Below are 230,686 nucleotides of genomic sequence, written 5' to 3' on the forward strand. Positions count from 1 at the left end.
GGTGTTTTAATTGGAGCAGCAATACAGGCGCTTTATGTGGGACTGGTAACGCCGGGAATGTCGGTGCCGGGAGATGTGAATTTTGCATCCTATATAGGTATACCGCTGGCGCTGGTATCAAATGCATCTCCGGAATATGCAGTGGGAATCTCTGTACCGCTGAGTCTTCTTGGGGTAGCGGCTGTATATAGTGTTGCGACCTTTAATGCAGTCTTTGTCCATTTGCAGGATCGCTGGATCGAGGAAGGTAAGCTGAAGCAGGCAACAAGAATTCCGATTTATTCCAATATTTCACAATTTGTCGTCCGCTTTATTCCAATTTTCCTTGCCTGCTATTTCGGGGCAGATTATGTTCCAAAAATGATTGCATTGATCCCGGATCAGCTGGGTGTTATATTCCAGGTGCTTGGTGGTATTCTGCCGGCGGTTGGCTTTGCATTGTTGATTAAATTCACTTTAAAAAAGAATATCGAATTACTGTATGTTCTTGTTGGGTTCATTATGATGGCAGTATTGAAAATGCCGATAGTGGCAATCACGGTGCTGGCAGCATTTATTGCATATCTTGACTATCTGCGCTGCGTGAAACAGTCTTAGGGAAGGTGAAAAGTATGACAATTTTATCAAAGAAAGATGTACGAAAATGTTATGTGAACTGGATAACATTTGCATTGGGCTGTCAGAATATGGAACGAATGATGGCTCCGGCATTTGTCCGCATGTTTGGTCTTGTATCCGAGAAGCTATATGATTCCAAGGAAGAACAGCAGAAGCTGTTGGACAGACATACTCAGTTTTTCAATACGGAGGAAGCTTTCGGCTCTATTATTCCAGGCGTGATTTTGGGAATGGAGGAAAAGCGTGCTGTAGGTGAGGAAATACCGGATGAATTGATACAAAGTACGAAAACAGCATTGATGGGACCCTTTGCCGGTATGGGAGATTCCTTAATAGGTGGAACCCTGCGCCCTATTTTATGTTCGATTGCCATGGGATTATCCGCATCCACAGGCAGTATTGCCGGACCGCTGTTCTACTGTGTTGCCTGGCTTGGCATTATCATTCCCGGAACCTGGCTATTATTTTCAAGAGGCTATAAGCTTGGTATCAATGCTGCTGATGTGCTGTTTGTCGGCGGACGTAAGGATATCATCACAAGAGCGGCAAATATAGTAGGTCTGATTGTAGTAGGTGCTATATCGGCCCAGTATGTCAGTGCGGTATCCGGCTGGTCCTATCGCAGTGGAGATATGCTATTCAGTCTGCAGGGGATTCTCGACAGTATTATGCCCGGACTGCTTCCATTGGGACTGACACTATTGGCTTGGATTCTGCTGGATAAAAAGAACATGAAGATTACGACGGTTTTCATCATTTTCATTCTGATTGCAATTGTTGGTGGTTTAAGTGAGCTGCTGATTGTTGCCTGAGTAGATATTCTGTAACATACATGAACAACCCTGCACAAAAGCTCCTTAATGGAATGAATGCAGGGTTGTTTGTATCTGTTCTTCCAAAGAATGGAAATTGTGCAAATGTTATGTTAGAATGTCTGTACATTAACAGGAGATGAACGTATGGAGAATAAAATACCAATCTATCGACAAATTGAGCAGTATATTATGAATAACATTGAAGATGGAATTTATGCAGAGGTAATGATGATACCGAGTGAGGAGGACTTCTGTGAGAAATTTCATACAAGTCGTATGACGGTAAGAAAGGCATTTGACATATTGCAAACAAAAGGTATTTTGCATAAGAAAAAAGGAAAGGGAACTTTTGTAAGTACGTTCAGCATTGAGAAAAACATGCAGACCATACATGGCTGGAAAGAAACCATGCAGATGGCAGGCTATCGTACACGGTCAGATCTATTGAAAATTGCAATGGAAAAGGCAGATGAGAAAATCGCAAAAAAACTGCATATGAAGGAAGGGGACTTTGTGTATATCATCATTCGACTACGTTATGCTAATGATACGCCGATTTTGATTGAGAAGGCACATCTCAATGCGTTTATGTTTCCAAATCTGCTGCAGATTACCTTTGAGGAGCAATCGCTGTATGATATTTTGAAGAGGAATTATCAATTGCATATACATCACGTTTGTCAAAAGGTTCTCACACAGAAACTAAATGGAGCTTATGCACAGCAGCTTTTTCAGGAGGATGAGGCAACAGCACTCGTTATGGAAAATATATCCTATGACGATAGAGAGATTCCTTTGGAGTATACGATCAGTTATATAAATGGAGAGCTGTATTCATTGAATTATTACGTAACTTAATGTTACTATAATAGGCAGCAGACTGTTGGTTAAATAAACAGGACGAGCTGTGGGGATGTGAAATGATGAAGGATTATGAGGTTTTAAAAAAATATTTCGGTTATGAAAGCTTTCGGGAAGGTCAGCAGGAGCTGATAACAAATATTCTGGAGCGCCATGATGTGTTGGGAATCATGCCAACCGGGGCAGGTAAATCTATCTGCTATCAGGTTCCGGCCGTGATGCTGGAGGGAATCACACTGGTTATCTCTCCTTTGATTTCTCTGATGAAGGATCAGGTGGGAACCTTAAACGAAGCTGGTATTCGTGCAGCGTATTTAAACAGCTCCCTATCCTATGCCCAGTATCGCAAGGCACTTTCTCTCGCTCGCGGATATACCTATAAGATCATATATGTAGCTCCGGAAAGACTGATGAGCGATGAATTTTTAAGCTTTGCAAAAGAGATGAAAATCTCCATGGTATGTGTGGATGAGGCGCACTGTGTCAGCCAGTGGGGGCAGGATTTTCGACCGCATTATTTACATATTCGGGAATTCTTAAAGGAAATGCCGCAGCGACCGATTGTTTCTGCATTTACTGCGACGGCAACCACACAGGTAAAGGAAGATATTCTTCAGCTGCTGGATATGAAGGACCCTTATACCATAACGACAGGCTTTGATCGTAAGAATTTGTACTTTGCTGTGGAAAAGCCGAAGGATAAATACCAGGCACTTCTGCATTATGTAAAACAGCATACGGAGGATGCGGGCATTGTCTACTGTCTGTCAAGAAAAACAGTGGAGGAGGTCTGTGATCGACTATGCGCCGATGGCTTTGCGGCAACACGCTATCATGCCGGTCTGAGCGATGCAGAGCGTATGAATAATCAGGATGATTTCATCTATGACAGAAAAACCATCATGGTCGCAACCAATGCGTTTGGAATGGGGATTGATAAATCCAATGTGCGGTTTGTCGTTCATTTCAATATGCCTAAAAATATGGAAAGCTATTATCAGGAGGCGGGAAGAGCCGGGCGTGACGGGGAACAGGCAGATTGTATCTTGCTGTACAGCGGCAAGGATGTCCGTTTGAATCAGTTTTTGATTGAACAGGGAAGCGGTCATGAGGATATGGAAGAGGCTGTTCGCATGGAGCTGCAGCAAAAGGAAAAGGAACGGTTGAAATCCATGACCTTCTATTGTACGATTCCCAGCTGTCTTCGTCATTACATGTTAAAATACTTCGGTGAGGAAAGTGATGGCTTCTGCGGCAGCTGCTCAAACTGTCTGACACAATATGAGGAATGTGATATCCGTATGGAAGCATCCCGTCTTGTGGAATGTATCCGTCACAGCGGAGAACGCTTCGGGAAAACGATGATTGTAGATATTGTTAAGGGCAGTGCGAACGCCAAAATCAAAAGCTATCATCTGGATAGAAATCCGGCTTATGGTTCGTTGAAGGACAGTTCACGCAATCATCTTTATGAAATCCTTCAGCATCTGCAATTTCAGGGTATCCTGAAACAGAGTGAGGACGGCTATTCGGTACTGTCGATTCATCAGGAGGAGCTGCTTCCTACAGATGGTCCGCTGATAATGAAAATTGTCAAGGAGAAGCAGGTGCAGACCCCTGTGGTACAGACAGATAGTGGCGATAACCGGCTGTTTGAATTGCTGAGAATCTGCCGTTCCCAGCTGGCACGAAAAGCCCATGTTCCTCCGTACATGGTTTTCTCCGATAAGACACTGCATGATATGTGTGCGAAAGCACCGCATTCAAGAGAAGAAATGCTGGGAGTCAGCGGTGTCGGTGAAGTGAAATATGATAAGTACGGAGAAGCCTTTTTAAAGGTCATCGCATCCTTTGACTCATAAAGACTTAAACACCTTGCGTTCATGAAAAAAAACACAGGTGTTTTTTCAAATGATAAATCTTATCAGGGAAATACCTTTTTCCTCATAAAGATGAATGGCAATTCAACCCGCTGTACTTGTAAAGCGGCATGATTATGATATCATGGTTATAGCATTACAATGAGGTATCGTTAGAAGGAGGATACAGCGATGAGTATCATATGTATTGGTCAGTGTGCCTATGATTTAACATTTCCCATACAGGAGCCATTGATAGAAAATCAGAAATATCGGATTATGGAGCCATTCTCCTGTATTGGCGCACCGGCGGCAAATGCGGCATATTTATGTGCCCTATGGAATGCAGAAACCGTATTGATTTCCAGATGTGGCAAAGATTTCTACGGTGCGGAAATCCGAAGAGTTTTAAAGGAAGCAGGGGTTGATACAGCATACCTTATGGAGGATGAAAGCTTTTCAACACCGGTAAGTGCTATTATCGCCAATTCCTTTAACGGGTATCGTACCATATTCAACTGTCCCGGTATACAGCGAAAGCTGGAGTTCCATTACCCAGAGCAGGCAGAAATTCTCTTACTGGACGGTCATGAGCTGCAGGCGTCATTGGAGGCACTCAGCCGTTATCCGGATATTGACAGTATAATGGATGCCGGAACCTTTCACGAGGAAACAAGCGTACTTGCCCAAAAGGTGACCTATCTCGTCTGTTCTCAGGATTATGCAAGACAGTTCAGCAATATCGAGGTGTCCATACAGGATGAAAACAGCTGGAGACAGACCTTTGATGCCCTGCATGCACTGAATGCGGGACATATCGTTGTAACTCTGGGAGATCAGGGATTATTGTATGAGGATACGCAGGGGATACACCATATAGAGGCCTTCAACGTATCGGCAGTGGATACGACCGGAGCGGGCGATATCTTCCATGGCGCGTTTACATACTGTATTCATAAGAGCTATCCGCTGCAGGATGCATTGATAATTGCTTCCGCAACCAGTGCGATTTCTGTGCAGACTCTGGGAGGACAGACATCCATACCCACAAAGGCGGCTGTGAACAGGTTTTTGAATGAGCAGTGCTGTCATCTTATTTTAAAATAGCCATATACTTTATGCACGGATTGTTTTCAAGTGACCTGCTGTTTTAACTTTTTTAATGAATGCGGCTGGAATATGATAAACTATAATTATTATCCTATCTGCAGGAATGCGTGTGACTGCGCATATGAATTGAGCTTTCACAAAGCTGTATCGGAGGTGTGAAAATGAAAGAAATCTATCTGGCAGGCGGCTGCTTCTGGGGAATGCAGGCATATTTTGAACAGCTGCAAGGTATCGTGGCAACAGAGGTCGGCTATGCGAACGGACATGTGGAAAACCCAACCTACGAAATGGTTTGCAGCGGTACTACCGGGTATGCAGAAGCCCTGCATATTCAATATGATGCATCCGTGATTACATTGCGCTTCCTGTTATCCTTATACTATGATGTCATTGATCCGACCAGCTATCATCGTCAGGGAAATGATATCGGGGAACAATATCGAACAGGTATTTACTATGTGGATGAAGCAGATCAGCCGGTTATCGAGGCTTCCCTGCAGGAGCTGGCAAAATGTTATGAGGAACCGATTGTTGTAGAAATGAAGCCATTGACGAGCTTCTGTTCCGCGGAGGAGTATCATCAGGAATATCTCAAAAAAAATCCAGGCGGATATTGCCATATATCCAGGGAAAAAATACAGACAGTAAAAGATAGGAAACTGGGATAAAAACCCATTTCTATCATGTGCCTGCATTTCGTTTTTTCAGACTTGATTTAGAGAAATACATTCCATATGAATGTTTAAAGGGATAGTATAAAAAAACTACGTTACCATTCAAAACGTAGTTTTTCAATATTGCAAGGCTATGTTCTACGTACTCTTTCTGCGCCCTTGAGCGCTGCATACAGCAATGCTACATCCACAGGAAACATCACCACATTTTTAATCAGCCGCACCATGGTAAAGAGCGGACTCTGGTACATCATGTTCAGCCATAGAGATGTCAGAATCAGATTGATAAATACAGTGATGCAGGCTCTGGCAATGATCACTCTGGGAAGGGTGATTTTTTTCTTATAAAAGAAGCAGCCATATATCATTCCGGTTAAAAATTCGTTGACAGCAAACCCCGGGAAGTAGGGACCATCAGGTCGAATGATATATTTCAGCGTATCTGCAATGACACCGGCAAAGCCCGTACAGATCGGCCCGTAATACATGCCGCATACAGCAGCCGGAATACTGGAAAATCCAATACGAAGCGTTGGTGTTATGGGGATGAACAGTGTGCCGACAACGACATTCAATGCGGTCAGCATGGCGGTTCCGGTAAGTGCGGGAACCTTGCGCAGCTGTTCTGCGCTAGTTTTCATCAAACCGGGAAGCCCGGCGATTTCTTTCGCAAAGTTCATAAAAAAATACCTCCTTTCCGATATTGCATATAGAAAAGAGATATGAAAAGTTTTCTCATGCAACAGCGGGATGCGACCAGGAAACCGCAAGATAAACTTTTCGCCCGTCTGACAACTCCCCGTTCAGATGGTACTTAACGCTTCCTGACCTACTCTGCTTATGGGTAGATTATAGAGCAGCAGGAAAGAAAATACAAGTGTTTTTTTCAGAACTGTATGGATGAAGCACTGACGGTATCTGAACGGCAAACGGAACATTGAATTTGTTTATGGAGAATGAACGACATTGTGAAAAAAGCTTTTTTAAACAAACGAAGAGGTGTAATTTCATGTGCAGATAAATTCAGGAGGCTTTCATAGATATCGGAAAAAAAGCACTGTATATATGTAAATAATGCCGGAATACCTGTTATCCTGCATTTTCACTTGTGAAATCATTGATTTGTGAAAATTTCCTTTTTTTATGCAAAGTGTCGGTGTATAATAAAATATGGCAAGGAAAGTGAGGATTTTTTATGATCAATACATTAATTGAAAAAATCAAGGGGAAGGGAACACGTATCGTATTTACGGAAGGCTCCGACCCGCGTATTCTGGAAGCAGCAATCCGTCTGCATAAGGAAAATATCGTAGTACCTGTTCTGCTGGGAAACCGTGCCGAAATAGCCGGTTCTGCAGCAGCAAACGGATGGGATATCGAAGGCATTGAAACACTGGATCCAATCGAATACAAGAACATGGATATGATGGTTACAAAGGTGATCGAGCTGCGTAAGGGTAAGCTGGATGAAGCACAGGCAAGAGAAGCATGTCTGCACAGAAACTTCTTTGGTACCATGTATGTAAAGCTTGGTTGTGCGGATGGTCTGCTAGGTGGTGCTACATACTCAACAGCAGATACCGTACGTCCTGCATTACAGCTGATTAAGACAAGACCTGGAAACTCTATCGTTTCCAGCTGCTTTATTCTGATGAAGGATGGCGAAGAAAATCTGGTTATGGGAGACTGCTCCATCAATATCGACCCAAGTGCAGATGATCTGGTTGAAATCACTCTGCAGACTGCTCATACCGTACGTCAGTTCGGCATTGAGCCAAGAGTCGGATTGCTGTCCTACTCCACACTGGGCTCCGCAAAGGGTGCCAGCGTTGCGAAGGTAAATGAAGCGGCTACCCGCTTAAAGCGTATGCCTCTGGATTTCGCAGTCGAAGGTGAAGTACAGTTTGACTGTGCGGTTGCTCCGGAGGTTGCTAAGTTGAAAGCACCGGACTCCAAGGTTGCAGGAAATATCAATACATTCATTTTCCCGAATATTGATGCAGGAAACATCGGCTATAAAATTGCATCCCGTCTGGGCGGATATGAAGCAATCGGACCGATTCTGCAGGGTCTGAATGCACCAATCAACGATTTGTCCCGCGGATGTAATGCGGAAGAGGTCTTTAAAATGGCCATAGTAACTGCTGCACAGAAATACATGGATATCTAAGCAGTTACATCATAAACTCATAAGGTATGATCGCATACAGGCGTTGATGATGATCAACAAAAGGATAAACGGAGATTCCATGTTCTGTTGAAAAAGCAGCAGAGCAGGGAATCTCTTTTTTGCGTTCCGAACAGGAAAAGAAGCGTTTATTTTGATATAGATAGCTTTGGTGAGGAATATCGGCGGTAGCTATGATTACCTTTATATATACATAGGCGGGAAAAGAGGATATAATGAAGGAAAGAGGATTGGAGGCGGTATGCTATGCTTGCTATATGGAATCGAAAAGAAGTTATGCTGACAAATGATATGGAACGGCTTGTGAAAGCGCGTTATGCTTTACAAGGTGCAGGAATCGTCTACACATTGAAAACAAAAAATTTTTCGGCAGTTCATCATGGAGGTCCGGCTATTGCCCAAAATTCAAGACATCAGGATGTCATGTATTATCTCTACGTGCATAAAAAGGATGAGGATAGGGCGCTGCACGTTATTCAGGAAGCACTGCGCAGCTCCTGATCATCCGCCCTTTAACGGGCTTCAAAAGAGTATGCTGGTTCTTGCAGTCATGTCAGTGCGAAGCTGCAGAGTCAGATACTGCTTTAACGGATAAAGTAAAACTGCGTTTCATAATGGATGCATGAAATATTGATGATTACATGAGCATCCATCTCTTCATACGAAAACAGGCGGTACTGCAGCCGTCTTTTTTGCATACGTTAGTAAGGGTGAAATTTTGAAAAAAGAACAAATGCATATCGGACTGGCATTGTCCGGCGGTGGTATGCGCGCAGCGATTTATCATCTTGGCGTACTGAGATATCTTGCCCAACAGGGGCTTATGGGCAGGGTTTCCCATATTTCAACAGTATCCGGTGCCAGTATCTGTATGGGGCTGATCTACGCCTGCAATGCCAATCAATGGCCGAGCGATACACAGTTTCTGGAACGGGTATTGCCTGCTGTTAAGAAGTGTATCACACAGAAGGATATTCAGTGGCATGCGTTGCTTCGTCTGTTTTTGCAGCCCTATTACTGGGATAAAAAGGTCAATCTTCTGGCGAAGGTGATGGAACAGCGCTGGGCAGTGAAGGGCTGTCTGCAGGATATTGCAAGCTGTCCGGCATGGACCATCAACACAACAGCTTATGAATCTGGTAAGGACTTTCGCTTTTCCAGTGCAAGAATGGGGGAACGGGATTCCAGCTATGTCATGCATCCGTCTTTTGCATTGTCGCATGCTGTTGCGGCAAGTGCCGGATTTCCGGTACTCATCGGCCCCTACAAGCTGAAAACAGACAAGTATATCTGGACGGATGCTACCGGAACGATCACAGTCCGGCCGAGGGATCGTGTACTGCATCTGTGGGACGGCGGTGTCTATGATAATATGGGGCTTGACCCGCTTTTCACCACTGAGCAGGATGGCGGTCTGCACAGGAATATCAACTATCTGATTGTCTCCAATGCATCCGGCAATATCGAGCATAAAACAAGAAAGTATTCCTTTTCCATTGAAAATCTCAAACGCCTGCTGGATATCAATATGGATCAGGTGGAATCCTTACGTTCTCAGGAGGTTATTGACTTCTTCCGCAGATATCACAATGGTGTCTATCTGAAAATCGGTACAACAGTAAAGGAGATCATGCAGCATTGTGCGTTGCCAGAGGAACAAAGGGATGCATGGATCCGCAGCAGTATGAAGGAGGCTGAGGTACAGCGGGTTGCCGATTATAAGACAACACTGGAGAAGGTATCAGCATCTGATTATGATGCTATTTTACAGCACGGCTACGAAATTGCCAAAGCATCACTGTCATGTTTTGGGAATATCGCCTAAGTGTGTGCATTTTCACTAACACAAATGCCCGGTTGCGCATATAGTGAAGTGAGTAAGGAAAGAAAAGCTCTTGAAAGGGGAATAGCTATGTATCGAAACAGATATGACGATAACTGCGAATATGACGACTACGATTCCTACCGTGGATTTGATGAGCCAAAAGCCGGGCAGGACTGTGGCTGCAGATGCGACCGGGATTTTGACGATAACCGCTCTGCAGAGGATGAGCAGGGCTTTGCACAGGAATATTACAACTGCAATAGTGATGGCGGTTCAGCTTGTGACTGCGGCTGTGACTGCAACCGACCGCCGCGTCCGCCACGCCCGTATCCGGGTATCGGACCTACCGGTCCCATGGGTCCAAGAGGTCCAAGGGGTCCGCAGGGACCAAGAGGTCTGCAGGGTCCTCAGGGAAGAGAAGGCCTGCAGGGCTTACGTGGTCCTCAGGGAAATACCGGCCCACAGGGAGTAGCAGGCGTTCAGGGTCCTACCGGATCAACGGGTCCTCAGGGAATGCCGGGTGAGCGTGGCGCAACCGGCGCCAGAGGGGCAACCGGAGCCCAGGGGCCACAGGGACCGCAGGGGGCAACCGGACCAGCCGGAGAATCTGCGCCCCTTGTACAATTTGCTTCCGTCAGTCTTCAGTCCTTTACAGATAAGCAGTTCTGTGCACAGGATGCCTTTGTATTTGATGTAGGCACCATTCAAAGCGGATTTACAATTTCTGAGGACTATCAAAGTGTCATTGTAGGACATGCCGGAACCTATGTGGTGCAGTTCGGCTGTCTGCTCGCTTCACAGCCATGTGAGGGGGATGCTGTTGCTCTGGAGCTGAACAGTTCCATGATTATTGAAGAATCCAGATTACCGATGCTGTGTGAAGGAAGCTTTGTGCAGGGCAGTTGTATTGTCGAGTTAGGTGAAGGAGATAGTCTGCGCATGGTCAGTGATACTTCCCAGGGAGTCAACGTATGCAGCTTTAACAATACAGTCAATGCCTATCTGATTGTTTATCAGATTAACTGATAAGCAGCTTCGGATAGGGAAAGGGGTCGATGTATGGCGGGAATCAGTGTTTGCATGATTGTCAAAAACGAAGAGGAGGTTCTGGCACGCTGTCTTGCCTGTGTAACCTCCTTTGCGGATGAAATTATTGTTGTGGATACCGGAAGTACAGATAAGACAAAGGAAATTGCGGCCGGCTTCACGGATAAACTATATGATTTTGCATGGTGCGATGATTTTTCCAAGGCGCGTAACTATTCCTTTTCCAAGGCAACACAGGACTTTATCATGTGGCTGGATGCGGATGATGTGATATTGCAGGAGGATCAGGAACAGCTCGTGGAGCTGAAGCAGCGACTGCAGCCGGAGGTTTCCATCGTAATGATGAAATATCATACAGCGTTTGACGATAAGGGAAATCCTACCTTTTCCTATTATCGGGAGCGCTTGATGAACCGGCGTATGCAGCATCGCTGGTCCGGTGTCATTCATGAGGTGATACCATTAACAGGAATGGTACAGTATGAGGACATTGCGATTACACATCAGAAGCTGCATATCAATGATCCGGACCGTAACCTTCGCATTTTTGAAAAGCTACTGGCACAGGGGAAGCAGCTGGACGCAAGAGAACAGTTCTATTACGCAAGGGAGCTGTACTATCACGCACGTTACCATGATGCTTTGCAGGTGTTTGAAGCCTTTTTGGACGGAAAGCAGGGATGGGTGGAAAACAACATTGATGCGTGTGAAATGATGGGCTACTGTCACAGTGCGCTGCAGCAAAAGGATGAGGAGCTGCAGGCCTATCTGCAGAGCTTTCGATATGATGCACCAAGGGCGGAGCTTTGCTGTGATATCGGAAAATACTTCTTTGATGAAAAGCGCTGGAAGGAAGCGGTGTTCTGGTATGAAACAGCATTGCATCGTACACGTGATGATAAAAGCGGTGCCTTTGTTCGTGTTGACTGCTATGGTTATCTTCCGGCAATTCAGCTCTGTGTCTGTTACTGGCAGCTGCATGACCGACAGGCGTCCATGCATTACAACGATATCGCAGGCAGATACAAGCCGGACAGCATCGCAGTACAACAAAATCGAAAATTTTTCGGGAATGCATCCTAGTGAATTCAGGATGTATTCTTTTTTTGATAACAGGTGTGTTGGCTGTATGGGGCAGTCATCTACCCGTAAGGATGGAAAAAAGTCGGGATATATCATATATATAAGGAAGCATAACGGAAAAAAGGAAGAATGGAAAATATTTGACAGGGAAGAAAAGCTGGTGTATGATTCATAGCGTGCTATATATTAGCTGATAAAGTGCGAGGTGAAAGCATGGCAGATATGCATATCGGATATCTCATAAAACAGGTGTTTCTAATGAATCAGGCCAGATTGAATACCATATTTGCGGAATTTGATTTGACGGCTTCCCAGACCTTCACGCTGATTTACCTGTTTAAGGCTCATGAACGCGGAGAGCAGGTACATCAAAAGGACATCGAGGATGCAATGGATATATCCAATCCATCTGTAACCGGTATTCTGAATCGTCTGGAGCATAAGGGACTGATCCATCGTGTCGCAAGCACAAAGGATGCGAGGGTGAAAAATATCGTGGTCAGTGAACAGGCGCTGGAGCTGGACAAGATTCTCAGAGAGAAATTCAAGGAGAATGAAGAGGAGCTGGTGACGGCACTGAATGATGAGGAAATCGCATGTATGCAGAGCTGCCTGCTGAAAATGCTTGGGCAGAAGAGCTGATGCTTTTCTTTTCGCAAAATACATAGCATGCTATCGAAAAGGAGATGACAATATGATTAAACGGATTTTACAGGAAGTAAAAGAATACAGGAAAGCCTCCTTTCTCGCTCCGATCTTCATGGTGGGAGAAGTTGTACTGGAAATTTCACTGCCGTTTCTGATGTCCTTTATCATTGATAAGGGTGTGAGTCAGGGCGATATGACGGAAGTGACAAAATATGGCCTCATTATGATTGTGGCAGCCTTCGGCTCCTTGTTCTGCGGGGCGATGTCGGGGAAATATGCAGCTTATGCATCGGCAGGCTTTGCCAAGAATCTGCGCAGAGCAATGTTCTACAATATTCAGGATTTCTCGTTTCATAATATCGATAAATTTTCTACAGCCGGTCTGGTGACTCGCCTGATGACGGATGTGACGAATATACAGAATGCCTATCAGATGGTGCTGCGGATGTGTGTGCGTGCTCCATTGACACTGGTTTGTGCTATGGCAATGACATTTGTGATCAATGCCGAGCTGTCCATGGTATTTCTGTATGCGATCGCCTTTTTGGGAATCGTTCTGATTTTTATTATGAAATTTGCCCATCCGATTTTTCTGCAGGTATTCAACAGGTATGATGATTTAAATGCAAGTGTACAGGAAAATATTACGAATATGCGTGTCGTAAAGGCATATGTAAAGGAAGATTATGAGATTTCAAAATTTAACAAGGCATCCTATAATATTTACCGCATGTTCAAAAAGGCGGAGAATATTCTGATTTTTAATTCTCCGGCAATGCAGCTGTCCATGTATGCCTGTATCCTGGCGATTTCCTGGCTGGGGGCAAGAATGATTGTCGGTGGTTCTATGACAACCGGTGAGCTGATGAGTATGATGACCTATACGACGAATATCCTGATGTCACTGATGATGCTGTCCATGATCTTTGTCATGCTGTCCATGAGCTTTGCCTCCGTTCAGCGAATTGATGAGGTACTGGATGAAAAGAGTGATATCGTTTCACCGGAAAAGGCTGTTACCGAGGTGAAGGACGGTTCCATTGATTTTCACCATGTCAGCTTTGCATACAGTGCGGATCAGGAGGCAGATTCACTGGAGGATATTGCTTTGCATATCCGCTCAGGAGAAACGATTGGAATACTTGGAGGTACGGGAAGCGGGAAGTCCTCTCTTGTGCAGCTGATTCCCCGACTGTATGATGTGACAAAGGGAAGTCTGTATGTTGGCGGTGTGGATGTAAAGGAATATGATTTGGATGTACTGCGGAATCAGGTATCCATGGTATTACAGAATAACGTGCTGTTCAGCGGTACGATCAAGGATAATCTGCGCTGGGGAAATCCCAATGCGAGTGATGAGGAAATGCTGCAGGCATGCAGGCTTGCCCAGGCGGATGAATTTATCCAGCGGTTTCCGGATGGCTATGATACGCATATAGAACAGGGTGGAAGCAATGTATCCGGCGGTCAGAAGCAGCGTCTTTGTATTGCCAGAGCCTTACTGAAAAACCCGAAGATTCTGATTCTGGATGATTCCACAAGCGCGGTGGATACGCGGACGGATTATCTGATACGAAAGGCGTTTCGCGAGGATATTCCGGATATCACGAAGCTGATCATATCCCAGCGTATCTCCTCTATTGAGGATGCGGACAGAATTGTGGTGCTGGATGATGGAAAAATCAACGGTATTGGAACTCATGCGGAGCTGTTAAAAACAAATGAAATCTATCAGGAGGTTTATCGTACGCAGGTGAAAGGAGGCGATGAGAATGCAGATTAAGAAAAACAAGGTAAAAGCGGACAGGGATTCTCTACAGGTGCTGACGCGGCTGTGCGCTTATGTTATTCGCAATTACAGGGTTTCCTGTTTCTTTGTGTTGATTTTCATTATCATCAGTTCTCTGGCAACAGTGGCAAGCTCCCTGTTTCTGAAAAGTCTGATTGATGATTATATCGCACCGATTCTGGCATCCAACGGACCGGCGGATTTCGGACCTCTGTTTCAGGCGCTGTGTGCCATGGCTGCCATTTATGTATGCGGTATTGCTTCCACGTATCTGTATGCCAGAATTTTGATCAATGTGGCACAGGGGACGATGAAACGGATTCGTGATGATTTATTTGCACATATGGAAAAGCTGCCCATCCGCTATTTCGATACGCATCATCATGGCGATATCATGTCGGTATATACGAATGATACGGATACACTGCGGCAGGTAATTTCACAAAGTATTCCACAGCTGCTGTCGAGCGCGATTACTGTCGTGAGTGTCTTTCTTTCCATGTGTGTGCTGAGTCTTTATCTGACGGTCATTGTCGTGGTTATGGTAATCGTCATGAAGACGGCAATGTCTAAAATCGCAGGGCAGAGTGCTGTTTATTTCAAGCGGCAGCAGAGTGATCTCGGTGTTGTGAACGGCTATATTGAAGAGATGATGAGCGGGCAGAAGGTCATTAAGGTGTTCACGCATGAACAGGAAACAAAGGATGGCTTTGATCAGGTGAATGAGCAGCTGTTTGACAGTGCTTATCAGGCGAATAAGTTTGCAAATATCCTGATGCCGGTTATGGGAAATCTGGGGAATATATCCTATGTATTGACGGCATTGCTCGGTGGTCTGATCGCTATCAACGGTATCGGTGGTCTGACATTAGGTGCTCTGGCATCCTTCCTGCAGTTGAATCGATCCTTTACGATGCCGATTACGCAGATATCCCAGCAGTTAAATTCCGTTATTATGGCATCCGCAGGTGCTTCGCGCATCTTTGCATTGATGGATGAAGGCCTGGAGGCGGATGATGGCCTGGTGACGCTTGCACATGTGCAGGAGGTTGACGGTGAGCTGATTGAGAGTGAGGTGCCGACAGGAAAATGGGCATGGCGGCATCCGCGAGGAGATGGTGCTGTGCAGTATGTTCCTCTGGTTGGAAATATCATTTTTGATGATGTGGATTTTGGCTATCATGAGAATAAGCAGATTCTGTATAACATCAAGCTGTATGCTGAGCGTGGTCAGAAGGTGGCATTTGTCGGTGCTACAGGTGCAGGAAAAACCACAATTACCAATTTGATCAACCGATTCTATGATATACAAAAGGGGACGATCACGTATGATGGCATTGATATCAAGCTGATCAAGAAGGATGATCTGAGAAGGTCTTTGGGCATTGTTTTGCAGGATACGCATCTGTTTACCGGAACAATACGGGATAATATTCGATATGGTAAGGCGGATGCTACGGATGCGGAAGTGATTGCGGCGGCAAAGCTTGCAAATGCACATGGCTTTATACGACATCTGGAGCATGGCTATGATACGGTGATCAGCGGAGATGGGGCTTCTCTTTCTCAGGGGCAGCGGCAGCTGTTGTCAATTGCCAGAGCGGCACTTGCGAATTCACCGGTTCTTATTCTGGATGAGGCGACAAGCTCGATTGATTCCCGTACCGAGAAAATTGTGCAGGATGGTATGGATAAGCTGATGGAGGGAAGAACGGTGTTTGTCATTGCGCATCGACTTTCCACAATCAGAAATTCCGATGTGATTATGGTGATGGATCAGGGGAAGATCATTGAGCGTGGAAATCATGAGAAGCTGATGAAGGAGAGGGGAACATATTATCAGTTATATACCGGGGGACTGGAGCTGGATTAGGTAGTGTTTTGAAATGAAAAAGGACTGTCTGTTTGAAGAAGAATAATATTTCTTTGACAGGCAGTCTTTATCATATTGGATTCGTATTTTTTGTATATGTATAGATGTAAGACATCTTAAAGCTTTGATACAGCGTCCTCAAATTCCTTCAGGATATTGTGATGCGCTAAGAATTCAAATACTTCTTCATTGGTTAAATCCTTTTCGTATTCATCAATTACATTGCATACGGTGTCGCTTAATGGATATGGCTCACCGCTTTGGGTGCGGATGAAGTGCAGGTGCCAAGTGTTTTCCATCACTGTCAATGTGATGGAGGCGGTATCCTCGCCCATGTCACCCCAGATGGGCTTGGTGAAGATATCAGTGAAAAATGAGTAGTTTGAAATGATAAATTTATTTTTATAATCGTTAATAGTTTGTATCGTCATATCGTCCCTTCCTTTATTTCTTTATCATTTTAGCATTATTTAAGCTTAAGTACAAATATTACAGATGTATAAGAAGATTGTAATCCTATACTTGATTTGATATGATACATACAGGTGATGTAGTATGAAAAAAATAGAAGTCGTAGCCGCAATCATAAAGAAGGATGATTTTTATCTGATAGCTCAGCGATTGAAAGGTGAATTTGCTGGACTCTGGGAGTTTCCTGGAGGTAAGCACCTCGGCAAGTATGAATAATGCATCAAGAGAGAAGCTTTTATTACAATTAGGCGCTTCAATCTTACTGATATAGCTTATACTTAAACCTGACAGTTCACTCAACTGCTCTTGTGTTAAATGCTTAGCAGTACGCAATACTTTTATTTTTGATGCAATCCGATTATATTCCTCAAAATAATTTTCTTTCATTTTATTATGTTAACAGTACATTCATGTTATCTTCTTACTTCCATTATAGAAGTAATCAAATAGCCTATCCTTTCACTTATAGTGAAATTCCATCGAGATAATAGCTTTCTATGCAGTTTACTTTATGATATATTCTATGAGGATGTAGTAGGATGCTTGAAAAGAGCTGTCACTAGAATTTTACTTCTTAGTAACAGCTCTTTTCACTATTCACTTCTCAAACCACCCGCAACCCGTATCTTCAGTCTGCTTGTATTGCCCGGATAATACGCCAATGCTTCATCCTCCATATCGATAATTTGTACTGTCTCACGAATCGCTCCAGCCGTAACAGCCAAATCAGCCGCCTTCGCCTTTTCAATTGCTTCCTCACAAGGCACCTCATCATCTGAAACCTGCTGCTCTCATGTACCACTTACCTTTGAAATGGCAGCACCAATTGCATTTGCTACTCCAAAATGCTCTGGCTTCGCCTTCTGCCTGCAACAAGACAACGGCTTTGGCACAATCACGGAGCCACCGCCTATAGCACCAGATCTACATCTTGGGTACTGATTTTCATGCGGTCAATGCTATTCTCCAGCATGACCGCCATTGCTCTTTTCGTAAACGCCATAATGATATTCTTTGTCAGGGCTGCATATCCAATATCCGTCATACCTAAGTAAACCGCGGTATCATAGTATCATCATATCCATGAAATTTTGATATGAAAGCTTATCCTAATAGCTATGTCATCCCATTTATATCTGAAACCAGCTTGCTTTAGTATAAGAAATTATCAGGATAACCCAATTTCACAATAAAGCCAGTATACAGTCGAGTAATTGTATTCCTATTGATTTAAAAAAATTACAAAAGTTTGAATGTAAGCGTTATAATTAAAGCATAGGGAAGGAGGGAAGAGGTTTGTAATTTACTCATAGTCTAGGAGGGTGAAAAAATGAGAAAATTATTAGCATTCGCAACATTCGCATTACTTCTTGTATTACCAACGTCTACTTCCATTCAGGCACATCCGGGAAGAACCGACAGTAATGGCTGTCATACATGCCGGACAAATTGTGAGAAATGGGGATTGGCTTATGGCGAATATCACTGTCACAATGGTGGAGGTACGAGTTCCTCAGGTGGAACATCCGCACCATCAACGAGTGGATCCTCAACACCATCTCCAAGTACACCGCAACCTGTTCAGGAGGCAAAACCAAAGGTTAAAGTTCCGGCACAGCCGAAAATTGATTATGCAAAAGAAGGGGCTGCGGATGGATATTCGTTCAAAATGAAGAATCCGGACAAAACACTGGAAGATGTAACCTATACCTACTCTCAAAAAGCCTACAAAACAGCCTTTAATAAATCCTTTGAAAAAGCAGAAACCGAGCTTATGAACAATTCATCCTCACTGGCAGAAACAAACGGAAAGAAAGATGCTTTGGAAAAGGAAGCGTATCAGTTGAAGAAACTCCCATCCAAAATTATAAAAAATGAATATATAGAATATTATAAAACAGCCTATGATGATGCGGAACAGAAAGTGAAAACAGTTCTGCAGGATACGGCAGAGTACAATGCCTATGAATATGTATACAATGACAAAAAGATATCCGATGTAGAGGATTATAACTTGAAGAAATTTAAAGCAATCTATAAGGAAGCATATGATACATCCGTCAAGAGCTATGAAAAAGAAAAAAAGCAATTGCTTCAGCTTGCAAAAGACAATGGAAAAAAGGACGGAGAAGAAGGTGAGGATCAGAATCTTGATTTTCTGGATGCTGTGAAGGATACTGCTTTTTATCCAGCCGCGAAAGAAGCTTATGAGGAGGCATATGAAGAAAATAAAAAGGAAGGCAGTCTGTTGATAGGAATGGCTGCGACAGCTGTTCTTATTCTGGGTTTGTATCTGTTTATTAAAAAACTGCGGAATCGAAAAAAGGCATAGAGGCAAGACTTTGAACGAGACTATAGATGAAGAGTCCCTACACAGCTATGCTTTATGTTAAAATAATGATATAAGGAGGAAAGGCGTATGACAAGCTTACTGTGAAGTGTAAGCTGTGGTTATACCAGGGACATACTATGAATTATTTACATAAGAAAGACGCAAAAAAACTGATAAAGCTACGTGAGGAATATTTGAAGTTTGTTTATAAAAACCATGTATACAGTGTATTGCTCATGCAGGAACCGAATAAGCATCAAAAAATGAACCAGGCATTAGCCTATATCGGCTCCCATCCACAATGTCTAAAGGAGTTTTTCGACAGCAGAAAGTGGAATGAAAGTGACAGCAGTATACTGAGAGGCTGGAAGGAAGAGCACTATGGAGAATATCGTATTATAGATGTTACACCGGACTATATAGAACTGTATGATGAAGATAAGGATAACCTGTATCGGATGAAAGCGATTGGTATGTATCTTCTTGATGATGTACGGAATGTATTACCTGAGCATCGCTGGAAAGGGTCATTTTTTCAATATCGAAATGAGTTTATTTTGGATTCTGTTGCGGAAATCCTTATAAAGCAGAATGCTACGCTGGAAGAAGCGGAAGATTTCTATGAATCTATTGTACGGCATAGAAATGTAAAAGGTGCCTATATCAATGATCAGGATGTAACATATGATCCTTTACCGGAACGTATAGAGCATGACAATTTTTCGGAGCTTATGCATGACTTTATCGCTCCAATTGGCAATGCGAATAATTTAAGCTTTCAAGAATTTGTCGCAGTAATCAAATTAGCATCCTTAGGATGGAACATGGCCCAAATAGGTGAGGAAGCCTTACAAACAGAATTGGCACAGCTACGACAGGATGCCCTGGATATCGTTGAATTCTTCCGGCATAGAAAAAACAAATATTTCAAGGAAAACAAAACCTTAATTCAGTCAGCAGAGGCACATGATGGAAATGAGGGCTTTGAATTGCGGCTTGTCGTGGGAAATATGGAGGATTTGACTGTTGAACAGACAGCAGATTGAAAAGAAAACTGCCGCTGTTATTGAAAGGCAGCAGTATCAGAGAGGCTATGCAACAGTTGAGGACTCCCTCATACTAACGGGATGGCTGGAAGAGGAATATTTGACACATTGGAAGAAGGGACAGGTGCCTTATCTCGAAAAGGTATGCGGTACGAATTTATCCAAGCTCAGTTATTTTATGAAGCAGTATTTTGCATATGCAGCCAGAAAAGGCTATAAACTCAGTCTAACATAGTCTTATCAATCCAAGACCAAAAAACTACTCAGATTTAGTAAATCGGGTAACGCCTCAATAGAACGCCGCTATAGCACCAGAATTATTGCATCTTATAAAAAGAAACCTCCACTCGATAAAATAAATGATAAGGAAGCCTTAAAAAAATAAACGATCAATGGGAGAGAACGATCGGTATCCTATGAAAATTAAAAAAGACTTGTCGCAAATGGGAATGTACACGTTTGTGACAAGTTTTTTAGTTCGCTATTTTTTTTTATGATTTGAACAGCCAGCTGATATAAATTCATTATCAGGCACTATCATGCAATGCGTGAGCTACTTATTTAGGTCTTTCTTGCTTTAGGGTGTTCATAATAGAGAAAATTCAGCTTCTATTGATAATTCAATAGGGTTGAATTATCTCTGTTAAATTTACCTGCAATTGAGTAAGAAGCCTTACTTATGGTTCTTTATTACATTGCTATTTGTCATCTAATAGTTTTGATATATCGTTATCTATCTATGCTTTATCTTTTTCATAAACAGAGAGTGCTTTCCTTAAATTATTTCTTACACGCTCTCGCAACTCGCTGGGCTCCAGTATTTCGCAATATAAAGCATATTGCATGGCATAGTACATAATACCGGTTTCCGTAGAATAAATACGTGCGATGAAATAATCGGAACCCTTTGTTTCCTGCAATATGATTTCCTGTCCAAACTGATCAATGACATCATTCAGTATCATTTTATGACAGCGAAGGAAAACCGCTACGGGCTCCCCTGAATACATATACATTTTGGTTTTGGAATATGCGTAAGGATCAAAGGAATTACGAAGTGCATCTGCGGATGTATCCAATTTTCTGATATCCTGCATACGGTCAATGCGATAATGCGTAAAATCATCATGCTTATCTGTTTTACAAATCAGATACAGATTTCCGTTTTCCTCAACAATATAATACGGATGCAGAAAATACGGTTTCTCTCTTTTTCGTATCAGCTCCTTCTTCAGATTGTAGGTCAGATAGTACATCTGGATCATTTTATTCTCCTGTATTGCTTCCAAGAGGATATCCACATTCAGAAACAGCTGCCGGTTTTTCGTTTTTCGTGAATTCTGAATATATACGGCGTTTTTAAAATCTTTACGATGATATCTGCTCTGCGTCTTCAGCAGCTTGTCAATGAGCTGAAAGCTGGAGCTGTCGCATATGAAATGTGAGGAATGAATCAGATTACACAAAACGTGTACCTCACTCTTTTCCAAATCCCGGTCAATCAGATAATAGCCCCGATTGGTTGTCTGGATGTCGATTCCAAAATTACGCAGCTGTTTGATATATGCAGAAAGCGTTCCGCGATTGATTTTAATATCATATACCTGCTCCAGTAATGGAATACAAGCATTACTGGATAAAGGATGTGCCTCATCCGAATACTCTTTCAATATATATAGTATCGCTATGGCACTCATTCTACTATCTTCCATATAACCATCCCTCCCATGTAGCTATAACAGAAAGGTATAAATATGCACCTTTTGGATGTTATGCTCTGTTTTCCCGTATATCATCTTTTCTATATTGTAACATGAAATGTTTATCGTCACTGTTTAAAATTTTATACAATCCTTATCTTATAATGTAATTGTAAAGAAAGAAGGAGATTTTTATGACCTACATAACAATTGTTGGATTACGCTATTACTTTGGCAATGAAGTGTTTCGCGTGGGACAGAGGTTATTGATTGAAAAGGATATTGATAACGAAGAGGACGATGAAGCCATTCGCGTAATATCAGATGCCGGTGTGACGTTTGGCTATGTCGCGAACAGTGTGAGAACCGTCGCAAGAGGCTGTAAAAGTGCAGGACGCATTTATGATTGGTTTGAAAAGCAAACGGAAATTAGAATCATGTTTATTCTAAGCGATGTGGTAATTGCAAGTGTGGAATTGCCTGCTGTCATGTCCATTATGAATAAAGATACAGAAGACCTGTCATTTTAAGGAGAGAACAATATGCAGTTCAATCAAGGGAATCATAATCACAACGAGAATACAGAATATCATTATTATGGTGACTATGTACAGCGGGAAGAAACGCATGTTCATATGCATGGGGAGGCAATGGACAAAGCAGGGCCGGGAATATATGATATTTCAGCACTACACGGCATACGAAAGCTTCTGTTTGTAATCGTATTTGCTGCAGCTAATTGTATCAGATTATGCAGCTTTGGTTTCTTTGCCATCCTGCATCTGGCAGCTGTGATAATACAGAAATTTGTGGCCTTGTATCTTGTTCTCATGGGGATTATGCTGATCAGCGGACTGATGGGGGATGCAATACCGTGGACTTCTGTCATTGTGCTCACAATCACACTGGGTATTCTCTATCTGCTTTGTAATGATACAGAAGCCTGGTATGGATACTTTGTACAACTTATCAACAGAATGCTGGATGCTCTGTATCGGCGACTTGTATAATTTGTAAAAGAATAGGAAATATATGGTAGAATGATAAAGAAAGGCGGTGAGGGATATGGAACTATATGATAAGCTTTTAAAACCGATAACTGAGGTGAATTATCTCAGAGCCGAGAATGTGGATCGTTACCGCATTATCATTCGCTATTTTTATCAGGAGCATGAAAAAATACATTACTGGATGTTTAAAGAGGATATTTATGACATGATATCCGCATTACCAGGATATGAAGACTATACCATGGAGAACTGTCAGAATGATTTGCAGGCACTGTGCGACTGGGGGAACCTCGTTGCTACACAGGATACCTCCGTTCCCAATACCTTACAGGAATTTAAAAATAAGAAATTTCGCTATCAGCTAAGTGAATATACCGTTGTAATTGAACGAATGACAATAGAGCTGGAGCATCTTGCTGTGGAAGGGGCATCCTTGGAACCGACGCTGCTGGAGCGGATTCGTAAACAGATTCTGCAGCTGCTTGCTGTAAGGGATAAATCCCATATGGAGGTCGCTGACTGGTGGCGAAGTCTGAACGATGATTTCATTCGCTTAAATCAGAATTATCAGGATTACATAAAGACATTAAACAGTGCCAAAGCAGAACAAATGATGAAGTCCAGAGAATTTCTGGTATTTAAAGATAAGCTGATCACCTATCTTCAGACATTTGTAAAAAGCCTGCAGGAGCACAGTATGATCATCGAGGATTATTTGAGCGGTGTAAAGGACGAAGATATGGCGCTGATTTTCGATAAGGTCGCAGAATATGAACTATCGATTCCTCGCATCAATTCCCATATCACAAAGACTGCCGTACTGGAAAATTGTCAGGGACGGTGGAAGAGTCTTTTCAACTGGTTTGTCGGAGAAAATGATAACAATGAGGTAAACCGCCTCTTTGAAATCACCAATGAAATCATACGGAAAATCACACGGTATGCACTGCAGATCGGTGAGCTGCACAATCAGGGGGCAAACCGTAAGGAGGAATACCGGCGTATAGCGGAAATATTCGCAAAATGCAATACTATGGATGAAGCACATCGCTTAAGTGCACTGGTGTTTGGGGCAGATACCTGTATGCATTTGAAAAACATCGCACCAAGGGATACGGACAGCATTCACAGTGGGGTGTATCAGGAAGCCTCAGCCTTCCTTGCACTGGAGCCGCGCACAAAGGTGGCAAGGAAAAAGCATGAGCGAAAGCCTGCGACGGATTATGCACTGGATCGGCGAATACAGCGTCTGGAGTATGAGGCACAGCGCGAGGCTGAACAGAAGAAGATAAAGGAATTGAGTAAAAACGGAGAAATCATCTTTTCTCAGCTTTCCTTACTTGACAAGGCCACCAGAAAAGCCCTGCTTGGCTGGGTATCCAAGGCACTTGCCGCAAGTGACCGGCGTGCCAAAACAGATCAGGGGCAGCATTATCATATAGAAAAGGAACGGGAAGGCGACTGTATACTGCATTGTGAGGATGGAAATCTGGTAATGCCTTGCTTCAAAATCCTGTTTGATGAGGAACAGTTATGAGAATAATAGAAGAATTGATGAATCGCCGCTGGATTCTGAAAAGTCAGGATCCACAGCTGTATTATGAAATAAAGGATAATGCCAAGGAATTGAAAAAGAAGCTGCAGGAGAAATTTGGTTATGCACTCATTATCAATCCATATCTTGTAAAGCTGGAAAAGATTCCAGGCAAAGCAGAAGGCTGGATGGGGATTACCGAATTTGAAACGCTTATGGAATATCAGATGTTCTGTTATCTGCTTATGCTTCTGGAAGACAAGGAAGCAGGGGAACGCTTTATCCTGAGCAATATCTGTGAATTTATTCAGGTGCAGTTTCCCAAAGGTGAGCTGGAATGGACAAGTCTGCGAGCAAGAAGACAGCTTGTGCGTGTATTGCAATATGCTCTTAAAATGGGGATGATCATTTCCCGGGAAGGTGATGAGGATTACTTTCTAAAGGATGAGACCAGCGATATATTATATGAAAACACCGGAGTATCACGCTATTTCATACGTAACATTCCCAAAGATATTATGGATTTTCATGAGCCGGAGGACTTTTTACAGAGCGAGTGGTTTGATATGGAAGAGGATCGCGGTATTGTCCGCCGGCAGCGTATTTATCGTAGACTCATGCTCTCTTGCGGTGTCTATCATACAGCTGGAGAGGATAAGGATGATGATTTCGGCTATATTCGTAATTACCGCAGAAATATAGAAAATGATTTTCAGAGTCTGTTTCCCTGTCAGCTGCATGTGCATTCCTCCAGCGCCTTTCTGGTTCTGGAAGAAGACTGCTCTATGGGTAAAGTCTTTCCAAAGACGCATGCCTATTATGATCTGCTGCTGATTGTCCATGACGATCTGCGTAAACGGGTAAAGACTTCCCGTCTTTCTCTGGATCAGCACGAGGGAATCACATTACGGCTGGAAGAATATCTTGCCATCGTTCAGCGTCTGATCAAGAAAAACAATGCGTTACTGCCAAAGAAATATCAGATTGAAAATCGCAGGGTGGAAGACAGTGCAATGGATGTATGCAATCTTGCACAGACCTTGGGCTTTGCACAGGTGCAGCAGGAGAATGTTTATATCTATCCGGTTGCCGGAAAAATAACAGGAACATATGCGGAGGTAACAGAATGAGCGAACTAATTAGCAAATGGCACATGCACCGGCTGGGGCTGGTTGATTTCTGGTATTATGTAAACGAGGAATTTTCCTTTAAAGACGGGCACATGCTGCTCAGAGGAAGCAACGGTTCCGGTAAATCTGTCACAATGCAAAGCTTTATACCACTGCTGCTGGATGGAAATAAAAGCAGTGAGCGTCTGGATCCTTTTGGTACACGCTCACGTAAAATAGAAAACTATCTGTTGGAGGAAGGCGGCGAACGAACAGATCGCATCGGCTATCTTTATCTGGAATTTAAACGCTCGGACAGTGAGGTTTACAAAACCATAGGGATGGGTATGCACGCGAAACAGGGACGTCCGCTTGTATCGTGGTATTTTGTAATTGAGGATAATCTGAGAATCAACAGAGAAGTGCAGCTACTGGATCATAACCTGGCAATTACAAAGCAGGTGTTGAAAAACCGTATCGGTGACACGCAGGTCATGGATTCGCAAAAAGAATACATGGACAGAGTGAATCAGGCACTGTTTGGTTTTGAAACCAGCGAGGAATATAAGGAAGCTATCACATTGTTGCTGCAGCTGCGCTCGCCTAAGCTGAGCAATTCCTTAAAACCAACCATGATCAATGAAATCCTGAGTGAATCCTTACAGCCGTTGAGCGAAGATGATCTTCGCCCAATGAGTGAAGCGATATCCAATATGGATAATATCAAGGATCAGCTGGATGCCTTAAAGCAAAGCTATGCTTCTGCAAAGGCGGTTTATCAGGTGTTCGAGCAGTACAGTCATGCCGTATTGTTTGAAAAATACCATATCTATCAGACTGTCAGGCAGACAGCCGCAAATCTTCATGAAGCTTATCAAAAATATGAGGAGGAATTACAGCGGCATCAACAGGAAACAAAGCAGAAGCAGGAAAACCGTACACAGCTAGCACAGGAACAGGCGCTGTTAACAGAAGAAAAGCTTTCTCTGGCAACAGACGACCTTCAGCGGCTGGTGGAGGATTGCACAAGACTGGCTGCTGAGAAAGAAGATACTATACAAAAGCTCCAGCATAAGGAAACCCAGGAAGAGGAAAAAAGTGATCGTCTTCAGGAACTTAGAGTACAGCATAAGACACAGAGTGACCGATGTGAGCAAGCCTTGTCTGAAATGAAGGAAGCCTTTGACCAATTAGATGTACTGCAGGAGGAGCTGCTGCTGGAGGATCATCTCCTATTAAAAGAGGAGATGTTTCAGCATCCGGACACTCCATATGATTTTACATATATCGGAAAGCGGCTGGATGCAAAGCTTCGCTTACTTGAGGAAGGACTGCAGCTGTTTAACTCCTATGATGTTGCAAAGTCACACCACAAGCAGCTGGTGGAAGAATTAGAGCAGCAGAAGCAGACGAATGAGCAGCAGGAACATCTGGTGGCGCAGCTTGATGAACAATGTGACCGCATCGTGGAGGAATATAAAGAAAGAATCAGTCAGTGGTCCGCAAACAATCAGCATCTAAAGCTGACGGATGAGGAATTCCACAAGATGATGCATCTTCTTATGCAGTATGAGGAACAGCCGGACTTTTATAAGCTGACGGATATCATTCAACAAAGCTATCAGACACTATATAAGGAAATCATTCACCTGCAAATTGAGCAAAAGGAAATGGCGGAAACCTGTAGGATGAATTTGGAACAGAAGAGCGCAGAGCTGCACATGTGGCAGACACAAAAGGATCCATCTCCTGCAATTGCTGGGGAACAGGAGCAGGCACGCCAGCTTCTGAAACAGCATCAGATTGAAAGCCGCAGCTTTTACACCCTTCTGGAATTTGATGAGCAGATGGATGAGGAACTGCGCGCATTGTGTGAAGAGGCATTGCTGCGTCTGGGAGTACTGGATGCACAGGTGGTGCATGCGAGCTCCCGATCATTGATTGAAACCCTTGCATCAGGAAGCGGGGATATGTATTTCTTTACACAGCGAAACGTAAGGGATTTACAACCGTATTATCTGAAGGGGACAACTCCTGAGCAGCTTGCGGGTGAAATCAATACCGTTCTGACATCCCTTCATATCACGTATGACGGTAAACTGCAGCTGCATGATGCCATGTTTCAAACCGGGATTGTAGAGGGAAAGCTTTATCAATCTGTATCGGCAAGATACATCGGAGAAAATGCAAGACAGAAATACAGAGAACAAATGATTCTGCAGTTACAGAAAGCATGTGACATGCTGAAAAAGGAATATGATCAGGAAATGCAGAAACTCACGGATCTGGACAAACGATTGGAGCAGCTGGAACAGGAAGCATCCGCTTTTGTAAAAGAAGATGATCTGCATCTTGCCCTACAGCAGTTAAATGAGGGGCGAAGAATATTGCAGCACGATATTGCCTGCTATCATCAGATGGAGGAACGTCTGCGAAGACATTTGGAAGCGATGCAGGGAATTGAAAAACAGCTGCGGGAAACTGCAGGTAAATTATCGATTACGTTACGCCGCAATGTGTTTGAACAACAGAAGGATGGTTATAACAGCTACAGAAAACTGTTACAGCTGGTACAAACAAAACAGCCGATATTCATACAATCTCTCGACTTTGTGAAAAGCTGTGAAACGCAAATAGAAGATGCCTTTCGGGATGTTTCAGAATTCAAAGCAGAAATCGATACGTTAAGAGAACTGATAAAGAAACAAAACCTTCTTCTGCAGCAAAAGGAAAAACAGCTGAAGGATTTGGGGTATGAGGATAAACAGAAACGGTTACAGCAGATCGAAGAACGATTGCATAAGCTGCCGGATCTTATGCAGGAACTGGATACACGTTTGGGACAGCTGCAAAGTCTTGTAGCCGCAACGTCACAGGATCTGGAACGCACAAAGCAGGATATCGAACATCAGGATGCACTGGTTTCAACGTATTTTGATGTTGTGAAAAACGAAGCTGCACTCGGATATACGAATATTCCTTTATGTGAAGATGGACAGCTGATCAAGGAAATACGGAATCTGGAAAAACAGACAGAAGTCCTAAAGAAACCGGAAGCATTGAAAATGGATCTTCAGACAGCTTATTACAATCATAGAAGTAATCTGCAGGAATACAATCTGACCTTCACAACGGATGATACATGGGAAGAACTCACAGATATCAGTGCCAGACTGGATATCAATGCGCGATATCAGGGAACCTCTCTTTCCTTTCCAGAACTGCTTGACTGTCTGCAACGTGATGTTGATTTACAGAACAATCTGCTTGTAGACTCTGACCGTCACCTGTTTGAGGATATCCTGGTAAATATCATCAGCAAAAAGGTACGTATCCGTATACAAAACAGCCGTGCGTGGGTGGATACCATGAATCGCTATATGAACGCAATGAATACCAGCAGCGGACTGCATCTGAATCTGCAGTGGAAGAGTAAAAAAGCGGAAAGTGAAGAAGAAATGGATACCAGACAGCTGGTGGAAATCCTGCAAAAGGATGTCAAAGTCGTAAAGGAAAGTGATTTAAAACGTCTGTCTTCCCACTTCCGGTCAAAAATTGCTGCCGCAAGAAATCTGCAAAATATTGAAAACAACACCTTAAGCTTTCATCAGCTGATGCGTCAGGTTATGGATTATCGAAAATGGTTTGAATTCAAAATCATGGCACAAAAAACCGGAGAAGCTAAAAAAGAGCTTACGAACAATACCTTCTATGCTTTTAGCGGAGGTGAGAAAGCAATGGCGATGTACGTGCCTCTATTCTCAGCCGTAGCCGCAAAATTTGAAAGTGCCAGAGAGGATGCGCCGTTGCTGATTGCCCTGGATGAGGCATTTGCAGGAGTGGATGAAAAGAACATTTACAATATGTTCGATTTGATCAGCAAATTTAAATTTGACTATATTATGAATTCTCAGGTTCTATGGGGAGACTACGCTTCCGTAAAAGGTCTTGCCATTTATGAACTGTTTCGACCGGAAAACGCCCGTTTTGTAACTGTGATTCCATATGAATGGGATGGGCATATAAAACGCATGAAGGGAGATTTATCATGATAGAAGATGCATTTGCACAATATCTTTTACAGGATACCGGCTTTCGACGTGTGACAGATCTATGGATTCGTCAATATCAGAAGCTGCAGCATTTTGGAGGAACAATATGTATCAAGGATCCTGAAGATGATGAGCGTGAGGCAATCGGGGGCTTACTCGGTAAGGATTACTGGGGAGTCCGTGACATTTCCATACCTTATTCTGTCTGGGAAAAGGCAATCGAGGACAGCCGGTTTGCCGGAAGTGATTTTCTTCGTGTACTTGAAATTTATAAGGGGGAAAGCATACTGACGAACAAGGAACAGAAGGAAATAAAAGCTCAAAAGGAACAGCAGGATATGCAATCTCTATCCAAACGCTATGCATGCACAAAAGCTGGAGAGTGGCTAAACTGGATGCAGGAAACAAATCATAAAAGCTATGGAAATATCCGTCAGCTGCTAAACAATAATAAGTGGCAGACAGTATGTTTCATATTGGACGCAATCAATCAGCTGCCTGTCTGGAAGCAGGAAATAGAAACTATGGCAGTATTCGCCTCCGCAGTGACCCAGGATCCGCATTTCTTTGATAAAGGCATTGAGAATACGCTACTGTTTCAGGGGATCTGTTACTTCCTTAATGTCGAGGAACAGGATATCAGTCTGGCAGAGAAGAACAAGCTGTATTATGAAGCCGGTTTATTAAAAGATGATTTATCAAACAGCTGTATGATTGCGCATCTGAATGCAGAAGGCAGAGATGGAAAAGTACATGAGGCATGGAAAGGATTCTTTGACCGCTATGAGGCATGGACAGTGTCGTTGTACAATCTGCAGCAAATCCATAACATATCTGACGCTATTAAGGCAGTTTATATTGTGGAGAATCCGTCGGTATTCCGTTCTTTGTTTTTGGAGGGAAAAAGGCTGGGCAAGGAACAGATCGGCTTTGTATGCACAAATGGTCAGCTAAATCTGTGCGGCTATGTATTGCTGGATCTCATACAGAAAAGTAACATTCCCATGTATTATGCAGGGGACTTTGATCCTGAGGGAATTCTGATTGCGGATAGGCTAAAGCAGCGTTATAAAGATGATCTGCATTTATGGAAAAGTACAGTGGAGGATTATCATAGGATTATGTCAACCTCATCCATCCGTGAAAAGCGTCTCTTGTCATTGCAAAACTGCAGGAGTGAAGAATTACAGGCACTTTGCAGAGAACTTGAAAAGCACGCATGCAGTGGTTATCAGGAGGCATTGCTATCCTTATATATTGAGGAAATAAAAAATTCTTAAAATAAATGTTCTATCTTGTTTTAAAGTATATTCAAAAAGGAGAATTCAAATAAAAAATGATTTCATTGTGTTGAGTTCTCCTTTTATGAATTACTACCATCGTGTATAAACGAAAGCAGTGAGCCTTTTTCTTATATCCCTCTATGTTTGATAATGAATAGAATGTGAAAATTGAGAATATCGTTTGAGAAATATATGGATTGCTGTATCTTTTATTTATTCAGGTTAAATAAGATATGTGTTGGAAAACATATGAACGTTGACTGTTTATTTATATGCCTTCCTTATATATGGAGGCAGCGAGCTTTTAGAGGTAAATACATTGGAAAATAAAAATATTAAAAAAATGAAATTTATTGTTGACATAGGGTATGATTCGTTGTATTATATACGAGCGCTGATGAGGAACAGCGGCGCACGAAATAGAAATTTCGGTCTTTGAAAACTGAACAGGAAACGTCAATTATTTGAGAAAACAATATTCTCGGTATAACGATAACAAAAATGAAATTCAAACGCAAGTCATGCGTTAGAGCTAAATCAAATGGAGAGTTTGATCCTGGCTCAGGATGAACGCTGGCGGCATGCCTAATACATGCAAGTCGAACGAAGTTTCGAGGAAGCTTGCTTCCAAAGAGACTTAGTGGCGAACGGGTGAGTAACACGTAGGTAACCTGCCCATGTGTCCGGGATAACTGCTGGAAACGGTAGCTAAAACCGGATAGGTATACAGAGCGCATGCTCAGTATATTAAAGCGCCCATCAAGGCGTGAACATGGATGGACCTGCGGCGCATTAGCTAGTTGGTGAGGTAACGGCCCACCAAGGCGATGATGCGTAGCCGGCCTGAGAGGGTAAACGGCCACATTGGGACTGAGACACGGCCCAAACTCCTACGGGAGGCAGCAGTAGGGAATTTTCGTCAATGGGGGAAACCCTGAACGAGCAATGCCGCGTGAGTGAAGAAGGTCTTCGGATCGTAAAGCTCTGTTGTAAGTGAAGAACGGCTCATAGAGGAAATGCTATGGGAGTGACGGTAGCTTACCAGAAAGCCACGGCTAACTACGTGCCAGCAGCCGCGGTAATACGTAGGTGGCAAGCGTTATCCGGAATCATTGGGCGTAAAGGGTGCGTAGGTGGCGTACTAAGTCTGTAGTAAAAGGCAATGGCTCAACCATTGTAAGCTATGGAAACTGGTATGCTGGAGTGCAGAAGAGGGCGATGGAATTCCATGTGTAGCGGTAAAATGCGTAGATATATGGAGGAACACCAGTGGCGAAGGCGGTCGCCTGGTCTGTAACTGACACTGAGGCACGAAAGCGTGGGGAGCAAATAGGATTAGATACCCTAGTAGTCCACGCCGTAAACGATGAGAACTAAGTGTTGGAGGAATTCAGTGCTGCAGTTAACGCAATAAGTTCTCCGCCTGGGGAGTATGCACGCAAGTGTGAAACTCAAAGGAATTGACGGGGGCCCGCACAAGCGGTGGAGTATGTGGTTTAATTCGAAGCAACGCGAAGAACCTTACCAGGCCTTGACATGGAAACAAATACCCTAGAGATAGGGGGATAATTATGGATCACACAGGTGGTGCATGGTTGTCGTCAGCTCGTGTCGTGAGATGTTGGGTTAAGTCCCGCAACGAGCGCAACCCTTGTCGCATGTTACCAGCATCAAGTTGGGGACTCATGCGAGACTGCCGGTGACAAACCGGAGGAAGGTGGGGATGACGTCAAATCATCATGCCCCTTATGGCCTGGGCTACACACGTACTACAATGGCGACCACAAAGAGCAGCGACACAGTGATGTGAAGCGAATCTCATAAAGGTCGTCTCAGTTCGGATTGAAGTCTGCAACTCGACTTCATGAAGTCGGAATCGCTAGTAATCGCAGATCAGCATGCTGCGGTGAATACGTTCTCGGGCCTTGTACACACCGCCCGTCAAACCATGGGAGTCAGTAATACCCGAAGCCGGTGGCATAACCGTAAGGAGTGAGCCGTCGAAGGTAGGACCGATGACTGGGGTTAAGTCGTAACAAGGTATCCCTACGGGAACGTGGGGATGGATCACCTCCTTTCTAAGGAGAAAGTACAAAAGAAGTAAAGAGTTATCGAACATTTCCTGTTCAGTTTTGGAAGACTGATCTTCCAAACGAAAAAGAAGTCGATCTTTGAAAACTGAATAACAGAAGACATATGAAGGTCTATAACGAAAGTTGTAAACAACATAGATATTCACGAGTAGAAAGTTAAACAAAACAGAAAACTCAAGCAAAAACCTAAGCAAAGAAATGAACGCTTAAAACTTAATCGTGATTAAGTGAATAAGGGCGTACGGTGGATGCCTAGGCACTTGGAACTGAAGAAGGACGCAACAAACGGCGAAACGCGACGGGGAGTGGTACGTACACAAAGATCCGTCGATATCCGAATGGGGAAACCCGGCAGCAGTAATGAGCTGTCACCCATGAGTGAATACATAGCTCATGAGGGAGGTACCCGGAGAACTGAAACATCTAAGTATCCGGAGGAAAAGAAAATAAGAATGATTCCGTAAGTAGCGGCGAGCGAACGCGGAGGAGCCCAAACCAGATCTTGATCTGGGGTTGTAGGACCACGAAATGGCAAGAGCATGGCTAAGAGAACGGCATTGAAAGGCCGACCGGAGAGGGTGCAAGTCCCGTAACTGAAAGCAATGTGAAGCCTAGTGGTATCCTGAGTACGGCGAGACACGAGAAATCTTGTCGGAAGCAGGCGGGACCATCCGTCAAGGCTAAATATACCCAAGTGACCGATAGTGAACCAGTACCGTGAGGGAAAGGTGAAAAGAACCGCGGGAGCGGAGTGAAATAGAACCTGAAACCGTATGCTTACAAGAAGTCAGAGCCCGTTAAAGGGTGATGGCGTGCCTTTTGTAGAATGAACCGGCGAGTTACGTTATCGTGCGAGGTTAAGTAGAAGATACGGAGCCGAAGCGAAAGCGAGTCTTAATAGGGCGACAGTACGATGATGTAGACCCGAAACCGTGTGATCTAGCCATGACCAGGTTGAAGTTCAGGTGAAACTGAATGGAGGACCGAACCGACCCCCGTTGAAAAGTTGGCGGATGAGTTGTGGCTAGGGGAGAAATTCCAATCGAACACGGATATAGCTGGTTCTCCCCGAAATAGCTTTAGGGCTAGCGTCGAGGCAGAGTCGCATGGAGGTAGAGCACTGAATGTACGATGGCCCCATCCCGGGGTACTGAGTATAATCAAACTCCGAATGCCATGAAGACGTACTCGGCAGTCAGACTGTGGGTGATAAGGTCCATGGTCAAAAGGGAAACAGCCCAGACCGCCAGTTAAGGTCCCAAAATGTATGCTAAGTGGAAAAGGATGTGGGGATGCACAGACAACTAGGAGGTTGGCTCAGAAGCAGCCATCCTTCAAAGAGTGCGTAACAGCTCACTAGTCGAGTGACCCTGCGCCGAAAATGTACCGGGGCTAAGCATACTACCGAAGCTGCGGATTCAACTTCAGAGTTGAGTGGTAGGGGAGCGTTGCATGCACGTAGAAGCCGTACCGTAAGGAGCGGTGGAGAGCATGGAAGAGAGAATGCCGGTGTGAGTAGCGAGATGTAGGTGAGAATCCTACACACCGATAGCCCAAGGATTCCAGGGGAAGGTTCGTCCGCCCTGGGTAAGTCGGGACCTAACGCGAGGCCGAAAGGCGTAGTGGATGGAAAACAGGCAGATATTCCTGTACCCGCGATGGAAATGAAGGAATGACGGAGAAGGCTAGTGTGAGCCACTTAATGGATTGTGGTCGAAGCATATAGCAGGCTGACAGTGAAATGCGTCAGCGGGATGTAAGATGTGACAGGTAAGGGAACGCCTCCGGGCAAGTACTGAAGCACATGATGCCAGCTTCCAAGAAAAGTTTCTAGTATTGATTCCATAGCGGCCCGTACCAAAACCGACACAGGTGGGCAAGGAGAGAATCCTGAGGTGAGCGAGAGAACTGTTGCCAAGGAACTCGGCAAAATGACTCCGTAAGTTAGCGATAAGGAGTGCTCTTGTAAAAGAGAGCCGCAGTGAAGAGGCCCAAGCGACTGTTTAACTAAAACACAGCTCTCTGCAAAGTCGCAAGACGAAGTATAGGGGGTGACGCCTGCCCGGTGCTGGAAGGTTAAGAGGATTTGTCATCCGCAAGGAGAAGCAATGAATTGAAGCCCCAGTGAACGGCGGCCGTAACTATAACGGTCCTAAGGTAGCGAAATTCCTTGTCAGGTAAGTTCTGACCCGCACGAAAGGCGTAACGATTTGGGCGCTGTCTCGGCAGCAGACTCGGTGAAATCTTAGTACCTGTGAAAATGCAGGTTACCCGCAACTAGACGGAAAGACCCCATGGAGCTTTACTGTAGCCTGATATTGAATTTTGATCAAAGATGTACAGGATAGGTGGGAGGCGAAGAGACGTGTACGCCAGTATACGAGGAGCCGCTGTTGGGATACCACTCTTGTTTGATTGAAGTTCTAACCTGCACCCATGAACTGGGTGAGGGACCGTGTCAGGTGGGCAGTTTGACTGGGGCGGTCGCCTCCTAAAGAGTAACGGAGGCGCCCAAAGGTACGCTCAGATTGGATGGAAATCAATCGACGAGTGCAAATGCAGAAGCGTGCTTGACTGTGAGACAAACAAGTCGAACAGGGACGAAAGTCGGGATTAGTGATCCGGCGGTGCCGAATGGAAGGGCCGTCGCTCAACGGATAAAAGCTACCCTGGGGATAACAGGCTGATCTCGCCCAAGAGTTCACATCGACGGCGAGGTTTGGCACCTCGATGTCGGCTCATCGCATCCTGGAGCTGAATTCGGTTCCAAGGGTTGGGCTGTCCGCCCATTAAAGCGGTACGCGAGCTGGGTTCAGAACGTCGTGAGACAGTTCGGTCCCTATCTGTTGTGGGCGTTGGAGATCTGAGGAGAGCTGTCCTTAGTACGAGAGGACCGGGATGGACCTACCGCTGGTGCACCAGTTGTTCCGCCAGGAGCATAGCTGGGTAGCTAAGTAGGGAAGGGATAAGCGCTGAAAGCATCTAAGCGCGAAGCCTACTCCAAGATGAGATCTCCCATTCGTATAACGAAGTAAGACCCCTTGAAGACGACGAGGTGGATAGGTCAGAGATGGAAGTGTAGCGATACATGGAGTTGACTGATACTAATAGGTCGAGGACTTAATCACACGTACCAGGTGGTACAAAAAGAAACTGTCAACTGTTATTCAGTTTTGAGGGATAGACCTCAAAGTGATCTGGTGGCGATAGCGATGTGGACACACCTGTTCTCATCCCGAACACAGAAGTTAAGCATATCAGCGGCGACAATAGCTGGACTGGCTCCAGTAAAGATAGCACGCTGCCAGGTAATCTGACTCATCATCTGATGGGTCTTTTTTTTACTTATAAGCAAAGCTATCAAGGTGGTACAAAGCCTTTACGATTCTGATGATTCCTTTTCCTTATTACAATTCTATCGAAAGAGTAATAGAGGCGCCTAAATAGGAGGAGCATGCCTTTACTATACGGTCGTTTTTACTGACAAAACCCGCGTAGAATGTAGCACAGCTGTCCTGAGTCATACTTGATTTATGCTTCGGGCTTATTAGAAGACTCAAGTAAATATATGATATAGCGTAGTAAACGATTTAAAATAAGCACATTGCTAAAAGAAGAGGCAGATCCACTTGACTCCTTTCCTTCATTGCTCTACATATTTCTATGCAACTTGCTACCATAGCAACAAACGTTTTAAGCAGTTTCCTATACAAAGCTGCATATGAGAGGTATGATTGCACTGTGAAAAGCTGTAGAATTCCTGTAGGATTCATATTTATGGATACTTTATTTACAGCTGCAGTATACAATGGACTCTTTCAGGAAATGTAACTATAAGATGAAGATAGCAGAGCTTGAAAGGATGCCTGTGAGTATTCTTTATATCTGTGTCATAGAATGCTAGGGATGAACTGTACCAGCTAGTCGCTCTTGTATTTTCGCATCGCCCTTTGGATATGAAAGTGAGAGGTTACGCTAACCCTCTATACCCTATATGTTAATGCCATTCGCATATCAACATCCGAATAAATCTGAAAAAGCATATTCTGTATCTTATAGACGATTCTACGCCTAATAAAATCTGAATCATTTGATATTGCTTGATTTACGTAACATGCAGGACATGATGATGAAGAGAGTTAGATCATTCTTAGGTTATAATGAAATTTATAGAGTGCTTCCTATTTGTGATGGAGTATGTGAGTATAGAAAAGCTCTGCTTATTGTGGCAGAGCTTTTTGCTAAGACTTTAATATATTTTTATAGCCGGCGTACGTGACCAGAAAATACGAGCCGTAGATGACCAGGATGATGGCAGCAGTGAAGAAGGAGGACATCATAATATCTCCACGGCCAAACATTGTTACTAGAGTGTTCACCATTTTGATTCCTACAACACTATGCACTATGGCAAGTGCCAGCGGCATCATAAAGTAAATGGCGATTTGCAGTAGTATAGAGCGATTGATCATTCGCTGTTCTGTACCGATCTTGCTCAAAATCAGATAGCGTTTTTTATTATCATTGGCCTGAGATAACTGCTGCAAGGCAAGAATTACTGCACTCGCAATCATAAAGACAGTTCCCAGATAAATTCCAATGTACGTAAAGGTTACAGCCATTCCCTTATTCATATCATAAACATCCTGCTTGGAAGAGCGCATAAATGCAGGGAATACATCTTCACCAGATGATTCTTCATATAATTTAGATCGTTGCTGATCAAAGTATTTATCAAACTTTTCACAGCTGGTTTTGCTTGAAAGATCAATATTCCAGTATATCTCATTGATTTCCGCATTCTTTGGTATGAGAGCATCTGGTACAACCACGGCAAGCATATAGCCATTCATACTGCTGTTTGTTCCTAAGGAGATTGTTTCATAGGAATCATTGACAACACGAGCCTTTTTATGGAAGACGGTTACTTCGGGCTTTGCATCCAGAATATCATTTACCGCCGGAGATAACGTTTCAACAGAAGTATAGAGATATAACTCGTTATTCTTTAGCTTAACAGGTTCGTAGCCAAGGCGCTTTCTAACAGTGTTATATGAAGACAGCGGTACTGCAATTACGGATTCCTTACCATTATCCTCTAGCAACAGACGGCTTGTCTTGTCCGATATATGGTCCATGAGGTTTTTATCATTAACCTTTAATTCTGATGTGTAGGTAGTCAGGATGCTTTGTGATTTAATATAGGAAGGATCAATCTGTAAGCGTGGTATTGCATCCTGAAGAAGAAGGTCTCCATCGTTCTTTTTTGTACCATTCTGATAGTAACCATATTCCGCAACGATTGTATAATCATACGGAGTATTATTTTTAATAGATTTATTCATTGTGTTATTCAAGCTTAACCCGGTGGATAATGCACCAATACTTAATAGCAGCATAATACACACAATGCTCATTGAGATGAAGTTGGTATTGATGTTGGAATTAATCTGCCGCAGAATGAAGCAATTCAGATTTTTAAAATAAATACCCTTGCTTGATTTTACAACGGTAAGCAGGAAGCCAGCCAGAGATAGAAAGAATAGTACAGTACCGATGCTTCCAACGAGTATAATGATTCCAAGGGAATTAAATGCCATGATGCCATTATCAAGTGCCTGATGGTAAGCCCAGCCCAGACATGCAATGGATATTAGAAATAGCAGCAATGACATCCAGACCTTCTTGATTTTCAATTCATCATTTCTTCGGTCTGCATTCAGCAGGTCAATCAGCTTATAGCGGTTCAAGACCATAGTGTTGAATATCATCGTGATAAAGAAGATCATAGAGAAGGAGAATACGGTCATGATCGTTGCTGAAGGGGAGAAGACGAAGTGATAATCTAGTGGTACAGCAAACAAATTTGCCGTCACGGCAGTCAGCACCTGTGAGACGATCAATCCAAGAACCATTCCGGATAGGAGAGAGATGATACCGATGGTCAGAGTCTCATATACCAGAACTCTGGAAATTTTCCCTCTTGGCATTCCCAGCATTGTATAAAGTCCAAGCTCTTTTTTTCGTCTCCGAATCAGAAAGTTATTTGCATATAAAATTAAAAATGCAAGAACTACTGCTACAAAGATTGAAACCAGGCGCATGAGCAGCGTCAGCTGGTCTACAATCATAAGCTGCGACTCATTCAGCTTCATGACAGCCTGTTGAGACTGAAAGGAGTTAAACGTATAAAATAGGCATACGGAGAAGGTCAATGTCAGGAAGTAAACAAGGAAGTCCTTGAAGCTCTTCTTGACATTGCGCAAGGCCAGCTTAAAGTACATTGCTCGTGTCACCTCCCAGCAGGGTCACAACCTCCATGATCTGGTTGAAGAAATCCTTACGGGAGCTTTCACCACGGATAATCTCATTAAATATTTTACCATCCTTTATAAACAGGATACGGTGTGCATAGGATGCAGTGAAGGCATCATGTGTAACCATCATAATCGTTGCATTGTATTCAATATTCAAACGTTCCATGGAGTCCAGCAGCATGCGGCTTGACTTGGAATCCAGTGCGCCGGTTGGCTCATCCGCCAGAATCAGACTCGGATTTGTAATCAATGCTCTCGCTGATGCCACACGCTGTTTCTGACCGCCGGACATCTGATACGGATACTTCTGCAGTACATCTGTTATGTCCAGTTTTTTTGCGACACTTTCAATACGTTTTCCAATCTGTGACGGCTTTATCTTCTGAATCGTAAGAGCTAGTGCAATATTTTCATAGGCAGTCAAAGTATCCAGCAGGTTGAAATCCTGAAATATGAAGCCCAGCTCTTTCCGACGGAAGCTGCTCAAATCATTTTTCTTCAGCTTTGTAATATCCTTGCCATTGATATAAATGTGACCGCTGGTGACATTGTCAATGGTGGAAATGCAATTCAGCAGGGTTGTCTTACCGGAACCGCTGGGTCCCATAACACCGATGAATTCACCTTCATCTACAGAAAAGCTGATATTGTCAACAGCCTTTGTGATATTGCTTCGGTTTCCGTAATACTTTTCAATATTTTCTACAGTTAATATGGTTTTCATAAAATTCCTCCTCTGTTTGTTTTATCTTTCATACGTTCACTGATATTGGACAGCTTCAGCAGCAGGACGCTTACCAGAAACAGAATCAGCATACAGCTGTATATTCCTTCACTGAGAAAGGTTGGAAAGAGTAGATTGATGACAAGCAGAATCCCCATCATCACAATTCCGATTTCAAATGCATAGGCCCATATCCGTTTCATGGGATCACCTCCTGTATACCTGTATTGTACAGGAGCTGTGGTATATGCGCCATGGATAACGATTACATTATACTTACAAACTTGTAAGCTTCTTCGTAAGAAAAGCAGGGAGGATTCCCTGCTCAACAGCATCAACAACAATAAGAGCAATGCATACAGTCTTTTTATTTCAGAAGCATAAGCTTGGAAATCGGGAAATCAAGGATAATTGTCGTTCCCTGTCCCTGTACACTTTCCGCACGAATTCCCAGATACAGCTTATTACAAAGTGTTTTGCATAAATACAGGCCCATGCCAGTCGCTTTTTCATTCAATCTGCCATTGGTTCCCGTGAATCCCTTTTCAAAGATTCTGCCCAGCTCGCTGGAGGATATACCGCTTCCGTTGTCCTGAATATGAAGAGAAATCATATTATCAGTGGATGTGGTCCATATATGAATGGTTCCAACTTCCTTCGGCGTATATTTCAGGGCATTGGAAATAATCTGGTCGAGGATGAATTCCAGCCATTTGCTGTCACTGTAAACGGACAACTCCAGATCATCCAGCTGAATTTTTATTTTCTGATAAATAAAGCTCTTGGAATGCTTGCGAATGACCTTTGATACACATTCCTGCAGGGAAAGCTCCTTGATAATATAATCCTTTTCAGGATTCGTACTGCGCGCATAAAAGAGTGCCTGTTCCACAAAGCCCTCAACCTTTTCAATTTCCTCCTGCAGACTCAGTGTCACTTCACTGGGATTGTTGGAGATAATCAGCTTGCTGGCAGCAAGCGGTGTTTTGATTTCATGAACCCACATTTCAATATAATCCTTGTACTCATTCTGTGATATCCGATAGCGGTTCACATTATCTGCCATGGATTTATCCACAATGCGCAGGGTTTCATATAGAATTTTGCCGTCCATAAACAGCGGCTCATCAATGATTTCTGTCAACAGGTATTTCTGATCCAGGCCGTCCAATGTCTGTTCCAGGCGGTGATAATAGGTGGAACGCCGCAGATATTCAATGATCAGACAGGCAAGCACCATCCCCCATTGCAGCAGGGAGATGATGAGAATGACCTGTCCGTTAACCTGAATGGCATATAGAAACAGAATCGTGATAATACTTGTCAGAAAGGAAATCATAATCAGATACAGCTTTTCCCGAATAAATTCATTAGTCCTCATATATGATGTATCCCATACCGCGCTTTGTCTGAATCAGATCATCCAGCCGCAGATACTCCAGCTTTTTCCGCAGCCGGTTGATATTGACGGTCAGGGTATTGTCATCGACAAACAGATCACAGTCCCACATATGCTGCATCAGCTCGTTGCGGGAAACGATCTTGTTTTTATTTTGAAACAGACAATGCATGATCCGTAATTCGTTCTTGGTCAGATCAATGCTGTTTCCCTTCCAGGTTAATGTACTTTTCGATATATCCAGTGCAATATCATGAATGGTCAGTATATTGCTGCTGGCATGCTCATAGGTGCGCTGCAGCACCCGGGCGATGCGGGCAAGCAGAATCTGCAGATTGTAGGGCTTGGTCACAAAGTCATCAGCCCCCAGGTTCATACTGATCAGCTCATCCATATCGGAATCTCTGCTTGTCACAATAATAATAGGCATATCACTGCTTTTGCGCACCTCCCGACAGATAAAATGACCATCCACAACTGGAAGATTCAAATCCAGTAAAAGCAGATCCGGCTGCTCCTTATGAATGATATCCAGGGTATGCTCAAAATCATCCGGCCCCAGAGCTTCATAGCCGTTTTTACCAAGAAAATCACAAAGCTCGTTTCTAATTTTTTCGTTATCTTCAATAATCATAATACGATACATGATTGTTCACCTCTTCTGTATTCTTCTTATAGCTTACCATAAGCGAAAGAAAAAAGAAATCCGCTTGCTGCGAATTTCCTGTCAGGATACATGCTCCAGAACCTGCAGATTCACTTCCAGAATTTCATAGGACTGGGTTGAGAGATGATTGAGCAGCAGCTCCACTCTGGCCATTTCCTTGGTGCGGAACAGTGCCGGCAGCATATCATCCATCTGAATGCGCAGGGAGCTTCCTGCACCTGCCTGTGCATTGATACCGTGAAACCATCGGTTTGTTTTTTTACTGCGAATTGCGTACATGACGATGACCTCCTGTAGCTAGAGGATTGCCATTTTCTGTATGTTTATACACGGTGAGAGAAGGAATTGATTATTTTTCGAATAGCATCAATAGCAGAGGAACTGCATTCCTGTCCGGTGATATATTCACAAAGATACCGCCATTGCTGTATGGTAAATGCATCATTGTCAATTTCGTTAAGAAAAGCAAGACATTCTTTCAGATAGATTGGATTTCGTATATCGGATATATAATTCAAATTACAATGTAGCTGTATATATTCCAGCATTTCATCTGTTTTCAATCCAATTCCTCCCTCTGTGTTAAAATCTATACTATATGAGATGGATGCTTTTGCCCCGAAAACATCCATTTTTTTTATTTTATCAGGTAAAAATTAACCAAATGTGCAAGAAATGTATATATACATAAAAGTATGATATTATATACAAACCTACTCCACTAGTATGACATAATTTCCAAATTTTTACAATGATTTTTTAGAACCGTATCTTCGAATGCAGGACTTTACCTATGATCTTAAGTTGTCCTTCTTCGATTTCCTCCTGTGTGAAAACCCTTGGTTCTACTACCGGGTTTGTTGCCATTAAAATAACAGTATGCTCCTTTTTTAATATTTTCTTGATAGTTACTTCGCTGTGATTCAACAAAACAACTGCTATGTCTCCGTTTTCCACATCACTGCAGCTTTTTACATACACCAGGTCACCGTCATAAATACGGGAGCCAGTCATGGAATCTCCCTGTACACGAAGATAATAATCTCCCTGTGCGGCTTCTCTTGCGCTCACCTCTTCATATCCCAGCAGATTCTCATTCGCAAACAGATCGTAGCCGGCCTTCACATAGCCAAGAATCGGTTTAACATGTCCCTGCAGACATGCCGGTACATCAATTCCAAACAGCTCGGAAAGTCTGTCTAACCGGGCTTGTGGAACATTGCTGGATTCTCCGGACTCCCAGCGCTTCACAGTTGATTTTGATACACCGACAAAATCCCCGACACTTTCCAGACTGAGGCTGTCCCGATGCCGATAGTAGGTTAATAGCTCACTTAATTTCATGAAGATGTCCTCCCGTATATAGTATAACATAAAAATCCAAAATTTATATGAAAACGGTATTTATCAGCTGCCAATTTCTGGTAACGTTCCATTATTTGTTGAAAAACGGAACAAAATGCATATAATAGTTTTGTGAGGTGAGTCCTATGCAGAAAAAAGACCGTATTATTGTACACAGTGACATCAATCACTGCTATGCGCAGATTGAGGAAATGAAATATCCCGGGCTGCGGGATGTCCCGATGGCAGTCGGCGGAAACGAAGAAGAACGCCATGGAATTATCTTGGCAAAGAATGATAAGGCCAAGGCGTTTCACATTAAAACCGGGGAATCTCTGCGGGAAGCACTGGCAAAGTGTCCGCAGCTGCGTATTCTGAAGCCGGATTATGAGGAGTATATGTATTATACAGAAAGGGTTAAGGATATTTATCGCGAATATACGGATAAGGTGGAGTCCTTCGGATTGGATGAGGCCTGGATAGATTTGAGTGAATCAACCGCATTGTTTGGCAGCGGGATGAGCATTGCGAGAAAAATTCAGAACCGTGTTGAGCATGAGCTGGGAATGACGGTATCCATGGGCGTCAGCTATAATAAGATTTTTGCGAAGATCGGATCTGATATGGACAAACACAAAGGCCTGGTGGAGATTACAAGAGAAAATTATCGTGAGAGAATCTGGCCCCTGCCGGTACAGGATTTGTTTTACGTGGGAAGAGCGACGAAGCATAAGCTGGCACACTATTCCATTGAAACAATCGGACAGCTGGCACAGCTTCCTCAGGGATGGATGAAGGATCGCTTTGGAAAGGTGGGAGAGCTGATCTGGTGGTTTGCGAACGGAGAGGATGTATCCGAGGTTGCTCTATCCTCGCATCAGGAACAGGTGAAATCAGTGGGAAATGCTATTACTGCACCTAAGGATATCAAGAGCTTTGAGGATGCGAAAATCGTGTATTATGTACTTGCGGAATCCGTTGCCTCCCGTCTTCGGGAGCAGGGACTTCGAGGCAATGTGATTTCGGTTACGCTGCGAAGCACAGAGCTCACGTGGTTCAGCAGGCAGAGAAAGCTGGCGCAGGCAACCAATATCGCTGCTGAAATCATGCCGGTGGTACTGTCTTTACTGGAAGAAAACTATGATTTTTCCACACCGCTTCGCACGATAGGGGTAACGCTTGGCGGAATTGAAAAGGATAGCGGGATGACACAGCTGAATCTGTTTGTCAGTGAGGAGGAGCGGCACCGGCAGCGGATGCTGGAGGAAACAATGGATGCCATACGGGATCGCTTCGGGTTTTCCAAAATACAGCGCTGCTCTCTGCTGAAGGACAGACATCTGACGGATTTCAATCCCAAAGAGGATCATGTCGTGCATCCGGTCGGTTTCTTTTGAGGTAGCCTATGCAGAAGCTGCATGAGCCAAGACAGCGCTTATATAAGAAATATGTGGATGTGCTGACTGTTATGGGAAAGAATGAAGTATTAAAGCCGGTTGCAGTGCTTTGGGACAACGGAATAAAGTATGAAATTGACAGGGTGCTGCAAATTCGCAATAAAGCCTCCTCAGTAGGTGGCTGCGGTCTTTGCTATGAATGCGTGATTCAGGGACAGAAGCGGGATTTGTATTTTGAACGCACACGCTGGTTTTTGGAGAGTACAAAGCCATAGACCGTATGGAGAAAAAGAAGTGTGTGCATACTAACAGCGGAGGGATAACCATGATTTCCAATATAGCAAAAATAACCGTGTATGTAAAAAACAGTGCAGAAGCAAAAAAGTTTTGGACAGAGAATATGGGCTTTGTCATCCGTGAGGAACAGCTGATGGGACCCGGCATGACATGGCTGGAAACAGCACCGGATTATCATGCACAGACAACGATTGTCCTGTTTGAACGCTCCCGTATGGAAAAAGCCAATCCGCAGGTATCTACAGCACATCCGTCTGTTATGTTTACCTGTGCGGACATTGAAGAGGAGCATCGCCGTTTACTAAGCAACGGTGTCATTGTGGATGACATTCAGAAGTACCCCTACGGAAGGATGTTCAGCTTTTATGACCAGGATCACCAGGTGTATCTGCTAAGAGAAGCATAAGGGACAGGCGAGAGCCTGCCCTTTTTAAACAACACAGATCATGCGCTATACAAAACAGCTTCCTTACAACTCATGCACGCGTTCATAAGCAAAGCTAATCAGCACCGTGGATTCTGATTGCGGCTCAGCAGGAATATAACGACTGCCACCAGCAGAATACTGCCGATTCCCAAAATCGGAAACAGTACGATGCCGCCGATAATTGAAACACTGATGATGCTGACAGAAAGAATTACCGAGGATGTTCGCGGACTGGAACGGACACGTTTTGCCATGCTTTGACACCTCCTTCCTCTTTACTATATGATTTCCTTTGTTTTCCTGTCTGTATTCGTCGAACGTTTTGTAGAGCTTCTGCTTCGGAACGTGAAATATTGTGAAATAAACTGGTTATACTAACAAAAGCAGCGTATGAAGTTCATATGCTATAGAATGACGAGGATGGTGAAGATATGAAGTATCGTTTAAATACACAGGTTTCCGCAATTCTGGATACAGCAAGAGAGGAAGCCAGAGAGATGGGCAACAATTATGTCGGAAGCGAGCATCTATTGCTTGCGATATTAAAGGATACCGCAACACCGCTGTCACGGCTGTTATGTGCACAGGGTGTATATTATTTTCAGCTCAAGGAGGATTTAATGGTTCTTTTTGGACTGAAGGATCAGGATGTGGAGGAGCTGCAGATTACACAGGTCGTGGATGATATCCTGGAGCGCGGAATGTCACTGTCTTCCAGAAAACAAAATACAATGATGGATGTGGATTCCCTGACACTGGCACTGCTGCAGACAAACAGCTGTGTGGCAACGGAGATACTGCATCGCTATGATGTGGATGAAGAGGTGGTGTTGCTGCAGATGGAGCATGGCAGTATGAGCGAGCTGGATAAAATCAGTGAGCTTCGCAATCTGAATATGTGCGGAGCGAATCAGGATATCGTGGGAAGGGATGCGGAGCTGAATTTTATGATTTCCGTACTGTCGCGCAAGGATAAGGCAAATCCGCTGCTGATTGGTGAGCCCGGTGTCGGAAAGACCGCTCTGGTGGAAAAGCTGGCCGGTATGATTCAGCAGAATCTGGTTCCTTCGCTGAAGGATGCCTGTATTTATGAGCTGCATTTGAATTCACTTGTGGCAGGCACCAAGTACCGCGGTGATTTTGAGGAAAAGCTGCAGAATATCATCCGTCTGCTGGAGAAGTATCCCAATGTTATTTTATTTATTGATGAAATCCATCTGATGATCGGTGCCGGAAAATCCGAGGGTTCAATTGATGTTTCCAGTGTGCTGAAGCCGTATCTGGCAAGAGGTGTTATCAAATGTATCGGGGCAACCACCATCGAGGAATATGAAATGTATATTGAAAAGGATCGTGCGCTGGAGCGCCGCTTTCAGATCATTACCATACGGGAGCCGGATGTTGAGGACACCATTAAGATGCTAAAGGCAAAGAAGAAGGAATACGAGGATTTTCATAATGTAAAGATTCAGGAGAAGGTTCTGGAACAAATCGTGAAATACTGTGCATATTACATGCCGCAGAGGAAGTTTCCGGATAAGGCGATCGATGTGCTGGATCTGGCCTGTGTCGGTGCTAAACGGCAGAGTGAGCGCAGTGTCAGTGAGGACATGGTACGGGATGTCATAGAAAAGCTGACGGATATTCCGCTGGCTTCCCGTAACCGTCTGCAGGAGCTGAAAAAGCATCTGGAAACGACCATGGTTGCGCAAAAGGAGGTTATCCGCAAGCTGATGGGGCAGTTGGAGTGGATCGAACAGGGAATCATCAGTGAACGGCCCCTTGGTGTATGGCTCTTTCTGGGGAATCAGGGCGTTGGAAAAAAGACGCTGATTCATCAGTTTAACCGCCTGTATTTCAATCAGGAGGATATGGTGGAGCTGGATATGGCGGCATTGGAGCACAATCTGGATCATAACCTGTCCAAGCTGCGCAGAAATCCCTATACCATAGTGAATGTAACCAACCTGCATATGGCAAATGAAGCAATGCTGCAGTTTTTAAAGCAGGGCATTGAACGCGGTTATCTGGAGCGTGACATACAGAAAATTGATCTGCGCCACAGTATAATGATTATGAGCGGGGATTTTCCTTGTTCCAGTGTGAGTGCGCTGAAGTTTCAGGAAACCAGTGATCCGCTGCTGCAGGTGAAGCGCAGTCTTGGCGCTTCCTTTACGGCACTGTTTGATGAGGTATTTGTATTCCATGATCTGGAACAGAAAGATAAGGTTACTGTCATGAAAAATATACTGAAAAAATGGGAAAAGACGATGGAGGAAACTGCGATTCTGGAGGCAATCGAATCCAGCAGTACGCTGGATGAGGCCGCAAAAAAGCTAAAGAAAAAAATCGTAAAGGCCTGATGCCGTGCAAGGTTTCAAAACGGAAAAGCCTCTGTAGTCCTATAGAGGCACCCTTTGATACAGCAGCTTTTCCTATATAGCTTCTGCTTCTTTTCGGAAGCTGGAAGAGGAACAGAGGATTTTTATGTCTTTCATAGATGCCGTGCGGTTTTTTGAAAGCTGCAGGGCATAATAGAAATTGTTATGCTCTTTTTCATTTTTCGTTCAATTAAAACACAAGCATCATGACTAAAAAGGCGACAGACATCTGCTGTTATTAAGGCAGCTGTACAGTCGTCTTTTGCTGTATCTCATCTTATATTGTCTCCCTATTCATGATCATATCCAGTATTTCATATCACTTTTTTCACAGGTTCACCTGCTTCGGTTACGGCATTTGCCTGTCGATTTACGAATTATCAGCTCCGGCTCATATTCCAGCCGCAGGATATATTTATGTCCCCTGCTGCGGGTGTCCTTGTTATTTTTCTTATAGATCATGTCAACGGCTTCCTTCCCTTTGAGGATGGAGGCATGTTCAACGCTTGTTAGAGAAATATTCGGCATAGAGGAAAGATGGATGTTATCAAAGCCTGCGACAGAGTAATCCTGCGGTATCCGATATCCCTGCTGCGTGAGAGCGGCCATGACACCAAAGGCAGTCATATCATTGTTTCCTACAAAGGCAGTTGACGGTGTATGCTCCTTTAATGCTTCCAGAGCCAGATCAAAGCCGGCCATATACTCGGAGGATTCCGATGGATATTGCCTGTAGGTGGCAATGGAAGGCGTTTTTACAAGAATATTATCCTGGCTTTGTCCATGCTCCTCAAATGCTGCTTTTAATCCTTCCAGACGATGTAGCCTGGATATTTCCTTTGCTTTGATGGGGGTGGAGACAAAGGTGATGTGCGTATGCCCGAGTCCCACCAGATATTCTCCCATAAGATATCCGGTTTTTCTGCCATCCAGCTCAACGGAATCAAAGGTACAGCCTTCCGGCTTGTCACCGATGGATACAACGGGGATCTGCTTTGCCAGTGCATTGGCTTTGGTAATTCGCGTTGGAGGATACAGACAGATGGCTCCCGCCAGCTGCAGTCCTGCGAGCATATCAAAATAAAACTCTTCCTGTGCAGCATCCCGCATGGTCGTTACCGTGAAAACCGAATAGCCATACTCACCTGCCTGCTCCGTAATGGAATGCACCAGTGTGGCGTAATAGCCGTTTGATAACAGCGGAGTCAGAACAACGATGGTTTTATCCATCTTACTGGAGGCGTTCAGCTGTTTTTTTACCGGCTTTTGATATCCCAGCTTTTTTGCGGCAGAAAGCACCAGCTCTCTGGTTTCATCAGAAAAGGATACATTCTGTTTGTTGCTGAGTATCATGGAAACACTGGATTGCGAAACACCTGTATATTCTGCAATATCGCGTGTTGTTACCTTATTTCTTTTTCCCATGGGACATCTCCTTTAAAAATTATGATTTATTTTGATTAACAGCAGATTAGTAATCAGATTATCAAATGATTACTAATATTATATATTTGATTAACAGGAAAAGCAAGCAGTCATGCACAGGAATTCGACCAGGGGGACCAGTTACAGAGGGAGAAGAAAGAGGAGGGTGTTAATCAAAGCGCTGTGATTGATAAAAAAGCTGTAGAAAGCCTTTGTTTAAAGGGATACAGGGGTTTGACAGTCTGTGTTTTATGGAGTAAATTTAAGGTGGTTAAGGAAGTCTGAAAAGGCTTACAGGAGGTTGGTGGAATGTATGATGTAGCAATTATCGGAGCAGGAATTGCCGGCTGTTCTCTTGCATATGAGCTTGGGAAATATCAGATCAAGGCGGTACTGATCGAAAAGGAGAATGATGTATCGGTAGGGACGACAAAGGCGAACAGCGCCATCATTCACGGCGGCTATGATCCGCTGCCGGGTTCGAAGATGGCGAAATACAATGTCGCAGGAAATGCATATATCAAGGAGCTGTGCGGAAAGCTTGATATTCCATACAAACAGATTGGTGCACTGATTATGGCATTTTCCGAAGCGGATGAAAGAACGCTTGAAGAGCTGAAAAACCGTGGCATCCAGAACGGTGTAAAGGACATGGAAATCTGGGATAAGGAGCGTTTGCATAGGGAAGAACCTCATGTATCTCAGGAGGCGAGAGCTGCACTGTATTCACCAAATGTCGGAATCGTCAGTCCATGGGAGCTGGCACTGGCACTGGCAGAGGTTGCGGTAGAAAACGGTGTTGAGGTAAAGCTGAACACGGAAGTAAAAAATATAGAGAAAACGGATACAGGGTATTCCGTTGAAACCAATCAGGGTGTTATTGATGCGGTTTGCGTATGCAATGCGGCAGGTGTGTTTGCGGATGAGGTTAATGAAATGGTGAATGACGCCACCTTTAAGATAGAGCCGAATAAGGGAGAATACTATCTGCTGGACAAGAGTCAGGGAAATCTTGTCAGCCATGTCATCTTCCAGTGTCCAAATGAAAACGGAAAGGGTGTTCTGGTTGCCCCGACAGTGCATGGTAATCTGATTGTCGGACCGGATTCACAGCCAACCTCCAGGGAGGATGTATCCACAACCGCGGAGGGCTTAAGCTATGTGCGTAATACCGCATTGAAGTCCATTCCGGATATCAATTTTCGTGAATCCATTCGTAACTTTGCAGGTGTTCGTGCAAGAACGAAGGAGGACGATTTCTTTGTATATGAAGATCCCGAAAACCGTCTGTTCTACAATATCGCAGGGATGGCATCTCCGGGTTTATCATCTGCCCCTGTCATTGCGCTGGACGTTATTGAAATGATGAGGGAATCCGGTCTGCCTCTGACAAAAAAGGAAGCATGCATGGATACGAGAAGTGTTGTGCGGTTCCGTGAAATGAATCATGAGGAGCGCACGGCGCTGATCAAGGAGCATCCTGAGTATGGGAAAATCATCTGCCGCTGTGAAACAGTGACAGAGGGAGAAATCATTGATGCCGTGCATCGTCCGATTCCGGCTGTATCCATTGATGCTGTAAAACGCCGCTGCAATGCGGGGATGGGACGCTGTCAGGGTGGCTTCTGCGGCCCTCGTGTTCAGGAAATTATCGCAAGAGAGCTGAAAAAGAATTTGAAGGATGTACCGCTGGATCGGGAAGGTATGATTCTGATTACAGGGGAAACAAAAGCAGCTGGAGGTGAACAGGAATGAAATATGATGTTATCGTTGTCGGCGGAGGGCCGGCAGGTCTGGCATCTGCGCTGGAAGCCTGGAAGCAGGGGGCAAAGCATATTCTGATACTGGAGCGTGATCAGGAGCTGGGCGGTATATTGAATCAGTGTATTCACAACGGGTTTGGTCTGCACCACTTCAAAGAAGAGCTGACCGGGCCGGAATATGCAGGAAAATTTATCGAAATGCTGAAGGATACCAATGTCGAGGTGCTGCTGGATACCATGGTGCTGGATATTGATGAGGAAAACCGCTGCATTCATGCTATGAATAAAAAGCAGGGCTATATGCAGCTGGAGGGAAAGGCAATCGTGCTGAATATGGGATGCCGCGAGCGTACCAGGGGAGCCATTGCGATTCCCGGAGATCGCCCAGCCGGTGTCTTTACTGCGGGAGCAGCACAGCGTTATGTAAATATTGAAGGGTATATGGTTGGTAAACGGGTATTGATTCTCGGTTCCGGTGATATCGGTTTGATCATGGCGCGCCGTATGAGTCTGGAGGGTGCAAAGGTGGTCGGCTGTGTGGAGCTGTGTCCGTATTCCAACGGTTTGAACAGAAATATAGTGCAGTGTCTGAACGATTATGATATCCCGCTGTATCTCTCTCATACCATTACAGATATTCAGGGAGATAAACGCGTGGAGCGTGTCATTGTTCAGGAGGTTGATGAAAAGCGGCAGCCGATTCCCGGAACAGAAATCACCTTCGATGTGGATACTGTCCTGTTATCAGTCGGTCTGATTCCGGAAAATGAGCTATCCAGAGCTGCCGGACTGCAGATGGATCCGAGAACAAACGGTCCTGTGGTCTATGAGAATATGGAAACCAGTGCAAAGGGTATTTTCGCAAGCGGAAATGTTGTGCATGTGCATGATCTTGTGGACTTTGTGACAGCGGAGAGTGAGCGTGCCGGAAGAAGTGCCGCAATCTATGCGATGCAGGGAAATCCGAAAGCCGGAAGATGTATTGAAGTGAAGAACGGGAACGCGGTGAATTACACAGTGCCGCAGAAAATCCGTATGAATAACGTGGATAAGTTTGTGGAAGTGATGTTCCGGGTGAATAATGTATATAAGGATATGGAAATCTGTGTCATGAGCGGGGATCAGAAGCTGGCAGGATTCAAACGCGAGCATATGGCTCCGGGTGAAATGGAAAAAATTGTTATACCGAAAATGCTGCTGGAGAAGGCAGGCGATGAAGTGATCATCCGTGTGGAAAAGGCAGGTGCATAGGATATGAAAAATTTAATATGTATCGTATGTCCGAAGGGCTGTCATCTGAGTGTTGATGATGAAAACGGATATACTGTTACCGGCAACAGCTGTCCAAGAGGGGCGGAGTATGGGAAAACAGAGCTGATTGATCCCAGACGCATTATCACATCAACAGTGCGTATTACTGCAAAAACGGCAAGACGAGTTCCGGTGAAAACCGAGCAGAGCATCCCGAAGGGCAGGATTATGGATGTCATGAAGGCACTGGAAAGCATCGATGTCAAGGCACCGGTATCTGCGGGAGATGTTGTCTTAAAGGATGTCGCAGGTCTCGGTGTAAATATTGTTGCGACAAAATCGGTGGAGCAATAAATAAAGCAAAGTATAGGATACAAAACAGACACATAGCTGTTTCAGCGGATGTGGAAAGACGGTCGGCGGTTACCCGTATTGGAATAGCTTGAACCGTTATAAATGAGAAGATCAGAGTCTATTGCAGCGAACAATAGAAGCAGATCTTCTTTTTTTCATATTTATAGATTAGAAACAGGCGGGATTTACAAGGAGCCGCATGACTTTGGTCCCCTTACATGAAAGGAAGTGCAGGTTTTCTATACCCGATATTCTTTGTATAATGAAACCCAGTGGAAGCGTATAATTCAAACATAAAATAATGCCAGTGCCCCAAGGATATGGAAGCGCAATACGATGCATAATGTGGGGTAGGCATCATAATTTATATCTTGTATTTACTTTCCCTCCTATGATGGAAACACTGAACAAAGGATAGTATAAAATCTATTCGCTGCCTTCTGCAGCATATACAGAGACCCTTGTTTTCTGGTATAATGAAGCTGCAAAGAAAAAGAAAGCGTGGTGGTTATGAATGAGTCCCAAGCCCGAGGGTATACAGATACTAGATACAGGGGATGATCACTTGCCGCCATCGTGCAGATGATAATTCTCCCATTTTAGAAAAGGAGAATAGAATGAAACGAACGATAACAGAAGAAAACCTGCTGGATCTGCTGCTGCATGGAACAGCACAGGATCTGCAGGATACGATTGATACCATACACCCGGCGGATATTCTCGATCTGCTGCACAAGCATAAGGAGCATGCACAAAGTGTATTAAACCGTCTGCCGGATGATATTCTTGCGGATATCGTCGAGGAAGAGGACGATGAAGACAAGTATGAGCTGTTAAAGCGCTTCTCTGACAGCAAGCAGCGTCATATACTGGATGAAATGAGCAGTGATGAAATCACCGATTTGATGGGAGAGCTGGAGGAAGACGAGCAGGCTGACATTCTGAAGAAGATGGATTCTGAGGATCAGGAGGATGTCCGTAAGCTGATGAGCTTTGATGCTGAAAGTGCCGGTGGTATCATGACAACCGAATTTATTCGTATATACGCAAAGAATACTGTAAAGGATACCCTGCAGTTTTTACAGAAGAATACCGATGAAGAAACGACCTATTATTTATATGTCGTCGATAGGGAGGATGTGTTAAAAGGAGTTGTGTCACTGCGCGATATCGTAACATCATCGTTTGATACACCAATCATGGATATCGTGAATCCCAATGTAAAGACGGTGTTGTACAGTGATGACCAGGAGGAGGTTGCCCATCGCTTTGAAAAATACGGCTTTATTCTGATGCCGGTTGTAGATGAGCAGCAGCATATGCTGGGAGTCATTGAGTTTGACGATATCATTGATGTTATTCAGGAAGAGAATACCGAGGATATCCATCATCTGGGTGGTGTCAATAAGGAGGAACGGGTGGACTCCAGTGTAAGGGAATCCTTTTCCAGCCGCATTCCATGGCTGATTGTAAATCTTTTTACTGCAGTTCTTGCGGCAGCCGTTGTCAATATGTTTGAGGCGACGATTGCACAGGCGGTTGCACTTGCGACGGTCATGCCGATTGTAACTGGAATGGGTGGCAATGCGGGAACACAGACATTAACCATTGTTGTACGCGGTCTTTCCCTCGGTGAGCTGACAAAGGAAAATGCCGTCGTGATTCTGCTGAAGGAGATTGGTGTCGGTATATTAAGCGGTATCGTCATAGGTATTGTCGTGGCATTCGGGGCAATGCTGATGGAAAGCAATCCGATCTTCGGACTTGTCACCGGGGCAGCTATGTTTCTGAATATGATTCTGGCAAATCTGGCAGGATACTTTATACCGGTCATACTGGAAAAGCTGCATGTGGATCCTGCTCTTGCCAGTGGTGTGTTTGTTACTACAGTTACGGATGTCATGGGATTTTTCATGTTTCTGGGACTGGCCACATTAGTGCTTCCGTATATAATATAGCGAATGATGCACAATATGAGTAGATAATTGGAAAGGAGTTTTAGAATGAAGGCGTTGATTACAGGTGCCAGCAGCGGAATCGGGCGTGATATGGCAAGGGTTCTGGCTGCTATGGATATTGATTTGATTCTGGTCGCAAGGAGAGGGGATCGGCTTCGTGAATTAAAGAGGGAGCTTGCCGTTTCCGTTGATATCGTCATACTGGATGTTTCTGTGAAGGAAAACTGTCTTGCACTGTATCAGCGTTTCCGTAATGATTCTGTCGATATACTGATCAATAATGCAGGCTTCGGTGATTTTGGTGAATTTACACTGACGGATTTGGATAAGGAGCTGAATATGATCTCTACCAATATTCAGGCAGTGCATATTCTTAGTAAACTGTTTCTGCGGGATTTTGTTAAAAAGGACCGTGGTTATATCCTGAATGTCGCATCCAGCGCGGCATTTCTGCCGGGACCTTTGATGGCTACCTATTATGCGACAAAAGCATATGTTGAGCGTCTGACACTGGCTATGCATAAGGAGCTTCAGAAAAGAAACAGCCATGCTTCTGTCAGTGTTCTCTGTCCGGGACCTGTACAGACTGAGTTTGACCGTGTCGCAAATGTCAGGTTTATGATGAAGGGAAAGACAAGCATGGATGTCGCCAGCTATGCAATCCGCGGCATGTTTAAGGAGAAGGCAGTCATGATACCGGGAATTCTGATGAAGGGAAGCTATCTGCTGTGCAAATGTCTTCCGCTGTCTGTGCAGATGGAGGCATCCTATCATATACAGCATCGGAAAAACAGGTAGACGAATGCTTGCATTTCCAAGTAAATCTTATAATTTAGAAAAACAGGAATCATTGAGGACTCCTGTTTTTAGTAAGGGTTATCGCTTTTTAATGGATGTTGTTTTATTATCCTTGTTTGTATCCAGCGAAGATGTACAATGCGGACAGCGAACTGCCTCAGCAGAAATCTCGCTTTTGCAATACGGACACACCTTTGTAGCTGCTGCAGCATCTTCCATATCCTGCGGCTTCTTGACCTTTCTTGAGAGTGAATTCATCATCTTCACCATCATGAAGATAATAAACGCCATGATGATGAAGTTGATCACCTCGGTGAGAAAGGTTCCGTAATTCAGTGTCGCAGCCTTGGCAGCTACTGCATCCTGCAATGTATTATAATGATTCCCGTCCAGTGCAATAAACCAGTTGGTAAAATCGATACCACCGGTACATAATGTAATAACCGGCATAATAACATCATTGACCAGAGATGCTATGATTTTTTGAAATGCACCGCCGATAATAACACCGACCGCCAGATCAAGCACATTTCCCCGCATAATAAATTCTTTAAACTCATTGATAATATGTTTCATATACACTCCTGCACAGTTTCCATAGCAACTGTCTTTTTCTATTTTCTATGCTTTTAAATGGATGTTGTTTTCCTGCATATATGCTTCGATTTCGTCCGGATCCTTGATAATGGAGGAAGAAAGATTTATACAGCCATCCTCAGTAACCAGTACATTGTCCTCGATGCGGATGCCGATTCCTTCATCCTCCAGATATAAGCCTGGTTCAATCGTAAACACATTGCCGGGACGCAGCTTATAGCCGCTCAAAGACACATCATGTGTTTCCAGCCCCAGCATATGAGATACTCCGTGCCAGTAATAATCCTCCACCCGTTTACCGCGTTTCAACAAGCCAAGCGGCTTCAGTCTTTCTTCATAAAAGTGAATCAGCTCCTGATTCAGCTCCTTCAGTGTAATGCCCGGATGTACGAGTGACATAATGGTCTGATTGGCTTCAAGAACAATATTGTAGATTTCTTTCTGTCGCTTTGTAAAGGAACCGCTTGCCGGAAAGGTTCTTGTGATATCGGCATTCATATAATGACAGCTTGCACCCAGATCACACAGCAGCAGGCTGTTCTTTTTTATTTTCTGATTGTTTTCATCATAATGCAGCACGGTGGCATTTCTTCCACTGGCGATAATGGATGGAAAGGAATGTGAGCAGCCGTTTGTTTTTAATACAAAATCAAACCATGCCTCCACCTGGTTTTCCATCATACCGCTGCATACATGATCCATCATGGCTAGAATTCCCTGCCGTGTTACTTCAATCGCCTGCTTCAAATCATCAATTTCTGCATCTTCCTTAATTAAACGCAGACTGCTTATTCTGGAGGCTGCATTATGCAGGGTTACATAGGGATACTGCCGCAGCAGCTCTCTTGTGAAACGATGCGCTTCACTGTCCGCCTGATAGGCTTCCTGCCGTGTGAAATCCGCATAGATATCAACACAGGATTCATGGTCGAAGAACCGTGATATCTGTAGACCGAGCATATCCATTGCTTCCTCAAGCCAGAAGATTTCTTCAATCTCACTGATATCGGCGGCTTCCTCCGGCAAAAGCTTTCCACCGACCCATTTTGCCTGTTCCTCATCATAATGCTCCAGAAACAGCTGTTCCTTTATTTTGCCCTGTGTGCGGATAATTGCCAGAATCATGTTCTCCTTATCCAGACCGCTCAGGTAATAGAAGCTTCTGTCCACACTGAACGGATACTTTTCATCGCCTACCTTATATGGGGCTTTGCCGCTGAAGAACAATGCAATGGAGTTTTCCGGTAACAGAGTAGCCAGTGCATGCCGTCGTTGCTTATACATGTTATCAATCCTCTTTTCTACTATGTATTGTACCACGAAAATACAGTTCCAGTAAAACGTATGGTTACATGCTGTCTATGACAGCAGAAAGCTTATACATTTGTACAGAGGAGCTGAGTGCTATCCTTTACAGCGAATAAAAAGATGTGAAAAAAAAGCTTATTTATCAGCGTTTTATAGGTTTAATGAAAAAAAATAATGAATTTATGTACACAAATGAACAGTAAAAAGTCATGCTAAGGAGTCTCAGTTTTGTGAAAACCCAGTATTTATCATTGTTTTTTAACATTGTGAAATTTCTGTCATTATATCAATATTTCAATACAGAACAATTGCTTAAGATAAATTGTTACAATACTGAACTTATACATATGTTCAGTATTTATGCATTGACCTCAATAAAGCGCTGTGGTAATCTTAAGACAGATAAAGGAACCGCTTACAGAAAGGAGGCGCAGGAATGAAAAAAATAGTCGATGATAACAGGCTGATATATAAATGCTGTTATCTCTATTACATGGACGGACTCGGACAAAAGGAGATTTGTGATCAGTTGGGGATTTCACGGGCAACAGTATCCAGACTGCTCAAGGCGGGGAAGGAAAACGGTGTGGTAAGAATCGAATTGGATAATCCCGACAGCATTCTATATGGAGAACTGGAACGGAAAATTGAACAGCAGCTGGGCTTGAAGGAAGTCCTCATTGTGGATGAAATGGAGCTGGAAAGTAAAGCGGATCACATGCAGCGGGTATATGAGGAAGCACTTGCCTATCTGGCACGCATCTTCCACAACAAGGATTACATCGGGGTGTCGATGGGAAAAACGCTGTATCATCTGGCAAATGGAAAAATCAATGTGGAGGAGGTTGATTGTACCTTTGTTCCCGTTGTCGGTGGTGTCGGTACACAGCTGCAATCGGATGAGGGATATCATTCCAACGAAATAGCAAATGCGTTCGCAAAGAAGTTTCATGGCAGTGCCGTTCAGTTCTTCGCTCCGGCAATGTTCAATGACACACAGATCATGGAAGGATTCTTGAAGGAACGTCCTGTGCAGGAGGTGACGGCTCTTTTTAAAAAACTGAAAACCGTTATCATGGGTATCGGCTCCTGCAGCTTGAAAGATTCCACTCTGGTCAAATGCGGGTATATCAGTAAAGCTGACTATGAGCAATTTAAACAGCACGGGGCTGTCGGAGATGTTCTACTGAAATTTCTGGATAAAAACGGAAACAGTGAACCCTTCCATGAATTCAATGACCGGGTCATGGGGTTATCCGATGAGGGACTTATGAATATTGAAAACCGTATCGGAATTGCGGTTGGAGAAGAAAAAAGTAAAGCGATTCTCGGCGTGATCCGCGCGAAGAAAATCAATATTCTAATTACCGATATCAGCTGTGTAAAAGAGCTACTTTCCCTTATGGAAGAGGAGGAATCGTCATGTCAAACGATCTGATGCTGATCTTTCTGATTGCCATATCCCTGTTTGTTATGCAGGCAGTGGGCGGTGTATTTCAGATCAAAAACTACAAAGCTGCCATACGGCGGGTTCATAAAAAAGGAAATGTGGGAATCGGACAGAAAAAAGGACGGTTCTTCAACGGCAACATCGTGATGATCGCCTGTGATAATAATCATATCATCACAGCATGTGAGGTCATGGATGGCAAAACCTTTCTGGCAAAGTTTCACCCGGTGAATACCTTGCTTGGAAAAACGATCAACGGGGTATCAATCGATAAGTTTCTGGAACAGTTTCGCTCCATGGATCCGAAAAAACAGAAACAGTATCGAGGATATATACAGGCATTGGAAGCGCTGGAGCTACGCTTTCAAAATGCAGCAGGCGCACAGGAGATGGACACGGCCGAACATCTGTCATGTGCCGTCATGGATTGATACAAGGAGGAAGTGACGTATGGACTTTATATCTGATTTTGCACAAGGATTCATGGCGCTGTTTCAGGCAGGAGGAGAAACCTTCGTAGGTTGGGTTACCGGAATTATTCCCATGGTAATCTGTCTGATGACAGCCATAAACTCCATCATTAAGCTGATAGGAGAAAAACGAGTTGAAAATTTCACAAAAAAACTGACGAGATTCACAATTGCGCGTTACACACTGGTACCGGTGCTGGCAGTACTATTTCTGGGAAATCCGATGTGTTATACCTTCGGACGTTTCGTGGAAGAAAAGTACAAGCCTGCTTATTATGATTCCTGTGTAAGCTTTCTACATCCTGTAACCGGCTTGTTCCCGCATGCGAACCCGGGTGAACTGTTTGTATATATGGGAATCGCAGCAGGTATTACCAAACTGAATCTGCCATTAGGGGATTTGGCAGTTCGCTACTTTATCGTCGGTGTGATTGTCATTCTGATCAGAGGGGTACTGACAGAAAAAATCTATTTCAGACTTACTTCTAAATTTACAAAAGAGAAAGAGAATGCGGAGGAATAGGCTATGTACAGAAAGGTAAAAATCACAAAAGGAAGCAGCGGCTGGGGCGGACCACTGGTGCTGGAACCAAATGAAACCTGTAATAAGGTCTTATGTGTGACCGGTGGCGGTATTCATCCTGTGGCAGCTAAGATTGCGGAAATGACAGGAGCCGAAACAGTCGACGGCTTTAAGACAACCGTTCCGGATGAACAGGTACTGGTTGCTGTAGTGGATTGCGGGGGAACAGCACGCTGTGGCGTATATCCGAAAAAACGGATCAACACTGTCAACCTTGTACCGGTTGGGGCAGTGGGACCTTTGGCACAGTATATTACAGAGGATATTTATGTCTCGGACGTAAAGGAAGATACTATTGCATTTACGGATGAAGAAGTAAAGGTTGAAAAAGCAGTGGAAGAAACGAAAGAACCGGGAGCACCGAAAACGAAGGCACAGGCGAGAAAAGAGCTGGCTGAAGCAAATCAGGGGAAAAAGCCGGGGATCATTACCCGCATCGGTATCGGTGTGGGACAGGTGGTAAACAAATTCTTTGCCGCCGGACGTGAATCCATCGAAATGGTTATCAAAAACGTATTGCCGTTTATGGCATTTACATCCACGATACTTGGTATCATTCAGGTAAGCGGCCTGGGGAATATCATCGCAAATACGATTTCTCCATTATGCTCCACCATGCCGGGAATGATTGTGATCTCCCTGATCTGCGGTCTGCCATTCCTGTCACCGATTTTAGGACCGGGAGCGGTTATCGCTCAGGTGGTCGGAACCCTGCTTGGTGCGGAAATCGGTTTGGGAAATATACCTGCGCAGTATGCATTGCCGGCATTATTTGCTATCAATGCACAGGTTGGCGGCGATTTTGTACCGGTAGGCTTGTCCCTTGGTGAAGCGGAACCGGAAACGATTGAATTCGGTGTGCCGGCAGTCTTATATTCCCGTGTTATCACCGGACCTCTGGCTGTTATTATCGCATTCGTATTCAGCATTGGCATGTATTAAAAGGAGGCGTTATGAAATATAAGGCAACGATTACCGGACTAGGGGAATGTGCACTGGATTTTCTGGATGAATGCTGTAATTTCATTATCATCTTTAATGAGGATGCACCGCCGGAGCTGGCAGATATCTCAGTTTTGCATACGAAAAGTGAAGTTAAGGAGGATCCAAAAAAAGGGGATACCGTTCGGATCTGCGGTGTGGAATATACAATCGCCGATGTTGGCTGGGAGGCTTTAAATACCTTAAAGGAGCTTGGCCACTGTACGCTGTCCTTCAAGGGTCTGGATACAGTGGAACGCCCGGGTATTATTGAACTGATTGGAGAGCCGATCAAGGCAGAACAGCTGCTTGTCGGTGGAACAATAGAGATTGAATGATGAAATTGTAAAGGATTCGATGGATTGAATAAAGCAGAAGAACAGGAATTACGCAATCAATTTTTAAGGATAGAAGTAAGAAAATAACAGGATCTAATAGATAGATGAGAAAAAAGGAGGAAAACTGTTATGTTAAACATGAACAAAAAACTGGAACAAAGAGAAAAGGAAGGGAAAATTATCAAATGCGGTATCGTTGGTGCCGGTCAGATGGGCCGCGGTATGGTTACACAGATGGTGCTGATGAAGGGAATCACACCGGCTGTCGTATCTGATATCGACTTGGAGCTTGCTGTTCACGCATTCAAATATGCAGGGGTAAAGGATGCGGATATCGTTCGTACCAATGAGGTTGCGGAAGCTGATAAGGCAATGGATGAAGGGAAATATGTCGCAACTACAAATTCCAATCTGATTTCCCAGTGCCGCCCGGTAGAGGTCGCAATTGATGCGACAGGAGTTCCTGATGTAGGGGCAAAGGTCGCAACTGATGCAATTAACAATAAAAAGCATGTCGTCATGCTGAACGTGGAAACGGATGTAGTCATCGGACCTCTGCTTGATAAAATGGCAAAGGACAACGGCGTTATTTATACCGGAAGTGCAGGAGATGAACCTGGTGCTGTAATGGAGCTGTATGATTTTGCGACGGCAATGGGTCTGGAAGTTAAGGTTATGGGAAAAGGAAAGAATAACCGTATTGATAAAAACTGTAATCCGGATACGGTTCTGGAAGAGGCTACAAGAAGAAAGATGTCACCAAAGATGCTGTGCGCCTTTAAGGATGGTACAAAAACAATGGTGGAAATGACAGCGATGTCAAATGCGACCGGTCTGGTTCCGGATGTAATTGGCGGGCATGGTATTGCCAGTGATGTAAAGAGCCTGAATGAAACCTATAAACTGAAAGAGGATGGCGGTATTCTGAAGCAGCATGGTGTTGTGGAATATGTGAACGGAATTGCACCTGGTGTTTTTGTAACAGTTGCGACGGATAATGAAGAAATCGCATACCAGATGCAATATCATTCCATGGGACCTGGACCATTATGGACACTGTATCGTCCATACCACCTGTGCAATCTGGAAACTCCGTTAACAGCTGCCAAGGTTGTTATTGACGGGGAGCCTACCATCGTTCCGAAAAACGGTCTGGTTTCCGAATGTATTACTGTTGCGAAAATTGATCTGAAGGCGGGACAGACAATTGATGGTATCGGCGGGTATACCACCTATGGTTCCATCTGCAAGCATGAAGAGGCAAAGGAAAAAGGCTATGTGCCCTATGGTCTGGTCAATCATAAGGCAGTCATGAAGCGTGATGTAAAGAAGGGTGAACTGATCACATATGACGATATCGAGCTTGACACAACAACACTGATCTATAAGCTGCGTCAGGAACAGGATAAAATTTTCGGATAATTGTAGTATCTCACTGCTGATTTCTGCCTGACATACAAAGCTCTTATTTTGCAGGCGATTTATAACAACACATCCTCATGTACGGAATGTTTGTGAGTATCAATATAAGATTGTAGCTAAGCGGTAGTTCTGCTGTTTCTACAATCTTTTTTTGTTTACTGGTAGGCTTCCTGCATACCAAGGGGATAGAAACCGGTAGTTATTTTCAAGAAGGAAAAGGCTCTCAGACAGTTGTGGAAGCAAGTAAGATCAGGTCCTATCCTACCGGTCATGGACATCTGTTTTTTCTTGGAAGTCTGCTAGGGACAGCCCTTATTATCGCACTTGTTCAGATAAGAACATTGACGTCAATACATGATTGTGATACTCTTTTATTACGAAAGAAAACGTTTACAGAAAAGAGGAGCCTATGTGAAGAAAATCGTTGATGATGCCCGTCTGATTTATAAGTGCTGCTATCTGTATTATGTAGATGGCATGGGGCAAAGGGAGATTTGTGATGCAGTAGGAATTTCCCGTGCGACTGTTTCCCGCCTGTTGCGTGCCGGGAAGGAAACAGGTGTTGTGAAAATCGAACTGGAAAATCCGGATAGTGTTTTATACGGAGAGCTGGAGCGTAAAGTGGAGCAGCTGCTGGGACTGAAGGAAGTGCTTATCGTAGATGAGCTGGAGCTGGAAAGCAAGGCGGATCATCTGCAGCATGTATATGAAGAGGCACTGATGTATTTGTCCCGTATTATCAATAAAGGGGATACCATTGGTGTATCCATGGGAAAAACGCTGAGCAGTATCGTAAATGTAAAGAAAAGCGTAGATGAGGTGGATTGTACCTTTGTCCCGGTTGTAGGAGGAGTCGGTTCCCCTTATCAGATAGAGGAGGGGTACCATTCCAATGATATCGCGAAGGGCTTCGCCATGAAGTTTCATGGTAAGGCAATGCAGTTTTTTGCCCCGGCAATGTTTGATGATCCTAAGGTTATGCAGGGATTTTTGAAGGAGAAACCGGTTAGAGAAGTGGTATCGGTATTCAAAAAACTGAAGACTGTAATCATGGGAATCGGGACTACAACGGCAAAGGAACCGACACTTGTGAAATGCGGATATCTGACAAAAGAGGATTATGAGGAATTCAAACAGCAGGGTGCTGTTGGAGATATTCTTTTAAAGTATGTGGATGCAAACGGAAACAGCGATGCGTTTCGCTCCTTTAATGAACGTGTGATGGGGATGTCGGATGAAAAGCTGTTGAACGTGAAAAACCGCGTCGGGATAGCGGTTGGTGCAGATAAGGGGGAGGCAGTGTTAGGCGTTATACGCGCCAAAAAGGTGAACATTCTGCTTACGGATATCAGTTGTATACGAAGCATGATGTCCCTGCTGGGCGAAGAAATATGATTGCAATTGTGTTGAAAGGGGTATGGGAATGGATGCGTTTACCGATTTGACACAGGGGTTTTTGTCCATGTTTGAAACCGGGGGAGAAATTCTTTTGGGCTGGATGACAACGATTCTTCCGATGGTTGTCTGTTTAATGACGGCGGTGAGTGCGGTTGTGAAGCTGATTGGAGAAAGCCGTGTAGAAAGGATTACCAAATTTTTGACCCGCTGGCGCATTGCACGTTATACGCTTTTACCGCTGATGGCAATCTTATTTCTTGGAAATCCGCTCTGCTTCACATTTGGAAAATTTCTGGATGAGAAGTATAAGACAGCATACTATGATGCCTGTGTAAGCTTTCTGCATCCGGTTACGGGATTATTTCCTCATGCAAATGCTGCAGAGCTGTTTGTTTATATGGGAATCGCTTCGGGAATAACGCAACAGAAATTGTCGCTGTCCGCATTGGCAACCCGCTATTTTATGGCAGGACTTGTCATCATGGTACTGCGTGGTATCATAACGGAGCAGATATCCGTTTATTTGAATCAGAAAAAGGAAGGGCAGAAGCCAACGGAGGAAGCGGTTGCGGAGGAAAAAAAGGATGCCTTGAAACAGCAGCAGGCAGTGCGTGTTACAAAAGGAAGCGCAGGATGGGGTGGACCGCTTCTTTTACAGGCAGATAAAAGGAAGCATGTCATTTTATGTGTAAGTGGAGGAGGCATCCATCCGATTGCGCAAAGGCTGGCAGAGGCATGTCAGTGTGATGTAATTGACGGATTTGCCGCAAGCTGTCCGGATGAGGAGATTCTGGCGGCTGTGATTGATTGTGGTGGAACGGCACGCTGTGGTATATATCCCAAAAAGGGAATCCCTACCATCAATGTGCTTCCTACGGGACAAAGCGGTCCGCTGGCACGTTTTATGAAGGAAGACAATTATGTTTCTGATGTAGGTGAGGCGAACATAGAAATCCTCAACAAAGATACAGCCCCCACTACCGATCCGATGCAGGAACCGGAGTCGAAGATTTCTGCACAGCCGGCTTCTCATAAAAATGCGCTTCTTCGTGTTGGCATGGGAATGAGCCGTGTTGTCAGTACGTGCTATGCGGCAGGGAAAGAAACCATTGAAATGGTGCTGCGCAATATCCTTCCTTTTATGGCATTTACAGCAACCCTGCTGGGTATGATTCAGGTGAGTGGTCTTGGCAATTTTATCGCAAATTCCATTGCACCCCTTTGTGCAACCCTTCCGGGAATGCTTCTGATTTCTCTGATCTGCTCCCTGCCGGTGGTATCTCCCATCCTGGGACCCGGTGCTGTCATTGCTCAGGTTGTGGGAGCGCTGCTGGGAACGCAGATTGCCCTTGGAAATATACCGGCGCAATATGCATTACCTGCATTATTTGCTATCAATGCACAGGCTGGCTGTGACTTCATACCGGTTGGATTATCGTTATGTCAGGCGAAAGCGGAAACGGTTGAGGCAGGTGTACCCGCCGTATTATACAGCCGTATGATCAGCGGACCTCTTGCTGTTTTTATAGCTTATTTCTTCAGTATCGGGATGTATTAGGAAAAGGAGCGAGTGATGATGAAATATGATACCAGAATTAGCGGATGGGGAGAATGTGCGCTTGAATTTTTAAATGAGGATTGCAATTTTCTGATCATTTTCAATGAAACGGCACCACAGGAGCTGGCGGATATCTCTGTATTGCATACCGTTGCCATGCTGCAGGAAGAACCCTGTGTCGGAGATACCGTGCAGATTTGTGATGTATCCTATACGATTACGGCAATTGGCTTTGAAGCACTGCATACATTAAAAGAGCTTGGACATTGCTGTTTATCCTTTTCCGGAAGTACACAGGCACTGCGTCCGGGGAATATAGAGCTGAAAGGACCTGTATTCACAGAGAATCACCTCTACAAAGGCGGACGGCTTCAAATCCTGTAAAAGATCATATTGAATTTCAAAGAGAGCGTGAACAACTGGTATATGTTCAGGCTCTTTTTCCATATGGGTTCGGACAAGGATATCAAATAGTCTGACAGCATTTGAGAAAACTCCTCATAGTAAAGAATACTTCGGATATACGGATTCAACTATGCTGTTAACTGTATGATATTATAGGAATGTGAGACTTTCACTGAACAGCATATAAAGGATACGAATGAAAGGCTGCTTCTTTCTGTTAAGTAGGAAACCATGATGGGCAGGATGTTGATTTTACTGTTTTCGAGCATTCAGATTCATCGAGTGAATCCCCTGTGTTTCTTCTGAATCAAACTGCATGGCTTCATTGCCTGAAAGCGCATGAATATATGCCAGCGTATCCCGCACATCGGCTTTTGTCAGCTGTAAGGTATGTCCTGCATAGAAGTGTGTAACAGGTAAGGTTAAGAAATATTCCAGTGTCTGCCTATACTCTGAAAGAGAGGATCCTTTTATTTGAATCAACGGCTTTTCCAGTGTATCTCCAACAAACAAAGCATTCAGCGTTTGATCATAGACACTGATTCCATCCAGGGTGTGTCCGGGTGTATAAAGCAGCTGAAGACCGTCTGCCATCTGTAACTGTTTTCCATCAAAGCAGTGATTTGGTAAAGTCAGCGTTTGTGTTCCTTGAAAATATTTCTTCTGTTCCTGCAGTTCTCTTATACCATGGCGCTGTATCATGGTTTTACAGAGCTGATGAGCATAGATTGGACAATGAGAAAAGCTGTAATTTCCCCATATATGATCAAAATGATAATGGGTGTTGATCACAACAAAATCTTTTCCCGGATAATCCGCTTTTATAATATCCATAAAGGTGGAACCGCAGAAGGTATCAATGATATAGACCTTATCATCTCTTTGAAGAGCATATACATAGGTTTTATAGGGGGTTAGTTCCATAAATTCATAGGCATACAGTGATGGATGTATCATATGTTTTCTCATATACGGTGCCTCCTGTTTCTTTCGTACCATCTTTTTTTCATGTGGCATTGTTTTCTTGTATTTAAACCGGTATGTGATCATTTCACAGTGCTGCGATCAGTAAGCAGGCAGAATACTAGCTGTTTGAAAAAAGAAGCCATTCTATGGTTTATAGAATAAGACTTCTCATGTTTTTTTATGTATTTTGTTCCTCATGAAGCAGATGGATCTGTTTCAAATCACGCTGTGTGGTAACTTTTATATTGTCATAGCTTCCTTCTACAACCTTTATTTTTGTATCTGAGAACAATTCTGCAAGCATAGCATCATCACTTGCGACAATCTCCGGATGCTTTTTTGCTTCTTCATGACATTTTTTGATCAGCTCCGTGTGAAATGCCTGCGGTGTCTGCGCACTCATATAATTGGAACGCTCCGGTGTATGAACGACATAGCCGCCCTTCACTTCCTTAATGGTATCGATCAGCGGTACCATCAGTAATGCGGCATCCTCTGTTTTCAATGCAGCCTTTAAAGCTTCCAGATGCTTCGTTGTCAGAAACGGTCGGACACCATCGTGAATCATGACGAATTCGGTATCTACTTCCTGCAGACCGAGATATCCGCTTTCCTGTCTGGTTGCCCCACCAGGTACATAAACGATCTTCTCACTTTGAATAATTTTTTCAAATTCCTCCTGTTCATGTGGAGAGATCGACATGATGATTTTCGCACAATCTGCGTCTTCCAGAAACGGTTTCAGAGTCTGTGTGATGATTGGAGCATTTCCGATTTTGTAAAATACCTTGTTATAGGTCAGGCCGGTCCGCGTACCTTTTCCGGCCGCAACAATAATTACACTATAGTTCATGGCAACATCATATCATATATGGAAAAAAAGTAAATATAAGTCAATGGAGAAAAAGAGAAAACAGACCAGCAAAGGAAGTGCAGGGTACTTGTGTGTGCGAATGTTAGAGTGTTCTCTACCTAATAAGGTTTTTTTTGAATACTGTTACAGAACATATCCATTTGGTAAATTCTCTTTAGCTTCCTACATCCAGCGATATGATGCAATATAGATCAAATCGATGTATCGTATTTTTTTCCTTGTATAACAAATATAAAACACCATCTTGGCTAAATGACCAAAATGGTATTACGTTACGCTATTTTCTTTTGAAAAAACCATCTTTTTGTAAATCAAGCTTGTTCTCATACAACATATCGAAAATATCTTGACCAGGAACACGTTCTAACTGATATCCACTTTCGCTATATATTTGAAAACATTTTTGATTTCTATGCAAAGCCATCCACGAATCAAAAAATACTTGTGCATATTCCTTACTCATATGCAAATAGTTTTTTGCCAGATAAAATGAAGCTAATGCACTAACACAGTCAATGCTTTGGTTTGACATTACGGAACGTGCTTTGCGGTCGTCAGAACAGAAAATATACAATTCCATAATACTCACTTCCGAATATGTCAATTTACTTCTTATATTATTAAACATTTACTTCCGGTATTGCTGCTGTTTTACTTCAGAGGATACTTTGAAGTAACATCCTACGAACAGGTTTGTTACCTAAGTGCTGCATAGAACCTCCACATCACGCATACATACTCATACAAACAACAATAAGCCCCATTTACGGGACTTATGTGAGTGTATAAGTGTAAGTAAGCAAAGAAATAACTGTTTGTTATCGCTTTGTGAAACTGTCCGCAATATGGGTTAACGGATCCAGTGTGACCGTTTTAACGCCTGCCTCCTGAATTGCCAGAAGTTCTTCCTCAGGCGCAAGATGATCAGTGATCAGATAATCGAATGACTGAATCATTCCGCTGATGAAACTGTGGTTGGTTCCGATTTTTGTATGGTCAGCCAGAATAAAGGTTTCACCGATACACCGGGTGATCATGACCTCATTGATAGCAACCTCCTGCAGGATCGCTGTGGTCATACCACTGGCAACACTGAATCCGCTGCAGCCGAGAAAGGCTTTTGTTGCTGATACCTTGTTCAGATTATTCAATGCAAAATCACCGACCATGCTTTCTTTCGGAATGCGCAGCTCACCACCGCTCAGACAGATGCTGACCATGGGGTCATGGTCCATGAATATCGCTTTGCCGTTGTTGGTGATAACGGTGACACGCTTGTTCTTGATATACTTCAGCACAAGCAGTGCAGTTGAGCTTGTATTGATAAATATCGTATCACCGTCCTGTACATACTGTGCGGCATATTTTGCGATGGCATGCTTGTACTGTTCGTTAGAGAGCTGTGGGTCATCGTTTTCCACAAAATGCTGAATCAGCTTGGCACCGCCGTAATAGCGCTCCACTGCCCCCATTTCCTCCCAGAACTGCAGATCACGCCGTATGGTCAGCGGTGATACCTGCAGCTCCTCTGCCAGATCCTCGACCGCAGCCCTTCCCTGACTCTGAATCTTCTGCATGATTTTATTGCGTCGTGCATCCACGACTGCCTTATTCATTTTCATATTGTATCCCCTGTTTCATTTCACAAACGATGGAAGCAGGCACCTGCCTCCCTGCTGCTGGACAGCTGTTTCCCTGTTTCCATAGCCTTTGTAAACATTATAACTGCATTTTCCTTATCATTCAATTCTTTGTAAACTTTTCCAAATTCCGTATAATACTGCGCCATTTCCCGATTGTTCATATATCTGGTATCAATCTGCTTGAACTTTGCCAGACTTTTCTTATAATCCTTCATACAGGAAAGATACACTGCCTCGATAAACTCCCAGTTATACAGAGGAGAGACCTTGCTGCCCTTGATTTTGGTATCCTTCAGCTTCATGACCTCCGGATACCAGTGCTTTACCTTTGTTCGGTTCCCCAGCTTATAATAGGAATAAAAATAGGTATAATTGCGAATCAGCAGATAATCAAGGGAGGAGCGAAAGGTTTTCTCATTGCTTTCCAATAGCTCGATGCAGGTCTGTGGTTTTCCAATATCCTGATAATACAGAGTATCAAAGATCAGCTGCGTTGTCCGGTAGCTTTTCATGAAATCCCGCTTTTTTAATATGTTATAATAGTGTTTCGCAAGACCTGCGTCACAATCCATATTCAGTGCCGTAATCATTTTCTGATATAGAATCCGCAGATATTCCGCCCAGAGTGCTACCCCCATAAAGATGATCAGAAGCAGACCATAGCATATCTTGCCTTCCGGGCTTGGTTCCTGAAGCAGCTTATATAAGGTATATATTGTGAAGAATGCATAGATGGCAATGGTGATGATACGGCGTGTTGTTTCACTGAACGTGAGTCTTGATAATCCTTTTTTCATATGTCTGCACCTCTTTTACAAATACATTATATGTTCTTTATGAATGGCTGTCAATCATATAATTCATAAAATAATTCATTTATTCATGGTTATATGAATTGTAATCGCACACATTTCTCAAATTGTTCATATATTTTATGAACTGTTCATTTAAAACTATTGCCAATTGTTCATGAAATGTTTATCATATGGGTGTACAAAAACAAGCGGCGCGCTCAATTAAGAAACTGGAGGAATATGCAATGAGTCAAGTAGATGAAATTACCAGAGAATCCTGGATTCTGGGAGCTTTTCCGGAATGGGGAACCTGGCTGAATGAGGAAATTGATCAGGAGGTCGTAGAAAAAGGTACCTTCGCCATGTGGTGGATCGGCTGTACCGGCTTATGGATCAAGACAGAGAACAATACCAACATTTCCATTGATTTATGGTTTGGTAATGGAAAGCGTACAAAGAAAAACAAAGAGATGGCGAAATTCCATCAGATGCGCAATATGACCGGAGGGAGAATGACACAGCCGAATCTGCGTGCTGCGCCAATCGTATATGATCCCTTCGCTGTGACACAGGTGGATGCTGTATTATCCACTCATTATCATAACGATCATATCGATCCGTTCTATGCAGCAGCTGTCTTGAAGAACTGTGATGCTGCCGTACCGTTTATCGGTCCGCAAAAGAGTGTGGAAAAATGGCTGAGCTACGGCGTACCGAAAGAGCGCTGTCAGGTTGTAAAGCCGGGGGATGTGGTGAAAATCAAGGATACACTGATCATTGTTGTGGACAGCTTTGATCGTACCTGTCTTGTTACCAATGATGAGGACATACGCGGTAAGTGTCCAACCGATATGGATGAAAAAGCCGTCAACTATATTATAAAGACACCAGCCGGAAGTGTTTATCACAGTGGAGATTCTCATTACTCCACCTATTATGCAAAGCACGGCAAGGACTACGATATTGATGTTGCATTAGGCTCCTATGGGGAAAATCCGGCAGGAAATCAGGATAAAATGACAAGCGTGGATATCCTGCGTATGGCGGAAGCACTGAACTGCAAGGTCGTTATTCCATTCCATTACGATGTATGGACAAACTTCAAGGCAGACCCGCAGGAAATCAATATGCTGTATGAATACAAAAAGGATGTTCTGGATTATAAATTCCATCCGTTTATCTGGGATGTCGGTGGAAAATATGTGTGGCCGACAGATCAGAACAAGCGCCAGTTCCATTACCGCAGAGGCTTTGAGGACTGCTTTACGGATGAACCGAATGTTCCGTTCCGTTCCATATTATAGGAGGTAAAGCGCATGCTGAAGGAAATCATTGGGAAAGGCTACTATTCCTTTGAACAGCACTTTGATGACTGGCAGGAGGCAATCCGTGCCGGTTATCGTACGCTGCTGGAAGCGGGAGTTGTAGAAGATATCTATGTGCAGGCAGTTATTGGCTGTGTAAATAAATACGGTCCCTATATCGTTATCGTACCGGATATCGCCATGCCGCATTCCACAGAAGGGGCAAAGGGGTGCCATGGCACTGCCATCTCCTTTATGAAGGTGGAAGAGCCTGTGGATTTTGATAAACAGGACCCTGACAAAAAAGCAAGACTGTTTTTCTCCCTTGCCGCTGTCGATCATGAGCAGCACCTGCATAATATTCAGGAGCTCATGGATGCCTTGATGAACGAGGAGCTCGTCAATGCATTACTGGAAGCGCATACAGTTGAGGAACTGCAGCAGGCAGCACAAACATACGAAGCATAAACCAATATAAAGAGAGGGAAAACTTTATGGATTTTTTAATGAGTATCTGGAGTTTCTTCGCAACAAATATTCTGACACAGCCGGCGTATTTCATCGGGCTCATGGTTCTGGTCGGATATCTGCTGCTTAAGAAACCGTTATATGAAGCATTCGCAGGCTTTATCAAGGCAACCGTCGGGTATATGATTCTGGCAGTCGGATCCGGCGGACTGGTCAATAACTTCCGTCCGATTCTGGTCGGATTGAAGGACCGCTTCAATCTAGATGCGATGGTCATTGACCCGTATTTCGGACAAAATGCAGTTACAGCAGGGCTTGGGGAACGCTTTGGCAGAACCTTTTCACAGGTCATGCTGCTGCTGTTGATTGCGTTTATCATGAATTTACTGCTTGTTCGTTTAAAGAAATGGACAAAAATGCGTGCTGTATTCACGACAGGACATGTACAGATGCAGCAGGCTTCCACCGCTTTCTGGCTGATTCTGTTCTGCTTTCCAACACTGGGAGATACACCGATTCTGATCCTCATGGGTCTGATTCTGGGCCTGTACTGGGCAGTCGGCTCCAATCTTACCGTTGAAATCACGCAGGAGCTTACCGAGGGCGGAGGCTTTGCCATCGCTCACCAGCAGATGTTCGGTATTGCAATCTTTGCGAAGCTGGCAGATAAGCTGAAGGGGAAATCCACCAAGCGTCTGGATGATCTGAAATTCCCGGGCTTCCTGTCCATCTTTAATGAAAATATGGTGGCAACCTCCATTCTGATGTTCCTGTTCTTCGGAGCGATCCTGCTCGTGCTTGGCAAGGATTATCTGGTCAGCATGGAGTTCATGAAGGCCGCTGATAATTTCTTCTTCTACATTATGACCACGGCATTGAACTTCGCTGTCTATCTGGCAATCCTGCAGCTTGGTGTACGTACCTTTGTTACCGAGCTGACAAATTCCTTCCAGGGTATTTCCAACACCTTCCTGCCTGGTGCAGTTCCGGGCATCGACTGTGCAGCGGTATTCGGCTTTGGAAGCGCCAATGCAGTTACGGTCGGCTTCTTGATGGGAGCGCTTGGTCAGTTCCTTGCCATCATGATTCTGCTGCTGATGAAGAGTCCGACACTGGTTATCGCAGGGTTTGTACCGGTCTTCTTTGACAATGCGGTAATCGCAATCTATGCGGATAACCGAGGCGGTATCAAGGCAGCTATGCTGTTCCCGTTTATCTCCGGTCTGATTCAGGTATTTGGCTCAGCTCTGATTGCCGGAGGTGTCGGTCTTGCGGCATATGGCGGTTATCTTGGAATGTTTGACTGGGCAACCGTATGGCCGTTATTCACCGTCATCATGAAATTCCTCGGATACTTCGGTGTCGCGATCGTTGTATTGATTCTGCTTGCAATTCCACAGCTTCAATATCGCAAGCATCCGGATACGTACTTCCTGATTACAGAGGATTATGATGAATATCTGGAAAAAATGAAAGAAAAAGAAGCGCAAAAGGCGTAAAATAGAAGTGACATAATCAATAAAGGAGAGATAACAATGGCTGGAAAACTGAAACTGCTGGTCTGCTGTGGAAATGGTGCAGGCACAAGTATGATGATCAAATTAAACGTTGAAAAGGTAACGAAGAAGATGGGGCTGGGTATCCAGGAAATCCGTCACTGTGCGGTATCCGAAGGAAAATCTGCCGCAGGCCAGTATGATATCGTTCTGTGCTCCAAAAACTTTGTAAGCATGTTTGCGGATGCGGAAAAACGTGGCACAAAAATTGTCGGACTGAAAAATGTAATGTCCGCAAAAGAGATTGAAGAAGGGCTGGCAGCCGCTATAAATAAGTAAAAAAGAATAAGCTGCCCAGTGCAGCTTTTCTTATACGCAAAATTCGTGAATTTAACGAAAAATCTATAAAATTAACGATAAAACGTTCTATATGAACATACAGAAATGAGGGCTTTGACAATGAAAATCACAAAGAGAAAACTGGATGAAATCCGGCGCTGTTACTGTGCTGCCAGCATCCATATGAATCATGAGAATCACATTATCTATGCCAGTGAGGATCCGGATGTGATGTGTGAAATGTTTTCGGGAAAGAGCTTTGAGCATAAGGAGACGATCTGGAAAAAGGCCGGGGGCTGCATGTCCATCATTCCGATTCCCAATCGGGAGGGGGAGTTTCTGGCAGTGCAGGAATTTTACCTCAAGGTATCCCCATCTCTCTCCAAAATCGTGTGGGGGAAATATACAGAGGGCGGCTTTGTTATAAAGGATGTATTACAGCTGCCGTATATTCACCGCTTTGATATCTATCATAAAAACGGAGTGAATTATTTTATCGGTGCCACCATAGCGACTGCAAAGCAGAACAAAGAGGACTGGAGTGTTCCCGGACGCATCTATGTCGGTGAGCTTCCTGAGGATTTGAACGAGGGTATACAGATTGAGGTCCTGATGGACGGGCTGTATCGCAATCACGGCTATTATCGGGATGCACAGCATACCTGCGGATATTTCGGAAGTGATCAGGGAATCGTTAAGGTCGCACCGCCTGCGCACAGAGGCGGACAGTGGCAGGTGGAATACGTGCTGAGCGGTACCATTGGTGAGATTGCTGTGCTGGATATTGATGGAGACGGGGAGCAGGAGATTATGACGATTGAGCCGTTCCATGGAACAGAGATCCATATTTATAAGAAGCTGGAGGGAAGCTATCAGCGGGTATATACGTATGAGAATGAGATTGACTTTGCCCATACGCTGGTGGGAGGCACCCTGCGTGGCGTACCGACCTTTCTGGCAGGTGTGCGTCGAAGGGATGCGGAGCTGTTTTATGTGCAGTATAAGGACGGCGCCTTTGTGACGAAAGAAATCGATCGTGGCGTGGGTCCGGCAAATCTGTGTCTGGTTAATGAAGAGGACCGCGATCTGATCGTTGCCGCCAATCATACGGCGAATGAGGCAGCGGTCTATATCGTAGAGGACTAGGAGGTATACGATGCTGGAAGAACTGAAAAAGAGGGTACTGGAGGCAAATCTGCTGCTTCCCAAGCATGGACTGATTACCTTTACGTGGGGAAATGTATCGGGAATCGACCGTGAGCAGGGCATGATTGCGATCAAGCCAAGTGGTGTGGAGTATGATGACATGAGTGCTGAGGATATCGTTTTATGTGATTTGGAAGGAAATGTGGTGGAGGGAAAGCTAAAGCCGAGCAGTGATCTGATGACACATCTTGAGTTTTATAAGAACTTCCCAGATATCGGAGGAGCTGTGCATACGCATTCCCGCTGGGCTACGGCATTTGCACAGGCAGGTAAAGCGATCCCTGCGCTGGGAACGACGCAGGCGGATTATTTTTATGGAGATATCCCCTGTACAAGACAAATGAGTGAGGCGGAAATCCATGGAGAATATGAGCTGGAAACCGGACATGTAATCGTGGAGACCTTCAAGCAGAAAAATATTGATCCAAACAGTATGCCGGGGGTGCTGGTACACAGCCATGGACCGTTCAGCTGGGGAAAGGATCCGTTTGAGGCAGTGCATAATGCCGTTGTGATGGAGGAGTGCGCCGCTATGGCATTTGTGAGTGTGATGCTGCAAAATGGAAGTGCACAGCCGATGCAGCAGGTATTGCTGGATAAGCACTTCAAGCGCAAGCATGGTCCCAATGCCTACTATGGACAGGGGAGCTCCTCATGAGAGCATATGAGCTGGGACAGTATGAGAAATCTATGCCAAATACCCTGACATGGAAGGAAAAACTGCAGCTATGCAGAGAATTCGGCTTTGATTATCTTGAAATGAGTGTCGACGAGAGCGACGAAAAGCTTGCACGGCTGCAATATACCAAGGAAGAGCGTGAGGCTATTGTGCGGGCCATGGAGGAAACCGGTGTGCGGATTCATTCCATGTGTCTGAGTGGACACCGTAAGTATCCTCTGGGACACCCGGATGAACATATACAAAAAAAGGCTCTTCAAATCATGGAGGCTGCTGTACAGCTGGCAGACGATTTGGGAATCCGTATCATACAGTTGGCAGGCTATGATGTATACTATGAAGAGGGCAACGAACAGACAAGGCAGAATTTCATCCGCAACCTGAGACATTGTGTGGAGCTGGCAGCGAAAAAGGGAATCCTGCTGGGCTTTGAGACGATGGAAACACCGTTTATGGATACGGTGGAAAAAAGCATGCACTATGTTCAACAGGCTGCTTCTCCATATCTTGGCGTATATCCGGATATGGGAAATTTGAAAAATGCGAGTCTGCTTTACGGGAAGGATGTAAACGAAGATATCCGGACGGGAAAGGGTCATATCGTGGCGGCACATTTAAAGGAAACTATTCCCGGTCATTATCGTGAAATACCGTTTGGCAGTGGTCATACGGAGTTTGTGGAAAACATAAGAGAGCTGAAGCAGCAGGGTGTACGGATGTTTGTAGGGGAATTTTGGTACACGGGAAATTCAGATTGGCAAAAGGTATGCACGCATGCCTCTGCCTTCCTGCGTGATAAGCTGGATCAGGTCTTTGTATGAGCAGCTTTGCAGATCTTCGGCTGATTGTTGCCGATTTGGATGGCACACTGCTGGATGATGAAAAGCAGTTGGATGCCGGAATCGTTGATGTGATAAAGGAATTGGAGAAACGCGATATCATGTTCACACTGGCAAGCGGGCGCAATATTCATATTATGCAGCCATATCTGAAGGAGCTGTCCCTGCAGCTTCCCTTTATCGCAAATAATGGGGCGAATATGTTTCAGGGAGATGCCTGCATCTATGAGAAAAGCATGGAATCTGAAGAGCTGGCATTTGCTTTTCAGCAGCTGCAGCAACAGGATATTCCATGTATTGCTTACACAGACGATGTTGTTTTTACAACCACACTGCAGGATGCGCGGCTCCAGTTCTTTCTGAACCGGCTGCGTGGAAAAACAAGGATGAAGCAGGCAGTCGATTATCGGGATATGCTGGGGCATGCTATCTTCAAGGTGGTTATGGTCGCAAAGAATGCGAATGTGATGGAGCCTGTTTTGCATACGATCAATGCGCATTGTGAAAGCCTGCATGCTGTACGCAGTGAGGATGATGTATACACGATCACGCATGTGGATGCGACAAAGGGAAAGACGCTGGTACGACTGATGGAGCTGCTGCATGTACAGCCGAAGCAGACGATGGTGTTTGGTGATAACTTCAATGATGCGACAATGTTTTCCACAGCCGGAATCAGTGTTTGTATGGAAAATGGTCAGTCAGAGGTAAAGGAAATGGCGGATTATATCGCAAAGCCGAATACGGAGCAGGGAGTCAGTCGGTTTTTGAAGGAATATGTGTTAAGGTAGGAAATATTGAATCTGATAAAAAGGTTCGCAGGATAAAATTATCGTGCGAACCTTTTTGTGTCTTATATACTTGTGAAGAATTTGGGTATTAGGAATTGAAAACTGGTTTTAGCAATGGTGATTTGAATCTGTTTCCCTAGCAGGCTGTATTGCGGAATATATAATTCAAATGAAATATGAATTGTTCATCACAGAGTATTTTAAAGAAGACCTTAAAGAATTAAAATAATGGATTTCATTGACGAGCTGACGCTGATATATTACAGTCTTGAAAAAAATCTCTTTCAAGACTCAATCATACTTCAAAGGGGCCATATAATGTGTGCCTTTTTTTTGTATGACAATTAACACGTTGTTACTAAAAATTTATGATGCTCCATGACCTTTATTTTGTAATGTATTACATCATTGTGCATAGTAATCAATAATTTAATAAAAAAGAATTGACAAAATACATCATAACGTTATAATGAAAGTATAAAGAATATAACGTTATAACCAATGCAGTGATTAAAGACGTGTTTGATTCAAACAAAGGTACATTGGCAATGCGTAGCTCTATGCTTCTAATAAATGGCAGGTAGAAATGGAAAGGAAATATGGATATGAAAAATAAGGTTTGGTATTACTTGGGACAGGGAATGGCATCCTTCGGTATTCAGGATACATGGATTGAAGAGGAAAAGATGCAGCCAAAGCCGGATGAGGTATTGGCCCGGATTGATGCTGTAGCGATTTGTGCATCCGATATCAAAATGATTCGCATGGGAAATAAATATCCGTTATTCAAGGATAGAAATTTTCAGGAAAACCCAGCAATTCTGGGACATGAGCTGTCTTTAACTATTGTACAGGCAGGCGCAAATTTGAAAAATGACTGGAGGCCGGGAATGCGTGTTGGCATTCAGCCGGATGTATATAAGGAACAGCTTCGCTACTGTATTGGAGTGAATGTAGAAGGCGGTATGCAAACGTATATGCTGCTGCACGAATCTGTTTTTAACTCTGATCATGGTGTTACGATTTTTCCCGTAAAGGAATCTATCAGCTACGCCTCCATTGCACAGCTTGAGCCGAATGCCTGTGTGGAAGCCATTTATCGTCCGTTTGCACGAGAGCACTTCGCTGCAGATAAAGGTCTGTTGATTTATGCGGCAGATGATATCAGCTACTATGATCTGGATATGGATTTATGGCATAAGCGTATCTGCCTGTGTACAAACACTGCCAATAAGCTGGAGGTAGCCTGTGCGTTAGAAACGAATTCTTTGCAGGAGGCAAAAGCATTCTTCAGTGGTGGTTTTGAGGATGTGCTGATTTTGGGGAATCCAACCACTGAGATTCTGGAAGAAATCATTGCACATTTATGTAATGATGCAGTGTTCTGCTGGCTGGCGGATAAAAGCAGCAACCAGATGGTATCCTGCGATATTGCGCAAATCCATTACAGCAGAATCAGCTTTTTAGGAACAATGACAAAACGACTATCAAAGGCTTTTGAGAAAGAACGACTCACCCATGAGTTGAAACCTGAAGGCTCACTACTCGTTATGGGGGGAGCCGGTGCTATGGGGCGTATCCACACCTTGCGGGCTCTGATGAAAAGTGATGGACCATCATTGATTGCAGTGACTGCAAGAGGGCGTGCAAGACTTGAGGTACTTTTGGATGATTTTTCGGATATAGCGTACCGCAATGGTAAAAAACTGCTTGGTATAGCAACGGATGAATCGGATTGGAAAATAAAGCTTCAACAGGCAGCTCCCGCTGGTTTCGATGATGTTGTTATCAGTGCGCCGGGTACTGACCCGATTGAAAAAGGGCTCTGCTTTCTAAAAAAGAACGGCAAGCTGTATCTGTTCTCCGGTACCAGCTACGGCAATTTTACAGAACTGCCGCTGGGAGCGGTAGTGACGCATGGAGCCAGAATACTGGCAAGCAGTGGGTCTACTGTTCAGGATGAGCTTGCAGTACTGAAGCGTGTTGAGAATAAATCTATAAATCCGGATTGCAACGTGGTGGCTGTGGCAGGAATGAATGCGGTTAAGGAAGCGCTCATTCAGGTAGCACAGGGGATATATCCCGGTAAGGTCATCCTATATCCTCAGCTGGAGCATTTGCCGCTTATTGCTTTATCTCAGCTGGATCGTATAGATGAAAAGCTGGCAGCCTATGTCGCAAGCTACGGCTGGGATCGTACTGCGGAAAAGTTGTTGTATTATGCATTTGGGCAATCTGATTGTCTGTCAACAGAAGAGAAGGGAGAATGAAATGAAAGAAAACATGGTTGTACATTTTGGGGCAGGTGCATTAGGCAGAGGACTGGTCGTACCGCTTCTGAGTGAAAGCGGGAAACAGGTCGTACTGGCAGAAACAAATGAAACGCTTCTGACGCAATTCAATCAAAATAATGGATATACACTTCATATTCGTGATGAGGAGTCCAGAGATGTATTTATCAGGATTCTGGATGCCTGTTCTCCCGTGAAGGAGAAAAACAAACTTCTGGAATGGCTGCGGGAGGCGGCAACTGTAACTACATCTGTTCGCAGAGAAAATCTGAAATATGTTGCTCCTGTTATATGTGAAGCATGGGGAAATCAAAACAACAAGCAACGTTGTGTGATCTGCTGTGAAAATGTAGAGGGGGTTGGCTCTTACTTCAGGGAATTATTGTTATCCTTCGCCAGGAATGATGATGAAAGATGTCGCTTGAATGAGGTTCAGATACCGGATACGATTGTCGATCGAATCTGTGCAGCAGACCAAAACTTTGAAGTCACTACCGAAACCTTTCATGAATGCAGTGTTGATAAACATGTTACTGCGGATACCAGAATAGCTTTGATTAATAGTACGGACAATATCAGAGGACATTTTTATCGTAAACGTTATCTTCTCAATTCTTATGCGGATGCCATTTCCTTTCTCGCACTGGCAAAGGGAAAAACATATCTGTATGAAGCGGCTCAGGATGAAGCCATACAAAAGGAGGTGCTACCTTATATGAAACTGCTGATGAAGCTGCTTCATCAAACCTATGGCATTGAGCCAGAAGAATCTGATATGTGGTTTAATCGCTATCAGCAACGGCTTTCAAATCCAAGTATACCAAGAGATTTGCACTCTGTCGCAAGAAACCTATGGACAAAGCTTACTATCGAGGAGCGTTTTGTACAGCCGCTGTTACAGCTTCGGAAGAATGGCACGAATATTGATGAAGGTATACAGTTTTTGAATCATTTGATATGTTCAGAGAATATGCTGAGAAAGCATCCGCTGTCACAGCAGGAATTATTGGCAGGTCTACATGAATTATGGGGTAATCATGAGGGAGGAATGCAGTTGTATGAAGCGTTGAAACAAACGCAAATTCAAGTGAGGTAATCATATGAAAGAAACCATTGAAAGAAAAAATATCATCATCACGAAGAACATTCAAAACAAAGAACAGCTATTTCACTATCTTGCGGAATACATGGTATCTCAAAAGGAAATTGACGCTAAGCATCAGGAGGCATTTGAACAGGCACTGTGGTCAAGGGAACAGCTGTCTGTAACCGGAGTGGGAAACGATGTTGCTATTCCTCATGTACAAAAGGAATTTATCACCCGACCAATTGTAGTATTTTTAAAATCAGAAACACCGATTGCATATGAAAGCATAGAGGGAGACAGCGTGAGGCTAATATTTATGATAGCCGTACCTGAACATGCAAGTGCAAAGCACCTGAATTTTCTGGCAGAGCTGAGCCGAAAGCTGATGGATGACGATTTCCGAAAACATCTGCTTGAAGCCTCCGATGTAGATGCATTGTATCATATAATATCCGAGTGGAAAGAGAAAGGGATAACGAAAATGGAGAGTAAAGGAAAGCTGCTGGCTGTAACAGCATGTCCGACAGGAATTGCACATACCTACATGGCTGCAGAAAATATAGAAAAAGCTGCTAAAGCGATGCATTATGAAATTAAAGTAGAAACAAACGGTTCTTCCGGGGCAGAGAATGTGCTTACGCAGAAGGAAATACAAGAGGCTGATGCTATTTTGATTGCCGCGGATACTAAGGTTGCTATGACACGTTTTCACGGAAAACGTGTTTATCAAACAACTGTTTCACAGGGAATCAAGGAACCGGAAGCAATGATCGCACAGGCTTTGAAGGCACCGTTGTTTGAAGCGGAAAAAGAAGAAGCGGTCAATATCCAGGGTGGAGCACATGGCATTTATACGCATTTGATGAGTGGTGTATCCAACATGATTCCTCTTGTTGTTGGAGGCGGTATTCTGATTGCTATCTCTTTTCTGTGGGGCATAAACTCCGCTTCTGCAGATAGTGAGCAATTTAATCAGCTTGCGGCCTGGATCAAGCAGGTTGGAGATGCGGCATTTGGCCTGATGCTTCCTATACTCGCTGGCTATATTTCTTACAGTATTGCAGATCGTCCCGGATTGGCTCCAGGTCTTGTAGGCGGTATGCTTGCATATAACGGAGGCAGTGGATTTCTTGGCGCTCTGGTGTCCGGATTTCTTGCCGGTTATGTTGTATTGGGCTTGAAAAAGCTTTTAAAGCCATTACCAAAATCATTGGATGGTATAAAGCCGGTTCTCCTGTATCCGCTCATTAGTGTATTTGTCGTTGGAATGTTGATTGTTGTATGTCTGAATCCTGTTATGAGTGAAGTGAATGTACTGATTACAAATTTCTTGAATGGCTTAGGCGGAACGAATAAAATACTGCTCGGGCTTGTTCTTGGAATGATGATGGCTGCTGATCTTGGCGGGCCAATTAACAAGGCAGCTTATGCGTTTAGCATTGCTATGCTGGAGGCAGGAAATACGGAAATTATGGGTGCTGTCATGACCAGCGGCATGGTGCCGGCAGTCGGTGTAGCTCTGGCAGCGACAATATTCAAGAAGAAATTCAATGCGGAGCAGCGCGATGCCGCAAAGGCTAATTACATTATGGGACTGTCCTTCATTTGTGAAGGCGCAATACCATATGCAGCCGCCGATCCGAAGGTTATCATACCTTCTATTATCACCGGAGCGGGAATAACTGGGGCGCTGTCCATGCTGTTCAATGTCGGAGTGCCTGCTCCTCATGGCGGCATCTTCGTTACACCAGTCGTATCAAATGTGTTTATGTTCTTCCTTGCTATTCTGATTGGAACTGTGGTTACAGCAGCGATGATTGGCTTTTTGAAAAAAGATTTACCGGAAAATCAGCGATAATATGTTTCGCTTGGGATATTGAAATGATATAATGATATACAGGTGGTGGTATCATGGAAAAAATTAAATTGAACCAAGATGCTGGATCAATGCCTCTGTATAGTCAGATTAAACAAATAATCCTGAATGATATTAAAAACGGGGTATATCGGCTCAATGAAACGATACCTACAGAAAAGCAGCTTCAGGAAATTTTCGGTGTCAGCCGTATGACAATACGCCTTGCTATAGATGCATTGGTTGCAGAGGGGTATGTTGTGAAGGAACGCTCAAAGGGAACAAGAGTGATTTATCCAAAAATTACGGAGAGTCTGAATGAGGTTACGAATTTTTCACAGGAAATGCGAAATAAAGGTATTCAATACAACATTCATTCTGTGGAAGTGACGATTGTCAAGGCTGGAGAGGATATCGCTAATGCACTGCAAATTGAGGAAGGCGTGAATGTTTTAAGACTGCATCGTGTGTATTATGTAAATCAGGAGCCGCTATGCTCCATAACTTCTTATCTTCCTGCAGCTTTGAATCTGTCTGTCGACGAGAATGTATATCGATCTTCTTTATATGAATATCTTGAACGTGAAAAAGGTATTCGTATCACAAGCGTGTATGAGGATATTGAGGTTGGCTATGCACATGCTCCTATCAGTAGTGAACTGCAGGTCGCAGAGCACACGGCATTGCTGCTGAGAACGAGAACTTCTCTGGATCAGAGCGGAAAACCTGTAGAATATGTTCGCTCCTATTACCGTGCAGAAAAATATAAATACTCACTCACGTTTGGTAAAGCATAGATATACAAAGCACATGTTTCTATGTGAATCTTTGTGAAATTTCAAAAAAATCTTCTGTTCTGCAACAAAGTGTGTTATGATGAGGTTGCTTAAATTCAAGGCTAACGCGATACTTAGGGATGAACAATAAGTATCGCTTTTTCATGCCTGATAGAAAGAAGAGAACATGAAATTTCAAACATTACATATAACAGAGCCTATTTTAAAGGCTGTTAAAGAACAGGGATATGTTGATCCCACACCAATTCAGGAACAGGCGATACCCTACGCTTTGCAGGGTCGTGACATTCTCGGCTGTGCACAGACCGGTACCGGAAAAACAGCAGCATTTTCCATTCCGACAATTCAATTGTTAAAGAAGCATTATAAACAAAGCATCCGCTCCCTAATCGTAACACCGACCAGAGAGCTTGCCATACAGATTCAGGAAAACATCACAGCGTATGCCCAATATACAACAATACGCAGTGCCGTCATCTTTGGCGGTGTACCGCAGAAGCCGCAGGAACGTATTTTGAAGGCCGGAGTGGATATTCTGGTCGCAACACCCGGTCGATTGAATGATCTGATTCAACAGGGCATAATTGACATCAGCCATATTGAAATCTTCATACTGGATGAAGCAGACCGTATGCTGGATATGGGATTTCTTCCGGATGTAAAGCGGATTATCGCAAAGCTGCCCAAAAGGAAGCAGACATTGTTTTTCAGTGCCACCATGCCTTCAGAAATCCGTAAACTTGCCCAGTCCTTACTGCATGAGCTTGTCAGCATTGAGGTGACACCGGCATCAACTACAGTGGAAAAGATCGATCAGAGTCTGTATTATGTGGACAAAGCAAACAAAAAACGCCTGCTGTTAAAGCTTTTACAGAAGAACCGCGTACAAAATGCACTTGTATTCACAAGGACGAAAAGCAATGCAAACCGTCTGGCAAAGTATCTGAATGAAAACGGTGTAACAACCGGTGTGATTCATGGAAATAAATCTCAGAATGCGCGTCAGCAGGCATTGCTGCAATTCAAGGAAGGAAAAAGCCGGGTACTTGTTGCTACAGACATCGCCGCAAGAGGAATCGATGTTCAGGAGCTGAGTCATGTATTTAACTTTGATATCCCCAATGAGGCTGAAGTATATGTACATCGCATTGGACGTACCGGCAGAGCCGGCAGACAGGGCTGTGCCATTGCATTCTCTGACTGCAATGAAGCAGAGTATGTAAAGAATATCGAAAAGCTGATTCGTATGCACATACCGGTTGTGGAGGACCGCGAGTTTCCAATGCGTAATCTGGAGCCTGCGGCATCTGCACAGTCGCAGAATAGAAGAAGGCAGAAACCCGCAGCGAAGCCTTCCGTATCCAATCGAAGTGAGAACCGCAGTGCTGCAATGAAGACGCAAACATCGGCAGCTACACCAAAGCGGAACAACCGCAGACGCAGACCGCAGTCACAAAAGCAGCCGGCACATACAGCATAAATATAGTAAAAAGCCATCGAATATTCTGGTTCATCGATGGTTTTTATCTGTCTTTAAGAATCATAGCGTGTCATCCATTTTCCCTTACGATAATACAGGAACAGCCATAGGGCACTGGCAATCCAGGTCAGCGGCCATCCCATAAAGACGACACCGATATCATGAAACAACGGTACACTGGTTAGAATCCATGCCATACGCAGCCCGCACCAGCATGTGACCATAACGATCATAGGCACTGTCGTGATGCCTGCGCCACGAATGATACCGTTAAAGGCATGGGATATTGCCAGGAAGATATAGCCCGGTGCGAGTACATGCATCATATACAGTCCATAATTGATCACTGTCGGATCACTGGAGAAAATCGCAAGAACGTTAGGACCTAACATCAGCAGCAGGGCAGAAATGCAGACAATCGTTATGACACTCATGAGAATGCCGGTCTTTGCGCCCTGCTTTACCCGGTCATATTTTTTAGCCCCCATATTCTGTCCGGTAAACGTGGTCAGTGCCATGGAATAGCTCATAACCGGAAGTATGGCAAAGCCGTCGATCTTGGTGTAGGAGCCGCAGCCTGCCATTGCCAGAGAACCGAAGGCGTTGATGTTGCTTTGCACGATAACATTGGAAAAGGAAACGATGGCATTCTGCAAACCGCTGGGAAGTCCCAGTCGGACAATTTCATAAAGCATATGCTTGTGAAAGCGGATATGCTTCAGCTTTACCTGGTATTCTTCTTTGGTACGCATAAGCAGAAGCATGGTTAATACAGCACTGATGGTCTGTGCAATCAGCGTGGCCCATCCGACTCCGGCAATTCCCATGTGAAAGACGATGACGAACAGCATATCCAGAATAATGTTGGTGACGGAAGACACGATCAGAAAGTACAGCGGATTTCTGGAATCACCCACTGCCCGCAGGATACCGCTTCCCATGTTGTAAACCATCACAGATAAAATGCCCAGAAAATAAATACGCAGATACAGCACGGAGCTTTCCATGACATCACTTGGTGTTCCTACCCATTGCAGTACATAAGGAGAAATAAGTACGCCAATCAGCGTCATGACAAGACCTGCCGCAAAGGTCAGTGCCAGCGAGGTATGCACGGCGATGTGCAGTTCTTCTTTTTTTCTTGCCCCGAAATAGCGGGAGATGATGACGCCGGCCCCAACCGCAAGTCCCATGAAAAAGCTGACAAGTAAATTGATGACAGGCGCACTGGAGCCTACAGCCGCAAGTGCCTGTGCCCCGATATAATTCCCCACAACAACGGAATCCACTGCATTATACAGCTGCTGAAACAGATTTCCCAGCAGCAGTGGTATGGAAAACAGCAGAATTTCCTTCCAGATGACTCCCTCAGTCATCAAACCTCTGTTTTTTGACTTCTCTTTATTCATTCTACTACCCCTTTGATATTTGTATCTTATTATACGCCTGTTTGGTTCAGAGGTAAATGTTAAAAAAATGAAAAGGATTGGATGTTCAAAGCTGGGACAAACAGGATTGTACAAAAAGATATTCCCCGGGAAATGGATACATAACCCATGAAAGTATACTTTTCCATAATTTTTCATAGAAAAAACATTGTAATTTTACGGTGTATTTGTTATCGTATAAATGCTCACGCAATCGGATTCATATGATATACTATAATAGGACAGGAAAGAGGTCATAAACATGGAAAATAATGAAATACTGGACCTGCTGGAACAGGAATACCTGCAGGAATACAGGAAAATACAAAATCGACTTCTTAAAAAAATAAGAGAGAGCAGCTATCTGAATGTGGAGCTGCATGACATTGCGAATCAGCTGTATACTGCCCAGCTGCGAAGCCTGCAGCCGCAGGATATTTACAATGGGGATGAAACAGCCTTTATCAATGGGATTGTGCGCAATGTACCGGAGCCGCTGCTGTTGAAAAACAAAAAAAGCAAGGCCGGAAACCGTGCGGTGATAAGTATACTGGTGGCTGTAATCATTATGATTAGCTTTTATGCCATCAGCCGCAGTGTGGCAATCGACGATCAGCGTAAGGCAATGGGCTATCTGCAGGAATCCAGCAATTATCGTACGATACAGCAGGAAATAAAAGAAGAGGCTGTGTATACCTTCCAGCTGAAGGATGTGTCCTCCAACGAGGGACAAAAGGTATATGAGAGTGAAGGAAATACGATCTATCTTTCGGATGTGGAGGAAGAAACCGATGCCTATCTCATCTATTTTGAGGCAAGCGGGGAATTCAGCACACAGGGCGGAAGTATTGTCTCTGTTGTTTCCCATGACATAGAAAAAAAGCATAAGGCTTATGAGCTCGAGGGTAGTGTAAATGTTATCCTTGACAGCGGTATGCAGGAGCTTCCATGGATGTATCTGAGCGTCAATAAAACAAAGAATAAGGATGAATACGGCTTCCGTTTAAGCAAAGCTCTGGTTGCGGGACAATCAAGTGTAAAGCTTCAGCTGAAGGATTTAGTGAAAACTACATGGACACACAAATAGTGTGTCCTTTTAGGCAGTCGTGGTAAAATAAAATTATAAGAAAGTCATGTAAACACTGTTATGAATATCAGTTACATGACTTCTTTTTATATCTTGGATTATTGCGGATGTCGCTTAAAATCCAGGTTTATAGGAAATAACATATTATATACTGGTTAAGCTTATAGGCAAAGAATTCAAGAATTTCATATCGCTTATAATAACAAATATAATAGCAGAATTAGCAATGCCAGTATGCTGAGCGCAAACAAGCCTTTTGCATAGCTTCTCGCATTCTCATATAATCGTTTGTTGAATTCTTCGTTTTTGCTGTTTAATTCTCTTAAACGCTTTCTTTCGTTATCTGTCATCATGCATACCTCCATATGAAACATAAGCTTTTGAGAAACAGCAGGACAGTTTGAAAAAACTCATTGCTTTCATGATACGGTGACACTTCATTGCTGTTGCTCTTCTTGTGTACACTCACTTCAATAATATACTAATTGTTTCTGAAAAAACATGCAATACTTTAGGAAAAAGAGGATACGGAAACGGAAAAATTAACGTAAAGATTCACAGTTCCATATCGGTAAGGACATTCTGCACCGATAAAGATGGCGGGAACGAAGCATTTATCTATATGTTACTATTATCCCTGTATCTTTTACATCCGTTATCATAGCAGCACTTTACGATTTTATTTGCACATTCAGGCGTAATTGTTAATCTGTTCTTAATGTGAAAGCAATCTTATAATGTGGATGTAAGCGATACCGAAAACAAGAAAGGAGAATCCTGTATGAGATTATATTCCATAATGAAAGACTTTCTGACAATGAAGGAATACCTGCCCATGGAATATTTCATGAAGCGATATGATGTATCCAGAAGAACGATACAGAATGACCTGTCATATCTGATACAGATTTCTTCAAGAAACGGGTATCAGCTGCACATGCGCAGGGGGAACGGATATCTGCTTGAAGTAATCAATGACCGTCTGCTGGATGAATTCATGAAATCACTCGAGCATGAAACCATGTTTGATATGAAGGACCGTGTCAAGAACATGATGGCGTATCTGACATTGCAGGAAAGCTATGTTTCCATGGATCGTATGGCAGAGCAGTTTCAAATCAGCCGCACCTCAGTAAAAAAGGATTTACAGGAAGTGGAAAAGCAGCTGCAGGTCCATCAGTTGCAGCTGGAAAAGAAAAGTCATTACGGCATCCGCATCCGTGGAGATACACAGCATATCAGAAAGCTGATGTGCGAGCTGTATTTTGATGGGAATACCTTTATCACACAGGAGCTGGAAAAGGAGGAGGCTTCCTTTAGCCGGATTCATGAGGTACTGGTACACAGCATTGAGCGGGAGCATCTCAATATCAATTATAACGAATTGAAAAATGTTATGGTATGGCTGAAGGTCACGCTGTATCTGGCACAGATTCAAAAAGAGAAACGATATCATCCAGACGAGGGTAAGGATGCATGTGAACGGGTCGGGGCACAGGTCATACAGACCGTCGAAGGCTTATTCACATATGGCATATCGAAAAAGACCTGTCAGCAGTTTCTTGAGGTGCTGCGGATTAATATCCGGCAGATGGTGCCCGCCAGCTCCTTCAGTGTAAGTCTGCGTGCCGATATCGATCAGTTCCTGCAGGAATGCGATGAGGTATATGGCACAGAATTCAGTGAGGATGAGGTGTTTAAAACTTCACTGCTTACCCATGTATCCCTATTGATCGACCGGCTGCATCAGAAAATATCGTATAAGAATAATCTGATCAGTGAAATTTGTATTCGCTATCCGATGATCTTCAACATTGCCATACGCTTTGCGGATATGCTGAAAGAGAAATACGATGTGGAAGCGACACACGATGAGGTCGGCTTTGTTGCGACACATTTTGCGGCGCACATGGAAAAGGAACGGGAGCTGCGTATCCGGCGGTTTAACCGCATCGGTGTTGTCTGCTCCACCGGCGGGGGCAGTGCATACCTGATCAAGCTGCAGATAGAATCGCTGTTTGTCAAGGCAGAGGTGGAAACCTTCAGCTTTCTTCAGCTGGAGGAGCTGGCAGCGTTTCAGCCGGATCTGATTTTTACCATCGTCCCTTTAAACCGGGAGTTCAGTGCTCCGATCATCTATATCAAGGAGCTGCTGGATGATCAGGATCTGATACGTATCCGGCAGGTGCTGCAGTTTGATAACTGTGATTCCCTGAGCATAGCCGATGTGGATTCCTATATGTATTCCCTGTTCAGCCGTGATTTCTTTCAGATCAGTGAGGAAACGGACTATCTGCATCTGCTGAAGCAGATGGCGGACCAGCTGGAAACCTGCGGCTATGGAGGTGCGCATTATGCGGATTATGTCATGGAACGCGAGTCCTATATGAGCACCGTCTACGCACATGGTGTTGCTATTCCGCATCCGATTCAGATCCTCGCGGAAAAGAATATGATATCGGTCTGTATTTTGCATAAGCCGCTGCTGCATGAGGGCAAAGAGGTGCGCATTATCTTTATGATATCACTGACAAGAAGCAGCTATGAGATGCACAAGGATATCACCCGGAAGCTGTATCAGCTCATGAAGGACGAAAAGCGTCTGGAGCGGGTGTTAAGCAGTCGGACACTGGAGGAGCTGTTGATTGTTATGAAGGAACTGGATGGAGGAAGTATATGAAAGAAGAGCTACTGGTACGCCTGTCCAATGCGGATGCGGTTGCTTCCAAAGAGGGGGAGGTACGTGCCATATTGAAGGAGGAATTGTCCGCATACAGTGATGAAATCACGTACGATACGCTGGGCAGCATTTCCTTTCACAAAAAGGGGACAGCTGAAAAACCGCTGAAAATCATGTTTTGCGCCCATATGGATGAGGTCGGCTTTCTTGTGCGGCATATATCGGATATCGGCTTTGTGTATCTGATTGCGCTGGGCGGCGTCCAGCAGAAAAGCATGGAAATGCAGAAGGTCAGAATTACGACGGCTAGCGGATCAAAGGTATCCGGTATTCTGAACATCACAACGGATGAGAATCACCATGTCAGGGAGCTGTATGTGGATCTTGGCTGTGACGCTCGGGAGGAGGTCGCGGCACTTGGTGTGGAAATCGGCAATGTGGTCTGCTTTGACAGCAATGCGCATCCCTTCAATCAGGATCATGTATATGCCGGCAAGGCGATGGATGATCGAAGCGGCTGCTATGTGCTGGCACAGGCGATGAAGCGACTTCATGAGCTGTCATTGGAAAATGAAATCATCCTGTGTGCAACCAGCAGTGAAGAGGTTGGTGTGCGCGGAGGGAAAACAGCAGTATATAAGGAAGAACCCGATCTTGTATTCGCACTCGATGTGGCGAATCATCCGGAGCTGTCGAGAAACTATACCAACCACCGCAGGCTGGGAAAGGGCTGCATGCTGGTGCATTACGATAAAACACTGGCACCGAATGAAAAGCTGCTGGCGTTTGTCAAAGAGATTGCACAGACACATGATATCCCTTATCAGTGTGATATGTTCAGCGGTGGAGGTACCGACGCCGGCAATGCGGGAATCAGCCGCAGCGGCACACTTGCTATGGTCATCGGAATACCGCTTCGCTACTGCCACGGTTCTTGGAGTCTGGTGGATACACGGGATCTGGATCATACGATAGAGCTGGTTGTACAGCTGGCGAAAGCATTAACGAAAGAGAGAATGGAAGCATTTACTGCATATTAACGAGGAGGAGACGAAATGAATCAGTTGGAACAGGAAATCGTAGGCATGATTTCTGCTGCCGGAGATAGTAAGGCGAAAGCATTTGAGGCTTTGAAAATGGTAAAGGAAAGCCGTTACGATGAGGCACGCGAACTGCTTGCCCAGGCGAGAAAGATAGATCTGGAGGCACACAAAATCCAGACAAAGCTCATCACTGCAGAAATGAGTGACAGTGATGAGAAACCGGAAATCGGGTTGTTGATGGTTCATGCGCAGGACCATTATATGACTTCTCAATTAGCGAGAGATCTGATTGAGGAAATGATAAATGTATTTGAGGCAAAGGAGGGTAAATAACATGAAAATCGTATTGTGCTGTGCAGGAGGCTTCTCCACAACCATGCTGATGGACAGCATGAAGAAAACTGTGAAGGACAGTGCCAAGCTGAATATCGATGATTTCCAATTCACTGCTATACCGGTAGATTTACTGCAGAGTGAAGTGGAAGGTATGGATGTGCTTGTCATCGGACCGCAGATTGCACACAAAATCGACTACATCAAGCCGATCATCGATCCGTACCATATTCCTTATGTTATCGTAGACAAGGATACGTATGGAAAAATGGATGGAGCCACGGTTATGAAAATGGCATTGATCGCAAGAAAAAAAGCAGATATGCAGAAATAATTCTGAGGGGAATTATAAAAAAGAAAGCGAGAGTGGAAACATGTTTGATAAATTTGAGGCATTTATGAATAAATATCTGACTCCGATCGCCAATAAGATGGATAAACAGGTGCATCTGAGCGCAATCAAGAAAGCAATGGTAGCGATGACACCGTTACTGATTATCGGAAGCTTCTGTCTGATTCCGGAAGCGATTCCGAATATGATCGGAACTGAGAATCCAATATCGCAGTGGATCACTGCAAATCTGGACATCATTTATATTCCGTTCAATGTCGGAATGAGTCTGATGTCCTTGTATGTGACGGCTATTATCGCCTACCATTTGGCAAATTCCTATAAGCTGGATGTTCCCGGCTGTATGAGTATGGGAATTATCGCCTTCCTAATGATGGCAGTTGAATATACGGAGGACGGTGGCATTTCCGGAACCTATCTGGGTACCAAGGGGCTGTTTGCCGCTATGTTTGCGACCATTATTGCGGTAGAGCTGTATCGCTGGTGTATTAAAAAGCATTTTACTATCAAAATGCCGGAGTCCGTACCTGATTTTGTATCACGTTCCTTTGAAATGATTCCGATTTCTGTTATCGTTATCGGATTCTTCCTGATTATCCGTGTCGTATGTGTGAACGTATTTGAAACCATACCGCCGATGATCTTCACCAATCTTCTGGCACCGCTGGTAGGCTCCATGGATAACCCGCTGGCATTCACCTTCCTGCAGATGATGAGCTGTCTGCTGTTCTTCTTCGGTATTCATCCATCCGTACTTAGTCCGATTACCAGCCCGATCTCCACACAGTTTCTGGCTGACAATATCGCCAACTACAAGGCACATCTGCCGCTGGAGCATTTCTATACCGGTGGAGCGATCTCTGCCTTCGCAAACTTCACAGGAACCGGTGTCACCTTCGGTCTGGTATTCTGGTGCATCTTCTCAAAGGCGGCGGCACAGAAGAAAATCGGCCGTGTTGCCTTGATTCCTGCATTGTTCGGTATCAATGAACCGATTCTGTTTGGAGCGCCAATCGTATTGAATCCGCTGTTCTTTATCCCTTATGTCATCGGTGGGGCAATTCTTGGAACCTTCCCGCACTGGCTGATGGATATGGGACTGCTGAATATGCCGGTCTTCAATCCACCGTATGTCGGTGTCTTCCTGGAGGGCTATCTGGTCAATCTGGACTGGAGAACCATCGTCGTTAATGCCATACAGATGCTAGGCTCCATCGCTCTGTGGTATCCGTTCTTCAAGCTGTACGAGAAACGTGAGCTGGAGAATGAAAAGGCTGTGGAAGCACAGAAGAGTGCTATCTCCGCAGAGGATGAAGCATTGCTGAACGATCTGGATCTGGATTTCTAAAGGCAACCGTAGGATAAGGCAGGCGCAGGTCTGCCTTATTTAACAAATAGAGGAAAGGGGTGCTGTGCAATGGCGAAGCGCTTAGGAAAGCTGCAAGCATTTCTGCGGGAGCAGAAGCTGGATGCATTGCTGATCAAAAGTAAAACAATGAAAAAGTATATGGACACACTGACTGGAAGCGGCTGTCAGATTCTGCTTATGAGGGATCAGGGATACCTGATAGTCGATGGACGTTATCTGGTAGAGGCAAACGAGCGGGAGCATGACTTACAGATTGTCCAGCATATGCCGCATACCGGTGGAAACGGATATCTTGGCGTTGTTGAAGAGCTGCTGCACAAGCATGCCTGTACAAGCATGGGGGTGGAGAGCTCGCAGCAACTGGTGAAGGAATACTGGCGCATGGAGGCTCTCGGTGTTGAGATTCGTTTGCTGGATGAGGAAATTCATATGCTTCGCATCTGCAAGGATGAAGAGGAACAGCGTCTTATGCAGGAGGCAGTGGATATTACGGATGATATTTATCAAAGAGTCATCCATCATCTGCATATCGGTATGAGTGAATATGAAATATCTGCACTGCTGCAGTATTATGCAATATCCGCCGGAGCTGCACAGATGTCCTTTGAAACAATCGTAGGAACAGGAGAACGCAGTGCCCTGCCGCATGGACGTCCGACAGGAAGGAAAATCCGTGCGCATGAGCCGATTCTTATGGACTTCGGTATTCAGTATAAAAACTATCAGTCTGATATGACCAGAGTCTGCTTTATCGGGAAGCCGCAGCCGAAAATTGCAAGCATCTACCATATTGTACTGGAGGCACAGCTCGCAGGTATCCGTGCAATAAAGCAGGGGGCAGTGGCAAAGCAGGTAGACAACGCCGCAAGGTCTGTCATTACCCGTGAGGGATACGGAGACTATTTTACACACGGTCTGGGGCATGGTCTTGGAATTGGCGACGGCTGTGAATATCCGATTTTGAATGAAACAGGCTCTGTCATTCTGCAGGAAGGCATGATGATGTCCTGTGAACCCGGAATCTATCTGCCCGGCATCGGTGGAATCCGTATAGAGGATGATGTGGTAATCAGAAACGGTATCGGTACAGTGATGAATAAGACAAGCAAAGAGCTTTTGATTCTGAAGGAGGATGCAGCACATGAAGTATGATTTTGATGAAGTGATCGAGCGCAGGGGTACCTATTGTACACAGTGGGATTATATCGAAGACCGTTTTGGGGAGAAAGACCTGCTTCCGTTTTCTATTTCCGATACGGACTTTCGGATTCCCAAGCCGATCAGCGATACGATTCAAAAGGTGGCACAGCACGAAATCTACGGCTATACCAGATGGAATCATCACGATTTTAAGGGGAGTATTACCGGATACTTTCAACGGCGCTTTCAATGCCGCATGGAAGAAGACTGGATTTTATACAGTCCCAGTGTCATGTATTCCGTCTCTCTTCTGATCCGGCTGTTATCCAAACCAAAGGATCGTATTCTGAGCTTAAATCCCATGTATGATTCCTTCTTCACAGTTATTGAGGATCAGGAACGCATTCTCATCAGTCATGATCTGGTACATGGAAAGCATGATTTTGAAATTGACTTTGACAAATTTGAAGAGGATATAAAAGGTTGTTCTATATTCCTGTTATGTTCTCCGCACAATCCAACCGGACGTCTGTGGAGTCCAGCGGAGCTGCAAACAATGGTATCGATCTGTAAGTCGCATGGAACGGCCATCATATCGGATGAAATTCATATGGATATGCAGCTGAGAGGAAGGCATACGCCGATTCTGGAGTATATTGGGGAGTATGACAGATTGTTTCTGGTCAGCTCGTGCAGTAAAACCTTGAATGTTCCCGGCTTGATCGGCTCCTATGCGGTGATTCCGGATGCAACGGTACGGGATGAATTTCTGTATCAGACAAGAAAGCGCGACTTCCTGAATTCCGCAAGTATTTTCGGGATGCATGCGACCATGGTCGGCTATACGGAATGTGACGATTACGTCGATCAGCTGTGCGATTATATCCGCGGAAATATGGAGCTGGTGGAACAGTTTGTGAAGGAGCATTTCCCGGATATGCGCTTTGCTATGCCACAGGCGACATATCTTGCATGGATTGATGTCAGAGCTGTACCGTTTTCGAGTGAGGAGCTGCAGGAAGCCCTGGTGCATATCGGTAAGGTCGCTATCATGAAGGGAGAAACCTACGGCAGTAATGGAAAGGGCTATCTGCGTATGAATTGCGGGTGTCCAAGAGCCAAGCTTCTGGAGGGACTGCAGCGTATGAAGAAGGCAGTGGATGCCCTGTATGAAGAAAGGAGGTAGGAAAATGCAGCTGAATATGACAGGTTTATATACAAAGCTATATGCGATTACCGATCATACGCCGTGTGATGTTGATACACCGAAACGCTTTGGTGCTTATATCCTTGACTGGGTAGTCGGCGGTATTTTTACCGGACTGCCTGCCGTTCTTTTATATAGCGGATTAACGAAAAAGCAGGATATGTTTGGCGGCTTGTATGTTTTTGAATCACTTGGTTATGCACGCAGCTGGGCCTTTCTTGCCGGAGCACTCTGTATTTTGTTTGCGCTGTTTTATTATGTATATGTTCCATGGCGTATCTGGCCGGGGCAGACACTTGGAAAACGTGTTGCCGGTTACCGCATGGAAAAAACGGATGGTACAGCAGTGGATTTGATTACCCTGTTAAAACGGCAGGTTATCGGCGGCTTCCTGCTGGAGGGTGCAGCATTTGTCGCATCAAACTATATCCGGCAGCTGGTGACCCTGTCACTGAGCTATTATGTAGATTATTACTGGCAGATAGCAGGGATGATTCTTACAGCGTTATCCCTTATTCTTGTAATGAAAACAGACTCGCATCGCGCACTGCATGATTATCTTGCGAAAACCAGAGTGACTTGTGTTGAAAAACAGAAGAATGAGCATTCTTCTATTTGATAAATAAGGAACATGTGACAACGTGTAACATAAGCCAGGGCGGACAGTATTAGAAACAGAAACTAAGCTGTATGAAAAAGGAAAGCATGATTCTGTAATTCATCAGAAGTGCTTTCCTTTCTTGTGCTGTAAAGTGAGGCTACAGGCTATCTGCTTATCCACATGTCACATTGTAGAAGATGCCGCCAAGCTCCGGCAGCTGCTTCAATTCGTCTTTTACCTTTCTCAGAATAATTTTCTCATCCTCATCAGATGCACAGTCGAAAACCATCTGCAGTCCCTTCTTACCCTGATAGATAAGCGGTAAATCCATGGACAGGACTGCCAGTTTAATTTCTTCACACTTCGTAACTGATCCAATCAGCAGTTTCATCGAATCCCTTCTTTCTTTTCTTTAGTATAGCACTCAGAACCGGTATGTAACGGGACGTTATTTTCATATTGGGATGCAAATAAAAGCTCAAAGTAGATACAGAATAAAACAGGTAAATAGTGTAACTGTATCGCATTGAAAATATCAGCTGTTACATAACAAAAGTATTTCTTGTGTGAGGAATTCTTATAATTGAAATCAATGAAAAAACTTTACATTATACGATTATCTAATTTTTATATAGGTTATTTTTAAGGAAATGATGTAAAATTTAGGAATTCGATCATAAAAATCCGTATGTAATAGTGGAGGTGTCAGTATGGGCATGAGGTTCTGTGTGCTGAAGAAAGGGGGCGTACATACGGATCAGATTATAGCGTACCTGATGTTTCTGACGCTGATCTATCTCATCGAGCGGCGGAGCCACAGGTAACAACGCTATGTAACTGATCTCATTTTTGCGGCAGTCCTTATCCTGCATGTAGAAATCACACACCCCCTTTTGTCTCAGACCTCCAAAAAAAAGAGAGTGTACGGCTCCAACTGTCCACTCTCTTTTCCAGTCTTTACAGACCTTTTGTCTCAGTACTTAAAGTATAAACATTATATGGTATGAAGTCAATACATTTTACAATGAATTGATGTGCTCACTTCCTTCTTATCCCGCTAATTAAAACGTGATTCTATCAGAAATATCGCCATGAATACATTCCTATATATAAGGATAACCACAGCGTGTTATCGATCTGCCATCTGTTTGCTCAAATAAAACAACAGCAGCTCTCTGCCATCTGGAAAAAGTCAAATTATCACTTTACTTCATCCCTTCCCCGTGCTATAATCAATAGACGGGTAGAAATCTCTACTCCCCGCTCTATACATAACGGATATAGGGCCTTAAGACCACGAGGAGGTGTACAGAATGAAAAAATACGAAATCATGTACATCGTGAACGCATCCCTGGATGATGCAGCACGCACTAAACTGATGGACAGTTTCCACAAGATTATTACTGACCACGAGGGTACTATCGATAAGGTAGACGAATGGGGCGTGAAAGAGTTCGCGTATGAAATCAATCACATGAAAAAAGGTTACTATGTTGTCGTAAATGCAACTGCCAACAACGAAGGAATTCACGAATTCGAGCGTCTGGCACGTATCAACCACAGCATCGTACGTTATATGATTATCAAAACTCAGGACGAAGAGTAAGACTTAGGAGGATGGACATATGATCAATAGAGTCGTATTAGTCGGTCGTTTAACGAAAGATCCTGTCTTGCGTAAGACTGCAAACGGTGCATCTGTTGTTTCTTTTACTGTAGCATGTACCCGCCGTTTCAAGCAGGAGGGACAGCCGGACGCTGATTTCATCAACACGGTTGCCTGGAATAAAACAGCGGATATCGTATCACAGTATACACATAAAGGATCACTGGTCGGTGTGGAAGGAAGAATCCAGACACGCAGCTATGATGATCAGAGTGGGAAACGCGTTTATGTAACAGAAGTTGTCGCAGACAGCGTACAGTTTCTGGAAAGCAAAAGCGCTGCCGCAAGCAATGCGAACAGCAATGCCTATGTACCTGATTATGATCAGGGAAGCAATCAGGGCTACCAGAGTGACAACAGCAGCTCCCAGTCCTACTCCAATGACTTTACAAGCAGCGATACACTGGATATCGCAAGTGATGATTTACCATTTTAATGGTAGAAAGGAGATTTTCTATGGCATTCAAAAAACAGCGTATGGGACGTAAAAAAGTATGTTACTTTACGAAAAATAAAATTGAAAGCATCGACTACAAGGATATTGAATTATTGAAAAGATTCATTTCCGCAAACGGAAAAATTATTCCAAGACGTGTAACAGGTACACGTGCAAAATATCAGCGTATGCTGGCTACTGCAATCAAGCGTGCACGCCAGATGGCTTTACTGCCTTACGTAAGCGAATAATATCGCATATTCACTCCATCTGTCGCAGGATGGAGTTTTTTCATAGCTGTATCCCTGCACAGGGCGGCACGGAGCATTGCTGAGGCACTATGAAGAAAGAAAGGAAGCAGATGATATGAACAAGCAGACACGCAAGATAACAGAAGGGGCAATGATGTGCGCCATTGTCGGACTGGTCCTGTTTATCAACCGGCAGCTTGGCAATATGCTGGAATATTTCATGTACTGGGTACTGACCTTCCCCATTCTTGTCTATACGGCAAAATACGGAGTGCACAATGCACTGGTTCCCTCTGTCAGTATGCTGCTGCTTTCCTTCATGATCAGCTCACCGACAACGATCTTTTATCTCTTCAGCTGCATCGTTGTGGGACTTGTATATGGTGGCGGGGTGAGAAAAGGCTGGAAGAACGGTACGCTGCTTGTTTTCAGCGGTATCTTCACATTCTTTTCCTATCTGGTCACAACCGTTTTGCTTGCGGCTGTATTCGGGTATGATCCGGCAGAGGATATCGAGCTGGTGAAAACCATACTGGAGCTTATGAACATCCATACCGGAATCGATCTCATGAAAACCGTAACGATCATTGTTGTTCTGGTAGCTGTTCTCATGAGCGTGCTGCAGACGATGTGCATCCATATGATTGGAAACATCCTGCTTTCCCGGCTGCATATCAGGGTGCATCCGATGAACAATATTCTCAGTATTCGTGCTTCGAAATGGAACGGATGGCTGATTCTTGTCATTTGGGTTCTATTTTACAGTGGAAATGTGCTAAAATTAAACCAGGAAGCTTCGACGATACTGCTGGGGGCCTACCTTGTCTGCAAGGTCCATGCAATCGCCTGCGGAGCGATGTGTATCATGGGACTGCTGGTGCTGTTACGAAAGCGCGCATTTGTGTTGCTGTTGATGATTGCAGTCTTTGTGCCCTATGTACAGGATGTCATTGCCGTAATCGGCATTGCGGATATCCTGTTTCTGCTGAGAGATAAAATGAAACGAGGTGTCATAAATGGATCGTTTGGAAAATTTTAAGGTTCAAATCGCAATTATACTGATTGCGGAAGCTGCGGCATTGTTTGTGCTGTATATGGCCGGAATTCCGGGTCTTCAGATTCTGCCCATGACGATTCTGCTGATTCTGAATATCCTTGTCATCATTTGGATCGTATTGAAGTATGAGCGTGATAAGGAACAGCGGGATATCGATATCTCCCATATTCTGGGACATGACGCCAAGGATGCCCTGTCCTTTGGCGAGGTTGGTATCATTACGTATGATGAGCAGTACAATGCGACATGGATCAATGAGTTTCTGGAGGAGCGCTCTGTTAATGTTGTCGGAAAAAAGCTGACCAGCTGGATTCCGGAGATTACAGATCTTTTCAACGGCTCTGTGGACGAGCTGACGGCAAGTGATCCGAATGGGGAATATGTATATGAGATTGCCCGCAAGGAAAACGGACAGGTGCTGTTTGTACGTGATATCACCAAGCTGGAGACCATAACAGAGCGGTTTAAGAAGGACAGTATCGTTGCCGGATTGCTGCAGCTGGATAATTATATGGAAATTCAGCAGTATGAGGATGAAGGAACCATGGCAACCATCAATACACAGCTGCGTCAGCCACTGGTGGAATGGGCAGGCCGCTACGGGATGTTTATCCGGCGTCTGCGCTCCGATCGCTTTCTCGTCATTTTGAATGAGGCGATTTTCGAACAGGTCGTACAGGATAAATTTGACATTCTGAATACGATACGTAAAAACGCTGAGGATATCGATGTATCCATAACGCTGAGTATGTCGTTTGCCCGTGGCACGGATGATTTCCGTCTGCTGGATACGATGGTGAATGATCTTCTGGAGCTGGCACAGAGCCGGGGCGGTGATCAGGCAGCTGTCAAGAAGTATGGCGAAAGTGTGAAATATTTCGGTGGGAACAGTGAGGCACGTGAAAAACGAAGCAAGGTGCGTGTCCGTGTGATGTCGCAGGCGATCAAGGAAGCCATTATGGAAGCCGACCGGGTGTTTGTCATCGGTCATCAGAATATGGATTTTGACTGCATGGGAAGTGCGCTGTGTATGTCACGGCTGGCTGCTGCCTATGGCAAGGAAGTATATGTTGTATCGGATGGCGGTGGAATCGAACCGCAGCTGCAGGAGGCTTTGATGCTGTACCGGGAGAAGCTGGAGGGACGGCACCGCTTTATCAGTGACGGTGATGCCGCGAAAATGATAGAAAACGACGATTTACTGATTGCCGTCGATCATCACAATCCAAAACAGACGGGAGCTCCGCAGACACTGGAGGCAGCTAACCGTATCGTTGTGATCGATCATCACCGCAGAAGTGAGGACTTCATCGGTAATCCGCTGCTGGTGTATGTGGAATCGAGTGCCAGCTCCGTATGTGAGCTGGCAACCGAATTCCTGCCTTATCAGAACAATAAGGTAAACCTGAGTGAGGAAGAGGCAACACTGATGTATGTCGGTATTCTGGTGGATACCAACCGCTTTAAGACGAGAACCGGAAGCCGTACGTTTGAAGCTGCTGCCTATCTGAAAAATCTGGGAGTTGACCCGATTACGGCAGAGAATCTTCTGAAGGAGGATTTTGATGATTTCGAGGCAAAAACGGAAATCATGAAATATGCAGGACAATATGCGGATGGTATTCTGATCGCCGCAGTTGATAACAACCGTGTAATCAACCGTACACTGATGTCTCAGGTGGCAGACAGCCTGCTGAATATCAAGGATATGGAGGCAAGCTTTGTCATCGGTAATATTGAAAACGGCAAAGTGGCGGTATCTGCCCGCAGTAAAGGGAAGATCAACGTACAGATTATCATGGAGAATATGCATGGCGGCGGACATTTCACGATGGCTGCCCTGCAGAGAGAACAAACAACGGTGAAGGCCGTACAGGAAGAATTGAAACAGATGATAGATACCTATCTGGAAGAAAACAAGGAGGACGACGAAGATGAAAGTGATACTGCTAAGTGATGTAAAGAAGCTGGGAAAGAAAGGGGATATCGTAGAGGTCAGTGACGGCTACGGAAGAAACTTTCTACTGAATAAGAACCTGGCGGTAATGGCAACAAAGAAAAGCATGGAGATTCTGGATGAGCAGAATCTACAGCATGATCTGGAGGAAAAGCAGAAGGAAGCGGATGCAGAGGACCTGAAAAAGCAGCTTGCGAAGATCACGCTGGAATTCCATGTGAAAACAGGAGAAGGCGGACGTGTGTTCGGTAGTGTTTCCACAAAGCAGATTGTTGCACAGCTGCATGAAACATACGGAATTCATGTGGACAAGAGAAAGGTCATCGATAACGATGCCATCACCTCTCTGGGCTATACGGATGTTAAGGTGGATCTTTACAGAAATAAGGTAATCGGAACCATTCGTGTTCATGTGAACGGATAGGAGGCTTTATGAGTAGAGAATTGCCACATAGCACCGAGGCGGAGCAGTCCATTCTCGGCGCAATGATGATTTATCCCAGCGTAACCAGCGTTGTATATGATCAGGGGCTGGATGTGCGAGATTTCTATCTGGATATCCATCAGCGTATATTCTCTGCCATGATGGATATCACGGACAGCGGTAAGCCGGTGGATGTCACCACGCTGATTGCCCGTTTACAGGATATCGAGCAGCTGAATCTGGTCGGCGGTGCTGACTATATCATCAAGCTGAGTGATACGGCGATATCCAGCGCCAACAGTGTGTATTATATTGAAATGATCAAAAGCAGAGCACATCTGCGACGCTTAATCGAAGCAGCTGAACAGATTGCCGAGGACGGCTTTGATACAGCGAATGATCTGGATGAAATCATGGATAAGGCGGAACGGGATATTCTCGGTGTTACGCGCAGCCGTCGTGCCACTGATTTCAAAAGCAGCCGGGAGGTTGTTTCCAATGTCATGCAGGAGCTGATTCGTCTGCGCACCAGTGATAACCGTGTAACCGGAATCAAGACCGGCTATACCGACCTTGACCGTATGACCAACGGCTTTCAGCGTGGCGATTTGATTATTCTTGCGGCCCGTCCGGCGATGGGAAAGACTGCCTTCGCCCTGAATCTGGCGTTGAATGCATCCTTTTACAATCCCGGGGCAATTGCCATCTTCTCACTGGAGATGCCGGCGGAGGCATTGATGAAGCGTATTCTGAGTGCCAAGTCCGCAGTGGAATCCAATAAGCTGAGAAGCGGTGCTATTCTGGATGATGAATTCAGCAAGCTGAACGAAGCGGCGAATGAACTGATGGCCAGCAAGCTGTTTGTGGATGACAGCTCCAATATCAAAATATCCGAGGTGTTCTCCAAATGCCGTAAGCTGAAAAGTGAGCATGGTCTTGATCTGGTCGTCATTGACTACCTTCAGCTGATCAGCGGAAGCGGAAAAAGCGGAGATAACCGCCAGCAGGAAATATCGGAAATTTCCCGTTCCCTGAAGGGACTGGCCAGAGAAATGGAATGTCCGGTGATCGCACTGTCGCAGCTGTCGCGTTCCGTGGAAACGCGTCCCGACAAGCATCCGATGCTGTCCGACCTTCGTGAATCCGGAGCCATCGAGCAGGATGCCGATATCGTCATGTTTCTGTATCGTGATGCCTATTATGCGAAGGATGATGAGGCGGAACAAAACAATCCGACCGATCAGACCGATCTTGATATTGCCAAGCACCGTAACGGTGCGACAGGCAAGGTGGAGCTTGCATTTCAGAAATCCATATCTGCCTTCTTCAACATTGCACACGACGGATTCTCATAGTGTCAAATATTTATTATATAACTTTTTGCATATTGCATGTAGATAGCATACCGGCTGTGATGCGACAGCCTGTTTCTTCCAAGGGCTCAAGGAAGTGGACATATCGTATAAGAAAAGGGGGCCGCATATGAAATTTGCACTACTGGCCAGCGGTTCCAAAGGTAACTGCTGTCTGATAAAACATAAGGATACCCGACTGGTCATCGACTGTGGAACAACGCGAAAATATCTGAAAAGCTGCTTTGAACAGATTAGCTATGATCCCATGCAGAGCAATGCACTTCTGATTACGCATACACACAGCGACCATATCGCACAGATGAAGCTGTTTGACCCCATACCAACATATGCGACACAGGATATCGCGACCAGCCATCTGCACGGCATACGCCCCTACGATCGCTTTGAACTGCAGGATTTTCGAATAACCGTACTGCCGATGAGTCATGATTGTGAAGGCACCGTAGGCTATGTCATCGAGACCGAGGATGAGAAAATGGTATATGTGACAGATACGGGATATATTAAAGATGAGGTTAAGGAATACATACGCAATGCGGACTATTATGTCTTTGAAAGCAATCACGATATCGAGATGCTGATGCAGACGACAAGGCCTGTCTATCTGAAGCAGCGTATCATCGGTGACTGCGGACACCTGTGCAATGAGGACTGCTCGAACATCCTGTGTGATGTCATGGGGGATCATACAAAGGAAATCGTACTTGCGCATATCTCCCAGGAAGGAAACACACGGGACATGGCACTTACCACACTGAAGGAAACACTGAAGCGGAAACAGAAGGATCGCGAGGATCTCCGCCTGTATCCTGCGGATCAGTTTTCCATTTATACCGGAGGGAAATCAACATGAAACGACTGACAGCCTTTCTCCTAGTGGCACTGATCGGATGGAATATCGTCCTGACGATTTTATATTTGCAATCAAAAGAGGACACAACAGCAGCAACTGCTGCACAGCAGACGAAGCAGAAGGTGGAAACCGCAAGTGTAAATATCACAAGTGATGTGACAGAGCTTGTGGCGAAGAGCGAAAATAAGGTTGTGACAGTTACTGCCAGAGCACGCGGTCAGGCACTCGACACTGGAAGCGGTGCAGTTTATAAGGTTGACGGAAAGACGGTTTATATCATCACCAACAATCATGTTGTTGCGGATGGGGATGAAGCGGTTGTCACCTTTGCGAACGGCAAGGAACAGAAGGTGGATATCGTCGGAAAGGACGAGTTAACCGATCTTGCACTGTTGAAAACAGATGTTGATTTCAAAGCGGAGGCCTTTGTGATGGGGAATTCCTCACTTGTCAAAAAGGGGGAATATGTCATTGCCATGGGAAGTCCGCTGGGCATTGAGTATCAGGGCAGTGTATCCGGTGGTCTGATATCCGGTGTGGACAGAAGAATGGAAATGGATATCGACAACAACGGTGTTGCGGACTGGGATGTGAATGTTCTCCAGACGGATGCCGCCATCAATCCGGGAAACAGCGGCGGACCGTTAATCAATATGGCAGGAGAGCTGATCGGTATCAATTCCATGAAGATAACGGATACCTCCGTAGAGGGCTTTGGCTTTGCATTGCCGATCAATGAGGTTCTTCCCATCATCACGGAGCTGGAAAACAACGGCAAGGTGGTACGTCCGATTCTCGGAATTTCCGTACAGCCGATCGAGCAGCTGAGTATGCTGGACAAGGCATATCTGGGAATCGATTCCAAGGTGGAAAGCGGCCTGCTGATTGTCAAGGTTGCCTCACGGACACCGGCAGCCTCTGCTGGAATAAAAGAAGGTGACATCCTTGTGAAATTTGATGGTAAGGAGATCAAGGATTATAAGCAGTTCCGTCAGTATCTCTACAGTCATAAGGTAAAGGACAAGGTGAGCATTGTCGTAAACCGCAATGGCAAAGAAATCGAAAAGACGGTAATACTGGAATAAATAAAGGAACGGTATCTGATGCATGATCCTGCACGGATGCCGTTTTCTAAAATAGCTGTATGTATAGGGAAAGCAGGGGACAGCAGGATATACTTCACGGCGGATTTGCATTTTTATCATGATCATATCATCCGTCTTGCCAACAGACCCTATCATTATATTAAAGAAATGAATGAGGCGCTTGTGGAAAACTGGAACCGAAGGATATGCAGGGATGACGAGGTGTGTATTCTGGGAGATGTAACCATGAAAAATCATGTGTATGCCCGGGAAATGCTGAAGAAGCGAAAGGGCAGAAAGTATCTGATCGAAGGTAATCACGGCCGTTTTGTTCATCAAAAGGAATTTGATCAGTCTATATTTACATGGTAAAGCAGATGCATGAGCTGAAGTATGAGGGACATACCTTTGTCTTATTTCATTATCCGATAGCGGAATGGAACGGCTTTTATCATGGAGCAATCCATCTGCACGGACATCAGCACAATCATGCGGTTGTGAATTACAGAAACCGTGATAACGGTCTGTTACGATATGATGTGGGCGTCGATGCAAACGCGATGGCCCCGGTCAGCATACAGGAAATCATAGCTTTTTTTGAATAACATATCAGTGTGTTAGGAGTATATAGTATGGAAAAATTCGAGGAGCTTTCACAGGAGAAGCAGCGGCGTATCATCGATGCCGGTATGGAAGTGTTTGGCAGATATGAATACAAAAAGGCAAACACGGAGGATATTGCGGCCAAGGCAGGCATATCCAAGGGGTTATTATTCTATTATTTCAAGGATAAGAAAAGCTTTTATATGTATCTGTTTCAGTATTGTGTAACTATCGTCACAAAGACGCTGGATGATGAGGACTTCACAAAAATCACAGATTTCTTCGCATTGATGGAATTCGGGGCGCAGAAAAAAATGCAGATAATGGTGGAGCATCCGTTTATTCTGGGTTTTATCTGCCGGGCATTTTCTTCCCGCCGCGAGGCTGTCAGCAGTGATGTGGCAATGGAGCTGCATTCTCTGATGGACACGACCTTTGACCGTTTTTTTGCGCATGTGGATTTCTCAAAATTTAACAATGATGTTGATCCGAAGCAGGTGTATCAGATGCTGGTATGGATGACAGAGGGGTATATGCATGAAAAGCTCAGCTGTCAGGAAACGCTCAAGCTGGAGAACATCATGAAGGATTTTGAAGAATGGAAGGTCATGTTTAAGAAGATGGCATATAAGAAGGAGTATCAGTAAAAAAACTGCTTATATCATCAGTGATACCGGTCAAGCGTACCACAGATGCATTGCAGTTTTTTATTACATTCACATGGCTATTGTGAGATAACCTCCCAGTCCTTGATATCATCCAGCTTTAATGCAGCGTAATCGTCCTGTGTACCTCCGGAGTCTTCTCCAAGCTTAACGGAAGCATTTGCTGTTTTAACACGTGGTGTTCCGCTAAATCCATTATTTCCGGAATAATCATACTGGATAACCTTGACTTTATTTCCCTTTTTTATATCCTCCAAGGTTACCTTGCGCTCACTTATCGTTATCGTATAATTGTTATCACTTTTACTTGCATAGATTCTGAAGCTGTAATCATATCCGCTGGCTATACCAGAGTCGTTAAGCGCCTTGCGCAGACTGTTACCGGCATTTGCACCTTCCGAATTGATGAATGCCTTATCTTTTTGATCGATGAAGGCCTGAATGATGCTGAGAGGCTCTCCCTTGATCAAAGCAAGGTGAATTTCGTTTGCTTTTACAAATAGATTATCATAGGAGGTCAATATTTCATACTTCTGCTGTTGATCATCATATCGGATATAGGTTTCCCCTATCAAAACGATAAAATCTCCGGCACCGTTATTTGCCTTGTTTTTATATATTTCCATCAGGGTCCCTTCCACTTCCGAGCGTTTCATGATATCCTTCATATTTTCATCCGTCGCCAGCAAATCCAGCTGCTGTTTGTTTACCAGCTCGATTCCCTTCTCCTTGGAGGCTACCATGACACTTCTTGCTTCGGAAATCAGCTTGGTATCTGCCGCCTTGCGCACGTAGCTCATAACAGCCGGTACAGCAAGTGCCATCAGGATACCGATGATTACCAGAACAACAATGATCTCGACAAGTGTAAATCCTTTTTTATTCTTTTTCATACCATCACCCTTTTCTTTCATTGTACTATGAAATTCGTGGTTTGTAGACATTTTACGAAAAAATGATATGATTTTTATATTCTATAAGCCTTGAAATAAACGCCTATACATAAATATCCGTGTATACCTGTTTCCTGAGTATCCTCACTGCTTATGCGAAGGAGATTACGAAACATTGACGCTCTTATAAAATAATCATCAGGTGATATATCCTCGGCTGCAGGTCAAAGGCTACGCTTTGAGCATTGAACATTTATTTGCAACGGGTATTGGATACGATAAAGTACGGCTTCTGATATTTGCACTCTGATGAAAAACAGCGTACAATAATTCTCGTAGTGAGGTGGAATATGCACGTAGAGGAAGTACCGGAATTTTTAAATATAGCGAAGGAGCTGCTGGGGGATGCCAGGGTATGGGATATGCAGAAGTATATACAGCACGGATCCATCAGCTGTCTGGAGCACAGCTTCGTCGTATCCTATTACAGCTTTACACTGGTCAGAAAGCTGCGGATGTCCTGTGATGAACGCTCTTTGGTGCGGGGCGCGCTGCTGCATGACTATTTTCTATATGACTGGCATGAGGCAGAGGATTGGCACAGACTGCATGGCTTTCGCCACCCTTTTTTTGCGAATCGCAATGCATTGCGCGATTTTCAAATCAGCGAACGGGAGCAGGAGATCATCCGCAAGCATATGTGGCCGTTAACCGTCATACCACCTATGTGCAGGGAAGCATGGGTGGTAAACGCAGTGGATACAGCATCCGGCATTGTTGAGGTGCTCGCAGAATATCGGATATTTAAAAGACTGCGCCGCAGATGGCTGGAGAGTAAGCTGGAGCTATTGAAGCAGGTAAAGGAGAACTTATGATAAAAATTGTTGCAGTAGGAAAAATAAAGGAGAAGGCACTGCGTACACAGATTGAAGAGTACGAAAAAAGGCTGCGGCCGTTTACAAAGCTGGAAATCATCGAAGTAAATGATGAAGTGGCACCGCAGAGCAACAGCGATTCACAGAACAATCAGGTTAAGGAAAAGGAAGGAGAACGCATTCTTGCCAAAATAAAAGAGCAGGAATATGTAATCCTTCTCGATTTATGGGGAGAAATGGTGGATAGTGAGCGGTTTTCCAAAAAGCTTGATCAGCTACAGACCTATCAGACCAGTAACCTTACATTCGTTATCGCAGGCTCTCTGGGACCGGGCAAAAATGTCTATGATCGCTGTAACTGGAAATGGAAGCTGAGTGATCTGACCTTTACCCATCAGATGACAAGAGTGCTCGTACTGGAACAGATTTATCGTGCCTTTATGATACAGAACAACAATCCATATCATAAATAGTGTACAAAGATCATACCTGCGCCATCCTTTTCAAAGATGAATACAAAGCAGGAGCATCCGCAGAGGTTCAGAACAGCTTCTGCTTTCTTTATGAAAATACATGGCTGATATTGAAATAAATGTGGTTGAATCTGATTGAAAAAGAATATATGTGAATAAATGGTAGGGATGAAAGCTTTCTTCGGTATTTAAGGATTTTTTAAGAAAGACTGCGGTATTCTTAGCTTGTAGAAAGGGTGTGACGGCAATGCTGAAACGAATGTTGAAAAAAGATTTAATGCATAGAAAGAGTGTCAATCTGATTCTGTTTCTGTTTATTACCATTGCGACGGTATTTCTTGCAAGCAGTGTAAATAATATTCTTGTTGTAAGCTCCTCTGTGGATTACTACATGGATTATGCAAATATACCGGATGTGAATCTGGTGGCAGTAAATTCCGGGGAAAAAGAGAAGATCATGAAATGGATAGAAACCGAGGCTCCGGGTGTGAAGGATTACGGTTATCAGGAAATGCTCTCTGTGGAACAGAAAAATTTGCACAGGGAGAATGGAAAGAAGTTTAACGCGGAAGGACTCAGCCTTTTCCTGTCCGAGGAAAGCAGTGACTATTGCAAGGGCTTTGATCCGAATGGGGGAGCTCTTCATCTGCAGGATGATGAGATTGGCATGCCTGCGTTTCTGATGGATAAAAACGATTTGAAGGTCGGCGATAAGGTGCGTATAAGCCTGAATGGAAGAGATAAGACCTTTACTCTGAAAACCGTGGTAAAGGATGCGGCGTTCGGAAATGATATGGTTGGTATGTCAAGAATCTTTATGAATTCGGATATGTATAAAGAATTTAAAAAAACGGGCAGTGAACAGACGTATGCGTTATACTTCATCAATGTAAGCTCCATATCCGAATTTACGGAAGCACAGAATCTGCAAAGCTTTCCATCCGTTTTGAATACGGTGTCACGCAGTATGTATTCCATGATTTATTCCTTTGATCTGATTCTTGCAGCTCTGTTAATTCTTGTAGGCATCTGCATGATCCTGATTGCTCTGCTGGTTCTTCGCTTTACCCTGCTGTTCACAATGGAAGAGGAGTATCGCGAAATCGGCATCATGAAGGCGATCGGCCTGAGGGATAAGGCAATACGGCGCCTGTATCTTGTGAAATATACATTTCTTGTCAGCAGCGGAGCTTTCCTCGGTCTGTTGATCAGCGTACCGATCAGTTGTATCATGGTGGCGGGAGTCAGTGTGAATATGATTATGGAGGACAGCGGTGTTAACTTCTTTGTAAATATTCTCTGTACCCTGCTGATCATCTTTCTGGTCATGCTGTTCTGTATGAACTGTACACGAAAGCTGAGCCGCATTACTGCGATATCCGCCATTCGGGGCGGACACAGCGGAGAGAGCTTTGCGAAAGCGTCGGCCTTGTATTTGTTCAAACAGAAATATCTGCGTGTTCCCGCATATCTGGGTATCAATGACATGCTGACGCATCTGAAACGCTATGCCCTGCTGCTGGTTACCTTCTGTATCAGCTTTGTTCTGATCACAATTCCACTGAATACCATCAATACCATGCAGAGCAGTGAAATGGCATCCAAATTCACCGTGAATACGGACAGTGCTGTATATATAAAGAAAATTGAAGGGAAACAGGATTCCGCATACAGAAACTCCGCGCAGCTGAAAAAGGGAATGCAGCGTGTGGAGCGGGAAATGAAGGAAAAGGGCTATGATGCTGAGCTGACGGCCTCCTCCATTTACTTCCTGCCGTTTCATGCTCCTGGAAAAAAGGGCAATACGAAAATCATGTCCCTGCAAATACAGGGGCGCAATACGGAATATCTGGATTATCTGGAAGGCAGTGCTCCTGTGCTGGAAAACGAAATCGCCTTCTCCCGCCTCATTCTGGAGGATAACAACTGGCATATCGGAGATCGTATAGAGGCCGATCTGAACGGTGAAACCTACAAGTTTATCATTACGGGAAGCTACGCCGATTATATGCAGCTGGGAAGCAGTGCCCGTCTGAATGCAAAGCTTGATCTAAGTAAGGTGGACATGTTTGAGTATTGGAATGTCAATGTTGATATGAAGACAGACAAGAGCCAAACGGAGCTGAAGGATACCCTGCAAAAGCAGTTTCCTGATTATGAATGGTATACGGCTCAGGAAATTGTCGATCGCAATATCGGCGGTATTCAGGAATCTCTGAGTGAGCTTCTGATTCCGATGACTGCCATGCTCTGTGCTGTTATTATGCTGATTACACTCTTGATGGAAAAGCTGTTCATCGTACGTGAAAAGGGAGAAATCGCTATGATGAAGAGTATTGGATTCCGTAACAGCAGTATTCGCAGCTGGCAGGTGATTCGGATGATTCTGGTTGCCCTGGTATCCATGCTTGCGGCAGTTCCATTGTCCATGCTCAGTAACCGCTTCATGCTGGAGCCGATCTTCGCCATCATGGGTGCGGATGTGCATATCCAGATAGATCCGGTGCAGGTTTATCTGATATATCCGGGTGTACTGCTGCTGGGAATCATCTGTGCAACGATATTTGCTACCGGTCAAATCAAGCGTATCCATATACGTGAAATGAACAATATGGAATAAGGAGGAAGCTATTATGAGTGGAATAACAGTAAGCAATCTGTGTAAGACATATATCGTAAATAAACGACAGAACAACGTATTGAGAAATGTCAATCTGACATTGGAAGAAAAGGAAATGATCGCCGTCATGGGACCATCCGGCTCCGGTAAGACAACCCTGCTGTATACCATCAGCGGGATGGACAGTGCGACAGCCGGAAGTGTGAAATTCTTTGAGCGTGAGCTTACGGATATGAGCCGCAATGAGATCAGCGATCTGCGCCTGGAGGAAATGGGATTTGTCTTCCAGCAGATGTATATGCTGAAAAACCTGTCCGTTTATGATAATATTATTTTACCGGCCTATCAGTCTGTAAAGGGAAGAACGAAGCAGGGAAGAAAAGAAATCAATGCCTATGCCGCAAAGCTCATGCAGAAGCTTGGCATCAGTGAAATTGCGGATAACGATGTGAATGAGGTATCCGGAGGACAGCTGCAGCGTGCCTGTATCTGCCGCAGCCTGATCAATCATCCGCGTATTCTGTTTGCAGATGAGCCGACAGGTGCCCTGAATAAGCAGAGCTCTCATGAGGTGATGGAGGAGCTGAACCGTATTCATAAGGAAGGGACAAGCATACTGCTGGTAACCCACGACATGAAGGTAGCCTCACGCTGTGACCGTGTGCTGTATATCGAGGACGGAAATATCCGGGATGAAATGCAGCTTGGCGCATGGGAAGACTGCACGGATATCCGCAAGCGGGAGCGCAGATTAAATGAATGGCTGATAACGTTAGGATGGTAATTGCCTATGATAGATATATTACTTGTAGAGGATCACCGTGAGCTTGCCCAGCTGATCGTAAGCTTTTTAAAGCGGGATGGATTTCAGGTGCATCATGTGGAGGGCGGGGAGGCTGCGCTTTCCTATCTTGCACAGACAGAGGTACGTCTGCTGAGATAATACGCAATTAAAAGGAATTGGCAGCGGTTATAAAAGCTTTTTATGAAAGAAAAAGTATACATCTCAGCATACTTTACTCTGTGATTTATTCTGTGGTTTACTCTGTGGTTTACTTTTCAGTCTGTAAAGGGAAGAAAAGAAATCAATGCCTATGCCGCAAAGCTTATGCAGAAGCTTGGCATCAGTGAAATCGCGGATAACGATGTGAATGAGGTATCCGGAGGACAGCTGCAGCGTGCCTGTATCTGCCGCAGCCTGATCAATCATCCGCGTATTCTGTTTGCGGATGAGCCGACAGGTGCCCTGAATAAGCAGAGCTCTCATGAGGTAATGGAGGAGCTGAACCGTATTCATAAGGAAGGGACAAGCATACTGCTGGTAACCCACGACATGAAGGTAGCCTCACGCTGTGACCGTGTGCTGTATATCGAGGACGGAAATATCCGGGACGAAATGCAGCTTGGCGCATGGGAAGACTGTACGGATATCCGCAAGCGGGAGCGCAGATTAAATGAATGGCTGATAACGTTAGGATGGTAATTGCCTATGATAGATATATTACTTGTAGAGGATCACCGTGAGCTTGCCCAGCTGATCGTAAGCTTTTTAAAGCGGGATGGATTTCAGGTGCATCATGTGGAGAGCGGGGAGGCTGCGCTTTCCTATCTTGCACAGACAGAGGTACGTCTGCTGCTGCTTGATATCATGCTGCCCCATATGGATGGCTTTACGGTATGCAAAAAAGTGCGGGAGCATAAAGCGGTTCCGATACTGATAATGAGTGCGCGAAAGGATCGAAATGATCAGCTGAACGGCTATGAGCTGGGGGCGGATGATTATATCGAAAAGCCTGTGGATCCGCAAATACTTGCCGCCAAAATACGTGCTGTTTTACAGCGTACATCCGATTTGCATCGCAAGGAAACCATATCCTGCTGCGGTGTGGTCATTGAGCGTGCACAGCACAGAGCCTTTGTGGATGGAAATCTTATGGAGCTGAATGCGAAGGAATTCGAGCTGTTGACACTGCTGGTATCCAACGCTGGGAAAACCTTGCGCAAGGAATATATTTTCGCAAGCATATGGGGCATGGACAGCTTCAGTGAACAGCAGACACTGACCGTTCATATCAAAATGCTGCGGGACAAAATAGAGAAGAATCCAAAACAGCCGCAGCGGATTAAAACAGTCTGGGGCGTGGGGTATCGCTTTGAAGAAGTATAATATCCTGATCCTTTCCTGTTTCCTGCTGTATCTGGGCATTGCAGCCTTTCTCGGGTGGAGTATTCTGCAGATGGAGGAAACCATGGACCATGCATATCGTGTGGAAATCAATCGTATCCTGCAGCAGGTGGAAAAGGGTACGAAGGCTGAGGATATCGCACAGAACAGCTATCCGCATATCGAAAAGCTGCAATGGCTGTCCGCAGAGGAAGGAAGCAGAGAAACAGCCTCTGCCTTTTTCCAGGAGGGAAATAATCTGGAGATGCATGTGGCACCCGTCTACAGAAAGCAAAAGCTGACAGGATATCTGCGCTTTGATTATCATCGCTCGCTTGTGGATACCAACGGACTGATGCTGCGCACACAGCTGTCTCTCGCCGCTTTGTTCGCAATGCTGCTGGGTGTTCTTCTCTATCTGAGAAAGCACCTGTTAAAGCCCTTTGATCGAGTGCGTAAGCTTCCCGGTGAGCTTGCGAAGGGACATTGGAAGGGGATCGTGAAGGAGGAAAAAAGCAGATATGCACATGATTTCCTGCTTGGAATCGGACAGCTGAAGGATTCGCTGGATACTTCCAGAAGGCGGCAGCTGGAGCTGGAAAAGGAAAAGAAGAAGCTGCTGCTTTCTCTGTCACATGATATTAAGACACCGCTGAACACCATCCAGCTGTACGCGCGGGCTTTGGAGGAGCATCTGTATACGGATGAGGCACAAAATGTACACGCAGCTCATCAGATACAGGAAAAGGGGAAGGAAATTGAACATTATGTCGAAGAAATCATGAAGCAGTCCCGTCACGACATACTGGATATACAGGTCCAAAACAGTGAATTCTATTTGAAGGAGCTGATCGACAAGGCTGTTCACGCGTATAAAGAGCCATTGCGACTGCGGCGTATGGAGCTGGTGGTAAAGCCCTATGAAAACCTGCTGCTGAAGGGAGACCTGGAGCGCAGCTTTGAGGTCGTGGAAAACATTATGGAAAATGCCTTGAAATACGGAGATGGAAGAAGGATAGAAATATCGTGCTATGAAGAGGACTATTGTCAGCTGATTCGTATTTTTAACACTGGAAATACAGTGAGTGACACCGAATTTCATCATATATTTGAAAGCTTCTTTCGTGCCAGCAACAGCGAGGGGAAGCAGGGCAACGGTCTTGGACTTTACATATGCCGGGAAATCATGCGGCGTATGAATGCGGAAATTTTCGCCGAAAAGGAAGCGGATGGTATGGCCTTTCTACTCGTGTTCCCTTATTGAATACCAAACGGTGCAGCTGCCTGCAAATGCGGATACCGTGGATGCAATGCTTTGCTTGGAATACGTGAGGAGTGCATCCTTTTTCATGCTTTATAAAGCGAATAGGGAGAAAAAGCTGCTTTGCTTCATCATACAGTAAAAGAACGATCGCAGTCTCATAAAAAAAATAGGAACTCTCCTGATTTTTACATGAATACTGCAAAAGAGCTTGTCCTGCAAACAACACTGCTATAGAATATCAGAGAAAGAGTTACGTAAAAAAACAGGAAGGGATGTATTGTACGGTTATGCTTTCATAGTATGACTTGCAGGTAAAAAAAGGGCTGCCTGTGATTCAAAAGGGAAGGCAACTTGGAAAGCCAGAAAGGACAGAGAAATGCTGTTGAAAGAAGTTATGGAGAAAAGCGGTCTTAGCAGGAAGGCTGTACAGTATTATGAGGATCAGGGCTTTGTAAAGCCGGTAAAGCTGGAAAACGGCTACCGCGATTATGATGAAGACTGCCTGAAAACATTGCGAGATATTCATGCCATGCGGCAGATGGGACTGCATATAAAGGAAATACGTGCAATCCTTATAGAGGAAGAATATGCACCTCAGGTCTATGAACAGCTGATTCATGAGCTTGATATGCAGATGGTGCGCCTGCAAAGTCAGCGCACGGTACTACGAAAACGTATGCACCATGAGGAGGCAGAAATGGAATATACAAACGAAATGTGTCCATATGTATATATCCGAAAGCCCTCCCTATTGCTGGGAGTAATCCAGTGCATGCTGGGCGCTACCGGCTTTCTTCTGTTTCCCTGGCTACCGGGTACAACCAATCTGTGGCTGATTGCCCTTCTGCTTGTTTTCATTTTGCAGCTTATACAAAATATGTATTATGATACGAGAATTCACGGTCTGCAGTATATGGAAATCGGCTGGAAGCAGCTCGGGCTGACCGCTGTGCTTGCTTTTATCTGTGGTATCCTGACAGCGATTTCCTGCAAGGAAGCATATATGCAGCAATCTGGTGCTGTCTTTTGTATCACTGCTGTAACTGCCATCCTGCAGCTATGGAGCGGATTTCATCTGTATGGAAACTCGCAGGGAGAACACGGCTAGGCAAAACAGATATGGCTCTATTATCTCCAACGCATCACCATTTGCCCGCCCGCCAGGCAGTAGGCTTCTGTGAATGCAGACATTACATAGGGAAGCACATTCACCTGATTACACAGAGACGATGCAGCTGTAAGCAGACAGACGCTGTTCCTGTAAATGGTGAAAATATTTTCAGAATAAAAAATGTAAAATTTCAGAAAAAGTGTTGACAAGCAAAAAGAAGAGGTGTATCCTATAGGAAACCAAAGACAGAGAGATCAAGCAGAAAGATGCGCTTATAGAGAGCACGCGGATGGTGGAATCGCGGCAGAAATGCAGTTTTGTAAATGGACTCTGGAGGGCAAGGTGAACGGCGCAGCTCAGTATCCAAGACGTATGCCTACGTTACAGGGCTAGAAATGTGTCGGCATTTTGATGAGAGGATGGTTTCCAATAGATGGAACGATCAAATCAGGTGGTACCGCAGATGACCCTAACAGCATCTGTCCTGAAGTCAACAGACTTTTGGACGGGTGCTTTTTTATATAAGGGAGGTGGTCATTGTGTTACAGAGCACAGAGGAATGGCGATGGCATAAGGGTAAACAGACGTCATATAAACGAAGGAAACAAAACAACACAATGAAAGAGAGGACAACAGGTCATGAAAAAATTATGTAAGGCAGCAGCTGCATTTCTACTATGTGCAGGCGTATTAACAGGATGTGGAAGCAAGGAGGATACGAAAACTGAGAAAAAAATACCGGTGGTATCGGTAGCGCAGATTGTAGAGCATAAGTCACTGAATACGATTCGTGACAGCTTCAAGGCAGAGATGGAGGCACTGGGCTATAAGGATGGAGAAAATATCAAGCTGGACTTCAAGGATGCCGGCGGGCAGCAGAACACGCTGAATTCCATCATGTCGACATTTGCCGGAAACAAGAGTGATGTCATCGTGGCAATTGCAACACCGACAGCTATGGCGGCAGCGAAGTACAGCAAGGATATTCCGATCGTATTCTCCGCAGTCAGTGATCCGGTAGGGGCAGGTCTGATGGATGATCTGAAAAAACCGAACAACAACATCACAGGGACAAGCGATGAAATTCAGGTGGATCAGATACTCGATCTTGCATTGAAGGTAGACCCTAATCTGAAGACACTGGGCTTTATTTACAACAGCTCCGAAGCGAATTCCGTAAGCAATCTGGCAAAGGCAAAGGAATTCTGTAAAAAACACGATATCAAGCTGGTGGAGGGAAGCGGCGCAAACATCACGGAGATTCAGAGCGCAGTCAGTGTGCTTACCGATAAATGTGATGCGATCTTTGCACCAAACGATAACACGGTGGCAAGCTCTATGAGTGCTCTTGTGGAAACTGCAAACAAGAAGAAGGTTCCGGTATATACAGGTGCTGATTCCATGGTAAGTGACGGCGGCTTTGCGACGGTTGGTATTGATTACACAGAGCTTGGCAAGGAAACGGCAAGAATGACGGATAAAATTCTGAAGGGCGAGGATGTGGAGAATCTGCCGGTTAAGGTCTTCAAGGATAATCTGAATATCTATGTAAATGAGAAAACGATGGAGACACTGGGCATTCAGCTTCCAAAGGATGTAGAAAACAGCAAAAATCTGGTCATGATGTAAGCCTGTGCACAATAGGAACAGGCCTGTCATATATAAGGATATAAAAGATATATAAAAGGAAGATAATCGTGCTGGGTACAGATTTCGTATTGAAAAAACAGGACGGAATCTAAACAGATTAAGAAAGTAATACATGGTTCGTAATGGAATCTGTATCATACAGCCATACAGCCGTATGAAAAAATCTGTAAGGAGCATAGGGCTGATGTAAGAAGTAAGCGGTACAGGTAACAGTATAGTAGAAGAGAGGATGAGGGTTATGGCATTATCAACCATACAGGATGCGGTGATACTCGGCATGATATTTTCCATCATGTCGCTGGGGGTGTTTATTTCCTTCCGCGTTTTGAATATTCCCGATCTGACGATTGACGGGAGCTTTACAACCGGATGTGCGGTATCTGCCGTATTCGCAATGAATGCTCACCCGTTTATCGGTACACTCATGGCGTTCCTTGCCGGAGGTCTTGCGGGGCTGGTAACCGGTCTGCTGCAGACCAAATGCAAGGTGCAGTCCCTGCTTGCCGGTATACTGACAATGACAGCCCTGTATTCCGTCAACCTGAAAATACTGAACGGCATGCCGAATGTATCCCTGTTCGGAAAGAAAACCATCTTTACACCGCTGGAGGCAGTGCTTGGTGATCATGCCTATGGTGTAATGATTGCCGGGCTTCTCATCCTTCTGATCCTTCTGCTGTATCTGTTTTTGAAAACACAGCTGGGAATGAGTCTTCGGGCAACCGGTGACAATGAAGCGATGGTGCGTGCCAGCAGCATCAACTCGGATTTGATGAAAATCATGGGTATCGCACTTGCCAATGCCCTGGTGGCGCTGGGTGGTGCAGTCTTCGCACAGAATCAGGGCTTTGCGGATGTGAGCGGAGGAATCGGTATGATGGTTGTCGGTTTGGCAAGCATCATTGTGGGTGAGGCATTTATCCGCAGAAAAACACTGGGCTTTCAATTTGCGGCTGTCGTTGTGGGCGCAATCGTCTATCGGTTTATTCTGACCGTAGCACTGCAGCTGGGAATCGGGGCAAGTGATTTGAACCTGTTCTCCGCAGCGCTTGTGGCACTGGCAATATCACTGCCGCATCTGAAAAAGAGAAGGAGGGGATCGCATGCTTGATTTAAAGGATATCAGCGTAACCTTTCACGCCAATACCGTCAATGAGCGAAAGGCTCTGGATCATCTGTCCTTCCATGTGGAGAATGGTGACTTTATCAGTGTGCTGGGTACCAACGGTGCCGGAAAGAGCACGCTGCTGAATGTAATCAGCGGTTCCATTATGAGTGATTCCGGAACGATCCTGCTGGATGGAAAGGATATTACAGTCTATCCCGAATATAAGCGGGCAAGAGAAATCGGACGCCTGTTTCAGGATCCCTTAAAAGGAACGGCGCCGCATATGACCATTGAGGAGAATCTGGGGCTGGCTTACAGTCGTGGTAAACGGACAACGCTGAGCCGGGCAATAAAAAAAGGTGATCGAAGCTTCTTTATCGAAAAGCTGAAGGAGCTGGGACTTGGTCTGGAGGATCGCATTTCCACAACCGTGGGATTGCTGAGTGGAGGACAGCGGCAGGCTCTGACACTGCTGATGTCTACCATCGTCACACCGAAGCTTCTTCTGCTGGATGAACATACGGCGGCGCTCGATCCGAAAACGGCCGCCTCTGTCATGGATATCACAGAGAGAATTGTAAAGGAGAACCATATCACTACGCTCATGATTACGCACAACATGAAGCAGGCACTGGAATACGGCAACAAGACGATTATTCTGAATGAAGGGAAAATCGTCAAGGTGCTGGAAGGGGAAGAAAGAAAGAACACAACGGTCGATGACCTTCTCAACATGTACGACTTTGTCTGAAAAAGGAAGTATTTGGCAGATTGTTTTTCTTGGAATAATCTGCCGCATACGATAATATAATGAACATGCGAGTATAAGATTGAGCATAAATTTCATGAAAACCAGAAAAAAATCAATGAAATTTTGACTTGACTTTTCCGCGTGTTTTTGCTTTTGGCGTCATTTATGCCCGAAAAGCTGAAAACGCATACATAAAGTTCATTTTTCTTACAAAAAGGGTGGAAATTTATGTTGAAAATCATTATACTTAATATATAGAAAAAATTCCTAAGGGGGGATTTACATGAGACAAAACAACATGCTGGCTATGATACTAGCCGGAGGCCGAGGAACACGACTGTATGCCTTGACCAAGAAGATTGCAAAACCTGCAGTGTATTACGGAGGGAAATATCGAATTATCGACTTCCCGCTGAGCAACTGTGCCAACTCCAACATCAACGTTGTCGGGGTACTGACACAGTATGAGAGTGTATTGCTGAATTCCTATGCAGCAGCTGGACAGCGCTGGGGACTGGATGCAAAAGACAGTGGTGTATACGTACTGCCGCCTCGTGAGAAAGACGGAGCAGCGTTTGACGTATACCGCGGGACTGCAGATGCAATCTCACAAAATATCGATTTCATCGACAGCCACAATCCGGAGTATGTTCTGATTCTGTCGGGAGATCATATTTACAAGATGGATTATTCCAAGATGCTTTCCCACCACAAGGCATGCGATGCCGATGCAACGATCGCCGTATTACCGGTACCGATGAAGGAAGCAAGCCGCTTCGGTATTATGAACACGGATGAAACAGACCGTATCGTGGAATTCGAGGAAAAGCCGGAGCATCCGAAGAGCAATCTGGCTTCCATGGGTATCTATATCTTTAACTGGAAGCAGCTGCGAAAAATGCTGGTCGCAGATATGGATGATCCTAACAGCAACCATGACTTCGGAAAGGATATCATTCCTGCCATGCTTGCGGAGAACAAGCGTCTGTATGCATGGAAATTCAAGGGTTACTGGAAGGATGTAGGAACCGTGGATTCCCTGTGGGAAGCAAACATGGACCTGCTGAGCAAAAACAACGAGCTGGATCTGAATGATCCAAACTGGAAAATCTATACAGAGGATGTAGCAACTGTTCCGCATTATATCGGACCGAATGGTAAGGTGGATAATGCATACATCAACCAGGGATGTGTCATCGATGGTGAAATCAACAACTCAGTCCTGTTCACGAACGTGGAGGTTTCAAAGAATGCGAAGGTCAACGATTCGGTACTGTTACCGGATGTGGAGGTCGGCGAGGGTGCCGTCATTCACCGTGCCATCGTCATGCAGGGTGTCAAGATTGATGCCGGTGCTGTCGTAGGTGATCCGAACAGTGAAGAAATCGAACTGATCAGCAAGAGAGTGAGGGGTGAGTAATATGTGCAATGCAATCGGTATTGTTAATTATGAAGGACCTAATGTACAGGTCAAAGGTATGCAGGATTATCGCCCGGTATCCGCCTTCTCATTCCTGGGAAGATATCGTCTGGTCGACTTTCCAATTTCTAATCTGAGTAATTCCGGTGTAAATCATATCAAGGTGTTTGTAAAAACAAATCCGAGATCTCTGTTGGAGCATCTGGGAACCGGACGTCATTACAACATTAACTCCAAGCGTGGAAAGCTGCACATCCTGCCGGCAAAAAGCATGGATGAAAATGATTTCTACAGCAATGATATCAATTCTTATATGTACAACATGCAGGCAATCGAGGATGCCAATTATCCTTACGTTGTTCTGACACCGAGTCACTTTGTTTTCCGTCAGGACTTCAGTGCGCTGCTGGATACGCATATCGAAAGCGGTGCGGATATCACCATGCTGTATCAGAATGTGGATAATGCAAAGGAATCCTTCGTAAACTGTGATGTTGTGAATCTGAACAAGCAGAAGGGTGTTCTGTCTCTGGAGAAGAATCGCGGAAACTCCAAATCCAGAACGATTTCTCTGGAAACCTATATCCTGAGCAAGGAGCTGTTTATGGATCTGGTTAAGAAAGCGGCGAATATCTCTTCTCTGTACTGGTTCCGCGATATCGTAAACGATGAGTGTGCGGAGCTGGATATCCGTGGTGTTGCACACCGTGGCTTTGTGGCATGTATCAATGACTTCAAGAGCTACTACAATGCCAATATGGATCTGCTGGACTATGATAAGGCGATGGATCTGTTCCATACAGACTGGCCGGTTTATACAAGAACCAACGATTCCTGTCCTACACAGTACTACGCAGGTGTCAGTGTGAAAAACAGTATGGTTTCCAACGGATGTCTGGTAGAGGGTGATATTGAAAACAGCGTCATCGGACGTGGGGCGATTATCAAGAAGGGGGCAGTTGTGAAAAACTGTGTGATCCTTCCGGGTGCCATGATCGGTGAAGATGTGCATATTGAAAATGTAGTAGTGGATAAGAAAGCAAGAATCGTCCGTAAAAAAGAACTGCTGGGCCTTGCCGACACTCCGCTGTACGTGAAAAGGAATGATAAAATTTAATGGCAAGAATATTGATGGTTGCTGCCGAGGGTCTTCCCTTTATTAAAAGCGGAGGACTGGCAGATGTAATCGGCTCCCTGCCGAATGAGCTGGCTAAAAAGGGTCATGAGGTGCGTGTTATCATGCCGCTGTACCTGAAAATTGCTCAGAAATTTCACCATGAATTTACGCTGGAGGCTCAGTTTTCCGTGAGTATTGCGTATCATGAGGTACCGGTAAATATCTGGTCAACCATGCGCAAGGATGTAAAATTCTATTTTGTTGAGCACAAGGGATACTTTGAGCGTGAAGAAATGTATGGACATATTGATGACGGGGAACGCTTTGCTTATTTCCAGAAGGCTGTCATTGAAATGTGCAATCAGCTGAACTACTTCCCGGAAATCATGCACTGTCATGACTGGCATACCGGGATGATTCCTGCTATGTGCAAGGAAGGTCACAGCTTTGATGAACGCTATCGCAATATCCGCTTTGTTTATACGATTCACAATCTGGCTTATCAGGGGAACTTCGGTGTGGAAATGCTGGACAGCTGTCTGGGACTGGATTATCGAATTTATGACAACGGAAATGTACGCTACGACGGTGGAATCAGTTTCATGAAGTCCGGTATTCTGTATGCGGACAAGGTGACAACAGTTTCCCCTACATATTCTCAGGAGATTCTGACGCCGCAGTACGGCGAGCATCTGGAAATGGTGCTGAATATCCGTAAATATGACCTGTGGGGAATCACAAACGGTATTGATATTGAATACTGGGATCCGAAGAATGATCCGGAAATTCCATATCACTACAACAAGGTGAATGTAAAGAAAGCCAAAGGCTTGAATAAGGAAGCACTGCAGAAGGAGCTCGGTCTGAATGTGGATCAGAATGTACTGCTGATCGGTGTTGTTTCCCGTCTTACCTGGCAGAAGGGCTTCTATCTGATGATGGAAAAGCTCTCTGAAATCTGTGCTATGCCGATTCAGCTTGCTGTGTTAGGAAGCGGAGAGGCAAGCATTGAGGAAAAGATGGCGCAGCTGGAAGCAGGAAACAAAGGGAAAATTGCATTCTACAAGGGATACAATGATTCTCTGGCACACCGCATTTATGGTGCATGTGATCTGTTCCTGATGCCATCCCTGTTTGAACCGTGTGGAATCTCACAGCTGATATCCATGCGCTACGGTACACTGCCGCTGGTACGTGAAACCGGAGGTCTGAAGGATACGGTAACACCGTATAACGAATTTGAAAAGACTGGTAACGGCTTCAGCTTCGCAAATTACAACTCTGATGAAATGCTTCAGGTGATGTACAATGCCATTGATGTCTATTACAATCGTAAGGAGGACTGGAAGATTCTTGTCCGTAATGCGATGAATACAGATGTCAGCTGGGCAAAGAGTGCGGAAACCTATTGTCAGCTGTACGGTCAGCTGCATTCATAAGGAAACAGAAAGGCATATTGTGTAAAACAGTATGTCTTTTTTTAGCTTGCGAGTGGTAGCGAACCTGTACAGCTTTTCGATATCAGGATAGAAAAATTTACATACTGTACAGTTCATGATTCAGATCACAGGGCATTCCGATATAGATATTATCATTCTGGAAGGTGAATTCCTCTTTCTGATATGGTAAAACGGTTATACTATGCGCATATTCGATTTTGTAAGCAGGGGGCATATTCCGAATCTGATGAAAAGGCAGTCTTTCGTAGCTGTTATGGATTTACAGCATGTACCTGTGCTTGTATTATAATTTTTTTTAGGATATCATTTCTTTGAAAAATGGGTTAAAATGAAAGAAATGAGGTGGTTCATATGAGAGCAAGAATTGAATTGACTAGAATTGACAACCGGCTTGTCCATGGACAGGTTGGTCTTACATGGGGAAGTACCTTAAATATTGACACAATTGTTGTTGTGGATAACCTGACTGCCGCCAGCAGCTTTGCACAGAAGCTGATGCAGAGTGTTGCCTCTGCCGCAAGCCGTCAGATCCGCTTTTATACAGTACATGACTTTATCCGTGCATACAATGACAACACAAGTCATCAAAAGCTGTTTGTTGTCGTACAGTCACCGCATGAGGCGCGTCTGCTGGTGGAAGCGGGAATTGAATTGAAGCGTGTCAATGTCGGCAATATGCATTATGAAAAGGGGAGAGTCGCATTTAACCGAAAGGTATATCTTACACAGCCGGATATTGAGGACATAAACTATATGATTTCACAGGGGACAGAGGTGTTCTATCAGGATGTTCCCGGATCGGCTGTTGAGAAATTCAGTGAGCTTGATTACGAGACAATGAAGCGGAGAAGGTAAATGGTCTTCGCTTTTGTATACATGCATGTTGAGAATGGAAAGGCAGGAACAACGCAATGAAGGAAATCGTATTTGAAGAATTGAAAAAACGCTGTGAGGAATATGCCATAGAGGAGCACACGCGATTTACAGCAGTCAGTATTGCTGATGCACTGCATATCAGTCGCAATACGGTATCCCAGTATTTGAATGAAAGGGTAAAGACAGGGGATGTAATCAAAATCAATTCCCGCCCGGTATACTTTTTTGTACGTGAGGCTGTGGAAAACAAATGGAGCGGTGTTGTGACCAAATGCACCTTTGATTCATTTGAACAGCTTGCGCAGGAGCTGGTGGGAGATGCACAGGATTTTGAACAGCTGATCGGCTGTAACAATTCTCTATCCAGTGTGGTGGAGCATTGCAAGGCGGCAGTATCCTATCCCGGAGGACTGCCGATTCTGATCAACGGACCGACCGGTACGGGGAAAAGCATGATTGCCTCCATGATGTATGAATATGCGGTGAATCAGAATATTATTGGAAAGAACAAGAAATTTGTGGCGGTAAACTGCTCGGAGTATGCAAATAATCCAGAGCTGCTGACAACCAATCTGTTCGGAAATGTAAAGGGAGCCTATACCGGAGCGGATGAGGATAACCCCGGGCTGATTTCACTGGCAGACGGCGGATTGCTGTTTCTGGATGAGGTGCACTGTTTGAAGGCGGAATGTCAGGAAAAGCTGTTTTTCTTTATGGACAAGGGTATGTATCACAAGGTCGGGGATAATGAAAACTGGTATTATTCCAAATGCCGACTGGTTTTCGCAACAACGGAGGACCCGCAGAATGTTCTGTTAAAGACCCTGCTGCGAAGAATTCCAATAACGATTACTGTTCCGGCATTGAAGGATCGTCCGCTGATTGAAAAGCGGGAGCTGATCTACACGATTTTCACAAAGGAGAGCAAACGCCTTGGTAAAGAAATCCTCATCAGCAATCTCGCCTATCAGAGTCTGATGGATTTTGAGTTTATCGGCAATGTCGGGGCATTGAAAAATGCCATCAAGGCAGCCTGTGCAAATTCCTTCCTCGTCCATCAGGGAGAGCCGAAGCTGAAAATACAGGTGGCTGATTTGCCGGATTATATCTTTCCATCCCTGACCTCCGTGCAGCTGAAATCCTCCACCCATGGCATGCAGGAGGCTATGATACCAATCGAGCGGCTCAAGGGCTCGCTGAATCAGGCGTCCCCGCTGCTGCATCTGTACAGTCAGCTGGTCACGCAGTATGAGGGATATCAAACCTCGACAAATGCCTTTCCTGCGTATATGGAAAAAACCGGAATTCTCATACAAAGCTATATTGATTATGTCATGTTTCATAACCGCTATCAGAAAAATACGAGTGAGGCATACCTGTTGAAGCTGCTGGATAAAATCTATTCCATTGTCATGAATAAATACTCCATCAACATACCGAATAATGAAATCAAAATCTATTCCCGCATTCTTGTTGAATATTCAAAATGTGCAACCGATGCCAATGTTTGGATCAGTGCGCATCAGAAAACGGTAAAAGCGCTGGTGGAGGAGGTTCAGGAGCGAATGCCGAGAATCTTCCATATAGCAGAGGAAATTGTGGAGAATGTGCGTCTGAATCTGGATTTGGAGCTTGATGAGCTGCTGCTGGTGATCATCGCCATCGCATTTGCGGGCTATCAGAATGAAGAGGTCAGCTCCTGTGTCGGTGTTATTCTATGCCATGGCTACTCCACCGCAAGCAGTATTGCGGATACAGCGAACCGTATGCTGGGGCAGTATGTGTTTGACGGTATCGACATGGAAATCAATATCACCATCGATAAGGTGGCGCAGCTGGCAGATGATTATCTGAAGCGCAAGGGAACCATACACGAACTGATTTTTCTGGTGGATATGGGTAGTCTGGAGGAAATCTATACAAGAATCAAGCCGATGTCCGATTATAATATTGCGCTGATCAACAATGTATCTACCGCTATGGCATTGGAGGTCGGCAACTACATCATGCAGGGAAAACGAGTGGAGGAAATTTTGCAGCTGGTGAAGGAGAACCATCAGCTTTCCACACACTATCTGAAAAGCAGAAAAAAGAAATCTGCCATCCTTTCCATCTGTGCCACCGGCTTTGGGGCAGCGAAAAAAATCAGTGAGCTGCTGGAGGGCTCCCTGCCACGCAAAATCGATCTGGAAATCATCCCTTATAATTATCAGCAGCTGGTGGAAAACGGGAACCGTGATTCCATCTTCAACCGGTATCAGGTGGAGCTGATTGTCGGAACGCTGGATCCCAAGGTGAGCGGCATTCCGTTTATGGCGATTGAAAGTGTTATGATGAACGATGAAATCGGCGTTCTGGAACAGCTGATGCAGCGGTATCTGGGAGCTGTCGATCTGGAGGCGTTCAATCAGAATATCACAAAGAATTTCACCCTGTCCAATATCGTGAATCATCTGACTATTCTGAACGGAGAAAAGATTATCGACGATGTGGAGGAAATTGTGGAAAATCTGGAGGAGGATCTGAACGAGGAGCTGGATGCCACCCGTAAGGTGGGTCTGTATGTACATATCAGCTGTCTGATCGAACGCCTGATCCTGAAACAGGGAATTGAGCATGTGGAGGGTATGGAAAAGGCAGTAGAAGGTAAAAAGGATCGTGTTGACAAGGTCAAGGATGCCTTTAGTGGCGTGGAAATGAGATATAGTGTCGAACTTCCGGCGCCGGAAGCACTTTATGTATTGAATTACTTCAAAAACCCTAAATAAATCAAGCGAAACGTGCCGCGACAGAAAGTTGGCACGTTTCTTGCTGATTATAAAAGTGAATGGAGGTGGAATATATGCCGAATATTCTATTAACAAGAATTGACAACCGTCTGGTACATGGACAAGTTGGGGTCACATGGACAAAGACGCTGGGAGCCAATCTGATTGTTGTGGCGGACGACACTGCTGCAGAGGACAGAATCCAGCAGTCACTGATGAGTGTCACAGCAAAATCATCCGGTGTGGGAATCCGTTTCTTTACGATTGAAAAAACGGCTGCCATCATTGGCAGGGCAGCACCGGAACAGAAAATCTTTATCGTATGCCGTACGCCGAAGGATGTCCGCCGTCTGGTGGAGGCCGGTGTTGCTCTGAAGGAGGTAAATGTGGGAAACATGCATTTCTCCGAAGGGAAACGCGCTATGACTAAGAAGGTCTATGTCGATGATGAAGACATGGATGATTTGAAGTATCTGGTATCAAAGGGCATCAATGTGTATGCACAGGATGTGCCGGGAGATCCGAAATCCGCTATTGAATAACAAAAACTGAAAAGGAGATGAAAGTAATATGGAGATTACACTTTTACAGGGAATCCTACTGACCATTATGACGATTATCGTCGGTCTTGATTTCTTCCTCGAAGCGTTCTTTATCTTCCGTCCGCTGATCGTTTCGACACTGACGGGACTGATTTTGGGTGATATTACCTTGGGGCTAAAGGTTGGTGCATTGATTGAGCTTGCATTCGCAGGGCTGACACCGGCCGGTGGTACGCAGCCGCCAAACCCTGTATTCGCAGGTCTGATGGGGACAGTACTGGCGTATACAACCGGCTGTGATCCAAAAGCTGCTCTGGGTCTTTGTCTGCCATTCTCTTTCCTGGGACAGTATGTCATTCTGTTCTATTATTCCGCTTTCTCATTCTTTATGGGAAAAGCCGACAAGTGTGCTGCAGAGGCTGATGTAAAGGGAATCCGCCGCATCAACTTCACAACCATGACCATTATCTCACTGACCTATGGAGCACTGGCATTCCTGTGTACCTATGTTGCACAGCAGCCGATGGCTGACTTTGTAAACGCACTGCCTGCCGTTATCACACACGGACTTGAGGTTGCCGGCGGTATTCTTCCGGCAGTCGGATTTGCTATGCTTCTGCGTGTTATGATGAAGGTAAAATACACACCTTACTTTATTGCAGGCTTCCTGATGGCATGCTTCTGTGAAATGCCGAACCTGCTGCCGGTAGCGCTGCTTGGTACCGTATTTGCACTGATTGACTTCTTCGGTGTGAAGCAGAGAAAAGACGAAATCGAAGAAGCTGTGAAAAACGCAGGGATAACTGGAGGTGACACGAATGTCGGCATCTAAAAAATTAACAAAACATGATATTACAATGCTTGGTATACGTTCTTCCTTCCTGCAGGCATCCTTCAACTATGAACGTATGCAGGCCTGTGGCTTTACATGGGCAATGCTGCCTGCTCTGGAAAAGGTATACGGAGATGACAAGGAAAAGCTGTCTGCCGCAATGACAGATAATCTGGAATTTATCAATACACATCCAAACCTAGTCGGCTTTCTGATGGGCTTGATGATGTCCTTGGAGGAAGGTGGAGGAACCCGTGATGCTATCAAGGGTCTGAAGCTGGCCCTGTTTGGACCGATTGCCGGTATCGGTGATGCAATCTTCTGGTTCACCATTCTGCCGATTGTCGCAGGTATCTCCTGTTCCTTTGCATCACAGGGATCCGTTCTGGGACCGATTATTTTCTTTGCGACCTATGTGGTTATCTGGATTCTGCGTATCGTCTGGACCCGTCTTGGCTACACCCTTGGAACACGTTCCATTGATATCATCACAGAGAACTCTGATATGATTGCCAATTCCGCAACAATTCTGGGTATCACGGTAATCGGTGCGCTGATTGCTTCCTATGTTACGATTAACCTGCTGCCTGTCATTAAGGTAGACGGTGGTATCGAGGTTGCGGTACAGGCTGAGTTCTTCGATCGAATCTTCCCGAACTTTTTGCCAATGTGTGTTACCCTGCTGCTGTTCTGGCTGCTGAAAAAGAAACAGGCGAATCCAATCGTTTTGATTGTATCCATTATCGTGCTTTCCATTCTGGGCGCATGGATCGGACTTGTTTAAAATATGATAAAATAAAGCTATCCACATAAGAATTTCGGATAGCTTTTTTCAAAAATAGGAGGTAATTATGAAACTGATACATACAGAGAATTATGAAGCAATGTCAAAAGAGGCTGCGGATTTGCTGCTGGATACACTGCGTAAGAAGCCGGATGCAGTTATCTGCCTTGCGACCGGAAGCTCTCCGGCGCGGATGTATGAGCTGGTATGTGAAGCGGTGAACAGGGAACGAATCGACCTGTCCGAAATCACATTCGTGAAGCTGGATGAATGGTATGGAGTAGAGCCGCAGGCAGCCTGTACGTGTACCACCTTTATCAGGGAGCATCTGCTGGATCAGCTGTATATGCAGCCAAAGGCGGTCGTTGAATTTGTGTCCGATGCGGCAGATATCAGGCAGGAGCTGGATAGGATGGATGTGTTTTTATCAGAGCATCCGATTGATGTCATGATTCTCGGACTGGGAATGAATGGACATCTCGGATTGAATGAGCCTGCGGATTTCCTTACACTGAACGCACATTATGCAGAGCTGGATGAGAAAACAAAAACACACGATATGGTAAAGGGCTATGAGCCTAAGGGAGGTTTGACGATAGGACTGCAGGGAATCTTTACATCAGGGCAGATTCTTATGCTGGTTTGCGGGGATCGAAAGGAAGCAGCCTATCAGGCATTTATGAGTCAGAGAATAGCAACCTCTACTCCGGCATCTCTATTATGGCTGCATCCGAACTGCGTTACGCTGGTGGATGATACCATACAGAAATAACTTTTTATATTGTTATTATTAAATTCTCTGAAATTGAAGAGATCGTAAATGGTGGGGAACCCGTTTACCTTACAAAGAACGGCTATGGTACAATGGTGGTTATGAGTCTGGAACGGTATGCAAGTCTTACAGATGTTGTAGAGACCAAGCTGGATGAGGCTGATCGTATTGCGGAAACAAGTGAGGAACGATATTCGCTCGAACGAGTGTTTGGCGATATCAGAAAAGCTGTTGATGGAAATGAAGACCTATAAGGGGATTCATTTGTATAGCCTTTCGAAAAGGAGGCAGCCTTATGTTCCTACATTTCATCACATCACATACGTCCTTAGGATAAAGCAGCAGTGAGGTGCAACCCCTACATCGTGCTTCTTCCCGCTGCTTTTAGGTTCACCTTTCGTTTGACCTTGTTTGCTTTCATGACGGAACGCTAGAAAGTAAGCGAACACATCCTACATATATGGCAGGAATATCTCCATAATCATCGCCATTTCGGAAGAAGGGATCGTCACGTTGAAAATTTCAGAGATAATTTCAAAATTTTTCTCCATGATATAATACATCTGATCATACTGATTGATGATGCCTCTGGCCTTTGGATAGGACAGGGGCTCTTTTCGTATGCATCGCTCGATCATAAATCCACTGTGGAATATGAACTTAATCAACAAATCATCCGTATAGGAAATATTCAAATCATGCAGAATATTGATCAATACATTAAACAGAGACTGACAGACCTTATGCGGATTCAGAAATACCAGTGACTCAGACAGTACCTTGTTTGTGATATCATTCAGCAGCTCCTGTGCATGTGTTTCCGTTTCGCTTACACTTGCCGCATCCCTTGTGTTTTCCTGTCGGAAATATTGGATGGAACTTAAGGTGGAACCGAGTGATTCCATCTTTTCCACAATCGCCATCAGTGTTTTTACCGATATATCACTTACAATGGTAAACGCAGCATCACTCAGTTTTTTCAGCATGGCTTCACTTGCTGTGACTGTACTGCTGTCTGTGGCAATCACAACACCCTTCCCGCGATTGATGGAATGCATCGTATCGGCAATCAGCCTGCAATTCTTTTCATGGGAGGTCTGTGAATGCAGACGAAGGTAGTGAATTTCAGTTTTGAAGGACAGGCTGTTCAAATAATCGGCATACTCCTTTGCTGTATCGTTATCCACACTGATAATCAGCAGCTGAATATAATTGCTGTCGATCCATTGTGAGGAAAGATACAGATAGGTGGCGATATAATCCGTTTCCTCGGCAGGAAGCTGCAGCTCCTGATGCGTGTGAATGTGTGAAACAATGCTTTGCGCACAGTCATAATCCTCCTGCTTGGCGATACGGTACTCTGCCCGGCGAAAGCCAAGCTCCTGATTACCACTGCGTATGCAGCTGATGGAATTGGATACATGCAGAAGTAAACCGTACAGCAGATTTTCATTCTTACAAATCGGATTGTTTTGCAGAATCGGATACAAAAGATCATAAACCTGCTTCAGCATTACGGAGCGAATCGTATTCAGGTGGATACCGATTGCTGCATTGATATCCTGTATACACAGATTGATCAGCTTATCATCAATGCTGTCCAGATAGCTGTCCTTTTTGCTGGTACCGTCATTGAGATCATACAGCAGCTCCAGCTCCTGATTCTGTTTCAGCGCTGAGAAAAACAGATACTCACCGGCAAACAGATTCAGAATGTTATCCAGTTCACTCATGCGTTCATTCACGTCATAAATATCCGTTAATACCTGTGTGGAAATATCATCATAATCAATACTGACAAACAGAGCCTCCTGCTCCAGATAGCTGCGAAAGGCGTGTGCACAGGCCTGCTTGATTTCCGCATGCAGATGAGGCAGGTTCCCAGAATAGTCCGACATAACAAAACAGCTCAGTGCGCCCTTTGATATCCGTATGGTTTTATTGATATGTGCAGCCTCCTGCTGGAAATACTGCATCGTCAGAACAAGCATTTCCTGAATGGATTTCTCCCGCAGACAGGGGATATGTATCTGCATAGGGAAGCAGCGGCGTATGTCCGGATTCAGTATCATGTTTTCCGTGTTGGAGATACCCACTATCAGGGAGCGAATCGGATATTCCTTGGAAGGAAGATGCAGCGGCGTATAGGATTGGCTGATCATACTGTTGTACAGACTGGTCAGGGCGGAAAAGGAAAGACGATCCATGTGATTCAGAATGAGCATACCGTTTCTGCTTGCTTCCAGCAGCCCCTTTTTCAAATGGCTGCCATCATAATAGCCATACAGCTTACTGAGTATTTCCTCCGGCTCCTGATCGGCATAATTCAGACAGTCAAAGACAACGATCCGTGATCCATGAGTAAAGATTTTCCTTTGCAGGCAGAATTCAAACATCGTTTTCGCAAAGTTAAGCTTTCCGACACAGGGATCCCCGTATAACAGAATATTCAACCCCTGCGGCGGATACAGCAAAGCGGATTTCGCCCGTTGAATCGGCTCAAACATACTGCTGGTATCGCGGTTTGCGAGATACTGACGGAAAACATCCGCCTGTGTCTGTTCGTTTTTTAGCTCATGCTCCTCCTTCAGGTAGCTTTGAATACTCTTCCCCTTTGGAATGACACTGGGGATATGTACATCCGGATGCTCATTTTCCAATGGTGTTCTGGCAAAAAACAGAGTCGGACGTCCCTGCGTCTTAATCAGTCTTCCCTCATGATGCAGCTGGTTTAAAAGTCTCGATACATTGGAGCGGTCCATTTGCAGATCAAGACTGATATTCAAAGCATCCCTTCCCAGACTTCCGCGCTGCTGCAGCTGCTTTGCTGTATGACGGATGAGATGCTGATACACCTCTTCTTTTTTCTTGTCCATATAGCCTAACCTCCTTTTTGACATTATAACAAAAATATCCGGTATTTGGTGTAAAATGGGCGAGTCGCTTACACACTGCTGTTCAGAATGTATTTTTAATTCATCATGATTGTGCAAAAACTTACGCACATATGTATGGATAGGAAGAAAAGCGGTTACTTTTTCTGTAAAAATAAAAAGAAACCGCTGATATATACATGAAATATCGCTTTACACAATTTGTTTACTGTGTAAAAAAAGCAACGATTTTGTGTGGCGAAAACAGCGTGATACAATACACTCGAAGTTGAGAACGACTGTCGAACAACCGGCAGCTGGTGAAATGAGGAGGTAGAAATATGGTTGCAGTGTTATTGGTGACACATGGCGATCTGGCACAGGCGCTGTTGTCAAGTGCGGCACTGATTATGGGAGAAGCAGCGCTGATTGAAAGTCATGGTTTATATCACGGAGACAGTGTTGATAATCTGAAGGACACGATTAAGGAGGCGATAATCAGATTGTCTGAGTGCTCACAGGGAGACGGTGTTCTGATTCTGACGGATTTATTCGGAGGTAGTCCGTCCAATGCGGCAGCAAGGGCGATGCACGAGCTGCAGGATAGCGTTCACTGTGAGTGTATCACCGGGGTGAATCTTCCGATTCTTCTGGAGGTGGCTACGAGCAAGACCTTTATGAAGCTGGAGGAGCTGAAGCAGCACGCATTAGAAGTTGGTGGGAACAGTATTCTGGATCTGAGAAATCAGTTTCAGTTATAAGCAGATTGCTGAAAGGAGATAAGTTATGCAGATTTCAATTATTCAGGCCATTCTGATTGGTACGCTTTACTATTTAACAAACAACGGGGTTCCCTGGCTGACCGGGCTGGGCAGTGTTTCCATACGCCAGCCGATCTGTGCGGGAACGATTGTCGGATTGATCCTTGGAAAGCCGGTGGAAGGCTGTATCATGGGGGCTACGATCAATACCCTGTATCTGGGCTTTGTAAATGCGGGAGGTACGCTGCCAACGGATCCCGGAATCGGCGGTGTTGTGGGGACAGCCCTTGCTCTGAGCGCCAATGCCACACCGCAGGTCGCTATGTCGATTGCGGTTCCGCTCGGAGTTATGGGAACGATGGTATGGACGCTTCGTCAAACTGTAAACATCTATTTTGTGCACCAGATGGACAAATATGCAGTTACCGGGGATATTAAAAAAATGGCATTCTGGCAGCTGGTACCGACGCAGCTGTTCGGATATGCAGTAACCATGATTCCATGTGCGCTGCTGGTTTACTTCGGTGCACCGGCTACGCAGGGACTGCTGGACATGCTGGCAGGAAAGCCGCTTCATATTCTGAGTGTGATCGGCGGGATTCTTCCTGCCATCGGTATTGCCATGATCATCCGTATGCTGAATACAAGAAACGGAATCCTGATTTTCTTTACACTCGGATTCTTCCTGGAAACATACTCCGGACTGAGTATGCTGGTGGTATCAATTTTTGCGGCAATCGCTGCTTACTTCTATGGTGAATTGAAATTCGGAAAGGCAGGGAATGAGGAATGAGTGAACAGGTGACGGAAAGAAAGCTGACAATAAAGGATCTGAATACATCCTATTTCATGTTTGAGGTGTTTGCACAGGCCTGCTGCAGCTATGAACGATTGCAGGCACCCGGATTTTTCTCCGGTATGAAGAATGTTATCGCGAAATTATACACAGACCCTGAGGAACGTGCAGAAGCATGTCAGCGTCATATGGAATTTTATAACTCGGAATTTGCGCTGGTAGGGCCGGTAATTCTTGGTCTTACGATTGCCATGGAGGAAGAAAAGGCCTGTGGTGCGGAGATCGACGGACTTGCGATCAGTGCGGTCAAGACTTCTCTGATGGGACCGCTTGCGGGAATCGGAGATACCCTGCGGCAGGGAACACTGATTCCGATCATCGGCTCCATCGCAATCTCCATCGGGCAGGAAGGAAATCTTCTGGGACCGATCTTCTATTTCTTTGTGACGCTGGCACTGAACTTCGGTATCAGCTATACGCTGTACCGCAAGGCATATGACAAGGGGCGCGATTTCGTCGGTGAATTCTTCAGCGGCGGGAAGATGGAGAAAATCATGACAATGGTAACCGCTATGGGCTCCATCACCATCGGTGCACTTGCCGCCACGACTGTAAAGCTGACTTCAACTGCAGAGATTGCTCTGGGTGACAACAAGCTGGCGGTACAGACCGATATTCTGGATAAGGTTGTAAACAATCTGCTTCCCTTTGGCATGGTCATGCTGACGTTTTATCTGATGAATAAAAAAGTTAGTGTAAACAAGGTTCTGCTCATTCTGTTTGCCATCGGAATCATCGGTGGACTGCTGGGAATCGTTTAGGCAGGTGCAGTATATGAAGGTTCTGATTACATCCAACAGCTTTGGAAAATTTGATGAGGCTCCGCGGAAGCGGATGCTGGATCTAGGCTGGGAGCTGCTTGATAACCGCTATCATCATATTATGAGCGAGGAAGAAATGATGAACGAGGTTCCCGGCGTGGATGCGATTATACTTGGCTCTGATATTGTCAGTAAACGGGTGCTGGATAAGGCTGACAAACTGAAAATTATATCCAGATACGGTGTGGGAATTGACAACATTGATACCGCGGAGGCTGAAAAAAGAGGCATTGCTGTCACGGTGACGAAAAACTGTAATACGGAGGCGGTGGCAGATTATACGATTGCCCTCATGCTGGCGACCCTGCGCCATGTATGCAATGTGCATTCCTCCTTGCAAAAGGGGATATGGAAAAAGGAAACCGGTATGGATTTATGCCATAAGACAGTCGGAGTATTCGGTCTGGGCGCAATCGGCCGTCAGGTTGTAAAACGTCTCAAGGGATTTGAATCTAAGATATTAGGGTACGATATATTCGCAGATGAAGAATACTGCGAAAAAGAGGGAATCTGTCTGCTTTCCCCACAGGAGATTTTCAAACAGGCGGACATCATTACACTGCATGTTCCCGGCAACGCGGATGGAACACATTTCATCACTCAGCAGGAGCTGGAGCTGATGAAGCCCGAGGCTGTCCTCATCAATACCGCAAGAGCTTCTCTCATCGATGAAACGGCCATGGTTCAGGCATTACGGCAAAAACGTATCTATGGGTACGGAACGGATGTCTTTGATGGGGAACCACATATGAATCCGGAATTTATCGGTTTGAACAATGTGGTATGCAGCCCGCATACAGCCGCCGTCAGTGTGGAGGCAGTCAATACCATGTCACATGCCGCCGTTGAGCATCTGATGGAGTATTTTGGAGTAACAAAATGATAGGAGAAACCTTATATGAAACATATCGTTTGGACAAGAATTGATGACCGTCTGATTCACGGTCAGGTCATGACACAATGGATTCAGTATACCGAGGCGAATGAGGTACTGATCATCGATGATGGCGTCGCAAAGGATTCCTTTCTGCAGATGGTTATGAAATCCAGTGTTCCCGGCAAAATCAGTTTAAAGGTGTTAAGTGTCAAGGATGCAATCGGATACTTGAATGAAGATGGAAAGCATGAGAAAATCATCATTCTTGTAAAGACACCGGTGGTGTTGGATGAGCTGAGCGATGCCGGTGTCCGTCTGAAGAGCATCAATGTCGGAGGAATCGGCGCGAAGGCCGGAAGAAAGCCGATGTTCAAAAACATATCTGTCAGTGAAGAGGAAAAGGAAGCCTTCCGCAATCTGTTAAACAAGGGAATCAACGTGTTCCTGCGTGTCATTGTTACAGAACCGGAAGAGGATATCGCAAAATATTTATAGAAAGGAAACGGTATACCGATGCGTATCAGAAGCAGTCAGGTCGTATACCGGAGGTAACAGGATGAATGAAATTGTAGAATTTATCGCAAAGCACAAGGTGGTCGTTATCTGCCGCGGCTTGTATGATAATGAGCTGATCAAAACAATCAGAGCGCTGTATGATGGCGGTATACGTGTAGTGGAGGTTACCTTTGATCAGGCAGACCCCGATGCGGTAGAGAAGACATGCGGTGCAATAAGGACAATCAAAGAGCATTTTCCACAGATGAAGGTGGGAAGCGGCACAGTAACCTGTGTAAAGCATGTGCTTGCCACAAAGAAGGCAGGGGGAGAATTCTGCCTGTCACCGGATGTGAATACGGAGGTGATTCGTGCAACGAAAGAAGCCGGTCTGATTTCTATACCCGGAGCAATGACCTCAACAGAAATTTTGCAGGCACACAATGCCGGAGCGGATATCGTGAAAATATTCCCTGCAGGATGGCTGGGACTGTCCTATCTGAAGGATATCAAAGGGCCGATCAATCATGTGAAATTCCTTGCGGCAGCCGGTGTAAATGAGGAGAACTTCAAGGAGTATCTGAACGCCGGATACTGTGCAGCAGGCATCAGCGGCCGCTTTATCGATCGAAAGGTTATCGCTGAAGGAAATTTCGAGGAGCTGACACGTCGGGCAAGGATATTTACCGATATCGCAAACGCGTGTTAATTCAACCCCCGCCGCACAACTGCTATTGGCGGGGGTTCTTTTAGAATCATACCAACAATCTACGACTGTTCTCTATGCAGGAAGTGAGGGAATCAGCGTATGCAGGAAAGCAGAAAATTATACGAGGAGGATAACAGATGAAGGCTATTGTATTTGGTGCGGGGAAAATCGCCCGTGGATTTATCGGGCAGCTGCTGTATCTCAGTAAGGCGGATATCACGTTTGTGGATATCGATCAACAGCTGGTGGATCGTTTGAATAAGGATCAGAAATACCATGTGTATATTCTGGGAGATTCTTCATTGGATAGTGATGTTACAGGCTTTCAGGCGGTACAGCTGGAGGATGAAAAACGCATTGGTGCTGCCCTTGTGGAAGCGGATATCGCCTTTGTTTCCGTAGGTGGTGCAAACCTGAAGTCACTGGGTGAGAAAATCGGAAGAATATATAAGGAAAACGGCATACCGAAAAAGCCGTTTAACTTCGTGACGTGCGAGAACTGGAGACATGCGGGAGCGTTTCTGTATGAAGGGATTACGGCAGAGATGGAGGAACAGGAGAAAACGATGTTTGATCAGTTTGTCGGTGTGAACGAGGCAGTTATCATGCGCTCTGCGACCCAGCCCAGTGATGAACTTGCAATGCAGGATGCAACAGGTGTATGGGTACAGAATTACTGGTATCTTCCCATCAGTGCCGAGCATTTCAAGGGGGAGCTTCCACCGATTCAGGATGCGGAGCTGATGCAGAACTTCGGTGATTTTTTAACCCAGAAAATGTATACCAATAATACAAGCAACGCTGTCATCGCCTATCATGGCTATCTGGCAGGCTATGAGCTGCTGGCAGAGGCCGCAAACAGCCCGGAGGTTTCCGCCTTGCTGGATGAGGTATATGAGGAAATCAACCAAACACTGGTGGCGGAGCTGCATGTCGATCCGCAGCAGCAGAAGGCCTTTGCGGAAAAGGCAAGAGCAAAATATACAGACTGGACGATTGTCGACCGTGTCATACGGCATGGAAAGGATCCGCTTCGCAAGCTGGGAGCACAGGATCGGCTGATTGCACCGGCAAGAATGGCATTGAACCATGGGGTTTATCCCCGAGTGATAATTGAAACCATCGCAAAGGCGCTGTTCTTTGATGAGGAAAGTGATGCGTCCGCAAGGAAGCTGAAAGCGATGCGAAGAGAGCACGGGATACCCTATGTATTACAGACCGTATGTGAACTGAACGAGCAGGAGCCACTGTACCGGGAGGTGCTGAAGGCTGTGGATAGGATATGTAAGGAAGGGCTGGTCAAGGGACATGAGTAAAAATGTAATCATCGGTGCCGGATTAAGCGGGCGGGGCTATTTAAACCGTCTGCTGTATCTGTCAAAGGAAGAAACCGTTTTTTTGGATCGTGATGAGAACCTGATCCGGCAGCTGCGCAAGGAGCCTTCGTATACGATTCGCTTTGGAAGTGAGCGGGAGCCTCTGAAGGTGGATAATTATACAGCCTATACGATAACGGATGAGCGTGCGATAACAAACATCGCACAGGCAGAACGTATCTTCATCAGTGTCGGTGCCGATCACGTTGCGGAATTGCTGCCCTTTTTGCAGGCGGCATTGCAGGAGCGGGATAGGCGTTCTTTGGATATCCTTGTTGCAGAAAATGGAATACAGCCATCCTCACCCCTTGCTGTATTGCGCAGTGATTCCCGAATACACTTGAGTGAAGCTGTCATATTCTGTACAACGCTTGGACAGCGTGATTCACTGGATATCTTCAGTGAAAATCTGGACCATCTTCCCTACGACAGCGTAGCATTGGGACATGAGCTTCCCTTATACGGCTTCGTACAGGAAACACATTTTTCCGATTTGCTGGAGCGCAAAATCTATACGTATAACTGTATCAGTGCATGCATAGCCTATCTGGGGTATGAAAAGGGGTATACGGATTATGCCGAAGCCGCGAATGATATTGAAATAACTGAGAAAATCAAACGGATAGCGGAAGTAATCAATCGCTGTATCACTACTGTGTATAATGTTTCCATGCAGGAGCAGACCGCGTTTTCTGAAATGGCGATTCGAAAGTTTCAAAATCGAAATATCAAAGATACCGTAGCGCGCAATGTTCGGGATGTTGAAAGAAAGCTGAAGCCTGAGGAAAGAATCCGCAAGCCGTTGTCTTTGATGCAGGAGCAGGGGGAATACAGCAGAGAGCTGCTGGAGGTTCTGGCAGCGGCACTTCGATATGGCATGAAAACAAAAGAGCTTTCGCAGGATTGGGATAAGCTGGTGGATTTCTACACACAGGGAATGTGCGAGGAGTGGAAGCAGGTTTTGCATCGCTGTAAATGATCGGGCTGTAAGGCATCTGCTATACGTATGAAGGCTGCTGGTTCGCTAAAGCGCAAGGTGTAAAAGGGAATCGTGTATTCCTGCTTCTTGCCCGCATTGAAAGACAAGCATAAAAAAAAACAAAAAGAAGAAACAAATTCCTTTTCACAGGAGCTTTCTTTCTTCTTTTTTTCAGTCAATTCAATTATCTATTTCCGGTTTAAAGCCTTTTCATGACGATCCCTGTTATCATACCGTGATTGCTTTGCGATTCAAGCAGTGCAAAACTGTTGTCTTCCTGAGAGAGAACAGGAATGTCTGTAGTAAGGAACGGGATTTCCACGATTGCCGTGTTTGTTTCGGCTGGATAGACAGAACATCTCATTTATTGCTTAGCTTTGCAGAAATATCCCGCAGCTCCAATGCGATATAAACCAGCAGTAGAAATTTCATGATATCTATGATCATACCTAACATATCCACACAACCTCCTATTCATAAACGGGGGAACAGTATACTCTGCAGGACACTGTTTCCTTTGTTTCTTTCCAGTTAAACTTTACTATAAATAGCCTGTGGTGTAAAGCTGAATCAGTAATGAATTGAAAGGATCAGATTTTACAGGTCTTAGATACCGCAGGAGGGAAGCTTTTTAAGGGATGCATACGGATATAGCTGCTCTCATCCTGCTTCAGTGCCTGTCGGGAAAATTTTTGAACTGCTAAAGCAAACAAATTCCTTCCTCAGTTTTGCATGAGACAGCTGTTAGTGATTGCTTTTCTTTTTAAATGCTCTTACGGATAAAATATAGAATAACAGAAGCAGCACCGTACACCACAAAATTGCAGAAAGCAGTGTACAGGTCTTTAATTGTAGTAAGGAACGGGATTGCCACAGTTGCCGTGTTTGTTTCGGCTGGATAGGCAGAACGTCTCATTTATTGCTTAGCTTTGCAGAAATATCCCGCAGCTCCAATGCGATATAAACCAGCAGTAGAAATTTCATGATATCTATGATCATACCTAACATATCCACACAACCTCCTATTCACAAACGGGGGAACAGTATACTCTGCAGGACACTGTTTCCTTTGTTTCTTCCAGTTAAACTTTACTATAAATAGCCTGTGGTGTAAAGCTGAATCAGTAATGAATTGAAAGGATCAGATTTTACAGGTCTTAGATACCGCAGGAGGGAAGCTTTTAAGGGATGCATACGGAATATAGCTGCTCTCATCCTGCTTCAGTGCTTGTCGAAAAAATTTTTGAACTGCTAAAGCAAACAAATTCCTTCCTCAGTTTTGCATGAGACAGCTGTTAGTGATTGCTTTTCTTTTTAAATGCTCTTACGGATAAAATATAGAATAACAGAAGCAGCACCGTACACCACAAAATTGCAGAAAGCAGTGTACAGGTCTTTAATGACTCATTCAGAAGCAGGGCACGCAGTGAATCAATGACAGGGGTAATCGGCTGGTATTCGGCAAAAATCTGCAATGCTTTCGGCATGGTGTCGATTGGTACGAAGCCGGAGCTGATGCAGGGCAGAGCGATCGCCAGAATTGAGAATGAGCCTGCCCCCTCCGGACTGTTCGCAATCATTCCGAAATATACGGATATCCAGGATAAGGTGAGAATGTACAAAGAAATAATCAGCAATGCGGCACACCAACCAAGTAAATCCGCTTCCGGTCGAAAGCCAATCAGGAATGCCACTAGGAGAATCAGCAGGGCAGTTACCATATTTCTGATAAAGGCTTCCCGTACATGTCCGTTTAAAATGGAAGAGCGTTTAACAGGCATGGTGCAGAAGCGCTCCATGATTCCGCTTTTTATATCCGAACAAACGGCAATCGCCGTGGTAGCGGCACACTGTCCGAGGCATTGCAGAATGATTCCTGGAACAATGAAATTCACATAGCTTGTTTCACCCGTCTGCATGGCGCCGCCAATTACATAAGCAAACAGCAGCATGGTGAGTATCGGAGCGATGATGCTCGTTAAAATTGTATCAGGATTTCGTTTGGATAGAAGCAGACATCTTCCACTCATCGTCAAAACATCCTTTAGTGTCTGTATGGTTTTCATTGTATATCCTCTCTTTCATGAACCAGTGTTAGGAAAACATCCTCCAGATTCGGCAGCTTTTGATAAAATTTCAGGATTTTGATATTACCGGAAGAAAAAATATGAAACAGCTCGGATAATGCTTCGGCACTGCCGTCCGTATATATAATCAGCTTATGCTCTGTCATCACCGGCTTCGTCGAATAGCCCCCTGTACATGACATGGCAGCCTCCAGCATACTGCTGTCGGGAAATTCAAATTCGACGATTCCCTGTGGCAGCAGCTTTTTTAATTCCGCAGGAGTACCTTCCGTAAGAATCCTTCCCTGATCCAGAATGGCGATATGATCTGCCAGCTGCTCCGCTTCCTCCAGATACTGCGTGGTAAGAAAAATAGTGATCCCCATTGAATTCAGCTGCTTTATGATGCTCCACATACTGTGACGGCTCTGTGGATCCAGACCTGTGGTCGGCTCATCAAGAAAAATAATCTGCGGATTACCGGCAAGGCTCATAGCGATGTCCAGCTTTCTGCGCATACCGCCAGAATAGGTGCTCACCATACGGTTAGCGGCTTCTGTAAGGGAGAAATATGCAAGCAGCTCTCCTGCCTTTTTCTTTGGCGTCTTCAGATGATTCAGCTTTCCGATCATCACGAGATTTTCATAACCGCTCAGCTTTTCATCCACACTGGCAAACTGCCCGGTAAGACTGATCAGCTTTCGAACGGCTTCTCCCTCGGCAGTGACAGAATGACCGCATACGGAAACTTCACCGCTATCAAAGGCCGCAAGTGTTGTCAGTATCTTAATCGTCGTTGTCTTTCCGGCACCATTGGAACCAAGCAGACAATAGATAGAGCCTTTTTCTATTTCCATATTCATATCCTTTAATACCTCTGTATGACCATAGCGTTTGGTTAACCTGTGTACAGAAACAGCGAGATCTTGTGTGTTCATATTTATATTCTCCTTTTTATATACATTCAGAATGTATGTATTGTGGTAAAATAAAATTGCATATGCAATCTTATTTTGTTGGAATGCTTTGGACAATCGTCTGGGCATGCTGAAGAATTTCATCATCAATGAGGTAGATTCCCATACTGTCCAGCATGTGTTTGGTGAGCAGCAGGCGTTCCAGCAGATCTTCCTGCGTACAGGGGACAATGGAAGGAATGAACCACACACTGGTTATCATTACAAATAAGCTGGCCAGTGCCTTGGGATATTTGATATCCGGAATGGAGCCGTCCTGAATGCCTTCCAGAAACAGCTCTTCGAAAAAAGGTGTAACGATTCGCAAATTGCTTTCCATGTAATCCGCAAGAATCTTCGGATTCTTCAGCAGCGGCACAGACATCTGGTTCAAATCAAGCTGATCCTGATTCTGTGCCTGCATCTTGATAATCTTTTTCAGCTTTTCAAGACCGCTTAGCCCCTTTTCCTTACGAACTTCCTCAAATGGATTATGCTCCAGAAACATACGGTCACTCAGCGCATCCAGCACTTCCTCCTTGGATTTGAAATGGTGGTAGAAAGCACCGCGGGTAAGTCCTCCCAGCTCTCCAACAATATCCAAAATGGTTGTTTCTTCATATCCTTTTTCCAGAAACAGCTTCATGGATACATCCAGTATTTTCTGAACCGTCTCCTCCGGATACTTATTGCGCGGCATTGTATCACTCCTTAATACATACATTGTGTATCTATAATTTAACATACACTGTGTATGTTGTCAATGCATATTCTGTTTTCATTTCTGTGAACAAGAGGGCTGAATACAAAGGATTACCTGTAAAACCGTTTTCTATTGTATGGAAAATTTCAAATACGTTATCAGGAAATCCCTTTTTGATTCTAAGCGATTGAGATCAGATACATGCTTAGAAAAACCGGTCGGCAGACCGGTTCATTTTCAATGTTTGAATGTCAGAGGGATCGCATTATTTTCGCTCTGTTTGAACATTGATCTCCATCTGATAATTGAGTATAACATCACACAAAACGGCGATTTCCTCCTGTGAAATGGAAAGTGTCATAAAATCCCGGATTTTCAACAAATTCGTTTTCATGATGTGAAACAGCTCGGTATGCTCCATCATAAAGCTTTCCAAAAGATTATAGCGGATTTTCTGCTTCTTCACACAGCGGTCCAGCATACAGGTGCCGTGAAACAGGAACTGTATAATGATGTTATTGGAAAGCGGCAAATTGCATTCCGTGCAAATATTGAGAAGTACGCGGTACAGGGCTTCATTGGACTTTGCTATATTGATGGTAGGGAAGGTTGCCTGAAAGCGCTGAAAGATATCGCTGCTTTGACGCTCATTTTTAGAGGTCAGACTCTTATCATTCAAAAATGCCTTTATTTTTTTCTTTCGGTTCACTACATCACTGAGCAGAGCCAACAGATGCATGGTCTTCTGTGAAACCACTTCACTGGTTTCATATAATAGTGGAAGAGAAACCGGATACAGGGAGAAGGAGGGAATGTTTAACGTGGAGATGATGGACTTATCCAATGTCGTAAGCGGCGGCTTGTCACCAACGATAAGTACGCCTTTTCCTATATCAATATATTTGATCAGTTTATATATCTTATCCGTAAACTCATGAAAGTCATGCGTCTGATAATAGAGATTATAATCAAAGGAGAAGAAACAGCGGCTTCCCAGAATCTGATTCAGATGCTGAGCATAATTTTCCGCAAGACGCTCCCCGTGACAGACAATCAGTGTCATGATGGTATTCTGACTGATGGATTTTAATGCATAGTAGATAAAATTGCGGATATAGCTTTTATATACCTTCAGAAGACTGATGTTGAACTTGTTTTCCACTGTGCTGATCACATTGTCACTCAGCTCCTGGGAATATGCTGTTTCCTTATAATCCAGATGCTCCAGCTGAAACTGGTAGGCGAAGGTATTATCCAGCATATGCTGAATCTGGATATACAGCTTGCTTAAAATCTGGCGGTCATTTTTCAATTTTGTTTTCGTAAACAATGGTGTCAGAGCCTGATAGACCTTGGACTGCATCTCTATGGATGAGGAATCCAGAAGCTTTGTCCGCGTCATCAGGACATCCTCTTTCGCCTTTTCTATGATGTTTTTCAGCTGTGCAGTTATAACAATGCTTGCATTGAGCTGTGTCTGTAATAGATTTTCCAGTGTTTCACACGGCTGATCCGGGTAGATATCTATGATTTCCGGAAGGAGCTGTGTAACGGTTATTCGGATATGATCCTCCAAAGAATTATCTGCACTCTTGTTTTGAATGACATTCTTGGATATGTTCTCATGTGTGATGACGATTGGTTCATGATTGGTAATCACACTGGAATACAGATTATTGGATAGGGAATAGACAATCTCATTGCGAAGCTGAAAGAGATTGTAGGTATAATCTGCGCTGAGAAAGGAGGCAATCGCATTTCCGGTCACCTTGATGCGGCAGTTCAGATTCACTGCCTCCTCCTGCAGGAAGGTCAGCACAAGCTCAATCATTTCTTTTGTTGTGCGCTCTTTTACATTGGGATACTTCGCTGTGTAAGGTGTCAGCTGTGAGAAATATGCAAAGTTTTCAACACTCTTATCAATCAGAAAAATCATGATAGGTAACGGCTTGTTTTCGTTGCTGCAAAGATTGTTGAGATCGTTCCAGAACCGGTAAATCTCGCTTTCCTGAAACGGTGTGTAGATTTCCATGATGACCATGGAGATATTACGATCAAGAAACTGCTGCCGCAGAGTGGAAAAGCTTTCATTTATGGAACGATAATCAAAGGTGAAGCTTCTGCTCTTTTTGGAAATACGTTTATTCTGTACGGCCAGATCGAAGAGCTTTTTACAAAAATATTTCTTGCCTGAGCCTTTTTCTCCCTGTAATGCAATCAGTAACGGCTTGTTCTGATAATAAAATATGGCAGGGGTGATTTTACTGATAACCGGTGTCAGTGATTCCTCATAACCGTTTCCAATAATATTCATACCTTTTTTATAAAAACTGGCATCACTTGCATCATATACGAATAAATTTTTCAGGTTTTCTTTTCCGGGGATGATTTGGGGAATATTATTGAAATGATATTCGCCGACAATAACATCCTTGGATAAATAGAGAGTGGGTCTTCCTTCCACCTTGATGAGCTGTAGATCGTTAAACAGCTGATTTAAAATTCTGGATACGTTGGACCGGTCCAGCTTCAGATCCAATGCGATATCAAAGGCATTGCATCGTTCAAAGCTGAAGGATTTGTCCGCAAGACTTTCACTGGTGTATTCTCTGACCAGATTCATAATCAGATCCCGTCTGGTTTTCGCCATACTATCACTCCCTGTTACTTTTTCGTGTTAAATCAATGGGTGAAATAACACACAAGCTAGGAAAATATTAACATAATCCATATAAAAAGTACATACTTCCTATGATTTTGCATGAAATGTAAATGATTTCATTACTTTGTGGAGGTTTTTCTCCGTTAGCTGTCTTATTATGATGACACACTGTTGCTTTTTGTGTCAATTTGACACTGTAATCGTTTTCAATATGATTATAGTTGTCAGATACAGATAAAGATTCAGTAAGTAGAAGCTTCAGGAGGTGAAGAAAACTGCTTCTTTTCAGATATAGATAGGAATAACAAACATGAGAGGAGAATCCTATGGAAAAAGCAAGAGCATGGGTGATTGAAGCAAAGGATAAGCTGGCAATGCGCGAGCTGGATATCCTGGAGCCGGGGGATTATGAGGTACTGTTTAAAACAGAGGTATGTTCCTTATGCACCGTGGACCGCAGAACATACAAAGGAACAAGGAACTACGGATATCCGTTTCTTGGCGGTCATGAGTGCAGCGGGACGATTATAAAGACAGGCAGAGGTGTTGTAGGTGTAAAGGCAGGCGATAAAGCAATTTTTACATCCGGATATTGTAACCAGTGTGAGCTGGATCGCTCCGGCAGAGGAACGCAGTGCAATCGCAAAAAGGAAATGCCGAAACGCTCAAGTCTGGATGGGAATATACTGGGCGGCGGCTTAAGTGAATATCTGGTGATTCCTGCATGGCAGATTATCCGTATGCCACATGATGTGGATATGCGCCATGCGGCACTAACAGAGCCTCTGGCATGCTGTATTCACAGTATACGCAAGGCAAGATTAAAGTTTGGTGATACGGTTGTCATTATCGGTATGGGTATTATGGGGTACTTTCATGTGAAGCTGGCTCAGATGTGCGGTGCACGCATTATTGTGAGTGAAACCGATGAAGAAAAGAGGAAAACGGCGATTCGGGAAGGGGCTGCCTATGCCTTTGACCCGCGTCAATGTGATGTCGGTGAAGAAATTCGCAGGCTGACGGATGGGCTGGGGGCAGATGCTGTCATCAACACCATACCGTTCAAAAAGGTGTGGCAGCAGGCAATTGACATGTTAGCACCATATGGCAGACTGATTGCCTATAGCTCACAAAACAGCAAAGAACCAATCGGTGTGGATTTCGGCATGGTGCATAGTCGTGAAATAGAATTTATCGGAACGCTGAATCCGACGATTGAGGATAATCAGATGGCGGTCAAGCTGATCGGTTATCAAATGATCGATATGGAGAAGGTGATCGACCGCGAATTCAGCTTTGCACAGGGAAAAGAAGCCTTTGATTATGCATGTAAACCGGGTGTTTACCGTGTCATGATCAATTACGGAAAGGAAGATAACTGATATGCTGGTAACATTAAAGGAAATTCTAACAAAGGCAAAGCAGGAGAATTATGCCGTGCCTGCCTGCAATATTGATAATGAACATAATCTGCGTGCTGCCATCGAGGCGGCAGAAGAAATGAATACCGGAATTATACTGAATACAACACCGGTTGCCAATCCGGATCTGGAAAGCTTTGGACGAATTGCAGTGGATCTTGCCAGACGCTCCCGAGTAAAGATTGCCCTGAATCTGGATCATGGCAAAACCTTTGAAGACTGTCTGCTTGGCATTCGCGCAGGCTATACCTCCATCATGATCGACCGATCCTTACTGCCGTTTGAAGAAAATATCAGAGAGGTGCAGGAGATGGTACGGATTTGTCATGCACTGGGAATCAGTGTGGAAGCTGAGCTTGGTCATGTAGGTGTTGGTGAGCAATATCATACTGACGGACATCAGGCATTTACCCGTGTTGAGGAAGCAGTGGAATATGTAAAGCAGACCGGAGTGGATGCACTTGCGGTTGCCATTGGTACTGCACATGGCGTATATAAAGGTACTCCGCAGATTCATTTTGACCTTCTTCATGAATTGAAGGATGCACTGGATATTCCGCTCGTTCTTCATGGCGGCAGCGGTACCGGGGATGAAAATCTGGCACGCTGTGCAAGAGAGGGAATCAATAAAATCAATTTGTCCAATGATTTGAAACGCAGCGCAATTGAAAATCTGGTTAAGGAGGATTTGAGCGGCAATGCCGTTTATCAGCTGTATCCATTGCTTGCGGAGGGATTCAAACATAAAATCAAGCACTATATCCGTCTGTTTGGCTGTGAGGGCAAGTAATGGAAAGCATTGCTGGCTTCTGTAAAGAGGGAGCCGGCTGTCATCCACTTTATCTTTTTAATCCGGATAAGACATTGCCGCATATGACATGACACCGCTGGTGTTGATGTTTGACTATTTCCGTTTATTGGAAAAAGCATTTCGCAGTTAAGACGATTCGGTAGAAAAACATTTACCGGACAATATTGAAAATACAGGAGGAAATCGCTTATGAAGGTTTTGGTAACATCCAAGTCTTTTGGTAAATTAAGTAGGAAACCGATACAAAGATTACAGGATGCAGGCTTTGAGGTCTATGGAAATGAAAAGGGAAGACTGCTGAATGAGGAGGAAATGGTGGAAGCCATTCAGGGGATGGATGCTGTCATTTTAGGGACGGAGGTTTTCAATCGCAATGTCATTGATCATGCGGATAAATTGAAAATCGTTTCACGCTATGGTGTGGGGCTGGATAAAATTGATGTGGAATATTTAAAGGAAAAAGGCATTGCATTACAAATTGCACGCAATGCAAATACAAACTCCGTAGCGGATCACACCATAGGACTTATGCTTTCTCTTTGTCACAATATTACAAGAAGTGATGCCAATATCCGCTCGCATGTGTGGAAAAAGCCGATTGCAAAGGATTTGTATCAAAGCACCGTCGGTATCCTTGGGCTGGGTGCCATTGGAAAAGCCGTTGCCCGAAGACTGAAGGGGTTTGATTGTCATATACTCGCATTTGACAGCTATTATGATGAGGCGTTTATCCGGGAGTATGGCATACGCAAGGCGGATATAAACGAGATCGTGAGCAGCAGTGATTTTCTGACGCTGCATCTTCCTGCACTTGCAGAGTTTTCACCGCTACTGGATGCAAAGGCTTTTTCCAAAATGAAAAAGGATGCGGTTATCATCAATACGGCACGGGCAAAGCTCATTGACCGGCAGGCATTGTATGATGCTTTGCACAATGGGCAGCTTTACGGCTATGGTAGTGATGTGCATTATATGGAGCCCGGCTTTGATGAGGAGCTGATTGCCTGTGAGAATACCGTTCTGACACCGCATATTGCCGCAAGCAGTGAAGGGGCAATCAATCGCATGTCGGATATCGCAGTTGATCATGTGCTGGCATATTTCGGCTGTCAGTAGCCGCTGGGTAATTGAAGAATGCATTCGATATGCTTTTTGTTTCAAATAAATTCATATACAGGAGGATGAACATGAAAATTGATGATAGGCTGGAAAAGCTGAAGCAGTTTGATACACCGTCCATTACCAATGTGGTCGCAACCTATCCGGATAAGGAGTACTGTCTGGGACTGTATCATCCCTGGCGCGGACAATGGTATACGGATGAGCGCGCAAGGGTTATGTATCCAGAGCTAGGCAGAACCGTTGGCTATGCGGTTACGTGTACCTATGGTCTTCCGGATCCGAACTATGAGTGCCTGAAGTTCGCAGATGTGTTAAAAGCAGTTGCTGCTGTCGGAAAACCAGTGGTACTGATTGTGAAACAGGACATGCCGGAAGAGATTAAGTGTCGTAACGGCTTGCTGGGTGGAAATATGATGACAGCACTTCGTTCTGCCGGCTGTGTCGGTGTCATCAGTGACGGTCCGAGCAGAGATGTGGATGAGATACGTCCGCTGCAGATGCAATACGTGTTAAGCGGTGTTACGGCAGGTCATGGAAAATGGGCAGTGCAGTCCGTGAATACCGGTGTGGAGGTTTTTGGGATGCAGGTTAGTCCGGGGGAAATCATTCACATGGATGAAAACGGAGCAGTGAAATTTCCGGCATCCGTCATAGATCAGGTAATTGAAAAAGCAGAATATCTGCAGGAGTTTGAAGAAAACAGACAACGGAGGATGAGAGAAACCGAAGATGTGGATGAACTGATCAAAATCATGTCCGGCTTCTACGATTGATATATGGAAAATTTTATTTATGATATACCGACAAAGGTGTATTTTGGAAAGGGACAGCTACAGCAGCTTCATACCGTTATGAAGGAATTCGGAGAGCGGGTCTTACTTGTTTACGGAGGAGGCAGTATCCGTCGTAACGGTATTTATGACGAGGCGGTTACAGAATTGCATACGGCGGGAAAGAAGTATGTGGAGCTGTTTGGTGTAGAGCCAAACCCTTCCCTTACAACGGTGGAAAAGGGAGTGGCGTTATGCCGCAGGGAGAATGTGGATGTTATTGTGGCAATAGGAGGAGGCAGTGTGATTGATTGTGCCAAGGTTGTGTCTGCCGCTGTATGTAGTACCTTGTCACCATGGGAGCTGGTGCTTCACCCGCAGGAAATAAAAAAGGCGATTCCGGTTATTGCGGTTTTGACAATTGCGGCTACCGGCAGTGAGATGGATCATATTGCTGTTATCACGAATCCGGATACAAAAGAGAAAATAGGTACACGGAATCCACTCCTTCGCCCAAGGGCTGCGATACTGGATCCTACCTTTACCTTTAGTGTAAACCGCTATCAGAGTGCCTGTGGTGTGGCTGATATTATGAGCCATACGATGGAGTCTTATTTTGCACGGGAGGATGCCGGTTTACAGAACCGGTTTGCGGAAGGTATTCTGAAAATCTGTACGGCATACGGACCGCTCGTTTTAAAGGAGCCGGATAATTATGAAGCAAGAGCCAATCTCATGTGGGCAGCAAGCTGGGCAATCAATGATATGCTGAAGCTGGGGCATATGACACAGTGGAGTGTTCATCCAATGGAACATCCGCTCAGTGCCTTTTATTCCGTTACACACGGCGAAGGTCTGGCTGTTCTGACGCCGCACTGGATGGAGTATGTTCTCAGTGAGGATACAGTGGATATGTTTGCGCGTTTCGCCAGAGAAATCTGGCAGGTAACAGAAAAGGATCCGTGGGATATGGCACGGGAGGGAATTGAATGTCTGCGAAGCTTTTATAAACAGCTGCATCTGCGCTCATCCTTAGGGGAGCTGGGTATCGATGATACGCACTTCGATGCAATGGCACAGGATGCCGCAAAACAGACGGTGAACGGATTTGTGTCACTGTCCGCAGAGGATGTGAAGAATATTTATCGCAACAGCTTGTAAAGTGTTTTATAATATGATCAGGGAAAGGAGATAAGGGTGCTGACTGGCATCCTTTACATATGTATATGAAGCTTGTAGTTTTGGATGGTTATACAGAAAATCCGGGGGATCTTGACTGGAGGGGGATGGAGGCGCTTGGTGATTTGACGGTGTATGCACGCACGGATCACTCGCAGGTAAAGGAAAGAATGCAGGATGCGGATGCCGTGATTATCAATAAGGTGCCGATGACAAGAGAGCTGATGCAGGAAAATAAGCAGCTTCGTTACATCGGTGTACTGGCAACCGGCTATGATGTTGTCGATATCGAAGCCGCAAGAGATCTCCATATCGCAGTTACCAATGTTCCCGGGTATGGTACGGATACGGTTGCACAGTATGCCATTGCACTTTTACTGGAGGTGACATCCAGGATCGGGCATCATGCAAAACGTGTAAAGGAGAGAGAATGGGCAAACAATGCGGACTGGTGTTTTTGGGACTATCCGCTAATGGAGCTGTCAGGCAGAACAATGGGGATCATCGGATTTGGACGCATTGGAAGGAAGGTCGCTGAAATCGCACAGGCACTGGGAATGCATGTCCTGTTTCATGACGCCCATGCCGACAACGACACGCACGCTGAAAAGGTTTCTCTGGAGGAATTACTGCGGCGAAGCGATGTGGTAAGTCTGCATTGTCCGCTCACAAAGGAGAATGATTCCCTGATAAACAAGGCTACGCTGGCTATGATGAAATCAAATGCCATCCTGATCAACAATGCCAGAGGAAAGCTGATCAATGAATATGACCTTGTGCAGGCATTACAAAACGGTACGATTTATGCGGCCGCTTTGGATGTGGTAAGGGAGGAGCCGATCCGCAATGATAATCCGTTGCTGGAATGTGATAACTGCCTGATAACGCCGCATATCTCCTGGGCTAGCAAAGAGGCTAGGCGCAGAATTATGGATACTGCCGTTGAAAATCTGAGATGCTTCCTACAGGGGAAGGAACAGAACCGTATTGTGTAGATTGTTTATGCACAATAAAGCGATTAAAGAAAACGCCACAAACATAAAGGGCGTTTTTTTGGAAGGAGCGACTTGTAATTAAAAATGAAAGCAGACAAGGAAACCGGATGTACCCAGCAGAATTGCGGGTGATCACTTTTTAAGGGTGATCCTCTTTTCTTGATAATTCAAATTAAAAGTTATAAGATGTGAATACGAAGAAGCGGTAGTAACCCTATGGGGACTATTGCGGAAAACCTGCCATTCTGTAGTGGTAGGTTTTTTTAATATTTGAAAGCACCCGCTGTGAGTGTTAATCTTCAACGTATAATAATTCCGGTAAATCTGTGTCCTCTATTTTCGTTTTCTCATATTGGAGTCCATGATCACCACTTATCGGCATAGTGTGCAGTAAAGTCCCAGTCCATACAGCTTTCGGAATACCTTTATGGGAAAGCAGAACAAATAGGCTTCATATTTCCCATTGCTTTGTAATGTTTACAATCCATGCTGTTACACAAGAGGCATGATAATCACTAATACCTTTTTTATCTATCCAGATTATTCCGTACCCTCCTCAAACCAATAAAGCAATCCGTATTTCTCTTCATAATCAAAAGACTAATAAATTAAAAAATCTTACCGGTGGCTGTTTATTTGTTTTCCTTCTCGCTAATTATTTCTGAAGGAGCATTGTGTTTTTCGAAATCTTCTATTATACGTGATTCTTCCTTTATCAATTCACGTATATCTTCTGTATACAGATTCATTTTCTGCCTTCACTTTTATTCACCAACCATCTCTTATCAAAGAAATCATATAGCACTTTATCTTTTTCGTAAAGCAATTCAGGACTGGTAATATAGCTTTCATATGATACACTTACATATTCTTTTAGATCACTTTTACTGATAACGCCAGTTTTCTTAAACTCTTCAAGAGTGACGTATCTTATCACTTATAATTTTGACATGCGATAAAGTGTTCTGCTATCCACAGCAAACGTGTTCTTTACAAAATAAGAATACGCTGGAAGAAATAAAAGCCATTCTGCAGTTGCAAAGCGATGGCTTATTTTCTATTCCGTTATTTTTATCGGTGAATAGGAATGAAATTGATGCGTATGTCCTTCATTTAAGGAACATAAAGGATCTTTTATAGCAATCAAAGATGAATTGGTAAAAATGAAAAATATTCCTATCGGCTCATGGAAAAAACATAATGATTATGCCTGGTTTACAGGTCATGGTAATTCTTTTCATACTCCCATAGTAGATGAAATAGAATTACACAAGATAGCTGTTTTGACAGATAAAAAAAGACCGTTTTATCTTACATGGAATATTGCATATCCTAAAGAGGACTTTGTTGAATTTAATTATATAGTAAGAGGAGATGATGAAGAAAACCGTATACTATTGTTTATTGTTCTGATAAAAAGACTGTAGAAGAGTATTATTATTGTTCACTTTTTATACCAGATAGAACTACGCAGCCATATGTGATTAAAGAAATAGATTAGGATTGGTACTTTATAAGATTAGGTTTTATATCACACTATAAAAAAAGCCTTGGAATTTCATTATGATGATATATGAAAAAAATTATTTTTTAAAATTAACTGTTTGTCAGTGGCTCAAAAGGATTTATTTCTTTTTGGGCTTTTTTATATGTAGGATGTAGCAAATATAAGAACTTACAAATTTGTGCGTTTTTTTCGTGTCAAATTATAAGTTTGATATACACACTGTAAATTCAATACTGTGCTATTTATTGCGAAAAATAACACAGTAACATTATTTAGCTTATTTTGTGTTGCGATTTCCATAAGTTACCAGTTGATTCGTTGGAAAAAGGGCCGATAAAATAGAAAAAATAGGAATTTAAACGTGTGACACACTAGGCTTAAATTGAGCAGTTTGACATCGTAAGCGTTTTCAATATCATGGATAGTGTAAGGCGGCTGATCTCAGTTTGCCGCAGAATGCAGGAGAAAGGAAATGAAAGTCGGGTGATAAATTTGAAAAAAACTGCAGTTATCAATATAACCAGCTTTGGCAGAGAATTCCCACAGCATCTGCAGGAATTGGAAGAGAAGGTCGGACCGGTTGATAAAATGCTGTTGCCGGCAGATATGGATGGCAGGACACTCGCCCAGAAGCTGAAGGGATATACCTATATAGTATTAGGCAATTATCCAACCTTTGATGAAACATTCTTTTCCAACAATTGTGATGTGAAGCTGATCGCCCGTCATGGCATCGGTTTCAATAACGTTGATCTGGAAAGCTCGAAAAAGCACGGTGTGTATGTAACCCATATCCAAAACTATGTGGAACTGGATGCTGTCGCAGAACAGGCTGCTGCACTGCTTATGGCAGTATCGAAAAACGTGGTTACAGCCAATCACAAGGTGCATCAGGGCGACTGGAACAGGGATCGTCAGGAAATCATGGGATTTCAGCTGCGCGGAAAGACATGCGGTGTCATCGGCTGCGGTCATATCGGCACACGCTTTGCACAGATTATGAAATATGGCTTCCAGAACCGCATACTGGCATATGACCCGTATGCAGACAAGGAAAAGGTCATGGCAGAGGGGATTCAGCTCTGTGATCTGGATACCCTGCTGAAGGAATCGGACTTCATCAGTCTGCATGCCAGTCTGGATGAGAAAAGTAAGCATCTCATCAATGCACAGACACTGGCAAAGATGAAGGACAACACCATACTGATTAACACAGGGCGAGGCGGACTCGTTGATGAAACAGCTTTGCTGGAAGCACTCAGGAACGGACATCTGTTTGGCTATGGTGCGGATGTTGCTGTGCATGAGCCGATGCAGGCCGATGATCCTCTGCTGGCGTGCGAACGTGTAACCATCACGCCGCACTCTGCTATTTATAACTATACATGCATGAAGAACATGAACCGCAAGGTAATGGAAGATATCTACTGCATGGAACGGGGAGAACGGCCGGTGGAGATTATCAATGGATTATAGAAAGGAAATGTGTATGAGCAGACAGGAAACGATTCAAAAAATCGAAGAAGAGAAAATTGTAGTTATAACAAGAGGGATTTACGGGGATGACTTGATGAAGCTGGCAGATGCACTGTTTCAGGGAGGCATCCGCTGTTTTGAAATCACATACGACCCATCCGATCCCGATACGTGTACAAAGGTGAAAGAGAACATACAGGCACTGCATGCACAGTTTGGGGATGAATTGTATCTGGGCATTGGAACCGTACTGACAAAGGAACAGGTTCACAATGCCAAAGAAGCCGGAGCCAGATTTATCGTTTCTCCCAACTTTGATGAGGAAATCGTCAAGGAAACGCTGGCTCTGGACATGGTTTCCATGCCGGGCTGCATGTCACCAACAGAAATCGTCGCAGCGGATAAGGCCGGTGCCGATTTCATAAAACTGTTTCCGGCAGGAACACTGGGTATCAAATATTGCAAGGATATCTATGCACCGCTGCATCATGTGAAATACATTGCGACAGTCGGCGTTACAGAAGAAACCTTTGTGCAATACCTGAAGCTTGGATTCACCGGTGCCGGTATCAGCTCCCAGCTGGTAGATAAAAAATGCCGCGAGGAAGGCAATTATGCGGAGCTGACCCGCAGAGCAATGCGCTTTGTAGAGCTTGCGAAGTAATCGTAAAAAAGACGCAAAAGAAAGAAGGATAACATGATGGAAAACCTAAAACTGACAAGAATTGACTTTCGACTCATCCATGGGCAGGTAATGACCCGCTGGGTGGCAAAATATGAAATTGAAAGCATCGTCGTAATTGACGATCGCTCCGCAAAGAGTCCGATTCTGAAAAAAATTCTCCTCGGTGCTGCCCCAAGCGGTGTAAAAGTTCTGGTATGGAATGTCGCAGAGGCTGCCGAAAAATGGAAGGCGCAAGAATTTCCAAAAAACAATCTGCTGATTCTGTTTAAAAATACTTCACAGGCGAAAGCAGCCTGGGAAGCAGGTGTGAAATTCCCTTCCTTACAGGTAGGTGGAATTGAAGGCTCCGGTGATAAGAAGAATATTTATAAAAATGTGGTAATGTCGAAAACGGAAGCGGAGGAGTTAAATGTCTTGCATCAGGGCGGCGTGGATATTTTCATGCAGCCGATTCCCGAAGACAATCCGTATCCGTTCAAGGATGCTCTGGCGAAATTTTAGCTGTGTATCCGATAGAATTCGATCACATGGAGGTGATGAATATATCGTATCTGTATGACAAGAGTAAAGAGATGTAGTAGAGGAATTGACAATGAAAAGGAGGAAATTTCATGGTACAAGCATTGTTAATGGGGCTGCTTGCACTGCTCAACGGTATTCAGGGACCATATCACTGGTACTTCTTCCGTGAGCCGGTAATGGCAGGATTTTGGGTAGGTCTGATTTACGGTGATCCCGTACAGGGAACCATCATCGGTGCAACAATCAACGTTTCTTATATGGGCTGGATTTCTGCAGGAGGAGCAAATGCTTCCGACTTATACTGGGCAGGTCTGCTCGGTACATTTGTAGCGATTCAGGGCGGTATCCATCGACACGTCTGTAGCGTTTGCCGTTCCTATCGGGTTACTGGGCAACTATGTGCATGTCGCATATATGACAATTGCATCCCTGTGGCCGGTTAAAATGGATGCGCTCGCTGCCAAGGGAAACTGGCGCGGTATTCGCAGAATTCAGTTCTTAGGCGGTCCTGCCATTGTTCTGGTACTGCGTGCATTGCCGGTCTTCCTGATTGCATTATACGGTAGTGAATTCATTCAGACCATGATCAACAGTATTCCGACATGGGCAATGAACGGTCTGGCTGCCGTCGGTAAGATGCTTCCGGCATTAGGTATGTCCATGCTGATGAAGTTCATGTACAAAAAAGCGCTGCTGCCTTTCTTCGTGCTGGGCTTCGGTATCGCGGCTTACTCCGGTATGACCGATCTGCTGCTGTATGCACTGGTTGGTGTATGTCTGGCAGTTATCCTGATTAAGATTGGATTCAACAACGACACAGAACAGGAAGGGGCTGAATAATCATGGCAGAAAAACATTCACTAACAAAACGCGATGTCCAGAAAACAGCCTTCTTCTGGCACATGACAAGTCATATGACCTATAACTATCAGCGATTACAGGCAGGCTGTCTGGCATGGATCATGGGTCCTATTTTTGAAAAGCTGTATCCGAATGATCATGACAAGATGGTGGAGGGTCTGGAACGCCACATGCTGTATTTCAACACAGAGCCACGCTGGGGAGCTGTATTGCCCGGTATGGTAGTCGCTCTGGAAGAAGGTCTTGCGAATGATGATTCCGGAGAAATGGACGCAAGCATCATCGCGGAAATAAAAACTGCTTTAATGGGACCTTTGGCAGGTATCGGTGATACGGTATGGGCAGGTCTGATCAAACCGATTATTCTGAGTGTAACCCTGGGATGGGCTATGCAGGGATATGTATGGGGCGCATGGGCCTATGGTATCGGCGTTACCCTGCTGGACTTTGCAGTTACCTACTTCATGTTCATGCGCGGCTATCAGCTGGGTATGGATTCTATTGGCCGTTTCCTGGAAAGCGGCTTCGTTAAGAAAATCACCACCTTCCTTGGTATCGTCGGACTCTTCTGTCTGGGTGCCATGATTGTAAAATATGTCAGCATCGGTGCTGTTCTTGAAATTGAAATGAAAACCGGCACGCTGAATCTTGGTGAAATTATGAATAAGATCTTCCCTTGCTTCCTGCCGCTTGTAACAACCCTGTTTGCATACTGGCTGCAGGTAAAGGGAAAGAAAATCACAACGGTTCTGATCGTTCTGTTTGTCATCGGCTTTATCGGCGGGGCAGTCGGACTGCTTGGATAGAAATTCTTTGAAAGGAATTTAACAATCCTTTCATATATAGCAATCATCGGCAGGAAACTTGCCATATGCTCTTCGTGTATTCCTGCACGGGAAGAAAAAGCTTCCTGCCGATTCACTTTATATTGCGTCATGAAACCGCAAACGACGAGAAAGGGTAATACAGTATGATCAAGATTTTAATTGTGACACATGGTCCTCTGGCACAGGCACTGAAGGAAAGCTCTGCCATGTTCTTTGGCAGTATGTCAAATGATGTGGAAACTATTGGTCTGTATCCGACGGATAATCCGGAAGATTTGAAGGAAGCCATTTGTGAAAAGGTGGAAGCGATTGATACAGGCGACGGTGTACTGGTACTGGTGGATATTTTCGCAGGCTCCCCGTTTAATATGACGGCACTTGCAATCGACGAGCTGAAGGAAGCACACAAGCTGCAATGCTATACCGGTGTTAATATGCCGTTTTTAATGGAGGCTCTGTCCAGCTGTAATTCCATGGAGCTGGATCAGTTAACAACGCATCTGGCGGATATCGGCAGGGATACGATTGTAAATCTGCGCAAGGCGCTGGATATTTAAAAACTATTGAGGTGATAGAATGGTAACAGGATGGATGCTGTTTACAGGAACAGATACAAAAGGAAGAAGACTGCTGTATATCAAAAAGAAGAATGCGTATTATCTTCTCCCGCAACATAGGGAATTTGCGATCACTCTGTGGAAACACGCAGAAATCAACGCCATTTCCATCAGTATTATTTTAGGGTATTTTCTGTTTCATAAGATTGCGGGCACCATTGCACTGGCCCTTGTGCTGTATGCAGTGGAGCTGCTCATAATGAATAAAAAATTACTTCCGTCACTGCATCGGGCAGGAGGGAAGCATATCACATGGCGTAAAGAACACCGGGATAAGGAAAGCGGCGGCATATTCCCTGCACTGTTGTTTCTATTCATCGGTATCGGATTATTCCTCTGTCTTGTTTTTCAACAGACAGTGAATACGATAGAAACGATAACAGCAGCTGCCGGAGGCTGCATTGCTGTACTTATGGGTGTACGAACGCTGTATCAGGCAAAGACGACAGGAAAGTGAGGTCAAAAAAATGTTGGCAGAAACAATATGCAGAATTAAAAAAACAGGCTTAATGGGAATTGTGCGGGTGGAAACCATTGAACGCGGAATTGAAATCGCACAGGGATGCATCGATGGCGGTGTGGATGTTCTGGAAATCAGCTATACGAATAATAATGCAGGAGAAGTCATTCGCGCTTTAAAAGAAAAATTTGGTGATCAGCTGCTGGTAGGGGCCGGCACGGTGCTGGATCCGACAACTGCCCGTTTGGCAATCATGGATGGGGCAGAATTCATCATTGCTCCGACCTTCAACAAAGAGGTACAGGAGATGGCGAATCTGTATCAGATTCCCTATGCACCGGGCTGCACGAGCTATACGGAAATGATCGAAGCATTGAAAGCGGGAGCGTCCTTTATCAAGGCATTCCCGATATCCAATTACTATGGACCGGATCTTGCCAAGGTGTTCAAGGTGCCATGTCCGCAGATTCCGATTCTTGCAAGCGGCGGAGCAAACTTCGACAATCTGCATACCTGGTTTGAAAACGGTGTGGACAGTGTTGGTCTGGGCGGACTTCTGACAAAGGGAAGCAGTGCCGATATCGCAGAAAACGCAAGAAAACTGCGTGCTATTGTGGAAGAAAGCAGGAAGGCTGACTGATATGAGCAAGGGAGTTATTCTCGTTACACCGCGGGGCTATGCAGCCTATGGTGCGCAGGCCGCAAAACGACTGGAGGCACTGGGCTATGAAATGAATATCAATACCACAGGAAAACCGCTGTCCAGAGAAGCCTTTGTGGAATATGCGAAAAAAAGCACCGGTATCATCGTTGGTGTGGATGAGCTGGATGGCGAACTGTTAAAGGAATGCAGGAGCTTAAAGGCGGTTGTGAAGTTCGGCGTCGGTACGGATAATATTGATTTAAAAACAGCGGAAGCATGTGGAATCAAGGTGGGCCGCTGTGTCGGCTCCAATTCCAATGCGGTGGCTGAGCTGACGATCGGCATGATGTTTGCCGCTGCCAAACATCTGGTATCCAGCAATGTGCAGGTACGCGGGGGAGCATGGAACAAACCGACCGGTCGTGAGCTTACGAAAAAAAACATAGGCATTATCGGCTTTGGAAATATCGGGCGTCATGTCGCACGCATGGCACATGGAATCGGCATGGAAGTGCTTGCCTATGATGTATTCGATATCCCTAAGGAGGTACTGGACACCTACCAGGCAAAGCAGTGCAGCATTGAGGAAATTTTAAAGAGTGCTGATTTTATATCCATTCATACTCCGCTTACAGAGGAAACAAGGAATATGATATCCGATGAACAGTTTGATATGATGAAGGAAACGGCTGTCATTGTCAATGCGGCACGCGGCGGTATTATCAATGAAAAAGCGCTGTATACTGCATTGAAGAATAAGAAGATCTATGCGGCTGCCAGTGATGTATTCACAAGTGAGCCGCCAGTTCAGGATGACTGGGTTCAGGAGCTGATTCATATGGATAACTTTATACTGACACCGCATATCGGTTCACGTACGGTGGAGGCAGAGTCCAATACAGTGGAAATGGCAACGGATAATCTGATCAGACTGCTGGAGGAAGCATGCGGTTGATCAAGCTTCCTTAGCAGGGATTTTAATATAACGTGTAGATCACACAGTGAAGGAGGAATGCATTTGAAAGCAATGATTCTGGGAGCCGGGCGCATCGGAAGAGGCTTTGTCAGCGAGCTGCTGCATGCCAATCAGGTTGAAATCACCTATTTTGACGCAAGCTCGGTCATGGTAGATAAATTAAATGAAAAAAAGGAATATACCATTCATGTTCTGGGGGCGGAAGAGCTCAATACACATATGGAAGGTGTTCAGGCACATCTCTTTTATGATATTGACGCCTTATGCAGCTGCTGGAAGGAAGCGGATTTTCTGTTTACAGCATGCGGTGGAAAAAATATGGGAAATGTCGGAGAAACACTTGCCAAAGCGTTCAAAAGGCTGGTGGAGGAAAATGCGGTGCATGTTTCCAATATTGTTACCTGTGAAAACTGGATTAATCCGGCAAAGGATTTAAAGGAAGCGATTGTTTCAAATCTGAACGAAGAGGAACGCAAGCTGTTTGAAGAGAATGTCGGTGTCAGCGAATCTGTCATCATGTGTACCGGAACCGGGGCACCGGATCCGGATAAGGTCACGAATGAGATGGATACCTGGGTACAGAATATGCGGTATCTGCCAATTGACAGGGATCGTATCAAAGGGGAAATTCCGCAATGGGACTATGTGGAGTTTGTAACTGACTTCGGTGATCTGCTAAAACAGAAAATCTATACGAACAATACAAGTGTTGCGACAGTTTCCTATCTCGGAAAGCTGAAGGGGCTGACCTATGTGGCAGATTCCGCCAATGATCCGGAAATCGAGCCTATTCTGGATCAGGTTTATGAAGAAATCAATTATGCACTGATTCATGGAATGGGAATCAATGAGGAAAGTCAGATCAAATTCTCCAAAACGGCAAAAGCGAAATATACAGACCGCGCTATTGTTGATCTGGTTACACGCATTGCCAGAGATCCCATTCGTAAGCTGGGACCGCAGGATCGCTTTATCGGGCCGATGCGTATCGCACTGTCTGCGGGAATCAGGCCAAAGGCGATTGCACTCGGTGCTGCCGCTGCATTGTATTTTGACAATCCTGAGGACCGCGATGCACTTCGTTTGAAGGAAATACGTGAAACAAAGGGAATTGATTACATTCTGGAAACGATTTCTGAAATTGATCCGCAGGGAGAAATCGCAGTGCTGATCAAGGAGGCAATTGCTGAGCTGAAGGCAAAGGGCTGGATCAAAGAAGGAGCATCCGCATGAAAAAGGCAGTTGTTATCGGAGCCGGACAAACCGGCCGCGGCTATGTAACCCGCTTTCTGTTTCAAAGAGATTATGCGATCACCTTTATCGATAAAAATGAAAAACTGATCCGTATGCTGGATGAGGATCGTGCATTCTGTATCCATTTTTATAAGAAGGACCGTACACCGATCTATGTGAACGGATTTCAGGCATTTCACACCTATTCCAAAGAAGCGGACCGGGCAATACAGGACGCCGATTTCATTGTGACCTCCACCGGTGAACAAAATCTGGGGGATGTTGCTCAGCAGGTCAAGGCAGGTATGCACAACAAGCAGAAAAAGACTGTCTTTCTAACAGCGGAAAACGGTATCAATCCGGCTAAGGTACTTCGAACACATTTACAGGAAGCCGGTGTGGAAGGGGACTACACGGTGACACAGACAGCCGTCTTCTGTTCCACAGTCAGTGTTCATGACACACGACTGGATATTCTGTCTATGAATGAAGCGTACTTCCCGTTTGATGCGGATGAGCTGGAAGAACTGGACTTTGAAGGAGCTGTGCCAATTCACAACTTTGAAAAATTCTTCAAACGCAAAATTTATACCTATAACTGTCTGGCAGGACTGATTTCCTATTGCGGTTATATCAAGGGATATGAGGTTTACGGAGATGCAGCCTGTGACCCGGATATCGATGCTGTGATGATGCGTCTGATGGAAGAGCTGAATCCGGCATTACAGGATTATTTCCAGATTACAAAAGAGGATCAGGAGGCATTCACCAACCGTGCTCTTGCGAAGTTCCGGGATAAGAGTATTCTGGATTACAATATCAAAAACGGACGTGCACCTGCAAGAAAGCTGGGGCCTACCGAACGCATTATGTCACCGATGCAGATTTTACTGGATCATGATAAGGATCCGCGTATTATGGAATTCGTTGCGGCAGCGGCACTTGTTTACTGGGATGAGCTGCAGGGAAAGACAGAGCCGAAAATGGATAAGGATCTGATTACCACCTTCTGTGAAATCAATTCCCTGGAAGGAAATGAACCGGTTGTTGAACATGTAAAGCAGTATTTATATGAAATCAAAAAGAATCGGGATAACATCTGCATCATGCAGATTCTGTTTGGATAATATGCGTACGGTTTCAAAGGATAAAAAAATTCTGGTAAGTGCATCGCTGTCCTGTGCAGACCTGTTGCATGTATCGGATGCCGTTGCGCAGATCAATGCTTCCGATATTGATTTTGTGCATTATGATGTTGTAGACGGTATGTTTAATAACTGCTTTGTGTTTGGTGATTTGATATTGGAAAAAATACGTCCCATCTGTGATAAGCCAATAGAGGTGCATCTTGCGGTACAGAACGTGCGTCCCTATATCGAACCGTTTGCCCGGGCGGGGGCAGATTACATTGCTGTGCATTATGAAATTGACGATGATCTGGAGGATATCTTTGCACATATTCGCTCTGCCGGCTGCCGTCCGGTATTGGCAATGCGGTGTGATACAGAGGTGCCTTCTGATTTTGTGAAGCTGGCATCACAGGTTGACTGGATTTTAAAGCTGATGGTACAGCCCGGATATGCCGGACAGCATATGCAAAGGGAAGCCGTTGAACATATCCGTAGTATGAAGGAACAGATTACCGCAAACTGCTTATCCTGTCGTATTCAGGCAGACGGCAATATCCACACGGGGACCATACCGCAGGTATGTGCAGCCGGGGCCAGCATACTGACGGGAGGAACCAGCGGATTATTCAGGCAGGATGCAGATCTGCAGGAGAACCTGCGGAGAATGAAGGAGGCGGCGTCATGATATTATGTCCCAGTATGATGTGTGCGAGCTATGCAAATCTGGAAGAGGAAGTCCGTGCCTTAGAGGAAGCGGGGACAGACATTTTCCATTGTGATATCATGGATGGAAGCTTTGTGCCGAATATCTCCATGGGGCTGATGGATGTAAAGGCAGTCCGTGCTCTGACGAAAAAAATGGTGGATGTCCACCTGATGATCGATCATCCTGCCGATAAAATTGACTGGTTTTTAGATGCAGGTGCAGATTTGATCTATATTCATCCGGAATCTGAGCCACAGGCGATGAAGACACTGATGTATATTCGTTCCAGAGGAAAGCTTTCCGGTCTTGCCGTCAATCCGGACACCAGTCTGAGTGCAGTGAAAGAATTGCTTCCGCATTGTGATTATCTGTTGATTATGAGTGTGTTTCCGGGCTTTGCCGGACAGACATTTATCGACAGTGTGGATACGAAAATCCGTGAGCTGATCGCATGTAAGAAGATGTACGGTTATCGTATCATTCTGGATGGAGCATGTTCTCCCGCCGTAATTCAGGAATATCATGCACTGAGTGTTGACGGCTTTGTCCTTGGGACAAGTGCATTGTTTCATGGAGAAGGCAGCTATGTGGAAAACATGAATCTGCTGCGTTCTCTATAATATAAGGAATACCATAACGGGATGTATGCAAATGATATGTGATTTTATAAGTACACTGTACACTTATTTGTATGGATACGCAAAAAAGCAGATCAATGTGTGCATCCTTTTGTTGTGAGAATGTTGGAGGTCATATGAAAAATGCTGTTCGTATACATGAACGGGACAACGTTGCTGTCGTCATTGAACCGATCAGTAAAGGTGAGCTGTGCATCTATACCGATGCGCAGGGGATGGAACAGGGAGTTGCTGTAAGGGAATGTATTCCTGTTTATCATAAGCTTGCACTTAGCAGAATACAGAAGGGAGAACCGGTTGTAAAGTACGGGGAATGGATCGGGATAGCGGCGTGTGATATTGAACAGGGAATGCATGTTCATGTACATAATGTATGGAATACCAAAAGATAAAAGGGAGTCAGCTATGATTATATATAAAGCAAAGGAGGAGGTGCTGACATGAGGTTTCGGGGATATCGCAGAAATGACGGTCGGATCGGCATTCGGAATCATGTGCTTATTCTTCCTGCCAGTATTTGCGCAAGTGACGTGGCACATCAGGTCACGATGCAGGTACAGGGAACCGTAAGCTTTCACAACCAGCTGGGCTGTTCACAAACACCGAACGATCAGGAATGTACGCTGCGGACAATGGCAGGGATGGCTGCCAATCCCAACGTATATGGAACCATCATCATATCGCTTGGCTGTGAAAACTGTCAGATGAAGCTTGTCACAGAGGAAATACAGAGCCGCTGCGATAAGCCGTTAAAAGCCTTCATCATTCAGGAATGCGGCGGTACCCTGCATACCGTGGAACAGGCGGTTCGCTGTGCAAGAGAAATGGTTGCGCAGGCAAGCTGTATGCAGCGTGAGGAGGCAGACGTTTCAGAGCTTATGGTTGCGATGGAATGCGGCGGCTCGGATCCTACAAGCGGGCTGGCCGCAAATCCGCTGGTGGGAGAAGTGGCGGACAGCATCATCGCATCAGGAGGAACGGCGGTTATGTCGGAAACAACGGAATTTATCGGTGCGGAAAAGCTGTTGGCAAAGCGCGCTGTCAATGCGCAGGTATCTGCACAAATACTGGAGATTGTACGTCACTATGAGGATGCTATGAAATGTGTTAACGATGATGTGCGAAAGCGAAATCCATCTCCCGGCAACAAGGCGGGAGGAATCACGACCCTGGAGGAAAAATCACTGGGCTGCATATACAAGTCAGGGCATTCACCGATACAGGCAGTCTACGATTATGCACAGGACATTCATCATAAGGGGCTGGTCATTATGGATACACCGGGGAATGATCCCATCAGTATGAGCGGCATGGCTGCGGGAGGGTGTCAGCTCGTTTTGTTTACCACAGGCAGGGGTACGCCTACCGGTAATCCCATTGTGCCGGTAATCAAGCTGTCCGCAAACCGGGATACTGCTGTCGTGATGAGGGACAATCTTGACTTTGATGCAAGCGGATACCTGTATGGCAGTACAACCATGCGGCAGCTGCGCGATGCATTGCTGGAGGAAATATGTGCAGTCGCAGGCGGTAAGCTGACACGCAGTGAAATACTGGGCTACTGTGAAACCGCGATTGCCCGCGTCGGCAGATATGTAAAAAACGAGGGGGAAATGAAGGGCTGTGTGGAGACGTACTATTACTGATGCAGCTGTTCACGAAGGGAAGAAAATATATGCTTTCCGTCAGGTTCTGTACCGGTTCTCCGGATTCATGAAAATTTGCTGAAGTGAAAAGTTAAATTCCACTTTCAAAAGGCGAATAAAAAATGTGGAACTTTCTTCTACAAAAGTCTATACAGAGCATAAATATAGCGTTAGAAAGGGTTTCAAATAGGTAGAAGTAAGTAAAAATGTGAAGAAAGTGGTCATTGTGCGAATGATAGATAAAATAAATAAGCGCACTGAAAATAGGCTCCATTATGCCTATGTATAACTAAATTCCACTTCCATTTTATAGTTACACTATAAATAACTGTTCTTCCCGCTGCTCTTATCATTCTTTATATCATCTGTTTGTTACTTATGAGTCAATACGCTTGGACGAAGTATCACTTCGTCCTTTTCTATTTTCTGTAGACCAAATTCATAAAGTTTCTGCGCTAATTCCGGACACATGAACTCACATAGCTCAAATGGGGATTTTCCATTCAAATGTTCCTTGGCACTGGAATTGATATGTGAGATGGCTACATTCAAGGAAGTCTGATCGGTCAGGCCGATACTGCGTAAGTCTACTTCGTTAGGTAATATATAACGTAATTCACGATGCATATTTTCCAGGCTTCCTTTCTGCCCGGACTGCATAGGGTCGCAATAGAAGACTCGTGTCCTTCTGGTACCATCGTCTCTTTTTTCCATATGCTCAGCATCAGTAAATTCACCTCCGCGATCAGTGAGTGTTATATGAGCTTCCTGTTCAAACAGGCTTTTTCCAAGGATGGAATCAAGAACAGCTAGTCCGTCAACCATATCTGCAGCAGTCTTCGTGTCGTGATATACAGCAAACAGGAGCCCATATTTGATGAATTTGAAAGTCTGGATAAACGGTCCATTGGAAATGTCATTATAGACTGTATCCATTTGTAAAATGTGTGTGATTTCCTCAGACTCAACATAGGATTGGTAATCTGTGTAAAGCCGTCCAACAAGGAATTTACGGTCTTGTCGTTTTTTATAGATCGTCTTCTTCTTAGCGGTCATTTTTCTTTTGACTTTTATACGAAGGTCAATATTAGCAATGCCAACACATTCGAATACACCTTGTTCAATATAGTTGTAGAGTGTCTTCTCACTGATTCCAAGTTCGGGATGTGCAGCTATGATCTGATAAGGTGAATGACCTTTTAATAGAAGAGGCTTGATGGTATTGCCTAGCTCTACAGCTTCTGATGAGGTCAGATTGATTCCGGTTCGAGACTCAACGAGTTCGCTACGGTATTCCTCATAGGCGATCGTAGGTTTATAGAGGTATTTATCAAAGCGGCAGCTTTTCAGTTTCTCACAGCCATTACAAGCTCCCGGAGTACGATCTCTGCGTTTACAGCGGAACTTAGAATAATCAGGGCAGTTGACAGTACAATTCTTTCTCTTAAACTTACAGTGAGCATAGTTCTCGCATTCTAGAGAAAGTGTAGATTTATGAGAGAGATAACGGTGAGCACGGATTTCCTTACCTATCGTAGATTTATCTTTGCCTAGATTATCAGCAATAGCTTTTTTAGAAGAACCATTAACGATGCCGATCGCGATGACATTGCGATCGTCCTGAGTCAGATGTTTGTTTTTGTTCGTTGCCATATTCATCACCCTTTGTAATGTGTATGATAATAACCAGCGGTTACCTTCATCATAGATATAAAAAAGGATATATGAAAGACTAAATGCAATTGTAAGTGTAAATTCAACTAGATTGTTGTGTAAGAGTCTTTTCTACTTAGCTACTTTGAAAGTGGAATTTAACTTTTCACTTCAGCTTCATGAAAATTTTTTCAAAACCATATTGACTTCAAAAGTGAATGTCTTTATAATGTATTAAAATATCAATTTTTAATTGGGAAAGTTTATAAAAAATTGAATATGGAAAAGGAGATGTGAAAATGGCATATTATTTTAATGAACCTTCACGTACATTCAGTGAGTATCTTATTGTTCCGGGATATTCCTCAGCAGAATGTACCCCAGCAAACGTTTCTTTAAAAACACCACTGGTAAAATTTAGAAAAGGAAAGGAAGAACCGGAGCTTTCCTTGAATATACCGATGGTTTCCGCAATCATGCAGTCTGTTTCAGGCGAAAAGATGGCATGTGCACTGGCTAGAGAGGGAGGCATTTCCTTCATCTACGGTTCTCAGACAATTGAGAATGAGGCTGCCATGGTTCGCCGTGTAAAGGCGACAAAGGCAGGCTTTGTATACAGTGATTCCAATATCCGTCCGGATGCTACGCTGCAGGATGTACTGGATCTGAAGGATGAAACCGGACATGCGACTATGGCGGTTACGGAAGACGGTACACCGGAGGGAAAGCTGCTCGGTATTATCACAAGCAGAGATTACCGTACCTCCCGTATGGATCCATCCACCAAAGTAGCGGATTTCATGACGCCGTTTGAAAAGCTCATTTACGGCAACGAGGGCTGCACACTGAGTGAGGCAAACGATATGATCTGGGAACACAAGCTGAACCAGCTGCCGATCATTGATGAAAATCAGCATTTGAAGGCATTCGTATTCCGCAAGGATTATGATTCCCACAAGGAGCATCCAAATGAATTGCTGGATGATCAGAAGCGGTATATCGTTGGTGCCGGTATCAATACCCGCGATTATGAGGAACGTATTCCTGCTTTGATCGAAGCCGGTGCGGATGTTTTATGCATTGATTCCAGCGAAGGATTCAGCGAATGGCAGGCACGCACATTGAAATGGGTTCGTGAGAAATACGGTGACAGTGTAAAGGTCGGTGCCGGTAACGTCGTGGATGCGGAGGGCTTCCGTTTCCTGGCCGAGGCAGGCGCAGACTTTGTGAAAATCGGAATCGGTGGCGGTTCCATCTGTATTACCCGTGAACAGAAGGGAATCGGGCGCGGACAGGCAACGGCTACGATTGATGTTGCGAAAGCGCGTGACGAATATTATAAGGAAACGGGAATCTATGTTCCAATCTGCAGCGATGGCGGTATCGTTCATGACTACCACATCACGCTGGCGCTTGCTATGGGCGCAGACTTCGTCATGCTGGGAAGATACTTCTCCAGATTTGAAGAATCTCCAACCAAAAAGGTTACAATCAACGGTACCTATATGAAGGAATACTGGGGAGAAGGAAGCGCACGCGCCAGAAACTGGCAGCGATATGACATGGGAGGCAGTAAAAAGCTGTCCTTCGTGGAAGGTGTGGATTCCTATGTTCCATATGCAGGAGCCTTAAAGGATAATGTCGATCTGACGCTGAGCAAGGTAAAGCATACCATGTGCAACTGCGGAACGCTGACCATTGAGGAGCTGCAGAAAAATGCCAAAATCACACTCGTGTCTTCTACAAGTATCGTAGAAGGCGGGGCACATGATGTTGTTGTGAAGGACAACACACTGGATGCCAAAGTAAAATAAATTTTCCAATATATATAAGGAAAGCGGAATGGAAGGAAAAACCACGCCGCTTTTTTTAACTTTACGGGAAATAGGATATAAATAGAAATAGATTACAACCATAACAAAATCAGATAGAATTTGCAGAACAGGGAAAGTATAGTTACTGATATCCATATTATAAGTATGATGCAATGCTGATTGAGAAGGGAAATACGTTTGTAGATACCATCGATACAAAAGAAAAATATCTTAAGAAAAGAAGGTATAAAACAAAGGCTAAGCTGAATATATATTTGAGCATACGTGTTCCTGAATTTGATTTTGGCAGATTACATGAAATTTATAAAAATTTTCCATGGGAACAGCATAACCATATTAAGACTGCATTATCGAAGTTAAAAAATTTGGAAAGTGATACATAACATAAGAAAAGCCGTTATTACCTACAGAATAACGGCTTTTTTGTAGGAATCATCACAGAACACATGCCTGCTGGTATTTTATTGCCTGTGTCTTTTTCATATACATACATGCTTTTCCAGTCTTTGAATGGCATTCACAAATATGTCCATATACATACCAAACAAAAAGAACCCGCCTATGCATATCGGCATGAAATAAAAGCATTCATACATGCAAAAGACATGAACAATCAATAGCTAAAAAGATATTCCCGGCAAAGGAATATCATAAAACTAAGTATGCTGAGCTTTCCCGGCAATAAGCTGCTGCTGTTTCTTTGTCAGCGTACACAGAAAGCCTGTATAGCTCTTCTCCATGAGGCCCATCAACAAATCCCGGGAGGCCAGATCGTATCGTACACTGATCCAATGCACCTTGTTCATATAATAGCCCTCTGTTATAAACGCATACTCCTCGCGATACCAGGCACCCTCCTGCGGCGGTAGCTTCAGCGTAAGAATCGGCTCCTGCTGTTTGTCGAATCCCAGCATGGCAAACATTTTATCAAACAGAAGAAAACGAAAGGCATCCCACTCCAGCTTGAAATCCATTACAACACCGTTTTTTGCCTGTAATGCGGATTTGATGCTTTCAGCATCCATCAGCCCGGAATACCTTCCTTCCAGCAGCGGCAGGTCTTTAGGCGTTCTCCCCCATCCCCCTGCTTTTCATCATAGGCAAACGCTTTCGCAAGCTCACAGGGAAACGTTTCGCATTCTCCGCAGTGCTGCAGCTTTTTTTCTTCCACACAGCTCTTCACCGGACAGCCTTCTCCCCAGAACGGCTTCTGTATGTGCAGACAGCCGGCGCATCCCATCTGCTCTTTGTAAGCACAGCTTCCGCATTTGATACCGCAACGTGATTCTATCATATCACCACACTCCTTTTCCTTCATAGAATATATACGCTATTATAAAGGAGGTACTGTATTTTGTATTGTAAAAAACCGCCATAAAGGCAGCGGTCATTTCTTACATAGTCTATAAGCAGCAGCTGTGTCGGTTTCTTCCGCTGTTTTTTGCCTGATAAAGTGCCGTATCCGCCATCGTGATGGCAGTTTCCAAATCAAAGCCTTCATCATTATCAAACAGGGAATATCCGATAGATACGGTGGCAAGAGAAGCTGCAGGGGATGTGGCATGCTCGATATGAGCCAGCCTTAAATCCTCATAGACCCTTTTCAGGTAGCTTTCAATTTCTTCTTTTTCTGTATTGACGCACAGACAGATGAATTCATCGCCGCCGTAGCGTGCCGCAAAGAAACGGGAGTCACCGTTTTCATCCAGACACAAGGCAACCCTGCGCAACAGCTCGTCCCCCTTGTAATGTCCATACAGATCATTGTACTCCTTGAAATAGTCAACATCAACCAGGATGATACCGATGGCTTTAACATCCGGATTGTTCTGCATGACATCGCACAGGGTATTGAAATAGCTGCGATTGAACAGGCCGGTAAGTCCATCGATTTTCACGCGCGCCTCCAGCACATTTTTCTCACGGACTATGCGCTCCTGTTCCTCCAGCATATGCTCCATCAAAATCTTTTCCTTCATACTTTCCGCCTTGGTCTTGTTGGTGACATTCACCACCATTTTCTGCAGCAGATAATACTGCTTATAGGAATTGATGAGCGTATCCTCCATATGAAACACCTCTGCGAAGTTGATCCAGCTCAGTTGCAGCTGCAGCTGCTGTTCGATGTCATCCTCCAAACAAATTTCCCCCATATACTGCAGGAACTGTTCACAGCGCTTTTTATCCTTTATGTTCAGCAGAATGTCAAAGATATCATTATAGAAAGCAAAATACATACTGCGGTTGAGATGATGATGCAGCTTGGCGGAAGCAAAGTAATCCGCAATTTTCTGTATCTCATCGCTTCGGTGAAAGGCGTCCGCCAGAAACAGCTCACACAGCAGAGCCACATGCAGACGAAGACCCTTTGCCTGCCCCTCATGCAGCAGCGGTCCATAGGCAGCATATATATTCACGGCCTCATTCAGCTGGCCGTTGCGGATATACAGCTCCACAAGGTTGAGAATAACAATCAGCTGTGCATGATCTTCGGGCGGTGTCTGCTGCTTTAGAAACACCTCATAGGCATTGCGGATATAGCGCAGGGCTTCAACCGTATCGTTCTTCTGCATAAACAGAACACAGAGATTGTTGAGAATCACCATCTGTTCATGCAGATTATTCTGTTCCAGAGCAATATGATAGGCTTTCATATAATACTGAACGGCGCTGATTTCATCAAAATGCGAGTTGTAATACAATCCGGCAATCGTGTAGCACATAAGCAGCAGATCGTCATAATGGTTTTCTTCCGAACAGGAAATCGCCTCGTGCAGATGCTGAAGACAAATGTCCTGCTGTCTGGTCAGAATGTAATAATCCGCAAGATAGGCGTGGGCAAATGCAAGGGCATAGCTGTCCTGCTGCTGGTTACCCAGATTCAAAAGCATTACGGAACAGCGGTACTCCTCTTCCATATCGCTGTTTTTGGATCTTTTTATGATATCCATGAGATCCTGCATGGTTTCCTTTATCGTATCCATAAAATGCTCCTTACTGTATGGTAGCTCGTATTCACATTATACTATAAATGTTGTCCTAAAAACACAGAAAACCGCAGCTTCCATATGATTTTCTTGAAAATATCCAGAATTGTGATTTTTTTCGCAAAAAGTGAAATTTCGTTTACGAAAAAGGCTCTTGGTGGTATAATAAAGCCGATACATAAGGAGGAATTTTACTATGGCCAAAAGAACTGTAAAAGATTTAGATGTTGCTGGAAAACGTGTCATCGTACGCTGCGATTTCAACGTTCCTAGAAAAGATGGCAAGATTACAAACGACAACCGTATTATTCAGGCTCTGCCAACCATCAAATATTTAGTGGAAAACAACGCAAAGATTATTTTGATGTCCCACCTTGGAAAGGTGAAGACAGAAGAGGATAAAGCAAAGAACGATCTGCGCTGTGTAGCTGAGCGTTTAAATGAACTGGTTGATACGAAGGTGACTTTCGTTCCGGTTACACGTGGTGAAGAACTGGAAAATGCAGTCGCTGCACTGAATGACGGTGAAATCGTCGTTATGCAGAATACTCGTTATGAAAAAGGCGAAAGCAAAAATGATCCGGAGCTGGCTGCTTACTGGGCAAAGCTGGGTGACCTGTTTGTTGAGGATGCATTCGGTAGTGTTCACCGTGCACATGCTTCCACTGCAGGTATCGCATCCATTCTGCCGAATGCGCTGGGCTTCCTGGTAGAAAAAGAAGTGAAGATGCTGGGAGCTGCTGTGGATACTCCTGAACGTCCGTTTGTCGCAATCATCGGTGGAGCTAAGGTTTCCGATAAGATTGCTGTTGTGGACAACCTGCTGAAAAAGGCTGACAAGGTCCTGATCGGTGGCGGTATGGCTTATACCTTCCTGAAGGCTATGGGCTGCAATGTTGGTAAGTCTCTTGTTGAAGAAGACAAGGTGGAACTTGCAAAGGAATACATCGAAAAAGCAGAGGGCAAGCTGATCCTGCCTGTTGACCACGTATGTGCTGACAAATTTGCAGAGGATGCAAACACGGTGATTGCTGACAATGACAGCATTCCTGCAGACTACATGGGTCTGGATATCGGTCCGAAATCTATCGAACTGTACAAGGAAGCACTTGCCGGTGCAAAAACCGTTGTATGGAACGGGCCTATGGGTGTATTTGAAATGGCACCGTTTGCGAAGGGTACACTGGAAGTATGTACTGCTATTTCCGAGCTGCCAGGAGCTACGACTGTAATCGGTGGCGGAGATAGTGCTGCTGCTGCAATTCAGCTGGGATTCGCAGAAAAATTCTCTCACATTTCCACAGGTGGCGGAGCTTCTCTGGAATATATGGAAGGGAAAGTCCTGCCTGGAATCGCTGTAATTGCAGATAAATAAGAAAAAAACGAAAATAGGAGAACGAGACATGAGAAAACCAATTATTGTTGGAAACTGGAAAATGAACAAAACCATGAAGGAAACAAAGGAATTCATGGAAGCTGTAGATGCTGCTGCCGCAAGTGAAAATGCCGTATTCGGTATTGGTGCTCCTTACACGGCACTGTCTGCTGCTGTTGCCGGTGCGAAAAACCTGGTAATCGCTGCAGAAAACTGCCACTGGGAGGACAGTGGAGCCTTCACTGGTGAAATTTCTGTACCTATGCTGCAGGAGGTTGGTGTTACACACTGTATCATCGGACATTCTGAGCGTCGTGAAATGTTCAATGACACAGACGAAACTGTAAACAAAAAGGCAAAACGCCTGATCGATGCCGGTATTACACCAATTCTGTGTATCGGTGAAACAGAGGCTCAGTATGATGCCGGAGATTCTGAAAAAGTAATCCGTGATCAGCTGACTGGTTCTCTTGCGGATATGTGTCCAAAATGTGTTGGAAACATGGTAATCGCTTACGAGCCAATCTGGGCAATCGGAACAGGAAAGAGCGCTTCTGTGGAAATCGCAGAAAACTGCTGCCGTATCGTTCGTGACCAGGTACGTGTTATGTATGGTGACGAGGCTGCTGAAAATGTTCGTGTACAGTATGGTGGATCTGTTAAGCCTAACAACATCGTTGAATACATGGCGCAGCCGGATATCGATGGTGCACTGATTGGTGGCGCAAGTCTGAAGGCAGACAGCTTCATTGAAATCATCGAGAAAACAAAATAAGCTGCAGATAAACAGTATGTAAGGGCTCAAATATATGGAATGAAAAATACGTCCGATTTCCTAAAGGACGTATTTTTTTCTGCATTGCTTTTAAATCTGATCTGAATGCGTATCAGATAGGGGTATTATAAGGGATAATGTGGATGTCTCCACAATGTAACCAGACAGGCTGGTAAAGCATCATACAGATCATGTTGAAGGAATGAAGTAGGTAAGGCATACTGAAAAATCAAATCAACGGTATATCTTAAATTTTTGTTATATTTAACTGCATGTCTTGCGTATGCATCTGTTTTGTTTTACAATAAGGCAACAAGGTGGTGAGCGTATGAAGAAGAAAAAGAACATGGGAATCCGCATTCTCTGTGCATTGATTTTTCTGGGGGTCTGCGGTTCCGTTATGTTTGCAATCTACTCGTTATCGGCAGAGGACGGACAGATGTCCAATGCACGAAGTGAGATTGTAACGGAAAAAATCAAGGAACAGGTGAATACCAGACTGGAAACCACCGAAGAGGGAATAGTATTAAGTGAACGCATCAAGTACTTCGTTATTCTGCACTCTCCCTATGGCAGTGACTGGAATGCCAATATCAGAAAGCTTGCCCACTTTTCCATTTACTTTACACTGGCTGCCGGTATTTATATCACACTGGCGATTTTGGGAGTCAATAAATTCTGGCGTTTTCTGTTTACTGTCGGTATCTGCTTCTGCTTTGCTTTCGGGGATGAATATCATCAGAAATTTACCGGCCGCACATCATCGATGAGTGATGTGTATCTGGATACATTTGGAGCACTGGTATCCACCTGTATCTGGACGGTGATTTCCATCATATACAGCGGCATTCACCTCTTGGTGAACAAGGCCTATGGGGACGCTTAGTTCTTACAGTATTGAAAGATGACTGCGGTCATCTTTTCTTTTTCCTTGCGGCTATTGTATAATGGGTTAGAGGCTTATAGCATCCCAAGGATGAAAAATGAAATGCCTCCATTTCATTTTAGGTGTTATAAAGCTGTTGTTCCTATATGAAACAGAAAAGAGAGGAAATGCGTATGTATACGATTTTAATAATTGAAGATGATGAGGCAATCTGCAGAGAACTGCAGATGCTGCTACAGAAACAGGGGTATGAGGCGATTTGCTGGAATATGCAGGAGGATATCAGAGAGCTTGTGAAAACGCATGATCCACACATTATCCTGCTGGATATCAATCTGCCGCAGATGGACGGCTTTACAGTTTGTTCTCAGCTTCGCAGCTTTTCCAAGGTTCCTATTATATTTGTGACGAGCCGGAATACCGATATGGATGAGCTGTGCAGTATGCAGATGGGCGGTGACGATTTTATTACCAAGCCATACAATACAAGTATTCTGCTTGCCCGTATTGCGGCACTACTGAAGCGCTCCTATGAATGGAAGGATCAGAATCTGACACATCATGGTGTTCTGCTGGATGTCGCAATGAGCCGTGTTGAATTTCAAAATAATACAAGAGAACTGACAAAGAATGAGGTGAAAATCCTGCATTACATGTTCCAGCATAAAGGGGAAATCATTCCGCGGGAGGATCTGATTGACTATCTGTGGGATAATAAGCTGTTTATCGATGATAATGCCCTCAGTGTCAATGTCACCAGAATCCGCAATAAGCTGCGTGAGCTGGGGGTGGAGGATTTTATTGTGACACGTCACCGGCAGGGATATCAGATATGAAGCTGCATGAATATCTGGAGGATCATGGAATTCTCATGGCCGGTATGCTGCTGGTTTTTCTGCTGCAGTGTGTACTGCTCGTTTTCTTAGGCATGCCTGCAGGACTTGCGATTTTGCTGTGCGGAATGTGGCTCCTGTTTTTCTTATTGTATTTCATTCAGGATTATCACAGAAAAAACAGGCGCAGAAAAGAGCTGTGCGCAATTATCGATTCCATGGAAAAACGCTATCTCATGCATGAGATGCTGCCCAAAGGGGCAAACCATGAAGAGGCATTTTACCGGCGGCTGTTGTATCTCGGTAATAAATCCATGCTGGAGGAAATCGGTACTGTTCAGCGCTCCCGCCGGGAATATCAGGATTATGTCGAGCAGTGGGTACATGAAATCAAAACACCGATTGCAGCAATGAAGCTGTCCATCGAGAATCAGCAGGGGGAACGAAAACGACAGCTGTTTCAGCAGCTGGAGCGCGTGGAGCATTATGTGGAGCAGGTGCTGTTTTATGCGAGAAGTGAATCTGTGGAAAAGGATTTTCGTATCCAGCAGGTATCACTATCCTCCTGCATTCAGGAGGCACTGCTGCAATGTAAATATCTGTGTACACAGGCTTCTATGTCGATTCGTTTTCCCGAGCAGGATGCTCTTGTCTATACAGATGAAAAATGGCTGATTTTTCTATTGAATCAGCTGATTGAAAACGCAGTGAAATATAGGCGTAAAAAGGGTGCGGTTTTAAGTCTGGCAATACAAAAGGATGCGCGCCATGTTGTGCTGACGGTAAAAGATAATGGCATTGGAATTCCGGAACATGACCTGCCAAGAATATTCGATAAGGGCTTTACCGGGGATAACGGAAGACTGATTCATTCGCATTCCACAGGCATAGGTCTGTATTTATGCAAAAAGCTCTGTACATCACTGCAGATCGATCTGCATGCGGATTCAGATCAGGAGGGAACCGTGATGAGTCTGGAGTTCTCCCATGTATAAAGTTACAGAACTGTCATATTCCTGTAAGGAAACCTCCTACACTTACCTGGGCATATTTTGTATACTTCAGGTAGAGAGGACGTGAAGTATATGAGTGTTGTTATAGTTTCCCACGTGGAAAAATTTTATGGAAATCAGGGGAATATCACACAGGCATTGAATGATATATCCTTTGCAGTTGAAAAGCAGGAGTTTACAGCGGTTATGGGAGCAAGCGGCAGTGGAAAAACCACCCTGCTGAATGTCATTTCAACCATCGATGCTGTAAGCGCAGGAAATATAGAAATCAACGGAAACAGTATTTGTGAGCTGCGGGAAAATGAGCTGGCTGAATTCCGTAAAAAGGAGCTGGGATTTATTTTTCAGGATTTTAATCTTCTGGATACTCTGACCCTGCAGGAAAATATCGCATTGCCATTGACTCTTTTGAAGAAAAGGGCGGAGCAGATTGATCCACAGGTAAATGCATTGGCAGAAATTCTTCAGATTCAGGATATACTGGAAAAATATCCGTATCAGGTAAGCGGTGGTCAGCGTCAGCGGTGTGCCTGTGCAAGAGCGATGATTCATGATCCGAGTCTGATTCTGGCGGATGAGCCGACGGGTGCACTGGATTCACATTCCTCCTATCTGCTTATGGAACAGTTTCAGAGAATGAATACAGAGCTTCAGGCAACAATTCTGATGGTTACACATGATGCGTTTTCAGCATCTTATGCAAAGCGTGTTTTGTTTTTGAAGGATGGAACTATCTTCAATGAAATCTATCGCGGCTCCCTGACAAGAAAAGCATTCTTTCAGAAAATACTGGATGTGATGCAGCTGCTGGGTGGTGATGTGCATGCTGTACGTTAAACTTGCACTTCGCAATCTGAAACGAAGTCTGAAGGAATACAGTATTTATGTTTTTACAGTGACGATTACGATGACACTGCTGTATGCGTTTTTCGCGATTGCCTTTTCCGGTGAAATGCAGGATCTGGTTACAACCTATGACAATGTCAAAAGCATCATGATTATGGTCAGTATTCTGGTAACCCTGATTATCGCCTGGCTGATTTATTATATATCGAATTTTATTCTACAGAAACGAAGCCGTGAATTTGGTATGTATCTGCTTTTGGGGATGAAGCGAACACAGGTTAGCCGTATGTTCCTGTTTGAACAGCTGGCTCTTGGGGCTGTCGGTTTTTTTATCGGCTGTGTTCTCGGTATTTTTGTCTATGAGATATTGCACGCAATACTGTTGAATATCTTTGGTTTTGCATATGCATTTCAGCTTTCCTTCTCCTGGAGCGCATGCGGTGCTGCATTTCTCTGCTTCCTGAGTATTTATCTGCTGGAGATGATCAGGGAAGGGATTGCTTTGAAAAAGCAGAGCATTCATACCATGCTGTATAATGCGAGCAGGAATGAAAAAACAGCAAAGGGTTCTCGTTTATCCGGATTCTACTTCCTTGCAGCTGTCCTTCTGGCAGTAGCAGGATTATATGTGACACAGCAGTATCTGAGAAGTATGGTAAACGGCCAAAGCTCAGATTCCATGCTGCTCATGCTGGGGGTATTTGCGATTATCGTATCCGTCTATCTGTTCTTTTATGGCATATCGGCAGTGCTTGGGATTTTTCTGAATCGTCACAGAAAAATCAAATATAAGGGAAACTGCATGTATCTGTACGGGCAGATAGCGGGTCGCTTGCGTTCCAACCGAACGGTGCTTGCGACTCTGTCACTGCTGACACTGCTGACGCTGCTGTTTCTCTGTATTGCATTGAAATTCAATGAGGTGAAGGAGCTGAGTAATGCACGCTTTGTACCATTTGATATCATGGCAAGCAGCAGTGAAAAGCTCAATATGAAATCAATTGAAAGCTATTTGCAGGAACATAAGATTTCGTATCAGTCAGCGGATATTCATTACTATCAGAAGGAAGAGCGTGATGATTTCTATTCTGTAGTAAAGGGGAAAAGCTATTATACCGAGGATGAAAAGCATTCGGTTTATATGAAGCAAAGCGATTTTAATAAGCTTCGTTCCTTAAAGGGAAAACCGTCTGTAACGCTGAAGGCTGATGAATATTTGATCGTATGCGCAACAGATATTAAGGATAGCCTGCAGGAATATGGCGCACAGCATACTCTGCATCTGCAGGGGAAGCGTCTGCAGCTACGTGGTGTAGATGATACGGAATATGGACAGACACGGAACAGTGGCTATTATCTTATCGTTGCGGATGAGCATGTCAAGCATGCCAAGCCGTATTTTCGAGAATGGGTGGCGAATACGGATCCTGAGACGGAGGTGTCCTGGTATCAGGATACGGTCAATCAGTTTTTTGACGATAACAAAGAGCAGGTAGGGGACAGCTTTTACAGCTATGCCTCCTATCGTGTGAAGGCAAAATGGTTTGAGGAAAATGCAGTGGGCTTTGTCAGTATCTGCTTCTCCCTGTTCTATCTGTCTTTTATCTTCATCTGCATCAGTGCAACCATACTCGCCGTGCAGCAGCTTTCCGATGCTCACCGGCAGCGGTATTCCTACGCAATGCTGCATAAAATGGGGGTGAATCAAAGACAGCTTCATGCATTACTGGCTAAGCAGATTGCGGTTTATTTCATCATTCCGCTGGTACTTCCTATCGTGTATCTGCTTCCGATTATCCGTATGCTTGATGAGCTTTTCGAGATGACCTATGCCAGTGCGAATATGTTTATTTATCTGGGGGGAAGTATGCTGTTCTTCCTCGCTGTTTACGGCTGTTATTATGTGATGGCGTATCTTGGCTGCAAGAGGAATATCGATCAGATGTAATCAGAAACAGGGATTCTATACAGGAATCCCTGTTCAGTTAAAAATACCTGGCAAGACGGTTTGCGCCACGGATAAGGGTTACCTGCTGTTCCTGCAGGGGTGACATTTATGAAACTTGTAATTCCTTCAAAATATGATATACTAACACTATTCTATTGGAGGAATGTTTATGGATATTCGTGGTTTTTTTGCTAATCTGATCTATATACTGCCTGCGGTTGCGATTGCACTTTCCGTGCATGAATTCGCACATGCATTTGTTTCCTATAAGCTGGGTGATATCTCTCAAAAGCAACGTGGCAGACTTACCCTAAATCCCCTAAAGCATCTGGATCCGTTTGGAACTCTGTCCCTGATTTTCTTTGGCTTTGGATGGGCAAAGCCGGTACAGGTGGACCCATATTTTTATCGCAATAAGAAAGACGGTATGATCTGGACCGCAATGGCGGGACCGCTGATGAATTTCATCGTCGGCTTTCTGATGGTCATATTGTATATGCTGTTCATACGCTTTGGATTGCTGTATAAAAATGAATTCACTTATTATCTGTTTCAGGTAATCGGCACAACGGCATCCATCAATATTGGTCTTGGAATTTTCAATCTGATTCCGATTCCACCACTGGATGGCTCCAAGATTCTAATGGGAATCTTAAAGGAGGAAACCTATTTCAAGCTGATGCAATATGAAATGTATCTATCCTTCATCATGATATTCCTGTTAATGTCAGGTGTTTTGGATGGCCCGCTGATTCATGCCAGAGAGGCTATTCTGGATGTGTTCGTCAAAGCGGCAAGCATGATCACTGGCCTTGGCTAAATGAAGCTGTTGTTTCATAAAGCATCACCACAGCATGCAGCGCCCTTAACAGCCCTGCAGCATGTCTGTACGGATTTCTTACTTGCAAAGGGGATTCGCCAATGGACCTATATGTCGGAAGGTGATGTTATAAAGGAGCTTCCGTTTACCTATGTGCTTTTGTCAGACCATACCGTGGTTGCTTCCTTTTGCATAAAGCCGTATGAAAAGGATACAGCGTATGCAACCCGTATTGCTGTGCATCCCGATTATCAGGGAGCAGGCATAGGAAAGGCAATCTGTACCTGGCTGAAAGGCTATGAACAGCCTGTTTATCTGGATTGCTGGAACGGTAACGAGAAATTGAAGAGCTTCTATAAGGAAAATGGCGGACACATAATTGGCGTGTTTCCGGAAGCAGATTATGAAATTTGCGTTTTTTGTTTCTAAAAAAGGGATCGTGGCGGAAATCAGCGTTATGATCCCTTTTCGCTGAAAGGAGAACGAAGGACTTCTAAGACTGATATGTTTCCTATACCGGCAATTATCTGCATATCAATCCTTTGGGGATAATGAAAAAAAGCTTCATCCAGATTTGCACATAAAAAGGGCATTTTCCATGCCCTCTTTTCTATAGGGTATCCAAAATATTTGGGGGGCTAAACTTTAGGGGTCAATTTAGGGGTCTGAACTTTGAGGGACACTTTAGGGGGATAAATCCCAAAAGAAACAGGTGGCATTCATCTGTTTCTTTTTCTATAATGTTCTATTGGTTATGCTTCTGTGAAGGAGGTAATCATGGATCATTCTTATCTATTTAAATTATTAAACATTCCCGATGATGGTTCTATTATCATCAACGATGTTGAAATCATCGCTGATACCAAGTATGTATATATCTCTCGACCATCTATCCCGTCTTATTGCCCTAATTGTTCTTGCAGAATGCACTCAAAAGGTATTTATAAGCGCAAAATCAAACACCCTGTCTTACAAGACGGAACTTGCATCATCTTTATCGTGAGCCAAAGAAAGTGGAAATGCACTAACTGTTCCACATATGTTAATGAAGATTTCCCATTCTTTCAGCGTTATAAACAATCCTCTGATATTACTCCTCTACTAGTTTTAGAGGCTATGAAAGACCTTGATCGTTCTACCGCATCTATTGCCAGACAATTCAATTTATCTGATACTCAAGTTCACGATCTTTTCACTGCTTACGTGGATTTGCCACGTTTAACTCTTCCTGAGTTTCTTTCCGTTGATGAAGTACATATTGATATTTCTGAAAAAGAGAAATATGCCTTGATTCTTATGGACTTTACTTCTGGAGAGATTGTTGACATCTTGCATAACCGATGGCATCATACCATTGAAAACTACTTCTTCTCCATTCCATACGAAGAAAGAAAACATGTTCGTTATATTATTTCTGATGCATATAAGCCTTATCTTGAATTACCCAAGCATTTCTTTCCAAATGCTGTGTCGATTTTAGATAGTTTTCATGTTGTTAAATATTTATTAGGATTGATTAATACTTATATCAATTCAGTAATGAAAGCATATAAAGATAGAGATCTTAAAAGGCTTGAAAAACAAAATCATGACACCAATAGAGACAATAAAACGATTCAGGAATCACAAGAAGTTATCTTGCTTAGAAAATATCGCTGGGTGCTTTTGAAGAATCAAGACAATATCAATTACTCTGACAAAAGGTATTACCACAGCTCTCTTAGAATGTACGCAGATACATATACTATTGAAAAACTATTTCTCTCACTAGATCCTAAGTTCAATATAATCAGAGATGTGAAAGAAAAATATATTAGATTCAATAATACTCACTTTAGTTCTGAAGATGAAGTAATGCAAGAATTATTAAAAATGATTGAAGAATTTAAGGCTCTCAGAGGTTACATTCCTTGTCTTTTCTCACAATACCTTGATAAATATAAGCATGAGATTGCCCGCTCATTTACTATAACTGAGGTATCAAGACGTAGTGCAAAGGATAATGAGCGTTACTATGCACGTTTATCCAATGGACCTATGGAATCATTCAACCGAAAGCCGAAAGATTATAAGAGAAACTCACGAGGTTCCTCTAATTTTAATTATACTAGAAATCGAATCTTATGGTCTACCAGAAATAGACCTGCATTGAGAAATACGCCCAAATCATCTAATGAAGTACATAGCTATGTTGGAAAGAAACGTGGTAAATATAAAGTAAAAGAATAAAGAGATTAAGAATTTGTACAGAAGCATAACCAAAAAAAGAGAATCAGAATGTTTTTTCACTGATTCTCTTGATTTTAACTTTAGGGGTCTTAATTTTTAGCCTTTATTTTTTCTCTCCCCCAAAGTTGACCCCCAAATTTCTGGCGAAAACCCCTAAAAAATTTGGATAGCCTTTCTATATTTAACCGCAGATGTGCAAACGTGTGTGTAGTATCAGGAAATTGAATGTAAGCGCACATCTTACGTTAAATACCTTATTCTACAGTGACAGACTTTGCCAGATTACGCGGCTGATCGATTTCACACCCGCGCAGCCTGGCGATTTCATATGCCATCAGCTGTAAAGGGATTACCGTCAGGATTCCCTGAATCAGCTTATCCACCTTTGGTATCACCAGCACATCATCATAATAATCCGAAGCGATATCAAGGTCATCGCTGATTAACAGCACAACATAAGCACCGCGTGCCTTAACCTCCTTGATATTGCTGATTGTTTTCTCATATAAATCCTCATCGGTCGCAAGTGCAATCACCGGTGTTCCCTTTTCAATAAGGGAAATGGTTCCATGCTTCAATTCTCCGGCAGCGTAGGCCTCGGAATGGATATAGGAAATTTCCTTCAGCTTCAGACTGCCCTCCATGGATAGTGAATAATCCAGACCGCGACCGATAAAGAAGACATCGTTGTGCTCATATATTTTTTTAGCAAATGCCTTGTACTGGTCGGAATCGATCAGCTGTTGCATATGCTGCGGCAAATCCTTTAGTTCCTTCGTAATGCGTGCCGCTTCCTCTGCATCAATATTTCCATGAACATAGGCCAGATTACAGGCAATCAGAGATAATACGGCAACCTGTGTACAATATGCCTTTGTAGTCGCTACACAGATTTCCGGACCTGCCTTTGTATAGATAACAAAGCTCGCCTCTCTGGCGATTGTAGAGCCGACAACATTGACAATTGCCAGAGTATCCACACCGTGCTCTTTCGCAAGCTGCAATGCCGCAATCGTATCGGCGGTTTCTCCGGATTGGGATACCAGAATAACAAGAGTCTTATCCGTGAATATCGGATTTGCATAGCGATACTCACTGGCGCACACACAGTCCACATGAATCCGTGCTCTGGTTTCAATCAGAGATTTTGCAATCATCCCCGCATACATGGCACTTCCGCAGGCAACTATGTGAATATCGTTGTACTTTGCCAGATTCGGCATGGTATTCAACAGGTCCTTCATATCCACCTGCATTAAAGAATCAATCGTTTTCTTAACGACCTCCGGCTCCTCATGAATTTCCTTCAGCATGAAATGCTCAAAGCCATCCTTTTGAATATCCTTTATATCCAAATCGGTCACAAGGATATCGCGTTTCACAAAATCACCGTCCAGTGTCTTGATAATAATGCCTTCACTGCTGCAGCGGGCAATTTCTTCATGCTCCAGAAGCAGGTATTTATTCGTATACTTCAGAAATGCGGAAATATCACTTGCAAGGAATGCCTTGTCACTTGCAACACCAAGTACAAGCGGAGAATTCTTTCGCATGGCATAGATGACATCCGCCTCATCCGCAAATATAATGGCAAATGCAAAGGAGCCGCGGAAATGATGATAAGCACATGCAAGAGCCTGCTGCTTGTCCTTTTTCAAAAAATAACAGTAGTCGATATACGCGCAGGCGATTTCACTGTCAGTGTCACTCTTGAATGTATAGCCTGCATTTTCCAGTTCTTTTTTCAGCTCATTATAGTTTTCGATAATACCGTTGTGAACCAGCGTGGTATTGCCGCTTTGATGCGGATGGGAATTGATTTCGCTCGGTTCACCATGTGTTGCCCAGCGCGTGTGTGCGATTCCCACCTGACCGCCGGCTAAGCCTACAGCCTCCATTTTTTCCTTTAGAAAGCTGACCTTGCCCTTTGCCTTAACGACCTGAACCTCGCCGTCATGTACAACGGCGACTCCGGCAGAGTCATAGCCTCGATACTCCAGAGCCTCCAGACCCTCAATTAAAACACTATTTGAGATATTGCATAATCCCGCATAGCCTATGATTCCACACATAAATTGTCCTCCATTTTCGTTATTGTTAATTTTATGATGAAACTGCATACTAAAAAAATGTGTTTGTATACGCATGTACTGCAATACGTATACGCAAATTCGTAAAAAGCATGATAAAAAAATGAAAAGTCTGTTGTATGATATATAAATGTGTGATGAAATCAGTTTTGTAGCAGTATGATCTTGCTTTTGTCTGAAATCTTTCGATCCACACATAACCGTAACAGTACCCGCCGAATCTTTCGATAACTGTTATCCTCGTCAACCACGTAGGTCCTGGCGCTCATTACTATATTCCTCATGTCCCTCCCTGAAACATAATAACTGTTACTAGTATACTATACTTTTATGAGAATGCAACTTAAATTTTTTATAAATTTAGCTTCTCAAGGAAGGATTTTAAAAAAGAAGGTGTCGAATATAACAGGGATTCTTACTCACTTTGGGTGCAAGTATAAATAAGGAAAAATGAGGAAGTAATTATCCTGTGAATTTAGAAACTTCATGTTTTCTTTCTTTTAAACTGTTTTATCAATTCTCCTTTCCAAGTAAAAACCTTAGCATAGATTTCACGGCTTATTATCAGAAACGGGTGTAACTTTTCCGGTTCCATGTACGCATTCACCAAGCATCCCCTGGAATCAGAAAATCCAATCAAGTATTTCTCTGATTACGCATTTAATATTGGGAAAAAATGATACATAGCAATGCACAAAAAGAGCTGTATCATTACAACTCTTTTGATTAAGGTTAACGTTGCTTTTTAGGATAGTTGTAGAGACTGCAGAATGGTAGGTCGTATGTCTTCTTCAACATCCAGCATATTCATTGCATCCACTGCACTGACGTTGATTCTCTGCATCAGTTTTTTTACATGGAGTAGTGTTGCTTCCACTTTGCCTTCCGCTTTTCCTTCTTTTTTGCCTTCCGCTTTTCCCTGTAATAAGCCTTTTTTCAGTCCTTTTTCCATTCCTTGCTCCAATCCCTTTTCAATCCCTCTTTGTTCAATGAAATCGCTAAAGTTGCACATCGTCATGACCTCCTGATCTATCTCCTTCTCCATTAGTATACCATACGTCTTCTGTAATTGTTCCTTTTTATCCTCTACTGCGAGATTTTTTATAAACAAAATCTTTAACAGCTCTAAAAGCCTCTGCTTGTTCTCATCCTCCTGCTCTACCGCATTCGGAATATCCTGCGCTTTTCGTACGCCTTCCTTCTTCGGATACACCATGACTGCTGTGAGCAAATCATAGTCCTCCTTTGCGGCATGCCATATCTTTGTTTCACATGTTTCCTGTATCTTATAGGTGTTGATGACATCATTCTTTTGATTGTTATGACCGATACAGATCCAGATGGAACAGACCTTTCTGATCCTGCCATAATCCGAATGCTGAAATCCATCCTTGGGATGCTTCTGTCTTGCCATCAATCTGCTGCAATAATACAAAGCACGCTTGATCAGAGGATAACCGGGATCATCCTCTGCCTGGCTTTCCAGATTGATGATCATGCGAAGTCTCTTTTCCGCAGGTGTGCTCTTATCTGTTACCTTCTGCTTCATGGGTATTGTCGCCTCGAACTGAATGTCGTATTTGATCTGTGCACCCGGTATGGCTTCATCCGTGACCTCAACCTGATAATCATCGATACATTCACATTCTGCTGTGTTTATGGAAGACATTTCAATATAGGACGGTATGTCCTCCAGTGGAATATCTGCGTATTCCGGAATACAGCCCTTCATCACATAGGCGAGAATCTGCTTGTTTGATAATAGCTTTTTACAGTACATGTCATATTTCTTTTTATTATCATAGCAGCTAATCATAGCTGCTGCTTCTGTTTTCATTTTTGTTGTCATAATCATATCCTTTCTTTCTCCTATTGCTATCTGTACTTTAAGGATATGATCCGGTGGTGCTCTTGTTCTGCTATTGTTTTCATTAGCAAATAGAAGTATCTGCTGTTTCGTATCATACGCAGGAACGGATGCAACAAAAACAAGGCAGTCCTTACCGCCGACAAGCGGTATTTAGCTGCTGTAAGCTACTTAATAATTGTAAAGAATGTATGAACGTATAAGAAAAAACGCTTCTAGCAGGCGGTTGAGCTACTGAAAGGCCGGGGCTTTTGCGGATGAATTAGATGTGAATGGATTGTAGTATTTATATAGTTTCTCATAGACCGACCTCTCCTTTTTTTTGTATCTACAGTGTAGCATATAACTTGGCGAAAATACAGAAAAATCGAAAAACCAGAGTATGAAAAAGTAAAGGTACATAACCAATAGCATGAGGTATTATCAACCTCAAGTATTATCCATTTATGCTCCTTGTTATTTAATGACAGTACAGCTTCTGCAGAATACATCGCCTATCATTTGTTCAAGATGTATAAATTAAATACAATATCCTTGTTTGCTATTTCTGCATTAAAATAAAACCTTCATTTTATTTCAGAAAATTTCTATAAAATGTTAAGAAAACGCTTGCATTTATTTTTGTGTCCTAGTATTATATGGTATAGACCAAGTGGTATATACCATTTGTGATGAATGTGGCAATGACCATCACAGCACTGCTGCAGATTAGGAAGAGAGAGGAAAGAGACAAATGAAAAAAACGTTATTTATGGGTGCTTTAGCACTTACAATCGCTACATCCATGGTTGCGGGAACCATGGCCGTTTACACACATGCAGATACACTTGCCGGAACAACAAATGATACGGTAAGCGCGAAAAAGTTTTATATAAACTCTACAGCAAAAAATGATATAAATATAAAGCTGGCTCCGGGAAACGAAGAATTCTGGGATTTCCAGGTGACGAATCATAAGGATCATATCGTTACCGAGGTTCCGATGGATTTGAAGCTGAAGGTGGATTTGAAAAATGCAGCGGCACTGCCCGATCTTGTATGCACGTTATATCGCGTGGATGGTGATAAGGATGTCGCACTGGCAAGTGGAACAAGAGCAGATGGCAGCACAACGATTGAATTAGAGAAGCTCGGTGAATTTGCTCCGAATGTTGAAAAAGACAGCACCTATAAGCTTGGCTTCTATTGGAAGGATACGGCTGGAAGCAATGATGCGCTGGATACGGCAATCGGTAGTGATGGCGCTATTAAAGATGACGGACAGGCGAATCCGGGAGACACGCTATCCGGTATTTCTGTAACAGTGACCGGTACGCAGACCACGGATGCAGCAATCTTGCAGAGTATGAACCAGCCGGAATATAAGCCCGCAAATAAATAAGTAAGGAACATTCAGAAATATGAAGCAGGATGTGTATACCAGCGAAGCACAGCTGCAGGCAATGCTGGACGAACTGGAGCATGCACATGATCTCGACAGCAAGGCACATACGCGCATTGCCAGAAGAAAGCTGTTCAAGCTGATTGGTAATCTGGCAGGCGTGCTTATCATTGCCTTTCTGTTTATCACATGGCTGCAGGTGGAGGATGCAAGAAGCAGGGGAGAGGTACCGACCGTATGCGGTTATCAGATATATGAAGTGAAAACCGGCAGTATGGTACCGACTATCCCTGTAAAATCACTCATCCTCTCCCGCATTCCAAAGGACGCGGCAAAGCTTGCGGTCGGAGATATTGTCACCTTTCAGGATAACGGAGTAACTATAACACACCGTATTGTTGAGGTGATACAGGAAAAGGGAGCGATTGGATATCGTACCAAGGGCGATAATCCCGCTAATTCTGTAGACCCCAATATCCTCACACCGGATCGCATACAGGCCGTTTATGTGATGAAGCTACCCTTCCGGTTCACATCGGAAAGTGATTAGGTGATCGCTATGGAACAAGCGAAGAAACGCGCTCAGTGCGTACTGATGGAGCATGTCGGCTCCATGGAATATTATCAGAGTCCGCAGCAGGATCCAAAACAGGTGTTTTCGGATATCAACTTTGAGGCGCTGGAGGGCGAGGTGTGGGCCATCCTTGGCACCAGTGCGTTTGAAGTGCGACTGCTGCTGGAAATTATAGCAAATGCAAGACCCTACAAGGACGGACGCTGTGTACTTGCGCAAAAGGGCATGATGCGCAAAAAAAGAACCATCCTTCCACATGTATATTATATAGGAAGTACAAATATGCTGTTTACCAATATGAATGTACTGGAGTATCTGATGTATATCACAGCGCGTGAGCAGGGGGATGCGGCAGTCAGGCAGAAACGTATACTGGAGAAAATCATGGAACTGAACATGGGCTATGTCGCGTTATCCGTAATAGGAAATCTCACACCGTCTGAGCGATCTGTGGTCACGCTTCTTGTATCGCTGTTCACGGAAAGTAAACTGATTATCTGGAATCTGGCACGGTTGGAATACGATGAACGCAGTCTTCAGGCAATAGCCGCAATCTGTGAAGAAATCCGGAAACAGAAGCGAACACTGCTGTTTTCCACATTTGACTATCAGCTGATCGAACGCTGTGCAACGCATATCGCTCCTTTATATGATGGCAGGCTGCTCTATACGGGAACGGTAGAAGCCTTTGTGCAGACCTGGGATCACCTGAGTACGATTATACAGGATGCACATATTACAGCTATACGACATGCGATAGAAACGGCGCACAGCGACTATACGGTTCTGGAACGGGATCAAACGTTATATGTTTGGGATCAGGAACAGAAAACGGATACCTATCACAGCATCTGGAAACTGCTTACCGAGCATCAGCTGCATCCGGATAGTATCCGCCGCCATCCACTGTGTGTGGAAAATGCCTGGAAGGAAATAAGAAACCATCATGACTTACAACCATAATATAATTACAAAGGAACAGAAGCAGGCGTTTGTTGAAAGAAAAGAGAGCCGCAACAAGATTTTCTTTTACGGAATCATCGTAGCTCTTTTAACCTTTTCCCTGCATTTCATGCTGCAGACCCTGACGCGCAGCGTATTATCCACCGCTCTGCCGCAGCTGATGATGCCAAGCTACTTTTCCACACTCTCCCTGTATATTGTCATGGCCTTTATCTTATACACGGCCTACATGATTCGCTATTATGATTTTCTGACCTATGCGGAAATCTCACAAAATAAATGGTATACTCTGGCAAAAAACGGTTATGCGCCTCATCGCATGATTCTCGTCAAGCTGCTGATGCGGTTGTCCGAGGTGATTGCCTACTATACCATCGGTTTTTTGGCAACGCTGTTTCTGACCATGTTTCTGAAATATCCGTTTGTCGTATCATATATGCTTCCCTTATATATATGCGGACTGATTGATCTGATCTTTTTGTCCCTGATCACCATGAGCGCCTCTTTGTTCATCAGCCGTCAGAGGAATGCACGGTATGTGATTATCATCGGTGCGGTATGCATCTGGATGCTGCGACTGCAATGCGGTTATTATCATCTGATCAGTGATCGTATATGGATGAGTACACCCGGGAATTTATTTGATCTGTCGCAATGCTCCTACCTGTTGTACTTTATCATTATGATTATCCTCTGTGTTCTAGTGGTTGTCTTTCGGGCGAAGCGAATTGCCCAGTATACTAATTTTCCATTTTATGAACGGGATATGGATATGGGTGAGGATGTGAATATCGTTGTTCTTCAGGAGGACGGATATCGTGAGGTCGAGGAGCAGTATGTACGCAGACAGCGCAGAAAGGGAATGGATACACTGGTGAATCTGGCCATGGTTTTACTAATCACGGCCGGTGTTCTGATCAATGTGTTCGTGCTGTTTGTATCCTTATCCTCACCGGAGCGGGAAACCAACTTCTTCGGTGTGATACCGTTTGTCTTCCATACGGAATCCATGGAGCCGCAGATTATGTATAATGATTTGGCGTTCTTTGATGCAATCGACAAACAGGAGCCACTGCATGCCGGGCATAGTGTTCTGTACCATGAGGATGACGGTCCGCAGGTCGCAAGCATCAAGGCGGTAAAGGGAGAAAAGCTTTCCGTTGATATTTTGAAGTATACGGACGATGTGAAAAAAGGAGCCTATGAAAAAGTCATAGCACGCGATGCGGTCTATGGACGCTACAGCGGAAGAAGCCGATGGCTGGGGGCGATCATCCTGTTTGCCAATACTGTTTTAGGAAGGCTGATTCTATTGTTGATTCCGGCGTTTATGCTGTATTACTACAAACCGATTCTCGCCTATCTGAAAAAGAAAGGGTTTATTACAGAGTAAGGAGGAATGCAGGAATGAGAAATTATGCAATGCTTGCTGTTGTTCTGCTGTGCGCGATTGTGCTATCTTCCGTTTCGGATAGCGCCGCAGTCTATACGCATTCTCAATCCTACAGCGGTGAGCTTACCTTTCACCGAGAAATTACGATCGATGATTTCTTTCACTATGAAATGGTGGATACCGTGGCAGACAGCACTGCTGTCTATGACAAGGAACAGAAAAGCATTATCCTGCAAAATGAATCGGGAGCTTTTATACAGCATACCAAGCTACCCGCAAAGGGGGATTACATGGCCTCAGTGGAACTGACATCAATTATGCCGGATACCCTGCAATCCATCGCCTTTCAATTTGGCGGCTCTGCGAATGTGACCAGTGAAGGAGAGGAAGGCAGAACGAACTATACTGCAATGGGGAATATTTTGAAGTTTGAGGACAATGGGGATCTTGTGATTATCAATCAGGGATTTCAGAAAAATCTCAATCAACATGATCAGTATGTGGAGTATTCCAATCATCAGGTATATCATCGGATTCCAAAAGCCGAACTGCCTGCTTTGAATGGCCGTCCGGTTACGCTTCGGGTGTTTGTGAAATATAACAGAGATAATGAAAACTGCTCCATTTACATTGTGATCAACGATACTCTGCTAAATAAGGATGCTTTGATTCCGGCAGGCAGAGCAATGAATACCCAGTTTGCGGATCAGGTGGGCGCTAATCAGATCATCACAGGTGTATCCTCCTATGGCGCTGGTAAGCAGGTCACCTTTACAAAGCTGAAAATCGAACCTTGGGATGGAGAACGAAGCTCTGTTTATTAAAGCAGGGCTTTTTTTTAATCAAAAGCCATATCGGAATGCTGCCGGTATGGCTTTTACCCATTGAATAAGAAAAAACCTGACTATTACAAACTGCATTGCAAGAAAAACAGATGGAGTACTGTAATAAATTACATAATGTCATGAAAATGTGTGAAAAATTTGCAGAAAACACTTGAAAAAGAATCCGTGAGCGAATATAATAGAACTATCAATTTTAACGGTAATTGATATAAGGAAAATGAAAAGAGGAGAGAGGAACATGGGAAATTTTAAGAAATTTATGGCCATGGCAGCAGTCAGCTGTATGGCTTTGACAACGATGACAGCCTGTGGAAACAGCGGTGATGCAGGCTCCGGTGATGGAGATACAAACGAAATCAAAATCGGTTTAAACTATGAGCTGTCCGGGGAGACAGCAAACTATGGTACGCCGGAATACAACGGCTCCATGCTGGCCATCAAACAGGCAAATGCAAACAAGGACAACAAGTTCAGCTATAAGGCAATAAAAGGGGATAATAAATCACAGGCGGATGAATCCACAAACGTAGCTACCAAGCTGATTACATCCGATGGTGTAAAGGGGATTGTAGGACCGGCAACCTCCGGCGCTTCTGCGGCAACCTACCAGATTGCTACCGATAATAAGGTGCTGGTTGTTTCACCATCCGCAACTGCAACCAATGTGACGCTGCAGGACGGTAAGACGAAGGAAAGCGTGTATCCGTATGTATTCCGTGTCTGCTTCGAAGACCCTTATCAGGGAGCTGCCATGGCAGTTTATGCTAAGGATACCTTAAAGAAAACCAAGGCTGCTGTCATTTCCGACTCCAGCTCTGATTATGCAAAAGGTTTATCAAAAGCATTCCAAGATAAATTCAAGGAAAAAGGCGGAAACATCGTAACCGAGCTGAACTATCAGGCAAAGGATACCGATTTCAACGTACAGCTGACAAAAATCAAGGGAATGGACTTTGATGTGATCTATATCCCAGGCTATTATAATGAGGTAGGTCTGATTATCAAGCAGGCTCGTGAAATGGGAATTGATGTACCAATCGTCGGCGGTGACGGATTCGATTCTACCGACCTTGTGAAGCTGGCAGGAAACAAGAACCTGAACGATGTATTCTTTACAACAGCCTATACAACCGTGGATGCAAGTGATGCACTGACACAGTTTATTGCGGACTACAAGAAAGAATATAATGAAGATCCAAGCATGTTCTCCGCTCTGGCATATGATGCGACGAACGTCTTGATTCAATCCTTTGAAAAAGCAGGAAGTGCAGATACGGAAGCAGCACAGAAGGCTATGACTGAGCTTGATTTCAAGGGAGTAACCGGAGATTTCACATTTGATGAAACACATACACCGAAGAAGGCTGCACTTGTTGTTGAGCTGGTAGACGGCGAACAGAAAAATGCAGTTGAAGTTGATCCAAACAAATAGTAGAATACGATGAAGTATAGAATAGGGGAAAGATATTCTTTCTCCTATTTTCCAGTATAGAGGGGTGAAGTTATGACAGAATTTTTTCAACAGCTGGTAAACGGTCTTTCCATTGGCAGTATCTATGCTCTGATTGCATTGGGATATACGATGGTGTATGGTATTATCAAGCTGATCAACTTTGCGCATGGTGATATTTACATGCTTGGTGCCTATGTGGGATTCATCTCCATAGCACAGTTACATTTGGGCTTTTTTCCGGCACTGCTGCTGGCCATGGTGGTTTGCGGTGTGCTGGGTGTTATTATCGAACGCATTGCGTATAAACCACTGCGTAATGCTACACGAATTGCGGCATTGATTACGGCAATCGGTGTCAGCTATTTTCTGGAATATTCCACACAGAAGATCATGGGGCCGGGGGTTAAAACCTATCCGTCTGTATTGAGCAATCAAACCTTCCATGTGTTCGGCATCCAGATTCAGATGCAGCAGATTTACATTCTGGCGATCACCATCATTCTGATGCTTGCACTGCAGTTTATCGTACGCAAGACGAAAATCGGACGCTCCATGCGTGCTGTTTCCGTGGATGCGGATGCGGCAAAGCTGATGGGGATCAATGTGGACGCAACGATTTCCTATACCTTTGCCATCGGTTCCGCACTGGCCGGAGCCGGCGGTGTTCTGGTTGGTATGTATTACAATACGATCAACCCGCTGATGGGAATGGTTCCCGGTATCAAGGCGTTTGTCGCTGCGGTATTCGGCGGAATCGGTATCATTCCGGGTGCGATGTTCGGCGGCTTCTTCATCGGCATTGTAGAGGCGCTCGTCACAGCATACGGAAGCTCCTTATATAAGGATGCCGTTGTATATGCCATTTTGATTCTGATCCTCATCATCAAGCCGGCAGGACTGCTGGGCAAAAATGTGAAAGAGAAGGTGTAGGCGTATGAAACATATCTTTAGTAAGCTGAACCTTTGCTGGATTTTATTCACAACGGCATTGTTAACGATCATCACGCTGCTCATGCAGGGCGGTGTAATCAACTTCTATTATCAGAGTACCTTATATACCATTGGAATCAATATGATTCTGGCAATCTCCCTGAATCTGATCATCGGTGTGACCGGTCAGTTCTCTCTGGGACATGCCGGCTTTATGTGTATCGGTGCCTATGCGGCTGCCATCATTACCAAGGCAACACCGAATCTGGGCGGCTTTGCGCTTGCCGTTGTAATCGGCGGTGTGATCTCCGCGCTTGTCGCTCTGGTTGTTGCGATACCAACGCTGCGCTTGAAGGGGGACTATCTGGCGATTGCGACGCTTGGTTTTTCTGAAATCGTTCGTATCATCGTATTGAATATGACGATTACCAACGGAGCTGCCGGACTGTTCGGTATTCCGAAGCTGACGACCTGGCCGCTGCTGCTGTTCTGCCTGATCGTATCCCTGTTAATTGTACTGAACTTTTCACGCAGTGCACCCGGGCGTGCCTGTATTTCCATCCGTGAGGATGAAATAGCATCCGAGGCAATGGGAATCAATACGACAAAATATAAGACAATCGCCTTTGTGATCGGTGCTGTTCTGGCATCTCTGGCAGGTGCCTTGTATGCCTGCAACTTCTATGTTGTAAAGCCGGACCTGTTCACCTTCAATAAATCCGTGGACATCCTGATTCTGGTGGTGTTCGGCGGTATGGGAAGCTTTACCGGATCCATTGTTGCGGCGGTTGTTATCGGCTTTATCAATATGTATCTTCAGAATTTCGCAGATGTCCGTATGATTATTTACGGGGCAGCACTGGTACTGATCATGGTCTTTCGTCCGGAGGGCCTGTTTGGAACCAAGGAATTCACCTTCTCGGGTCTGCTGAGGCGGTTCTCGAAAAAGAAGGAGGTGCGTTAATATGGCATTGTTGAAGGTCAGCGGACTGACAAAGAACTTTGGTGGTCTTTGTGCGGTGTCCAATGTAAATATGGAAATCAATGAACAGGAGCTGATTGGACTGATTGGTCCAAACGGTGCCGGAAAGACGACGCTGTTCAACCTGCTTACCGGTGTTTATGAACCGAGTGAGGGGAAAATCGAGCTGAATGTCGATGGCGCGATGAAGGAAATCGGCGGTATGAAGCCGTATGCGGTAACGCGTATGGGGCTGGCGAGAACCTTCCAGAATATCCGTCTGTTTAAAAATCTGACAGCGCTGGATAATGTGAAAATCGCAATGCATAAGAATATTAAATACGGAACCCTGCAGGCAATCCTGCGTACACCAAACTATTATCGTGAGGAGGAACGTGTGGAGCAGCAGGCAGAGGAGCTGTTAAAGGTGGTTCATCTGTACGACAAGCGAAATGAGCTTGCCAGCAACCTTCCCTATGGGGAACAGCGCCGTCTGGAAATCGCCAGAGCGCTTGCCACAAAGCCGAAGGTATTGTTTCTGGATGAACCGGCAGCCGGTATGAATCCACAGGAAACAGCAGATCTGACCAGACTGATTCACCAGATCAAGGATGACTTCCATCTGACCGTGATCCTGATTGAGCATGATATGTCGCTGGTCATGACGATTTGTGAGCGAATTTATGTGCTGGATTATGGAAAATGCATTGCCAACGGCGTTCCGGAAGTGATTAAGAATGACAAGCGCGTCATCAAGGCGTACTTGGGGGAGGATATTTAAGATGCTGAAGGTAGAAAAATTAAATGTCCACTATGGCGTAATTCATGCATTGAAGGATGTATCCATGGAGGTTAAGGAAGGCGAAATCGTTTCGCTGATCGGTGCCAACGGCGCCGGTAAGACAACGCTGCTTCAAACCATCAGCGGCCTGCTGAAGAAGACGAGCGGAGAGGTTGTGTTCCTTGGAAAATCCATGAACAAGGTCAGTGCCAAAAATATCGTAAAGGAAGGTATCACACAGGTACCGGAGGGACGGCATATCTTCTCCGGTATGAGTGTATATGAAAATCTTCTGATGGGTGCCTATCTGCGTAAGGACAAGGACGGCATCAAAGCGGATCTGCAGGATATCTACCAGCGGTTTCCGATTCTGGAGAAGCGAAGCTCACAGGATGCTTCCACCTTATCCGGAGGAGAACAGCAGATGCTGGCGATGGGAAGGGCACTGATGGCCCGGCCGAAGATTCTGCTGCTGGATGAGCCGAGCATGGGGCTTGCGCCGATTCTGGTAAAGGAAATCTTCAATATCATCAAGGATATCAATGAAAAAGGGACAACCGTTCTGCTTGTTGAACAGAATGCAAAGATGGCATTGTCCATTGCGGATCGTGCCTATGTTATGGAAACCGGCAATATCGTCATGACGGGAACCGGTGCAGAACTGGTCAACAGTCCGGAAATTCAGAAAGCATACCTGGGAGGATAATACTATGTACGTAAAAAACAGAATGACAAAGCATCCGATCTGTATCGATGTGAACAGTAAAATCAGCGATGTTGTCGATATCATGAGTGAAAAGGAGCTGCACCGTATTCCGGTCATCAGCGGTAAAAAGCTGGTCGGACTGGTTACGGAGGGCATGATCTCCAAAAAGGGTGCCAGCAAGGCAACCAGTCTGAGTATTTATGAGCTGAATTACCTGCTTTCAAAGACAAGCGTGGACGCGATTATGATTCGCGATGTTATCACGATTCACGAGGACCGTTTTCTGGAGGATGCGGCACTGCTGATGTATAAGCATGATATCGGCTGTCTGCCGGTTGTCAATGATGCCAATGAGGTTGTCGGCATTCTGACCAGCAACGATGTTCTTTCTGCATTCCTGGATATTCTGGGCTATCGTACAAGCGGAAGCCGTGTCTGCATTGAAGTCAAGGACGAGCTGGGAACGATCGGTAAAATCTCGGAAATCTTTGTCCGCAATAACTGTAATATCACCCATCTGGGGGTATACTCTCAGCACAACGGCTTTGCGGATATGATCATCCGTATTGATACCTTCCAGACAGACGCGTTGGCAAGTGATCTGGAAGCAAATGGATACAAGGTGTTAAGTATTACCAAAAATCCGAATTAACACAGCGGGATATAGTCATCGGGAGTATCCTTCTATTATAGAATGAGAAAAGGGGTTGTTTGAATGCCAAAGTATATCATCAAACGTGTGCTGATCGGATTTGTGACACTGTTTGTATTAGCCAGCGTTACATTTTTTCTGATGAAGGCAACGCCGGGATCACCATTTTCCCTGGCGAAGTATAAGACACCGGAGGCACTGGCTGCCGCAGAGGCAAAGTATAATCTGGATAAGCCGCTGGTGGAGCAGTATGTGATCTACCTGAAGGGGGTCGCACAGGGGAATCTCGGAGAAAGTATGATCAATACCGGACGCAGCGTTTCCTATTATATTAAAACCGGCTTTCCGGTAACCGCACGTCTGGGGCTGATTGCCTTTGTCCTGGCACTGGTGGGAGGAATCGCACTGGGAACCGGGGCAGCGTTATCACGGCATAAGTGGGTGAACAACCTGTGTATGTTTGTGGCAACGATCGGTGTCAGCGTACCGTCGTTTCTGATTGCGATGATCATGCTGATCGTATTTGGGGTACAGCTGCATATTTTGCCGTTTATCGGCTTGAACAGCCCGCTGAATTACATCATGCCGGCGCTTTCACTTGCGTTTTATCCAATCGCTATGATAGCCAGACTGACCCGTTCCAGTATGCTGGAGGTTATGAATCAGGACTATATCATTCTGGCTCGCTCCAAAGGTACGCCGTATAAGAAGGTTGTCATCAAGCATGCTTTGAAGAATGCCATGCTGCCGGTGGTGACCTATGCAGGTCCGATGTTCGCCTTCATGCTGACGGGAAGCTTCGTCATCGAGAGTGTTTTCTCGATACCGGGTATCGGCAGTGCATTTGTATCCTGTATTACAACACGAGATTATCCGATTATCATGGGGCTGACGATATTCCTTGGTTTTCTTGTCATCACCTTTAATCTGATTACAGATATCCTGTCCGCCATTATTGATCCGCGGATCAAGCTGGATTAGGAGGTGAAGGCTATGAGTGATAAATTATTGCAGGAAGAATTGAGCGACGATCTGTTTGAACGTCTGGATGATTCTGAAAAAAATGCGGAAAAAATAGCATATGAAAGCCGGACCTATCTGGCGGATGCATGGCATCGGTTCCGACAGAACAAGCTGGCATTTGTAGGCTTCTGCTTTCTGATGTTCATGCTGCTGTGTGCGATTATCATACCAATGATATCCCCCTATACCTATGACGGACAGAATCTGGAGCTGCGCAATATAGGTCCTTCCCTTCAGCATTTGATGGGTACCGATAAATTCGGTCGTGACATTCTGGTTCGTATCATGTGGGGCGGACGTGTTTCCTTAAGCGTCGGCTTTGCGGCAGCGCTGATTTCTCTTGGTGTCGGTGTTCTCTACGGAGGAATAGCCGGCTACTTCGGCGGTAAAATTGATATGGCAATGATGCGGTTTGTGGATATGATGTATTCCATCCCGGATATGCTGTATGTCATTATGATCGTTGTGGTCATGGGACCGTCGATGAGCTCCATTCTGATCGGTATCTGTATCTCCTCCTGGATGGGGATGGCCCGGCAGGTACGAGCACAGGTCATGACGCTGAAGGAACAGGAGTTTTCCCTTGCAGCCAAGGTGCTGGGAGCGGGAACCGGACGTATTATTTTCAAGCATCTGATTATCAACAGTATGGGGCCGATCATCGTATCTGTCACAATGCTGGTTCCAAGTGCGATATTCTATGAAGCCTTTCTGGGCTTTCTGGGCATCGGTCTGAGCGCACCGCAGGCAAGCTGGGGAACGCTGGCAAATGAGGCAAGAAGTACCCTGACCTCGTATCCGCTGCAGACACTGTGGCCGATTCTGGCAATCTGTCTGACGATGCTTGCATTAAACTTTATCGGTGACGGTCTGGGGGATGCCCTGGATCCGAAGAAAAAGAAGAAGTAGGGAGGGAATCATATGAGTATGCTGGAAATACAACACCTCTCTACCGATTTTGAAACAGAAAACGGTATGGTACACGCCGTGCGTGATGTGTCTTTGTCTGTGGATAAGGGAGAGGTTTTGGGAATCGTAGGGGAATCCGGTTCCGGAAAGAGTCAGACGATGTTTTCCGTTATGGGGCTGCTGTCAGGCAACGGGATCGTGAAGGATGGCAGTATCACCATTGACGGCAAGGAAATATCGCCAAAGGCTTTTTCCGACCGTAAGGAATATGAACAGGTAATGGATCACATCCGTGGAAATGATCTGGCAATGATCTTTCAGGACCCGATGACCTTTCTGAATCCGGTTCTGCGTATTGAAACGCAGTTAATGGAGCCGATTCTGAATCACATGGATATATCAAAGGAAGAAGCGAAAAAGCGCGCAATCGAATTGATGCGAAAGGTTGGCATTCCTTCTCCGGAAGCCAGAATACGACAGTATCCGCATCAGTTTTCCGGTGGCATGCGGCAGCGTATCATCATTGCAATCGCACTCGCCTGTGATCCGAAAATCATTATCGCGGATGAGCCGACAACGGCGCTGGATGTGACCATACAGGCACAGGTTCTGGAATTGATTTCCCATCTGAAGGAGGAAATTGATTCCGGTATTATCATGATTACGCATGATCTTGGTGTTGTGGCAAGTATCTGTGATCGTATCGCGATTATGTACGGTGGAAAAATCGTTGAAACCGGGACGGTATTTGAAATCTTTGAACATCCGCAGCATCCGTATACGATCGGTCTGCTGTCCTGTATTTCCAATCCGAATGAGTTGGAAAAAAAGGAGCTGCATCCGATTCCCGGAAGTCCTCCCGATTTATTGAATATTCAGGAGAATTGTCCGTTTGCGGATCGCTGTGCATCTGCAATGAAGATATGTAAGCTGCATATGCCTCAGGAAACACAGATATCTGCTACGCATCGCTGTTCCTGCTGGCTGCAGCATCCCAAGGCATGCAAAGGTGGTGAAGTCCAATGAGTGATGCAGTATTGAAGGTGGAAAACCTGAAGGTGCATTTCCCGGTCAAGGGCGGTCTGTTCACAAAAAAGCAGGTGGTAAAGGCCGTGGACGGTGTCAGCTTTGAAATCTATCCGAGAGAAACCTTTGGACTTGTTGGAGAAAGCGGCTGTGGAAAAAGTACCACCGGTCGTGCAATCGTCAAGCTTTATGAGCCCACAAGCGGAACGGTGTATTACCATGGAGAGGATGTTACGAAAATCAAAGGCAGCCATCTTGCGGAATTCCGCAGGAATGTACAGATGATTTTTCAGGATCCCTATGCAAGTCTGAATCCCCGTATGACGGTAGGAGAAATTATCCGTGAGCCAATGGATATTCATCATATTTTCAACACGAAGGAAGAACGGGAGCAGCGGGTTCGTGAGCTGCTGGATATCGTCGGGCTGAAGCCGGATCACATCCGCCGTTACCCGCATGAATTTTCCGGCGGACAGCGTCAGCGTATTGGAATTGCCAGAACACTTGCCCTGAATCCGCAGTTCATCGTCTGTGATGAGCCCATCAGTGCACTGGATGTTTCCATACAGGCACAGGTTATCAATCTGCTGGAGCATATCCAGAAGGAAATGGGCATTTCCTATCTGTTTATTGCGCATGATTTAAGCATGGTAAAGCATATATCCGACCGAATCGGTGTCATGTATCTGGGAAATCTGGTGGAAATCGGAGACAGTGATGATGTGTATCACCGCCCGCTTCACCCGTATACACAGGCTTTATTATCAGCGGTACCGATTCCCGATCCCCGTGTTGCCAGAGAAAAAAAGCGCATTGTACTGGAGGGCGAGCTGCCAAGTCCGCTGGATACCCCGAGCGGCTGCGTATTCCGTACCCGCTGTCCCAATGCCACAGAGCGCTGTGCCAGGGAAAAGCCGGGAATGGTAAACGTAGGGAAACGAACGGTTGCCTGCTTCCTGTATGAAAAATAATGTGATCATATAAAAGGAAAACGAAGCACTGTCCATCCGGCTGTGTTTTCGTTTTTTTGAAAGAAAGGAAAAGGTATGGTATGCGGCACTCATTCCTGCTGCATAAGATACCGGGAGGAAACATCATGAACAAGGGTTTGCTGTTTGTATTAACCGGCGCCAGCAGTGTGGGAAAAAAGGATATCCGTGACCGGCTGCTCGGTGATGAACAACTGCATCTGAATTATTCCATTTCCATGACAACCCGTCCAAAACGCGGGGAGGAAGTGGATGGCAGGGATTATTATTTTGTCAATCATGAAGCCTTTGCGCAGGCTTTGCGAAATCGTGAGCTGCTGGAGTATACAGAGTTTGACGGCTATTACTATGGAACACCAAAGCATCAGGTGGATTTCCTGCTAAATAGTGGAAAAAATGTCATGGTTGAGGTGGAAGCACAGGGTGTTGGGCAGATCAAGCTGCAATATCCGGACGCTCTGTGCGTATTCGTGGAACCGGAAAGCATGGAGGAACTGGAGAAACAGATCATGCTGCGGTATCGGGATGATGCGGCAAGCGCACAGCGCAGAATTAACAAGGCGCTTGTTGAACTGGAGCTGTCCACACTCTTTCGCCATACTGTGAAGAATACGGATGTCAATGCGGCATATGAGGAAATCTGTGAACTATTGAAAGAGCATATGCAGGAAAGAGGAAATAAGGGATGAAAAAGGGTGTAGAGAAAACCGATCTCTATCAGCTGCATCTGTTGAGCGGCTTGAAAGCATCACCTTCCGGAAACCGTCTGGTTTATGTGCATACGCAGATGGCGGAAGCAAGTGATACGTACGAAAAAAATCTGTGGCTGTTGGAGGGAAAGAGGAATTTCTGTATCTATCAGAAGCAGAAGTTTTCCGCCTTTCTGTGGGAAAATGAACATACGCTGCTGATTCAAAAGCCTGCAAAGGAACAGAAAACGGAATTTGTTCGTCTGCATCTGGATACCTTATGCACCACACCGGCTTTTACAATACCTGCGAATGTTGTCCAGCTGGAGAGGATAAGTGTGCAGCACTATGCCTATCTGGCAGAGGAATCCGTACAGAAACAGAATGATGATGACACCATCGTGCTGACACAGATTCCCTTCTGGGATAACGGTGTCGGCTATATCAGCGGGAAACGAAACCACCTGTATGTCTATTATGAGGAAAGTCAGACATCCAAAGCGTTGTTTGCAGGAAACTGGCATGTGGAAAACCTGTCGGTTTCAAATACGCAAATTGTATGTAGCGCGCAGGAGTATTCCACAAAGAAGCCGCTGACACAGGGGATTTTTACCTTTACCACAGATACCCTGCGTCAAACAGAGCTTCTCAACTGTGACACCTTACGCATTGAAGCAGTTACCTGTGAGAAGGATACCGTTGTTTTCACAGGAACGGATATGCAGCAGTATGGCAATGAAGAGGCGGCGGATATTTATGTCTGGACGAAAGAACAGGGTGTGAAAAAGCTGCTGGACTGCGAGCATTACGCATATTGCAATATAGTGAGTGACTGCCATGTCGGAGCCTCCACATCCATCATGATGAAGAACCAGATTGTTTACCATCTGAAAAATGAGGAAGGTCGCTGCCTGCTGTACGCATTGTCCATGGATGGCAGGGATATCTGTCTGACACCAAAAGCCAATGTGATACGGGATATTGCCGTGAGCGCACAGGGCTGGTATACACTGGAAATGGAAGAAAATGCGCTGGAGGAAATTTATTACCGCAAGCAGGATGATTGTCAGAAGCTCACAGCATGGAATGCGGAGTATTTACAGACGCATCGGCATGTGCAGCCAAAAGAAATTCTGTATACCAATCGTGAGGGAGGTATACAGAAGGGCTGGATTTTATATCCGGCTGACTATGTGGAAGGAAACCGGTATCCGGGTCTGTTGAGTATTCATGGAGGACCGCGCTGCGCATATGGAAATGTTTTCAACCATGAAATGCAGATGTTTGCATCCATGGGGTATATGGTATTTTACACAAACCCAAGGGGCAGTGATTCCTTCGGTGAGGAGTATGCGGACCTGCGGGGGAAATACGGTACGATAGATTATGAGGATTTGATGGCGTTTACGGATGTGGTGCTGCAGGAAACCCCACAACTGGACAGCGGGCGCTTGGGTGTGCTTGGCGGAAGCTATGGAGGTTTTATGACAAACTGGATCATCACACAGACAGACCGGTTTCAGGCAGCCGCTTCCCAGCGCAGTGTCGCAAACTGGACATCGGATTTCGGTACGAGCTGTATCGGCTATACCTTTGATCCTAATGAGATGCAGACAACACCGTGGAAGGATGTCATGACGATGTGGACGGCTTCTCCGCTGGCATATGCAAACAAGGTAAAGACGCCAACCCTGTTTATCCATTCCCTGGAGGATTATAATTGTCCGCTGAGTGAAGGACTGCAGATGTTTACGGCTTTACAGTATCATGATGTGGAAAGCCGCATGTGTCTGTTTCCACAGGAGAATCATGAGCTGAGCAGGAGTGGAAAACCAAAGCATAGATTACGCAGACTGCAGGAAATGGCAGACTGGTTCGACGCACATTTGAAGTAGCATAGCAAAAGGCGGTTCAGCAATAGAATCGCTTTTTTCATTTTCACAATTTAAACTCATGACTGCGGGAAATGTTTATAGAACAAACTTGAAATATACGAATGTTGATGAGATCCTTAGGATATGCCTGTTCCATCATCGTAATGAATTTGAAATGATATCGTATTCTCCTACAATATTCTTTATTCCCCTATTTTATACAATATTATAGGAGAATATGGGAATTGATAGGAGATTATCTTTATTATTCTCCTATGAGCCTTAGCTTTTCTCCTGAATTTTTGCTATAATAGGAGAATAATGAGGTGGTACAGAATGAGATCTTTTGACTATCTGAAGATTAGAGATAAAAAATGGGATTTGGAAGTCTTAACATTGATTGCTAAAATCCATGAATACAAGGGAAAACAGGAACTCTATATCAAACAGAAACCGATGAGTTTGGAAAAGCTAGTGGAAATTGCGAAAGTACAAAGTACGGAAGCATCCAATCAAATTGAAGGTATTGTTACGACGGATACAAGAATTAAACAGCTGGTCAACGAGAAGACATCACCGCGAAACAGGGATGAAGAAGAGATTGCCGGCTATCGAGATGTTCTGAACATGATTCATGAAAGTCATGAATATATACCAATCCAAAGCAATTATATCCTGCAGCTTCATAAGGTTCTATATAGTTATTCAGGAGAATCCTTTGGTGGAAAATTCAAGAATACGCAAAATTACATTACAGAAGTACGAGCGGATGGAACCAGAGCTGTTCGATTTCAGCCGTTAGCTCCCTATGAAACATCACAGGCAATCCATGTAATTTGTGAAAGCTACAATCAGGCAATCGCTGCTGATATTGAACCCTTGCTGTTAATTCCATCCTTTATCACAGATTTTCTGTGTATTCATCCTTTTAATGATGGTAATGTACCATTGAGATACCAACAACAAATAGCGGCATAACAGCAGCAAACAACTTCATATCACATAAATACAGTTAAATAACATATAGAATTAGGAATACTTGAAAAACGGTATTCCTTTTTTATTTCCAGACGTTCAGAAATGAGCGTCTATTTTTTTACCCAAATGAAAGGAGAATCAAAAAATGAATAAGATATTGAAACGATTGCTTACAGGTGTTCTTACTCTCGCAACCGTCTTTACTGCTCTACCCACAACTGCTGTCCATGCTGCGGAAACACAATACTGGACAGAATCGGAGGAACGTGTCGGCATTGTTGAGAAAGTAATGAATGATGGTTCTATCGGCTCTACATTTAATGAGGGGCATATGACCGTTGAGGGCGAGGACGCTTATTGTATCGACATCAACACAGGCTTTAAGAATGGATATAAGACCAGAAGTGACGCAAGTACACGCATGACTGCTGACCAGATAGAGGACGTTGCTTTATCTCTTGAATACGTCAAACAGTACACGAAAAGCCATACAGGATTGAGCAGCCAGCACGCCTACCTTTTAAGACAGCTTGTAGTCTGGCAGAGATTGAGCGTCCATCTTGGGTGGAGCTGTGACAATGTACGAGCTTCCTATGATGAAATCTCAAAATCCGTGCAAGATGAAGTATTCGCCGGAGCGAAAGCCTTTGTAAGAGAAAATAAAGGACGCTATGACTGTTACGGTTATATCTACACTGGTGAGGGGCAGGATTTAGGACAGTTCTTCGCAGAGCTGGCTGTCGGCAATGGCAAGATTCAGAAATCTTCCAGTAATACCACAGTCACAAACGGGAATGACTGCTATTCTCTCTCTGGTGCGACTTATGGTGTCTATTCTGATAAAGGCTGCACGAAATCTGTTGCCATACTTACGACAAATGCCAATGGTAATACGGACACTGTGGAATTAAGAGCTGCGACATACTATGTGAAAGAAACGAAAGCTCCAAAGGGATTCCAGTTAGATAAGAACGTCTATACTATGACGGTCAAGGTTAATGAAACTACGACTTTAAAAGTCAGCGACAAACCAAAAGTCACTGACACTTTGGTTGAGCTTTTCAAGATTGATATGGAAATTTCCAAAGCTACGCCACAGGGTAACGCTTCTTTAGAGGGTGCGGAGTTCGTCTGGAAGTATTATGACGGTTACTATACAAAAGACAATCTTCCATCAGAACCAACACGCACATGGACGACAAAGACAATCGCTGAAAAAGACAGCAACAATGAAGTCCATTACATCACAAGATTAGCCGATTCCTACAAGGTATTGGGTGACAGCTTCTATACACAGAATGGTACTATCTGCTTGCCGCTTGGTACTATCACTGTAGAAGAAAAGACAGCTCCAAACGGTTACTTATTGGAGGGTGCTTATATGCAGGCTGCCGGAAGTTCTGAACAGATAAAAGGTGTCTATGTGGCACAGATTACAGAAGATGGTGAGCTTGCAGCGTTAAGCGGCAGCAACCAGTATTCCGTATTAGACAAGGTTATCCGTGGCGGTGTCAAAATCCAGAAACGTGACCTTGAAACCAAAGATACAAAAGCACAAGGCGGTGCGACTTTGAAAGATACTGCCTTTGAAATCATTTCCTTAAATGATAACGCTGTCTTGGTAAATGGCAAGTTATACAACAAGAATGAAGTCGTCAAAACAATCCATACTGGCGTTGACGGTATCGCTACAACTGCCGCCGATACATTACCATACGGAAAATACCATATTGAGGAAAGCAACGCCCCAGAGGGATATTTGACGGACGGTGCAAAACCGATTGAATTTGAAATCACAGAAGATGGAAAAATCGTGGATTTAACAGATGAAGCACATTCCATCTACAACCAGATTAAGCGTGGAGATATTGAGGGTGTAAAAATCGGTGCTGGCACTCACAAGCGACTTGCGAATGTTCCCTTTAGGATCACAGGCAAGACGACTGGTGAGAGCCATATCATTGTGACAGACGCAAATGGTCAGCTTTCCACTTCCTCTGATTGGGTATCTCATAAGCAGAATACCAACGCCGGAAAGACCAGTGAGGACGGTATCTGGTTCGGTACTTCCACACCAGACGACAGCAAAGGTGCATTGCTCTATGATACTTACACAATCGAAGAATTACGCTGCGATTCCAACAAGGGAATGACGCTAATTCCGGCATTTGATGTAGTGGTGTCAAGAAATAAAGTAGTCGTGGATTTAGGTACGCTTACAGATGAATACGAGCCAGAAATCACTATCCATACGACTGCCACAGATAAGGTGACAGGTGAAAAATCAATCGTTGCTGGAAAGAACGTGACTATCGTTGATACTGTGACTTTAGATGGTTTGACAAAAGGCACAAAATATCAGTTGAAAGGCTGGCAAATGGTGAAGTCTGAAAACGCACAGCTTTTGATTGACGGTCAACCTGTGGAAAGTAATTACACATTCACTGCGAAAAAATCAGAAATGGAAGTTGAGGTTTCCTATACGTTCAATGCTTCTGCTCTTGGCGGAAAAGACCTTGTGACATTCGAGGAATTGTACGACTTATCCAATCCAGACGAGCCTATCAAAGTGGCAGAACACAAGGACATTGAGGATGAGGGGCAGACCGTGACTATCGAAGAACGAGTGATTGAAATTCATACCAACGCTGTCGACAAAGCCACAGGTGAAAAGATGATTGTTGCTGGTAAAGAGGTAACTGTCATTGATACGGTCACTTTAGATGGCTTGGAAAAAGGTACAACCTATCAGCTCAAAGGCTGGCAGATGGTGAAGTCTGAAAACGCACAGCTTTTGATTGGCGGTGAACCTGTAGAAAGTGACTATACCTTTACTGCAAAAGATTCTAGCATGGAAGTCCAGATTGCCTTTACATTCAATGCCAGTGAGCTTGCAGGAAAAGACCTAGTAACATTCGAGGAATTATACGATTTATCCAATCCAGACGAGCCTACAAAGGTGGCAGAACACAAGGACATTGAGGACGAAGGGCAAACAGTGACGATTACGGAACGTATCATCACTATGCACACAATCGCTACCGATAAGGCAACAGGTGAAAAGACGATTGAAGTAGACGACAAAGTAACTATCGTTGATACGGTCACTTTAGACGGTTTGGAAAAAGGCGTGAAATACACTCTTAAAGGTTGGGAAATGGTGAAGTCTGAAAATGCTGAACTTCTGGCGAATGGTAAACGTGTGGAAAATGACCTTACTTTTACCGCTACTGACACGAAGATGGAAGTTCAGATTGAATTTACATTCAATGCCAGTGAGCTTGCAGGTAAGGAGCTTGTTACTTTTGAAGAATTATATGACGTAACCAATCCAGACGAGCCTATCAAAGTGGCTGAACATAAGGACATCAAAGATGAGGGGCAGACTGTAACAATCAAAGAGAAACCAGAATCCCCTACCACACCAGATGAACCTAGCACACCAACTAAGGCAAGCACATCACCAAAGACAGGTGACAATACGCCATTTGCCGCATTATTCGCCATGATGGGGATTTCCGCTGCTGGTCTTATCTTTGCATGTTATAAGAGATTCCGCAGAGTAAAAAAGTCTAAATAATACGGGAGGTATCAGCTTATGAAAGCAACGCCCCGTTCACCGCCCATCATAAAAAAGTCAGTCTGTGGCTGACACTATATCTAACTTCTGCTTGATTACGATTTATCTTTCTGAATGGGGATTGTCAAGGGTGCTTTTAGCACAACGCTTGCCCTTGATAATTCACAGGCAGACAGATATTATCTCGACAGCAGAATGACACTAAATAACAAATCAATCAAAATCAGAAAGAAAAGAGGTAAACAATTTATGGAATTAAAACACGTTATCCCAAACATGGAAAAGACATTCGGGAATTTGGAGTTTGCAGGTGAGAATAAGGTGGAACAGCGTAGGATCAACGGACGTATGACGGTCGTTTCCCGTAGCTTCAACCTTTATTCGGATGTACAGAGGGCAGATGATATTATCGTGGTGCTGCCCGCTTCTGCTGGTGAGAAGAACTTTGAATCAGAGGAAAAAGTGAAACTTATCAATCCTAAAATCACCGCAGAGGGTTATAAAATCGGCACAAGAGGATTCACGAACTATATCCTGTCAGCAGACGATATGGTGAAAGCATAAGGAGGTACAGAGATTATGAGATTAGCAAACGGAATCATTATAGACAAGGAAAAGACTTTCGGAGTATTGAAATTCTCTGCATTAAGACGAGAGGTACATATTCAAAATGAGGACGGTACGGTTTCTGAAGAAATTAAAGAACGTACCTACGATTTGAAGTGTAAGGAGCAAGGACGCATGATTCAGGTGAGTATTCCGGCTTCTGTTCCGTTAAAGGAATTTGACTACAACACAGAGGTGGAAATCATCAATCCTGTAGCTGATACGGTGGCAACCGCTACATTTCAAGGTGCAGACGTTGACTGGTATATCAAAGCAGATGATATTGTCTTGAAGAATAAGAACGGTCAGCCAGCCGGAAATAACCACGCTCCCAACAATCCGCAGCAGCCACAGCATAAAAAATAAGGAAAGGATTTAGCCTATGCCACAATTCAATAAACGTGGGAATCGTATCAGAGCCAGTGACAAATCGCTGGTTTTTCGTTTCTCGTCTGGTTCGTTGCTCCTGCTGTTCCTTGCGGTGGTTATGCTGCTGAACCTAAAAACAATCATCACTACGGACTGGAAAGTAATCTCGCTTTTTCAAGATGGCAGTGTCCATCTGACGGTCACACCATATAGGATAATGACTATCGTTTTGGCAGCTTTGGTCTGTGTACTGGCTACCCTTTTCTATCGCAGATTCCAGTATGACAGAGTGAAACAGCTCTTTCACCGTCAAAAGCTGGCTCGTATGCTGTTGGAAAATGGCTGGTATGAATCGGAATCCACACAGGATAGCGGATTCTTCAAGGACTTGCCAGCTACTACTAAAAAAGAGAAAATCACCTATTTTCCAAAACTGTATTACCATATGGAGCATGGACTTTTATATATCCGTACGGAAATTACATTAGGGAAATATCAAGACCAGCTTTTACACTTGGAAAAGAAGCTGGAAACAGGCTTATACTGTGAGCTGGTTTCCAAAGAATTGAAAGACAGCTATGTGGAATATGTGCTGCTCTATGATACGATTGCGAACAGAATCACTATCAATGAGGTACAGGCTGAACATGGCAGCTTGCGTCTGATGAAAAATGTCTGGTGGGAGTATGACAAGCTCCCACATATGCTAATTGCTGGCGGCACTGGTGGTGGTAAAACCTACTTTATCCTTACTATCATTGAAGCTCTGCTCCGCAGCAATGCGGTCATGTATATTTTAGACCCAAAGAACGCCGACCTTGCGGATTTGTCCGTTGTCATGCCGGAAGTCTGGTACAAGAAAGACGATATAACCGCCTGTATTGACAGGTTCTATGACGGTATGATGGCAAGAAGTGAAGCAATGAAGCTCATGGAGAATTACAGGACAGGTGAAAACTATGCCTATTTAGGACTATCGCCCCACTTCCTTATTTTTGATGAATATGTGGCGTTCATGGAAATGCTCACCACAAAGGAAAATGCTGCTGTCCTTAACAAGCTGAAACAGATAGTCATGCTCGGACGACAGGCAGGATATTTTCTCATTCTCGCCTGTCAGCGTCCAGACGCAAAGTATCTCGGTGATGGAATCCGTGACCAGTTCAATTTCCGTGTGGCTCTTGGGCGTATGTCGGAGCTTGGGTACAGTATGATGTTCGGTGAAGTAGACAAGGACTTTTTCTTGAAGCAGATTAAAGGGCGTGGCTATGTTGATACGGGAAACAGTGTCATATCCGAGTTTTACACTCCCCTTGTACCCAAAGGACATGACTTTTTAAAAGAGATAGGAAGATTGTCACAAAACAGGCAGGACGGACAGGCGGCGTGCGAAGCGAAAGACGCAGGTACGGACTAGCCTGTGTTGGGGTGGCGTAAGCCGCCCCAACCATCTGCCCCCATTATCTAACAGGGGGGCACAAATTATCTGGAAACAGTCAATTACATATCAAAAAGTCCTTGAAAACAGAGGACTTTTCAAACATTCAAAGAAGTGTGACAAAATCGGTAACTGTCACATTTCTTTTTCGATTGGAGGGATTGAAACTGAATGATACCGATTGGATAAACGATTTTAAGGAAAAACGGACGCAGTACGGCGTTTCCCAGAATCGTCTTGCGGTCATGGCTGGTATCAGTCGTGAGTATGTCAGCAGGATTGAATCTGGAAAAGTAGCCTTGACAGAAGAAATCAAGGGGAAATTCACGGACGCTCTGGAAAAGCTGAATCCAGAGAATCCGTTGGAAATGGTCTTGGATTACGTCAGAATCCGATTCCCCACACAGGACGTTCGGCACGTTGTTGAAGATATTCTGCAATTAAAGCTGGATGTAATGATACATGAGGACTACGGATTCTACTCCTATGCGGAACATTATGTGCTTGGTGATGTGTTCGTGCTGACATCACCCGATAAAGAGAAAGGCACACTGCTGGAGCTGAAAGGCAAAGGCTGTCGACAGATGGAAAGTTATCTGCTGGCACAGCATAGGAGCTGGTATGACTTTCTCATGGACGCTCTGGTGGAAGGAGGTGTGATGAAACGTCTTGACCTTGCCATCAACGATATGGCAGGAATCTTGGATATTCCAGAGCTGACAGAGAAATGCAACCGTGAAGAATGTATTTCCGTATTCCGCAGCTTCAAGAGCTACCGCAGCGGTGAGCTGGTGAGAAGCAATGAACAGGACAGATACGGAATGGGAAATACGCTTTATATCGGTTCGCTCAAATCAGAGGTTTATTTCTGTATCTATGAAAAGGACTATGAGCAGTATGTGAAATACGATATACCCATTGAAGATACGAAAATCAAGAACCGTTTTGAAATTCGGCTGAAAAATGAGCGAGCCTATTATGCGGTGCGTGACCTGCTGACCTATCATGACGCAGAGCGTACCGCTTTTGACATTATCAACCGTTATATGCGGTTCGCTGACAAGGAGGTGGAGAAAAGACGCAGCGAATGGCAGACCAATGAGAAATGGGCGTACTTTATCGGCTCTGATCGTGGGCGTTTGAAACTGACGACCAAACCAGAGCCTTATACGCTCACTCGGACGCTCAACTGGATAAGCAGACAGGTAGCTCCCACTTGGAAAGTCTTACAGAAGATTGACAGTACCAACGGTACGACTTATCTCAAAGACATTTTAGACCATGCGAAGCTCACGGAGCGTCACAAAAAGCTGATTGAACAGCAGACAACTTCCACAGAGGAAATGATTACAGAAACGGAGGAATGACAACATGAAGCATATCTTATTTGATTTATTCCTGTTCTCACTTGGAGCAGCCGCAGAAAGAGAAATTGAAATGATGGAAAGGAGCAGAAAATAATGAATTTCGGACAGAACTTATGTGCGACTCGTTCCTTAGTGAAAAGCTAAGGCACTAATAAAAGAACGAAAAAGTTTGATTATTAGGAGAACTGATAATCTGACAGGTGGAATGATGAAGTAACGCTCTGAAACGCCTGCCCTGAGCCTCCGACAAGCATTGAATGAGGAAACTCAGAATGTTTGAAGCTCGGTAAAGACGGCTGAAAGATACCGTAATAGTTGATGAACATATATCTTCTATCGAAAACTATCCAGAGGTGGGTAGCGTATCCAACAGGTCGGGGGTCTATAAAATATCTATGGTTAGAATGTTCCACAAGGGACTGACGAAACAGCGAATGTACGGGTCTAAATTTGTACTTTGTAGAAATGCAAAGGTACGAGAAATCGTAGCTGGTGTGGCAAAGTAAGAATATAGGTTATGAAATGCCATATACCGTTACAGGCGGTATCAAGCCAGCAGGCTTATAGCTAGTGACCTAAGGATATATATGTATAGATAAGATTATCGGAACGAGGAAAGGTATTGGGTTCTCATCAAGAGAATAAGCTGACGAAGAACAATAAGCAGTTGAACCAATGCTGAAAAGCAGAGGGCGAACCTAAGAAATTCTTGTAATGGGAATGGAGGAATACCCTCAAGTCGTGTATATATTAGAAAAGTATTATGTTGCTTTAATAAGGATTACGAGTAAGATAAAAAAGCTCACTCAATTTCAAGCAAAGGAGTGAAGCCTTATGCCTAAAAATAAAAATGAAACATTGTGTGTAGAAGATTTAAGACACGCTGAATATTACGAAATGCAAAACACCTTTGATGATTTATATGCCAAAAGTAAGAATGGAGATATTTTCACTCATCTTATGGATATTATCCTATCGAGAGAAAATATATTACTGGCATATCGAAATATCAAAGCAAATGCAGGCAGTAAGACAGCAGGAACAGACGGTACAATAATTAAAGATATTGGCAAATTGCCAGCAGAAACAGTTGTCAAAAAGGTAAGATATATTGTCGCAGGCACTCCGCACGGGTATCGACCTAAGCCAGTAAGGCGAAAAGAAATACCAAAACCAAATGGGAAAACCAGACCTCTAGGCATTCCTTGTATGTGGGACAGGCTTATACAACAATGTATCAAACAAGTATTAGAACCAATCTGCGAAGCTAAATTTAGTGAAAACAGCTACGGTTTCAGACCTAATAGGTCGGTTGAAAATGCAATAAAAGCAACCTATAACCGCCTACAAATCAGCCAGCTACATTATGTGATTGAATTTGATATTAAGGGTTTCTTTGACAACGTGAACCATTCCAAACTGATAAAACAGATATGGGCTATGGGAATACGGGACAAGCACTTGATATTCATTTTAAAAAGGATATTAAAAGCTCCAATTAAAATGCCTGACGGCACAATAACATATCCAGAGAAAGGAACTCCACAGGGGGGAATTATATCCCCACTACTAGCCAACATTGTTCTTAATGAGTTAGACCATTGGGTAGAAAGTCAATGGCATGAAAATCCTGTTACAAAAAACTATGTGGTTCATATCAATAAAAGCGGTAGCCCATGTAAAAGCAACGCTTACAAAGAAATGAAGAAAACAAAGTTAAAGGAAATGTATATGGTTCGTTATGCAGATGATTTTAGAGTTTTCTGTCGCTACAAAGAAAGTGCTGAAAAAACCAAAATAGCAATTACTCAATGGATCGAGCAACGACTAAAATTGGAAGTATCACAAGAAAAAACAAGAATTGTAAATGTTAGAAAAAGATACTCCGACTTTCTTGGTTTCAAGATTAAAATGATACCGAGAAGAAAGAAGTTAGTTGTTAAATCACATATAAGTGATAAACAATTCAAGACCCAAAAAGACAAGCTGGTATCACAGGCAAAGAAAATTGCTTCTCCCTCAAAGGGAAAAACAGAATTAGAGGAAATAAGACTTTATAATTCAATGGTATTAGGTATGCAAAATTATTATCAGATTGCAACAAATGTAAATCTGGATTGTATGAAACTTAATAGAGCTGTAATGGCTATCTTCACTAACAGATTAGGTGCAAGCAAAAAGGGCAGATTGAGAAAAACAGGCAGACAACTTACAACAAAAGAAGCAACAAGATATGGTAAATCTAAAATGCTTCGATATGTTGCTGGCGAGGGCGAACCTATATTCCCTGTTGGATATATCCAACACAGAAAACCAATGGCAAAAGTGTATTCAGCAAACTGCTATACTCCAGAGGGAAGAAAATTTATCCATACCAATCTAAGTGTTGATAAATTACTGATGTATCAGTTGATGAAATTATCTTTGGAAAATCGCACAATAGAATACGCAGACAATCGAATTTCGCTATTTTCTGCCCAACATGGAAAATGTGCTATAACTCTGGAAGAATTTCAACAAGCTAATGAAATACACTGTCATCATATTGTACCAACTAGGGCTGGTGGTAATGACGATTATAAAAATCTTATTTTGGTAAAAGAGGCGGTACATCGTCTAATACACGCAAAAACAGAAGAAACAATACAAAAATATATAGCTCTATTGAAACTAAATAAAGTCCAGCTCATAAGACTAAATAAATATAGAGTATTAGCTGGCAATCAAGAATTAAACTTGATATAGGTCTACTACATAAATACTTTTCAATATAAACACGATGGAACGCGGAGTGCGGTGAAAGTCGCACGCTCCGTGTGAATGGGGGGAAAAGTTTGAGATATTTATAATATCAGGAACTTACCTATCCATATACAACTGGTTTTTATCTAACGCACAGAGTTTGGTACTCATGGCGATTGCGGTTATCGGCGTATATCTCGGATTCAAGCGTGAGTTTTCTAAACTGATTGGATTCTTGGTGATTGCCTTAATCGCTGTCGGCTTGGTATTCAATTCTTCTGGCGTAAAAGACGTACTGTTGCAGTTATTCAATAAGATTATCGGGGCGTAAATTGTATTTCTTGTGTAAAAGTAGTATAATTTAAGCAGAATTTGAAAGGAGTGTTTTGTGTGAAAGAAAGTACAAAAGCCTATTTAGTAGATATTTATAACAGTATTCCTAAAAAAACAAAGGCTACTTGCTTAAAATTTTACTATCAATATCACAATGTTAATGTCAATGTATATTTTGACGCATTTGATAATCAAAGTGTAGTATTGAGCATTGTTCTTTCCGCTAAAAAGAAATATTATTATACGCCTTTAAATATTTTGAATACTGGTATGATAACAGAGTATTTGAGTGAAATTCCTCCTCAAATACTTGAAAAGATTTTAGTTGACAATCATTTAGATGATTTCTATGAAAATATGGAAAAACATCTTTTAGAGGATAAACCACATTTTAATTACTATAATGAGGACACATACTTTGTCAACACTATAAAATATGCTAAAAGTAAATTGGATTTACCTTTCTGGTGGTATCTTCGTAAAGTACCTATGTCGGATGATACTCTATATAAATTAAATGCTAGAGCAGATATTACATTTGATATATTAAGAAAAATACAGCAAGAAGGATATACTTTAGTCAGAACACCAGACCCAGAAAAGCGAAAAGAACTTACTTTAATTTTGAAACAAATAGGAATCAAATTATCATAGACAAAGAGCAGTTAATTCTTTTGAGTTAGCTGCTTTTTCTATGCAAATTTTAAGATTGGAGGACAACATGAAAACAGATATATTTGAGGATATGAAAGAGCGTGTCGGCTGTGAAAATATTTCCGACCTTCCCTACCGCAAACGTATGGTGTGGGAAATCATCAAGCAGCACTCACCACTTGATTATCCAAAAGAACAGTTAGAAAAGTTTTCTCATTATGTATTCGGTGTAGATTATGCTGTTATAATGGGAATACTGGATATGATGAAAGGAAGTGACAGACCATGCAGGAAATGCGAATCTACCTGTTAAACAATACAAAACCGTATCGTGAGGGTGACGAAGAATATTCCGGTGCTTGGTTCAACTGCCCTGTGGACTTTGAGGAAGTCCGAGAAAAAATCGGCGTAGAACATGAAGAACAGATTGAGATTGCAGACTATGAGCTGCCCTTTGACTTACACAGTGATATGCCACTTTGGGAAATCAACGCCAACTGCCGCATGGTGCTGGAATTGGAGGGTACGCCTATCGGCAATGAAATGAAAGCCATTCAGCAGAAATGGTTTTCCAGCTTCGAGGAATTTATCGACCACAAGGACGAGATACGCTACTATGATGTGGGTGACGGTGCAGCTCTGGCAGAATACCTTATCCGTGAAGAATATGTTTTTGGTGAGATTCCTCACGAACTATTGAAACATATCGACTATCACTCCTATGGTAGTGAGCTGGAAATGGACGACAGATACTTATTTACCACAAGCGGCGTATTCCGCTATCAGTAAAGGGGTGATGTGGTATCGAAGAAATGCGAATCTATATCGCCAATCTTGGGAAATACAACGAGGGTGAGCTTGTGGGTGCGTGGTTTACGCCGCCCGTTGATTATGACGAGATGGCAGAACGTATCGGCTTGAATGACAGATACGAAGAATACGCAATCCATGATTATGAGCTACCCTTTGAGATTGACGAGTACACACCCATTGAGGAAGTCAACCGCCTGTGTGAAATGGTGGAGGACTTACCAGAAGACATACAGGACGAATTATCGGAACTGCTAGGCTATTACAGCAGCTTGGAAGATTTGTGCGAACATGCAGACGATATTATCCATTATCCCGATTGTGACGATATGACAGACGTTGCCTATTACTTCATAGATGAATGTCAAAGTCTGGGTGAGATACCAGACAGAATCCGCAGTTACATAGACTATGAAGCCTACGGGCGTGACCTTGATTTAGAGGGGCGTTTTGTCGTCACTAATCATGGCGTGTTTGAATGTCCGTATTAACAATTACAACTGAATTTTTTTATCTGCCAGTGAAATGACACTGGTTATTTTTTTGCAGCAGCCTTGAAACATAGGCTGCTGTTTCCATTTTAGAACAGAAAGGAGCTGTGAAAATTGAAGAAAATCAAAAGCTATACAAGCATATGGAGCGTGGAAAAAGTCATTTATGCAATCAACGATTTTCAACTCCCGTTCCCGCTCACATTCAGTCAGATGGCTTGGTTCGTGGTGTCGCTGTTTGTGGTGATTCTCTTTGGGGAGCTACCGCCCTTTAACATGATTGACGGTGCATTTCTCAAATACTTTGGAATCCCTGTGGCGTTCACTTGGTTTGTATCGCAAAAGACCTTTGACGGAAAAAAGCCTTTTGGATTCCTAAAATCCTGTGTGAGCTTTTTCCTCCGACCAAAAGTGACCTATGCAGGAAAAGCTATCAAACTGAAAAATCAGAAATTCAATACAAGCGTGACCGCAGTTAGGAGTGTGATGTATGTTCCCGATTAAGTACATAGAAAACAATCTGGTGTTCAACCATGACGGTGAGTGCTTTGCCTACTATGAGCTGACACCTTACAATTATTCGTTCCTGTCACCAGAAGAAAAATACATGGTGCATGACAACTTCCGTCAGCTTATCGCCCAGAACCGTGACGGAAAAATCCATGCCCTACAGATTGCCACAGAGGACAGCCTGCGTGCAGTACAGGAGCGTTCCAAAAAGGGAATCACAGGCAGATTAAAAGAGATTGCCTGTAAAAAGGTAGATGAACAGACAGAAGCGTTGGTTGAAATGATTGGTGAAAATCAGATTGACTACCGCTTTTTTCTTGGCTTCAAGCTGCTGGTAAATGAGGAAGAAATCAGCTTCAAGGGTATGCGAAAATCAGCAGCTATGACCTTTGCGGATTTTATCTATGAAGTCAATCACAAGCTGATGGGTGACTTCGTTTCCATGAGTAATGATGAAATCAACCGTTTCCTAAAGATGGAAAAACTCTTGGAAAGCAAAATCTCACGTCGCTTTCAGTTCCGCAGACTAGATAAGAACGACTTCGGCTACCTCTTGGAACATATCTACGGGAATACCGGCGTTGCCTACAGTGATTACAGTTATGACCTCCCGATAAAAAAGTCAAAGCGTGAAACACTGGTGAAGCGATATGACCTTATCCGTCCGACACGCTGCATGATTGAAGAAAACCAGCGATACCTAAAGATTGAGCGTGAAGATCAGACAACTTTTGTTGCCTACTTCACGATTAACAATATCGTGGGTGAGCTGGATTTTCCGTCAAGCGAGATATTTTATTATCAGCAACAGCAATTCACGTTCCCCGTTTCCACTTCTATGAATGTTGAAATCGTTACCAACAAAAAGGCTCTGACGACTGTTAGGAACAAAAAGAAAGAGCTGAAAGACTTGGATAATCATGCTTGGGAATCCAACAACGAAACGGGAAGTAACGTCATGGACGCTCTGGATTCGGTGAATGAACTGGAAACAAATTTAGACCAGTCCAAAGAATCCATGTATAAATTATCCTACGTTATCCGTGTGGCGGCTGATACTCTGGAAGAATTGAAACGCCGCTGTGATGAAGTCAAAGATTTCTATGATGATTTGAATGTCAAGCTGGTTCGCCCATTCGGTGATATGTTGGGGTTGCATGGTGAGTTTATCCCGTCCAGCAAAAGATATATCAATGATTATATCCAATACGTCACTTCGGACTTTCTCGCCGGACTTGGCTTCGGTGCAACACAGCAGCTTGGGGAAACGGACGGTATCTATATCGGCTATAACCTTGATACAGGAAAGAACGTCTATCTAAAACCTAGCCTTGCAGCACAGGGCGTAAAAGGTTCTGTGACAAATGCTCTTGCGGCTGCTTTTCTCGGTTCGCTCGGTGGTGGGAAGTCTTTCTGTAACAACCTTATCATCTATTATGCGGTGCTGTTTGGAGGAAAAGCGGTCATTGTAGACCCAAAATCAGAGCGTGGCAACTGGCAGGAAACGCTACCCGACATTGCACAGGAAATCAAGATAGTTAATCTCACCAGTGAGGACAAAAACAGAGGACTTCTTGACCCGTATGTGATTATGAAGCGAACAAAGGACGCTGAAAGTCTGGCAATCGACATTCTGACATTCCTTACAGGTATTTCGTCCCGTGACGGTGAGAAGTTCCCTGTATTAAGGCGTGCAATCCGTTCCGTGACACAGAGCAAAAAACGAGGACTGCTCCGTGTCATTGATAAATTAAGGAAAGACGGTTCTCCTGTGGCAGAAAATATCGCAGACCATATCGAGAGCATGACCGATTATGACTTTGCACACCTTTTATTCTCGGACGGTGATGTGGAGCAGTCCATCAGTTTAGACAGGCAGCTCAACATCATACAGGTGGCAGACCTTGTGTTGCCGGATAAGGACACGAAGTTTGAAGAATACACCACAATGGAATTATTGTCCGTGGCTATGCTGATTGTCATTAGTACCTTTGCCCTTGATTTTATTCATTCCGACAGGAGCATTTTTAAGATGGTGGACTTGGACGAGGCGTGGACGTTCCTACAGGTGGCACAGGGGAAAGCATTGTCTAACAAGCTGATTCGTGCTGGACGCTCCATGAACGCTGCTGTTTACTTTGTTACACAAAACTCTGGTGATGTGGACGATGAAAAGATGAAGAACAATATCGGCTTAAAGTTTGCGTTCCGTTCTACAGACATAAAGGAAATCAAGAATACTCTTGAATTTTTCGGTGTGGATAAGGAGGACGAGGGCAACCAGAAACGACTTAGGGATTTGGAAAACGGACAATGCCTGTTTCAAGATTTGTATGGGCGTGTGGGCGTTATCCAGATTCACCCTGTATTCTCTGACCTGTTCCATGCCTTTGATACCAGACCGCCAGTGCAGACGGAAGAAATGAGGTGAAGCCTATGGACAAGAGAAAAATAGTCCGTTATCTGCTTATCACGCTTTCGGTGATTCTCGGTGTGCTGGTATTTTTATCTATCACGGGTACGGTAGCTCATGCGGCTGGTCTGGTAGACAATACGGTGAGTGACGCTAACACCTATTCCAAATATCCGCTGGAAAACTACCAGCTTGATTTCTATGTGGATTCAAGTTGGGATTGGCTGCCGTGGAACTGGCTTGACGGTATCGGCAAAAGTATTCAGTACGGACTATATGCCATCACAAACTTTGTCTGGACGGTGAGCTTATACATTTCCAATGCGACAGGTTATGTGGTACAGGAAGCCTACAAGCTGGACTTTATCTCTGATACTGCAAGTTCTATCGGAAAGAACATTCAGACATTAGCTGGTGTGACTTCCAATGGCTTTTCCAGTGAGGGATTTTATGTAGGATTCCTGCTTATCCTCATTCTGGTAATGGGAATCTATGTGGCATACACAGGACTGTTAAAAAGAGAAACCACAAAAGCCATTCATGCGGTTATCAACTTTCTTGTGGTATTTATCCTGTCAGCGTCCTTTATTGCCTATGCCCCAAACTATATCAGCAAAATCAATGACTTTTCCGCAGATATAAGCAGCTCGGCATTATCGCTCGGTACAAAAATCGTGCTGCCCGATTCCAACAGCAAAGGAAAAGACAGCGTAGATTTAATAAGAGACAGCCTGTTTTCCATACAGGTGAAACAACCGTGGCTGCTTTTACAGTACGGGGAATCGGATATAGAAACGCTCGGCTCTGACCGTGTGGAAAGCCTGTTATCGGCAAACCCAGACACAGACGACAGAGAGGATGTTGTGATTGAAGAAATCGAAGATAAGGACAACGCTTATTTGAGCGTCACAAAGACCATGACCCGTTTAGGTATGGTGGTGTTCCTGTTTATCTTCAATATCGGAATCTCGGCGTTTGTTTTTCTGCTTACGGGCATGATGATTTTCTCGCAGGTGTTATTTATCATCTACGCCATGTTTCTGCCGATTAGTTTTGTTTTGTCCATGATACCGACCTATGAAGGCATGGCAAAAAAGGCTCTTACGAAGCTGTTCAATACCGTTATGATGAGAGCTGGAATCACACTGATTATTACCACAGCGTTTAGTATCTCGACTATGTTTTACTCCATTTCCTCCGGCTATCCGTTTTTCATGGTGGCATTTCTACAGATAGTCACCTTTGCCGGAATCTATTTTAAATTAGGTGACTTGATGACAATGTTCAGCCTGCAATCCTCCGATACACAGCAAGTCAGCAGACGAATCATGCGACACCCGTATATGTTCCTCAACCGCAGGGCAAGACGCTTGGAGCGTAAAATCGGTAGGACAATGGCGGCTGGTGCTGCTGGTGGTGTAGCTGGTGCTGCGGCGGCTTCTGCTTCTACAAAAAAGGCAGACAATACCAAACAGACAGGTAATACGCATACCAGAGCAAATCACAATACTTCTGCTTCTTCCAGTGGAGGTAACAGCAAGCCGCCAGCTCTGCCGGATTCCAAATCACAGAAGCCGTTTGCATTGCCGGATAAGAAAAGTCAGACGGATTCCTCACAGACCGTACATAGTTCACAAAGCAATACACAGGAATCACAGTCTACCTCAAAGCGTGGAATTGTGGATAAAAAATCGGTATCGAAACAGCCGCAGTCAGACAAAAAGAATCCGCAGCGTCCGATTGTGGATAAGGAGCGACAAAGCAACGGATCAGCGACAAAGAGAGCTGCCCCGGTGCATGAGCGACCAGCCACAACGCCTGTTCCTGTAAAATCGGATTCACAGGCGGCAGCTTTAAAGCCGGAGCAGAATGTCAAAGAGCGTCCTGTCACAGTGACAAAGGAGCAGCCGCAATCAAGCAAGAGTAAAGAGCCTGTGACAAAATCACAGGAGAATGTAAGAACACAGGTTGTCAGAGAATCCCGTCCGGCAGATAAACAGGCTTCATCAGCAGTAAATAAACATTCACAAGCTACCACAGATATTTCAAGGCAAACGGTACAACGTCAGAAGCAGACAAAGACGGTTCAGAAAAAGACCACAAATCAATCAACAATGAAGAAATCTACAAGTAAGAAAGGCGGCAAGAAATGAAGTTAAGGCATTTTGCTGTGTTCGGTGGGATTTTCACAGTGATTATCTGTCTGCTTCTGTTTCTGTTTATCGTGACCTCAGATGATGAAGAAAGTGGTTCTTCCAGTCTTGATTTTTCTGGACTGAACCTATCAGCGGAAGTATTGAAACATCAGTCTACGGTAGAAAAGTATGCAAAGGAATACAGAATCTCTGACTATGTGAACTATCTGCTTGCGATTATGCAGGTGGAATCCGGCGGCACTGGCACGACAGACGTTATGCAAGCCAGTGAATCTTTAGGATTACCGCTTAACTCCCTATCCGTGGAGGATTCCATCAAACAGGGGTGTAAATACTTCTCGGAGCTTTTGAAATCCGCAGAAGCAAAAGACTGTGACATCAACACAGTGGTACAGTCCTATAACTATGGTGGCGGCTTCATTGATTATGTATCAAAACACGGAAAGAAGTACACCTTTGAGCTGGCGGTCAGCTTCGCAAAAGGTAAATCCGGCGGTGTCAAAGTCACCTATAAGAATGACATTTCCATAAAAGAAAATGGCGGCTGGCGTTACAAGTACGGGAATATGTTCTATGTGAAATTAGTCAGTCAGTATTTGGCTGTGCCTAGTCTCAGTGACGCTACCGCACAGGCAATCTTCAATGAAGCGTTGAAGTATCAAGGCTGGAAATATGTGTATGGCGGCAGCAATCCCAACACTAGCTTTGACTGTTCTGGTCTTACGTCTTGGTGCTATGGAAAAGCTGGTATCAGCTTACCTCGTACCGCACAGGCACAGTATGACGCTGCACAGCACATACCGCTGTCACAGGCAAAGGCTGGTGACTTGGTGTTCTTCCATTCAACCTATAACGCTGGAACATACGTCACTCATGTAGGAATCTATGCTGGAAACAACAGAATGTATCATGCTGGCGACCCTATCGGATATGCAGATTTAACAAGCTCGTACTGGCAGCAACACTTGATTGGTGCCGGACGGGTGAAAACCAATTAGAAAGGAATGGTGCTATGCTATTTAAGAAAAAGGATAAGGAATCAAAACCAAAAAAGGAAAAGAAAGTGCCTGTGATGAAAGTTGGCACGCATAAAAAAACCGTGATTGCCTTATGGCTGGTGTTGATTGCCAGTATCAGCTTTGGGGTGTATAAGAATTTCACCGCCATTGATATGCACACGGTACATGAGAAAGAAGTCATTGAGCAGCGTATTGTTGATACCAACAAGATAGAGAATTTCGTCAAGGCATTTGCGAAGTCCTACTATTCTTGGAGCAACACGCAGGAATCCATTGAGAAAAGAACCACAGCCATTAACCAGTACCTTACAAAGAGCTTGCAGGATTTGAATGTTGATACTGTCTGTATGGACATACCTACAAGCTCTACGGTAACGGACGTTAAGATTTGGGAGGTTGAAGCGACTGGAACGGACGACTTTACCGTTGTCTACTCGGTAGATCAAACGGTAACAGAGGGAGAGACTTCTATCGGTTACACTTCCGCTTACATGGTGGTAGTTCATGTAGATGGTGACGGAAATCTGGTTATTACACAGAATCCGACCATCAGCAGCATACCAACAAAATCCGGCTATGAACCAAAAGTCAAGGAATCGGACGGAACGGTGGACGCTGCCACTACAGAGGAAGTGACAGAGTTTTTGGAAACATTCTTTAAGCTGTACCCTACCGCAACGGAAAAAGAGCTTGCCTACTATGTATCGGGGAATGTGCTTGAACCTGTCAACTGTGACTATATGTTCTCGGAGCTGGTAAATCCTATCTTTATACAAGATGGAGAACAAGTGAAAGTATCGGTATCGGTAAAGTATCTCGACCAGAGGACAAAAGCAACGCAAATTTCACAGTTTGACTTAACGCTGGAAAAAGATAGTAACTGGAAGATTGTAAAATAACATGAAGAAAAGCGTGCATTTTCACATAAATCGGATTTGCACGCTTATGTTTTTATTGTTTTGGGATAAAAAATACAGTATGATAATAGTTAGATGTTGCTAATCGACATATGGAGGTACATAATGTGAGTTCTACATTTAATAAAGACTGGTACAGTGATAAGGCAAAAATTATCAAGCAAGATGAAAATTTTATGATTATAGATTATGGGTGTCAAGGGAAAGGAATTGTTACAAGTTACACGCTTTTTGATGGTATTCAACTCTCTTTTTTGGACTTTGATACAGACATAAGTATGCCTTCTCAAAAATTCAATCCTAATATTATTTCAATTACACATTGTCGCTCTGGACGCTATGAATGTGAGTATGCCAATCATACAGTTTCGTATTTACCAGAGGGATATTTTAGTGTGACTGGAACACAACATTTACCAGTTTCTTTCTCGTTTCCATTAAAAAAATATTATGGACTTAGCCTTGTGATTGATAAACAATCCTTATCAGAAGAAATCAAAAAAATGATGGAAACTATTCCGCTTAACCTTGATAAAATTGGTTCAACATTAGGGATTGAGAATAATGGATATTTAAGTTCCACTCCACCTAAATTACATCATTTATTTTCTGAATTATATGAAGCACTTAACATAGAACAATTAGGATATTTCAAAATTAAAGCAATTGAATTACTTTACCATATAGACCAGCTAACTAAAAATCATGGCTGTGATTTCAAATATTATGATAAACGTCAGATTCAAGCTACTAAAGAAATTCAAACATATATGATAACTCATTTAGATGAACGAGTATCGTTAGAACAACTCGCCTTTCGGAATCAAATTAACTTATCACTGTTTCATAAAATTTTTTTACAGATATATGGTGACACACCATATTCATATTTAAAGAAATATAAGATGAATATTGCAGCACATTGGCTTTTAAATGAAAATATGAAAATTGGAGATATAGCGGTAAGTCTTGGATATAATAATGCTAGTAAATTTGCAATAGCATTTCAATCTGTTTATGGTATTTTACCGAAAGATTACAGAAAACAAAAATAACACTTTTGGGCTATTTTTACCCAAATATACTAGAGATGGAGTAGAAGAAAAATAGTATTTCCTTTAGAATACGTGGTGTGGTTAGATTAAGCTAACCCACCACGTATTTTATATTTAAGGAGGATTCGTACTATGGCAAACAAAAAGCCAAAACAAAACAAACCCAAAACGGGTTTAGCACGATGTTTAGAATTAGCTTCCAATAAGAAAGGATTAGTATTTTTATCGGCTATACTTTCCTCGTTAGCGGCTATAGCGTCGTTTGTTCCGTATATTGCGGTATATTTTATTATTAGTTCCATTTTAAAAGTCTATCCTAATTTAGAATTGCTGGATATGAGCAAGGTTATGAATTATGGCTGGATAGCTTTAGCTGGTATTATTGCTAATATACTATTATATTTTTTAGCAATTTTCAGTTCTCATATGGCAGCATTTGGAACACTTTATGAATTAAAACTTCACTTCGCAGAACATATTACCAAAATTCCTTTAGGTTATCACTTAACCATAGGTAGTGGTCGTTTAAGAAAAATAATGGATGAAAACATTGAGAGCATTGAGGGTTTCATTGCACATCAATTTCCAGATTTTGTTGCTTCTGTAACTGCGCCTATTGTTATGGTTATTATTCTACTGGCTATTGATTGGCGATTTGGTATTGCTTCATTAGTTGGAATTGTGCTTGCTTTTGTCGTACAATTCAGTGGATTTGGTAGCGGAGCAATGAAAGAAAACATGGGAAAATATCAGATCGCATTGGAAGATATGAACAATGCTTCTGTAGAATATGTTCGTGGTATGCCTGTTGTGAAAGCATTTAATCAAACAGCTTCTTCATTTGCTCGTTTAGAACATGCTATTAAAGAATACACAGAATGGGTTCTAAAGTTCTCTCTAGGTTGGCAAAATTATATGCCAGCGTTTACTACCATCATTAACAATATATATTTGGTTATCGTTCCTGTAGGTATTTTGTTAGGAGCTAATGCACAAGATTATAAGAGCTTTACTATGACATTTATATTTTACTTGCTTTTTGTTCCGGCAATCGCTGGTATTTTAAACAAAATAATGTATATCTCTGAATCATTTATGCAAATTGACGGAAATGTAGCAAGAATGGACGAAATTTTCAATATACCTGTTCTACCACAAACTACCAGTCCTAAAAAAACTCAAAAAGATGATGTTGTGTTTGATAATGTTAGCTTTACATATACAGGAAAAAAAGAAGAAATGGCTATTGAAAATGTATCTTTTAAAGCCAATCAAGGACAAATAACAGCTATTGTTGGCTTATCTGGTGGTGGAAAAAGTACAATTGCAAATTTAATTTCACGCTTTTGGGACGTTACAGAGGGAAGTGTAAAAATCGGCGGTGTTGATATAAGAGATATTTCAGAAAAAGACTTAATGAATCATGTTAGCTTTGTATTTCAAGATATTTTCTTATTCAAGCAGAGTATTTTAGATAATATTCGCATGGGAAATCCAAACGCTACAGAAGAACAAGTCATTGAAGCCGCGAAAGCTGCACAATGCCATGAATTTATTTCAAAACTTCCTAATGGCTACAAAACTGTATTTGGAACAAAAGGTATTCATCTTTCTGGCGGTGAGCGTCAACGTATCGCTATTGCTAGAGCTATTATCAAAGATTCCCCTATTATTGTTCTTGATGAAGCAACTGCATTTAGCGACCCAGAAAATGAGTATTTAATTCAAAAAGCATTCGAGAAACTTATGCAGAATAAAACAGTTATTATTATTGCTCACCGTTTATCTACGATTCGTAATGCTGACAAAATTATTGTTATGGAAAAAGGTCATCTAGTTGAAGAAGGTAAACATAATGAATTAGTTGCTGCTGGTGGACGTTATTCGCAAATGTGGAACCATTACACAGAAGCGGTTGATTGGAAAATCAGCGGAAAGGCGGTGTAATAAAGATGAAAAAACTAAAAGAGTTTCTTTTTCTATCAGATAAAGGTTATAAAGATTTAAAAAAAGCTATTGTTGCTTGTACGATAACAAATCTAGCCTTAATGCTACCGTTTTGTGTTACAGTAATGTTATTTAATGAATTACTGAACCCGTATGTAGGAAAGCAAATTGCATGGAATCATATATGGTTGCTTTGGGGAATTGGAGTTGTTTCTGCTGTTTTGGTGTTTTTAGCAGCAAGAAATGATTATAGAAAGACATACATTGCGTCTTATCAAGAATCAAATAAAACAAGACTTAATATTGCAGAGCATTTAAGAAAATTACCAATGAGTTTCTTCAATACAAAGGATTTGTCAGAATTGACAACTAACATGATGTCTGATTGTAGCAGCATGGAATCAATGTTAAGTAGTACAATTCCACCTCTCATTGCAAATGGTATTACTGTTACTCTTACTTGTATTTTACTTGCTTTCTTTGATTGGCGTTTAGCGTTATGTATGTATATTACGCTGCCAGTTGCATTTTTGATAATTTGGTTAAGTAAGAACTATCAGAAAAAATTATTTGAACGACAAGTACAAGCAAAGCTAGACGCTTCTAGTCAAGTACAAGAATACCTTGAGGGAATGAAAATTATTAAATCATGTAATTTAAGTGGTTCTCACTTTTCTGCTCTTAACAAAGCATTATTATCTATGAAAAAGATTGCTGTGAAAGTAGAAATGATTTGTGGCGTATTTATGTCGAGTGCAAGCATGATTTTGCAAGCCGGAATTGGTATTGTCATTTTTGTTGGAACAATGTTGTTAGTTAAAGGTGAAATAGAACTGCTCCCATTACTAATGTTCTTTTTGATGGTTACTCGTATATATGGACCAATTCTTGCGATTCTTTCACAATTAACTACATTACTAAATCTTAATGTTGTTACAGAAAGAATGCGTACTCTTTTAAGTACATCTGTAATGCAAGGAAATGATAAAGAAATTGAAAATTGTGATATAGAGTTGGAACATGTTACATTCAGATATAATACAAAAGATGTCATTAAAGATGTGACTTGTAAAATTCCACAAGGAAGTATCACCGCATTGGTAGGTTCATCTGGAAGCGGGAAAAGTACAATTTCAAAATTGATTGCAAGATTTTGGGATATACAGAAAGGTACAATTCGTGTTGGTGGTAAAGATATACGAACAATGGAGCCAGAAAGTCTTATGCGAAAAATGGCTTTTGTATTTCAAGACGTAACATTATTTAATGATACTGTTTTTAACAATATCAGTATTGGAAACCCTAACGCCACAGAGGAAGAAGTTATGGCGGCTGCTAAAGCTGCATACTGTGATGAATTTGTGCGTAATATGCCAGACGGTTATCAAACTGTTTTAGGTGAAAATGGTAGTACATTATCTGGTGGTGAAAGACAAAGAATATCTATTGCACGTGCTTTATTAAAAAATGCTTCAATTATTTTTTTAGATGAAGCAACTGCTTCTCTTGACCCGGAGAACGAAGTTTTAGTGCAAAAGGCTATAGCTCAATTGGTTGAAAACAAAACAGTAATTATGATTGCTCACCGTTTAAGAACAGTTGTAGACGCAGACCAAATATTAGTATTAGATGATGGCAAATTAGTTGAATATGGCACACATAATGAATTGATGAAGAAAAAAGGTGTATATCAAAAATTGTATCATATTCAGCAAGAAAGTCTTGGGTGGACAATTTAAAAACTGATTGAATCAAATATTTAAGAGGTGATAATAATGTGACATTGGGAAAGTCATTAGAAGATTATTTAGAAACAATACTTATACTTAAAATCAAAAAAGGCATGGTTCGCTCTATTGATGTGGCTGATTATATGGGATTTTCAAAGCCTCGTGTAAGTCATGCAGTAAAGCAACTTAAAACACAAGGATTCCTACTAATGGATAATAATGGTCAATTGCTTTTAACAGACAGTAGGCAGGCTATGGCTGAGAAAATTTATGAGCGACATTGCTTTTTTACAAAATATCTTACAGAAATGGGTGTAGACCCAAAACTAGCAGAATCAGACGCTTGCAAACTGGAACACGTAATCAGTGACGAGTGTTTTCAAAAATTAAAAGAATCAACTCGTATAGGGAGTGAAAAAGAGGAAGTTTAATCTTCCTCCACTTCCCTAGATTTAATAATTCCGTCAGCGACACTTTCCATGATAACTAAATCTTTATCAGACAGGTTATCAAGCTGCTTTTCTAACTGTATTCTTCTGGTGCTTTTCGCCAGATCAGAAGCAGGAAGAAAAAAAGCGTCTACTGATACATTCAATAAATGAACAATGTCATAAAGCACTTGTAAACTTGGGTGATGCCCCTTATTTTCAATATTTGTCAGATAACGTGGGTCAATCTCAATCATTGCTCCCACTTGTTCACGGGTTAGACCCTGTTTCATACGAGCTTCTTTGATGGCAAGACCAAAAGCTCTGAAATCGTACTTATCTTCTTTTTTACGCATATGTAATCACCTCAATACATTTTACTGTTCCTGTTGATTTTCTAACAGGTATAGAAAAACGTGTTATATGGTTTGTCAGTTCCTAGTG

General features: G+C 44.1%; 215 protein-coding genes, 3 rRNA genes, 3 pseudogenes and 1 riboswitch (1 of these 222 running past the window's edge). Of the genes and pseudogenes, 182 read left to right on the forward strand and 39 right to left on the reverse strand.

What is annotated here, in order from left to right:
* The 6 genes from ACG3M1_RS02695 to msrA form a co-directional block, all read left to right on the forward strand.
* Positions 1 to 597: the 3' portion of a PTS mannose/fructose/sorbose/N-acetylgalactosamine transporter subunit IIC gene (locus ACG3M1_RS02695; RefSeq protein ID WP_002607132.1), read on the forward strand. It extends 156 nt beyond the left edge of the window; 597 of the gene's 753 nt are visible here — the last part of the coding sequence; its start codon lies beyond the left edge, outside the window; the stop codon is at positions 595 to 597.
* A 14-nt stretch (positions 598 to 611) separates the two neighbouring features.
* Positions 612 to 1,430 carry a PTS system mannose/fructose/sorbose family transporter subunit IID gene (locus tag ACG3M1_RS02700; protein ID WP_395814913.1) on the forward strand — a complete coding sequence of 273 codons (819 nt, stop codon included), beginning with the start codon at positions 612 to 614 and terminating at the stop codon, positions 1,428 to 1,430.
* Between the two features lie 147 nt (positions 1,431 to 1,577).
* Positions 1,578 to 2,291 carry a GntR family transcriptional regulator gene (locus ACG3M1_RS02705; RefSeq protein WP_395814916.1) on the forward strand — a complete coding sequence of 238 codons (714 nt, stop codon included), beginning with the start codon at positions 1,578 to 1,580 and terminating at the stop codon, positions 2,289 to 2,291.
* A 62-nt stretch (positions 2,292 to 2,353) separates the two neighbouring features.
* Positions 2,354 to 4,156, forward strand: coding sequence for a DNA helicase RecQ (recQ, locus tag ACG3M1_RS02710; protein WP_395814919.1), 1,803 nt, complete (start codon positions 2,354 to 2,356; stop codon positions 4,154 to 4,156).
* A 189-nt stretch (positions 4,157 to 4,345) separates the two neighbouring features.
* Positions 4,346 to 5,260 carry a carbohydrate kinase family protein gene (locus ACG3M1_RS02715; protein ID WP_008818381.1) on the forward strand — a complete coding sequence of 305 codons (915 nt, stop codon included), beginning with the start codon at positions 4,346 to 4,348 and terminating at the stop codon, positions 5,258 to 5,260.
* 164 nt (positions 5,261 to 5,424) lie between these two features.
* A complete protein-coding gene (msrA, locus tag ACG3M1_RS02720) occupies positions 5,425 to 5,931 on the forward strand; it encodes a peptide-methionine (S)-S-oxide reductase MsrA (RefSeq protein WP_008818382.1) in 507 nt (168 codons plus the stop codon).
* A 137-nt stretch (positions 5,932 to 6,068) separates the two neighbouring features.
* On the opposite strand, the gene ACG3M1_RS02725 is transcribed toward msrA, so the two are convergent.
* Positions 6,069 to 6,617 (reverse strand): folate family ECF transporter S component, encoded by a 549-nt coding sequence (locus tag ACG3M1_RS02725; protein ID WP_002607138.1) that lies wholly within the window; start codon positions 6,615 to 6,617, stop codon positions 6,069 to 6,071.
* 61 nt (positions 6,618 to 6,678) lie between these two features.
* Positions 6,679 to 6,776: riboswitch (THF riboswitch) on the reverse strand.
* A 356-nt stretch (positions 6,777 to 7,132) separates the two neighbouring features.
* Here ACG3M1_RS02725 and pta point away from each other — a divergent pair.
* From pta to ACG3M1_RS02765, 8 genes are all read left to right on the forward strand, one after another.
* On the forward strand, positions 7,133 to 8,107 hold the full coding sequence (gene pta, locus ACG3M1_RS02730) for a phosphate acetyltransferase (RefSeq protein WP_002607139.1): 975 nt from the start codon (positions 7,133 to 7,135) through the stop codon (positions 8,105 to 8,107).
* Positions 8,108 to 8,371: 264 nt separating this feature from the next.
* Positions 8,372 to 8,626: a hypothetical protein gene (locus tag ACG3M1_RS02735; RefSeq protein WP_055200721.1), complete on the forward strand. Its 255-nt coding sequence runs from the start codon at positions 8,372 to 8,374 to the stop codon at positions 8,624 to 8,626.
* A gap of 217 nt (positions 8,627 to 8,843) precedes the next feature.
* Entirely contained in the window at positions 8,844 to 9,950 is a 1,107-nt protein-coding gene (locus tag ACG3M1_RS02740) for a patatin-like phospholipase family protein (RefSeq protein WP_044948080.1), read from the forward strand.
* An 87-nt stretch (positions 9,951 to 10,037) separates the two neighbouring features.
* On the forward strand, positions 10,038 to 10,976 hold the full coding sequence (locus ACG3M1_RS02745) for a collagen-like protein (protein WP_008818385.1): 939 nt from the start codon (positions 10,038 to 10,040) through the stop codon (positions 10,974 to 10,976).
* 33 nt (positions 10,977 to 11,009) lie between these two features.
* On the forward strand, positions 11,010 to 12,080 hold the full coding sequence (locus tag ACG3M1_RS02750) for a tetratricopeptide repeat-containing glycosyltransferase family 2 protein (protein WP_008818386.1): 1,071 nt from the start codon (positions 11,010 to 11,012) through the stop codon (positions 12,078 to 12,080).
* Between the two features lie 213 nt (positions 12,081 to 12,293).
* Positions 12,294 to 12,722, forward strand: a complete 429-nt coding sequence (locus ACG3M1_RS02755; RefSeq protein ID WP_002607144.1) for a MarR family winged helix-turn-helix transcriptional regulator — start codon at positions 12,294 to 12,296, stop codon at positions 12,720 to 12,722.
* Positions 12,723 to 12,774: 52 nt separating this feature from the next.
* Positions 12,775 to 14,511 (forward strand): ABC transporter ATP-binding protein, encoded by a 1,737-nt coding sequence (locus tag ACG3M1_RS02760; protein ID WP_008818387.1) that lies wholly within the window; start codon positions 12,775 to 12,777, stop codon positions 14,509 to 14,511.
* Entirely contained in the window at positions 14,501 to 16,390 is a 1,890-nt protein-coding gene (locus ACG3M1_RS02765) for an ABC transporter ATP-binding protein (protein ID WP_009270281.1), read from the forward strand. The genes ACG3M1_RS02760 and ACG3M1_RS02765 overlap by 11 nt, the downstream gene beginning before the upstream one ends.
* Before the next feature lie 116 nt (positions 16,391 to 16,506).
* Here the strand turns inward: ACG3M1_RS02765 and ACG3M1_RS02770 are convergent, their stop codons facing one another.
* On the reverse strand, positions 16,507 to 16,821 hold the full coding sequence (locus ACG3M1_RS02770; RefSeq protein WP_009588668.1) for a hypothetical protein: 315 nt from the start codon (positions 16,819 to 16,821) through the stop codon (positions 16,507 to 16,509).
* A gap of 124 nt (positions 16,822 to 16,945) precedes the next feature.
* Here ACG3M1_RS02770 and ACG3M1_RS02775 point away from each other — a divergent pair.
* Positions 16,946 to 17,056: pseudogene (locus ACG3M1_RS02775) on the forward strand (NUDIX hydrolase); the annotation flags it as partial.
* A gap of 57 nt (positions 17,057 to 17,113) precedes the next feature.
* Here ACG3M1_RS02775 and ACG3M1_RS02780 read toward each other — a convergent pair.
* The 3 genes and pseudogenes from ACG3M1_RS02780 to ACG3M1_RS02790 form a co-directional block, all read right to left on the reverse strand.
* Positions 17,114 to 17,248, reverse strand: a pseudogene (locus ACG3M1_RS02780) (helix-turn-helix domain-containing protein); the annotation flags it as partial.
* A 206-nt stretch (positions 17,249 to 17,454) separates the two neighbouring features.
* Positions 17,455 to 17,628, reverse strand: a complete 174-nt coding sequence (locus ACG3M1_RS02785; RefSeq protein WP_009588661.1) for a hypothetical protein — start codon at positions 17,626 to 17,628, stop codon at positions 17,455 to 17,457.
* 143 nt (positions 17,629 to 17,771) lie between these two features.
* Complete coding sequence (locus ACG3M1_RS02790) at positions 17,772 to 17,906, reverse strand: hypothetical protein (protein ID WP_021420387.1); 135 nt, start codon at positions 17,904 to 17,906, stop codon at positions 17,772 to 17,774.
* A gap of 285 nt (positions 17,907 to 18,191) precedes the next feature.
* On the opposite strand from ACG3M1_RS02790, the gene ACG3M1_RS02795 reads away from it, so the two are divergent.
* The 3 genes from ACG3M1_RS02795 to ACG3M1_RS02805 all read left to right on the forward strand — a co-directional run bounded on the left by ACG3M1_RS02795 (position 18,192) and on the right by ACG3M1_RS02805 (position 20,474).
* A complete protein-coding gene (locus tag ACG3M1_RS02795) occupies positions 18,192 to 19,193 on the forward strand; it encodes a YHYH domain-containing protein (RefSeq protein WP_008818391.1) in 1,002 nt (333 codons plus the stop codon).
* 137 nt (positions 19,194 to 19,330) lie between these two features.
* Positions 19,331 to 20,239: a hypothetical protein gene (locus ACG3M1_RS02800; RefSeq protein WP_008818392.1), complete on the forward strand. Its 909-nt coding sequence runs from the start codon at positions 19,331 to 19,333 to the stop codon at positions 20,237 to 20,239.
* A complete protein-coding gene (locus ACG3M1_RS02805; RefSeq protein ID WP_008818393.1) occupies positions 20,220 to 20,474 on the forward strand; it encodes a hypothetical protein in 255 nt (84 codons plus the stop codon). Before ACG3M1_RS02800 ends, ACG3M1_RS02805 begins: the two co-directional genes overlap by 20 nt.
* Positions 20,475 to 20,976: 502 nt before the next feature.
* Here the strand turns inward: ACG3M1_RS02805 and ACG3M1_RS02810 are convergent.
* On the reverse strand, positions 20,977 to 21,951 hold the full coding sequence (locus ACG3M1_RS02810) for a helix-turn-helix transcriptional regulator (RefSeq protein ID WP_008818394.1): 975 nt from the start codon (positions 21,949 to 21,951) through the stop codon (positions 20,977 to 20,979).
* A gap of 182 nt (positions 21,952 to 22,133) precedes the next feature.
* Between ACG3M1_RS02810 and ACG3M1_RS02815 the strand changes: the two genes are divergently transcribed.
* The 9 genes from ACG3M1_RS02815 to rrf all read left to right on the forward strand — a co-directional run bounded on the left by ACG3M1_RS02815 (position 22,134) and on the right by rrf (position 36,330).
* Positions 22,134 to 22,469 carry an HIRAN domain-containing protein gene (locus tag ACG3M1_RS02815; protein WP_008818395.1) on the forward strand — a complete coding sequence of 112 codons (336 nt, stop codon included), beginning with the start codon at positions 22,134 to 22,136 and terminating at the stop codon, positions 22,467 to 22,469.
* A gap of 12 nt (positions 22,470 to 22,481) precedes the next feature.
* Positions 22,482 to 22,949 (forward strand): hypothetical protein, encoded by a 468-nt coding sequence (locus tag ACG3M1_RS02820; protein ID WP_008818396.1) that lies wholly within the window; start codon positions 22,482 to 22,484, stop codon positions 22,947 to 22,949.
* Between the two features lie 55 nt (positions 22,950 to 23,004).
* On the forward strand, positions 23,005 to 24,486 hold the full coding sequence (locus tag ACG3M1_RS02825) for a TIGR02677 family protein (RefSeq protein ID WP_100933830.1): 1,482 nt from the start codon (positions 23,005 to 23,007) through the stop codon (positions 24,484 to 24,486).
* Complete coding sequence (locus ACG3M1_RS02830; RefSeq protein WP_008818398.1) at positions 24,483 to 25,613, forward strand: TIGR02678 family protein; 1,131 nt, start codon at positions 24,483 to 24,485, stop codon at positions 25,611 to 25,613. Before ACG3M1_RS02825 ends, ACG3M1_RS02830 begins: the two co-directional genes overlap by 4 nt.
* Positions 25,610 to 29,644 carry a TIGR02680 family protein gene (locus tag ACG3M1_RS02835; RefSeq protein WP_009270289.1) on the forward strand — a complete coding sequence of 1,345 codons (4,035 nt, stop codon included), beginning with the start codon at positions 25,610 to 25,612 and terminating at the stop codon, positions 29,642 to 29,644. The genes ACG3M1_RS02830 and ACG3M1_RS02835 overlap by 4 nt, the downstream gene beginning before the upstream one ends.
* Positions 29,641 to 30,924 (forward strand): TIGR02679 domain-containing protein, encoded by a 1,284-nt coding sequence (locus tag ACG3M1_RS02840; protein WP_008818400.1) that lies wholly within the window; start codon positions 29,641 to 29,643, stop codon positions 30,922 to 30,924. The genes ACG3M1_RS02835 and ACG3M1_RS02840 overlap by 4 nt, the downstream gene beginning before the upstream one ends.
* Before the next feature lie 541 nt (positions 30,925 to 31,465).
* Positions 31,466 to 33,005: ribosomal RNA gene (locus ACG3M1_RS02845) — 16S ribosomal RNA — on the forward strand.
* Positions 33,006 to 33,241: 236 nt separating this feature from the next.
* Positions 33,242 to 36,148 (forward strand): 23S ribosomal RNA (locus ACG3M1_RS02850).
* Positions 36,149 to 36,216: 68 nt separating this feature from the next.
* Positions 36,217 to 36,330 (forward strand): 5S ribosomal RNA (gene rrf / locus ACG3M1_RS02855).
* Together the 16S, 23S and 5S rRNA genes form the textbook arrangement of a ribosomal RNA operon.
* Before the next feature lie 931 nt (positions 36,331 to 37,261).
* On the opposite strand, the gene ACG3M1_RS02860 is transcribed toward rrf, so the two are convergent.
* The 8 genes from ACG3M1_RS02860 to ACG3M1_RS02895 all read right to left on the reverse strand — a co-directional run bounded on the left by ACG3M1_RS02860 (position 37,262) and on the right by ACG3M1_RS02895 (position 43,471).
* A complete protein-coding gene (locus ACG3M1_RS02860; protein ID WP_009270692.1) occupies positions 37,262 to 39,304 on the reverse strand; it encodes an ABC transporter permease in 2,043 nt (680 codons plus the stop codon).
* The gene (locus ACG3M1_RS02865; protein WP_217793551.1) at positions 39,294 to 40,061 is read right to left on the reverse strand and encodes an ABC transporter ATP-binding protein; all 768 of its coding nucleotides are present in this window, start codon (positions 40,059 to 40,061) and stop codon (positions 39,294 to 39,296) included. Before ACG3M1_RS02865 ends, ACG3M1_RS02860 begins: the two co-directional genes overlap by 11 nt.
* On the reverse strand, positions 40,058 to 40,264 hold the full coding sequence (locus tag ACG3M1_RS02870) for a hypothetical protein (RefSeq protein ID WP_002607167.1): 207 nt from the start codon (positions 40,262 to 40,264) through the stop codon (positions 40,058 to 40,060). Before ACG3M1_RS02870 ends, ACG3M1_RS02865 begins: the two co-directional genes overlap by 4 nt.
* Before the next feature lie 164 nt (positions 40,265 to 40,428).
* Positions 40,429 to 41,442, reverse strand: coding sequence for a sensor histidine kinase (locus tag ACG3M1_RS02875; protein ID WP_002607168.1), 1,014 nt, complete (start codon positions 41,440 to 41,442; stop codon positions 40,429 to 40,431).
* On the reverse strand, positions 41,432 to 42,106 hold the full coding sequence (locus ACG3M1_RS02880; RefSeq protein ID WP_002607169.1) for a response regulator transcription factor: 675 nt from the start codon (positions 42,104 to 42,106) through the stop codon (positions 41,432 to 41,434). The genes ACG3M1_RS02875 and ACG3M1_RS02880 overlap by 11 nt, the downstream gene beginning before the upstream one ends.
* Before the next feature lie 81 nt (positions 42,107 to 42,187).
* Positions 42,188 to 42,406, reverse strand: coding sequence for a hypothetical protein (locus tag ACG3M1_RS02885; RefSeq protein WP_002607170.1), 219 nt, complete (start codon positions 42,404 to 42,406; stop codon positions 42,188 to 42,190).
* A 44-nt stretch (positions 42,407 to 42,450) separates the two neighbouring features.
* A complete protein-coding gene (locus ACG3M1_RS02890; protein ID WP_008818404.1) occupies positions 42,451 to 42,690 on the reverse strand; it encodes a hypothetical protein in 240 nt (79 codons plus the stop codon).
* A gap of 196 nt (positions 42,691 to 42,886) precedes the next feature.
* Positions 42,887 to 43,471 (reverse strand): LexA family protein, encoded by a 585-nt coding sequence (locus ACG3M1_RS02895; RefSeq protein ID WP_002607172.1) that lies wholly within the window; start codon positions 43,469 to 43,471, stop codon positions 42,887 to 42,889.
* Positions 43,472 to 43,617: 146 nt separating this feature from the next.
* On the opposite strand from ACG3M1_RS02895, the gene ACG3M1_RS02900 reads away from it, so the two are divergent.
* From ACG3M1_RS02900 to ACG3M1_RS02910, 3 genes are read left to right on the forward strand one after another with little or no spacing between them, the layout of a single operon-like run.
* A complete protein-coding gene (locus ACG3M1_RS02900; RefSeq protein WP_009270689.1) occupies positions 43,618 to 44,868 on the forward strand; it encodes a DNA polymerase thumb domain-containing protein in 1,251 nt (416 codons plus the stop codon).
* Between the two features lie 8 nt (positions 44,869 to 44,876).
* Positions 44,877 to 45,143 (forward strand): hypothetical protein, encoded by a 267-nt coding sequence (locus tag ACG3M1_RS02905; protein WP_002607174.1) that lies wholly within the window; start codon positions 44,877 to 44,879, stop codon positions 45,141 to 45,143.
* A gap of 50 nt (positions 45,144 to 45,193) precedes the next feature.
* On the forward strand, positions 45,194 to 45,571 hold the full coding sequence (locus ACG3M1_RS02910) for a VOC family protein (protein ID WP_002607175.1): 378 nt from the start codon (positions 45,194 to 45,196) through the stop codon (positions 45,569 to 45,571).
* Positions 45,572 to 45,669: 98 nt separating this feature from the next.
* Here ACG3M1_RS02910 and ACG3M1_RS02915 read toward each other — a convergent pair whose 3' ends face one another.
* Positions 45,670 to 45,846: a hypothetical protein gene (locus tag ACG3M1_RS02915; protein WP_002607176.1), complete on the reverse strand. Its 177-nt coding sequence runs from the start codon at positions 45,844 to 45,846 to the stop codon at positions 45,670 to 45,672.
* A gap of 177 nt (positions 45,847 to 46,023) precedes the next feature.
* Here ACG3M1_RS02915 and ACG3M1_RS02920 point away from each other — a divergent pair, with 177 nt between their 5' ends.
* The gene (locus ACG3M1_RS02920; protein ID WP_002607177.1) at positions 46,024 to 47,955 is read left to right on the forward strand and encodes an AAA family ATPase; all 1,932 of its coding nucleotides are present in this window, start codon (positions 46,024 to 46,026) and stop codon (positions 47,953 to 47,955) included.
* A 354-nt stretch (positions 47,956 to 48,309) separates the two neighbouring features.
* Here ACG3M1_RS02920 and ACG3M1_RS02925 read toward each other — a convergent pair whose 3' ends face one another.
* A complete protein-coding gene (locus tag ACG3M1_RS02925; protein ID WP_008818406.1) occupies positions 48,310 to 49,398 on the reverse strand; it encodes a LacI family DNA-binding transcriptional regulator in 1,089 nt (362 codons plus the stop codon).
* Positions 49,399 to 49,707: 309 nt separating this feature from the next.
* Here ACG3M1_RS02925 and ACG3M1_RS02930 point away from each other — a divergent pair, with 309 nt between their 5' ends.
* The 5 genes from ACG3M1_RS02930 to ACG3M1_RS02950 all read left to right on the forward strand — a co-directional run bounded on the left by ACG3M1_RS02930 (position 49,708) and on the right by ACG3M1_RS02950 (position 55,522).
* Entirely contained in the window at positions 49,708 to 51,153 is a 1,446-nt protein-coding gene (locus tag ACG3M1_RS02930; RefSeq protein WP_008818407.1) for an NAD(P)/FAD-dependent oxidoreductase, read from the forward strand.
* The gene (locus tag ACG3M1_RS02935) at positions 51,150 to 52,412 is read left to right on the forward strand and encodes an NAD(P)/FAD-dependent oxidoreductase (RefSeq protein WP_002607180.1); all 1,263 of its coding nucleotides are present in this window, start codon (positions 51,150 to 51,152) and stop codon (positions 52,410 to 52,412) included. Before ACG3M1_RS02930 ends, ACG3M1_RS02935 begins: the two co-directional genes overlap by 4 nt.
* Positions 52,413 to 52,415: 3 nt before the next feature.
* Complete coding sequence (locus tag ACG3M1_RS02940; protein WP_008818408.1) at positions 52,416 to 52,766, forward strand: DUF1667 domain-containing protein; 351 nt, start codon at positions 52,416 to 52,418, stop codon at positions 52,764 to 52,766.
* Positions 52,767 to 53,383: 617 nt separating this feature from the next.
* Positions 53,384 to 54,724, forward strand: coding sequence for a magnesium transporter (gene mgtE, locus ACG3M1_RS02945; RefSeq protein ID WP_008818409.1), 1,341 nt, complete (start codon positions 53,384 to 53,386; stop codon positions 54,722 to 54,724).
* Positions 54,725 to 54,769: 45 nt separating this feature from the next.
* Positions 54,770 to 55,522 carry an SDR family NAD(P)-dependent oxidoreductase gene (locus tag ACG3M1_RS02950; RefSeq protein ID WP_009270685.1) on the forward strand — a complete coding sequence of 251 codons (753 nt, stop codon included), beginning with the start codon at positions 54,770 to 54,772 and terminating at the stop codon, positions 55,520 to 55,522.
* Between the two features lie 78 nt (positions 55,523 to 55,600).
* On the opposite strand, the gene mscL is transcribed toward ACG3M1_RS02950, so the two are convergent.
* Both mscL and ACG3M1_RS02960 read right to left on the reverse strand, forming a co-directional pair.
* Positions 55,601 to 56,098, reverse strand: a complete 498-nt coding sequence (gene mscL, locus ACG3M1_RS02955; RefSeq protein ID WP_002607184.1) for a large conductance mechanosensitive channel protein MscL — start codon at positions 56,096 to 56,098, stop codon at positions 55,601 to 55,603.
* A 45-nt stretch (positions 56,099 to 56,143) separates the two neighbouring features.
* A complete protein-coding gene (locus ACG3M1_RS02960; protein ID WP_008818413.1) occupies positions 56,144 to 57,403 on the reverse strand; it encodes an aminopeptidase P family protein in 1,260 nt (419 codons plus the stop codon).
* 460 nt (positions 57,404 to 57,863) lie between these two features.
* Here ACG3M1_RS02960 and ACG3M1_RS02965 point away from each other — a divergent pair, with 460 nt between their 5' ends.
* The 9 genes from ACG3M1_RS02965 to ACG3M1_RS03005 all read left to right on the forward strand — a co-directional run bounded on the left by ACG3M1_RS02965 (position 57,864) and on the right by ACG3M1_RS03005 (position 66,011).
* Complete coding sequence (locus ACG3M1_RS02965; RefSeq protein WP_002607189.1) at positions 57,864 to 58,865, forward strand: sugar-binding transcriptional regulator; 1,002 nt, start codon at positions 57,864 to 57,866, stop codon at positions 58,863 to 58,865.
* Positions 58,850 to 59,308 (forward strand): transcriptional regulator GutM, encoded by a 459-nt coding sequence (locus ACG3M1_RS02970; protein ID WP_008818415.1) that lies wholly within the window; start codon positions 58,850 to 58,852, stop codon positions 59,306 to 59,308. The genes ACG3M1_RS02965 and ACG3M1_RS02970 overlap by 16 nt, the downstream gene beginning before the upstream one ends.
* A gap of 19 nt (positions 59,309 to 59,327) precedes the next feature.
* A complete protein-coding gene (gene srlA, locus ACG3M1_RS02975; protein ID WP_002607191.1) occupies positions 59,328 to 59,870 on the forward strand; it encodes a PTS glucitol/sorbitol transporter subunit IIC in 543 nt (180 codons plus the stop codon).
* 3 nt (positions 59,871 to 59,873) lie between these two features.
* Entirely contained in the window at positions 59,874 to 60,872 is a 999-nt protein-coding gene (gene srlE, locus ACG3M1_RS02980) for a PTS glucitol/sorbitol transporter subunit IIB (RefSeq protein ID WP_008818416.1), read from the forward strand.
* An 11-nt stretch (positions 60,873 to 60,883) separates the two neighbouring features.
* On the forward strand, positions 60,884 to 61,249 hold the full coding sequence (locus tag ACG3M1_RS02985) for a PTS glucitol/sorbitol transporter subunit IIA (protein WP_008818417.1): 366 nt from the start codon (positions 60,884 to 60,886) through the stop codon (positions 61,247 to 61,249).
* Positions 61,250 to 61,378: 129 nt separating this feature from the next.
* On the forward strand, positions 61,379 to 62,671 hold the full coding sequence (locus ACG3M1_RS02990) for an NAD(P)H-dependent oxidoreductase (RefSeq protein WP_008818418.1): 1,293 nt from the start codon (positions 61,379 to 61,381) through the stop codon (positions 62,669 to 62,671).
* Positions 62,672 to 63,082: 411 nt separating this feature from the next.
* A complete protein-coding gene (locus tag ACG3M1_RS02995; protein ID WP_002607195.1) occupies positions 63,083 to 64,066 on the forward strand; it encodes a sugar-binding transcriptional regulator in 984 nt (327 codons plus the stop codon).
* A gap of 28 nt (positions 64,067 to 64,094) precedes the next feature.
* Positions 64,095 to 65,627 carry a PTS glucitol/sorbitol transporter subunit IIB gene (srlE, locus tag ACG3M1_RS03000; protein WP_008818419.1) on the forward strand — a complete coding sequence of 511 codons (1,533 nt, stop codon included), beginning with the start codon at positions 64,095 to 64,097 and terminating at the stop codon, positions 65,625 to 65,627.
* A gap of 18 nt (positions 65,628 to 65,645) precedes the next feature.
* Entirely contained in the window at positions 65,646 to 66,011 is a 366-nt protein-coding gene (locus tag ACG3M1_RS03005; RefSeq protein ID WP_008818420.1) for a PTS glucitol/sorbitol transporter subunit IIA, read from the forward strand.
* A 273-nt stretch (positions 66,012 to 66,284) separates the two neighbouring features.
* On the opposite strand, the gene ACG3M1_RS03010 is transcribed toward ACG3M1_RS03005, so the two are convergent.
* The 5 genes from ACG3M1_RS03010 to ACG3M1_RS03030 form a co-directional block, all read right to left on the reverse strand.
* Entirely contained in the window at positions 66,285 to 67,001 is a 717-nt protein-coding gene (locus ACG3M1_RS03010; RefSeq protein WP_395814922.1) for an MBL fold metallo-hydrolase, read from the reverse strand.
* A gap of 175 nt (positions 67,002 to 67,176) precedes the next feature.
* Positions 67,177 to 67,851, reverse strand: a complete 675-nt coding sequence (gene ispD, locus ACG3M1_RS03015; RefSeq protein WP_100933834.1) for a 2-C-methyl-D-erythritol 4-phosphate cytidylyltransferase — start codon at positions 67,849 to 67,851, stop codon at positions 67,177 to 67,179.
* Positions 67,852 to 68,149: 298 nt separating this feature from the next.
* Positions 68,150 to 68,452 (reverse strand): hypothetical protein, encoded by a 303-nt coding sequence (locus ACG3M1_RS03020; protein ID WP_009270679.1) that lies wholly within the window; start codon positions 68,450 to 68,452, stop codon positions 68,150 to 68,152.
* A gap of 238 nt (positions 68,453 to 68,690) precedes the next feature.
* Positions 68,691 to 69,494 carry a DeoR/GlpR family DNA-binding transcription regulator gene (locus tag ACG3M1_RS03025; RefSeq protein WP_021419625.1) on the reverse strand — a complete coding sequence of 268 codons (804 nt, stop codon included), beginning with the start codon at positions 69,492 to 69,494 and terminating at the stop codon, positions 68,691 to 68,693.
* Between the two features lie 20 nt (positions 69,495 to 69,514).
* Positions 69,515 to 70,312 carry a hypothetical protein gene (locus ACG3M1_RS03030; RefSeq protein ID WP_008818425.1) on the reverse strand — a complete coding sequence of 266 codons (798 nt, stop codon included), beginning with the start codon at positions 70,310 to 70,312 and terminating at the stop codon, positions 69,515 to 69,517.
* 242 nt (positions 70,313 to 70,554) lie between these two features.
* On the opposite strand from ACG3M1_RS03030, the gene ulaG reads away from it, so the two are divergent.
* The 13 genes from ulaG (at position 70,555) to ACG3M1_RS03095 (ending at position 84,941) form a co-directional block, all read left to right on the forward strand.
* A complete protein-coding gene (gene ulaG / locus ACG3M1_RS03035) occupies positions 70,555 to 71,613 on the forward strand; it encodes an L-ascorbate 6-phosphate lactonase (protein ID WP_022300013.1) in 1,059 nt (352 codons plus the stop codon).
* Positions 71,614 to 71,625: 12 nt separating this feature from the next.
* The gene (locus ACG3M1_RS03040) at positions 71,626 to 72,081 is read left to right on the forward strand and encodes a PTS sugar transporter subunit IIA (RefSeq protein ID WP_395814925.1); all 456 of its coding nucleotides are present in this window, start codon (positions 71,626 to 71,628) and stop codon (positions 72,079 to 72,081) included.
* A 26-nt stretch (positions 72,082 to 72,107) separates the two neighbouring features.
* Positions 72,108 to 73,580, forward strand: coding sequence for a PTS ascorbate transporter subunit IIC (locus ACG3M1_RS03045; protein WP_002607206.1), 1,473 nt, complete (start codon positions 72,108 to 72,110; stop codon positions 73,578 to 73,580).
* A gap of 36 nt (positions 73,581 to 73,616) precedes the next feature.
* Positions 73,617 to 73,916 (forward strand): PTS sugar transporter subunit IIB, encoded by a 300-nt coding sequence (locus tag ACG3M1_RS03050; protein ID WP_002607207.1) that lies wholly within the window; start codon positions 73,617 to 73,619, stop codon positions 73,914 to 73,916.
* 120 nt (positions 73,917 to 74,036) lie between these two features.
* Entirely contained in the window at positions 74,037 to 75,062 is a 1,026-nt protein-coding gene (locus tag ACG3M1_RS03055) for a hypothetical protein (RefSeq protein WP_008818428.1), read from the forward strand.
* 10 nt (positions 75,063 to 75,072) lie between these two features.
* Positions 75,073 to 75,780, forward strand: coding sequence for an L-ribulose-5-phosphate 4-epimerase (gene araD / locus ACG3M1_RS03060; protein ID WP_008818429.1), 708 nt, complete (start codon positions 75,073 to 75,075; stop codon positions 75,778 to 75,780).
* Entirely contained in the window at positions 75,777 to 76,622 is an 846-nt protein-coding gene (locus ACG3M1_RS03065) for an L-ribulose-5-phosphate 3-epimerase (RefSeq protein WP_021419622.1), read from the forward strand. Before araD ends, ACG3M1_RS03065 begins: the two co-directional genes overlap by 4 nt.
* Entirely contained in the window at positions 76,619 to 77,431 is an 813-nt protein-coding gene (locus tag ACG3M1_RS03070; protein WP_008818431.1) for a Cof-type HAD-IIB family hydrolase, read from the forward strand. Before ACG3M1_RS03065 ends, ACG3M1_RS03070 begins: the two co-directional genes overlap by 4 nt.
* A 605-nt stretch (positions 77,432 to 78,036) precedes the next feature.
* Positions 78,037 to 79,701 carry an alcohol dehydrogenase catalytic domain-containing protein gene (locus ACG3M1_RS03075; protein WP_242408730.1) on the forward strand — a complete coding sequence of 555 codons (1,665 nt, stop codon included), beginning with the start codon at positions 78,037 to 78,039 and terminating at the stop codon, positions 79,699 to 79,701.
* 1 nt (position 79,702) lies between these two features.
* Positions 79,703 to 80,818 carry a hypothetical protein gene (locus ACG3M1_RS03080; RefSeq protein ID WP_022300010.1) on the forward strand — a complete coding sequence of 372 codons (1,116 nt, stop codon included), beginning with the start codon at positions 79,703 to 79,705 and terminating at the stop codon, positions 80,816 to 80,818.
* Between the two features lie 4 nt (positions 80,819 to 80,822).
* A complete protein-coding gene (locus tag ACG3M1_RS03085) occupies positions 80,823 to 82,667 on the forward strand; it encodes a PTS fructose transporter subunit IIABC (RefSeq protein ID WP_009270676.1) in 1,845 nt (614 codons plus the stop codon).
* Positions 82,668 to 82,720: 53 nt separating this feature from the next.
* Complete coding sequence (locus ACG3M1_RS03090; RefSeq protein ID WP_008818435.1) at positions 82,721 to 83,461, forward strand: GntR family transcriptional regulator; 741 nt, start codon at positions 82,721 to 82,723, stop codon at positions 83,459 to 83,461.
* A 166-nt stretch (positions 83,462 to 83,627) separates the two neighbouring features.
* The gene (locus ACG3M1_RS03095) at positions 83,628 to 84,941 is read left to right on the forward strand and encodes a DEAD/DEAH box helicase (RefSeq protein WP_008818436.1); all 1,314 of its coding nucleotides are present in this window, start codon (positions 83,628 to 83,630) and stop codon (positions 84,939 to 84,941) included.
* A 53-nt stretch (positions 84,942 to 84,994) separates the two neighbouring features.
* On the opposite strand, the gene ACG3M1_RS03100 is transcribed toward ACG3M1_RS03095, so the two are convergent.
* Positions 84,995 to 86,350, reverse strand: coding sequence for an MATE family efflux transporter (locus tag ACG3M1_RS03100; protein ID WP_008818437.1), 1,356 nt, complete (start codon positions 86,348 to 86,350; stop codon positions 84,995 to 84,997).
* A 280-nt stretch (positions 86,351 to 86,630) separates the two neighbouring features.
* Here ACG3M1_RS03100 and ACG3M1_RS03105 point away from each other — a divergent pair, with 280 nt between their 5' ends.
* Positions 86,631 to 87,455: a hypothetical protein gene (locus ACG3M1_RS03105; RefSeq protein ID WP_008818438.1), complete on the forward strand. Its 825-nt coding sequence runs from the start codon at positions 86,631 to 86,633 to the stop codon at positions 87,453 to 87,455.
* A 194-nt stretch (positions 87,456 to 87,649) separates the two neighbouring features.
* On the opposite strand, the gene ACG3M1_RS03110 is transcribed toward ACG3M1_RS03105, so the two are convergent.
* Positions 87,650 to 87,808 carry a hypothetical protein gene (locus ACG3M1_RS03110; protein ID WP_008818439.1) on the reverse strand — a complete coding sequence of 53 codons (159 nt, stop codon included), beginning with the start codon at positions 87,806 to 87,808 and terminating at the stop codon, positions 87,650 to 87,652.
* Positions 87,809 to 88,236: 428 nt separating this feature from the next.
* Here ACG3M1_RS03110 and ACG3M1_RS03115 point away from each other — a divergent pair, with 428 nt between their 5' ends.
* The 8 genes from ACG3M1_RS03115 to ACG3M1_RS03150 all read left to right on the forward strand — a co-directional run bounded on the left by ACG3M1_RS03115 (position 88,237) and on the right by ACG3M1_RS03150 (position 96,198).
* Positions 88,237 to 90,135 (forward strand): BglG family transcription antiterminator, encoded by a 1,899-nt coding sequence (locus tag ACG3M1_RS03115; RefSeq protein WP_008818440.1) that lies wholly within the window; start codon positions 88,237 to 88,239, stop codon positions 90,133 to 90,135.
* Positions 90,132 to 91,175: an aminopeptidase gene (ypdE, locus tag ACG3M1_RS03120; RefSeq protein ID WP_009270675.1), complete on the forward strand. Its 1,044-nt coding sequence runs from the start codon at positions 90,132 to 90,134 to the stop codon at positions 91,173 to 91,175. The genes ACG3M1_RS03115 and ypdE overlap by 4 nt, the downstream gene beginning before the upstream one ends.
* Positions 91,176 to 91,190: 15 nt before the next feature.
* Entirely contained in the window at positions 91,191 to 91,511 is a 321-nt protein-coding gene (locus ACG3M1_RS03125; RefSeq protein WP_008818442.1) for a PTS lactose/cellobiose transporter subunit IIA, read from the forward strand.
* Position 91,512: 1 nt separating this feature from the next.
* Positions 91,513 to 91,845, forward strand: a complete 333-nt coding sequence (locus ACG3M1_RS03130) for a PTS sugar transporter subunit IIB (protein WP_002607219.1) — start codon at positions 91,513 to 91,515, stop codon at positions 91,843 to 91,845.
* A 40-nt stretch (positions 91,846 to 91,885) separates the two neighbouring features.
* Positions 91,886 to 93,211: a PTS sugar transporter subunit IIC gene (locus tag ACG3M1_RS03135; RefSeq protein ID WP_008818443.1), complete on the forward strand. Its 1,326-nt coding sequence runs from the start codon at positions 91,886 to 91,888 to the stop codon at positions 93,209 to 93,211.
* A gap of 69 nt (positions 93,212 to 93,280) precedes the next feature.
* The gene (locus ACG3M1_RS03140) at positions 93,281 to 94,384 is read left to right on the forward strand and encodes a M24 family metallopeptidase (protein WP_055200897.1); all 1,104 of its coding nucleotides are present in this window, start codon (positions 93,281 to 93,283) and stop codon (positions 94,382 to 94,384) included.
* Entirely contained in the window at positions 94,374 to 95,558 is a 1,185-nt protein-coding gene (locus ACG3M1_RS03145) for a MalY/PatB family protein (protein WP_021419613.1), read from the forward strand. The genes ACG3M1_RS03140 and ACG3M1_RS03145 overlap by 11 nt, the downstream gene beginning before the upstream one ends.
* A gap of 4 nt (positions 95,559 to 95,562) precedes the next feature.
* A complete protein-coding gene (locus tag ACG3M1_RS03150) occupies positions 95,563 to 96,198 on the forward strand; it encodes an RDD family protein (RefSeq protein WP_395814928.1) in 636 nt (211 codons plus the stop codon).
* 154 nt (positions 96,199 to 96,352) lie between these two features.
* Here ACG3M1_RS03150 and ACG3M1_RS03155 read toward each other — a convergent pair whose 3' ends face one another.
* Positions 96,353 to 96,571: a hypothetical protein gene (locus ACG3M1_RS03155; protein ID WP_008818447.1), complete on the reverse strand. Its 219-nt coding sequence runs from the start codon at positions 96,569 to 96,571 to the stop codon at positions 96,353 to 96,355.
* A gap of 922 nt (positions 96,572 to 97,493) precedes the next feature.
* On the opposite strand from ACG3M1_RS03155, the gene rpsF reads away from it, so the two are divergent.
* From rpsF to ACG3M1_RS03215, 12 genes are all read left to right on the forward strand, one after another.
* On the forward strand, positions 97,494 to 97,787 hold the full coding sequence (gene rpsF / locus ACG3M1_RS03160; RefSeq protein ID WP_002607226.1) for a 30S ribosomal protein S6: 294 nt from the start codon (positions 97,494 to 97,496) through the stop codon (positions 97,785 to 97,787).
* Between the two features lie 19 nt (positions 97,788 to 97,806).
* A complete protein-coding gene (locus tag ACG3M1_RS03165; protein ID WP_002607227.1) occupies positions 97,807 to 98,283 on the forward strand; it encodes a single-stranded DNA-binding protein in 477 nt (158 codons plus the stop codon).
* Positions 98,284 to 98,303: 20 nt separating this feature from the next.
* Positions 98,304 to 98,534, forward strand: a complete 231-nt coding sequence (gene rpsR, locus ACG3M1_RS03170) for a 30S ribosomal protein S18 (protein WP_002607228.1) — start codon at positions 98,304 to 98,306, stop codon at positions 98,532 to 98,534.
* 115 nt (positions 98,535 to 98,649) lie between these two features.
* On the forward strand, positions 98,650 to 99,573 hold the full coding sequence (locus tag ACG3M1_RS03175; protein WP_008818449.1) for a DUF2232 domain-containing protein: 924 nt from the start codon (positions 98,650 to 98,652) through the stop codon (positions 99,571 to 99,573).
* On the forward strand, positions 99,551 to 101,548 hold the full coding sequence (locus tag ACG3M1_RS03180) for a DHH family phosphoesterase (RefSeq protein ID WP_009269840.1): 1,998 nt from the start codon (positions 99,551 to 99,553) through the stop codon (positions 101,546 to 101,548). The genes ACG3M1_RS03175 and ACG3M1_RS03180 overlap by 23 nt, the downstream gene beginning before the upstream one ends.
* On the forward strand, positions 101,526 to 101,972 hold the full coding sequence (rplI, locus tag ACG3M1_RS03185; RefSeq protein WP_002607231.1) for a 50S ribosomal protein L9: 447 nt from the start codon (positions 101,526 to 101,528) through the stop codon (positions 101,970 to 101,972). The genes ACG3M1_RS03180 and rplI overlap by 23 nt, the downstream gene beginning before the upstream one ends.
* 8 nt (positions 101,973 to 101,980) lie before the next feature.
* Positions 101,981 to 103,327 carry a replicative DNA helicase gene (dnaB, locus tag ACG3M1_RS03190; RefSeq protein ID WP_008818451.1) on the forward strand — a complete coding sequence of 449 codons (1,347 nt, stop codon included), beginning with the start codon at positions 101,981 to 101,983 and terminating at the stop codon, positions 103,325 to 103,327.
* Between the two features lie 127 nt (positions 103,328 to 103,454).
* Positions 103,455 to 104,201 carry an MBL fold metallo-hydrolase gene (locus ACG3M1_RS03195; protein ID WP_008818452.1) on the forward strand — a complete coding sequence of 249 codons (747 nt, stop codon included), beginning with the start codon at positions 103,455 to 103,457 and terminating at the stop codon, positions 104,199 to 104,201.
* The gene (locus ACG3M1_RS03200; RefSeq protein ID WP_002607234.1) at positions 104,198 to 105,286 is read left to right on the forward strand and encodes a S1C family serine protease; all 1,089 of its coding nucleotides are present in this window, start codon (positions 104,198 to 104,200) and stop codon (positions 105,284 to 105,286) included. The genes ACG3M1_RS03195 and ACG3M1_RS03200 overlap by 4 nt, the downstream gene beginning before the upstream one ends.
* Positions 105,287 to 105,304: 18 nt before the next feature.
* Positions 105,305 to 105,658: a hypothetical protein gene (locus tag ACG3M1_RS03205; protein ID WP_008818454.1), complete on the forward strand. Its 354-nt coding sequence runs from the start codon at positions 105,305 to 105,307 to the stop codon at positions 105,656 to 105,658.
* Entirely contained in the window at positions 105,652 to 105,891 is a 240-nt protein-coding gene (locus ACG3M1_RS03210) for a hypothetical protein (protein WP_008818455.1), read from the forward strand. The genes ACG3M1_RS03205 and ACG3M1_RS03210 overlap by 7 nt, the downstream gene beginning before the upstream one ends.
* A 27-nt stretch (positions 105,892 to 105,918) precedes the next feature.
* A complete protein-coding gene (locus ACG3M1_RS03215) occupies positions 105,919 to 106,536 on the forward strand; it encodes a TetR/AcrR family transcriptional regulator (RefSeq protein WP_008818456.1) in 618 nt (205 codons plus the stop codon).
* Positions 106,537 to 106,613: 77 nt separating this feature from the next.
* Here ACG3M1_RS03215 and ACG3M1_RS03220 read toward each other — a convergent pair whose 3' ends face one another.
* A complete protein-coding gene (locus ACG3M1_RS03220; RefSeq protein WP_395814931.1) occupies positions 106,614 to 107,447 on the reverse strand; it encodes a prepilin-type N-terminal cleavage/methylation domain-containing protein in 834 nt (277 codons plus the stop codon).
* Between the two features lie 350 nt (positions 107,448 to 107,797).
* Here ACG3M1_RS03220 and ACG3M1_RS03225 point away from each other — a divergent pair, with 350 nt between their 5' ends.
* The 22 genes and pseudogenes from ACG3M1_RS03225 (at position 107,798) to ACG3M1_RS03330 (ending at position 130,288) form a co-directional block, all read left to right on the forward strand.
* Entirely contained in the window at positions 107,798 to 108,322 is a 525-nt protein-coding gene (locus tag ACG3M1_RS03225) for a hypothetical protein (protein WP_008818459.1), read from the forward strand.
* On the forward strand, positions 108,319 to 108,795 hold the full coding sequence (gene rlmH, locus ACG3M1_RS03230; protein ID WP_002607239.1) for a 23S rRNA (pseudouridine(1915)-N(3))-methyltransferase RlmH: 477 nt from the start codon (positions 108,319 to 108,321) through the stop codon (positions 108,793 to 108,795). Before ACG3M1_RS03225 ends, rlmH begins: the two co-directional genes overlap by 4 nt.
* Positions 108,796 to 109,042: 247 nt before the next feature.
* Positions 109,043 to 111,415 (forward strand): ABC transporter permease, encoded by a 2,373-nt coding sequence (locus tag ACG3M1_RS03235; RefSeq protein ID WP_008818460.1) that lies wholly within the window; start codon positions 109,043 to 109,045, stop codon positions 111,413 to 111,415.
* Between the two features lie 13 nt (positions 111,416 to 111,428).
* Positions 111,429 to 112,199 (forward strand): ABC transporter ATP-binding protein, encoded by a 771-nt coding sequence (locus tag ACG3M1_RS03240; protein ID WP_002607241.1) that lies wholly within the window; start codon positions 111,429 to 111,431, stop codon positions 112,197 to 112,199.
* 6 nt (positions 112,200 to 112,205) lie between these two features.
* Positions 112,206 to 112,358 (forward strand): response regulator transcription factor, encoded by a 153-nt coding sequence (locus ACG3M1_RS03245; protein ID WP_009269833.1) that lies wholly within the window; start codon positions 112,206 to 112,208, stop codon positions 112,356 to 112,358.
* Positions 112,359 to 112,484: 126 nt separating this feature from the next.
* A pseudogene (locus ACG3M1_RS03250) lies at positions 112,485 to 112,898 on the forward strand (ATP-binding cassette domain-containing protein); the annotation flags it as partial.
* A 6-nt stretch (positions 112,899 to 112,904) separates the two neighbouring features.
* Positions 112,905 to 113,582: a response regulator transcription factor gene (locus ACG3M1_RS03255; protein ID WP_002607242.1), complete on the forward strand. Its 678-nt coding sequence runs from the start codon at positions 112,905 to 112,907 to the stop codon at positions 113,580 to 113,582.
* On the forward strand, positions 113,569 to 114,843 hold the full coding sequence (locus ACG3M1_RS03260) for a sensor histidine kinase (RefSeq protein WP_224721076.1): 1,275 nt from the start codon (positions 113,569 to 113,571) through the stop codon (positions 114,841 to 114,843). Before ACG3M1_RS03255 ends, ACG3M1_RS03260 begins: the two co-directional genes overlap by 14 nt.
* Positions 114,844 to 115,219: 376 nt before the next feature.
* Positions 115,220 to 115,951, forward strand: coding sequence for a MerR family transcriptional regulator (locus ACG3M1_RS03265; protein WP_008818464.1), 732 nt, complete (start codon positions 115,220 to 115,222; stop codon positions 115,949 to 115,951).
* 642 nt (positions 115,952 to 116,593) lie between these two features.
* Positions 116,594 to 117,583, forward strand: a complete 990-nt coding sequence (locus ACG3M1_RS03270) for an ABC transporter substrate-binding protein (protein ID WP_008818465.1) — start codon at positions 116,594 to 116,596, stop codon at positions 117,581 to 117,583.
* 259 nt (positions 117,584 to 117,842) lie between these two features.
* Complete coding sequence (locus tag ACG3M1_RS03275) at positions 117,843 to 118,715, forward strand: ABC transporter permease (RefSeq protein WP_008818466.1); 873 nt, start codon at positions 117,843 to 117,845, stop codon at positions 118,713 to 118,715.
* Positions 118,708 to 119,463, forward strand: a complete 756-nt coding sequence (locus tag ACG3M1_RS03280) for an ABC transporter ATP-binding protein (RefSeq protein WP_008818467.1) — start codon at positions 118,708 to 118,710, stop codon at positions 119,461 to 119,463. Before ACG3M1_RS03275 ends, ACG3M1_RS03280 begins: the two co-directional genes overlap by 8 nt.
* Before the next feature lie 283 nt (positions 119,464 to 119,746).
* On the forward strand, positions 119,747 to 120,883 hold the full coding sequence (locus ACG3M1_RS03285; RefSeq protein WP_008818468.1) for a glucose-1-phosphate adenylyltransferase: 1,137 nt from the start codon (positions 119,747 to 119,749) through the stop codon (positions 120,881 to 120,883).
* A gap of 1 nt (position 120,884) precedes the next feature.
* On the forward strand, positions 120,885 to 122,000 hold the full coding sequence (glgD, locus tag ACG3M1_RS03290) for a glucose-1-phosphate adenylyltransferase subunit GlgD (RefSeq protein ID WP_008818469.1): 1,116 nt from the start codon (positions 120,885 to 120,887) through the stop codon (positions 121,998 to 122,000).
* A complete protein-coding gene (glgA, locus tag ACG3M1_RS03295; protein WP_009269828.1) occupies positions 122,000 to 123,439 on the forward strand; it encodes a glycogen synthase GlgA in 1,440 nt (479 codons plus the stop codon). Before glgD ends, glgA begins: the two co-directional genes overlap by 1 nt.
* A gap of 372 nt (positions 123,440 to 123,811) precedes the next feature.
* Positions 123,812 to 124,315, forward strand: a complete 504-nt coding sequence (locus tag ACG3M1_RS03300) for a PTS sugar transporter subunit IIB (protein WP_008818471.1) — start codon at positions 123,812 to 123,814, stop codon at positions 124,313 to 124,315.
* 56 nt (positions 124,316 to 124,371) lie between these two features.
* On the forward strand, positions 124,372 to 127,104 hold the full coding sequence (locus tag ACG3M1_RS03305; RefSeq protein WP_009588705.1) for a sigma 54-interacting transcriptional regulator: 2,733 nt from the start codon (positions 124,372 to 124,374) through the stop codon (positions 127,102 to 127,104).
* A gap of 74 nt (positions 127,105 to 127,178) precedes the next feature.
* Positions 127,179 to 127,646: a PTS galactosamine transporter subunit IIB gene (agaB, locus tag ACG3M1_RS03310; RefSeq protein ID WP_008818473.1), complete on the forward strand. Its 468-nt coding sequence runs from the start codon at positions 127,179 to 127,181 to the stop codon at positions 127,644 to 127,646.
* 28 nt (positions 127,647 to 127,674) lie between these two features.
* Positions 127,675 to 128,478, forward strand: coding sequence for a PTS galactosamine transporter subunit IIC (gene agaC / locus ACG3M1_RS03315; protein ID WP_002607254.1), 804 nt, complete (start codon positions 127,675 to 127,677; stop codon positions 128,476 to 128,478).
* Complete coding sequence (agaD, locus tag ACG3M1_RS03320; RefSeq protein ID WP_002607255.1) at positions 128,465 to 129,262, forward strand: PTS galactosamine transporter subunit IID; 798 nt, start codon at positions 128,465 to 128,467, stop codon at positions 129,260 to 129,262. Before agaC ends, agaD begins: the two co-directional genes overlap by 14 nt.
* A 67-nt stretch (positions 129,263 to 129,329) precedes the next feature.
* Positions 129,330 to 130,034, forward strand: a complete 705-nt coding sequence (locus ACG3M1_RS03325) for a 6-phosphogluconolactonase (protein ID WP_008818474.1) — start codon at positions 129,330 to 129,332, stop codon at positions 130,032 to 130,034.
* Positions 130,031 to 130,288 carry a type II toxin-antitoxin system prevent-host-death family antitoxin gene (locus ACG3M1_RS03330; protein ID WP_040014057.1) on the forward strand — a complete coding sequence of 86 codons (258 nt, stop codon included), beginning with the start codon at positions 130,031 to 130,033 and terminating at the stop codon, positions 130,286 to 130,288. Before ACG3M1_RS03325 ends, ACG3M1_RS03330 begins: the two co-directional genes overlap by 4 nt.
* A gap of 198 nt (positions 130,289 to 130,486) precedes the next feature.
* Here the strand turns inward: ACG3M1_RS03330 and ACG3M1_RS03335 are convergent, their stop codons facing one another.
* The gene (locus ACG3M1_RS03335; RefSeq protein ID WP_100933835.1) at positions 130,487 to 132,910 is read right to left on the reverse strand and encodes a PRD domain-containing protein; all 2,424 of its coding nucleotides are present in this window, start codon (positions 132,908 to 132,910) and stop codon (positions 130,487 to 130,489) included.
* Between the two features lie 338 nt (positions 132,911 to 133,248).
* Between ACG3M1_RS03335 and ACG3M1_RS03340 the strand changes: the two genes are divergently transcribed.
* From ACG3M1_RS03340 to ACG3M1_RS03375, 8 genes are all read left to right on the forward strand, one after another.
* Positions 133,249 to 133,668 carry a PTS sugar transporter subunit IIA gene (locus ACG3M1_RS03340; RefSeq protein ID WP_002607260.1) on the forward strand — a complete coding sequence of 140 codons (420 nt, stop codon included), beginning with the start codon at positions 133,249 to 133,251 and terminating at the stop codon, positions 133,666 to 133,668.
* Positions 133,669 to 133,693: 25 nt separating this feature from the next.
* The gene (locus tag ACG3M1_RS03345; RefSeq protein ID WP_002607261.1) at positions 133,694 to 134,461 is read left to right on the forward strand and encodes a PTS mannose/fructose/sorbose/N-acetylgalactosamine transporter subunit IIC; all 768 of its coding nucleotides are present in this window, start codon (positions 133,694 to 133,696) and stop codon (positions 134,459 to 134,461) included.
* Complete coding sequence (locus ACG3M1_RS03350) at positions 134,458 to 135,285, forward strand: PTS system mannose/fructose/sorbose family transporter subunit IID (protein WP_008818477.1); 828 nt, start codon at positions 134,458 to 134,460, stop codon at positions 135,283 to 135,285. Before ACG3M1_RS03345 ends, ACG3M1_RS03350 begins: the two co-directional genes overlap by 4 nt.
* A gap of 13 nt (positions 135,286 to 135,298) precedes the next feature.
* Positions 135,299 to 136,228, forward strand: coding sequence for a phosphoglycerate dehydrogenase (locus tag ACG3M1_RS03355; RefSeq protein WP_054344397.1), 930 nt, complete (start codon positions 135,299 to 135,301; stop codon positions 136,226 to 136,228).
* Positions 136,229 to 136,243: 15 nt separating this feature from the next.
* Positions 136,244 to 136,717, forward strand: a complete 474-nt coding sequence (locus ACG3M1_RS03360) for a PTS system mannose/fructose/N-acetylgalactosamine-transporter subunit IIB (protein WP_008818479.1) — start codon at positions 136,244 to 136,246, stop codon at positions 136,715 to 136,717.
* 61 nt (positions 136,718 to 136,778) lie between these two features.
* A complete protein-coding gene (locus tag ACG3M1_RS03365; protein ID WP_008818480.1) occupies positions 136,779 to 137,426 on the forward strand; it encodes a bifunctional 4-hydroxy-2-oxoglutarate aldolase/2-dehydro-3-deoxy-phosphogluconate aldolase in 648 nt (215 codons plus the stop codon).
* A gap of 137 nt (positions 137,427 to 137,563) precedes the next feature.
* Positions 137,564 to 138,742: a mannitol-1-phosphate 5-dehydrogenase gene (locus ACG3M1_RS03370; RefSeq protein ID WP_008818481.1), complete on the forward strand. Its 1,179-nt coding sequence runs from the start codon at positions 137,564 to 137,566 to the stop codon at positions 138,740 to 138,742.
* A complete protein-coding gene (locus tag ACG3M1_RS03375; RefSeq protein WP_008818482.1) occupies positions 138,735 to 139,781 on the forward strand; it encodes a mannitol-1-phosphate 5-dehydrogenase in 1,047 nt (348 codons plus the stop codon). The genes ACG3M1_RS03370 and ACG3M1_RS03375 overlap by 8 nt, the downstream gene beginning before the upstream one ends.
* A gap of 1,295 nt (positions 139,782 to 141,076) precedes the next feature.
* Here ACG3M1_RS03375 and ACG3M1_RS03380 read toward each other — a convergent pair.
* The 4 genes from ACG3M1_RS03380 to ACG3M1_RS03395 all read right to left on the reverse strand — a co-directional run bounded on the left by ACG3M1_RS03380 (position 141,077) and on the right by ACG3M1_RS03395 (position 146,156).
* A complete protein-coding gene (locus tag ACG3M1_RS03380) occupies positions 141,077 to 141,847 on the reverse strand; it encodes an ABC transporter permease (protein ID WP_008818484.1) in 771 nt (256 codons plus the stop codon).
* Positions 141,844 to 142,785, reverse strand: coding sequence for an ATP-binding cassette domain-containing protein (locus ACG3M1_RS03385; RefSeq protein WP_008818485.1), 942 nt, complete (start codon positions 142,783 to 142,785; stop codon positions 141,844 to 141,846). The genes ACG3M1_RS03380 and ACG3M1_RS03385 overlap by 4 nt, the downstream gene beginning before the upstream one ends.
* 70 nt (positions 142,786 to 142,855) lie before the next feature.
* Positions 142,856 to 143,503 (reverse strand): TetR/AcrR family transcriptional regulator, encoded by a 648-nt coding sequence (locus ACG3M1_RS03390; protein ID WP_008818486.1) that lies wholly within the window; start codon positions 143,501 to 143,503, stop codon positions 142,856 to 142,858.
* Positions 143,504 to 143,771: 268 nt separating this feature from the next.
* Positions 143,772 to 146,156 (reverse strand): PRD domain-containing protein, encoded by a 2,385-nt coding sequence (locus ACG3M1_RS03395; protein ID WP_009269816.1) that lies wholly within the window; start codon positions 146,154 to 146,156, stop codon positions 143,772 to 143,774.
* 338 nt (positions 146,157 to 146,494) lie between these two features.
* Here ACG3M1_RS03395 and ACG3M1_RS03400 point away from each other — a divergent pair, with 338 nt between their 5' ends.
* The 23 genes from ACG3M1_RS03400 to ACG3M1_RS03510 all read left to right on the forward strand — a co-directional run bounded on the left by ACG3M1_RS03400 (position 146,495) and on the right by ACG3M1_RS03510 (position 166,393).
* Positions 146,495 to 147,550 (forward strand): zinc-dependent alcohol dehydrogenase, encoded by a 1,056-nt coding sequence (locus ACG3M1_RS03400; protein WP_008818488.1) that lies wholly within the window; start codon positions 146,495 to 146,497, stop codon positions 147,548 to 147,550.
* A gap of 1 nt (position 147,551) precedes the next feature.
* The gene (locus ACG3M1_RS03405) at positions 147,552 to 148,379 is read left to right on the forward strand and encodes a class II fructose-bisphosphate aldolase (RefSeq protein WP_002607277.1); all 828 of its coding nucleotides are present in this window, start codon (positions 147,552 to 147,554) and stop codon (positions 148,377 to 148,379) included.
* Positions 148,380 to 148,589: 210 nt separating this feature from the next.
* Positions 148,590 to 149,516: a phosphoglycerate dehydrogenase gene (locus ACG3M1_RS03410; RefSeq protein ID WP_009588704.1), complete on the forward strand. Its 927-nt coding sequence runs from the start codon at positions 148,590 to 148,592 to the stop codon at positions 149,514 to 149,516.
* A gap of 71 nt (positions 149,517 to 149,587) precedes the next feature.
* Complete coding sequence (locus ACG3M1_RS03415) at positions 149,588 to 150,295, forward strand: RraA family protein (RefSeq protein ID WP_008818491.1); 708 nt, start codon at positions 149,588 to 149,590, stop codon at positions 150,293 to 150,295.
* 3 nt (positions 150,296 to 150,298) lie between these two features.
* Positions 150,299 to 151,453 carry an iron-containing alcohol dehydrogenase gene (locus ACG3M1_RS03420; RefSeq protein ID WP_008818492.1) on the forward strand — a complete coding sequence of 385 codons (1,155 nt, stop codon included), beginning with the start codon at positions 150,299 to 150,301 and terminating at the stop codon, positions 151,451 to 151,453.
* 59 nt (positions 151,454 to 151,512) lie between these two features.
* Positions 151,513 to 152,466, forward strand: a complete 954-nt coding sequence (locus ACG3M1_RS03425; protein WP_195301878.1) for a D-2-hydroxyacid dehydrogenase — start codon at positions 151,513 to 151,515, stop codon at positions 152,464 to 152,466.
* A gap of 1,163 nt (positions 152,467 to 153,629) precedes the next feature.
* Positions 153,630 to 153,893 carry a hypothetical protein gene (locus ACG3M1_RS03430; RefSeq protein ID WP_009269812.1) on the forward strand — a complete coding sequence of 88 codons (264 nt, stop codon included), beginning with the start codon at positions 153,630 to 153,632 and terminating at the stop codon, positions 153,891 to 153,893.
* 563 nt (positions 153,894 to 154,456) lie between these two features.
* Positions 154,457 to 155,449, forward strand: coding sequence for an NAD(P)-dependent oxidoreductase (locus tag ACG3M1_RS03435; RefSeq protein WP_009588683.1), 993 nt, complete (start codon positions 154,457 to 154,459; stop codon positions 155,447 to 155,449).
* A complete protein-coding gene (locus ACG3M1_RS03440) occupies positions 155,439 to 156,113 on the forward strand; it encodes a bifunctional 4-hydroxy-2-oxoglutarate aldolase/2-dehydro-3-deoxy-phosphogluconate aldolase (RefSeq protein WP_008818496.1) in 675 nt (224 codons plus the stop codon). The genes ACG3M1_RS03435 and ACG3M1_RS03440 overlap by 11 nt, the downstream gene beginning before the upstream one ends.
* A gap of 33 nt (positions 156,114 to 156,146) precedes the next feature.
* Positions 156,147 to 156,635: a PTS system mannose/fructose/N-acetylgalactosamine-transporter subunit IIB gene (locus ACG3M1_RS03445; RefSeq protein WP_008818497.1), complete on the forward strand. Its 489-nt coding sequence runs from the start codon at positions 156,147 to 156,149 to the stop codon at positions 156,633 to 156,635.
* Positions 156,636 to 156,745: 110 nt separating this feature from the next.
* Positions 156,746 to 157,099, forward strand: a complete 354-nt coding sequence (locus ACG3M1_RS03450; protein ID WP_395814934.1) for a PTS sugar transporter subunit IIC — start codon at positions 156,746 to 156,748, stop codon at positions 157,097 to 157,099.
* Entirely contained in the window at positions 157,056 to 157,496 is a 441-nt protein-coding gene (locus ACG3M1_RS03455; protein WP_395814937.1) for a PTS sugar transporter subunit IIC, read from the forward strand. Before ACG3M1_RS03450 ends, ACG3M1_RS03455 begins: the two co-directional genes overlap by 44 nt.
* A gap of 2 nt (positions 157,497 to 157,498) precedes the next feature.
* Positions 157,499 to 158,323, forward strand: a complete 825-nt coding sequence (locus ACG3M1_RS03460) for a PTS system mannose/fructose/sorbose family transporter subunit IID (protein WP_395814940.1) — start codon at positions 157,499 to 157,501, stop codon at positions 158,321 to 158,323.
* A 164-nt stretch (positions 158,324 to 158,487) separates the two neighbouring features.
* Positions 158,488 to 158,901 carry a PTS sugar transporter subunit IIA gene (locus tag ACG3M1_RS03465; RefSeq protein ID WP_008818500.1) on the forward strand — a complete coding sequence of 138 codons (414 nt, stop codon included), beginning with the start codon at positions 158,488 to 158,490 and terminating at the stop codon, positions 158,899 to 158,901.
* A 19-nt stretch (positions 158,902 to 158,920) separates the two neighbouring features.
* On the forward strand, positions 158,921 to 159,418 hold the full coding sequence (locus tag ACG3M1_RS03470) for a hypothetical protein (RefSeq protein WP_008818501.1): 498 nt from the start codon (positions 158,921 to 158,923) through the stop codon (positions 159,416 to 159,418).
* A gap of 10 nt (positions 159,419 to 159,428) precedes the next feature.
* Positions 159,429 to 160,061 (forward strand): ketohydroxyglutarate aldolase, encoded by a 633-nt coding sequence (locus ACG3M1_RS03475; protein WP_008818502.1) that lies wholly within the window; start codon positions 159,429 to 159,431, stop codon positions 160,059 to 160,061.
* A 1-nt stretch (position 160,062) separates the two neighbouring features.
* Positions 160,063 to 161,019: a phosphoglycerate dehydrogenase gene (locus tag ACG3M1_RS03480; RefSeq protein ID WP_008818503.1), complete on the forward strand. Its 957-nt coding sequence runs from the start codon at positions 160,063 to 160,065 to the stop codon at positions 161,017 to 161,019.
* Between the two features lie 57 nt (positions 161,020 to 161,076).
* A complete protein-coding gene (locus ACG3M1_RS03485) occupies positions 161,077 to 162,273 on the forward strand; it encodes a mannitol dehydrogenase (protein WP_227761445.1) in 1,197 nt (398 codons plus the stop codon).
* Positions 162,270 to 163,400: a mannitol dehydrogenase gene (locus ACG3M1_RS03490; RefSeq protein ID WP_008818505.1), complete on the forward strand. Its 1,131-nt coding sequence runs from the start codon at positions 162,270 to 162,272 to the stop codon at positions 163,398 to 163,400. Before ACG3M1_RS03485 ends, ACG3M1_RS03490 begins: the two co-directional genes overlap by 4 nt.
* A 1-nt stretch (position 163,401) precedes the next feature.
* Positions 163,402 to 164,088, forward strand: a complete 687-nt coding sequence (locus ACG3M1_RS03495; protein WP_021420877.1) for a ribulose-phosphate 3-epimerase — start codon at positions 163,402 to 163,404, stop codon at positions 164,086 to 164,088.
* The gene (locus tag ACG3M1_RS03500; protein WP_008818507.1) at positions 164,085 to 164,729 is read left to right on the forward strand and encodes a ribulose-phosphate 3-epimerase; all 645 of its coding nucleotides are present in this window, start codon (positions 164,085 to 164,087) and stop codon (positions 164,727 to 164,729) included. The genes ACG3M1_RS03495 and ACG3M1_RS03500 overlap by 4 nt, the downstream gene beginning before the upstream one ends.
* Before the next feature lie 134 nt (positions 164,730 to 164,863).
* On the forward strand, positions 164,864 to 165,139 hold the full coding sequence (locus ACG3M1_RS03505) for a UxaA family hydrolase (RefSeq protein WP_008818508.1): 276 nt from the start codon (positions 164,864 to 164,866) through the stop codon (positions 165,137 to 165,139).
* Between the two features lie 48 nt (positions 165,140 to 165,187).
* A complete protein-coding gene (locus ACG3M1_RS03510) occupies positions 165,188 to 166,393 on the forward strand; it encodes a UxaA family hydrolase (protein ID WP_008818509.1) in 1,206 nt (401 codons plus the stop codon).
* A 372-nt stretch (positions 166,394 to 166,765) separates the two neighbouring features.
* On the opposite strand, the gene ACG3M1_RS03515 is transcribed toward ACG3M1_RS03510, so the two are convergent.
* Positions 166,766 to 168,046, reverse strand: a complete 1,281-nt coding sequence (locus tag ACG3M1_RS03515; RefSeq protein WP_044947570.1) for a helix-turn-helix domain-containing protein — start codon at positions 168,044 to 168,046, stop codon at positions 166,766 to 166,768.
* Positions 168,047 to 168,345: 299 nt separating this feature from the next.
* Here ACG3M1_RS03515 and ACG3M1_RS03520 point away from each other — a divergent pair, with 299 nt between their 5' ends.
* Together ACG3M1_RS03520 and ACG3M1_RS03525 are read left to right on the forward strand one after the other, a co-directional pair.
* Positions 168,346 to 169,860, forward strand: coding sequence for an IMP dehydrogenase (locus ACG3M1_RS03520; RefSeq protein ID WP_008818512.1), 1,515 nt, complete (start codon positions 168,346 to 168,348; stop codon positions 169,858 to 169,860).
* Positions 169,861 to 170,033: 173 nt separating this feature from the next.
* Complete coding sequence (locus ACG3M1_RS03525) at positions 170,034 to 170,264, forward strand: hypothetical protein (RefSeq protein WP_008818513.1); 231 nt, start codon at positions 170,034 to 170,036, stop codon at positions 170,262 to 170,264.
* A 273-nt stretch (positions 170,265 to 170,537) separates the two neighbouring features.
* Here the strand turns inward: ACG3M1_RS03525 and ACG3M1_RS03530 are convergent, their stop codons facing one another.
* The 3 genes from ACG3M1_RS03530 to ACG3M1_RS03540 all read right to left on the reverse strand — a co-directional run bounded on the left by ACG3M1_RS03530 (position 170,538) and on the right by ACG3M1_RS03540 (position 172,865).
* On the reverse strand, positions 170,538 to 170,906 hold the full coding sequence (locus tag ACG3M1_RS03530; protein ID WP_008818515.1) for an MmcQ/YjbR family DNA-binding protein: 369 nt from the start codon (positions 170,904 to 170,906) through the stop codon (positions 170,538 to 170,540).
* Positions 170,906 to 171,175 (reverse strand): DUF3795 domain-containing protein, encoded by a 270-nt coding sequence (locus ACG3M1_RS03535; RefSeq protein ID WP_008818516.1) that lies wholly within the window; start codon positions 171,173 to 171,175, stop codon positions 170,906 to 170,908. The genes ACG3M1_RS03530 and ACG3M1_RS03535 overlap by 1 nt, the downstream gene beginning before the upstream one ends.
* Before the next feature lie 109 nt (positions 171,176 to 171,284).
* Complete coding sequence (locus tag ACG3M1_RS03540) at positions 171,285 to 172,865, reverse strand: GGDEF domain-containing protein (protein WP_008818517.1); 1,581 nt, start codon at positions 172,863 to 172,865, stop codon at positions 171,285 to 171,287.
* Between the two features lie 199 nt (positions 172,866 to 173,064).
* Between ACG3M1_RS03540 and ACG3M1_RS03545 the strand changes: the two genes are divergently transcribed.
* The 10 genes from ACG3M1_RS03545 (at position 173,065) to ACG3M1_RS03590 (ending at position 183,593) form a co-directional block, all read left to right on the forward strand.
* The gene (locus ACG3M1_RS03545) at positions 173,065 to 174,243 is read left to right on the forward strand and encodes a phosphoglycerate kinase (RefSeq protein ID WP_008818518.1); all 1,179 of its coding nucleotides are present in this window, start codon (positions 173,065 to 173,067) and stop codon (positions 174,241 to 174,243) included.
* A gap of 28 nt (positions 174,244 to 174,271) precedes the next feature.
* Positions 174,272 to 175,018 carry a triose-phosphate isomerase gene (tpiA, locus tag ACG3M1_RS03550; RefSeq protein ID WP_002607306.1) on the forward strand — a complete coding sequence of 249 codons (747 nt, stop codon included), beginning with the start codon at positions 174,272 to 174,274 and terminating at the stop codon, positions 175,016 to 175,018.
* 328 nt (positions 175,019 to 175,346) lie between these two features.
* Complete coding sequence (locus ACG3M1_RS03555; RefSeq protein WP_008818519.1) at positions 175,347 to 175,904, forward strand: VanZ family protein; 558 nt, start codon at positions 175,347 to 175,349, stop codon at positions 175,902 to 175,904.
* A gap of 173 nt (positions 175,905 to 176,077) precedes the next feature.
* A complete protein-coding gene (locus tag ACG3M1_RS03560) occupies positions 176,078 to 176,740 on the forward strand; it encodes a response regulator transcription factor (protein WP_008818520.1) in 663 nt (220 codons plus the stop codon).
* The gene (locus ACG3M1_RS03565) at positions 176,737 to 177,732 is read left to right on the forward strand and encodes a sensor histidine kinase (RefSeq protein WP_008818521.1); all 996 of its coding nucleotides are present in this window, start codon (positions 176,737 to 176,739) and stop codon (positions 177,730 to 177,732) included. Before ACG3M1_RS03560 ends, ACG3M1_RS03565 begins: the two co-directional genes overlap by 4 nt.
* A gap of 90 nt (positions 177,733 to 177,822) precedes the next feature.
* Positions 177,823 to 178,587 (forward strand): ABC transporter ATP-binding protein, encoded by a 765-nt coding sequence (locus tag ACG3M1_RS03570; RefSeq protein WP_008818523.1) that lies wholly within the window; start codon positions 177,823 to 177,825, stop codon positions 178,585 to 178,587.
* Complete coding sequence (locus ACG3M1_RS03575) at positions 178,574 to 180,544, forward strand: ABC transporter permease (protein WP_008818524.1); 1,971 nt, start codon at positions 178,574 to 178,576, stop codon at positions 180,542 to 180,544. The genes ACG3M1_RS03570 and ACG3M1_RS03575 overlap by 14 nt, the downstream gene beginning before the upstream one ends.
* Before the next feature lie 169 nt (positions 180,545 to 180,713).
* Positions 180,714 to 181,364: a site-2 protease family protein gene (locus ACG3M1_RS03580; RefSeq protein WP_002607312.1), complete on the forward strand. Its 651-nt coding sequence runs from the start codon at positions 180,714 to 180,716 to the stop codon at positions 181,362 to 181,364.
* Positions 181,365 to 181,793, forward strand: coding sequence for a GNAT family N-acetyltransferase (locus ACG3M1_RS03585; RefSeq protein ID WP_008818525.1), 429 nt, complete (start codon positions 181,365 to 181,367; stop codon positions 181,791 to 181,793).
* Between the two features lie 348 nt (positions 181,794 to 182,141).
* The gene (locus ACG3M1_RS03590; RefSeq protein ID WP_008818588.1) at positions 182,142 to 183,593 is read left to right on the forward strand and encodes an ISL3 family transposase; all 1,452 of its coding nucleotides are present in this window, start codon (positions 182,142 to 182,144) and stop codon (positions 183,591 to 183,593) included.
* A 254-nt stretch (positions 183,594 to 183,847) separates the two neighbouring features.
* Here ACG3M1_RS03590 and glmS read toward each other — a convergent pair whose 3' ends face one another.
* Both glmS and ACG3M1_RS03600 read right to left on the reverse strand, forming a co-directional pair.
* On the reverse strand, positions 183,848 to 185,665 hold the full coding sequence (gene glmS, locus ACG3M1_RS03595) for a glutamine--fructose-6-phosphate transaminase (isomerizing) (RefSeq protein WP_008818527.1): 1,818 nt from the start codon (positions 185,663 to 185,665) through the stop codon (positions 183,848 to 183,850).
* Positions 185,666 to 186,428: 763 nt separating this feature from the next.
* On the reverse strand, positions 186,429 to 187,538 hold the full coding sequence (locus ACG3M1_RS03600) for a hypothetical protein (RefSeq protein WP_055200973.1): 1,110 nt from the start codon (positions 187,536 to 187,538) through the stop codon (positions 186,429 to 186,431).
* A 745-nt stretch (positions 187,539 to 188,283) separates the two neighbouring features.
* Here ACG3M1_RS03600 and ACG3M1_RS03605 point away from each other — a divergent pair.
* From ACG3M1_RS03605 to ACG3M1_RS03790, 38 genes are all read left to right on the forward strand, one after another.
* On the forward strand, positions 188,284 to 188,931 hold the full coding sequence (locus tag ACG3M1_RS03605) for a hypothetical protein (protein ID WP_395814943.1): 648 nt from the start codon (positions 188,284 to 188,286) through the stop codon (positions 188,929 to 188,931).
* A 19-nt stretch (positions 188,932 to 188,950) separates the two neighbouring features.
* Positions 188,951 to 189,481 (forward strand): signal peptidase I, encoded by a 531-nt coding sequence (locus ACG3M1_RS03610; RefSeq protein ID WP_008818530.1) that lies wholly within the window; start codon positions 188,951 to 188,953, stop codon positions 189,479 to 189,481.
* Positions 189,482 to 189,490: 9 nt separating this feature from the next.
* Positions 189,491 to 190,468 (forward strand): hypothetical protein, encoded by a 978-nt coding sequence (locus ACG3M1_RS03615; RefSeq protein ID WP_008818531.1) that lies wholly within the window; start codon positions 189,491 to 189,493, stop codon positions 190,466 to 190,468.
* Entirely contained in the window at positions 190,452 to 191,861 is a 1,410-nt protein-coding gene (locus ACG3M1_RS03620; RefSeq protein ID WP_395814946.1) for a hypothetical protein, read from the forward strand. The genes ACG3M1_RS03615 and ACG3M1_RS03620 overlap by 17 nt, the downstream gene beginning before the upstream one ends.
* 14 nt (positions 191,862 to 191,875) lie before the next feature.
* Complete coding sequence (locus ACG3M1_RS03625) at positions 191,876 to 192,685, forward strand: hypothetical protein (protein WP_008818533.1); 810 nt, start codon at positions 191,876 to 191,878, stop codon at positions 192,683 to 192,685.
* A 259-nt stretch (positions 192,686 to 192,944) separates the two neighbouring features.
* On the forward strand, positions 192,945 to 194,138 hold the full coding sequence (locus ACG3M1_RS03630) for an ABC transporter substrate-binding protein (protein ID WP_002607321.1): 1,194 nt from the start codon (positions 192,945 to 192,947) through the stop codon (positions 194,136 to 194,138).
* Between the two features lie 72 nt (positions 194,139 to 194,210).
* A complete protein-coding gene (locus ACG3M1_RS03635; protein ID WP_002607322.1) occupies positions 194,211 to 195,089 on the forward strand; it encodes a branched-chain amino acid ABC transporter permease in 879 nt (292 codons plus the stop codon).
* A 4-nt stretch (positions 195,090 to 195,093) separates the two neighbouring features.
* Complete coding sequence (locus ACG3M1_RS03640) at positions 195,094 to 196,053, forward strand: branched-chain amino acid ABC transporter permease (protein WP_008818534.1); 960 nt, start codon at positions 195,094 to 195,096, stop codon at positions 196,051 to 196,053.
* Between the two features lies 1 nt (position 196,054).
* Positions 196,055 to 196,831 carry an ABC transporter ATP-binding protein gene (locus ACG3M1_RS03645; RefSeq protein WP_008818535.1) on the forward strand — a complete coding sequence of 259 codons (777 nt, stop codon included), beginning with the start codon at positions 196,055 to 196,057 and terminating at the stop codon, positions 196,829 to 196,831.
* A 1-nt stretch (position 196,832) separates the two neighbouring features.
* Complete coding sequence (locus tag ACG3M1_RS03650) at positions 196,833 to 197,537, forward strand: ABC transporter ATP-binding protein (protein WP_002607325.1); 705 nt, start codon at positions 196,833 to 196,835, stop codon at positions 197,535 to 197,537.
* Between the two features lie 4 nt (positions 197,538 to 197,541).
* A complete protein-coding gene (locus ACG3M1_RS03655) occupies positions 197,542 to 198,189 on the forward strand; it encodes a CBS and ACT domain-containing protein (RefSeq protein ID WP_002607326.1) in 648 nt (215 codons plus the stop codon).
* Positions 198,190 to 198,252: 63 nt separating this feature from the next.
* On the forward strand, positions 198,253 to 199,170 hold the full coding sequence (locus ACG3M1_RS03660) for an ABC transporter permease (protein WP_008818536.1): 918 nt from the start codon (positions 198,253 to 198,255) through the stop codon (positions 199,168 to 199,170).
* Between the two features lie 12 nt (positions 199,171 to 199,182).
* Positions 199,183 to 200,121 (forward strand): ABC transporter permease, encoded by a 939-nt coding sequence (locus ACG3M1_RS03665; protein ID WP_008818537.1) that lies wholly within the window; start codon positions 199,183 to 199,185, stop codon positions 200,119 to 200,121.
* A gap of 12 nt (positions 200,122 to 200,133) precedes the next feature.
* The gene (locus ACG3M1_RS03670; RefSeq protein WP_008818538.1) at positions 200,134 to 201,147 is read left to right on the forward strand and encodes an ABC transporter ATP-binding protein; all 1,014 of its coding nucleotides are present in this window, start codon (positions 200,134 to 200,136) and stop codon (positions 201,145 to 201,147) included.
* Complete coding sequence (locus ACG3M1_RS03675; RefSeq protein WP_009269790.1) at positions 201,144 to 202,118, forward strand: ABC transporter ATP-binding protein; 975 nt, start codon at positions 201,144 to 201,146, stop codon at positions 202,116 to 202,118. The genes ACG3M1_RS03670 and ACG3M1_RS03675 overlap by 4 nt, the downstream gene beginning before the upstream one ends.
* 125 nt (positions 202,119 to 202,243) lie before the next feature.
* Positions 202,244 to 202,825: a guanylate kinase gene (gene gmk, locus ACG3M1_RS03680; protein WP_021420132.1), complete on the forward strand. Its 582-nt coding sequence runs from the start codon at positions 202,244 to 202,246 to the stop codon at positions 202,823 to 202,825.
* Positions 202,822 to 204,720 carry an alpha/beta hydrolase family protein gene (locus ACG3M1_RS03685; RefSeq protein WP_009269788.1) on the forward strand — a complete coding sequence of 633 codons (1,899 nt, stop codon included), beginning with the start codon at positions 202,822 to 202,824 and terminating at the stop codon, positions 204,718 to 204,720. The genes gmk and ACG3M1_RS03685 overlap by 4 nt, the downstream gene beginning before the upstream one ends.
* A 315-nt stretch (positions 204,721 to 205,035) precedes the next feature.
* Positions 205,036 to 205,677 carry a Fic family protein gene (locus tag ACG3M1_RS03690; RefSeq protein WP_257349712.1) on the forward strand — a complete coding sequence of 214 codons (642 nt, stop codon included), beginning with the start codon at positions 205,036 to 205,038 and terminating at the stop codon, positions 205,675 to 205,677.
* Positions 205,678 to 205,822: 145 nt separating this feature from the next.
* Positions 205,823 to 209,257 carry a VaFE repeat-containing surface-anchored protein gene (locus tag ACG3M1_RS03695; RefSeq protein WP_009203302.1) on the forward strand — a complete coding sequence of 1,145 codons (3,435 nt, stop codon included), beginning with the start codon at positions 205,823 to 205,825 and terminating at the stop codon, positions 209,255 to 209,257.
* Between the two features lie 249 nt (positions 209,258 to 209,506).
* Complete coding sequence (locus ACG3M1_RS03700; protein WP_005363246.1) at positions 209,507 to 209,821, forward strand: YdcP family protein; 315 nt, start codon at positions 209,507 to 209,509, stop codon at positions 209,819 to 209,821.
* 15 nt (positions 209,822 to 209,836) lie between these two features.
* The gene (locus tag ACG3M1_RS03705) at positions 209,837 to 210,229 is read left to right on the forward strand and encodes a YdcP family protein (protein WP_009203304.1); all 393 of its coding nucleotides are present in this window, start codon (positions 209,837 to 209,839) and stop codon (positions 210,227 to 210,229) included.
* A 16-nt stretch (positions 210,230 to 210,245) separates the two neighbouring features.
* Positions 210,246 to 211,649: an FtsK/SpoIIIE domain-containing protein gene (locus ACG3M1_RS03710; protein ID WP_009203305.1), complete on the forward strand. Its 1,404-nt coding sequence runs from the start codon at positions 210,246 to 210,248 to the stop codon at positions 211,647 to 211,649.
* Between the two features lie 173 nt (positions 211,650 to 211,822).
* Positions 211,823 to 213,037, forward strand: a complete 1,215-nt coding sequence (gene mobT / locus ACG3M1_RS03715) for a MobT family relaxase (RefSeq protein ID WP_179988315.1) — start codon at positions 211,823 to 211,825, stop codon at positions 213,035 to 213,037.
* A gap of 834 nt (positions 213,038 to 213,871) precedes the next feature.
* On the forward strand, positions 213,872 to 215,782 hold the full coding sequence (gene ltrA / locus ACG3M1_RS03720) for a group II intron reverse transcriptase/maturase (protein ID WP_003436850.1): 1,911 nt from the start codon (positions 213,872 to 213,874) through the stop codon (positions 215,780 to 215,782).
* 103 nt (positions 215,783 to 215,885) lie between these two features.
* Positions 215,886 to 216,110, forward strand: a complete 225-nt coding sequence (locus ACG3M1_RS03725; protein ID WP_227359320.1) for a hypothetical protein — start codon at positions 215,886 to 215,888, stop codon at positions 216,108 to 216,110.
* A 59-nt stretch (positions 216,111 to 216,169) separates the two neighbouring features.
* The gene (locus tag ACG3M1_RS03730) at positions 216,170 to 216,766 is read left to right on the forward strand and encodes a hypothetical protein (protein ID WP_005335616.1); all 597 of its coding nucleotides are present in this window, start codon (positions 216,170 to 216,172) and stop codon (positions 216,764 to 216,766) included.
* A 67-nt stretch (positions 216,767 to 216,833) separates the two neighbouring features.
* Positions 216,834 to 217,079, forward strand: a complete 246-nt coding sequence (locus ACG3M1_RS03735; protein WP_015530244.1) for a hypothetical protein — start codon at positions 216,834 to 216,836, stop codon at positions 217,077 to 217,079.
* Positions 217,052 to 217,555, forward strand: coding sequence for an antirestriction protein ArdA (locus ACG3M1_RS03740; RefSeq protein ID WP_040015660.1), 504 nt, complete (start codon positions 217,052 to 217,054; stop codon positions 217,553 to 217,555). The genes ACG3M1_RS03735 and ACG3M1_RS03740 overlap by 28 nt, the downstream gene beginning before the upstream one ends.
* A 23-nt stretch (positions 217,556 to 217,578) precedes the next feature.
* On the forward strand, positions 217,579 to 218,067 hold the full coding sequence (locus tag ACG3M1_RS03745; protein WP_005335611.1) for an antirestriction protein ArdA: 489 nt from the start codon (positions 217,579 to 217,581) through the stop codon (positions 218,065 to 218,067).
* Between the two features lie 114 nt (positions 218,068 to 218,181).
* Entirely contained in the window at positions 218,182 to 218,571 is a 390-nt protein-coding gene (locus ACG3M1_RS03750; RefSeq protein ID WP_021865983.1) for a conjugal transfer protein, read from the forward strand.
* Positions 218,558 to 221,008 (forward strand): ATP-binding protein, encoded by a 2,451-nt coding sequence (locus ACG3M1_RS03755; RefSeq protein WP_009203308.1) that lies wholly within the window; start codon positions 218,558 to 218,560, stop codon positions 221,006 to 221,008. Before ACG3M1_RS03750 ends, ACG3M1_RS03755 begins: the two co-directional genes overlap by 14 nt.
* 5 nt (positions 221,009 to 221,013) lie before the next feature.
* Positions 221,014 to 223,143: a CD3337/EF1877 family mobilome membrane protein gene (locus ACG3M1_RS03760; protein ID WP_040344134.1), complete on the forward strand. Its 2,130-nt coding sequence runs from the start codon at positions 221,014 to 221,016 to the stop codon at positions 223,141 to 223,143.
* Complete coding sequence (locus ACG3M1_RS03765; protein ID WP_009203310.1) at positions 223,140 to 224,144, forward strand: lysozyme family protein; 1,005 nt, start codon at positions 223,140 to 223,142, stop codon at positions 224,142 to 224,144. The genes ACG3M1_RS03760 and ACG3M1_RS03765 overlap by 4 nt, the downstream gene beginning before the upstream one ends.
* A 14-nt stretch (positions 224,145 to 224,158) precedes the next feature.
* Positions 224,159 to 225,064: a conjugal transfer protein gene (locus ACG3M1_RS03770; protein ID WP_005335602.1), complete on the forward strand. Its 906-nt coding sequence runs from the start codon at positions 224,159 to 224,161 to the stop codon at positions 225,062 to 225,064.
* Between the two features lie 125 nt (positions 225,065 to 225,189).
* Entirely contained in the window at positions 225,190 to 226,137 is a 948-nt protein-coding gene (locus tag ACG3M1_RS03775) for a helix-turn-helix domain-containing protein (RefSeq protein WP_008788620.1), read from the forward strand.
* A 132-nt stretch (positions 226,138 to 226,269) separates the two neighbouring features.
* Positions 226,270 to 228,084: an ABC transporter ATP-binding protein gene (locus ACG3M1_RS03780; RefSeq protein WP_005335600.1), complete on the forward strand. Its 1,815-nt coding sequence runs from the start codon at positions 226,270 to 226,272 to the stop codon at positions 228,082 to 228,084.
* A gap of 5 nt (positions 228,085 to 228,089) precedes the next feature.
* Complete coding sequence (locus tag ACG3M1_RS03785) at positions 228,090 to 229,823, forward strand: ABC transporter ATP-binding protein (protein ID WP_005335599.1); 1,734 nt, start codon at positions 228,090 to 228,092, stop codon at positions 229,821 to 229,823.
* A 38-nt stretch (positions 229,824 to 229,861) separates the two neighbouring features.
* Positions 229,862 to 230,245: a metal-dependent transcriptional regulator gene (locus tag ACG3M1_RS03790; protein ID WP_005335597.1), complete on the forward strand. Its 384-nt coding sequence runs from the start codon at positions 229,862 to 229,864 to the stop codon at positions 230,243 to 230,245.
* Here ACG3M1_RS03790 and ACG3M1_RS03795 read toward each other — a convergent pair.
* Positions 230,242 to 230,598, reverse strand: coding sequence for a helix-turn-helix domain-containing protein (locus tag ACG3M1_RS03795; protein ID WP_005335595.1), 357 nt, complete (start codon positions 230,596 to 230,598; stop codon positions 230,242 to 230,244). The two genes, ACG3M1_RS03790 and ACG3M1_RS03795, sit on opposite strands and share 4 nt — an antisense overlap.
* Positions 230,599 to 230,686 lie beyond the last annotated feature (88 nt).

Source organism: Clostridium sp. 10cd* (assembly GCF_044336395.1).
GTDB classification, from domain to species: domain Bacteria; phylum Bacillota_I; class Bacilli_A; order Erysipelotrichales; family Erysipelotrichaceae; genus Clostridium_AQ; species Clostridium_AQ innocuum.

Bases quoted from the DNA above. Each gene is read 5' to 3' on its own strand.
- ACG3M1_RS03475 (WP_008818502.1), top strand. From the start codon at position 159,429: ATGTTGGCAGAAACAATATGCAGAATTAAAAAAACAGGCTTAATGGGA.
- ACG3M1_RS03555 (WP_008818519.1), top strand. From the start codon at position 175,347: ATGAAGAAGAAAAAGAACATGGGAATCCGCATTCTCTGTGCATTGATT.
- ACG3M1_RS03450 (WP_395814934.1), top strand. From the start codon at position 156,746: ATGGTACAAGCATTGTTAATGGGGCTGCTTGCACTGCTCAACGGTATT.
- ACG3M1_RS03670 (WP_008818538.1), top strand. From the start codon at position 200,134: ATGAGTATGCTGGAAATACAACACCTCTCTACCGATTTTGAAACAGAA.
- ACG3M1_RS03340 (WP_002607260.1), top strand. From the start codon at position 133,249: ATGGTTGCAGTGTTATTGGTGACACATGGCGATCTGGCACAGGCGCTG.
- srlE (WP_008818416.1), top strand. From the start codon at position 59,874: ATGTACAGAAAGGTAAAAATCACAAAAGGAAGCAGCGGCTGGGGCGGA.
- ACG3M1_RS02735 (WP_055200721.1), top strand. From the start codon at position 8,372: ATGCTTGCTATATGGAATCGAAAAGAAGTTATGCTGACAAATGATATG.
- mgtE (WP_008818409.1), top strand. From the start codon at position 53,384: ATGAAACGAACGATAACAGAAGAAAACCTGCTGGATCTGCTGCTGCAT.
- ACG3M1_RS03580 (WP_002607312.1), top strand. From the start codon at position 180,714: ATGGATATTCGTGGTTTTTTTGCTAATCTGATCTATATACTGCCTGCG.
- ACG3M1_RS03635 (WP_002607322.1), top strand. From the start codon at position 194,211: ATGACAGAATTTTTTCAACAGCTGGTAAACGGTCTTTCCATTGGCAGT.
- ACG3M1_RS03370 (WP_008818481.1), top strand. From the start codon at position 137,564: ATGAAGGCTATTGTATTTGGTGCGGGGAAAATCGCCCGTGGATTTATC.
- ACG3M1_RS03270 (WP_008818465.1), top strand. From the start codon at position 116,594: ATGAAAAAATTATGTAAGGCAGCAGCTGCATTTCTACTATGTGCAGGC.
- ACG3M1_RS03245 (WP_009269833.1), top strand. From the start codon at position 112,206: ATGATAGATATATTACTTGTAGAGGATCACCGTGAGCTTGCCCAGCTG.
- ACG3M1_RS03175 (WP_008818449.1), top strand. From the start codon at position 98,650: ATGAACAAGCAGACACGCAAGATAACAGAAGGGGCAATGATGTGCGCC.
- ACG3M1_RS03025 (WP_021419625.1), bottom strand. From the start codon at position 69,494: ATGAAAATGAATAAGGCAGTCGTGGATGCACGACGCAATAAAATCATG.
- ACG3M1_RS02910 (WP_002607175.1), top strand. From the start codon at position 45,194: ATGATTTCCAATATAGCAAAAATAACCGTGTATGTAAAAAACAGTGCA.
- ACG3M1_RS03130 (WP_002607219.1), top strand. From the start codon at position 91,513: ATGAAAATCGTATTGTGCTGTGCAGGAGGCTTCTCCACAACCATGCTG.
- srlE (WP_008818419.1), top strand. From the start codon at position 64,095: ATGGATGCGTTTACCGATTTGACACAGGGGTTTTTGTCCATGTTTGAA.
- ACG3M1_RS02865 (WP_217793551.1), bottom strand. From the start codon at position 40,061: ATGAAAACCATATTAACTGTAGAAAATATTGAAAAGTATTACGGAAAC.
- ACG3M1_RS03525 (WP_008818513.1), top strand. From the start codon at position 170,034: ATGCTGATTGAGAAGGGAAATACGTTTGTAGATACCATCGATACAAAA.
- ACG3M1_RS03605 (WP_395814943.1), top strand. From the start codon at position 188,284: ATGAAAAAAACGTTATTTATGGGTGCTTTAGCACTTACAATCGCTACA.
- ACG3M1_RS03115 (WP_008818440.1), top strand. From the start codon at position 88,237: ATGAGATTATATTCCATAATGAAAGACTTTCTGACAATGAAGGAATAC.
- ACG3M1_RS03560 (WP_008818520.1), top strand. From the start codon at position 176,078: ATGTATACGATTTTAATAATTGAAGATGATGAGGCAATCTGCAGAGAA.
- ACG3M1_RS03360 (WP_008818479.1), top strand. From the start codon at position 136,244: ATGAAACATATCGTTTGGACAAGAATTGATGACCGTCTGATTCACGGT.
- ACG3M1_RS03510 (WP_008818509.1), top strand. From the start codon at position 165,188: ATGAGGTTTCGGGGATATCGCAGAAATGACGGTCGGATCGGCATTCGG.
- ACG3M1_RS03375 (WP_008818482.1), top strand. From the start codon at position 138,735: ATGAGTAAAAATGTAATCATCGGTGCCGGATTAAGCGGGCGGGGCTAT.
- pta (WP_002607139.1), top strand. From the start codon at position 7,133: ATGATCAATACATTAATTGAAAAAATCAAGGGGAAGGGAACACGTATC.
- ACG3M1_RS03135 (WP_008818443.1), top strand. From the start codon at position 91,886: ATGTTTGATAAATTTGAGGCATTTATGAATAAATATCTGACTCCGATC.
- ACG3M1_RS03500 (WP_008818507.1), top strand. From the start codon at position 164,085: ATGATATTATGTCCCAGTATGATGTGTGCGAGCTATGCAAATCTGGAA.
- ACG3M1_RS03010 (WP_395814922.1), bottom strand. From the start codon at position 67,001: ATGAGAAAACATATGATACATCCATCACTGTATGCCTATGAATTTATG.
- ACG3M1_RS03040 (WP_395814925.1), top strand. From the start codon at position 71,626: ATGCTGAAGGAAATCATTGGGAAAGGCTACTATTCCTTTGAACAGCAC.
- ACG3M1_RS03350 (WP_008818477.1), top strand. From the start codon at position 134,458: ATGAGTGAACAGGTGACGGAAAGAAAGCTGACAATAAAGGATCTGAAT.
- ACG3M1_RS03205 (WP_008818454.1), top strand. From the start codon at position 105,305: ATGCATGATCCTGCACGGATGCCGTTTTCTAAAATAGCTGTATGTATA.
- ACG3M1_RS03255 (WP_002607242.1), top strand. From the start codon at position 112,905: ATGATAGATATATTACTTGTAGAGGATCACCGTGAGCTTGCCCAGCTG.
- ACG3M1_RS03225 (WP_008818459.1), top strand. From the start codon at position 107,798: ATGCACGTAGAGGAAGTACCGGAATTTTTAAATATAGCGAAGGAGCTG.
- ACG3M1_RS03655 (WP_002607326.1), top strand. From the start codon at position 197,542: ATGTACGTAAAAAACAGAATGACAAAGCATCCGATCTGTATCGATGTG.
- ACG3M1_RS03575 (WP_008818524.1), top strand. From the start codon at position 178,574: ATGCTGTACGTTAAACTTGCACTTCGCAATCTGAAACGAAGTCTGAAG.
- ACG3M1_RS02810 (WP_008818394.1), bottom strand. From the start codon at position 21,951: ATGGAAGATAGTAGAATGAGTGCCATAGCGATACTATATATATTGAAA.
- ACG3M1_RS03780 (WP_005335600.1), top strand. From the start codon at position 226,270: ATGGCAAACAAAAAGCCAAAACAAAACAAACCCAAAACGGGTTTAGCA.
- ACG3M1_RS03480 (WP_008818503.1), top strand. From the start codon at position 160,063: ATGAGCAAGGGAGTTATTCTCGTTACACCGCGGGGCTATGCAGCCTAT.
- ACG3M1_RS03220 (WP_395814931.1), bottom strand. From the start codon at position 107,447: ATGAAAAAGAATAAAAAAGGATTTACACTTGTCGAGATCATTGTTGTT.
- tpiA (WP_002607306.1), top strand. From the start codon at position 174,272: ATGAGAAAACCAATTATTGTTGGAAACTGGAAAATGAACAAAACCATG.
- ACG3M1_RS02990 (WP_008818418.1), top strand. From the start codon at position 61,379: ATGTTAAACATGAACAAAAAACTGGAACAAAGAGAAAAGGAAGGGAAA.
- ACG3M1_RS02915 (WP_002607176.1), bottom strand. From the start codon at position 45,846: ATGGCAAAACGTGTCCGTTCCAGTCCGCGAACATCCTCGGTAATTCTT.
- ACG3M1_RS03705 (WP_009203304.1), top strand. From the start codon at position 209,837: ATGAGATTAGCAAACGGAATCATTATAGACAAGGAAAAGACTTTCGGA.
- ACG3M1_RS02745 (WP_008818385.1), top strand. From the start codon at position 10,038: ATGTATCGAAACAGATATGACGATAACTGCGAATATGACGACTACGAT.
- ACG3M1_RS03640 (WP_008818534.1), top strand. From the start codon at position 195,094: ATGAAACATATCTTTAGTAAGCTGAACCTTTGCTGGATTTTATTCACA.
- ACG3M1_RS03585 (WP_008818525.1), top strand. From the start codon at position 181,365: ATGAAGCTGTTGTTTCATAAAGCATCACCACAGCATGCAGCGCCCTTA.
- ACG3M1_RS03355 (WP_054344397.1), top strand. From the start codon at position 135,299: ATGAAGGTTCTGATTACATCCAACAGCTTTGGAAAATTTGATGAGGCT.
- ACG3M1_RS03620 (WP_395814946.1), top strand. From the start codon at position 190,452: ATGACTTACAACCATAATATAATTACAAAGGAACAGAAGCAGGCGTTT.
- ACG3M1_RS02905 (WP_002607174.1), top strand. From the start codon at position 44,877: ATGCAGAAGCTGCATGAGCCAAGACAGCGCTTATATAAGAAATATGTG.
- ACG3M1_RS03600 (WP_055200973.1), bottom strand. From the start codon at position 187,538: ATGATTATGACAACAAAAATGAAAACAGAAGCAGCAGCTATGATTAGC.
- glgA (WP_009269828.1), top strand. From the start codon at position 122,000: ATGGCAAGAATATTGATGGTTGCTGCCGAGGGTCTTCCCTTTATTAAA.
- ACG3M1_RS03470 (WP_008818501.1), top strand. From the start codon at position 158,921: ATGGTAACAGGATGGATGCTGTTTACAGGAACAGATACAAAAGGAAGA.
- ACG3M1_RS03125 (WP_008818442.1), top strand. From the start codon at position 91,191: ATGAATCAGTTGGAACAGGAAATCGTAGGCATGATTTCTGCTGCCGGA.
- ACG3M1_RS03140 (WP_055200897.1), top strand. From the start codon at position 93,281: ATGGCGAAGCGCTTAGGAAAGCTGCAAGCATTTCTGCGGGAGCAGAAG.
- ACG3M1_RS02755 (WP_002607144.1), top strand. From the start codon at position 12,294: ATGGCAGATATGCATATCGGATATCTCATAAAACAGGTGTTTCTAATG.
- recQ (WP_395814919.1), top strand. From the start codon at position 2,354: ATGATGAAGGATTATGAGGTTTTAAAAAAATATTTCGGTTATGAAAGC.
- ACG3M1_RS02895 (WP_002607172.1), bottom strand. From the start codon at position 43,471: ATGAAATTAAGTGAGCTATTAACCTACTATCGGCATCGGGACAGCCTC.
- ACG3M1_RS03030 (WP_008818425.1), bottom strand. From the start codon at position 70,312: ATGAAAAAAGGATTATCAAGACTCACGTTCAGTGAAACAACACGCCGT.
- ACG3M1_RS03155 (WP_008818447.1), bottom strand. From the start codon at position 96,571: ATGAAACTGCTGATTGGATCAGTTACGAAGTGTGAAGAAATTAAACTG.
- ACG3M1_RS03305 (WP_009588705.1), top strand. From the start codon at position 124,372: ATGAAGGAAATCGTATTTGAAGAATTGAAAAAACGCTGTGAGGAATAT.
- ACG3M1_RS03235 (WP_008818460.1), top strand. From the start codon at position 109,043: ATGCTGAAACGAATGTTGAAAAAAGATTTAATGCATAGAAAGAGTGTC.
- ACG3M1_RS02935 (WP_002607180.1), top strand. From the start codon at position 51,150: ATGAAATATGATGTTATCGTTGTCGGCGGAGGGCCGGCAGGTCTGGCA.
- dnaB (WP_008818451.1), top strand. From the start codon at position 101,981: ATGAGTAGAGAATTGCCACATAGCACCGAGGCGGAGCAGTCCATTCTC.
- ACG3M1_RS03745 (WP_005335611.1), top strand. From the start codon at position 217,579: ATGCGAATCTATATCGCCAATCTTGGGAAATACAACGAGGGTGAGCTT.
- ACG3M1_RS03300 (WP_008818471.1), top strand. From the start codon at position 123,812: ATGAGAGCAAGAATTGAATTGACTAGAATTGACAACCGGCTTGTCCAT.
- ACG3M1_RS03485 (WP_227761445.1), top strand. From the start codon at position 161,077: ATGCATTTGAAAGCAATGATTCTGGGAGCCGGGCGCATCGGAAGAGGC.
- ACG3M1_RS02840 (WP_008818400.1), top strand. From the start codon at position 29,641: ATGATAGAAGATGCATTTGCACAATATCTTTTACAGGATACCGGCTTT.
- ACG3M1_RS02930 (WP_008818407.1), top strand. From the start codon at position 49,708: ATGTATGATGTAGCAATTATCGGAGCAGGAATTGCCGGCTGTTCTCTT.
- ACG3M1_RS02795 (WP_008818391.1), top strand. From the start codon at position 18,192: ATGAGAAAATTATTAGCATTCGCAACATTCGCATTACTTCTTGTATTA.
- ACG3M1_RS03345 (WP_002607261.1), top strand. From the start codon at position 133,694: ATGCAGATTTCAATTATTCAGGCCATTCTGATTGGTACGCTTTACTAT.
- ACG3M1_RS03440 (WP_008818496.1), top strand. From the start codon at position 155,439: ATGGATTATAGAAAGGAAATGTGTATGAGCAGACAGGAAACGATTCAA.
- mscL (WP_002607184.1), bottom strand. From the start codon at position 56,098: ATGAAACATATTATCAATGAGTTTAAAGAATTTATTATGCGGGGAAAT.
- ACG3M1_RS03625 (WP_008818533.1), top strand. From the start codon at position 191,876: ATGAGAAATTATGCAATGCTTGCTGTTGTTCTGCTGTGCGCGATTGTG.
- ACG3M1_RS02705 (WP_395814916.1), top strand. From the start codon at position 1,578: ATGGAGAATAAAATACCAATCTATCGACAAATTGAGCAGTATATTATG.
- ACG3M1_RS03080 (WP_022300010.1), top strand. From the start codon at position 79,703: ATGAAAGAAAACATGGTTGTACATTTTGGGGCAGGTGCATTAGGCAGA.
- ACG3M1_RS03520 (WP_008818512.1), top strand. From the start codon at position 168,346: ATGGCATATTATTTTAATGAACCTTCACGTACATTCAGTGAGTATCTT.
- ACG3M1_RS03760 (WP_040344134.1), top strand. From the start codon at position 221,014: ATGGACAAGAGAAAAATAGTCCGTTATCTGCTTATCACGCTTTCGGTG.
- ACG3M1_RS03710 (WP_009203305.1), top strand. From the start codon at position 210,246: ATGCCACAATTCAATAAACGTGGGAATCGTATCAGAGCCAGTGACAAA.
- msrA (WP_008818382.1), top strand. From the start codon at position 5,425: ATGAAAGAAATCTATCTGGCAGGCGGCTGCTTCTGGGGAATGCAGGCA.
- agaC (WP_002607254.1), top strand. From the start codon at position 127,675: ATGGAGATTACACTTTTACAGGGAATCCTACTGACCATTATGACGATT.
- ACG3M1_RS03515 (WP_044947570.1), bottom strand. From the start codon at position 168,046: ATGGCAACGAACAAAAACAAACATCTGACTCAGGACGATCGCAATGTC.
- ACG3M1_RS03425 (WP_195301878.1), top strand. From the start codon at position 151,513: ATGTATATGAAGCTTGTAGTTTTGGATGGTTATACAGAAAATCCGGGG.
- ACG3M1_RS03285 (WP_008818468.1), top strand. From the start codon at position 119,747: ATGAGACAAAACAACATGCTGGCTATGATACTAGCCGGAGGCCGAGGA.
- ACG3M1_RS03195 (WP_008818452.1), top strand. From the start codon at position 103,455: ATGAAATTTGCACTACTGGCCAGCGGTTCCAAAGGTAACTGCTGTCTG.
- ACG3M1_RS03505 (WP_008818508.1), top strand. From the start codon at position 164,864: ATGAAAAATGCTGTTCGTATACATGAACGGGACAACGTTGCTGTCGTC.
- rpsF (WP_002607226.1), top strand. From the start codon at position 97,494: ATGAAAAAATACGAAATCATGTACATCGTGAACGCATCCCTGGATGAT.
- ACG3M1_RS03050 (WP_002607207.1), top strand. From the start codon at position 73,617: ATGGCTGGAAAACTGAAACTGCTGGTCTGCTGTGGAAATGGTGCAGGC.
- gmk (WP_021420132.1), top strand. From the start codon at position 202,244: ATGAACAAGGGTTTGCTGTTTGTATTAACCGGCGCCAGCAGTGTGGGA.
- ACG3M1_RS03565 (WP_008818521.1), top strand. From the start codon at position 176,737: ATGAAGCTGCATGAATATCTGGAGGATCATGGAATTCTCATGGCCGGT.
- ACG3M1_RS03540 (WP_008818517.1), bottom strand. From the start codon at position 172,865: ATGGATACGATAAAGGAAACCATGCAGGATCTCATGGATATCATAAAA.
- ACG3M1_RS03590 (WP_008818588.1), top strand. From the start codon at position 182,142: ATGGATCATTCTTATCTATTTAAATTATTAAACATTCCCGATGATGGT.
- ACG3M1_RS03740 (WP_040015660.1), top strand. From the start codon at position 217,052: ATGCAGGAAATGCGAATCTACCTGTTAAACAATACAAAACCGTATCGT.
- ACG3M1_RS03070 (WP_008818431.1), top strand. From the start codon at position 76,619: ATGAGCAGCTTTGCAGATCTTCGGCTGATTGTTGCCGATTTGGATGGC.
- ACG3M1_RS03215 (WP_008818456.1), top strand. From the start codon at position 105,919: ATGGAAAAATTCGAGGAGCTTTCACAGGAGAAGCAGCGGCGTATCATC.
- ACG3M1_RS02920 (WP_002607177.1), top strand. From the start codon at position 46,024: ATGAAGTATCGTTTAAATACACAGGTTTCCGCAATTCTGGATACAGCA.
- srlA (WP_002607191.1), top strand. From the start codon at position 59,328: ATGGACTTTATATCTGATTTTGCACAAGGATTCATGGCGCTGTTTCAG.
- ACG3M1_RS02825 (WP_100933830.1), top strand. From the start codon at position 23,005: ATGGAACTATATGATAAGCTTTTAAAACCGATAACTGAGGTGAATTAT.
- ACG3M1_RS03265 (WP_008818464.1), top strand. From the start codon at position 115,220: ATGCTGTTGAAAGAAGTTATGGAGAAAAGCGGTCTTAGCAGGAAGGCT.
- rlmH (WP_002607239.1), top strand. From the start codon at position 108,319: ATGATAAAAATTGTTGCAGTAGGAAAAATAAAGGAGAAGGCACTGCGT.
- ACG3M1_RS03095 (WP_008818436.1), top strand. From the start codon at position 83,628: ATGAAATTTCAAACATTACATATAACAGAGCCTATTTTAAAGGCTGTT.
- ACG3M1_RS03020 (WP_009270679.1), bottom strand. From the start codon at position 68,452: ATGGAATTGTATATTTTCTGTTCTGACGACCGCAAAGCACGTTCCGTA.
- ACG3M1_RS03055 (WP_008818428.1), top strand. From the start codon at position 74,037: ATGAAAATCACAAAGAGAAAACTGGATGAAATCCGGCGCTGTTACTGT.
- ypdE (WP_009270675.1), top strand. From the start codon at position 90,132: ATGAAAGAAGAGCTACTGGTACGCCTGTCCAATGCGGATGCGGTTGCT.
- ACG3M1_RS03105 (WP_008818438.1), top strand. From the start codon at position 86,631: ATGGAAAATAATGAAATACTGGACCTGCTGGAACAGGAATACCTGCAG.
- ACG3M1_RS03005 (WP_008818420.1), top strand. From the start codon at position 65,646: ATGAAATATGATACCAGAATTAGCGGATGGGGAGAATGTGCGCTTGAA.
- ACG3M1_RS03240 (WP_002607241.1), top strand. From the start codon at position 111,429: ATGAGTGGAATAACAGTAAGCAATCTGTGTAAGACATATATCGTAAAT.
- agaB (WP_008818473.1), top strand. From the start codon at position 127,179: ATGCCGAATATTCTATTAACAAGAATTGACAACCGTCTGGTACATGGA.
- ACG3M1_RS03665 (WP_008818537.1), top strand. From the start codon at position 199,183: ATGAGTGATAAATTATTGCAGGAAGAATTGAGCGACGATCTGTTTGAA.
- ACG3M1_RS02830 (WP_008818398.1), top strand. From the start codon at position 24,483: ATGAGAATAATAGAAGAATTGATGAATCGCCGCTGGATTCTGAAAAGT.
- ACG3M1_RS02960 (WP_008818413.1), bottom strand. From the start codon at position 57,403: ATGTATAAGCAACGACGGCATGCACTGGCTACTCTGTTACCGGAAAAC.
- ACG3M1_RS03785 (WP_005335599.1), top strand. From the start codon at position 228,090: ATGAAAAAACTAAAAGAGTTTCTTTTTCTATCAGATAAAGGTTATAAA.
- ACG3M1_RS03630 (WP_002607321.1), top strand. From the start codon at position 192,945: ATGGGAAATTTTAAGAAATTTATGGCCATGGCAGCAGTCAGCTGTATG.
- ACG3M1_RS02835 (WP_009270289.1), top strand. From the start codon at position 25,610: ATGAGCGAACTAATTAGCAAATGGCACATGCACCGGCTGGGGCTGGTT.
- ACG3M1_RS03110 (WP_008818439.1), bottom strand. From the start codon at position 87,808: ATGATGACAGATAACGAAAGAAAGCGTTTAAGAGAATTAAACAGCAAA.
- rpsR (WP_002607228.1), top strand. From the start codon at position 98,304: ATGGCATTCAAAAAACAGCGTATGGGACGTAAAAAAGTATGTTACTTT.
- ACG3M1_RS03535 (WP_008818516.1), bottom strand. From the start codon at position 171,175: ATGATAGAATCACGTTGCGGTATCAAATGCGGAAGCTGTGCTTACAAA.
- ACG3M1_RS02765 (WP_009270281.1), top strand. From the start codon at position 14,501: ATGCAGATTAAGAAAAACAAGGTAAAAGCGGACAGGGATTCTCTACAG.
- ACG3M1_RS02925 (WP_008818406.1), bottom strand. From the start codon at position 49,398: ATGGGAAAAAGAAATAAGGTAACAACACGCGATATTGCAGAATATACA.
- ACG3M1_RS02715 (WP_008818381.1), top strand. From the start codon at position 4,346: ATGAGTATCATATGTATTGGTCAGTGTGCCTATGATTTAACATTTCCC.
- ACG3M1_RS03445 (WP_008818497.1), top strand. From the start codon at position 156,147: ATGATGGAAAACCTAAAACTGACAAGAATTGACTTTCGACTCATCCAT.
- ACG3M1_RS03755 (WP_009203308.1), top strand. From the start codon at position 218,558: ATGTTCCCGATTAAGTACATAGAAAACAATCTGGTGTTCAACCATGAC.
- ltrA (WP_003436850.1), top strand. From the start codon at position 213,872: ATGCCTAAAAATAAAAATGAAACATTGTGTGTAGAAGATTTAAGACAC.
- ACG3M1_RS03335 (WP_100933835.1), bottom strand. From the start codon at position 132,910: ATGGACAAGAAAAAAGAAGAGGTGTATCAGCATCTCATCCGTCATACA.
- ACG3M1_RS03795 (WP_005335595.1), bottom strand. From the start codon at position 230,598: ATGCGTAAAAAAGAAGATAAGTACGATTTCAGAGCTTTTGGTCTTGCC.
- ACG3M1_RS03200 (WP_002607234.1), top strand. From the start codon at position 104,198: ATGAAACGACTGACAGCCTTTCTCCTAGTGGCACTGATCGGATGGAAT.
- ACG3M1_RS03210 (WP_008818455.1), top strand. From the start codon at position 105,652: ATGGTAAAGCAGATGCATGAGCTGAAGTATGAGGGACATACCTTTGTC.
- ispD (WP_100933834.1), bottom strand. From the start codon at position 67,851: ATGAACTATAGTGTAATTATTGTTGCGGCCGGAAAAGGTACGCGGACC.
- ACG3M1_RS03395 (WP_009269816.1), bottom strand. From the start codon at position 146,156: ATGGCGAAAACCAGACGGGATCTGATTATGAATCTGGTCAGAGAATAC.
- ACG3M1_RS03650 (WP_002607325.1), top strand. From the start codon at position 196,833: ATGCTGAAGGTAGAAAAATTAAATGTCCACTATGGCGTAATTCATGCA.
- ACG3M1_RS03405 (WP_002607277.1), top strand. From the start codon at position 147,552: ATGCTGGTAACATTAAAGGAAATTCTAACAAAGGCAAAGCAGGAGAAT.
- ACG3M1_RS03075 (WP_242408730.1), top strand. From the start codon at position 78,037: ATGAAAAATAAGGTTTGGTATTACTTGGGACAGGGAATGGCATCCTTC.
- ACG3M1_RS03380 (WP_008818484.1), bottom strand. From the start codon at position 141,847: ATGAAAACCATACAGACACTAAAGGATGTTTTGACGATGAGTGGAAGA.
- ACG3M1_RS03430 (WP_009269812.1), top strand. From the start codon at position 153,630: ATGAAAAATATTCCTATCGGCTCATGGAAAAAACATAATGATTATGCC.
- ACG3M1_RS02970 (WP_008818415.1), top strand. From the start codon at position 58,850: ATGTCAAACGATCTGATGCTGATCTTTCTGATTGCCATATCCCTGTTT.
- ACG3M1_RS03675 (WP_009269790.1), top strand. From the start codon at position 201,144: ATGAGTGATGCAGTATTGAAGGTGGAAAACCTGAAGGTGCATTTCCCG.
- ACG3M1_RS03545 (WP_008818518.1), top strand. From the start codon at position 173,065: ATGGCCAAAAGAACTGTAAAAGATTTAGATGTTGCTGGAAAACGTGTC.
- ACG3M1_RS02940 (WP_008818408.1), top strand. From the start codon at position 52,416: ATGAAAAATTTAATATGTATCGTATGTCCGAAGGGCTGTCATCTGAGT.
- ACG3M1_RS02860 (WP_009270692.1), bottom strand. From the start codon at position 39,304: ATGTACTTTAAGCTGGCCTTGCGCAATGTCAAGAAGAGCTTCAAGGAC.
- ACG3M1_RS03615 (WP_008818531.1), top strand. From the start codon at position 189,491: ATGGAACAAGCGAAGAAACGCGCTCAGTGCGTACTGATGGAGCATGTC.
- rplI (WP_002607231.1), top strand. From the start codon at position 101,526: ATGAAAGTGATACTGCTAAGTGATGTAAAGAAGCTGGGAAAGAAAGGG.
- ACG3M1_RS03460 (WP_395814940.1), top strand. From the start codon at position 157,499: ATGGCAGAAAAACATTCACTAACAAAACGCGATGTCCAGAAAACAGCC.
- ACG3M1_RS02800 (WP_008818392.1), top strand. From the start codon at position 19,331: ATGAATTATTTACATAAGAAAGACGCAAAAAAACTGATAAAGCTACGT.
- ACG3M1_RS03065 (WP_021419622.1), top strand. From the start codon at position 75,777: ATGAGAGCATATGAGCTGGGACAGTATGAGAAATCTATGCCAAATACC.
- ACG3M1_RS02885 (WP_002607170.1), bottom strand. From the start codon at position 42,406: ATGTACGCAATTCGCAGTAAAAAAACAAACCGATGGTTTCACGGTATC.
- glgD (WP_008818469.1), top strand. From the start codon at position 120,885: ATGTGCAATGCAATCGGTATTGTTAATTATGAAGGACCTAATGTACAG.
- ACG3M1_RS03645 (WP_008818535.1), top strand. From the start codon at position 196,055: ATGGCATTGTTGAAGGTCAGCGGACTGACAAAGAACTTTGGTGGTCTT.
- ACG3M1_RS03390 (WP_008818486.1), bottom strand. From the start codon at position 143,503: ATGCCGCGCAATAAGTATCCGGAGGAGACGGTTCAGAAAATACTGGAT.
- ACG3M1_RS03165 (WP_002607227.1), top strand. From the start codon at position 97,807: ATGATCAATAGAGTCGTATTAGTCGGTCGTTTAACGAAAGATCCTGTC.
- ACG3M1_RS03690 (WP_257349712.1), top strand. From the start codon at position 205,036: ATGAGATCTTTTGACTATCTGAAGATTAGAGATAAAAAATGGGATTTG.
- ACG3M1_RS02725 (WP_002607138.1), bottom strand. From the start codon at position 6,617: ATGAACTTTGCGAAAGAAATCGCCGGGCTTCCCGGTTTGATGAAAACT.
- ulaG (WP_022300013.1), top strand. From the start codon at position 70,555: ATGAGTCAAGTAGATGAAATTACCAGAGAATCCTGGATTCTGGGAGCT.
- ACG3M1_RS03150 (WP_395814928.1), top strand. From the start codon at position 95,563: ATGCAGCTGAATATGACAGGTTTATATACAAAGCTATATGCGATTACC.
- ACG3M1_RS03420 (WP_008818492.1), top strand. From the start codon at position 150,299: ATGGAAAATTTTATTTATGATATACCGACAAAGGTGTATTTTGGAAAG.
- ACG3M1_RS02750 (WP_008818386.1), top strand. From the start codon at position 11,010: ATGGCGGGAATCAGTGTTTGCATGATTGTCAAAAACGAAGAGGAGGTT.
- ACG3M1_RS03530 (WP_008818515.1), bottom strand. From the start codon at position 170,906: ATGGATGCTGAAAGCATCAAATCCGCATTACAGGCAAAAAACGGTGTT.
- ACG3M1_RS03145 (WP_021419613.1), top strand. From the start codon at position 94,374: ATGAAGTATGATTTTGATGAAGTGATCGAGCGCAGGGGTACCTATTGT.
- ACG3M1_RS03325 (WP_008818474.1), top strand. From the start codon at position 129,330: ATGAAACTGATACATACAGAGAATTATGAAGCAATGTCAAAAGAGGCT.
- ACG3M1_RS02875 (WP_002607168.1), bottom strand. From the start codon at position 41,442: ATGAGGACTAATGAATTTATTCGGGAAAAGCTGTATCTGATTATGATT.
- ACG3M1_RS02820 (WP_008818396.1), top strand. From the start codon at position 22,482: ATGCAGTTCAATCAAGGGAATCATAATCACAACGAGAATACAGAATAT.
- ACG3M1_RS03365 (WP_008818480.1), top strand. From the start codon at position 136,779: ATGAATGAAATTGTAGAATTTATCGCAAAGCACAAGGTGGTCGTTATC.
- ACG3M1_RS03280 (WP_008818467.1), top strand. From the start codon at position 118,708: ATGCTTGATTTAAAGGATATCAGCGTAACCTTTCACGCCAATACCGTC.
- ACG3M1_RS03100 (WP_008818437.1), bottom strand. From the start codon at position 86,350: ATGAATAAAGAGAAGTCAAAAAACAGAGGTTTGATGACTGAGGGAGTC.
- ACG3M1_RS03765 (WP_009203310.1), top strand. From the start codon at position 223,140: ATGAAGTTAAGGCATTTTGCTGTGTTCGGTGGGATTTTCACAGTGATT.
- ACG3M1_RS03490 (WP_008818505.1), top strand. From the start codon at position 162,270: ATGAAAAAGGCAGTTGTTATCGGAGCCGGACAAACCGGCCGCGGCTAT.
- ACG3M1_RS03085 (WP_009270676.1), top strand. From the start codon at position 80,823: ATGAAAGAAACCATTGAAAGAAAAAATATCATCATCACGAAGAACATT.
- ACG3M1_RS03385 (WP_008818485.1), bottom strand. From the start codon at position 142,785: ATGAACACACAAGATCTCGCTGTTTCTGTACACAGGTTAACCAAACGC.
- ACG3M1_RS02700 (WP_395814913.1), top strand. From the start codon at position 612: ATGACAATTTTATCAAAGAAAGATGTACGAAAATGTTATGTGAACTGG.
- ACG3M1_RS02985 (WP_008818417.1), top strand. From the start codon at position 60,884: ATGAAATATAAGGCAACGATTACCGGACTAGGGGAATGTGCACTGGAT.
- ACG3M1_RS02870 (WP_002607167.1), bottom strand. From the start codon at position 40,264: ATGAAACGGATATGGGCCTATGCATTTGAAATCGGAATTGTGATGATG.
- agaD (WP_002607255.1), top strand. From the start codon at position 128,465: ATGTCGGCATCTAAAAAATTAACAAAACATGATATTACAATGCTTGGT.
- ACG3M1_RS02815 (WP_008818395.1), top strand. From the start codon at position 22,134: ATGACCTACATAACAATTGTTGGATTACGCTATTACTTTGGCAATGAA.
- ACG3M1_RS02965 (WP_002607189.1), top strand. From the start codon at position 57,864: ATGAAAAAAATAGTCGATGATAACAGGCTGATATATAAATGCTGTTAT.
- ACG3M1_RS03660 (WP_008818536.1), top strand. From the start codon at position 198,253: ATGCCAAAGTATATCATCAAACGTGTGCTGATCGGATTTGTGACACTG.
- ACG3M1_RS03410 (WP_009588704.1), top strand. From the start codon at position 148,590: ATGAAGGTTTTGGTAACATCCAAGTCTTTTGGTAAATTAAGTAGGAAA.
- ACG3M1_RS03180 (WP_009269840.1), top strand. From the start codon at position 99,551: ATGGATCGTTTGGAAAATTTTAAGGTTCAAATCGCAATTATACTGATT.
- ACG3M1_RS03610 (WP_008818530.1), top strand. From the start codon at position 188,951: ATGAAGCAGGATGTGTATACCAGCGAAGCACAGCTGCAGGCAATGCTG.
- ACG3M1_RS02880 (WP_002607169.1), bottom strand. From the start codon at position 42,106: ATGTATCGTATTATGATTATTGAAGATAACGAAAAAATTAGAAACGAG.
- ACG3M1_RS03770 (WP_005335602.1), top strand. From the start codon at position 224,159: ATGCTATTTAAGAAAAAGGATAAGGAATCAAAACCAAAAAAGGAAAAG.
- ACG3M1_RS03045 (WP_002607206.1), top strand. From the start codon at position 72,108: ATGGATTTTTTAATGAGTATCTGGAGTTTCTTCGCAACAAATATTCTG.
- ACG3M1_RS03275 (WP_008818466.1), top strand. From the start codon at position 117,843: ATGGCATTATCAACCATACAGGATGCGGTGATACTCGGCATGATATTT.
- ACG3M1_RS02790 (WP_021420387.1), bottom strand. From the start codon at position 17,906: ATGACGGATATTGGATATGCAGCCCTGACAAAGAATATCATTATGGCG.
- ACG3M1_RS03735 (WP_015530244.1), top strand. From the start codon at position 216,834: ATGAAAACAGATATATTTGAGGATATGAAAGAGCGTGTCGGCTGTGAA.
- ACG3M1_RS03400 (WP_008818488.1), top strand. From the start codon at position 146,495: ATGGAAAAAGCAAGAGCATGGGTGATTGAAGCAAAGGATAAGCTGGCA.
- ACG3M1_RS03495 (WP_021420877.1), top strand. From the start codon at position 163,402: ATGCGTACGGTTTCAAAGGATAAAAAAATTCTGGTAAGTGCATCGCTG.
- ACG3M1_RS02770 (WP_009588668.1), bottom strand. From the start codon at position 16,821: ATGACGATACAAACTATTAACGATTATAAAAATAAATTTATCATTTCA.
- ACG3M1_RS03415 (WP_008818491.1), top strand. From the start codon at position 149,588: ATGAAAATTGATGATAGGCTGGAAAAGCTGAAGCAGTTTGATACACCG.
- ACG3M1_RS03570 (WP_008818523.1), top strand. From the start codon at position 177,823: ATGAGTGTTGTTATAGTTTCCCACGTGGAAAAATTTTATGGAAATCAG.
- araD (WP_008818429.1), top strand. From the start codon at position 75,073: ATGCTGGAAGAACTGAAAAAGAGGGTACTGGAGGCAAATCTGCTGCTT.
- ACG3M1_RS02900 (WP_009270689.1), top strand. From the start codon at position 43,618: ATGCAGAAAAAAGACCGTATTATTGTACACAGTGACATCAATCACTGC.
- ACG3M1_RS03700 (WP_005363246.1), top strand. From the start codon at position 209,507: ATGGAATTAAAACACGTTATCCCAAACATGGAAAAGACATTCGGGAAT.
- ACG3M1_RS02760 (WP_008818387.1), top strand. From the start codon at position 12,775: ATGATTAAACGGATTTTACAGGAAGTAAAAGAATACAGGAAAGCCTCC.
- ACG3M1_RS03465 (WP_008818500.1), top strand. From the start codon at position 158,488: ATGATCAAGATTTTAATTGTGACACATGGTCCTCTGGCACAGGCACTG.
- ACG3M1_RS03090 (WP_008818435.1), top strand. From the start codon at position 82,721: ATGGAAAAAATTAAATTGAACCAAGATGCTGGATCAATGCCTCTGTAT.
- glmS (WP_008818527.1), bottom strand. From the start codon at position 185,665: ATGTGTGGAATCATAGGCTATGCGGGATTATGCAATATCTCAAATAGT.
- ACG3M1_RS03685 (WP_009269788.1), top strand. From the start codon at position 202,822: ATGAAAAAGGGTGTAGAGAAAACCGATCTCTATCAGCTGCATCTGTTG.
- ACG3M1_RS03695 (WP_009203302.1), top strand. From the start codon at position 205,823: ATGAATAAGATATTGAAACGATTGCTTACAGGTGTTCTTACTCTCGCA.
- ACG3M1_RS02950 (WP_009270685.1), top strand. From the start codon at position 54,770: ATGAAGGCGTTGATTACAGGTGCCAGCAGCGGAATCGGGCGTGATATG.